Source organism: Pantoea sp. SGAir0215, assembly GCF_043543215.1.
Window position 1 is genome coordinate 1,841,833 of sequence record NZ_CP028031.1, and the last position, 230,686, is coordinate 2,072,518.

The window sequence follows — 230,686 nt, forward strand, 5'->3', positions numbered from 1 at the left end:
AATGGCTTTCTTCCTGGAATCCACCTTTGTGGGCCTGTTCTTTTTCGGCTGGGATCGCCTGGGTAAAGTGCAGCATCTGGCGGTGACCTGGCTGGTCGCAATCGGTTCGAATATGTCGGCACTGTGGATTCTGGTAGCGAATGGCTGGATGCAAAACCCCATCGCCTCTGAGTTTAACTTTGAAACCATGCGCATGGAGATGGTGAGCTTCTCTGAGCTGGTATTAAACCCGGTTGCGCAGGTGAAATTCGTGCATACCGTGGCGGCAGGCTATACCACAGGAGCCATGTTTATTTTAGGCATCAGCGCCTGGTATTTACTGAAAGGCCGTGATATGGCGTTTGCAAAACGCTCTTTTGCCATCGCGGCCAGTTTCGGCATGGCGGCGGTGCTGTCGGTGATTGTGCTGGGTGACGAATCCGGTTACGAGATGGGCGACGTACAGAAAACCAAGCTGGCCGCTATTGAAGCGGAATGGGAAACCCAACCGGCACCGGCCGCCTTTACGCTCTTTGGCGTGCCCGATCAGTCAGCACAGCACAACAAGTATGCGATCCAGATCCCTTATCTCCTAGGGCTCATTGCCACGCGGTCGACCGATACGCCGGTGACCGGACTAAAAGAACTGCTGGCGCAACACGAAGTGCGAATTCGTAACGGTATGAAGGCTTACGCGCTGCTGGATGAACTGCGACAGGGCAATACCGATCCGGCCGTCCGCGATGCCTTTAACCACAGCAAAAAAGACCTGGGTTATGGCCTGCTGTTAAAACGCTATACCGCGAACGTGTCGGATGCCAGTGAAGCGCAGATTAAACAGGCCACGCAGGATTCGATTCCTCGCGTCGCACCGCTCTACTTTGCGTTCCGTATCATGGTGCTTTGCGGCGTGCTGCTGCTCGGCGTCATTGCGCTGTCATTCTGGAGTGTGATTCGAAATCGCATTGGTCAACAGCGCTGGTTACTCAAAGCCGCACTGTACGGCATTCCGCTGCCGTGGATTGCGGTAGAAGCGGGCTGGTTTGTGGCGGAGTACGGTCGTCAGCCCTGGGCGATTGGGGAAGTCCTGCCCACTGCGATTGCGAACTCCACGCTGACCGTGGGCGATGTCCTGTTCTCAATGATACTGATTTGCGGACTGTATACCCTGTTTCTGGTGGCCGAGATGTACCTGATGTTTAAGTTCGCGCGTCTGGGGCCCAGCAGCCTGAAAACAGGGCGCTATCACCATGAACAGATCGTTAAAAACGCTCAGCCGGTGCGTGGATAAGGAGAAGCCCCATGTTTGATTATGAAGTTCTGCGCTTTGTCTGGTGGCTGCTAATCGGCATTCTGCTGGTGGGCTTTGCCGTCACCGATGGTTTCGATATGGGCGTCGGGATGCTGACGCGCGTATTAGGCCGGACCGATACCGAGCGTCGTGTGATGATCAATTCTATCGCGCCGCACTGGGACGGCAATCAGGTCTGGTTGATCACCGCCGGTGGCGCACTGTTTGCCGCCTGGCCGATGGTGTACGCCGCCGCGTTTTCCGGCTTCTACGTGGCGATGATTCTGGTGCTGGCCTCGTTGTACTTCCGTCCGGTAGGCTTTGACTATCGCTCAAAAATCGAAGATGCACGCTGGCGCGGTGCCTGGGACTGGGGCATTTTTATCGGCAGCTTTGTCCCGCCGCTGGTGATCGGCGTCGCCTTTGGCAATCTGCTGCAGGGCGTGCCTTTTCATGCCGACGAGTACATGCGGCTGTATTACACCGGAAACTTTTTCCAGCTGCTGAACCCCTTTGCACTGCTGGCCGGTGTGGTGAGCGTTGCCATGATACTGACGCAGGGTGCGACCTATCTGCAAATGCGCACCACGGGCGAACTGCACCTGCGTTCACGCATCACGGCGCAGATTGCCGCGCTGGTGATGATGGCGTGTTTCGCGCTGGCTGGCGTCTGGGTAAGGTACGGTATTGACGGCTATGTGGTGACCAGCACGCTTGATCACTTCGCTGCTTCTAATCCCCTGGGGAAAACCGTGGTGCGCGAAGCGGGGGCCTGGATGGTGAATTTCCAGCAGCATCCTGTGTTGTGGTTATTCCCGCTTCTGGGCGTGGTGTTGCCCTTACTGACCGTAATGTGTTCGCGCGGAGAGAAGGGCGGCTGGGCGTTTCTCTGCTCATCGCTGACGCTGGCCTGCGTCATCATGACCGCCGGCATCGCGATGTTTCCGTTCATTATGCCGTCCAGTACCGTTCCCGGCACCAGCCTGACCATGTGGGACGCCACCTCCAGTTTGCTGACGCTGGAAATAATGACCTTCGCGGCGATAATTTTTGTGCCGGTTATTCTGCTCTATACCAGTTGGTGTTACTGGAAGATGTTTGGTCGTATCACTAAAGAACATGTTGAGCGCAACAGTAACGCACTCTATTAATAAAGGAGACGACATATGTGGTATTTTGCCTGGATTCTCGGCACCCTGCTGGCCTGTGCCTTTGGCATCATCACCGCGCTGGCGATAGAACATATCGAAGACAGCGCCGACGCGGAACGCCAGTCGTAATGCGCACAGGCATTCAGACAGGTTATCGCCTGATGGATAAGGGCCCGCTCCGGGCCCTTTCTCTGATACTCGCCTTATGGCTGGCCGGCTGCCTGTTATGGGACCCCGCGCGCTATGCAACCCGCCCGGAAGGCATCCTGCTATGGCAGGGCATCGTACTGATTTGGGCGGTCTGCACGGGGGTTATTCACGGCAGCGGATTCCGTCCGCGCCGTTTACGCTGGCGTGCGTTCTTTGCGCCATTGCCCGCCTTACTGGTACTCTTCTGGGCGCTGAGTCATTTTTATCGCTGACGACCTGTCACCCTTCACCCCAGGCGCGTGAGTTTACTTCAGCGTCTGGTCAAGAAACCTCCATTAATGACGTCCGTTTGTAACCAACTGATAATTATTTTCTCCTGGCTCTGACAGCCCATTCCCAACCCTAATTGTCTTGCGTATAGTAGCAACGTTTAAAACGAGGCCGGGATGTAGAGTGAGTACAACGCTGTTTCGCTGGCCGGTTCGGGTCTACTATGAAGATACCGATGCCGGTGGTGTGGTTTATCACGCCAGCTATATCGCTTTTTATGAACGAGCACGTACCGAAATGCTGCGTCAGCACCATTTCAATCAGCAGGCGCTGTTAGAACAGCAGGTTGCTTTTGTGGTACGGCGCATGACGGTGGACTATCTTTCGGCGGCACGTCTTGATGACCTTCTGGAGATCCAGAGCGAAGTGACATCAATGACGCGGGCGACGATGACATTCTCCCAGCGTATCGTGAACGCAGAAGGCAAAGTGCTCAATGAGGCAGAGGTCCTGATTGCCTGCATCAACCCACACCTAATGAAGCCGATTGCGCTTCCCAAGTCTATTGTCGCGGAGTTCAAGCAGTGACTGACATGAACGTTCTTGATTTGTTCCTGAAGGCGAGCCTTCTGGTCAAACTTATCATGTTGATTTTGATCGGCTTTTCGATTGCCTCCTGGGCAATCATCATCCAGCGCACGCGAATTCTGAATGCGGCGGGAAGGGAAGCTGAAGCCTTTGAAGACAAATTCTGGTCCGGCGTTGAACTGTCTCGCCTCTATCAGGAAAGTCAGGGACGTCGTGAAGAGCTGGCGGGTGCCGAGCAAATCTTCTACGCCGGCTTCAAAGAGTTTGCCCGTTTACATCGCGCGAATAATCATGCGCCTGAAGCGGCTGTTGAAGGCGCGAGCAGGGCCATGCGCATTTCCATGAATCGCGAACTCGAAGCGCTGGAAACCCACATTCCTTTCCTGGGCACGGTTGGTTCAATCAGTCCTTATATCGGTCTGTTTGGTACGGTCTGGGGGATTATGCATGCGTTTATTGCCCTGGGGGCGGTCAAACAGGCCACCCTGCAGATGGTGGCACCGGGGATTGCAGAAGCATTGATCGCCACCGCGATCGGTCTGTTTGCTGCGATTCCTGCCGTAATGGCGTACAACCGACTGAACCAGCGCGTCAATAAACTGGAGCAGGGCTACGACAACTTTATGGAAGAGTTTACGGCTATCCTGCATCGTCAGGCTTTCTCCAGCGACAGCGCTAAGTAAACAGAGGTAAATGATGGCCCGAGTGCGTGGTCGCGGTCGCCGCGAGCTAAAGTCGGAAATTAACATCGTTCCACTGCTGGACGTTTTGCTGGTGCTGCTGCTGATCTTTATGGCAACGGCCCCCATCATCACGCAAAGCGTGGAAGTGGATTTGCCCGATGCAACAGATTCTAAGACGGTTTCCAGTGATGATAATCCCCCCGTGATTGTTGAAGTGTCCGGCGTGGGACAATACAGCATGGTCGTCGATCACGATCGTTTGCCGCAGTTGCCGCCAGAACAGGTGATTAGCGAAGCGCAACGTCGTCTGGAAGCCAATCCGAAAACCGTCTTTTTGATCGGTGGTGCCAAAGAGGTACCTTATGATGAAATCATCAAGGCGCTGAACCTGCTGCATCAGGCAGGGGTTAAATCTGTCGGTTTGATGACGCAGCCGATTTAAAGTCGAACCGTTTTTGGGAACCGAGTGTGTCGAAGGCAACCGAGCAAAACGAAAAGTTAAAGCGCGCGATAATCATTTCGGTGATTCTGCATATCGTGCTGATCGCCCTGCTGATATGGAGCTCGTTTAATGAGCACATTGAGGCCAGCGGCGGCGGTGGCGGTAGCGATATAGAAGCGGTCATGGTCGATCCCGGTGCGGTGGTTGAACAGTATAACCGTCAGCAGAATCAGCAAAGCGACAGTCAGCGTGCGGAGCAGCAGCGCCAGAAACAGGCCCAGCAGCAGGCCGAAGAGCTTCAGCAGAAACAAGCGGCTGAACAGCAGCGGCTGAAAGAGCTGGAAAAAGAGCGACTGCAGGCACAGGAAGACGCGAAACAGCAGGCGAAAGCGCAGGCTGAACAGCAGAAGGCCGCGGAAGCCGCAGCGAAACAGGCCGAGGCGCAACAGAAAGCCGCCGAAGCGGCCGCGGCGAAAGCCAAAGCCGATGCAAAAGCGGAAGCGGATGCACAGGCGAAAGCCGCGGCAGACGCAAAGATGAAGGCGCAGGAAGAGGCGAAGAAGGCCGCAGCAGAGGCGAAGAAGCAGGCTGAGCAAGAGGCGAAAGCCGCAGCCGCAGAAGCGAAGAAGCAGGCCGAGCAGCAGGCGAAAGCTGAGGCTGCCGAAGCCGCAAAACAAGCTAAGGCCGAAGCGGCGAAACAGGCTAAAGCGGAAGCCGCGAAAGAAGCGAAAGCGGCTGAAGCCAAAGCCGCAGCGGAAGCGAAAGCCGCAGCCGCCCAGGAAGCGAAAGAGAAAGCAGCCGCCGCAGCGAAAGAAAAGGCCGCCAAAGAAAAAGCGGACGCCGCCGCCAAAGCGAAAGCGGAGGCTGCTGCCAAAGCAAAAGCGGATGCGAAGGCAAAAGCCGAGGCGAAAGCGAAAGCGGCCGCTGATGCCGCCAATGACAGCGACGTCGATGACCTGCTGGGCGGCTTAGCGTCCGGTAAGAATGCACCGAAAAGCGGCGCGTCGGGTGGAGCAGCAGGGCAGGGTAATCAGAAGAAGGCGGGTGCTTCTGGCGCAGATGTGAATGCGTATCTTGGGCAGATCACCAGCGCAATTCAGAGCCGTTTCTACGATGCGGACCTGTATAGCGGCAAAAGCTGTGACTTACGTATTAAACTTGCTCCTGATGGCATGCTGATTGATGTTAAATCAGAAGGCGGCGATCCGGCGCTGTGCCAGGCCGCTATCGCGGCGGCGAAGCAGGCACATATTCCGAAACCGCCTTCACAAGCGGTGTACGAAGTGTTTAAAAACGCCCCGATGCGTTTCAGACCGCAATAATGCAGTAACCTGCGGCAGGTTGATCTATGGTTAGCTTGCCGTACTCTAGTTGTACTCGTGGTTTTCAGGAACAGTGCCAATTATCGCGGACTCAGGTTCAGATAAGGGAGATAAAATGAAGCAAGCTCTTCGCGTAACGTTAGGCTTTTTTATCCTGCTGTGGGCAGCGGTGCTGCATGCAGAGGTTCGCATTGAAATCACCCAGGGCGTCAACAGCGCGCGCCCTATCGGTGTGGTTCCGTTTAAATGGTCTGGCCCAGGCGCGGCACCGGAAGATATCGGTGGTATCGTCGCAGCTGACCTGCGTAACAGCGGTAAATTTAACCCGCTTGATCGTTCACGTCTGCCGCAGCAGCCGACCAGTGCTCAGGAAGTGCAGCCTGCTGCATGGAGCGCACTGGGTATTGATGCCGTGGTTGTTGGACAGATTCAGCCGAATGCTGATGGCAGCTATCAGGTGTCCTACCAGCTGGTGGATACCGCAGGTGCGCCAGGTACCGTGCTGGCGCAAAACTCCTATAAAATTACGAAACAGTGGCTGCGCTATGCGGCGCACACCGTCAGTGATGAGGCGTTCCAGAAACTGACCGGCATTAAAGGGGCGTTCCGCACCCGTATCGCCTATGTGGTACAAACCAACGGCGGTCAGTTCCCGTATGAACTGCGCGTTGCCGATTACGACGGTTACAACCAGTTTGTCGTGCACCGTTCACCGCAACCGCTGATGTCGCCTGCCTGGTCGCCCGATGGCAGCAAACTGGCATATGTAACCTTTGAAAGCGGCAAGTCAGCGCTGGTGATTCAGACCTTGTCTAACGGCTCTGTCCGTCAGGTCGCTTCATTCCCGCGTCACAATGGTGCGCCAGCCTTCTCACCGGACGGCACCAAGCTGGCCTTCGCCCTGTCTAAAACCGGTAGTCTGAATCTCTATGTTATGGACCTGGCCTCCGGGCAGATTCGTCAGATTACAGATGGTCGCTATAACAGCACTGAACCAACCTGGTTCCCGGACAGCCAGACGCTGGCGTATACCTCTGACCAGGCCGGTGCGCCGCAGATCTACAAAATCAGCATCAATGGTGGTGCATCACAGCGCATTACCTGGGAAGGCGCTCAGAACCAGGATGCGGATGTAGCCAGTGATGGAAAATCAATGGTGATGATTAGCACCAGTGGCGGTGCTCAACACGTCGCCAAACAGGATCTGGTAACGGGAGCCGTTCAAACGTTAACGGACACGTTCCTGGATGAAACGCCGAGCCTGGCTCCAAACGGCACCATGGTAATCTACAGCTCGACTCAGGGCATGGGTTCTGTGTTGCAGTTGGTTTCAACCGACGGTCGTTTCAAAGCGCGTCTTCCGGCAACTGATGGACAGGTCAAATTTCCTGCCTGGTCGCCGTACCTGTAATGTCTGAGCTTTCTGACATTACAAAAAAATAAACAATAATGGGAATTTTCAAATGCAACTGAACAAAGTACTGAAGGGTTTAATGCTGGCTCTGCCAATCATGGCAGTTGCGGCGTGTAGCTCACACAAAAATAACAACAACGACCAGTCTGGCGCAGGTGCTGACGGCGCTTACGGTGCTAACTCTGGTATGAACAACGGCAACATGTCTTCTGATGAGCAGGCGCGTCTGCAGATGCAGCAGCTGCAACAGAACAACATCGTTTACTTCGGTCTGGACAAATACGATGTTCAGCCTGACTACGCTCAGATGCTGGATCAGCACGCTAACTTCCTGCGTAGCAACCCGTCTTACAAAGTGACCATTGAAGGTCATGCGGATGAGCGCGGTACGCCAGAGTACAACATCGCCCTGGGCGAGCGTCGTGCTAACGCCGTTAAGATGTACCTGCAAGGTAAAGGCGTGTCTGCGGATCAGATGTCTATCGTATCTTACGGTAAAGAGAAACCAGCTGTTCTGGGCCACGACGAAGCGGCTTACGCTAAAAACCGTCGTGCCGTACTGGTCTACTAAGAGAATCACATGGTTAGTAACTTCAGACATCACCTGTTGAGTCTGTCGTTACTGATTGGCGTAGCGGCCCCCTGGGCCGCTCATGCCCAAGCGTCAATCAGTAGCGTTGGCTCCGGCTCGGTCGAAGACCGTGTCACCAGTCTCGAAAGAATCTCCAATGCCCAGGCACAGCTGATGCAGCAACTGCAGCAGCAGATGAGTGATAACCAGCGGGATATCGACTCATTGCGTGGGGAAATCCAGCAAAATACCTATCAGCTGAATCAGGTTATTGAGCGCCAGAAGCAGATCTATCAACAGATCGACAGTCTGAGCAGCAATAACAGCAGCAATGCCAGTCAGCCTGCCGCGGGTGCCGGTGACAATGCGGCTGCGGGCGCTGCGACAGCGGGCAACGATGCAGGTGCGGCTGCAGCCGGCAGCAGTGCGCCTGTTCAGAGTGGCGATGCTAACAGCGATTACAATGCTGCTGTTGCGCTCATTCTGGAGAAAAAACAGTACGATCAGGCCATCACTGCGCTGCAGGCGTGGGTGAAGCGTTACCCGGACTCGACGTATCAGCCGAATGCCAATTACTGGCTGGGGCAGCTGTTTTATAACAAAGGTAAAAAAGACGACGCAGCGTATTATTACGCCACGGTGGTGAAGCAGTATCCAAAATCCCCCAAGGCGGCTGAAGCGTTGTTTAAGGTTGGCGTGATCATGCAAGAGAAAAACGACACGGCAAAAGCCAAAGCCGTTTATCAGCAGGTGATCAAACTTTACCCGAACACCGAATCTGCTAAGCAGGCACAAAAACGCTTGTCTGGTATGTAATTTGTGCAGGTTTGACCGGATATCGATGGATTTCTGGTCTTGCCGCATGAAAGGTAGGCAATTGAACCCCTTAACAGAAAATAAGGGTTGCGCTACCTCGGTAAATCAGTAATATATGCCGCCGTTGCCGGGACACATTGCAAATGTGTCTGGCAAGCCTGAAGATGGGTCGTTAGCTCAGTTGGTAGAGCAGTTGACTTTTAATCAATTGGTCGCAGGTTCGAATCCTGCACGACCCACCATCTCCCGCAGGACGCTGTTCCCCAAGAGAACCTTCAGTATTGCTTCACAACCATTAAGATGGGTCGTTAGCTCAGTTGGTAGAGCAGTTGACTTTTAATCAATTGGTCGCAGGTTCGAATCCTGCACGACCCACCATCTTATTCTCAGGCAGCATGCATACATGTGTTTGAGCGGTTGTAAGCCCCGAGCGGGTCGTTAGCTCAGTTGGTAGAGCAGTTGACTTTTAATCAATTGGTCGCAGGTTCGAATCCTGCACGACCCACCAATACAGAAAAGCGCGCCCACGGGCGCGCTTTTCGTTTATGGAGCAGTACAGTCAAACGTGCATGATGAGAACCTGCAGCAGGTTCGACTGAATCGCGGTGCGATTCAGGCTGATGCGTCAGCATCACCCGCAGGGCGAGGCCCACGGGGCCGAAGGCCATCCTGCACGACCCACCAATACAGAAAAGCGCGCCCAACGGGCGCGTTTTTCGTTTATGGGGCATTACAGTCAAGCGTGCATGATGAGAACCTGCAGCAGGTTCGACTGAATCGCGTTGTGATTCAGGCTGATGCGTCAGCACCACCCGCAGGGCGAGGCCTACGGGCCCGCAAAATCTGTCGTACTCCCGTCAGGGCCCAACACCCTGCGTCCGCACTGTTCCTGTCCGGCAGCGTGCCGTCGAACGGGCGTCACGCAGGCGGATCTTAATCATCTGCCATAAAAAAAGCGCCCGACAGGCGCTTATAGGGCGTAATACGTCAGCCGGATTAGCGTGCGGCTGTCTGACCGGGTTCCAGGCTAAACTGTTTGACCAGCGTTTCAAGTCGGCGCGCCTGATCTTCCAGCGCGGTGGCTGAAAGGGCAGAGGCAGAGACCAGCGAGGCGTTTTGCTGGGTGGTGCTGTCCAGTTCTGAGACCGCACGCGCAATCTGCTCAATGCCACGGCTTTGCTCATCCGAGGCGGAAGAGATCTCACCCACGATGTCATTCACACGGGAAATCGCCTGAACTACCTGTCCCATTCTCTCGCCCGCGCGCGCAACGCGGTTATTGCCTTCCGCGATTTGACTGACCGATGCGCTGATCAGCTGATCGATATCCTTCGCCGCCTGCGCACTGCGCTGCGAAAGGTTACGTACTTCGCTGGCGACGACCGCAAACCCCCGGCCATGCTCGCCAGCGCGTGCCGCTTCCACGGCGGCATTCAGAGCCAGGATATTGGTCTGGAAAGCAATACTGTCGATAACGGCCGTGATCTCGGCGATTTTCTTCGAGCTGGCAGAAATATCGCCCATGGTTTGCACGACTTCCGTGACGGCGGCACCGCCTTGCTCCGCCGTTTTAGACGCTTCAGCAGCAATCTGGCTGGCGTGGCGCGCGTTATCTGCGTTGTGCTTCACCGTAACGGTTAACTGTTCCATGCTGGCAGCCGTCTGCACCACGGCGGCGGACTGCTGTTCTGTGCGTGACGAGAGCGTGTGGTTGTCGCTGTTAATACTGCTCGCCGCCTGCGACAGCGTGAGCACGCTGTCGCGGACCTCCAGAATCATTGTCCGCAGACGCTGATTCATCGCGCCCATCGCGCCAGCCAGTTTGCCCAGCTCATCACGGCCCGCCGGTTTGATATCGGCGCTTAAATCGCCCTTAGCAATGCGCTCCGCCAGCCATAAATTCTTTCTGACGGGATGAGTAATCTGTCGGCCAATCAGCCAGGCAATCAACATGCCCAGCAGCACAGCAAGGCCAACCGTCAACAGCGTCAGGTTAACAGAACTCCTGGTCAGGTCGCTGTTTTCTACCTTCATCTGCTGCAGAAGCGTTTTGAGGATAGCACTGCTCTTATCGCCATCGACCTTCACCGCGTTCTCCGCCTGACTGAGGGCCAGAAAGCCTGCCGCGTAACGTTCACTGAGTTGCTTAACCTCAAGGGTTGCATTCCACAGCGCGTTGAGCTGCGTCTGAGCATCGGGAGGTAATTGCGGTAGCAGGGTGGTGAGGTCGGTCTGGATGGCGTTGACCTGCGGGGTGAGCTGAGACTGAATCGCGCTGGCATGAGCGGGATCATAACGGAGTAACTGAAGCTGATCGCGCAACTGGCTGATTGCAAGCAGTTGCTGAAACAGTGCACTGGCATCGGTCATCTGGGTTTTAATCAACGCTTCGTACAGCGTTGACTGGCTCTGCATGTTGCGCTGATCGAGCTGCTTACCCGTTTCTGCCAGAGACTGCATGGCCTGGGTCATTGCGCTGATGCTGGCCTGAAAGTGGCTGAGCTGGCTGGCGATATCCTGGAGCTGTGTTTCCTCCTCGGGCAGCCATCGGTACTGTTGGGCATCATGTGTCAGCTGAGCGGCATGGGCGATATAATCCGCCATCACTTTCCCCGCTTTCTCATCGCCATACAGCAGTTTCAGCCGGTTAACCTTAGCCTGAAACACGTCAATATTAATGTCGTAAATCAGGTTGCTCTGTTCATAAACGTCATGGATAGTTTTAAAACGCGCGATGCTTACCGCGCCCGATCCCACCACCAACAGCAAAACGAGTCCAAATCCTAAACTGAGTTTGTGCGAAATTTTTGTATTTTCTAACCGCAACCCCATGACCTCTGCCTCCTGCCCATGTCAACGATGTTAAGCCAAATTGGTTATCGGTTGAGCAGGCCAGGAGTTTAGAGGCGAGGCGTGATATTTCTTTTCAGGACAACGGGCTGCTTACTTCGCACTGGCCGGTGACAGGCTTTTCCAGATATGCATCACGGCGTAGCTGCGCCAGGGACGCCATACCTGTGAGCGCGCGTCTGCCGCTTTGGGTGTTAATCCCCCCAGATTATTGCGCACGGCGATATCCTCTTTCGGGAAGGCGTCCGGCCAGCGCAGCGCTCGCATGGCAATGTAGTGGGCGGTCCAGGGGCCAATGCCCGGTAAGGCCACCAGGCGCGCCATGATGTCGTCAGGCGAAAGCGTCGCATTGAAACGCAGGCTGCCCTCGTTACAGGCGGCCGCAAAGGCCAGAATCGCTCTGGCGCGCGCACTGACAATGCCCAGGCGGGCAATCTCATCGACCGTAGCCTGGGCAATGCGCTGGGGTTGCGCAGAATAGCGCGACAGATCAGGGAACGGCGTGGTGCAGGGTTCACCAAATGCCTGAGCAAAGCGGCTGCTGAGCGTCGTGGCGGCTTTAACGGTGACCTGCTGGCCCAGAATGGCGCGTACGCCCATTTCGACACTGTCAAATGCGCCGGGGACACGCAGGCCGGGGTAATCCTGAATACTTTGCGCCAGCAGGGGATCCTGTTGCAGGTGTTCGGCAATGCGCTGCGGCTGAGCATTCAGGTCAAACAGGTCGCGCAGCCGACGCAGCAGGGCAGGCAGCACAGGCGTGAGAGAGCGGGTGAATTCCACCTGAAGCGCCTGCTTTGCCGGGAGATGCGAAATGCTGACCCAACCCCGGTATTCGCCCAGCGCCACCGTCCGGCGGTAGGTTTCACCATCAACGGCTTCAATGTCGTTCATTAACCGCAGGCGTAAAAAGTCCAGCATCGCCTGCCAGTCGTAAGGCGGACGATAGCTAAGGCGTAACCGCATTGTGTCCGTTGCAGGTTGCGGCGACAGGTTGCCGCTTTTGCGCAGTGCGCCCGGCGTCATGCGATAGCGCGCCTGAAACACGTCATTGAAGCGCCGTAAGCTGCCAAATCCACTGGCGTAGGCGATCTCGGTTACCGGCAGCGTGGTTTCGGTCAGAAGCTGCTTAGCCAGCAGCATACGACGTGTCTGTTTAAGCTCCAGTGGCGTGACGCCCAGCTCCTGCTGCACAATGCGCCGCAGCTGACGGGCGCTGATGCCAAACTCTGCAGCAATCGCATCCAGGCCGCTGTGGGCTTCCAGCAAGCCCTCTTCAATGCGCTGCACCAGTCGGTCGGCCACGCGGTGGGCGTTGTCCACGGGGGCGTTGCCGGGTGCCAGCTCCGGACGACAACGCAGACAAGGGCGAAAATGCGCTTTCTCTGCCGCCTCAGCGCTGTTGAAGAACAGACAGTTTTTCTGCATTGGCGCTTTCACCGGGCAAATCGGGCGACAGTAAATGCCGGTTGAGGTCACGCCGACAAAAAACACGCCATCGAAGCGCGTATCACGCGAGGTCAGTGCCTGGTAAGCGGTATCTGAATCAAACATGGTTTTTCTCCGGCAAAGAGCGACAGCGTAGCGCGGGCATGAGATATTGACTGGCTGTTTTCGGACAGCACAACAGTTTATTGTAATGACCGAAAACAGCCAGTTTCGCGTGGTGAAAATGCGATAATGCCAGACAGCAATGTGATGGAGGGAACAGCATGTATTACTGCAAACCTGTGATAACGCCGGTGGGCGAACTGACCCTGATCGCCAGCGATCGCGGTCTGGCGGCCATTTTATGGCAGGACGAAGTGCGCAGACATCCCCGGTTGTCGCCGCGTGAGCGCGACGATAATCATCCTGTTTTACGCGAAACCGAAACGCAGTTAAGTGAGTACTTTGCCGGCACTCGGCGCGTTTTTGACTTACCGCTGGATATGGACGGCACAGCATTTCAGAAAAAAGTCTGGCAGGCGCTACTTTCTATTCCGTTTGGCGAAACCCGCAGTTACCGCCAGATCGCCGAGCAGATTGGGCATCCGGCAGCGGTACGTGCCGTCGGTGCTGCTAACGGCAGAAATCCGTTGTCCATTGTGGCACCGTGTCATCGGGTCATTGGGGCCAATGGAAAACTGACGGGATTTGCCGGTGGCCTGACGGTCAAAGCCTTTTTGCTTCAACTGGAAGCGCCTCAGCCCGGTCTGGTGGGGCTTTCTGCATCGTCATGACCAAATAAAACGCGACAGGCTGCTGCTTTTTCGCTATCGTGTTTAACATATAAAACACGATGGCGGTATTTACGTCCTGTTAAGCCAGAAACGGCTATTTTCGTTAATTTTACAGAACGAGAGCGGTGTCATGAGCGCAATCTTTGATCCTGAACATGCGGTGTATCCTTTTCCTCCTAAGCCCGCCCGGCTGAGTGACGAGCAAAAAACGTTTTACCGGGAAAAAATTAAAGCCCTGCTGAAAGCCCGTAACGCCGTGATGGTGGCGCACTATTACACGGATCCGGACATCCAGGCCTTAGCCGAAGAAACCGGCGGTTGCGTCTCTGACTCGCTCGAAATGGCGCGTTTTGGCAGCCAGCATCCCGCCACTACGCTGCTGGTGGCCGGCGTGCGCTTTATGGGCGAAACCGCCAAAATTCTCAGCCCGGAGAAAACCGTGTTGATGCCGACGCTGGAGGCCGAATGCTCGCTGGATCTGGGCTGCCCGATTGAGGCGTTTACGGCCTTCTGTGATGCGCATCCTGACCGGACGGTGGTGGTATACGCCAATACTTCTGCGGCGGTAAAAGCGCGCGCCGACTGGGTTGTCACCTCCAGCATTGCCGTCGAACTGATTGAACATCTGGACAGCCTGGGGGAAAAAATCATCTGGGCACCGGATCGGCATCTCGGGCGCTATGTTACGCAAAAAAGCGGGGCCGACGTGTTATGCTGGCAAGGCGCCTGCATCGTCCACGACGAATTCAAAACTCAGGCGCTGCAGCGGATGAAAGCGCTGTATCCGGATGCGGCAGTGCTGGTTCATCCCGAGTCGCCGCAGGCGATTGTGGATTTGGCCGATGCGGTAGGTTCAACCAGCCAGCTAATTCAGGCGGCAAAAACCTTGCCACATCCGCAGATGATCGTTGCCACCGATCGCGGCATCTTTTACAAGATGCAGCAGGCGGTTCCTGACAAAATATTGCTGGAAGCGCCTACCGCCGGTGAGGGCGCAACCTGCCGAAGCTGTGCGCACTGTCCCTGGATGGCGATGAACGGACTGCAGGCCATTGCCGAGGCGCTGACGTCGGGTGGGCGGGCTCATGAGATCCACGTAGACGCGGCGCTGCGCGAGGCCGCGCTGGTGCCGCTAAACCGTATGCTATCCTTTGCAGCAGACCTCAAACATAACGTGAAAGGAAACGCGTAATCCGCGTCGTTGACAGGTGCCTGATATGGATTTTTTTAGCACGCAAAACATTTTAGTTCACATCCCGTTGGGCGCGACCGGGTACGATCTGTCCTGGATTGAAGCCGTTGGCACCCTGGCGGGCCTGTTATGTATCTGGCTGGCCAGCCTGGAGAAAATCGCTAACTACGCGTTCGGCCTGATAAACGTGACGCTGTTTGCGGTGATATTTTTTCAGATTCAGCTCTATGCCAGCCTGCTGTTACAGCTGTTCTTTTTTGCGGCTAACGTTTATGGCTGGTACGCCTGGAGCCGACAAACCATTGATAACCAGGCGGCGTTAACGATTCGCTGGCTCCCGCTGCCCAGGGCCATTGGCTGGGCGGCGGTTTGCGTTATAGCGGTGGGGCTGATGACGATCTACATCGATCCGGTGTTTGCCTTTCTCACCCGTACCGCGGTGGCCCTGATGAATGCACTGGGTTTTACGGTGGCGATGCCGACGTTGCAGCCGGACGCCTTCCCTTTCTGGGATGCCTGCCTGATGGTGCTGTCGATTGTGGCAATGGTGCTGATGACGCGGAAGTATGTTGAAAACTGGCTTTTGTGGGTGGTCATCAACGTGATCAGTGTGATGGTGTTTGCCCGTCAGGGGGTGTATGCGATGTCGCTGGAGTACGCCATTCTGACGTTAATTGCGCTGAACGGCTCACGCATGTGGATCATCAGCGCACGCAAACAGGGTTCGCGTGCGCTCTCGGCTCAGTGATGATGGCTGTGATGATGAACGTGGTCACTGTGGTGAGGTGAATGATCACTGTGCTGATGGGACGTTTCAGCAGCATGATCCGAATGCCCGCCATGATGATGGCCCTCTTCAATGACCTGTCCGTTCAGCTCACAGTCAGGGCCCACGCAGGGCTGAAACTCCATCTGTACGGTAGCATGCTCAATCTGGTAATGGTCATGCAGGTACGTGTGGATGCGGCGCAGCAGGCCATCATGATCGCGCGGTGGAATGACCTGGACGTGCAGCGTTAAGATCGGTTGCTCGCCCACCTGCCAGACATGTACATGATGGACATCGCGCACCTCGGGAATATTTCGCTTCAGATCGCGCCGCAGTTTCTTCACATCCAGCGACGCAGGCGCGCCTTCCAGCAACTCATGTAAACTTTCCCGTAGCAGCGACCAGGCGCTACGCAGCACCAGCATCGACACGACGATGGATAAGATGGGGTCAATGGGCGTCCAGTTGGTAAACAGAATAATCACCGCGGCGACAATCGCGCCCACCGAGCCAAGCAAATCCCCCATGACGTGCAACGCAGCCGCCCGCACATTCAGGTTCTTTTCTTCACTGCCGTGATGCAGCAACCAGAAAGACAGAATATTCGCCAGCAAGCCGGCAATCGCAATGCCGAGCATCAGGCCGCCTGTGACGGGTTGCGGATGGGTAAACCGTTCCACCGCTTCCCAGACAATCAAAATGGTGATGCCGATTAAGGCGAGGGCGTTTACAAACGCGGCCAGCGTGGTCAGACGTAGCAGGCCAAAGGTATGACGTTCATTGGGTTTGCGTTTGGCAAACTGAACCGCCAGTAAGGCCATTAACAGGGCGGCGGTATCGGTCAGCATGTGACCGGCATCGGCCAGCAGCGCCAGCGAGCCCGACAGCCAGCCGCCAATCACTTCTGCCACCATAAAGAGTGCCGTCACGGCAAACGCGGCCATCAGCCGCGTACGGTTAGTGTCCTGACCGCTATGAGAGTGGGTGTGTGCCATACGTGTCCAGTTTATGTAGTAATCTTTCGGTCAATGATATCAGCAATTGCCACTCTGCTGAGATGTCGTGATGCTGTCTGGCGCGATCGGACAACTGCTGACAAAGCGCTACGCCCTCATCAATGCCAATCAGCAGCCAGCTTCCTTTCAGGCGATGCGCGGACTCGGCTAACTGTCTTTCGTCACCGCTGGCAATGGCCGCGCGCAGTTGTGCCATGTCTTTCTCCACGGTAGCACGTAACGTTTTGCCCAGTCGGCTAAGATAGTTCTCGTTTTGCTGCGCCAGTGTCCACAGGTTGTTATCCAGCGCGGCCAGCGGATCGTCATGGAAGGCGGTCAGCAGGTCGCTGATATCCTGTAGCTGTACCGGTTTGATCAGCACCCGTTCATGTGGCTCAGTCTGCACATTCAGTAACTGTGCATCAGCAGAGCACAGCACCCGCAACGGCCTTCCGCCTCGCTGGCGCTGGCGACGACGCAGCACGCGCAGCAGGAGCATACCGTCCGGGCGCGGCATCATCTGATCGATAAACAGCAGGTCGTAAGGGCGCCGGGCATCGGCCAGCAACAGGTCTCGGCCCTGCTCAAAACAGTCCGCCTGAATCGCAAAGCGCGCCAGCTGCTGCTGCATTACGATCAGGTTTGTCGGATGATCATCCACTACGGCCACGCGCAGTTGCGGAAAACCTGGCAGCGTGGCCGGATCGCCCTCAGTGACGCTATCGCAGGGAATCAGCGGCAGGATAAGTGTGACCTCGGTGCCTTTGCCGGGCTGAGAATGCAGGTGAATCTCACCGCCCATGCGCTGCACCATTTCCCGACAAATAAACAGCCCCAGGCCACTGCCCTGAACGGAAAGCGCTTTGCCCGACGGGGCCTGGTACCAGGGATCGAACAGTCTGGGCTGTTCTTCAGGGGGAATCCCGCTGCCGTTGTCGCTGACGGTTAACTGCAATTTGTCTGTAGCCGACAGCGTCAGGCGGATCAGGCCGTGCCGGGTGAATTTAAAGGCATTGGTCACTAAGTTGTTGACGATCTGCTGCAGGCGGTCCGCATCCAGCATCACCGCGTCAGGCAGCGGCGTCAGGGCCTCTACCTGTAAATGCGGGCCATCCGGCCGCATCAGCGGATGATAGAAATGGCGCTGCTGCGCCAGCCAGGGTGCCAGTGCCAGCGGGCGGGGCGACAGGGTGAAACTGTTGTTTTCAATGCGCGCGTGATCCTGCAAATCATTCAGCAACGTCATCAGGGACTGCGCGCTCTGGTACAGAAGCTGCAGGTTTTCACGGCTGCTTTGCTGTTTTTCCAGCTCCAGTAGCCCCAGGATCGCCTGCATCGGCGTTCGCAGCTCATGGCTGACCGTCGCTAAAAACTGGCTCTTCATGGCATTCGCGTGTTCCGCCTGTTCGCGCTGTTGGCGATCCCGCCGTTGCTGCCAGTAACGCCGGGCCAGTAACAGCAGTAACACGACAATGGCAACGCCTGCCGCCGCCAACACCGCGACGGGCAGCACGCGCATCGCGCCCACGCTGCCTGGCTGGGGCGGCATTGACCAGCGATCGCGCATCTGGTTTTGCGTATCGACGGGAATCTGCTGTAACGCGCGATCCAGCAGCCCACGCAGAACAGGCTCATTGGGTGCCACTCCGATGGCCACAGGCCAGGCGATATCGCTGGCCGCGAAAGCCAGATGAATGTGGGGATCGTTACGGCTGGCAATGCGCCAGCGCGCAGACAGGACGTTATCGACCAGCGCGTCAATCTGACCGGTAGCCAGCGCGTCGTACAGGCTGTTGCGATCCGCAAAGCGCTGAACCGGGATGGTGTCAGGGACGAGGCGCTGGGCCAGATCATCCTGCAGGATACCAATACGTTTGCCTGCCAGATCGCTCCAGTGAGAGCCGGCTGCGGGCTGGCGGCTGTAAATACCCCAGAGTGCCCGCCAGACGGGCAGGCTGGTGCTTTGGGTTTCACCGTTAAGCGGTTGCATCAGCTGTAACATCACCTGATGCTGTGCCAGCAGCGTGGCCGCCTGTTGCGGATTACTGACCCAGTGCGGCGTAAAACGTAAACCGGTGCTCTGTGCGACCGCATTGAGCAGATCGATACCGTAACCGCGGGGCGTGCCGTTGCTGTCGCGATAGCTCCAGGGATAGTTATCGGCTTCAGCGGCGTAGGTAACCTGGGGATGGGCTGCTATCCATTGCCGCTCGCTGGCGCTCAGCATCAGCGTTTGTGTGTCCTGATACCGCGGCAGGCTGCTGCTCCAGCGCGCCTGTAACGTGCTCATCAACTCTGCGGGTAACTGGCGCAGGCTCTGATTCAGCCACGCAATCAGCGCGGGATCGCGGGAAACCGCGCGCAGAGTCAGTTGCCCGGCATCAATCCCCGACGCGATTTGGTAAATTTGTCCCTGCTGTAGCTGACTCAGCAAAAATCCCGCGCTGGTTTCATCGGCGACCACATAGTCGTTTTGCTGATTGAGCAGCGTGTAGAGCGCCTGAAGATCGCTGCCGTAGGTGCGCCAGTGATGGCGGGCAGCCAGCGCAGGCGGAAGCTGTGCCAGGGTTTGCTCGCTGATCGCCAGTTGTGCATTATCACTGTTAAACATGACGGCACGCTGGTTCTGCTGATTACGGTAAATTCGTAACGGGCTGCTAAACCAGCTGTCGCTGGCAACGGCGCCCGCGGGAAAGGGCGGGGCCAGCATGCCTAACGCAAAATCAATCTGCCCCGCCTGCAGGGCGCTCAGCAGAGCCGGCTGGGTGGCATAGAGGTGAAGGGAGAACTGCGCCCCGGTTAACTGGTGCAGCGCCGCCAGATAATCGGCGTCAATCCCGTACAGATCGTTGCCCACATGCATGGCCCAGGGCGCCGTATTCTCATCCAGCAGGCCCACACGCACCACTTTGCCCTGCATCAGCTCTGCGCCTTTTACCGGCATCATCATAGGCAGATTGATACTGCTGACCGGACGCACGTCGGCCTGGGCCAGCGGCGCCAGCAGGAGCAGGAGCAGGAGAAGTAACCAGCGTATCACTGCTGTGCTTTCCACAGATCGGCCAGCTCGACAACAGAACGCGCACCGGTTTTTTCCAGAATATTCTTTTTATGCGTACTGACGGTTTTATTACTGATATGCAACTGTTCGGCAATTTGCAGGTTGGACAGGCCGCTGGCCAGCAACGCCAGCACCTGGCGCTCTTTACTGGTTAACGGTAATTCGGGTTCGCTGCTGTGGCCTTCAGGAAAGGCTGACTGGCCGCCCAGTACAGCAAGAATGGCACTGAGTAAATGCGCCATCCGCTGGCTTTTCACCACATAACCCGCCGCCCCCAGCGCCTGCGCACGCCGGATATAGTGGCTGCTTTGCTGGGCAGAATAGATCAGTACAGGACAATCGGGTAAGTGCACTTTCAGGCGGCGCAGAATCTCCAGTCCGTCGCCATCGGGCAGGCCGATATCCAGCACAATGATATCCGGAGGAAGCTGGAGATAAGGGCGAGCGGCGTGCTCGCTGCTGGCCGAAATAAGCTGAATGGGGACAGGCGATTGCGAGAGTGCCGCGTCCAGCGCCACTTCAACCAGTGGATGATCGTCAATCAGAAGCAGTGAGGCCATGAACATTTCCCTGTAAATTTCACAGGCTCAGCATAGCGGAAGTCGCAGCGGGATAAAATAAAGGAGAGCCGCGGCTCTCCTCATAATGCACACAGTATACTTTACTGCGTCGTGCCGTCAGTTTTGGTATTGACGTGGCCGCCACCTTTTTTGGTGTGCACTTTTTTGTTGATATCAGGACATTTGCCATCTTTACACTGGCTGTTCTGATCAATTTCGTTCGCGGTCATATGCTTGCTGCTGGAGGTGCTGTCTCGGGTTGGAGACGACATCTCAGTACCGGTATTGTTAATTTTGCTGTTATCGACTTTATTCGGTGGCAGGTTCTCATTCGCCCCGCCCGCAACGGCACCTGCTGCCGCAGCCTGGTTAGAGTTTCCGTTGGCAGCCATTGCTGCGCCGCTGCCCAGAGTCATCGCTGCCGTCAGAAAAATTAGTGCAAACTTATTCATCATTATGCTCCCGTTAATCAATGATATTTGCTGTCTCTAACCCGCTGTCAGGTTTCAGACAAAAAGCGACCTGAGCGAAATAAAATTTCGCTGGTTAGCTTAAAGACAGGTATTAATAAACATAAGCCACCGATCCTCAGTAGTTACCCTTAAAAGTCTAGACGCATAACCCATTTATGCAAATTTTACACATGCATTTTACATGGATTCAGAATTTACACCCTGTGCGCTTCCGGCTACATTGGCTGGGTTGAGCCCGGCGCGCGCCGGGCCAGAAATTATATGGAATCAGTATGAATTACCAGAATGATGATTTACGCATTAAAGAGATAAAAGAGCTGTTGCCCCCCGTTGCCCTGCTGGAAAAATTTCCTGCAACCGAACGTGCCGCGCAAACCGTTTCTCAGGCGCGTCAGGCCATTCACCAGATCCTGAACGGGGCCGATGATCGGCTGCTGGTGGTAATTGGACCCTGCTCTATCCACGATACCGAGGCCGCAAAAGAGTATGCCGCACGTCTGTTAAACCTGCGTGAGCAGCTGAAGGGCGAGCTGGAAGTGGTAATGCGCGTTTACTTTGAAAAACCGCGTACCACCGTTGGCTGGAAAGGGCTGATCAACGATCCCTATATGGATGGCACCTTCCAGTTAAATGATGGCCTGCGCCTGGCGCGTAAGCTGCTGCTGGAGATTAACGATTCTGGCCTGCCTGCGGCGGGTGAGTTCCTGGACATGATTACGCCGCAGTATGTCGCTGACCTGATGAGCTGGGGCGCTATTGGTGCCAGGACGACAGAGTCGCAGGTGCACCGTGAACTGGCTTCCGGTCTTTCCTGCCCGGTCGGTTTTAAAAACGGGACCGATGGCACCATTAAAGTGGCGATTGATGCGATCAACGCAGCCGGTTCACCGCACTGTTTCTTGTCCGTGACCAAATATGGCCACTCTGCAATTGTGGAAACGCGCGGCAACAGCGACTGTCACATCATCCTGCGCGGCGGAAAAGAACCTAACTACAGCGCCAGCCACGTCAGTGCCGTGAAGGCCGGACTGGAGAAGGCTGGCTTACCGCAGCAGGTGATGATCGATTTCAGTCACGCAAACAGCAGCAAGCAGTTCCAGAAGCAGATGCAGGTGGCTGATGATGTGGCACAGCAGATGATCAATGGCGAGCGCGGCATCATTGGCGTGATGATTGAAAGCCATCTGGTGGAAGGCAATCAGAGCCTGGAAAGCGGTGAACCGCTGGTTTACGGTAAGAGCGTGACTGATGCCTGTATCGGCTGGGAAGATACCGAAAAGGTATTACGTCAGCTGGCCGATGCGGTCAAACAGCGTCGCGGTTAACCGTGAGGCCATAAAAAAGGGCCAGACATCGCAGTCTGGCCCTTTTTACAGGTCAGTACATTACTTCGCTTTACCCTGGTTTGCCACGGCCGCCGCTTTCGCTGCGATCTCATCGGCGTCACCCAGGTAGTAGTGTTTGACGGGCTTGAAGTTCTCGTCGAATTCGTAAACCAGCGGAACGCCGGTAGGGATATTCAGCTCAAGAATCTCGTCTTCGCTCATGTTATCCAGGTATTTCACCAGCGCGCGCAGTGAGTTGCCGTGTGCGGCGATAATCACTTTCTCACCACTTTTAATACGTGGCAGGATGCTTTCGTTCCAGTAAGGAATAACGCGATCGATGGTCAGTGCCAGACTTTCCGTGGTAGGCAGTTGCTCAGGGGACAATGACGCATAACGCGGATCGTGTCCCGGGAAACGCTCATCACTGCGATCCAGCTCCGGCGGGGTCACGGCGAAGCCACGACGCCACTGTTTGACCTGCTCGTCACCATATTTAGCGGCGGTTTCAGCTTTATCCAGCCCCTGTAACGCACCATAGTGACGCTCGTTCAGACGCCAGGATTTTTCAACGGGCAGCCAGGCCTGATCCAGCTCATCCAGAATATTCCACAGGGTATGGATGGCGCGTTTCAGCACGGAGGTGTAGGCGAAATCGAACACGAAACCTTCTTTCTTCAGCAGCTGTCCGGCTGCTTTAGCTTCGGTACGGCCTTTGTCAGAAAGGTCTACATCATACCATCCGGTGAAGCGGTTTTCGTTGTTCCACTGGCTTTCGCCGTGTCGCACCAGAACCAGCTTAGTTACAGCCATAGCTTAACTCCTTAATACTTGATGTTTCTGAGATAATGGAAACCTGTTGTCGCCAGCCCGCTGGCCGACCATTGCGCTCTACCATAGCGGAAAACAGCGCACTGCGTAAGTCTGTCTGTGACGCACTGCGCGTTTTTCACCCGGCGGCTCAGTGTGAGGTAAAACGATAGCGCGTAACGGATTCCCAACGATCCCCCGGCTGCAGCCAGCAATCATCCTGTGGCCACTCGGGATGATTGGGCGAATCCGGTAAAAACTCACTCTCCAGCGCAATCCCCTGGTAAGCAGTATAGCTTTCCTGCTCCCGGGCGCGCGTGCCAGCCAGATAGTTGCCGCTGTACAGCTGCAGGGCAGGGGCCGACGTCGTTACACTTAACTGCAGCTTGCCGTCCTGCGACCATAACGCTGCTGCGGGCTGGCTTGCATCGCCCGCGCTGTTAAGTAGAAAGGCATGATCGTAGCCTTTAACCGCCTGTTGATCGGCATCGGCAAGGAAATCCTGTGCCAGGCTTTTGGCCTGACGGAAGTCAAAGCTGGTGCCGTCCACGGCTTTCAGCGGGCCGTTGGGAATACCCTCGCTATCGACGGGCAGATAACGATCGGCGTGCAGTTGTAAGCGATGCTGGCGCGCATCGCCATGATGCGCATCAAGATTAAAGTAAGCATGGTTAGTGAGATTCACCGGACAGGGTTGATCGCACCGGGCTTCATAGTGGATGGACAGGCAGTTATCGTCATCCAGCACATAGCGCAAATCCGCGATCAGATTTCCCGGATAGCCCTGATCGCCGTCAGGCGAATCCAGACGATAATGCACTTCGTTTTCTGACTGGCTGATAATCTGCCAGCGGCGTTTATCGAACCCGTCCGGACCACCGTGTAACTGATGCTCACCCTGGTTGGCGAGCAGTTGTCGGTTGAGGGTATTGAGTTTTGCCCCGGCGATACGGTTAGCATAACGGCCAACGGTCGCCCCCAGATAGGCGTCCTGATGCAGATAATCGGACGGCGTGGCACAGCCTAAGAGGGCCTCGCGCACGCTGCCGTCCTGAAGTGGCACGCGCGCCGACAGCCAGGTTGCTCCCCAGTCCATAAAGGTGGCCACCATTCCGTGCGCATTACGCAGCACGGTGATGCGCCATGGTTGACCATCCGGCGCATGGGAATTGACATCGCTTAACATTGACCTGCTCCTTCTGAAGCTTTACACACGTAGAAGGTCTCCTTGATGCCCGTTTTAGCTTCGTACTGGCTGGCGACGGCGGCCTGCACCTGATCAACCAGCTCAAGCGGCATCAGCGCAACGATACAGCCCCCGAAGCCGCCACCGGTCATACGGACACCACCACGATTGCCGATCTCGGCTTTAACAATTTCAACCAGCGTGTCGACAGGCGGCACGGTGATTTCAAAGTCATCACGCATTGAGGCATGCGATTCCGCCATCAGTTCCCCCATGCGCGTTAAATCGCCACGCGAAAGCACCTCTGCGGCTTCCAGCGTACGGGCATTTTCGGTAATGACATGGCGCACGCGCTTCGCGACGTCAGGATCTAACTGCGCGACCGCCGCCTCAAATTCCGCCAGGCCGACATCGCGTAGTGCTTTCTTATTAAAGAAGCGCGCACCGGTTTCACACTGCTGGCGGCGGGTATTGTATTCGCTGCCCACCAGGCTTCGGCGGAAATTAGAGTTAATGATCACCACGGCCACGTCTTCCGGCAGGGAAACCGGTTTGGTGCCGAGTGAGCGGCAATCCAGCAGCATGGCATGATCTTTTTGCCCCAGCGCGGAAATCAGCTGATCCATAATGCCGCAGTTACAGCCCACGAACTGGTTCTCCGCCTCCTGACCGTTTACCGCAATGGCGGCGCCATCCAGCGGCAGGTTGAACAACTGCTGAAAAACGGTCCCGACGGCCACTTCGAGCGAGGCAGAGGAGCTGAGGCCCGCGCCCTGAGGCACGTTACCGCTAATCACCATATCCACGCCGTTAAAATCAGGCGCGCGCTTCTGCAAATGCTTCACCACGCCGCGCACATAGTTTGCCCACATCGGCTCGCTCACGCTGGTAATGGGATCGTCCAGTGAGAAGCTGTCCTGCGCCTGATCGTAATCCACGGCCACAACGCGTACCTGACGATCGTCGCGTCTGGCACAGGCGATAACGGTTTGGTAGTCAATGGCACAAGGCAAAACGAAACCATCGTTATAATCCGTATGCTCGCCAATCAGGTTGACGCGGCCGGGTGCCTGAATCGTGTGAGTGGGCGCATAGCCAAAGGTGTCGGTAAAGACCTGCTGCGTGATGGTTTTTAAGCTCATTGTTGTGCCTCACGGAAATGAATGTCACTCACGGCGCGCAGACGTTCTGCTGCCTGCTCCGCAGTTAAATCGCGTTGGGTTTCAGCCAGCATCTCGTAGCCGACCATAAATTTGCGCACCGTGGCTGAACGCAGCAGCGGCGGATAAAAATGGGCATGAAGTTGCCAGTGGGCGTTTTCCTCGCCGTTAAACGGCGCACCGTGCCAGCCCATGGAGTAGGGGAAGGCGCACTGGAACAGGTTGTCATAGCGGCTGGTCAGCAGCTTAAGGGCTTTCGCCAGATCGTTGCGTTGCGCCTCGCTCAAATCAGTCATGCGTTTCACGTGCGCTTTGGGCAGTAGCAGGGTTTCAAAGGGCCAGGCGGCCCACCACGGCACCACGGCGATCCAGTGCTCGGTTTCCACTACGGTGCGGCTGCCGTCTTGTTGTTCACGCGCACAGTAATCCACCAGCAGCGGCGAGCCGGTTTTTGCAAAGTACTGACGTTGATGGTCATCTTCGCGCTGGGCCTCGTTAGGCAGGAAGCTGTTGGCCCAGACCTGGCCATGCGGATGCGGATTCGAACAGCCCATGGCGGCGCCTTTGTTCTCAAACACCTGCACCCACGGATAATGCTGGCCCAGCTCTGCGGTCTGTTCCTGCCAGGTGCGCACGACCTCTTCCAGCGCGCTCAGGGACATTTCAGGCAACGTTTTACTGTGATCGGGCGAAAAGCAAATCACGCGGCTGGTGCCGCGCGCGCTTTCGCAACGCATCAGGAGATCATCGCTTTCGGGTGCATCCGGCGTATCCGTCATCAGCGCAGCAAAGTCATTGGTGAAAACGTACGTACCTTTGTAATCCGGGTTCACATCGCCGGTAATGCGCGTATTTCCTGCACACAGAAAACAGTCTGGATCGTGTGACGGCAGGGCATTTACCGCGGGCGTTTCCTGCGCACCCTGCCAGGGACGTTTGGCCCGGTGAGGTGAAACCAGAATCCATTGGTCGGTCAGGGGATTGTAACGGCGATGGGGATGATCGGCCGGGTTAAATTTTTGCATGTCGCATCCTGGTCAGCGTCAAAATAAAAAAATCATCGCTAAAAAATAGCACATCAAACGGCATGAAAGCGTGATCGAGTCTGAATAAATGGTATCGTTTACACAAGATGACTATTCTTATTTAAAGGCGAAAAGGCACATTATGGTCATGGAATGGGGTTTTAAATGGTAACGTTTACATTGCGGATAATACCCCCGCCGTTTTCACGGCAGGGTTGTGTCAGATCACATCTTGCTGATAACGGTAGCCGCCTGTGCCATCAGGGAGAAAATGCAGGCGATGCGTAATACAGTGCGGGGCATCTTCGGCATGATGCGAAACAAACAGCAGCTGGGTCCGGCCTTCCCCAATCAGAATATCCACAAAGCGGCGCACCAGTTGCCGGTTAAGCGGATCCAGCCCCTGCAAGGGCTCGTCAAGGATCAATAACGTGGGATGCTTAACCAGCGCGCGGGCGATTAAGACCAGCCGTTGTTGCCCCCAGGACAAACTGTGGAACGGCGCATTCGCCATCGCATTATCCATCCCTGTCAGCGCCAGCCACTGTTGCGCCAGCGCCATCTGGCGGTCAGATACAGCCTGATAGAGACCAATCGAATCGAAAAAGCCCGATAAAATCACGGTGCGCACATTCACGCTGACCCGGTAGTCCAGATGCAGGCTGCTGCTGACATAGCCGATATGCTGCTTGATGTCCCAGATGGTCTCGCCGCTGCCACGGCGAATGCCGAACAGGGTCAAATCATTGCTGTAACCCTGCGGATGATCCCCCGTCACCAGGCTCAGTAAGGTAGATTTACCCGCGCCATTGGGGCCAATGATGTGCCAGTGCTCACCGGGATTCACCTGCCAGTTCAGGCCGTTGATCACGGGCTGATCGTTATAGGACACCACCGCGTTGCGCAGGATCACGCGCGGCGCATCATCCGCCAACGCGGGCAACTGATCGGGCACATCGGCCTCCGGCAACGCCATACCGTCCAGCTGTTCACTGCGAGCCAGCTGCGCGACCAGCGTCTGGGCCAGAATGGTCTCGCGTGGCCCGACCTGCGTCAGGCTACATTCGGCCAGAACGCCCACCTGATCGACATAATCCGGAATATCGTCAAAGCGGTTCAGCACCAGCACCAGCGTGACGTCAGCCTCATGCAGCGTTGCTAAGGTGGCCGTCAGATTCGCGCGGGAATCCACATCCAGGCCGTCAAAAGGTTCATCCAGAATCAGCAGATCAGGCTGTGCCATCAGCGCCTGGCACAGCAGCGTTTTTCGCGTCTCGCCTGTCGACAGGTATTTAAAGCGGCGACTGAGCAGACTACTGATGCCAAACTGCGCCGCCAGACGTTCACAGCGTGCGGCATCTTTCACCGCATCCTGAATAATTTCCGCCGTGGTGCGGCCGCTGTCGTCCTCACCTTCGCTGAGTAAATCGGTATTGTTACGTTGCCATTCCTCGGCGACCAGCTTCTGTAGCTGCTCCAGCGACAGGCGCCACGGGCACTGAAAATCGTGCGTCACCTTACCCGATAACGGGGGAAGCTCGCCTGAAAGCGCGCGTGCCAGCGAGGACTTGCCGCTGCCGTTTGCGCCAACAAACGCCCAGCGCTCACCCCGGCGAAGATGCACATCGGCCAGGGACAGCACCCGGGTATCATTAAGGTGAAATATGCCTTGCGAAATTTGCAATGAAGCCATGATTTGTTCCATTTTATGCAGCGTTAACTGACGTTTTAGCGACTGCAAACAGGGATGTCAAACCGGCCGGTGAAAATCACCGCAGTGAGGCAACAATCGCATGACTGGCGCTGAAGCTGGCGATAACATTCATGCCGATGTGAAGCTGACGCTGTTCCGTTTCACGGTTATCCAGCGTGGCACACAACGTTTCGCCACTGGGTAAGGTCATCAGCACTTCACTCACCTGCTGGCCTTTTTCGATAGCCGTCAGCGTTGCGGCAAGCTGATTCTCGGCATCAGTGGGCGCGGTATGCACACTGACCCACGGGGCCTTGATTAATACCAGCACCTCTTTTCCGGCGTGCAAATTCAGCCGTTCTGCGCTGCGCTCGGTCAGGGCAATGTTGAGCCGCGTCACGCCATCGGCAAGCAGAATCGTCAGATGCTGTATCACCTGCTGAGCATCATTGTGCACGACGGTACCAAACAGTTGATTACGTGCACTGGTTTGCAGGGAGGAGCGGGCGATAGCCGCGAGTAAGCTGTCGAGCGGCAGGGTATCCTGCTGCAGCGCATCGAAGGCATGTTGCTGAATCTTTTCCATCAGGCCAAACAGCTGTACCAGTCGTTCACCGTAGCGGGTTAACTGCGCGCCGCCACCGCCTTTGCCCCCGGTCGCGCGTGCCACGACTTCCTGCCCGGCCAGGTGGTTCATGTCGCTGATGGCATCCCAGGCGCTTTTGTAACTGATGCCCGCCAGTTTAGCGCCCTGACTGATGGAGCCGGTTTGTTGCACGCGTTGCAGCAAGGCAATGCGGCGGGGATCGGCAAACAGTTTCTGCTGCAGGCGAATATGAAGGGTGAGGTCGGCTTGCATGGTGGCTCCTGCAAAGGGTAAGTCGCGTGATCGGGCTGATGATAACGAGCTTTGCGCCTCAAAGTAAAAGCACGAAAAGGTCTGCGCAAATTTTTACTGAGCCGTTACAATCTCTTTTTTATCCGCAAAGTGGGACTTACCATGCTGGAACTCATTAAAAGCCTCGCCGTGGCAGTGATTATGGTACCTGTGGTTATGGCGATTATGTTAGGCCTGATTTACGGTCTGGGTGAAGTGTTTAACCTCATCTCTAAAACGGGTCGCCGCGACAACACTAACGCCCGCTCTCAGCATTAATCCTCCTGCAACGTCCGTCTCAGCACGGACGTTGCTGTTTTACGTCCACGCTTTTCTTCCTCTTTTAATCATTTTGTCTGGCTGTCAGGCCGTTCGCTGTATTATTTTATATATAACGATCACTGGAGAAAAATCATGCGTTTAACCTTACTACGTTCCGCAACTGCCGCCGTAATTGCCCTGTCACTGGCCGTTCCGGCGCTGGCAGCCGATAAAATCACCGTCTTTGCGGCGGCCTCACTGACCAATGCGCTTAACGATATTGCGGCACACTATAAGAAAACACATGGGACAGAGGTGGTGTCGTCATTTGCCTCGTCGTCAGTCCTGGCCCGTCAGATTGAGCAGGGCGCGCCCGCCGATCTGTTTATCTCAGCCGATCAGCAGTGGATGGATGATGCGGTCGCAAAAAAAAGCATGATCGACACAACCCGCTATACCCTGTTGGGCAACGATCTGGTTCTGATAGCGCCACGCAGTGAGAACGCCAGGCCGGTAACGATTAACGATAAAACCGACTGGAAACGTCTGTTGAAAGGCGAACGTCTGGCGGTCGGCGATCCCGATCATGTGCCGGCGGGCATCTATGCCAAAGAGGCACTTGAGAAGCTGGGTGCCTGGTCTTCACTGTCACCTGTGCTGGCGCGCGCCAACAATGTGCGTGCCGCCCTGGCCCTGGTGGAACGTAATGAAACGCCTTACGGCATTGTGTACGGCTCTGATGCGGTCGCCAGCCAAAAAGTCCAGGTGGTCGGCACCTTTCCGGAAGACAGCCATAAACCGGTCGAATATCCTGTCGCGATTGTTAAAGATCACGACAACGCGGCCGTTAAGGCTTTTTATAACTACCTGAAAGGGCCGGAAGCGGCCGCAGTGTTTACCCAATACGGATTCACGCCTAAAAAATGATACTCAGTGATGTTGAATGGCAGGCCGTGATGCTCAGCCTGCAGGTCTCCAGCATTGCCGTCCTGTGCAGTCTGCCCTTCGGCATCCTTATGGCATGGGTTCTGGTCCGCTGCCAGTTTCCGGGTAAAGCGCTTCTGGACGGTGTGATTCACCTGCCGCTGGTGCTGCCGCCAGTGGTGGTCGGTTATCTGTTACTGATTGGCTTGGGCCGACGCGGCTTTATTGGTGAAAAGCTGTATGAATGGTTCGGCTTTAGCTTCGCGTTTAGCTGGCGCGGTGCGGCACTGGCGTCGGCGGTGATTGCCTTTCCGCTCATGGTGCGGGCCATTCGCCTTGCGCTGGACGCCGTGGATATCCGGCTGGAACAGGCGGCCCGGACGCTGGGCGCGGGCCGCTGGCGGGTCTTTTTTACCATTACGCTGCCGTTAACGCTGCCCGGTATTATCGTCGGTACGGTGCTGGCCTTTGCCCGCTCGCTGGGGGAATTCGGTGCCACTATTACATTTGTTTCCAACATTCCCGGTGAAACGCGCACGCTGCCGCTGGCGATGTATACGCTGATTGAAACGCCCGGGGCCGAAGGGGCCGCTGCGCGTCTGTGCGTTATCGCGGTGGTGCTGGCACTGGCCTCCTTGCTGGTGTCTGAATGGCTGGCGCAATGGGGCCGGAAACGGATGGGGGCCGGATGCTGACGCTCGATTTCACACAACGGCTGGGCGAACACGAGCTGGAGATCAACGTGACGGTTCCCGCCAACGGCATCACGGCAATATTTGGCGTGTCGGGTGCGGGTAAAACCTCGTTAATCAACGCGATTGGAGGGCTGACCCGGCCGCAGCGCGGGCGCATTCAGCTGCATGACCGTGTGTTGTTTGACGCCGAACAGCAGATTGCCTTGCCGCCTGAAAAGCGCAACGTGGGTTACGTTTTCCAGGAGGCGCGACTGTTTCCGCACTATCGTGTCCGGGGTAACTTACGCTATGGCCTGGCAGCCAGTATGAAAGGGCAGTTTGACACGCTGGTGGACTTACTGGGACTCGAACCCTTACTGGACCGTTTTCCGCTCTCGCTCTCGGGCGGCGAAAAGCAGCGGGTGGCCATCGGGCGGGCGTTGCTCAGCGCCCCTGATATCCTGTTAATGGATGAACCCCTGGCCTCGCTGGATTTGCCGCGCAAGCGTGAGCTGATGCCATATCTGCAAAAACTGGCAAAGCAGGTGGATATCCCGGTGCTGTACGTTTCTCACAGCCTCGACGAAATTCTGCAACTGGCCGAGATGGTGCTGGTTCTGGATCACGGCAAGGTGAAGGCCTTTGGCCCGCTGGAGCGGGTCTGGAGCAGCAGTGCGATGCGCCCCTGGCTGCCGGTCAGCGACCTGACCAGCGTACTGCGCGTTCAGGTGCTTGAGCATCATCCAGATTACCCGATGACGGCGTTATCGTTGGGCGATCAGCATATCTGGGTCAGTCGGGTAAATCAGCCGGTCAAAACGCCGTTACGGATACGGATTGCGTCGGCCGATGTTTCGCTGACGCTGCAACCGGCAAAACACAGCTCTGTTCGCAATGTGCTGCCGGCACAGGTGGTGGAGTTAATTGAGGTGGGCGATCAGGTGGAGGTTAAGCTGCGCATCGGTATCAGCGAACTCTGGGCGCGCATCTCTCCCTGGGCCCGGGACGAACTTAACATTCGCCCGGAGCAGTGGCTGTACGCGCAGATTAAAAGCGTCTCTTTCACACCGGAATGACCCGCTGAAACCGTGCTCATCGGGTCAGTGAAACTTACAGAACGAGCTGACAAAGCGTCTCGGCAATGCCGGTTTCCAGATTCGTACCGATGACCCTCTTCGCCCGGGCTTTAATGGCGTCATCCGCATTGCCCATGGCCACGCCCAGCCCCACCGTTTCCAGCATGCTCAGATCATTGTAGTTGTCGCCAAAGGCAATGACGTCCTGCATTGTCAGCCCGATGGATTCTACCCACTGCGCCAGGCGCTTGCCTTTACTGTTACCGCCGCGGGCAACGTCGACCTGATCGTGCCAGGACCATTCGCAGGCCAGACCCAGCTCGTCTTGCGCACGCTGCGCAAACTGCTGCAACGCTGCTGTGTTGTCGTGAGACAGGGCAAACTTCCAGATCGACTGCGCCTCTCTGGCGGCCTGCGCCAGGCTGTCCACCTGTCTGAACACCGGACGCTGATGTGGAGGTAATGACTCACTCCATTTCAGCGTACGAATCACATGGCCGGTCGGCGTTTGATAGAGCATCGCATCGTCCACATACAGCAGACCGTGAATATGATGTTCATCCAGCATCTCGATCACACGTACCGCAACGTCGGTATCCAGCGGATCGGCAGCCAGGACTTTTTTCGCCGGATAATCGTACAGGTAGGTCCCGTTACAACAGATGGCGGGCGTATCCAGATTGAGCGTCTGGTAGAAAGGATGAATGGCACAGTGATGGCGTCCGGTCACGATAATCACCTTGATGCCCGCTTTGCGCGCCTGGGTAATCGCTTCTGTGGATTGGGGCAGAATGGTTTTCGTCGGGGTCAACAGCGTGCCGTCAAGGTCGAGGGCGATTACACGATAGCTCATTAATCCTCTCATCTGGATAGGTTAGCGAAACAGCAAGTCTACACCTGACTGTGGCCCGGAAACAAAAATCAGGGCACAAATCATTCCAGCGAGACAGAAAAAAACGCGCTACAGTGACCTGCAGAACAACATGAGTCAGCGAAAAAGGAGAATACATGAAGCAGGTTGTCTACACCGCCAGTCCCGAGAGTCAACAAATCCATGTCTGGCAGTTGAACGATGAGGGCACCTTGACGCTACTGCAGGTAACGGATATCGCCGGTCAGGTTCAGCCTATGGTGGTCAGTCCGAAAAAAGATTTCTTGTATGTGGGCGTGCGTCCGGATTTCCGCGTGCTGGCCTTTCGTATTGCGCAGGATGGCACCTTAACGGAAGCGGGTCAGGCGCCGTTGCCGGGCAGCCCCACCCACATCTCCACCGATCACGCTGGCCGTTTCCTGTTTTGTGGCTCCTACAATGATGCCTGCGTCAGCATCAGCCCCATCGGCGCTGACGGTGTGCCCCAGGCTCCGAGCCAGGTGATCGACGGTCTGGCAGGTTGTCACTCGGCGAACATCGATAATGCCGACAGCACGTTATATGTGCCCGCGCTCAAACAGGATCGCATCTGCCTGTTTAACCTCGGGGCGGACGGTCAGTTAACGCCGCATTCCCAGCAACAGGTCACTACGGCAGAGGGCGCGGGCCCGCGTCATATGGCGTTTCATGCCAACGGCCAGTACGCCTACAGCGTTAATGAACTTAACAGCACAGTCGAAGTCTGGTCACTGAAGAATGCACACGGCAAAATGGAATCGGTGCAAACGCTCGATATGATGCCGCCTGATTTTACCGGCACGCGCTGGGCCGCCGATATTCACCTGACGCCGGACGGACGTTTCCTGTACGCCTGCGATCGCACCAGCAGCACCATTACGGTGTTCAGCGTGAGTGAAGATGGCGCGCTACTGACGGTGGAGGGCTTCCAGCCGACCGAAACGCAGCCGCGGGGCTTCAATATCGACCACACGGGCCAGTATCTGGTGGCGGCAGGACAGAAGTCGCATCACATTGAGGTATACCGCATTACTCAGCCGCAAGGGCAACTTGAACCTGTCGGCCGTTATGCCGTTGGACAGGGCCCAATGTGGGTTGTGGTACATCAGCTGGCTTAACGTTCAGCGTTGCCGCTCCCGGGCGGGAGCGGCAGAAGAGCACGCGCAATCAGACGTAATGAACGGTCAATGACGCGCTGGCTAATACGTGAAAATGCACGTTGAAGCCCACCATCGCGCCGCTGGCACCTGCATCGACCTCAATGCTCTCCACATCCAGCGCATGGACGCTAAAAATGTAGCGGTGCGTTTCACCCGCCGGTGGCGCGGCCCCGCCGTACCCGGCCTGGCCGAAATCTGTGCGGGTTTGCACGGCACCTGCAGGTAAGGCGGCTTTACCGGAACCCGCACCCTGCGGCAGCGATGTGGTATCGGCCGGAAGATTGGCGACCACCCAGTGCCACCAGCCTGAGCCGGTCGGGGCATCAGGATCGAAACAGGTCACGACAAAACTTTTTGTGCCTTCCGGCGCGTCTTCCCAGGCAAGATGCGGTGACACATTTTCGCCCTGATAGCCCATCCCGTTGAAAACATGCTTTTCCGGCATTTTGTCGCCGTCGTGTAAATCCTGACTATAAACTCGCATCACATCTCCTTGGGTTTATGGTGACTGCGTCTTCATCTTAACCAAAACCGCCTGGACGTCCAGCCTTCAGGGCTCAACGCAGAAAATGACCGGGGTGCGCCAGGGCTGCGGCCATGGCCTGGATCAGCGTATCCAGTGCTTCAGGCGCGATGATATAGGGCGGCATCAGGTAGATCAGACGACCAAAGGGCCGAATCCAGACGCCCTGACTGACGAAAAACTGCTGCAGGGCGGCCATATTCACTGGACGGTGAGTTTCTACCACGCCAATCGCGCCCAGCACACGAACATCGGCTACCGCTGGCGACTGGCGCAGTGGCGTCAGTCCCGCCTGAAGCTGACGCTCGATAGCGCTGACCTGCCCGCGCCAGTGGCCTTCCTGTACCATTTTCAGGCTCTCCGCCGCGACGGCGCACGCCAGCGGATTGCCCATAAAGGTTGGGCCATGCATAAAGCAGCCCGCCGGACTGCGGCTGATGGTATCGGCGACATCACGTGTGGTCAGCGTGGCGGCCAGGCTCATCGTGCCGCCGGTCAGGGCTTTTCCGACGCACAGGATGTCCGGTGTGATCGCCGCATGTTCGCAGGCAAACAGCGTGCCGGTGCGGCCAAAGCCCGTGGCGATTTCATCAGCGATCAGCAGGATGCCGTAACGATCACACCACTCGCGCACCTTCTGCAGGTAGCGGGGATGGTAAAAACGCATGCCGCCCGCGCCCTGTACGATGGGCTCCAGAATCACCGCGGCCAACTGATGCTGATGCTGTTCGATCAGCCGGGCGAAATCCTGAAAATCTTCTTCATTCCAGGCCGCGTCAAAACCACATTGCGGCGCCTCGGCAAAATGGTGCTCGGGCAGATAGCCGCGCCACAGGCTGTGCATGGAATTATCCGGATCGCACACCGACATCGCCGCAAACGTATCACCGTGATAGCCACGCTTGAGGGTTAAAAACTGCTGACGCGTTTCTCCCCGACCCAGCCAGTATTGCAACGCCATCTTCATTGCCACTTCGACGGCAACGGAGCCGGAGTCTGCAAGGAATACGCACGCCAGCGCGTCAGGTGTCATCGCCACTAACTGACGACACAGCGCCACCGCGGCGGGATGCGTAATCCCGCCGAACATCACGTGGGACATCTGGGTCATCTGCTGCTGCAGGGCCTGGTTCAGGCGTGGATGGTTGTAACCATGAATCGCCGCCCACCAGGAGGACATCCCGTCTACCAGTGTGCGCCCATCCGCCAGCTGCAGCGTGTAACCCTGTGCCGCCACGACAGGGTAACAGGGCAACGGTTGCTGCATGGAGGTGTAAGGATGCCAGATATGCTGGCGGTCGAATTCGGCGTCCTGAAGCGTAAACATCGTAGTTGTAAACCAAAATAAAAAGATTTAGTTTACAAGTATAACCACGTTAACTGTCGGGATGACACCTTTTTTGGAGTACGTAATGTCACAACGTTGGACGCTAGCCCAGGCACAGGCCCTGTTTGAACGCCCGTTTCTTGAACTGATGTTTGAAGCACAGCAGGTACATCGCCAGCACTTCGATCCGCGTCAGGTTCAGGTCAGCACGCTGCTGTCGATTAAAACGGGTGCCTGCCCGGAAGACTGCAAATACTGTCCGCAAAGTGCCCGCTACAAGACCGGGCTGGAATCAGAGCGCCTGATGGAGGTGGATGAGGTCCTGCGTTCGGCGCAAAAAGCGAAAGCGGCCGGTTCCAGCCGCTTCTGCATGGGCGCGGCGTGGAAAAACCCCAGCGATCGCGATATGCCTTATCTGGAAAAAATGGTCGAAGGCGTGAAAGCAATGGGCATGGAAACCTGCATGACGCTGGGAACGCTGAGCGACAGCCAGGCCCAGCGTTTAGGTCGCGCCGGGCTGGACTTTTATAACCACAATCTGGATACCTCGCCCGAGTTTTACGGCAACATCATTACCACGCGCAGCTATCAGGAACGACTGGATACGCTGGGCAAGGTGCGCGAGGCTGGTATCAAGGTCTGCTCGGGCGGGATTGTTGGCCTGGGCGAAACGGTTAATGATCGCGCCGGGTTGCTGGTGCAGCTGGCCAACTTACCGACGCCGCCGGAAAGCGTGCCGATCAACATGCTGGTCAAGGTGAAAGGCACCCCGCTGGCAGACAATGACGATGTCGAACCTTTCGATTTTATCCGCACGATCGCCGTCGCCCGCATCATGATGCCTGCCTCGCACGTGCGTCTGTCGGCGGGCCGCGAACAGATGAATGAACAAACCCAGGCGATGTGCTTTATGGCCGGGGCTAACTCGATTTTTTACGGCTGCAAGCTGCTGACCACGCCAAACCCGGAAGAAGACAAAGATATGCTGCTGTTCCGCAAGCTCGGACTGAATCCGGAACATACCCAGACCGCCCATGGCGATAATGCGCAACAGCAGCAGCTCAGTGAGCAGCTGCTCAATGCCGACACAGAAAAATTCTATAACGCGGCGCTGTAATGGGCTGGCCGCAACGCATACAGCAGGCGCTCGCGCAGCGCCGTGCTGAAGAGGGCTGGCGCGAACGGCGCGTAGTTGACGCCAGTCAGACGCGCCTGATCCGCTATGCAGGCCGGGATTATCGTCACTTTTCCAGTAATGATTATCTTGGGTTAAGCCAGCATCCGGCGGTGATTGCCGGATGGCAACAGGGCGCGGCACTGGCCGGGGCGGGGGCAGGCGCATCCAGCCATGTCACCGGTTTCCAGGCTCTTCATGCCACCCTGGAAGCGCAACTGGCCGGGTGGCTGGGTTATCCCCGGGCATTACTGTTTATTTCCGGCTTTGCCGCCAACCAGGCGGTCATTCACCTGCTCGCCGGGAAAAACGATCGCATTCTTGCTGACAAGCTGAGCCATGCCTCGTTGCTGGATGCTGCAAGTCACAGCCCTGCGCAACTGCGTCGTTTCGCCCATAACGATCCGGACAGTCTGGCTGTGCGGCTGAGTGCGCCCTGTGAAGGGCAAACGCTGGTGGTCACGGAAGGGATCTTCAGCATGGATGGTGACAGCGCGCCGTTACAGACGCTGGCGGCGCAGTCGCGTGAGGCAGGGGCCTGGTTACTGGTTGACGATGCGCACGGCATTGGCGTCACAGGTGAGCAGGGACGCGGCAGCTGTTGGCAACAGGGCATTAAGCCCGAACTGCTGGTGGTCACCTTCGGTAAAGCCTTTGGCGTCAGCGGCGCGGCATTGCTGTGTGATGACGCGACGGCCGACTATTTTGTGCAGTTTTCGCGCCACCTCATCTACTCAACCGCCATGCCGCCAGCACAGGCCAGCGCATTACTGGCCGCCCTGAAACAGGTGCAGGCAGGCGATGGGCTGCGCCAGCGCCTGAGCCGCAACATTGCCCATTTCCGCCGGGGCGCCTCCTCCTTGCCCTGGTCGCTTATGCCGTCATCCAGCGCCATCCAACCGTTACTTGTTGGCGATAACGCCCAGGCGATGGCCTTGTCGGCCCGTTTAGCCGAAGCCGGTTGCTGGGTCAGCGCGATTCGTCCGCCTACCGTACCGCCGGGCACGGCACGTTTGCGCATCACGCTGACCGCCGCGCATCAGCCAGACGATATTGATGTCCTGCTGGAGGCACTTCATGACGCTGCACATTGATAAACGTGCCGTAGCCAGAGCCTTTGGGCGCGCGGCGTCGTGTTACGACAGGCATGCCGAACTGCAACGGATCAGCGGGGATGCGCTGCTGGCATGGGTGCCTGCTCAAACCGGTCCACAGGTGCTGGATGCGGGCTGTGGCACCGGCTGGTACAGCCGGCTATGGCGCGACAGGGGGAAACAGGTCATGGCGCTGGATCTGTCGCCGCAGATGTTGCATCAGGCCCGGCAAAACGCGGTGGCGCATCATTATCTGGCGGGCGACATCGACGCACTGCCGTTAGCCGATCAGAGCATTGACCTGTTATGGAGCAATCTGGTGGTGCAATGGAGCGACGATTTGCCGGCCGCGCTCAGGCAGTTTACGCGGGTGCTGAAACCCGGCGGCTGTATGCTGTTTTCAACGCTGAGCGCGGGATCGCTGCATGAGGTTCACGAGGCCTGGTCGCATCTTGACGCGCATGTGCACGCCAATCGCTTTCTGCCGGCGCAGGCGATCGCCGCAGCCTGTGCCGCACAACGGCTGCGCTGTCACGCGCAAACCGTCACCCTGCATTTTCCCGATGCGCTCAGCGCCATGCGCTCTCTGAAGGGCATTGGCGCAACGCATCTGCATGCCGGACGGGCCGATTATGTGCTGACGCGTCGCCGTCTGGCACAGCTTGAAGCTCACTGGCCACGGGACGAACAGGGTTTCCGCCTCAGTTATCATTTGATGTATGGAGTAAGTGAATCATGACACGCTGGTTTATCACCGGTACCGATACTGAAGTCGGTAAAACCGTTGCCAGTAGCGCCCTGCTGCAGGCGGCGAGCGCAGCAGGCTACCGCTGTGCGGGCTACAAACCGGTGGCCTCGGGCTGTACGTTAACCGCAGAAGGCATCCGTAACAGCGATGCGCTGGCGCTGCAACGTTACAGCAGTGTGCCGCTCTGCTATGAGCAGGTGAATCCGCTGGCCTTTATGGAGCCGACATCGCCGCATATCGTCAGCGCAGAGGAGGGCAGGCCAATTACCTTTTCAACGCTATCGGCAGGGCTTCGCGAGCTGGAGCCGCTGGCTGACTGGATTCTGATTGAAGGCGCGGGCGGCTGGTATACGCCGCTGTCTGAGACGCAAACCTATGCCGACTGGGTTGAGACTGAACGGCTACCGGTGATTTTGGTGGTGGGTGTAAAACTGGGCTGTATTAATCATGCCATGCTGACCGCCGAGGCGATAAGGGCGCGTGGACTGCGACTGGCTGGCTGGATTGCCAATACGGTTCAGCCGCCCGGCCAGCGCTATCAGGCATACCTTACGGCCCTGAAGGAGCGACTGCCCGCGCCTTGTCTGGGTGTCATTCCCTGGTTAGCGGATGACAGCCAGCATGCGGACTGTGGTCACTATCTGACGCTACCGGATTAATCACGCCATCGTCAGCCATTTATCGAGCGTACCGTCATCCAGCAGGGTGACGTTACCCTGCGCCACATTTCGCCCGCGATGCAACAGCAAAAAGCTGTCAGCGACGCGTCGAATCAGGGAAACCCGCTGCTCCAGCAGCAGAATCGTCAGGCCGTAATCCCGGTTAAGACGCCGAATCAGGTTACCCATCTCTTCTTCCAGCCAGGGCGCCATGCCATCGGCGGGCTCATCCAGAATCAGCAGGCGTGGCTGTAATACCAGCGCGCGGGCAAGGGCCAGTTGCTGCTGCTGGTAAACCGGCAAATCCCCGCTGCGCTGTTGACGCAGTGAATAGAGAGCCGGCAGAAGATCAAAAATCATTTCCGGAATAGGCCGGTGATTTTCGCGCGATTCAGCGCCTGCCAGCAGGGCAATCAGTAAGTTATCTTCTACGCTCATCTGTGTGAAAATATGTCGTCCCTGTGGCACGTAACCAATGCCCTGACGTGCACGTTGATCGGCAGGCTGCGACAGCAGGTCCTCTGGCGGCGAGCCATCCTGCTGCCAGCTAATCGTGCCGCTGTTGATGGGAAGCTTACCCATGATGCAGTTCACCAGCGTGGTTTTTCCCATGCCGGGACGTCCCAGTATGCCGGTACAGGTGCCGGGGGGCAGGTCAAGGTCCACATTCCAGAGAATATGATTTTTTCCGTAAAACTGATTCACCGACCGTAAACTTAGCATCTGACGCGCTCCTTCCAGATAATTAACCTGAATGTTTTGCTGCTCATAACGGGTAAATCGCACTACCAGAATAGCAGGGCTATGACTGCTGCTGTGGCGCATGACATCCTGATCACAGAGCATGCAATTACCGGGCCAGAGTCGGAGTGAACGAAGTTTGCGCGCTTAACATGCGGAATTTTGACGGTTTAAATATAAGTAAAAGTGAACAATTGACGGGCGGGACGACTGCGCAGCGCGATGAGGGTGCAGGAAAAATGAGCGTCAGGTGCAGTTGCCCATAAATGGCGCAGGCAGTCTGCTGTAAAAAACAGCAACCTGAAAAGCCAGACGATCAACGTTGAATGCGCGCCATGCAGCGCGCTAAAACAACGCTATTGGCGTTAAAAATTTCGCTAAAAAAAATTTTTTTTCATCAAAACGCGGCGGCAGAAAAAATTATGCACAGCCGATATTCCAAGGCCTCTCATCAGTTATCCACTATTCCTGTGGATAACCTTGTGCATTAGATAATGAAAACAGGTTAGAAGCGAGGAAATACGCGGCCTGGTCACGTAATGATGACAATCTGGGCTTTTTTTACTTACTATTAAAAATCAGTGTGTTAGTAAAAAACAAGCCTGCCGGATTGGACGCGATTCATCAAACTGCAATTTTATGACACAGGCTTGACAAATGTTAAATCAATACGTGGCTTGGGGATAACCTTGCGCAACAAAAACGGGTGTTTGCCTGGGCAAAAGTGCCAGAGTCAAGTAAAACCTGGCGACAATACTGTGCATCATTACTGGTATTATATCCAGTATTTTTTTCTGGCAAAATTGCCATAGCAGAGTAAAATAATGGGCTGCCCGCCGTCTTTCTTCTGCAGGAACCGCATTCATGAGTAAAGATTTTAAACTGAACTCCGCTTTCAAGCCTTCTGGCGATCAGCCGGAAGCGATCCGCCGTCTGGAAGCCGGACTGGAAGACGGCCTGGCGCACCAGACGCTGTTAGGCGTAACCGGATCGGGTAAAACCTTTACCGTTGCTAACGTTATTGCCGACCTGAATCGTCCTACCATGGTGCTGGCTCCTAATAAGACGCTGGCGGCGCAACTGTATGGCGAGATGAAGGAGTTCTTTCCCGAAAACGCCGTAGAGTTTTTTGTCTCGTACTATGACTACTACCAGCCCGAAGCTTACGTGCCCAGTTCGGATACCTTTATCGAAAAGGATGCGTCGGTTAACGAACATATCGAGCAAATGCGCCTCTCCGCGACGAAAGCGTTGCTGGAACGGCGCGACGTGATTGTCGTGGCCTCCGTGTCTGCCATCTACGGCCTGGGCGATCCCGATCTGTATCTGAAAATGATGCTGCACTTAACGCGCGGCATGATTATCGATCAGCGCAGCATCCTGCGTCGCCTGTCGGAGTTACAGTACACGCGTAACGATCAGGCGTTTCAGCGCGGGACGTTCCGGGTCCGGGGCGAAGTCATTGATATCTTCCCGGCCGAATCTGACGATATGGCCCTGCGGGTTGAATTATTCGATGAAGAGGTGGAGCGGCTGTCCCTGTTTGACCCGCTTACCGGTCAGGTCGAATCGGTGGTGCCGCGCTTTACCATTTACCCTAAAACGCACTACGTCACGCCGCGTGAGCGTATCCTGCAGGCCATGGAAGACATCAAGGTTGAACTGGCCGAACGGCGCAAGATCCTGCTGGAAAACAACAAACTGCTGGAAGAGCAGCGTATTACCCAACGGACGCAGTTTGACCTCGAAATGATGGGGGAGCTGGGATACTGCTCTGGTATCGAAAACTACTCCCGCTATCTGTCTGGCCGCGGACCGGGGGAAGCGCCGCCGACCTTATTTGACTATCTGCCGGCGGATGGCCTGCTGGTCGTCGATGAGTCGCACGTAACCATTCCGCAGATTGGCGGCATGTACCGCGGGGACAGGGCGCGTAAAGAGACGTTAGTCGAATATGGCTTCCGCCTGCCTTCGGCGCTGGACAACCGCCCCATGAAGTTTGAAGAGTTCGAGGCGCTGGCCCCTCAGACCATTTATGTCTCCGCCACGCCAGGCAAATACGAGCTGGAAAAATCGGGCGATGAGGTGATCGATCAGGTGGTGCGTCCGACGGGGCTGCTGGATCCGATCCTTGAGGTGCGGCCCGTGGCGACTCAGGTGGACGATTTGCTGTCAGAGATCCGCCAGCGCGTTAACGTCAATGAACGCGTACTGGTCACGGTGCTCACCAAACGTATGGCCGAAGACCTGACGGAGTACCTGGAAGAACACGGTGAAAAGGTGCGCTATCTGCACTCTGACATCGATACCGTCGAGCGCATGGAAATTATTCGCGACCTGCGCCTGGGCAAATTTGATGTGCTGGTGGGCATCAACCTGCTGCGTGAAGGGCTGGATATGCCGGAAGTCTCGCTGGTGGCCATTCTGGATGCCGATAAAGAGGGCTTCCTGCGTTCCGAGCGCTCCCTGATCCAGACCATCGGGCGCGCTGCACGTAACATCAATGGTAAAGCGATCCTCTACGGCGATAAGATCACGCCTTCCATGGCGCGCGCCATTGAAGAAACCGAGCGCCGTCGTGAGAAGCAGCAGCGCTACAACGAAGAGAATGGCATCGTACCGCAGGGCCTGAATAAGAAAATCACCGATATTCTGGAACTGGGCAATAACGTGGTGAAAACGCGGGGTAAAGCCAAACCCGGCAAGCGCAACGCCGCCGAGACAGAGACGGATTACCTGGCGTTGTCACCGCAGGCGTTGCAGAAAAAGATTCACGAACTGGAAGGGCAGATGCAGCAGCATGCGCAAAACCTGGAGTTCGAACAGGCTGCTGGCCTGCGCGATCAGCTCCAGGAACTGCGCACCTTGTTTATCGCGGTGTCCTGAGTCAGTTAAACCGCTGGATGGCGTGCTCCAGCGCGCCGCGCAGCAGCTGGCGGTCGTGACGATATTTAATATCTGCGGCCTCCAGCGGCTCCTGAATGATCAGGCGGTTGTCGATCAGACTGACGTCCGTGGCCGGTCCGACAACCACGGCGTCGATGACCCGTTTACCAATCGCCTCTTCCATTATTCTCAGCTTATCCGCCACGGTCAGCGCCGCCGCCGCCGGACTGAGTTCACGGCCCAGGTTGCCGATAAACACCATGTTCGCGGGCGTGCGGCGCAGTGCCTGCGCCATTTCTTTCATTAACAGAATGGGCATCAGGCTGGTGTAGAAGCTGCCTGGCCCAATCAGAATCAAATCGGCTTCTGCAACGGCATCGAGCGCTTCGCGCGTCGGTTGCACCACAGGATGCAGCATTAACGCCTGTGGTGGTGCGCGCATCTCATCAATGGCGGTTTCACCATAAACGGCATTGCCTTCGTCATCTGTTGCCATCAAATCCACCGGATGTTCAGACATCGGGATTAAAAACGCGTCAACTTTTAGCAGATTTCGGATGATATTGACCACTTCCAGCGGACGCACGCTCAGATGATCCAGCGCTTTCAGTATTAAATTGCCCAGATTGTGCCCGGCCAGTTCGCCATTGCCGGTAAAGCGGTATTCGAACATCGCGGACGCGACGCTGGGCTCGGTAATCAACTGGTTAATGCAGTTGCGCAAATCGCCCCAGGCGATACCGCCTTCAGCCCGACGGATGCGGCCGCTGGAGCCACCGTTATCAGTGGTGGTAACGATGCCGGTCAGGCGCGAACCCAGTGGTGACAAGGCCGACATCACGCGACCTAATCCATGTCCGCCGCCCAGTGCCACGACGCGATCCAGGTCCGCCAGTGTTCGATTCATATTTCTCCTTTTTCGCGTCTGCAGAGGCGTGAAACGCGCAGGGTGCAGACGAGGATGATGTGTGTCAGTTTATGACCGGCAGTTTACCGTATCCCGGGCGCGAAATACGGTGAAAGTTAACGTTACTGCGCACACAGAGTAAAAGCCGTGGATGGCGCATTTACCCTAATCGCGCTACCATCTGTATACCGCGTTAATCAGCCGGTTAACGTACACTCAAGCCTGAATGCCTACGTCTGCGGATAGGGGATTCAGGCCGTAGCCTCCGCGCTGCCAGGGTGCAGGAAGAAATGACTGCATCTCCCGAACTGGAAAGGTGTTCTCTGGTGTCACAATTTACTGATGCATTTGCGCGTAAGTTTTATTACTTGCGCCTTTCGGTCACGGATGTCTGTAATTTCCGTTGTACCTATTGCCTGCCGGAGGGTTATCAGCCAAACGGTATCCGCAATAAAAGCTTTCTCTCACTGGATGAAATTCGCCGTGTCACGCGCGCCTTTGCGGCGGCGGGCACTGAAAAAGTGCGTCTGACCGGCGGTGAGCCCTCTTTACGTCGTGATTTCACCGACATTATCGCCGCGGTTAACGAAAATGCTGCGGTTCGCCAGATTGCAGTCACCACCAACGGCTATCGACTGGCGCGCGATGTTAAGCAGTGGCGCGACGCGGGACTGACCGCGCTGAACGTCAGCGTGGACAGCCTCGATGCACGTCAGTTTCATGCGATTACCGGTCAGGACAAGTTCCACCAGGTGATGGCCGGGATTGACGCGGCTTTTGAGGCGGGTTTTAGCCAGGTCAAAGTCAACAGCGTGCTGATGCGCGATGTCAACAGCCACCATCTGGCGACCTTTCTTGACTGGATCCGTACGCGTCCCATCCAGCTGCGTTTTATCGAACTGATGGAAACCGGCGAGGGCGGTGCGCTGTTTCGCCAGCAGCATGTCTCGGGCGAAGTTATCCGCGATCAGCTGATTGCTCAGGGCTGGCAGCGTCGTATCAGCGGCCGCAGTGATGGCCCGGCCCAGGTGTTTTATCATCCGGATTACGTGGGTGAAATCGGGCTGATCATGCCGTATTCCAAAGATTTCTGCGCCAGCTGCAACCGTCTGCGGGTTTCCGCACAGGGAAATTTGCATCTCTGCCTGTTTGGCGATGGCGGGATTCCTTTACGCGATCTGCTGGCCTCTGACGACCAGCAAGATGAACTTCAGGCACGCATTGCCAGCAGCCTGGGCCAGAAGAAGCAGACGCATTTCCTGTTACAGGGAAATACCGGTATTACACAAAATCTTTCTTATATTGGCGGTTAACTGCAGGAGCAGACATGGGCAAATCAGCCAGCACGTTTCAACCGTTACAGCTCGCTATGCTGACGGTCTCTGACAGCCGTGATGCCAGCAGCGATACCTCCGGCGATTATCTGCGTGAAGCGGCAGCCGAGGCGGGCCACAGCGTGATCGATCACGCCATTGTTCCCGACAATGTTTACCGTATTCGCGCGATTGTGTCGCGCTGGATCGCCAGTGAAGATGTCCAGGTGGTCATTATTAATGGCGGCACCGGCTTCAATGCGAAAAACAGCACGCCTGAGGCGCTGCTGCCGTTGTTCGATCGGGAGATTGACGGCTTTGGCGAGCTGTTCCGCATGGTGTCTTACGAAGACATTGGCGGCTCGACATTGCAGTCCCGTGCGGTGGCCGGTCTGGCTAACCAGACGTTGATCTTTGCGGTCCCGGGCTCAACGTCAGCCTGTACCACCGCGTGGGAACGCATCATCGCTGACCAACTGGATGCGCGTACGCGTCCCTGCAATTTTGTCACTCATTTAAAGAAGCTTTAAGCATGTCACAACTTACCCACATCAACGCCGCGGGCGAAGCCCACATGGTGGATGTTTCCACCAAAGACGATACGGTACGCGAAGCGCAGGCCGACGTGCTGGTACTGATGAAGCCAGAAACGTTACAGATGATCATGGAAGGCCGTCACCATAAGGGTGATGTGTTCGCCACAGCGCGCATTGCCGGTATTCAGGCGGCAAAACGCACCTGGGAACTGATCCCACTCTGTCATCCGCTTATGCTGAGCAAAGTGGAGATCAACCTGGTCGCGGAACCCGCATTGAACCGGGTTCGCATCACCTCTCTGTGTCGGCTGACGGGGAAAACCGGGGTAGAAATGGAAGCCCTGACGGCGGCTTCCGTGGCGGCGCTGACCATCTATGACATGTGCAAAGCCGTCCAGAAAGATATCGTGATTGATCGGCTGCGCCTGCTGCATAAAAGCGGCGGCAAAAGCGGCGATTTTCAGGCGGCAGCCCATGATTAAGGTACTGTTTTTTGCGCAGGTGCGGGAGCTGGTGGGCACGGACTCGCTGACGCTGGCCGCCGACTATCCCGACGTCGCGGCGCTGCGGACAGCGTTGTCTCAGCAGGGCGAACGCTGGGCGCTGGCGCTCGACAGCGAACGATTACTGGCGGCGGTTAACCAGACGCTACGCCCCATGACGCACCCTTTACAGGACGGCGATGAAGTCGCCTTTTTCCCACCCGTTACCGGAGGATAAATGGACACGCAAATTCGGGTCGGTCCCGCGCCCTTTGCGATGGCGCAGGAATACCAGTGGCTGGCAGGGTGCGACGCAGACGGCGCGGTTGTCACGTTCACGGGCAAAGTGCGCAATCACAACCTGGGCGATGATGTTGCGGCCCTGACGCTGGAACATTATCCCGGTATGACCGAGAAGGCACTGCAGGAAATTACTGACGAAGCGCGCCAGCGCTGGCCGCTTCAGCGCGTCTCTGTCATCCACCGCATTGGTGAACTGTTTCCCGGCGATGAGATTGTCTTTGTCGGCGTCACCAGTGCGCACCGCAGCAGCGCCTTTGCCGCTGCGGAATTCATCATGGATTACCTGAAAACCCGCGCCCCGTTCTGGAAACGGGAAACCACCGGGCAGGGCGATCGCTGGGTCGATGCACGCAGCAGCGATCACGAGGCTGCGCAGCGCTGGGATTAAGGCGTACCTCGCTGTTCGGCGGGAGCAAACTGCGTGTTGCCGTGCGCGTGTTCACCGCCGCCTTGTCCTCGCCGAAGCTGAATAACGTCACCGTCCTGCCAGGCATTGGCGCCGGGCACCACGGGATGTGCGACGATATCCGCCCGTTCAGCACGAATTTTTTGACTGTCGATGTCAAAACGGCGGTCGCGATCGGCCAGCAAGCGCGCATCCATTTGCCCGTCGGCGGTAAAGCCCATCATCAGCGCCGGAATGCCAATGGGCAGTTGCTTGTCGCGGTCGGTGTGCCAGGTATGCCAGGTTTTCCCGTACGTGTTGACGATGCGCGTCATCAGCGCTTTTTCTGCGACGGCCGGCAGGCCGGGCGCGACCAGTGAACCGGATTTCACCTCGTACTGATGACTGTGCCACAGTTTTTTCTCTTCGGCGGGCAGGGTGCGGTACAGGCGCTCACTGATAATATATTCCACGCCCATCAGGCGCGCATCGCGCGTATTACCGTCATAAATCACCGCCTGCATCACATCATCATTCAGGACCGTCACATAGTGATGGGCTTCCATCTGGCCATTCTTGTCGCCGTTATAGAAATGAAAACCATCCAGATAGGCATTGATCGCATCAATGGGCGGGCGGGACTGCAGCACGGCCGCGCCGCTGTCCAGCGCTTTTAGCGTCGGTGAAGTGGGGGCGCCCGGCGAACTGACCTGAGCCGGTGTGTTATTGCCGCCGCAGCCGGCCAGCAGCAGGCTCAGTGCGATAAGTGTCCAGCGTTTTGACATAAAACATCCCTTTTTCGTGAAAAGAGATAACCTTAGTTCATATCATCGCATCTGCCCTGCGAAGCGGCGCAGTGTTAAGCTACTCTTTTTGCCTCAGAGGACAGGTATGTCATTCATTTCATTCCCCAAACGCCTGACGTTGCTCGCTATCCTGATACTGGCGGGCTGTAGCAGCAAAAAAACACCAGAAGCGCCCGCCAGGCAACCTGAGGATGTCAAAGCGCAGATTCAGCGCCTGCTGCCCGCCGGTGTCAGCGATAAATCAGGCTGGGCTGACGATATCTATACGTCGTTCCGTACCCAGGGCCTGACCGCCAGCGACAGTAATTTGTGCGCGGTTATTGCGGTGGCGGGCCAGGAGTCAGGATTTGACGCCAACGGCACCGTACCCGGTATGGCAAAAATCGCCTGGGAGGAGATCGACCGCCGGGCGGCGAAGGTGCATGTTCCGGCGTTTTTAGTGCGCACCGCGCTGTTAATCAAGTCCAGTAATGGCGAAAGCTACGCTGCGCGGCTGGATAAGGCGAAAAGTGAAAAAGATCTGAGCGCCATTTTCGACGACTTTATTGAGATGGTGCCCATGGGGCAGAAGCTGTTTGGCAACCTCAATCCTGTTCATACCGGCGGACCGATGCAGGTGAGTATTGCGTTTGCAGAAGCCCATGCCAAAGGCTATCCATGGCCGGTTGAGGGTTCCATTCGCCGTGAAGTTTTCACGCGTCATGGCGGCGTCTATTTCGGCACAATGCACCTGCTGGGCTATCCGGCTGACTACAGCAAGCCGCTTTACCGGTTCGCGGACTACAATGCGGGCTGGTACGCCAGCCGCAATGCGGCGTTCCAGGCGGCGGTAGCCCGCGCGACAGGGATGAAGCTGGCGCTGGATGGCGATCTGATTCAGTATGGTTCGGACACGCCAGGATCGACGGAGCTGGCGGTGCGGACGCTGGCGAAACGCATTGATATGAGCAACAGCGAAATCCGCCACGATCTGGAGCGGGGCGAAAAGGCGGACTTCAGCGACAGCGATCTGTGGAAGCAGGTTTTTACGCTGGCAGACAAGATGGCCGGAAAGCCTTTGCCACGGGAAATGTTGCCGGGCATCAGACTTGAAAGTCCTAAAATTACCCGCAATTTAACCACGGCATGGTTTGCTCAACGCGTCGACAGTCGTTATCAGCAGTGCCTGTCACGTCGATAAGTACGGCGTTGTGGCACAGTTGAACAGAGCTGTGCCACACTTACTCAGACAGCCCGTTTTGGGGCACAACACATTTGTTTAACAAGAGGTGCATCATGGACCGATATCCACAGAATGATTCAATAGTTCAGCCTGCATCTCGTGGGTTGCAGGCTTATATGGCACAGGTTTATGGCTGGATGACCTGTGGTTTGTTACTCACTGCCTTCGTCTCCTGGTTTGCCGCGCGCACACCGGCGGTGATGGAGCTGGTGTTTGCAAATCGCATCACCTTCTTCGGCCTGATCATTGTGCAACTGGCGCTGGTGTTCTTCCTCTCAGGTATGGTGCATCGCCTGAGCGGGGCCGTGGCGACGGGGTTATTCATGCTCTATTCGGCCCTGACCGGGCTGACCATGGCCAGTATCTTTCTGGTGTACACCTATTCGTCCATTGCCAGCACGTTCTTCGTCACGGCCGGGATGTTTGGTGCCATGACGTTCTACGGCTACACCACAAAACGTGATTTAAGCCGCCTGGGCAGTCTGCTGTTTATGGCGCTGATTGGTATTCTGCTGGCCTCGCTGGTGAACTTCTGGCTGAAAAGCCCGACATTGATGTGGGCCATTACCTACATCGGTGTGGTGGTGTTTGTCGGTCTGACCGCGTATGACACGCAGAAACTGAAAAATATCGGTGAGCAGATTGATGCGCGTGACACGGAAAACCTGCGCCGCTACTCAATTATGGGCGCGCTGACGCTCTATCTTGATTTCATCAACCTGTTCCTGATGCTGCTGCGTATTTTTGGCAACCGCCGTTAAAAAACAGGCTGCTCTGGTGAACCAGAGCAGCCGTTTACTACGATTTTTGTAGCTTCTGCTCATTCTTATGGCGCATATGTTTCGCGCGGCTCTCCAGCCCCAGATACAGCACCAGTGCCAGGAGCAACGGCAAAATGAAGTACAGCACGCGGTAAGCCAGCAGCGCGGCGATGATGGTCCCGTGTGAAAGGTTCTCGCCGCCCAGCAGCGCCACGAATACCGCTTCTAGCACCCCAATCCCCGCCGGAATATGAATAATTACGCCTGCGATACTACTGATTAACAGTACGCCCAGCACCATGGGATAACCGGCATCCCGGCCCAGCAACAGCCAGATAATCGTGCCCATAACCAGCCAGTTGGCGCAGGAGACGGCAAACTGAAACAGCGCCATGCGCAGGGAAGGCAACTGCAGGGTTTGCCCTTTCACTTTCCAGCGACGACGTTTAGAAAACGCGCACGCCCAGAGATAAAACACAACGAGCACCAGCAGCGCGGCACCAATAAGCCGTAGTGTGGTTTCGCCGATAAACCAGCCGCCGGGAATGGGAACCAGGCCTGCACTGAAGATCACGCCCGCCAGCAGGATGTAGCCCAGCCAGTTAGTGGCGATGCTGAGGGAGAAAATGCGCGTAATCGTCGCACTGTCCAGGCCGAGCCGCGAATAGAGCCGGTAGCGCATAGCGACACCGCCAACCCAGGTACTGAGCGTCAGATTAAAGGCGTAGCAGATAAATGACACCAGCATTACCTGACGTTTGGCCAGCTTATGACCACAGTAGGCCCGACCAATCAGGTCGTAGCAGCCGTAAACCAGATAACTGACGATAACCAGTGCCGCCGCGGTCAGCACCACAAAGCGGTTGTAGTTAACAATGACCTTATAGACGTCATCCCAGTTCACTTTGCGTGCATAGATCACCAGCAGCACAATGACGGCGACGAAGAAGAGCCCGGTCAGGATTTTTTTTGCCAGTTTCCAGCGTGGATGCGTGTTTGCCATCAGGAATTGGCTCCTTCATTGTTGGCTTCGACGCGATCTTGCGTCTCCATTTCGGGCTGAACCGGCGGATCCACCTGAGCCAGCTTTGGCGTATGCGCCGGTAACCAGCCGGCGATAGCCGGGAAGTGACGCAGAAAGTGGAACACGACAACGCCTTTCGTCAGCTGCCACCAGGTGCGTGGTGGTAACTTATCCTCTTCGACGCGCTGACAGTCTTCAGCCAGTAAATGCTCAAGATTATCGCGTAATGTCTGGTTAAAGTTGCGATCGTGAATGATCAGGTTGGCTTCAAGATTGAGGGACAAACTCAAGGGGTCGAGATTGCTTGAGCCAACGGTAGCCCACTGCTGATCTTTCACCGCCACTTTGCCATGCAGCGGTCGGCGGCAATATTCATAGACTTCCACGCCCGCATCCACCAGATAGTTATAAAGCAGCTCAGCGCCCACTTTCACAATCGGCATATCCGGCTCACCCTGCACAATCAGTCGCACACGTACGCCGCGCTGTGCCGCATTGCGCATCTCCTTAAGCAAACGGTAGCCAGGGAAAAAGTAGGCATTGGCGATAATGACGTCCTGTTTGGCGGTGCGCAGCATGTCCAGGTAATGCTGCTCAATATCATCCCGGTGCTGATCGTTGTCGCGATAGACAAACAGGACCTGCGCATCGCCGGGCAGACTGTTTTTGGCCGGACGATGTGAACGCTGTCCCCACCAGCGGCGAGTGGTGGCCTGACTGCCAATCGCCTCTTGCAGGTAGCGGGTAATGTCGGCGACCACCGGACCTTTGACCTCCACGGTATAATCCTGTTTGGCTTCCGGGCCAAAATCCGTGTAGTGCTCGGCGGAAAAGTTGATGCCGCCGACAAAGGCGATAACGCCGTCCACGACCACAGTTTTACGGTGCAGACGGCGAAAGACGTTAGTTCGCATGCCCATGATCAGCGGACGCGGATCGTAATAGATAAAGCGCACGCCCGCCTGCGTCAGACTGTTGACATAACTCTGGGACAGCTCGGAGGAGCCGTAGCCATCGACCATCATTTCGACCTTGACGCCGCGCTGCGCCGCCGCCAGCAGCACCTTGTGCAGGGCGTTGCCCACATCGTCTTCGAACAGGATGAAGGTTTCCAGCAGTACGCTGTGTTCGGCACGTGCAATCGCGCCAAATACCCGGGGGAAAAATGCGTCCCCGTTTTCCAGCAGGCGCAGTTTGTTGCCGTCTTGCCACTCAAAATTCATAGATGGATCTCCACCGCCAGCGGCGCGTGATCGGAAAGGTGTGACCAGGGTTTACGCGGCAATGCCCAGGGTTGACTGATCGTCGCATTGCGCACGTAAATACGATCCAGTCGCAGAAGGGGAAAGCGTGCCGGAAACGTCCGCGCAGGTCGTCCGCTTTTCAGGCTAAAGACCTCTTTTAGTCCCGCCCCTTTTTGCAGTATGTTGTTGGCTCGCCCCTGCCAGTCGTTAAAGTCACCGGCGACGACGACAGGTGCGTCAGCGGGTAACGCCATCACCATGTCGTTTAACATCGCCAACTGGGCACGACGGTGCGCCTCTTTCAGCCCCAGGTGCACACAGATGACATGCAGCGTGCCCCGACCATCGGGCAGGGTAAGCTGGCAATGCAACATGCCGCGATTTTCGCTCCCGGCAATTGAAACATCGCGATTGTCGTACTCAGCAATGGGAAAACGCGACAGCACGGCGTTGCCATGATGTCCTTCCGGGTAAACCGCATTGCGCCCATAGGCAAAATCGTTCCACATCGTGTCGGCCAGAAACTCGTAGTGGGAGGTATCAGGCCAGTTTTCATGTTGCAGAGGGTGAATGTCATGGGTTCCCATCACCTCCTGCAAAAAGACGATATCTGCTGACGTTGCGCGCACCGCTTCACGCAATTCGGGCAAGATGAAGCGTCGGTTAAACGGGGCAAAACCTTTATGTGTATTAATCGTCAGGACTTTAAATGAAAATCCTTGCTTGATTTGTGGCATACTCGCGACGCGCTCCTTTTCATCTTCATCAACAACAAAGTGTAGTCTTTGTCACAAATGGAGGGTGAAGAAGAGGAATAATTAGGGCGTTATCTGAAATTTGCTTTACATTGAGAAACCGTCCCTGGCCGGTTACGGTTGCATATGTGCAACGTGCCAGGTCTGCAGGAGAGAGAAATGAAATTGTCGAATCGCTTTCAAATTATTACCGGTCAAACCTGGGCCCACATCGCGATGCACCTGCTGGTGATTGCCGCACTGGTCTGGGGCTGGAAACATAAAGCACTGGTCGAAGTGTGCAGTACCCTGGTGGTGGCCTATGCAGCGGTGTTTATCGCCATGCTGATCACGCAGCGTAGTGCCCGTTTACGTACCCTGGGTGATTACCTGGAAGAAGCGACCACCACGTACTATTTCGGTGCCGCGATGATGACGCTGTTTCTGGTGTCGCGCATTTTCCACAACAACTTACTGTTAGCCAGCCTTGGCGTGGTGATGTTGTTGGGGCCCGCGCTGGTGTCGTTGCTGGCGAAAGAGCCGGCAGGACGCATTGAAAAAAAACGCAGCTGAATCAGGCTGTCGCGCTAAAAAAGCCACCGCAAGGTGGCTTTTGTCGTTGGGAGATATGTAATCAATTGTGAGCTATCTCGCACAGGGGCGGTAAAGCTGTTACACTCCGCCGCTTATGCATCGTAGTTTGCACCCTTTTCACGCGTCAGCCTCAGCTGGCGTCACTATCCCTCTGAAAACTACACCGCCAAACGCGGTCAGAGTGGACCGGAGTAATACTCGTCATGTCTTTTGACTCTCTCGGCCTGAGTGCCGATATTCTGCGTGCGGTAGCTGAGCAGGGCTACAGCGAACCGACGCCTGTTCAGCGCCAGGCGATTCCTGTTGTGCTGTCCGGCCGCGATCTGCTGGCAAGCGCCCAGACCGGCACCGGCAAAACCGCCGGGTTTACCTTACCTTTATTACAGAAACTGTCCGCGAATACCGGAACAGTGCGCGGCCGTCGTCCGGTGCGCGCGCTGATTCTGACACCGACCCGTGAACTGGCCGCTCAGGTCGGTGAAAACGTCAGCGACTACAGCAAATATCTTCCGCTGCGTTCGCTGGTGGTTTTTGGCGGCGTCAGCATCAACCCGCAGATGATGAAGCTGCGCGGCGGCGTCGATATTCTGGTGGCCACGCCGGGCCGTTTACTGGATCTGGCTCATCAAAACGCCGTTGACCTGTCTCAGGTTGAAGTGCTGGTACTGGATGAAGCGGATCGCATGCTTGATATGGGCTTTATCCACGATATCCGCCGCGTACTGGCCAAACTGCCAGCTAAACGTCAGAACCTGCTGTTCTCGGCGACGTTCTCAGATGAGATCAAAACCCTGGCAGAAAAACTGCTGCACAACCCGGAGCAGGTTGAAGTCGCGCGCCGCAATACCGCGTCTGAGCAGGTTTCTCAGCAGGTGCATTTTGTTGACAAAAAGCGCAAGCGGGAACTGCTGTCTCAGCTGATTGGCGAAGGTAACTGGCAGCAGGTGCTGGTCTTTACCCGCACTAAGCACGGTGCCAATCACCTTGCCGAACAGCTGGGCAAAGACGGCATTACGGCCGCCGCCATCCACGGTAACAAGAGTCAGGGCGCACGTACCCGTGCACTGGCCGACTTCAAATCCGGCGCGATTCGTGTGCTGGTTGCGACGGATATCGCGGCCCGCGGTCTGGATATTGAAGAACTGCCGCACGTCGTGAACTATGAATTGCCAAACGTGCCTGAAGACTACGTACACCGCATTGGGCGTACCGGTCGTGCCGCCGCAACGGGTGCAGCGCTGTCGCTGGTTTGCGTCGACGAACACAAACTGTTGCGTGATATTGAGCGCTTGCTGAAGCGTGAAATTCCACGACTGGCTGTGCCGGGCTATGAGCCGGATCCCAGCATCAAAGCGGAACCGATTGTGAACGGCCGCCAGTCACCGTCTTCACGCGGCCGTGGTCGGGGGCAGGGCGGACAAGGTGCCGGCGCGGCGCGTCCTCAAGGGGACAAGCGTGCGCAGCCGCGTCGTCAGGGACCCGCAGCGGGCCAGTCTGACAAGCCTGCGTCTCGTCCACGTCGGCCCGCGCCTAAACGCAGCGGAAACGTCTGATCATGCGGGTTTTACTGGCACCCATGGAGGGCGTACTGGATTCTCTGGTGCGCCAGCTGTTGACGGACGTCAACGACTACGATTTGTGCATCACGGAATTTTTGCGCGTCGTTGACCAACTGCTGCCGGTAAAATCCTTCTATCGCCTTTGTCCCGAACTGCATCATGCCAGCCGGACGCCGTCGGGTACGCTGGTTCGTCTGCAACTGCTGGGGCAGCATCCCGAGTGGCTGGCGGAAAACGCGGCCCGCGCGGTTGAGCTGGGCTCGTGGGGCGTGGATCTGAACTGCGGTTGCCCGTCGAAGCTGGTCAACGGCAGCGGCGGCGGGGCGACGCTGTTAAAAGATCCCGACTTAATCTACCGCGCGGCCAAAGCCATGCGGGCAGCTGTACCTGACTCCTTGCCCGTTACGGTTAAGGTGCGCCTGGGCTGGGATTCCAGCGCCCGCAGCATGGAAATTGCGGATGCGGTAGCGCAGGCCGGTGCCAGCGAACTGGTCGTCCACGGCCGTACCAAAGAAGACGGCTACCGTGCTGAGGCTATTAACTGGCAGGCGATTGGCGAGATTCGTCGGCGACTGTCTATTCCGGTTATCGCGAATGGCGAAATCTGGGACTGGCAAAGCGCCCAGGATTGTCTGCGAATCACAGGCTGTGATGCGGTGATGATTGGGCGTGGTGCGCTTAACGTGCCTAACCTGAGCCGGGTCGTCAAATACAATGATGCGCCCATGGCCTGGCCGGAGGTGGTGGTGCTCCTGCAACAATATACCCGGCTTGAAAAACAGGGTGATACGGGCATGTACCATGTCGCACGTATCAAACAGTGGCTGGGCTATTTGCGTAAAGCCTACGTCGAAGCGGGTGAGCTGTTCGCTGAGATTCGCGCCTTAAAAACCTCAGCCGATATTGCTACGGCGATTGACCGCTATGCGGCATTACAGCGGCAGACCTGTCAGTTCTCTTCAGCCTCACCGGAAGTGAGAGCGGGACAGCGCGGCGCTTAGCCGCGCACGCGATCAATACTTTTCTGGCACGATCATATTTTCCGGCACCTCGTTGCGGTGGTAGTCCTGTGAGCGTTCACGCGGCGGCAGAATGATTTCGTCGTGTGGGGCGGCTTCATAAGGCACCTGCTGCAAAAGGTGGCTGATGCAGTTAAGGCGCGCCCGTTTCTTGTCTACGCCCTGAACAACCCACCAGGGGGCTTCCTGAATATGGGTGCGGCTCAGCATCTCTTCTTTTGCTTCCGTGTAATCTTCCCAACGGCGGCGGCTTTCCAGATCCATTGGGCTGAGCTTCCACTGCTTGAGGGGATCGTGGATACGGCTCATGAAGCGCAGCTCCTGCTCCTCGTCCGTGATCGAAAACCAGTACTTAATGATTTGAATCCCGCTGCGGGTCAGCATTTTTTCAAACTCGGGCACGCTGCGATAAAACTCCGCCACGTCGGCATCACTGCAAAATCCCATGACGCGCTCCACGCCTGCCCGGTTGTACCAGCTGCGGTCAAACAGCACCATCTCGCCCGCGGCGGGCAGATGCGCGATATAACGCTGAAAGTACCACTGGGTTTTTTCACGATCGTTGGGCGCGGGCAGCGCAGCCACCCGGCAGGTGCGCGGATTAAGGCGTTGCGTAATGCGCTTAATCACGCCTCCTTTACCGGCCGCATCGCGGCCCTCAAACAGAATGACCAGCCGATGGCCGGTGCGCATTACCCAGTCCTGTAGCTTCACCAGCTCACCCTGCAACTGCAGCAGCTCGCGAAAATAACGACGGCGCCAGGCTTTTTCATCGCTGCCCGTGGGCGCGGCCTCGCTAAAGCGCAGATCGTCGAGCTCCAGCTCCAGCTCTTCGTCGTAGCTGTCATAGAACTCCTGCATTAAACGCTGATTAAAAGCGTCGCGATTGAAACTGTTGTCGTGTGTTGCCATGACAATTCACCTGGTCAGATATGAATGAACAGCCCGTAGAGCAGGGCAGAAAGTAAAATCGAGACCGGCAGCGTCAATATCCAGGCGACGGCAAGATTGCGCAGGGTGGACATCTGCAGGCCAGAGCGGTTCGCCGCCATGGTGCCCGCCACGCCTGATGAGAGCACATGCGTCGTGGAGACCGGCAGACCAAAGGCATCGGCCGCGCCGATGGTCGCCATCGCCACCAGTTCGGCGCTGGCCCCTTGCGCATAGGTCAGATGGGTTTTGCCGATGCGCTCACCCACGGTGACCACAATACGTCGCCAGCCCACCATGGTGCCCAGCCCCAACGCGATTGCCACCACCACCTTCACCCACATCGGAATAAAGCGTGTGGCGCTGTCCAGCTCTGTTTTCACCGCCTTCAGGTTACGTGCCGTCTCATCGGGGAGCGAGAAATGGGCGGTTTGCAGGTGCTTGATCGATTCTGCGGCCAGGTACATTTGATTGCGGGTATTGGTCACGGACTGGGCCGGAATATTGTCCATCGAGCCGTAGCGGCGAATCTGGTCGCTGATATCCCGTAACGTCATGCCAAGCGCGGGCAAGACGTTCGGATTGACCGTGTCAGTGCTGACAAAGGCCGTCAACACATTGCGTGAATCCGGGGCGGGCGTGGCGGCCGGTTGAATATGCAGTAACTGGCGCGCCGTCACGTCACTCAGTGCGGCAACGCGCGGGATTTGCTCGGGCGGAAGTGAACGGTTCAGTGCATAGGCGATGGGCATGGTGCCGACCAGGATCAGCATGATGAGTCCCATCCCTTTCTGCCCGTCATTCGACCCGTGAGCAAAGGAGACGCCGGTGCAGGTCAGAATCAGCAGGCCACGAATCCAGACCGGCGGCGGCTCGTTGCTGTGCGGGGCTTCGTACAACTGGCGGTTACGAATCAACAGCTTCATGGCCCACAGCAGCAGGGCGGCGCAGACGAAGCCCACGACGGGCGAGAGCAGTAAGGCATAGCCGACCTTCAGCGCCTGATCCCAGTCAACGCCACTCAGGCCACTGCGACCATGCAACATCGCATTCGCCACACCCACGCCAATAATCGAGCCAATTAAAGTATGTGACGACGACGAGGGCAGGCCAAAGTACCAGGTGCCCAGATTCCAGATAATCGCCGAGAACAGCAGGGCGTAAATCATGGCAAAGCCGTTGCCGCTGCTGGCCTGCAGGATGAGTTCGACGGGCAGAAGCGAAATAATGCCAAACGCGACCACGCCGCTGGAAAGCATCACGCCAAGAAAGTTGCACAGCCCTGACCAGACGACGGCCGCACCGGGCGTCAGCGAATGCGTGTAGATCACCGTAGCGACCGCGTTGGCGGTATCGTGAAACCCGTTAACGAATTCAAAGCCCAGCGCAATCAGCAGCGCCAGGCCGAGCAGAAAGAAAGGCACATAACTGGTGACGGGCGTGTTAGTTTTTTCCACATCGTGAAACAGATTAAATCCGGCAAAGGCCAGACCGGCTATTAGCAGGACATAACAAGCCGTTTTGGTTGCGCGGCTGCCTTTGCCGTTGAAATCGGGACGTCCCTGCGTCGTGCCTGAAGAGGATAAACTGTTTTCGCTCATGCCGTACCTCTTAGCGGATGCAGATGCGGAGTTACATCTGGTTAACGCTGTGTGATACCCGCTTTTTATGACAAAAAAATGATCCAGGCGGCACAGGTCATTTTGCTGTAACAAAACTTCAGCAGGCTGTGGATCTTAATTGATGATGCTGACAGGATTGCCATGGCGACAGACGTTGTTCTCACCCCACAAAAACGTGATTTTGATGATGATGTGGCCGGACTCATCCATGGTTATCGCTTTTCTCCTGATGCCCTCCCTCAACGCCTGAATGCCCGTGAAGCGGTAAAACTCGGTGAACACCCTCCTGAAGAAGGCTTTCTCTGGTTACATATTAATCTGAATCACGCGCGGGCACAGCACTGGGTGCAGGGCCACTTTCAGGTTGATGATGATTTTTTTGACGAGATCCATTCCGCCTCGCCGCGCACCCGGTTAGCGGAACAAAGCAATGCCCTGCTGGCGGTACTGAACGACGTCACGCTGAGCCAGGAAAATCGCAGTACGCAAAATGCGACCCTGTGGATCTGGTGCCGTCATAATCTGGTCGTGAGCGCACGTTATCGCTCGTCAGTGATGATCGAAAAGATGCAGCAGGGGCTGGCGAAGCATAATTTTCCCAGTGCGGAGGCCCTGTTACTTTACCTGCTCGGTGAACAGGAGTTGCAGCTGGAACTGGTGGTGCGTCGCATCAGCCAGGTAGTCGATAACATTGAAGAGCGTTTATTAAGTCCGGCAATCAAGGCCAACCGCAGTGAGCTGGGGCATTACCGGCGCATGCTGCTGCGCATTCAGCGCCTGCTGGCACCCGAACCGGCGGCGCTGTTCCGGTTGCTTAACCGCCCACCCGCCTGGCTCAACCGCGACACGCTCCGCGAGCTGCGGGCGTTCACGGAAGAATTTAGCGTGGTGCTGAACGACCTGGCCAGCCTGATGGAGCGCATCCGTCTGCTGCAGGAGGAAATTGCAGCACGGTTGATGGAGCAGAGCAACCGGACACTTTATCTGCTGACCGTGATTACGGTGCTTGCACTGCCGATTAACATTGTGGCGGGATTTTTTGGTATGAACGTGGGCGGCATTCCGCTGGCGTCGAATCCGCACGGGTTTTTACTGCTGGTTCTGATCGTCCTGGCCTTCACGCTGCTGGCCGGCTGGCTGAGTTTTCGCCGCCCATCCAGATAGTGGTGTTGACAGTGGAGCCCGTGACCAATAAAAAAGCCAGCGTGGCTATCGCCAACGCTGGCTTTTCACTGACCTGACGACCGGGCCTGAATGGCTGGTCCGTAACAGGCGAATGTTACTGCGCCGGCTGTGGCTGGGCAGGTTGCGACTGCTGTGGTTGCTCTGGCTGCGGCTGCGAAGGCTGCACAGGTTGAGCCTGTTGCGGCGCGGGCTCTGACTGGACCGCGACCGGGTTAGCAGGCTGCGACATCACTGGCGTCATGGGCTCTTCTTTCGGCTCAGCATCTTCACCTTCATTGAAGGGAACAGGCGCAGGGGCCACGCTGTTTTCTGGCGCATTAACCTGTACAGGCATACCAGAGCGGTTCTGGATGGCCTTATCAACCTGAGACTGATTCACGCTACCGTCTACCAGTACTTTGCCAACCGCCTGAGTCAGCGTAATCGGCACCAGTTCACGAGAGTTAAACTGCTCTTCCGTGGTTGACAGCGGATTATGCACTTCCATCCAGCGTGAACCGTCTGGCTCAACAGACGCTTTCACCGGCTGGTTGATAAACTGCACGCGCGTGCCAACTGGCACGTGATCGAACAGCCATTTGATATCATCGGCACGCAGGCGGACACAGCCGTGGCTGACGCGCAGGCCGATACCAAAGTTGGCGTTGGTGCCGTGAATGGCGTACAGACGCCCAATGTAGAGCGCATACAGCCCCATTGGGTTATCCGGGCCTGCCGGGAACACAGCCGGCAGATTTTCGCCACGTGATGCATATTCAGCGTGCATCGCTTTGGTGGGCGTCCAGGTCGGGCCATCTTTTTTACGTTGGACGGTTGTGGTCCAGTTCAGCGGCGTATCTTTACCCAGCTCACCAATACCGATAGGCAGAACGACTACGGTTTTCGTGCCTTTCGGGTAGTAATAAAGACGCATTTCAGCACTGTTAATCACGATGCCTTCACGCGGGGCGTCAGGCAGGAGTAACTGCTGAGGGATAATCAGTTTGCTGCCAGGCTTAGGCAGATAAACGTCAACACCCGGATTGGCTTCCAGCATATTGCTGAGGCCCATCTGGAACTGTGCTGCAAAAGCTTCCAGAGGCAGTTTACTGTCCTGAGGAATCGTAATCTCAATGTTTTGCCCGGTCAGACGGCTGTTCGCCGGCGGTAAGGGATAAACAACCGCAAGGGCTGACTGACTGAATGCCGCCAAAGCCAATGCAAGTGAAGCGAACGCGCGAATGCTTTTTTTCATATTTTACAAGTCTTTATCGCCATGTTTCAGGCTTGTCAATGTATCGAACCCATGCTGGTCACTATGACCTGCTGCGCATTATATGTTCATTAAACTGATGTTGTGAATCAGGATTTTTACCGCATCGAAATACTTTACCTGACTTACCTGCGTTATCCGCCTTTGTTCATTAACATTTTGGGCGAAAACCGCCCTCTACGGCTGCCATAACGTGACATCTCCGTTTAGCTTGCGGTTCAGGAAAAAGGCGGCGCTAATCAGGGCGAGATGCGTCAGCGCCTGCGGCATATTGCCTAGTGCCTGGCCGTGGCTGTCGAACTCTTCGGCATATAACCCCAACGGATTAGCGTAGCTCAGTAATTTCTCGAACTCAAAATGGGCTTCGCGTACGCGTCCGGCACGTGCCAGACATTCGACGTACCAGAACGAGCAGGCACCAAATGAACCTTCTCCGCCGGTGAGCCCGTCCGCCGGGGTTTCATGGATGTTATAGCGGCGCACCATCCCATCGCTGACCAGATTCGCCTTGATGGCATCCAGCGTGGCAATCCAGTCAGGATCGGTTGCGCCGACAAAACGCACCAGCGGCATCAGCAGCATGGAGGCATCCAGGTAGTCGCCATGGCGGGTCGAAACAAAATGGCCGCGTTCGCTGTTCCAGAAGTTTTTCCAGATATCATCGCGAATCTTGCGCCGGATACGGTCCCACCGTTCATAAGGCATTGGCAGGGAACGTTTCATGCCAAGACGCAGCCCGCGATCCATGGCCACCCAGCACATCAAACGGGAGTGCAGGAAGTGCTCCGGTTCACCGCGCATTTCCCATATGCCCGCATCCGGCTGATGCCAGTTATCACAGAGCCAATCCAGCATCTCTGAGACATGGTTCCAGCCCCGTTGAGAGATGGCTTCACCATATTTATTGGCAAGGTAAATGGCGTCCATCAGTTCGCCATAGATATCCAGTTGTTTCTGTTGCCAGGCATCGTTGCCTATCCTGACCGGGCAGGAATCGGCATAGCCGGACAGGTTGAGCAGCGACATTTCCTGCAGTTCCGTGCTGCTGTCCAGGCGATACATCACCTGTAAACGCATCTCGTCATGATGGCTGTTTTCCACACAGCGACCAACCCATTCGGTGAAGTGCTTGGCCTCATCCACGTAGCCCAGGCGCATCAGCGCGTACATGCTGAAGGACGCATCGCGTATCCAGGAGGCACGGTAATCCCAGTTACGTTCGCCCCCCAGCTCCTCCGGCAGGCCAAAGGTTGCGGCGGCGGCAATGGAGCCGTGCTGCCAGGAGGTTAGCAGCTTCAGCACCAAGGCTGAGCGCTGGACCATTTCCTGCCAGCGGCCACGATAGGTGCTGTGGCAACTCCACTCACGCCAGTAGCTCAGCGTCTCTTCGAAACAGTTCGCGGTCGCCAGTTTTTCAACGTGTGCGTCATTTACGCTGCCGAATTCAAATTCGGCGTGTTCACCCGCTTTTAACTCGAAACTGGCGGTGGCGTTATTACCTTCCAGGGTCATCACGACCGTGGCGGCCAGCCGAAGCGAGGGCTGATCCGTCGCATGAAAATCGATACAACCGCGCTGAATCTCGGCGCGGGTTTCCGCGCGGGCGTAATCATGGCGAGGCGAACAGACCATGTTAAACCGGGCCTGCCCCCGCACCATTTTCACCCGGCGGATAATGCGTGGCAGTTTGTCCTGACGATCGCAGATGGGCATGTAGTCAGTAATTTCGGCCACGCCTTCTTCGGCCAGCCAGCGCGTTTGCAGAATATTGGTATCCGGCAGGTAAATTTGTTGCCGACGGGCGTTTTGCCACTCGGGTGCGATTGAAAACAGGCCCGCTTCGTCACTGTCCAGTAAGGCCGAAAACACCGACGGGCTGTCCAGCTCCGGCCAGCAGAGATAGTCGATCGTGCCATCGTTTGCGACCAGTGCACAGGTGCGGAGATCACCTATGACACCATGATCGTCAATCTTGCGTTTAACCTTACTCATCGCGTTCTCCCTGTCAGTGTCTGACTTAACTATAGCCAGGTACCTGCATACCGCTTCGTTCGGGCACGGATCGTTAACCTGGCGAGCCCGTTGTCCGCGTCCGGCACAATTTTCAGCCCGGTATATACTTTTCATACACTTCCAGAGGAGACCGTTATGACAGCACCCCAACGAAAAGTGGCCATTGTGACCGCATCGGATTCGGGCATCGGCAGCCGTTGTGCTGAGATGTTAGCCGAACAGGGCTTTGATATTGGCATCACCTGGCGTTCAGACGAGGAAGGCGCACAGCGGACCGCCCGTCGGGTAGAAGAGACCGGACAACGGGCAGAGACGATTCAGCTCGATCTGGCCGATCCGCCAGAAGGCGGCAAAGTGTTGCAGCAGTTGATCGACAAACTGGGCCGTATCGATGTGCTGGTCAACAATGCCGGGGCAAATTTTAAAGCCGACTTTATGGACGTGACCTGGGAAGACTGGCGTAAAACCTTCAGCGTGGATGTCGATGGCGTCTTTATCTGTGGGCAGGTGGCGGCACGTAACATGATCAAACAAGGGCAGGGCGGACGCATCATCAACATCACCTCTGTGCACGAGCATACGCCCCTGCCGGGCTCAGTGGCCTATACCGCGGCAAAACATGCGGCAGGCGGCCTGACCAAATCGATGGCGCTGAGTCTGCTGCCCCACAATATTCTGGTCAATGCGGTCGCCCCGGGGGCGATTGCGACGCCGATGAACAAGATGTCCGACGCGGATGCGCACAACGTAAAAATGCCGGAAATTCCTGCCGGCCGCCCTGGCGATACGCACGAAATTGCCAGTATGGTAGTCTGGCTGAGTTCCGAGTGGGCGACCTATACCACCGGTCAGTCGTTTATTATCGACGGCGGCTTTATGCTGGCCAACCCGCAGTTTAAAGGCTACTGATCGGCCCGGTGATGATTCCAGCGGCGAATCGCCCAGCGCAGCACAAACGCAAAGACCACCGCCGCGCCCAGCCATAGCAGGTGTTTAAAGTGTTGGTCGAGTTTGTGCAGCCAGGGGGCGATAATGCCGCCTGCAAAATAGCCGAGCGTAACAAACAGCAGTGCCCAGACAGCCGCCCCGGTGACGTTGAGGAGAAAAAACTTCAGCGGCTTCAGGCGGCTTGCGCCAATAATGATCGGCCCAATAATACGAAAGCCATACATAAAACGTGCGCCAATCACGAACAGGCTGGGACGACGCTTAATCAGGCGGTTCGCCTTCACCACTTTATCCTGATGTTTTTTAAAGCGTCGCAAAATGCGGGTACCAAAACGCCGGCCAATCCAGTAGAGCATCTGATCGCCCACCACGCCGCCCGCCATCGCCGCCAGTACGACCCCACTGTAGTGCAGTAGCCCTTCGTGAGCGGCAACCCCGCCCAGCAGCAAAAACGTTTCGCCCTCGGCAATACAGCCAATAAACAGCGCAAGATAGCCGTACTGCGTAATTAACCCATTGATATCCAAATGCAAGGCTGAACTCCCTGTGTGAAGTTTTTTCTTTCAGTCTATACCCGATTTGCCAGGACAGCGGATTAAGACCCCGTAAGCGATCTTTTTCGCCGTTTTTTTGCGCAGAGGCCCCAGAAATTATCCTGCCGATTATACTCAAATGACTGCTGCCCCCTTGTGGAAATGTTAACAGATCGGGTGGCCCAATCGGTCAGAGGAGTAAGCGTATGAACCATGTCTGGGGTTTGTTAGCGCATCCGAACCAGGAAATGCGCACTATCAAGCAAGAGAACGAAACGGTTTCGCACCATTACACTCACCACGTGCTGCTGATGGCCGCTGTGCCGGTGATCTGCGCCATGATTGGCACCACTCAGTCAGGCTGGAACCTGGGAGAAGGGCAATATGTGCAGCTTAATTTGCTGACGGCGTTGGGCCTGGGGATTCTGTTCTATCTGGTGATCTTGGGCGGCGTCGCCGTTATGGGGCGGGTGATTCACTGGATGGCGCGTGACTATCCCCATCGTCCCAGCATGGGGCGCTGCACCGTATTTGCGGGCTATGTCGCTACGCCCCTGTTTTTGAGCGGCCTTGTCGCGCTTTATCCGCTGGTCTGGCTATGTGTGCTGGCGGCAGCGCTGGCGCTCCTGTATACCGGGTATCTGCTGTATGTCGGCATTCCGCTGTTTCTGAATATCGACCGTGACGAAAGTCTGCGTTTTTCCAGTTCAACACTGGCTATTGGTGTGCTGGTCTTCGAAGTGCTACTGGCTCTGACCGTGGTGTTATGGGGCTATGGCCCGCGTCTGTTTTAACCTGCCGTTGCCGCCTACAGGGCGGCAACCTTTTTTTAACGCTCAGAAACAATCTCACCAGGAAAATTCCCTGACTTCAGCGTATGATGCTGCGGCCAGCCCGCGCTCTGCCTGTTCAGGCGTTGGCGGCCTGTGTTTACACAGCGCACAATCTTAACCGGGTCTTTTTTCCACGATGCCTGCAAAAATTCGCTTTTCACTGTTGTCGCTGGCGCTGCTCGTTTCCGGGCAGGTTGTTACCCTTCCAGCACAGGCGACCACCACGTTGTCGCAGATGGCCCCGATTGCTCAGCCGCAAATCGCCTCAGGGAGCGCCCTGATCGTCGATCTGACCAATGGTAAAGTCCTGTTCTCCAGTCATCCGGATCGGGTGCGCCCCATCGCGTCCATCACGAAGTTAATGACGGCCATGGTGGTACTGGATGCGCACCAGCCGATGAACGAGATGGTGAAGGTCGATATCAGCCAGACCCCCGAAATGCGTGGTGTGTTTTCGCGCGTCAAACTGAACAGCGAAATTAGTCGCCGCAGTATGCTGATGCTGGCGCTGATGTCCTCGGAAAACCGCGCGGCAGCCAGTCTGGCCCACGCTTATCCGGGCGGGTACGATGCTTTTATCCGGGCAATGAATGCCAAGGCGCGCGCGCTCGGCATGATGCACACGCATTACGTTGAACCCACGGGTCTCTCCATCAAAAACGTGTCCAGCGCCCAGGATCTGGTGAAGCTGCTGAAAGCGACGCGTGAATATCCGCTTCTGGGTGAGCTCAGCACGACCAAAGAAGAAACCGCCGTGTTTGCCCATCCGAGTTATGCGCTGCCGTTCCGCAATACCAATCACCTGGTGTATAAAAATGGCTGGCATATCCAGTTAACGAAAACGGGTTACACCGATCAGGCGGGGCACTGTCTGGTCATGCGGACGATGATTAAGAACCGCCCGGTCGCGCTGGTGGTACTCGATGCGTTTGGCAAATATACCCATTTCGCCGATGCGAATCGTCTGCGCGACTGGCTGGAAACCGGCAAGGCTGCGCCGGTTCCGGCGGCTGCACTGGCCTATAAAAAACAAAAAGCGGATGAGGTTGCCAGCAACGCAGCCAGTGGGGCCGCTGTAGAGTAATCCTCTGCCGGGGCGCTACGGTTCCCCGGCTGAGATTGACCTGTATTCCTATAGTTTCATGGCAGACGAAAATCTAAACTACCCGCAAATGGCGAGGGTGATTCGCCTGATTACTGTGCCGGAATCTCATTGATATGCTCAAGTTACGTTCATTTAGTGTTCTGATTTTTTTCGCGTTGATGACGCTCGCACCCGCGCTGAGTTTTGCCGACGATGCGACGCAAGCCACGCAGCAAACCGACGACAAACCCAAGGTGGATGCCTCTGTCGAGCTGCCGAAAATGCAGAAGATCCTCGATAAAATTAAAAGCCAGGTCTCCGTTGAAAGCGACGAAAATAAGCTCAGTCGTCTGAATGAGATGGCGCTGGAGCTATCAGGCAATACGGATACGCTTGCGCAGGCGTTACAGCCCGATCGTCAACAACTGGAAGCGCAGCTGGCCGTGCTCGGTCCGGCACCCAAACCGGAAAGCGGCGTCAAAGAGACACCGGACGTGACGCGCAAACGCAGCGCGCTGGAAAGTCAGAAGAGCAAGCTTGACGATCAAATCAAGCAGGCGGAAGGCATTAAAAACAGTGCACTGATGCTCTCCTCACAAATCGTCAATCTGCGCCGCGACCAGCTAAAAAATAAACTCGCCCTGAATTCAGGCAGTATTCTGGGGCCGCGCTTCTGGGCGCCCGTGTTAAGTAGTCAGGATCTGGATGCGGAAAAAATTGGCGATTTTCTCAATGAGCTGAAAGACACGGCCGCACTCTCCTGGGAGCCAGGCTGGCGCATTGGCACGGTTGGCTGGTTGCTGGCCGCGGTGCTGGTGATGACGCTCGGCCGTCGCTATGGTGAAGAGTTCCTGGCCTGGGTCAGTATCAATAAATTGCCTGAAGGGCGTTTGCGCCGTAGTTTTCTGGCAACTGCCGTGGCGCTGACCAGCCTGGCGGCCGTTGTCCTGACCTTCGTCTTTATTTCGCAGGCCTTTACGCGCCGCGATGAAGTCTCCAGCGATGTGCAGGACTTTATTTACCGTCTGGTCGAACTCAGCGTCTACTGCGGCCTGATTGCCGGGCTGGGTCGTGCCTTTTTATCTACGCGTCGTCCCAGCTGGCGTCTGCCGACGATTTCGAACGAAGTCGCCATCGCGCTTAAACCGTTCCCGCCGATTACGGCCCTGCTGGTGTTTATCTTTCAGATGGTCGAGTCCTTTAACTACACCGTCGGCACCAGCCTGAATACCAGTATTTTTGCCAACGGCCTGACGGCATTACTTATCGGCACTACGGCACTGGCGATCAGCATGCGCACCAAGCGCGTTCGTCGTCGCCTGGCGCAGTCGGGTACGCCGCCGGAAGCGCGTTCTACCCTGGTTGGATTGATTCAGATGGCGCTGACGATCACCGCGCTGACCATCCTGGCCTCGCTGGTGATCGGCTACGTCACGCTGGCGCGTTTTCTCAGCTATGAGCTGGTGTGGTGCGGCATTTTGTTTGGCTCATTTTATATTCTCAGTCATCTGGTCAACGACGGCTGTGAGAGTCTGTTCTCGATCAGTAACACGACAGGTAAACGCATCCAGAGTTCACTGAACATTGATGAACGTCATCTGCAGCAGGTGGCTACCATTCTGGCGGCGATAGGTAAAACGTTCCTGGTGCTGTTTGTGGCGCTGGCGCTGCTCAACGGCACCTTTGCCTCGTCCACGCCGATTGAGTTGTTGCAGAAAGCCATCGAATTCTGGGGCGGTAAAGGCCTGGAGTCGCTGAATATCGTTCCGGCGCACCTGGTTAATGCATTGCTGTGCCTGATTGTCGGGATTTACGTCTTGCGTTCAGTGCGGCGCTGGCTGGACAACGACTTCCTGCCCAAAACCACCATGGACAGCGGGATGCGGGTGTCCCTGGTGACGCTGTTCAGTAACGTGGGCTATGTGCTGATTATCCTGCTGACCCTGTCGATTATGGGGCTGCAATGGAACAAGCTGGCCTGGATCGTCAGTGCATTATCCGTCGGTATCGGTTTCGGCTTACAGGAGATCGTTAAGAACTTTATTTCGGGTCTGATTCTGCTGACTGAGCGCCCGGTGAAAGTGGGCGATCTGGTGACGATCAGCGGCGTGGAAGGGGATATTCGTCGCATCAATGTGCGTGCGACGGAAATTCAGCTGGGCGATAAATCTACGGTGATCGTGCCTAACTCGCAGTTTATTTCTCAGAACGTCCGTAACGCGACCATGGGTAACGCGCAGGGCGTGGTGACGATTACCCTGACGTTCCCGCTCAATATTGACCCCGTGCAGGTACGTGAAATTCTGCTTAAGGTGTATGAAGAGAATGAGCGCATTCTGGAGACGCCGGAACCGTCAGTGTCGTTTAAAGATCTTACCGCGCAGGGCATAGTACTCAGCGTAACCGGTAACGTGGCCAGCCAGCGCCAGATTGCAGGCGCAAAAAGCGATCTGCTGTTTGATATTCTGACGCGATTACGTAAAGAAGGGATCGTCCTGTCGACGCCGCAGACCATGATTATCGAACGTCGCCAGCTGCTGGCCTCGGATGTCAGCGATGACGTAACGGTCACAGAGCAACCGCGTTAATGAAACAGGCAGCCCTATGGCTGCCTGTTTTTTCATGGCCTTTTGAGGCGTCAGGGCTGCCTGACCGCCCAGCCTTTCAGCTTACTGGTTTTGCCAATACCGGGGTTAAAGCTGTTGGTCGGATCGAGCTGACGATAGAACGCGGCCAACTGCGGCTGGGCCTGATAGAGATGGCCGACGTTATGCTCTGCCGGATACTCCGCGCCGCGCGTCTTCAGAATCGCCAGCATTTGCGCTTTCAGGGCATGGACATCCACCCCTTTTTTAACGATGTAGTCCTGATGGAAGACATGGCAGAAAAAATGGCCGTAATACAGCTGATGACTGAGTGACTGCGTTATCCCGGCAGGCAGGGTTTCGAACCAGTCTCTGTCATTGCGGCGCAGCGCAATATCCAGCGCCAGAATATCTTCCACCTCTGTGGCGTGAACGGCGTGATAACGCACTGCCGCACCGGCAGCGGCAAAGCGGTGCAGGAAAGCGTGCGCGCCTTCTTTGCCTTCGCACTCAAAAAACTCTCCGCCACCTTCACGGAAAAACTCCCGCAGGTAGTTGCGCGCCTCTTCGACGCCGTCACCCGACATTTTCAGCATTAAATGATGCTGGTATTTATCGCGATACTGTTTCATGCGTTTCGGCAGATGCGCCGGAAACAGGCGACTCAGCCGTTGCAGCAGCCGGTCAGTCAGATGCGGTTTTATGAAAGACAGTTTATTAAGCCAGCCGTCAACCCGACCTTTAAGCGTAAAAAACAGGGGAATCTTGTCGGTGCCCAGCTTGTCAATCATCAGGAATGTATCTTTGCCGTACACTTCGGCGATATCGTAGATATCCCGGTGCATATATTCCGCGGCAACGGGCAGGTTTTTAAAATGGGCCAGCATATGGCAGCGCAGGTCGCTGAGCACGGCGGCATCGTTAGTGCCAATATAGAACACCTGCTGCTGCGGTTCCTGCTCAAATGTGTCCAGGCGTACCGCGAAAACCGCCAGCTTGCCTGCGCAGCCGGACGCTTCAAACAGACGACGGGCATCCGCGTTAAAACGGGCGGGCGTATCGGCATTCACATCGCGCACGCGGTCAGCATAATCATGATCGGACGCGTGACGGCCATCATGCAGGACATCGTCCGGCTGCCAGCGATCGTCATCCAGACGTCCCAGAATCTCTTCCGGCGAGGTGCCCAGGTCAATGCCCAGATGATTGACCAGCTTCAGTCGCCCCTGGGCATCAATCTGAGCAAACAGCGCCATTTCACTGTAGGCCGGGCCGCGTTTGATCAGCGAGCCGCCAGAGTTATTACAGATGCCACCCAGCACCGACGCACCAATACAGGAAGATCCAATCACCGAGTGCGGCTCACGGCCCAGCGGCTTCAGGATCTTTTCCAGTTGATACAGGGTACTGCCCGGAAAGGCCAGGACCTGTCGGCCCTTATCGATGAGCTGTAGCTTATCCAGCTTCAGTGTGCTGATAATCACCAACGGACGATCGTAGTCGTCGCCCTGCGGCGTCGAGCCTTCGGTCAGGCCGGTATTGGCCGCCTGCATCAAAATGATTGCATCCGCAGCGACCAGCGTTTGTAGTACGCGCCACAGCTCCAGCAGCGTAGCCGGAAACACCACGGCCAGCGCCTCGCCTTCACCAGAACGAAAGCCTTTACGATAGCGAGCCGTGTGCGCGGCCTCAGTCAGAACGTTACTTGTGCCAACCAGACGGCGCAGATCGGCAATCAGGACAGACGATGTCATCATGGGCAATTCCCTTGTCGTATGCATGCGTCCTTACTGTAGCACGTCAGTTGCGTCGGGCGCAGTGTGATAGCCGCAGGCGACATGCTATGCTCTGATGATGCCATCCTGCATTTAGTCGATATTGCGCAGTTACTTAAGAGAACCCAACCCGATGAAATGGATTTGCGCTGTTAGCCTCGCTGTTTCCCTTGCGCTGCAACCTGCACTGGCCGGGGAGCCCACCGTTCAGCATCCGATGACCGAAAAGGCGCGTGATGCCTACGTCAATAATCTGCTTAAAAAGATGACGCTGGATGAGAAAATTGGCCAGTTGCGTTTAATTAGCGTGGGACCGGATACGCCAAAAGAAGCCGTGCGTGAGATGATCCACAAGGGGCAGGTGGGCGCGATTTTTAATACAGTTACGCGCCCGGATATCCGGGCGATGCAGGATCAGGTGATGCAGCTCAGCCGGCTGAAAATTCCGCTGTTTTTCGCCTATGACGTCGTGCACGGTCAGCGGACGATTTTCCCGATTCCGCTGGCGTTAGCCTCCAGCTGGGATCTGGATGCCGTTAAAGAGGTTGGGCGCATTTCAGCTTATGAAGCGGCAGACGATGGGTTAAATATGACCTGGGCGCCGATGGTTGACGTCAGCCGGGAGCCGCGCTGGGGACGCGTGTCCGAAGGCTTCGGCGAGGACACCTATTTAACGTCCGAAATGGGACGCACCATGGTGAAAGCGATGCAGGGCAAAAGCCCGGCAGACCGCTACAACATTATGACCAGCGTTAAGCACTTTGCGCTGTACGGCGCGGTTGAAGGCGGACGGGATTACAACACCGTGGACATGAGTCCGCAACGCATGTTCCAGGACTATCTGCCGCCGTATAAAGCCTCTCTGGATGCCGGCAGCGGCGGCGTCATGGTGGCACTCAACTCCATTAATGGTGTGCCCGCCACGGCCGACAGCTGGCTGCTGAAAGATCTGCTGCGTCGTGACTGGAAATTTAAAGGGATCACCATCAGCGACCACGGTGCGATCAAAGAGTTGATTAAACATGGCGTGGCGAGCGATCCTCAGGATGCGGTGCGTATTGCCCTCAAATCCGGTGTCGATATGAGTATGAGCGATGAATATTACAGCAAATACTTACCGGACCTGGTGAAACGCGGCATCGTCAGTCGGGCGGAAATCGACGATGCGGCGCGCCACGTGCTTAACGTGAAATACGACATGGGGCTGTTTAACGATCCCTATAGTCATCTGGGGCCGAAAGAGAGCGATCCCCAGGACACCAATGCGGAAAGCCGCCTGCATCGTCCCGAAGCCCGGGATGTGGCACGCAAAAGTATGGTGCTGCTGAAAAACCGCCTGAATACGTTACCGCTGAAAAAATCCGGCACCATTGCCTTGATCGGGCCGCTGGCAGACAGCCAGCGCGATATCATGGGCAGCTGGTCAGCGGCAGGTGTCGCGAAACAGTCTGTTTCGCTGTTGCAGGGGATGCAAAATGCGACGCAGGGTAAAGCGACGCTGCTGTATGCCAAAGGATCCAACGTGTCAGACAACAAAGGTATTCAGGACTTCCTGAATATGTATGAACCTGCCATCGTCGTCGATCCGCGCTCCGCACAGGCCATGATCGATGAGGCGGTAGAGAAGGCAAAACAGGCAGATGTCGTCGTGGCCGCCGTGGGGGAAGCGCAGGGCATGGCGCACGAAGCGTCCAGCCGTAGCGATCTGATGATTCCACCTGCGCAGCAAAAATTACTGGCTGCGCTGAAGGCAACAGGCAAGCCGCTGATCATCGTACTGATGAACGGTCGTCCATTGGCGCTGGTCAACGAAGATCGTATGGCCGATGCCATGCTGGAAACCTGGTTCAGCGGGACAGAAGGGGGCAATGCCATTGCGGATGTGCTGTTTGGCGATTACAACCCGTCCGGCAAGCTGCCGATGTCCTTCCCGCGTTCCGTGGGACAAATTCCCATCTATTACAACCATCTGCCGACCGGCCGGCCTTATAACTTTGCCAAGCCAAACAAGTACACGTCCCATTATTACGATGCGGAAAATGGCCCGCTCTATCCGTTTGGTTACGGCCTGAGCTATACCACGTTTACCGTGTCGCCGGTGACGCTGTCCGCTGAAACCATGCCGCACAACGGCAGTGTTGAAGCCAGCGTGACCGTAACAAACAGCGGTAAAGTTGACGGGGCCACGGTCGTCCAGCTGTACCTGAACGATCCGGTAGCCAGCATGAGCCGGCCGGTAAAAGAGCTGCACGGGTTCAAACGGATCATGCTTAAAGCCGGGGAGTCGCAGAAAGTGACCTTCAGGATTGACGTTGATGCACTGAAATTCTGGAATCAGCAGATGAAACACGTTGCTGAACCGGGCAAATTTAACGTCATGATTGGTCTGGACTCAGTACGCACCCAGAACGCCCAGTTTACCTATCAGTAAGCCCCGGCACGAACCGCGCGTCCGGTTCGTGCTGATTAACGCTTCCCCGTTCCGGGGAAGCGCATCCCGTTTCTGCTTCAGCCATCCTGCCCGGACCTCCCCACTTTGAGAGTTTTACCCTTGTCTGACATGGCGACAGGCATGATCCTGCTCTATCCTCGGGGAAAATGGATTCCTCAAGCACGAATGAGGCGCTATGACGTACCAAACACTGATTGCCGAAGCCCACAATCAGCAGCGCACCCTGACGGCCATTGTCGAACAGGATGCGCGTACTGCTTATTTCTATATCTGGCCCACTGACCTGTTTCGTAGCCAGTTTGCGGTGCGGGGCTGCTGGTTACGTAACCTCCTGCCCGCGCCGGTTGAGGACGATCACCAGGCGATGGCGCAGGGCATTGCCCCCCTGTTAAGTGCCGAATACTGTCGTAACCTGGAAGCGGAGCCGCCGCTGGATCCGGCCGGGCTGCAAATACTCTGGGAACCGGGCGACGCGGGCGCAGCACTCTGGTACTACGGTCAGCTTCTTGCCGTGATCCCGGGCTGGAGTCTTTATCAGGATAAGCAGGTCAGTTTTTCTGCAGGCTGTATTAAAAAGAACCGGCTGACCGCACCCCTGGGTTCGGCGTCCACTAACCATTATTACGCCCTGGCCGAACAGCAACGGCAGTTCTGGCGTGAATGGCATGACGGCAGCGAATGGGACAAGGTACAGCAGGATCTGATGACCTGTTATCAGGCACAGTTTGGCGAGTCGGTAAAATACTACGCGATCGATCAAGGCAACTGGCCGCCAATGGCGCTGTCGCAGCATTATCACAACGGCATCTGGTATTTTCTGACGCTGGGGATGAGTATTCGTCCCATGCCGCAGGTGGATTTTCTGTTTGATGAACTGGCACCGCACTATCGCCGGGCAGAGCTGGGGATGGCTGTTGATGGCGAGGTGATGACGGAGAGCAATGCGGTGCAAATGGCCAGTGCGCTGGCAGAATTTGTGCATTTACCATGGGCGCGCCTCACCTGGCTCGGCGAAGGCCATACGCTGGCTTCGGAAGTGGCTCCTGTGGGATTTGAAAGCTATCTGTTAGCCAACGAGCTGGCACCGGAAAGCGCGCAGTTTGTCCTGCCGAGGCGCGATGGCGACAGGCCAACGTTACTGTGGGCCACGCCGGTAACCGAAGCGGAGCGTCAGTTTGCTCAGGCTGAACCCCAGGGCGGGCAACAACTGCGTGAACGCCTTTCCGCTGGCGGAAATACCCATATTTTCCGGCCACGCGATCAGGTCGTCGAGGCGGGATAAGCCGCGCAATCGGGTGCCGCCTGCCGCCAGGGGTAAGAAAGTTACGCACCTGGCGCAATTAAATATCTTTATTGTTAAATGACTTGTTAAATTTGTGATCTAGTCTACTCAAGTTCCCCTTTGCTGTGCCGTTAACCCGGATCAGGCAATGGCGCCACAAAAGGTCAGGGGAACAATGATGTTAAAGACCACGCAATCCCGCTTCACCGCAACACTTATCGGCTTCTTTGTTGCGTTAATGTTGGTCACTATCTGGGTAATTAATCAGTTTGTTGCGCCTCAACTGGTGGAAAATGAAAGCCGCCTGATTCGTTATCAGGTGGATTCACTGGCTACCGGCATTGTTGAGCAAATGAACCGTGTGCAGGCGCAGCAACGCGCCATCACCGAGGCTGCGGCCGTCATCGACAGCGCGGCGATCGACACCTTATTACCGGCGCTGGTCAACCAGTATCAGGACAGCAACGTCTTTGGCGGCGGTATCTGGCCCTTACCTAATCGTCGCGAAGCCGGAAAAGAGAGAGACAGCAGCTTTTTCGCGCGTGATGCCAGCAATAAGCTGCAGGTGAATACCTACTGGAACTCTGAGGCGGCTGACAAGTACTGGGAGCAGCCCTGGTACAAAGACGGGATGGCTGCACCAAAAGGGCAGTGCGCCTGGGCTAAGGCTTATCAGGATGCCGCCAGCCCACAGCCGCGTACCAACTGTGCGATGGCCATCTACCGCGACGGTTCCATCTGGGGCGTCTCAACGATCGACGTTACGTTGGGTTTTTTCAACCAACTGGCTAAAAAAATGGGCGAGGCGATTCATGGAGACGTACTGATCGTTGAGTCTGACGGCAAAGTGGTCGGCAACGCAGCGCTGGCGAACGGTACGCCGAAACTTGAGAACCTGAGCGATCTGCAGAATCCAATGGCTGGGCCATTGAAAACCCTGCTGGCTCACGCAGGCACCCAGCCGACAGAAACCACTTACAATAGTCATGACGGTGAACAGACGCTGTTTTTACAGGCTATTCCGGGCAGCCCGTGGTATCTGGCCAGTAGCGTTCCGAGCAGCCTCCTGAAAGCACAGTCCCACAACATGCTGATGCGTCTGGGCCTGGTACAGATCCCGCTGGCAGTTATTCTGTTACTGGTGCTGTTAGGCTTTGTCCGCGCGATGATGAAGCGTCTGAGAATGCTGAATCAAAATATTGAAGCCTTGTCGACAGGCGGTGCGGATTTGACCCAGCGCCTGCCGGCCAGCAACAGCCCGGAATTCAACGCGGTGGCACAGAGCTTCAATAATTTTATCAGCTACCTGCAAGGGTTAATGCAGCAGGTTGGCAGCAGCGCACTGGCCATTTCAGCCGCATCACGTGAAATTGCCAGCGGTAATACGAATCTGTCGTCACGGACGGAAGATCAGGCCAGCTCGATTGTTGAGACCGCGGCCTCAATGGAACAGCTGACCGGCACCGTGCGTCAGAACGCCGATAACGCCACACATGCGAACCAGCTGGCCGGTGAGGCGTCACAGGTGGCGGCACGTGGCACAGAGGTGGTTCGGCAGGTCGTCAGCACCATGGGTGAAATCCATCACTCTTCACGTAAAGTCGTGGATATCATTAGCGTGATCGACAGCATTGCCTTCCAGACCAATATCCTGGCGCTGAACGCCGCCGTTGAAGCGGCGCGTGCCGGAGAACAGGGCCGGGGCTTTGCCGTGGTGGCATCAGAAGTCCGTAACCTGGCGCAACGTTCCGCTAACTCCGCCCGTGAGATCAAAAAACTCATCGAAGAGTCCGTAGCCAATATCGATGCGGGTAGCCAGTTGGTCGAGCAGGCCGGGCAGACGATGGACGAACTGGTGCAGGGCGTCAGCAGCGTGACCACGCTGATGAGCGAGATTATGGCGGCCAGCCGTGAGCAGAGCATGGGCATTGAGCAGGTCAACGTGGCCATCAACCAGCTAGACAGCACCACGCAGCAAAACGCCGTGCTGGTTGAAGAAGTCTCCTCAGCCGCCCAGGCGATGGAAGCGCAAAGTCTGCAACTGGAACAGGTTGTGAAAAGCTTTAAACTGTAACGCCCATCGGGCCAGCCTCCGCTGGCCCGACATTTTTGCCGATCGGCTTCACCCTCTGACAGATTTGTGCATAAACAGCACAATTTTATCCCCTCAACCTCGCCGATCTTGTGCCAGAATGATGAGGAACACATTCAAGGAATCCTCATGTCTGCTATTGAAGTCATCCTCGTCGACCATCTTGATCGCCCCACTGGCAAAATGGAAAAGCTGGAAGTACATGAAAAAGGATTACTGCACCGTGCCGTGACGGTGTATGTTTTTAACGCCCGTCAGGAATTGCTGCTTCAGCGTCGCGCCAGCGATAAATACCATTGCGGCGGCCTCTGGAGTAATACTTGCTGCGGCCATCCTTATCCTCATGAGTCGACTAAAGACGCGGCTGAACGTCGGTTACGTGAAGAAATGGGCATGACCTTGTCGCTGACGCCGATCTTCGAACTGAGCTACAACCTGCCCCTGAGTAATGGTCTGACAGAGCATGAATACGGCCATGTGTTTTTTGCGCTCAGCGATGAGCTGCCCCAGCTTAATCCGCAGGAGGCCGACGCTTTCGACTACCGTTCGATGCAGGATATCGCCCGGCAAATGCAGCAGCAGCCGCAGCAGTTTACGCCCTGGTTTCTTCATACGTTCCCGCGTATTCCTGCCTACCTTGAGCATTTCACTTTCCCGGCATAACGATCTCGCCCTGGCTGATGTGGTCAGGGCCGGTTTCGTCACAAAACCCATCGCGCAACGCTGTTGCCAGGCTACGCTTTTATTGCAATGAATAAAAACGGTGGGGTGCCCGTGCGCGTTTCGCAGTGCTGACAACCAACGGCGACTCCAGGTGAATAACGTGATAAGGAAAGCAACATGGCAACTATTCGCGGTTGGGCGGGCATCGGTGCAGTAGTGTTTAGTCTCGGGATGGCGCATGCGGCCGAACCGGTTCGTGTCGGTTCCAAGATTGATACCGAAGGCTCACTGTTGGGAAATGTGATTCTGCTGGTGCTGGAAAAGCATGGTGTCAAAACCGTGAATAAAATCCAGTTGGGCGCCACCCAGGTGGTACGCGGTGCCATTACGGCGGGGGAACTGGATATCTACCCGGAATACACCGGTAATGGCGCGTTCTTTTTTAACGACGAAAAAGACAGTGCCTGGAAGAATGCCCGTCAGGGTTATGAGAAGGTCAAAAAGCTGGATGCAGAGAAAAATCACCTGATCTGGCTGACGCCCGCGCCCGCCAATAACACCTGGACCATTGCGGTGCGCAATGATGTGGCCGAAAAAAATCAGCTTAATTCACTACAGGACCTGAGCGCTTATCTCAAAAAAGGCGGTACGTTTAAGCTGGCTGCCTCGGCGGAATTTATTGAACGCAGCGATGCGTTGCCGGCCTTTGAAAAAGCCTATGACTTTACGCTTAAGCAGGATCAACTGTTATCGCTGGCAGGCGGCGATACGGCGGTGACTATCGGTGCGGCCGCCCAGCAAACCTCCGGGGTAAATGCGGCCATGGCCTACGGCACGGATGGCCCGGTTGCCGCGCTGGGCCTGAAAACCCTGAGCGATCCCAAAGGCGTGCAGCCCATCTATGCGCCCACACCCGTTGTACGTGAAGCAGTGCTCAAAGCCTATCCGCAAATGGATGCCTGGCTAAAACCGGCGTTCAGTGCACTTGACGAAAAGACATTGCAACAGCTCAACGCCAAAATTGCTGTGGAAGGGCAGGATGCCAGCAGTGTGGCAAAAGCGTGGCTGCAACAGCAAAAGCTGCTGTAACGGTGTCGCTTACGCGGTCGGTCATCAACTGGCCCTGGCGACAGCCTGTGGCTCTGGTCCTTGTTTTGCTCCTGAGTCTGGTGCTGGGCGGGCTGCCGTTTGTCATTGTGGCGGCCAACCGGCTGGTCAGCGGCCAGTCCCTGATGCTCTGGCAAACCGCACACGGCAGCCTGGTGCTCCCGCTGTGGCTGATGCTGGTGGCACTGTTATGGATACGATCGTCTTCCCTGCGCAGCGCCCTGCAATTCCTCACCGCCGCCCTGCTGTTGGCGGCGCTGACTGGCGTGTGCGGCGATCAGGCAACATGGGTGGCGGAGCAGGGTAGCCGGCTCGCGCGTACCCGTTTTGCCAGCGGCATGTGGTGTGCAAGTGCCATTACGCTACTGCTCATCACGGATACGGTGCGTCAGTTAACCAAACATAAGCGCTGGCAGCTCGTGCTGAATCTGTCGATCTGGATCATCCCTCTGTTTCTGCTGTTCAGCGGTCAACTTTCACAGCTGTCTCTGCTTAAAGAATATGCCAGTCGTGAGGCGGTGTTCGATGCCGCTTTACTGCGCCATCTGACGTTATTAGTCGGCACCGTTCTGCCTGCCTTACTCATCGCGTTGCCGCTTGGCATAGCGCTCTACCGACGGCCTGGCTGGCAAAGCAGTGTGTTTGGCGTACTGAATGTCGTTCAGACAGTGCCCTCAGTGGCGTTGTTTGGTTTACTGATTGCCCCGCTGGCGGCGCTGGCAAAACGTGTTCCCCTGGCAGGTGAATGGGGCATCAGCGGCATTGGGATGGCGCCCGCGATCATCGCCCTGGTGCTCTATGCGCTGTTGCCGCTTGTGCGCAATGTGGTGACCGGTCTGCAACAGGTGCCTCCGGACGTGCGCGAAACTGCGCGCGGCATGGGACTGAGCCGCCGCCAGCAGTTCCTTGCCGTTGACGTCCCCCTGGCGTTGCCAGTGTGGCTGGCAGGATTACGTGTGGTGGTGGTGCAGACGCTGGGCATGGCGGTGATCGCGGCGCTGATTGGCGCAGGCGGATTCGGCGCCATTATTTTCCAGGGATTGCTGAGCAATGCGCTGGATCTGGTGCTGTTAGGCGTGATCCCGGTCATTGCGCTGGCGGTCGTGCTGGATGCGTTATTTCGGGTAGTGATAGCCCTGCTGGAGCGAAGCGATGATTGAGTTTGAGCGCGTCACAAAATACTTTGCGGGCCAGGCGGCGGTGAAAAATCTTTCTCTGACGCTTGCCGAGGGGAGCTTTAGCGTTCTGTTGGGTACGTCGGGTTCCGGCAAGTCGACCACGCTGAAAATGATTAACCGCCTGGTGGAGTACGATCAGGGCGATATTCGCTTTCGGGGGACGTCGATTCGTCAGCTGGATGCGCAGGCCCTGCGCCGACAAATGGGCTATGCGATTCAGTCGACGGGGTTATTTCCCCACTGGACGATCGAAAAGAATATTGCCACGGTGCCCGCCTTGCTTGGCTGGCCGAATGCACGCCGCCAGGCACGAATTGCGGAACTCATCACGCTACTGAATCTGGATCCGGCCTTATTGCATCGCTATCCGCATCAGCTTTCCGGCGGGCAGCAGCAGCGCGTCGGGGTTGCCCGGGCGCTGGCAGCCGATCCACAAGTATTACTGATGGATGAACCGTTTGGTGCACTGGATCCGGTAACGCGCAGCGCGCTACAACAGGAAATGTTACGTATCCATCAGGTCTCCGGCTGCACGATTGTGTTGGTGACGCATGATATTGATGAAGCCCTGACGCTGGCCGACAACATCGTGCTGCTCCATGACGGTGAGATCGTTCAGCAGGGCAAACCGCTGACGTTGCTGACCCGGCCAGGCAACGATTTTGTCCGGGATTTTTTTGGCCGCAGTGAAAGAGGACTGCGGCTACTGGCGCTCGGACAGGTCGGCAGCGTGGTGCGTCATGGCGAATGGCTGGAAGCAGAACCGCTCAGGGCAGATCTGACGTTACGTGAGGCGCTGTCGCAGTTTATCAGTCGCGGCACCGATAAATTGCCGGTAGTCGATGGCGATCGCCGCCCGCTTGGTGTGCTTCACTTCGCTGACCTGCTGCATCATGCGGAGACGGGCCGATGCGACGGTTAGCCGATCCGCTGCTGTGGCTGGTGCTGCTCTATCTGGGACTGCTCTGGGCGATGCCCTACAGTGGCCCGCTGTTTGCCGCCTGGTTTCCTGAACTTGCGCGCCCACTCTACCAGCAGGACAGTTTCTGGCAACTCACCCTGGCGCACCTGTTTTTAGTGGTCGTAGCCAGTCTGCTGGCAACCGCTATCGGCGTCGGCTGTGGCGTGCTGGCGACGCGTCGCAGTGGTCGCGCTTTCCGCCCTCTGCTGGAAACCATTGCGGCAGCCGGTCAGACCATCCCGCCTGTGGCCGTGCTGGCCATTGCGATACCGGTGATGGGATTTGGCGCCTGGCCCGCGATCGTGGCATTATTGCTCTATGGTTTGCTGCCCATCCTTCAGGGCACCTTAGCAGGGCTGGACAACGTGCCTGCCAGCAGCCGGGAGATTGCCGTAGGGGTGGGAATGAGCCGTTGGCAGCGCTTATGGCAGGTGGAGCTCGCCCTGGCCGCGCCAGTGATTATTGCGGGAATGCGCACGTCGGTGATTATCAATATCGGTACGGCAGCCATCGCCTCTACCGTAGGAGCAAAAAGCCTGGGATCGCCCATCATTATTGGATTAAGCGGCTTTAATACCGCCTATGTGCTGCAGGGCGCTTTACTGGTCGCACTGTTGGCGATTGTCTGCGATCGCCTGTTTGAACGGCTACAGCGCAGATTTAGCGTGAATGGACGATGAGCGAATAGCCAACCAGCATCAGCCCACTGGTTCCGCCAAGCGCCAGAATAGCAAACAGCGTGGCGAAAAAGGTTTTTTTCCAGTTCATAAATAACCTGAAGGTGTTGATGTGAAGGCGGGGATGATAGCGCGCGCAAGGCAGCCGTCATAGTGCCGAGCGTGCGTTTTTGTGTCAGTGAGCCTCATGCAAAAGCACAGAGAATCCCTGCTCCTGCCAGTGCGACAGTTGTTCCTGCTGACGACGCGTCAGTTTTTTCCCCGTAAAAACAAACATATTCAGCCCGGGAAACAGCTCCGGTCGCGGAACATCCAGCGGTTCTGACAGCACATCAATCCGCCAGCCGTGCTGGGATAACCGCCAGCCTTCCAGCCAGATGCGGGTTCGATCCTCAATGCCCCAGCCAATGATCAGCGCTTCCTTGCCTGCCTTTTTGCGATTACTGGCAAGACAGAACGCCACATAGTCGATCAGAATGCCGTCCAGCAGGCTGCACATCGTGCGGGCCGTATTCTGATCAAGGCTGAGTTTTTGCCTTACGGGCATAAAAACATGATCGATCAACGAATCGACTGCATATTCGCGGCCAATTAAGGCGATTTTATTGCGTAGCTTTGCCGGTCTTACATGGCGCAGTATGCTGATAAGCTCGTCCTGCATAGCCGTCCAGCCATCATGCGTATCAACATCGCCGCCTTCCAGTAGGGCTTTTACCTTGCCTACCGGGACTCCACTCTCAATCCAGCGCATAATTTCCTGGATGCGCTGAACATCTTCTTCATCGAACTGTCGATGACCGCCTTCAGTACGTTGTGGTTTCAATAATCCATAACGTCGTTGCCAGGCGCGTAAGGTAACCGGATTTATGCCACAGCGCTCGGCGACGTCGCCGATACTGTATAAGGTCATATTTACCTCTTTCACTGACCTGAATGAAACCACCATAGCGAAGCCTGTTAAGTTGTACAACCAATTTTTAAATGTACAACTTGACGGCTGCGCTTAAATGGTGTCCTATCTCAATTGTGAGAATTAAATTTCATAATAGAGATAAAAATGGCTGCTGATAATACTGAACAACGCCTCGCGGCTCGCCTGGCAGAACTGCGCATAAAACAGGGCTGGTCACTGGATGAGTTATCCACCGCAACAGGCATTAGCCGGGCAACATTATCGCGTATTGAGCGCGCTGAAACCAGTCCAACGGCTGCTCTCCTGAACCGCTTATGTGTCGCTTACAGTTTAACAATGTCACGCCTGTTGAGCGAAGTCGAAGAAGGTAACGATCTGCTGATTCCGCGCGATCGCCAACCGGTCTGGCAGGACGAAGCCAGCGGTTTTATTCGCCGTAACGTATCGCCGCCTGCGGCCACCTTCCGATGTGAGCTTATTGAGGGAACGCTGCGACCGGGTGCCCGTATTGATTATAATGTGCCGCCCGTGCAGGGCATGGAGCAGCATATCTGGCTGCGACAAGGGCAACTGACGGTAACGATGGGCGCGCAGAGCTGGACACTCGGTGCGGGCGACAGCCTGCGTTTCCATCTTACGGGCGCATCCGGCTTTCAGGCGCATCTGACTGAGGGTGCGCGTTACCTGCTGGTGGTATGTAAACCATGACACTCTATGAATCACTCAGCGCCGGTGCGGCGCACCAGGCGTTAAGCGAGCTGGTCGAGGTTTTACAGGCCTGTGTCGCCGACGGGGCCAGCGTCGGGTTTATCGATCCCGATGACCGGGCGGCCATTCATCAGTTCTGGCAACGTCAGCTTGCCGGACTGGAACAGGGCCAAAGTGAGCTGCTGGTCGCCCGTCAGCATGGCACGGTTGTCGCGACGGTTATGCTGAACGCGAGCGCAATGCCGAATGGCCGACACCGGGCCGAGATCAGTAAATTATTAGTGCATCCCCGCGCGCGGCGGCAGGGCATTGCACGCCAGTTAATGCAGCAGGCAGAGCAGCGGGCACGCCAGCAGGGGAAACGCTTACTGGTGCTGGACACGCGGCGTGGCGATGTCGCCAGCGAGCTTTACCTGGCGCTGAACTGGCAGGTGGCCGGATTTATTCCTCTCTATGCGGAATCCATTCACGGTGAGATGGACGCGACCACGGTGATGTTTAAGCTGCTGACGTAGCGGATGTGCTGCGAGAGTGCGCCGGGTCAACGGGATCGGCAATCAAACATGCACTGCGCCGCGCGGTTTGTACGGTGCTCAGCCCGCTCGCCTCGCCGCCCGTTTCTGAAGCGGGCACGAAAAAACAGACCTGAAAGCTGACGACACCGCAATACTGTGTAAAAATACAGGCCAATGAGTAACACGGTAATCTAAACATGGCCCTGACAGCAGCAATAAAAAGCCAGATAGCACAGTGGTACAAAGCGCTGCAGCAACAGGTGCCCGATTTTATTCCTCGCCCGGCCCAGCGTCAGATGATTGCTGAGGTGGCAAAATGCCTGTCGGGTGATGATGGTCGTCACCTGGCCGTGGAAGCGCCTACGGGCGTGGGCAAAACCCTTTCTTATCTGATCCCCGGTATCGCCGTCAGCCGTGCCGAAGAGAAACGGCTGGTGATCAGCACGGCCAACGTGGCCTTGCAGGATCAAATCTTCAGCAAAGACTTGCCGTTGCTGAAAAAAATCATTCCGGATTTAACCTTTACGGCGGCCTTTGGGCGGGGACGTTACGTCTGCCCGCGTAACCTGGCTGCGCTGGTGGCGGATGATCATCAGCAGGCTGATTTGCTGTTCTACCTGGATGATGACGCGGTCAGCAGTACCAAAGACGAGCAGATCCTGTGCGGACGGCTGCAAAAGTCACTCGATCGCCATCAGTGGGATGGCCTGCGCGATCATAGCGATGAAAACGTCAGCGACAGCCTGTGGCAGCGCCTGTCGACGGATAAAGCCAGTTGTCTGGGCGTGCATTGTCGCTGGTATCGGGAGTGTCCGTTTTTTATCGCGCGACGTGAAATCGAGCAGGTCGATGTGGTGGTCGCCAACCACGCGCTGGTGATGGCGGCAATGGAAAATGAATCGGTATTGCCGCCCGCCAAAAACCTGATGCTGGTGGTGGATGAAGGCCACCATCTGCCCGACGTGGCGCGGGATGCGCTGGAGATGAGCGCGGATATCTCGCCGGGCTGGACCAGCCTGCAGCTCGATCTGTTTGTCAAACTGGTCGAGGCGATAATGAGCCAGATGCGGCCCAAGTCGCCACCTCCGCTGGCCAGTTCTGAACGCCTGAAAGCGCACTGTGATGAACTGCGCGAGTTACTGACCGTGATAAGCGATGCATTAAGTCCGCTGTTACCCGCGCATAATCAGCCCGGCGAGTTTCGCTTTGTACTGGGCGCGTTGCCTGAGGATGTGCTGGCGCTGTGCGCGCGTCTGTTTAAGCTGAGCGATGCGCTGCGCGGGCTGGCGGAGGGACTGATCAACGCGCTGAGTGAACAAACCGGCAGCGTTGATCTGGTCCGTCTGCATCGCAATTTATTGCAGCTTAACCGCCACTTTGGCTGGTTTGAATCGGTCAGCAAACTGTGGCGGCTGGCCGCGATGGAGAAAGCCTCTGGCGCACCCGTCTCCAAATGGATTACCCGCGAGCTGCGTGAGGGGCAGGCACATCTCTTGTTTCACTGCGCAGGCATTCGCGTCTGCGATCAACTGGAAAAAATGTTGTGGCGAAAGATCCCGCATGTGGTGGTGACCTCTGCGACGCTGCGCTCATTAAACAGTTTTACCCGCCTGCAGGAGATGTCCGGGCTGAATGAAAAGGCCGGGGACCGCTTCGTGGCGCTGGACTCGCCGTTCAGCCACGTCGACCAGGGTAAGCTCGTCATCCCGCAGATGCGCTACGAGCCGCTGATGGCGAATGAAGCAGCCCATATCGCCGAGATGGCGGCCTTTTTTCGTCAGCAAATGCAGACCGATAAACACAAAGGCATTCTGGTCCTCTTTGCCAGCGGTCGGGCCATGCAGCAATTTGTCGAGGCGTTGCCCGAGTTGCGCCTGATGATGCTGGTGCAGGGCGATCAACCGCGTAGCCGGCTGATCGCCCTGCACCGTAAGCGGATAGAACAGGGCGAAACCAGCATTCTGATTGGTTTGCAGTCCTTTGCCGAGGGGCTGGATTTAAAAGGCGAGCTGCTCAGCCAGGTGCACATTCATAAAATCGCTTTCCCGCCCATAGACAGTCCGGTAATTTTAACCGAGGGAGAGTGGCTAAAAAGTCTCAAACGCTATCCGTTTGAAGTGCAAAGCCTGCCCAGCGCCTCCTTTACGTTAATTCAGCAGGTCGGGCGCTTAATTCGCAGCCACCAGTGCTATGGCGAAATCGTGATTTACGATCGCCGTCTGCTGAGCAAAGCTTACGGTGCCCGGCTGTTAGCCGCGTTGCCCGTGTTCGCCATTGAACAACCGGTGACGCCTGAGCCTGAAGCCCTGAAGGCCCGATCCAAACCTGGCGCGCGCAAACCGCGTGCGACGCGGCGTTAAGTCGGTACCACTGAACGGAAACGAGTGATGGAACTGAATAAAATTATCAAAGAAGTCGGGCGTGGTAAGAACCATGCACGTGATATTGATTTCGACAGTGCCGTTGCACTTTACGGCGCTATGCTGGACGGCAGCGTACCGGATCTTGAAATGGGCAGTATTTTAATTGCCCTGCGTATCAAGGGCGAGGGCGAGGCGGAGATGCGCGGATTTTATCAGGCGATGCAGGTGCGTATGCTGCGCCTGCAGGCACCCGCAGGCCGTCCGATGCCCGTGGTCATTCCCAGCTATAACGGTGCGCGTCGTCAGGGCAATCTGACGCCCCTGCTGGCGCTGGTGCTGAACCGGCTGGGTTTGCCGGTGCTGGTTCACGGCGTCAGCGACGATGCGACGCGCATCACCAGCGAAGCGGTGTTTGCGGCGCTGGGCATCATGCCGGTCACCACTGCAGAGCAGGCACAGACGTTGCTCGACAAGGGCGAACTGGTGTTTATCACCATCGATCACCTCTGTCCGGCAATGGCAAAACAGCTGTCGCTGCGCTGGCGCATGGGCGTCCGCAACAGCGCCCATACGCTGGCAAAACTGGCCACCCCGTTTGGCGAACGCGAGGCGCTACGCCTGTCGAGCGTCTCGCATCCCGAATATGTGCCGCGGGTGGCAACGTTTTTTAATGATATCGATGCCCCGGCTATTTTGCTGAATGGTACAGAGGGCGAGGTTTACGCCAATCCGCAGCGCTGCCCGTCCATCAGCTACGTGGGCGGTGCTGGACAGCAGGCCGAGGTCTGGGTGGAGAGGCAGCCGGAAATCAGTGTAGCGCTGCCCGCGGACAAATCGGCAGAGGAGACCGCGCGCTGGACGCAGGAGGTGCTGAATCAGCAACGTCCACTGCCCGCCTCGCTGCGTCTGCAGATTGCCTGCTGCCTGCGTGCCAGCGGTGAGGCGGCGACGCTGCAGGCCGGTCTGGACAGGCTCGCGGCAGCGGGTTTTTAAGCGCGCGTCTGTGGCAGAGCCTGTTCCACCAGGTTCTGCCAGAACTGGATTCCGGTCGGAATCAGCGCATCATTGAAGTCATAATGGGCATTGTGCAGCGGTGCGGAGGGCGTTGCGCCATCGGCACCCAGCCAGAAGTAGGCGCCAGGGCAGGCTTCCAGCATACAGGCAAAGTCTTCCGAGGCCATGGACGGATTCACCTGCCAGCGCACCCGGCCTTCGCCGAAGGTACTAACGGCAACGTCATGCACCTGCTGAGCCGGGCCAGCATGATTCGCCGTTACCGGATAGCCGGGCAGCCAGTGAATGGCCCCACACACGCCAAAAGGTTTCGGCAGCGTCGTCACAAAATCATCAACAAGGGCATGAACCCGTTTGCGCACGTCGTCCTGCAGACAGCGCACCGTTCCGCGCAGAACAATCTGTTCCGGAATCACGTTAATCGCCTCACCGCCCTGAATCTGGGTGACGCTGACAACCGCAGATGACAGCGGCGACAGGCGACGTGAGGGAATAGTTTGCAGCGCCAGGATCAGTTCGGCGGCGACCACCATCGGATCGGCACCGCTCTCCGGCATGGCCGCATGGCAACTCTTACCGCTCAGGGTGATTTCAAAGGCGTCCAGCGAGGCCATCATTGCGCCGGGATTGACGGCCAGCGATCCCAGCGGTAAGCCCGGCCAGTTATGCATCGCGTAAACGGCATCCATCGGGAAGCGCGTAAATAAGCCCTCTTCGACCATTTTGCGTGCACCGCCCAGATTCTCTTCCGCCGGCTGAAAAATGAAATGCACAGTGCCGCTGAAGCGACGCGTAGCCGCCAGATGTTTTGCTGCCGCCAGCAAAATTGCCGTGTGACCATCATGGCCGCAGGCATGCATCACGCCGGGCCTGGCAGAGCGCCAGGCCGCATCACCTTTCTCGTTGATCGGCAGCGCATCCATATCCGCGCGCAGACCGATAACCGGTCCGGCGCCATTTTCCAGCGTGCCCACCACGCCGGTGCCAGCCAGACCGCGAAACACCTGCAGGCCTGCAAGTTCCAGCTCCTGAGCGACCTTATCGCTGGTCTGATGTTCCTGATAACCCAGTTCAGGTTCGCGATGAAACTGATGGCGCCAGCGCAGCGCTTCGTCAAGCAGGGCAGGGGAAAGAGTCATGCAGTATCGCGCTCCATATCATTCAGGAAGCTTCACTTTAGAGATCTGACAGCGGTACGTCTATTACCGAAAAGGCGAAATAGGATGACAGGCTAAATCAAAATGGAATAAGTAATAAGCAAGTGTACAAAAATGCAGTCGTTTATGCCGGTTCTCGTTTCACGCACAGAAAGCCAATACCGATAAGGCTGTCTTAGCAGGACGGATCGGCCAGCAGGGGCACGGCACAGGCTCCCGGTAAGATCCATCGTACTCTGGCATTCGATGACGCCGTGGGTTCAACACGGTTTATGGGCGTATCATCCGGATTGTCCTAGGTTCATTACCGTCTGACGTGGCTCGATGTGACAGCAGGCTGGGGCTGTGCGGTTCCGGCATGGTGCTCGCCGGAACCGCGCGTTTTGATACCGTTATTGCATCGGTAAGTTCAGTCCGTGCTTTTGGGCACAGGTCTGCGCCAGTTCATAGCCGGCATCGGCATGGCGCATCACGCCAGTGGCGGGATCGTTCCACAGCACGCGGCCCAGACGCGCATCTGCTGCTTCACTGCCGTCACACACAATCACCACGCCGGCGTGCTGAGAGAAGCCCATGCCCACACCGCCGCCGTGGTGCAGACTGACCCAGGTCGCACCGCCCGCCGTGTTAAGCAGGGCGTTCAGTAATGGCCAGTCAGAGACCGCGTCCGAACCGTCTTTCATCGCTTCGGTTTCACGGTTGGGCGAAGCGACGGAACCGCAGTCGAGATGATCGCGGCCAATGACTATCGGCGCTTTCAACTCGCCGGTGCGCACCATGTCATTAAAGGCCAGCGCCGCAAGATGGCGTTCGCCCAGCCCCAGCCAGCAGATACGTGCCGGTAACCCCTGGAAAGCGATGCGTTCCTGCGCCATATCAAGCCAGCGATGCAGCGTTTTATGTTCAGGGAAGAGCGCTTTGAGTTTAGCGTCCGTTTTATAGATATCCTCCGGATCGCCAGACAGGGCCACCCAGCGAAACGGTCCTTTGCCCTCGCAAAACAGGGGACGGATATAGGCGGGCACAAAACCGGGGAAATCAAACGCGTTGCTGACACCTTCATCCAGCGCGACCTGGCGGATATTGTTGCCATAATCCACAGTAGGGATGCCCATGTGACAAAAGTCGAGCATCGCCTGCACATGCACCGCCATGGAGGCGCGGGCGGCTTTTTCTACGGCTTTAGGATTCGCCTTACGTTCCTGCTCCCAGCGCGACACATCCCAGTCAATCGGCAGATAGCCGTTGACGGGATCGTGCGCCGAGGTTTGATCGGTCACGATGTCCGGCTTCGGCCCACCGGCTTTGGCGCGTTTCACCAGCTCCGGCAGGATTTCTGCCGCGTTGCCTAACAGACCCACGGAGATTGCCTTTTTCGCCTGCGTGGCCGCGTGGATTAACGTCAGGGCTTCATCCAGCGAGGTGGCTTTGTGATCGACATAGCGGGTGCGTAAACGGAAATCGATACGCGATTCCTGACATTCAATGGCCAGCACGCAGGCCCCGGCCAGCACGCCGGCCAGCGGTTGGGCACCGCCCATGCCGCCTAATCCGGCCGTCAGGATCCAGCGTCCACTTAAATCATTGTTGTAATGCTGACGTCCGGCCTCGACAAACGTCTCGTAGGTGCCCTGTACAATCCCCTGCGCACCGATGTAAATCCAGGAACCGGCGGTCATCTGGCCGTACATCATCAGCCCGGCCTTATCGAGTTCATGGAAGTGATCCCAGTTGGCCCAGTGCGGCACCAGATTGGAATTAGCCAGCAGTACGCGTGGCGCATCCGCATGGGTGCGAAACACGCCAACCGGCTTGCCCGACTGGATCAGCAGGGTTTCGTCGGGTTGCAGCACCTGTAGCGAACGTAAAATTTGCTCAAAGCATGCCCAGTTACGCGCGGCTTTACCAATCCCGCCATAGACCACCAGATCCTCCGGGCGCTCTGCCACATCGGGATCGAGGTTGTTCTGAATCATGCGGTAGGCCGCTTCAATCAACCAGTTTGCGCAGTGCAGTGTATTTCCACGCGGCGCACGAATCTCGCGTGCTACCACTTTTGCCAGGGTTTCGCTCATGACGGATTCCTTATTCAACTGAATGGGTGCTCATGCTGGGTAACAATGCGGTGAGTGCCTGCGGCCAGTCGCAGCGGCTTGCCCACTGGCGCATCGCTTCGATGTCCGGTGCCAGCAGGCGGTCTTCCTCAAGGAAGGCGACGCGTTCGCGGATCGTGCCAATGGCCTGTTCTATCAGTGCAGAACTTTGCAGGGGACGATGAAACTCAATGCCCTGGGCCGCTGCCATGGCTTCAATGCCGACTACCGCCGCGCTGTTAAAGCACATGTCGCCCAGTCGGCGGGCGGCATAGGTGGCCATCGACACGTGATCTTCCTGGTTAGCCGAGGTAGGCAAACTGTCGACGCTGCCGGGATGCGCCAGCGATTTATTTTCGGAGGCGAGCGCCGCCGCGGTGACCTGAGCAATCATAAAACCGGAGTTCACGCCGCCGTCGCGGACCAGGAAAGGGGGCAGACCGGACAAACCGGTATCCAGCAGCAGGGCCAGTCGACGTTCAGAGATGGCGCCCACTTCGGCGACGGCCAGGGCAATAATGTCTGCGGCAAAAGCCACGGGTTCAGCATGGAAGTTGCCACCGGAGATCACATCACCGGTTTCGGTGAACACCAGCGGGTTATCGGACGCGGCGTTGGCTTCAATCTGCAGGATGCGGGCGGCATGGCTGAGGTTATCCAGGCACGCTCCCATGACCTGGGGGACGCAGCGGACGGAGTAGGGATCCTGCACGCGCCCACAATGGGTATGAGAACCCAGGATCTCGCTGCCTTCAATCAGGGCGGTGACGGCGGCCGCCACGGCAATCTGGCCATGCTGGCCACGCGCCTGATGAATACGCGCGTCGAACGGTTTTAATGAGCCTTTAATCGCTTCCAGCGACAGCGCGCCCGCCATTAAGCCTGCGGCAAACAGATTTTCCGCTTCGAACAGGCCGCGCAGGGCCAACGCAGTCGATACCTGGGTACCGTTGAGTAAGGCCAGCCCTTCTTTGGGACCCAGCACAAACGGCGTCAGGCTCACTTTTGCCAGACCTTCCGTCGCCGGAATGTGTTTACCGTTGACCCGTACTTCACCTTCACCTAGCAGCATCAGCGACATGTGCGCCAGTGGGGCCAGATCGCCAGAGGCCCCCACCGATCCTTTGGCGGGAATGCACGGCATCACGCCCGCATTGAACAGGGCCAGCAACGCCTCCACCAGTTCAATCCGCACGCCAGAATGACCACGGGAAAGGCTGATGATTTTGCTGGCGACCACCAGGCGCGTCACGTTATCGGGCAGAAGTTCCCCCAGGCCGACGCTGTGAGACAGCACCAGGTTTCGCTGCAGATCGGCAAGACGGCTGGCGGGGATTTGAGTCTGCGCCAGTTTACCGAAACCGGTATTGATGCCGTACACCACGCTACCGGAGGCCACAATCGCTTCAACGGTTTGTTGCGCTTCAGTGATGGCGCGGCGAGCGCCGTCATCAAGGCTGAGTGTGACGTTGCCTTGATATATTGCGCGCAACATCGCGAGATCGACCTTGCCTGGCACCAGACGTAATCCCTGAGACGAACCTGACATACTTTGCTCCTGTCTATACAAGGGTTGGCTTATTCGCTGGCCGTTCTGTTGACCCGAATAGCGGAATAACGCGAGTGAAACATAACTGTCTATTCTTGTCTATACAAGTTGCAATCGGCATGCCAGACCGATCACAAAATTGATCAGGCATTAACAGAGGACTAACGTGGGCAGCAGGCGGGTTTCCTGCACCGCTGTAAGGCAACAGGTGCACGGTTTACGTGCCGATCTCGGGCTGGAATGTATATACATCCAGCCCGTCAGGCAGTAAACTTTGGGCATTATCAGCTTAAGGAATACGATATGGCCGAGCACACGGCAATTGCACAACTGGCAGCGGCCATGAGTGACGAACCCGCACCCATCTATCAACGGGTTAAACAGGCGATCATCAGCCAGATTCGTGAAGGCCACTGGAAAGCTAACCAACGGGTGCCTTCAGAAAGCGAGCTGGTGAATGAGCTTGGCGTAAGTCGTATGACGATTAACCGGGCATTGCGGGAATTAACCAGCGAAGGATTTCTGGTACGTATGCAAGGCGTTGGTACGTTTGTCGCGGAGATGAAAGGCTATACAGCCATGCTTGAGGTGCACAACATCGCGGATGAAATTGCGCAGCGGGGTCATCAGCACAGCTGCAAAATTCTCACCATTGGTCAGAATAAAGCCGATCCGGAGCAGGCTTCCGTTCTGGGCCTGACAACCGGACAAACGCTGTTTCATTCTCTGATTGTGCATTATGAAAATGACATGCCGGTGCAGCTGGAAGATCGGCTGGTGAATCCACAACTGGCCCCGGATTACCTGGCCCAGGATTACCACACGCTCACGCCTTATACGTACCTGATGCGCGCGGCACCGTTGACGGCGGGTGAACATATCGTTGAGGCGGTGATGCCGGATGCGCGACAGCGTAAATATCTGGCGATTGATGAGCACGAGCCTTGTCTGCTCATCCGTCGCCAGACCTGGAGCGATAACAAGATTGTGACCTATGCGCGTTTACTCTATCCCGGCTCGCGTTACAAGCTGCTGGGGCGCTTTAAAGGGCACGGGTAAGACGAATAAACAGTAACCTCGCATCCTGGCTGTCCGGCTGCAGTCGGGTGGGATGATCGACCCACCAGACGCCCTGCTGCTCCGCTAATGGCGCATCGTTCACGATGCGCCATTCTCCTGCCAGCACCCAGGCCACACCGTGCTCGCTGCTGACGGCGTCGGTGACGACGTCAGCCTGTGCCCGCCATTCGCCTCGTCGTGTCATGATGTTAAAATCCTGACTGGGCGCTTTACCCTGCAACTGAGCCTCAAGTGCCTGCTCCCCCGCAAAAGCCCAGGGCCTTTCCGGCAACAGGCGATGCGCGACGTTCTCGCCACGCAGCAGAACAGGGCTGCCGTTTAGCAGAGTGATAATGCGATCGACACCGGTAAACGCCGAGAAGGGCCCGTCGCTGGCGATGGTGGCAATACTGGCGCGCCAGGCGAAGTCGCTTGCCCCGGGCGGATAGCCGATAATTTCACGTGTTTCGCCACCGCCGTTGCGCCAGCGACTGACGGGTAAGCTGTCTAAAGAAAAAACGCTTCTCATCGCAACGCTGCCATTGCCTGCGCGAAACGGGCTGCACAGGCTTCTTCTTCTGCATGATGGCCATCGCTGATCACCCGGTTACCCGCCACATACACGTCGCGAATCTGCTCGCGCTGGCCAGCAAACAGCCAGCGATTGAGCAGGGCAGACTCATCCACACTGCCCAGCCAGGCGTCATCGCGTAATACCAGCCAGTCGGCGCGTTGCCCGACGGCCAGCGCCCCACTCTTTATTCCGCAGGCCTGGGCACCGCCCGCCGCGGCCTGTTGCCACAGCAGATCGCCGACTGAGGGCTGGTCGGGCAGCGTGATGCGATTGCGACGACGGTCGCGCAGGCGTTGGGCATATTCAAGCCAGCGCAACTCCTCCTGAACACTGAGCGAAACATGACTGTCGGAGCCAATGCCCCAGCGTCCGCCCTGGGCGATATAGTCCACGGCGGGAAAAATACCGTCACCGAGGTTGGCTTCCGTAGTCGGGCAGAGCCCGGCAACCGCTCCGCTGGCGGCAAGGCGCGTCACTTCGCTGTCATCAAGATGCGTTGCATGAATCAGGCACCAGCGTGCATCGACATCGAAACGCGTCATCAGCCAGCTCACCGGACGCTCGCCGCTCCAGGCCAGACTGTCATTGACCTCCTTCTCCTGCTCGGCGATGTGAATATGGATGGGTAACGTGGTCTCGCTGGCGCTGAGCACGGCATGCATTTGCGCTTCACTGACTGCGCGCAGTGAGTGAAAGCAGAGGCCTGCGTTGTGCAGGGGTTTATCTTTTATCCATGTCTGAAGACGTACCTGCTGTTGCAGATAGCTGTCGGTCTGCTGAATAAAGCGCTTTTGTCCCGGCACCGGCGGCTGAGCGCCAAAACCGCTGTAGCTGTAAAGCACCGGTAGCAACGTCTGACCTATGCCTGCCGTCTCTGCCGCCGCAATAAGCTGTCGCAGCATGGCATCGTCCGCATAAGGTTTACCGTCAATATCGTGATGCAGATAATGAAATTCTGCGACCTGGCAATAGCCGCCTTTTAGCATATCGATATACAGCAGGGCGGCGATATCACCTACCTGCCCGGGCGTCAGACGCTGCACCATGCGATACATCCGATCGCGCCAGGTCCAGAAGCTGTCCTGCGGATCGCCCGCCACTTCAGCCAGACCGGCCATGGCACGTTGAAAAGCATGTGAATGCAAATTCGCAATAGCGGGAATCACGTTACCGGCTAAACGTGTCGCTTCCCTGTCATCACCGTCGGGCGTAATCGCATCAATCATGCCCGCCGCGTTGACGCTGATACGCACCTGTTTATGCCAGCCTCCGGCCAGCCATGCGCGTGGCGCAAAAAAAGTTGCCATGGTTGATCCTCAAGGGATGTGGTTGTATATACATATACATACTTTAAAGTTTGCTGTAAACGGCAAGCGCATTGTGAGGCGGGAATGGCAGAAAAACTCCAGGTAGACAGCGTGTGGAGCGGGGCAGATGTGGTAACCATGCAAAGCGGCCACTATCATCTTATCGAACAGGGTGCGCTGGCAGTAAAGGCGGGCAGGCTGGTATGGGTTGGGCCCGCCGCCGCGATGCCGGCTTTTGAGGCGTGTGAACATCATCGTCTGCCGGGCGGGATCATCACGCCGGGTTTAGTGGACTGCCACACGCATCTGGTTTTTGGTGGCGATCGCAGTCAGGAGTTTGAGCAGCGCCTCAACGGCGTGAGCTATGCCGATATTGCGGCCCAGGGCGGCGGCATCCTTTCTACCGTTCGGGCCACCCGTGACGCCAGTGAACAAACGTTAGTGGCGACAGCCCGCTGGCGGTTGAATCGCTTGCTGGCCGAGGGCGTGACCACCGTCGAGATTAAATCCGGCTACGGTCTGGATGAAGAAAGTGAATTACGTATGCTGCGTGCCATTCGACAGCTCAGTCAGGAGGTGGCTGCGGATGTGCAGGCCACCTGCCTGGCCGCTCATGCGGTTCCGCCCGAATTTAAACAGGATCCCGATGGCTGGATCACGATCATCTGTGACCGCCTGTTACCTCAGATCAGCGCCGAAGGCCTGGCGGATGCGGTGGATGCATTTTGCGAACATCTGGCGTTTACCCCGCAGCAGGTCGCCCGGGTATTTGACCGGGCAACGGCGCTGGGCATGCCGGTGAAACTGCATGCCGAGCAGCTTTCCTCTTTGGGCGGTGCGGCGCTGGCCGCCCGTTATGGCGCGCTGTCCGCCGATCATCTGGAATATGCAACGGAAACGGATGTTCAGGCAATGGCAGAACAGGGTACGGTAGCCGTGTTATTGCCCGGCGCGTTTTATCTGCTGCGGGAAACGCAGCGCCCGCCGGTAGCGTTGTTCCGACGCTATGGTGTGCCCATGGCACTGGCGAGTGATGCCAACCCCGGCACATCGCCCGCGCTGTCGCTGCGCCTGATGCTGAATATGGGCTGCACCCTGTTCGGCATGACACCGGAAGAAGCGCTGGCAGGCGTGACCCTGTGGGGGGCAAAGGCGCTGGGGCTGGAGGCAAGTCATGGTTCGCTGGAGGCGGGAAAAGTGGCCAGTTTTGTTCACTGGCCGCTGGCCCGCCCGGCGGAACTGGTTTACTGGCTGGGCGGTGAACTGCCCTGTACCGTTATCTACCGCGGAGAAGTACAATGACACCTTTTCATTTTACCCAAGGGACTATCCCGCTGCTGGTCAGTATTCCCCATGCCGGCACGATGTTAACACCGGAAGTTGAAGCCGGGCTCAGCGATGCCGCCCGTGACTTACCTGATACGGACTGGCACATTCCACAACTTTATGATTTTGTGCGTGATATGGGAGCCAGTCTGGTCATTGGCCGCTACTCACGCTTTGTTGTCGATCTCAATCGTCCCTCAGACAATCAACCGCTTTATACGACCGCCACCACCGGCCTGTTTCCGGAAACCCTGTTTGACGGCACGCCGACATTTGTTGCGGGCAAAGCCCCCACGGATGCACAGCGACAGGGATATATTCAGACAATCTGGCAGCCTTATCATCAGCAGATCCAGCAGACGCTGGCGCAGATGAAAGCGGAATTTGGCTATGCGCTGCTGTTTGACGCTCATTCGATTGCCAGTGAAATTCCACGACTGTTTGACGGTCGCCTGCCGGATCTCAATATTGGTACCAATGACGGGGCCAGTTGCAGCAAACGCGTCATCGACGGGCTGACATCGGTATGCAGCGCGCAGGATCGCTATAGCTGGGTGGTCAATGGCCGTTTCAAAGGCGGCTACATTACGCGCGCTTACGGTCAACCCGATCGGCAGATCCAGGCGGTGCAACTGGAGCTGTCGCAAATCAATTATATGGACGAGACACCGCCCTTTACCTGGCATGAAGCCCGCGCGGCAGAACTGAAAAAAGTCCTGAAGCCGCTGTTACACAGCTTTGTGGCGCAGGGCAAGGGCTGACGGCGACGTTCGTGATGCGTAGCGCCCGCCTGTCAGACGCAGGAATGCCACAGTAAAGCGCACTGGTCCGCGACGCGCCTGGCGGCAACGGCGCGAAGTCGTTACCCGCTGGCAGGACGATCGCTGGCTGGCACCTGAGATCGCCCGTGCGGTCAAAACGTTACGAACGCATTCGGCAGAACTGCTCTGACTTAGCTGCGGCGCGCATCGGGCCGCACCAGGTCAAAGCGCTGTGCTTCACTGATGCCATAATACGCGCTGGGCCCACCGGCGCGTAAAATCGGTTCCGCTTTCGCCGTCTGATAAATACCGTTTTCCAGCAGGCTTTCGTCAATATGGATGGCAACGGCTTCGCCCAGCACCAGCCAGCTGTCGATGGCGCGCCCGCCGGCATCCTGTAACTGAATCAGTTGTGTCAGCCTGCATTCAAAATTCACCGGACTTTCCTGTACCAGACAGGCCTTGACCTGCGAGGCGGCCAGAGGGGTTAAGCCTGCCAGGGCAAACTCGTCCTGATCGGCTGGGGCAGAAATTGAGCTTTCATTCATGGCCTCCGCCAGCGGTCGGGTCGCCAGATTCCAGACAAATTCTTTTGTTTCAGCGATGTTTTGCACACTGTCTTTCCAGCCGCTGCTGGCGAAGCCAATAATGGGCGGCTGGTAATTGAAACAGTTAAAAAAACTGTAGGGCGCAAGGTTGCGCACGCCTTTGGCGCTGGTGCTGCTGATCCAGCCTATTGGACGTGGGCCAATGATGGCATTCAGTGGATCGTGAGGCAAACCGTGTCCGGCGCGGGGCTGATAGGAATAGCGTTTATGCATCGTCATCTCCTGGATAAAAACAGAGTCTAGCCTGGCCTGTCCGCCATGCGTTAAACCGTCAGAGCCGCACCGCTTTTTTGCGCATTGTTAACCAGATTAGTCTGGTTCAGCGACAGGAGGGAATGTTCTGTACTACAGCGTTAATAACGTTAAATATCAATATATTAATTATTTATTTGATGAGAAATCCGCGAAAAGATGTGTTTAAAAAGTAAACGAAAGTTAAACGGAATCATTTTATACATTTTGTGCTAATGAAAGTTTCGTATTTGTTTAACGAAACTGAGGCATTATGCAATCTCATCAATTGTTCTCGTGGTCGAATATGAAAAAAATTCTTGTTACAGGATCTTCTGGATTCGTTGGTGGTGCAGTCGTGGCAGAATTGCTGATGCGCCAGGATGTTGAGTTATTGCTGCTCGTCAGAGCCAGCGATGCTAACCAGGGACTGGAGAGGGTTAAAGATAATTTAACCAAGTTTTCATGTTCGGCGCAGGCGATTGCGCGCCTGACAGCAGATCAGATTCTGGTCGGCGATTTGCTGGCCCCGGAGCTTTTCCTGGATGATGCGCGCATCGATCAGATCAGCCACGTTATCAACTGCGCAGCGATTGCGTCATTTGGTGAGAATAACGATATCTGGCGCGTCAACGTGGAAGGGACGTTTAAACTGGCCGCCAGAATGGCAGCCTTGCCTGAATTTGTTAAATTCGTCCACGTCGGCACGGCGATGTCGTCTGCCCCGGATCACGGTGAGATTGTAAAAGAAGATCTGGTGCTGTCTTCACGCGAAGATCACATTGTCGATTACACCTATTCCAAGTCGTATATCGAAAATAAGATCAAACAGGAATTGCCGCATCTGCCACTGGTCATCGCGCGTCCGTCCATTGTGGTGGGCCACTCTCAGGAAGGGTGCACGCCGTCAGGCAGCATCTTCTGGGTGTTTAAAATGGTCATGAAGCTGGAGAAATTCCTCTGCTCACTTGATGACCGTGTTGATGTCATCCCGGTAGACTACTGTGCCAAATCGCTGGTGTTCCTGATGGATCATGGCTGCACCAAGGAGATGGTTTATCACATCTCTGCCGGCGAGCGCAGCAGTAATACCTTCTCTGAAATTGATTCGGCTTTTGCCAGTGCAGAAAAAAGTGCCCCGTTGGCACCGAATTATCTGCAGGTTGATTTCAGCGAAATCGTTAAAGAGCGTAAGAACTTTAAAAAGATCTACGGACCCTGCAACGAACGTCTGATGTTGCGCGCAATGCGTCTTTACGGCGAGTTCGCCCGTCTGAATGTAGTGTTCTCTAACGACAAATTACTGCGTCTGGGCATGAGCTCACCGCCAGGATTCACCAGCTATATTGACCGCTGTGTTGAAACCACCCGGGGCATGCCGATTCAGGATTTAATGCGCGTCGATTTTAAATAATCCCGCAGACTTAACGCCCCGCCAGCATTGTTGCTGGCGGGGCGCATTTTGCTTTTTTGCTCACCTCGCTTTCCTGCAACGACGCCGTACCCTCGCGATTTCGCACGTCCGCAACGTCGGCCTGCTGGCCGCTCTGTCCGAGAATGCGGTTTATTTTCTGCCCGCCACAGCGTATTGTACGCGCGCCTGAAAATATGAGAGAACGTATGAAAAAGTCTGCCAGCCCGTCCCCTTTCCATGCCCGTAACCGCCACCAGGGTGAATATGATTTTGCCGCGCTGACGGCAGCGCACCCGCCGCTGGCAGAAAAAGTCCGGCCCAACGGCTATGGCGTCATGTCGGTGGACTTTGCCGATCCTGAAGCGGTCATGCTGTTGAATCAGGCGCTGCTTAAACGGTTCTACGGCTTTGACTGGCAACTGGCGCCTGGTTCGTTGTGCCCGCCCGTGCCGGGGCGCGCTGACTATCTTCACTACCTGGCCGATTTACTGGCACTGGACAACCAGGGCAGGATCCCGCCGGCGGACATCCTGGATATTGGCTGCGGGGCGAACTGTATTTATCCCCTGATCGGCGCGGCGGAATATGGCTGGCGTTTTACCGGCACGGATATTGATGACGAGGCACTAAAAACGGCGACAAAAATTGTCGCGGCGAACCCGGGCATGCAACGCCTGATCCGCCTGCGTCGGCAAAAAAATCCCGCCGTGGTGCTGAATGGCGTGGTGAACAAGAATGAAAACTTCCATGCGGTCATCTGCAATCCGCCTTTTCACGCTTCTGCGGCAGAGGCGGCGGCCGGTTCACAGCGCAAAACGCGCAACCTGGGACTGGCACCGGCTGCACCGCTGAACTTTGGCGGCCAGCACAATGAATTGTGGTGCGAAGGGGGAGAAAAGGGCTTTGTCGGGAAAATGATCGCTGAAAGCGCCAGTCTGGCTCAGCAGGTCGTCTGGTTTACATCGCTGGTATCGCGCAAAGAGCATTTACCCGCGCTGGAGAAACAGCTGAAGGCGCTGGATACCCAGGTGGTACGTGTGGTCAATATGGCGCAGGGGCAGAAGCAGAGCCGGTTCCTGGCATGGAGCTTTATGTCCGCCGCCCAACGCGCGCAGCGATTGTCCCGCTAACGCAGGCGCTTACGTCAGTTCGCCGCATCATCGTGTGGCGTCGCCAGAGAAAAACGGGCCGCCTGACGGCCCGTTCGCACTCAGGAAACGTGCTGTAAAAATTCGCGCAGACGCTCGCTGGGCGGATCACTGATCAGACGGTCCGGATCGCCGTCTTCGGCAATACGGCCTTTATCAATAAAAATCAGGCGCGACGCCACTTTCCGGGCAAAACCCACTTCGTGTGTGACGATAACCATTGTCATGCCTTCTTCAGCCAGATCCTGCATGACTTTCAGCACTTCGTGACGCAGTTCTGGGTCCAGCGCGGAGGTGGGCTCATCAAACAGCATCATTTTGGGTTTCACCGCCAGTGCCCGGGCAATCGCCACGCGCTGTTGCTGCCCACCCGAAAGCTCAGAAGGGAAATGGTTGGCGCGCTCGGCCAGGCCCACTTTCGCCAGCAGGCTATGGGCCAGTTTTCGTGCGTCTTCTTTGCTGGCACCGCGAACGCGAATCGGGCCAAAAGCCACGTTATCCAGCGCACTCATCTGCGGGAAAAGGTGGAACTGCTGAAACACCATGCCGGCTTCCTGACGAATAAGGCGATCGTCTACTTTGGGATCGTTAACGTTCAGGCCATCGACGATCAGTTCGCCGCTGGTGATCTCTTCCAGCTTGTTGATGCAACGCAGCAGCGTCGATTTACCCGAACCGGAGGGGCCGATAATCACGACGACTTCACCCTGATTAACCTTCAGGTCGATATTGTGCAGCACCTGGGTTTGGCCAAAATGCTTTGAGACGTTTTTAAATTCAATCACAGGATTTTCACCCTTTTCTCAATTCGGCGCAGCACAAAGCTCAACACCAACGTAATCACAAGATAAATAACGGCCACTGCGCTCCAGATTTCCAGCGCGCGGAAGTTACCGGCAATAATTTCCTGTCCCTGGCGGGTCAGTTCGGCCACACCGATCACAATAAACAGCGAAGTATCCTTAATGCTGACAATCCACTGATTGCCCAGCGGGGGCAGCATACGACGCAGCGCCAGCGGCATGATGACGTAGCGCAGGGTTTCGCGGCCTGACAGGCCCAAAGCCAGGCCGGCCTCGCGAAAGCCTTTGTTAATGGACAGGACCGCACCGCGGGTAATTTCCGCAATATAGGCACCCGAGTTAATCATAATGGTTACCACCGCGGCGGTGAACGGATCGATGCGCAAATCCGGGAACGCCATAGGCAGGGCAAAATAGATGAACATAACCTGCACGACGATGGGCGTACCGCGAATGATTTCAATAAAAACCAGGGCGATATTATTGCTCAGCCAGCCACCGTATGCGCGGGCAAAACCCGCGACCAGGCCGATGATCAATCCACCGACCAGGCCAATAATGGAAATAATTAAGGTCAGTTTTGCGCCTTCGAGTAGCGCGGGCATGGCTGGCCAGATGACGCTCCAGTCAAAATCCATGGTGAAACTCCGCTGTTGTTGCGATGGAAAAAAGCAGGGACAGGGTCCCTGCTGAAAAATAAAAAACGGGCTCAGTGATTATTTCGGTTCAGTTCCGAACCACTTTTTATAGAGTTGATTGTAGGTACCGTTCTCTTTAAGCGTTTTCAGCGCGCCGTTCACTTTTTCACGCAGTTCATCACTGCCTTTCGGGAACGCAATGCCGTACTGCTGGGCTTCAATAGAATCACCTACAGCTTTGAAACGGCCTTTACCTGCGGTGTTGATGAAATAGAGAATATTGGGCGTATCGTGCAGCACTGCGTCAGCGCGGTTGGTGCCCAGTTCCATGTAAGCGTTATCGATATTCGGGAACTGACGCAGATCTTTCGTTTTGATGTGCGTCTTCGCATAATCTACGGAACCTGTGCCGCTCTTCACCGCCACCACTTTGCCGTTCAGATCGTCAATGCCTTTGATGTCTTTCTCGTTGTTACGCACCATGACCAGCAGACCGCTTTTGTAGTAGCCATCAGAGAACTCAATGGCTTTCTTGCGCTCGTCAGTAATGGTAATGCCAGCCAGTGCCACATCGACGTTGTGCGTCTGAAGGGCAGGGATGATGCCGCTGAAGTCCATCGGCTTCAGGGTGTAATCCAGTTTCAGTTCCTTCGCAATGGCATCCCATAAATCCACGTCAAAGCCGACATATTTGTCACCTTGTTTGAATTCAAACGGGACAAAAGCCGTATCGGTGGCGACGATCAGTTTCTTTTCTGCTGCGGGAGTGGAGAGAGAGAAGGCCAGCGCCAACGCGGCCACAGAGATGTTAAATAGCGATTTCATCATTTTTCCTTATTGCGACCAGGCACAGGGCCCGGGTTTGCGAGCTATCATTTGCGGGCTATCATATGAAAAAAGTATGCCAACTTTTCAAAATGTAAAAAATATAATGATCAGGAGATCATCGCTGACACGATTCTGCAACCTGTCGCGCCGATGCACCATTATGGTGGTCCATCATGGTGCGAAGCGCTAAAGTGGTGCAGGAGTAGTGTGCATCAGAAGGCGAAAACGGGAAGGGCGCAGCGTCAGAAATGTTAACAAAGTCATAAATTATAGTAATACAGACGTAAAAAAGGCGGGTTTCCCCGCCTGGTAATAGCCTGTAAAACCGTTATTCGATATTAGACTCAATGAACCACAGGAATTTATCCAGGTCACGAGAAGCCGCGGTAAAGATATCGGCGGTATCTTCATCTTTCACTTCAGAAATCGCTTTGCGCGTATCGTTAGCCACCACAGCATAACGGTCGGCCAGCGCTTTCAGATGATCCTGTACGCTGTGGATATTCAGCGGATAGCTTTTCAGTGGCGTTTTATCGTTGACGACCTGAGTGGTACCCAGTGCTACACCACCCAGTTGCACTACGCGTTCCGCGATAGTGTCCTGATGGTCGGTGATGGTGGTACGGAAACCGTCCAGCATTTCGTGCACACCGATGAAGTTCGCGCCGCGCATGTTCCAGTGCGCTTGCTTAGTGATCAGGGACAGATCGATGAACTCCACGACCAGGCGATTGAGCACCTCAATGGTGGCGCGCTTTTCGTCATCTGCCACGTCATTACGGGTATAAAGTAGATCAGAAGATTTTGTTTTAACCAGTTTAGCGGTACTCATTGTTTCAGTCCTCTCTTTCAATGGTTGTCCTAATCAAGTACGAAACTAAGTATAGCAGCGATTTGTCGCCTTGCAGGATTGGCTTAATCAATGGATGAAATAGCATTCACCTTAGCGTGCGTGGGTGCGCGGGTGAAATAGTTAATAAATTGTTAAACTTAAAATTTCATAAAGCACTTTAAATACATAAGGTTAAATAAAAATTTAATCGAATGATTTTTATCTGTATTAAATATTAACTTTCTATTACACATTAACTGAAATAATTATCAGCATGAGAGTTATTGTTATTTAGCCTGCCTTTCAGCAGGCGGAAACCTGTTATTTCTTTTTATTATCAGATAATTCTATTGCATTTAACTGGCGCTTTCTGGGACGCATGGTCAGGGTAGCGCCGGACGAGGCCAGGATAATCGCCAGCAGCGCCAGACACTGCACGCCAGAAAGGCTCTCATTCAGATAAAGCATGCCAGACAGCGCCGCCACCGCAGGCTCAAGACTCATCAGCGTGCCAAAAATGCGCGCAGGTAAACGGGTCAGTGCCATCATTTCCAGTGAATAGGGAAGCGCCGTTGAAAGAAAGGCCACTAAAATGGCAACCGGCACGACGCTCCATTGCCAGATGCCGCTTGCGGCAAACGTCAGCCCTACGGGAACAAAAATCAGCGAAGCGATCAGGGAGCCGATGGCGACCGTTGCCGCGCCGTGCTCTGCGCCCGCGCGCTGCCCTGACAGAATATACACTGCCCAACAGACACCAGCACCGAGCGCAAATAGTGCACCTATCGGATCGACGGAGGTAATACCGGTACTGAACGGCAGTAAAAACCACAGCCCAATGACCGCCAGTATGACCCAAAGAAAATCGAGTGGCCGACGTGAGCCGAGCAGCGCAAGCGTAAGCGGGCCAACAAACTCCAGCCCGACCGCGATGCCAAGCGGTACCGTCCGAATAGACAGGTAAAATAAAAAGTTCATCGTACCCAATGCTAAGCCATAAATAATCAGCGGCATGCGCTGTTCAGGACGAAAACGCAGTCGCCAGGGCTTGAAGATGAGGCAAAGGATGACGGTGCCAAAGCCAAGGCGCAATGCGGTGATGCCGGTGGCACCCACGGTGGGAAAAAGTGTTTTTGCCAGTGAGGCGCCGCCCTGAAGCGACAACATCGAGATAAGTAACACGACGACAGGGAGTAAAGCTGGCGTGAGCGATTTGAGTGGCGAAACTGACATCCTGTTGATACTTCCCAATCAATGAGCTAACAAGATGACCAGTGTAAAGGAAATGTTGGTCAAAAAGGGGACGTAAACTGATTTTAATTTTGTCTGTTTGCCTGCTTTTTAAGCTGTTTTTCCGGCTGGAAAGTAAATTAATGTCAGGTTTTTTTAGGAATTTACTTAAAGAATGAAAATTTGTTTGGGGTCATTATTGCAATGATATGACGGTTTTTATAAGAAAAATGAATGACATAGGAAACTCCATTAACTTTCTGTTACACCAAACACTGTGTTAGACAACAAAATGCGGGCAGAGTTTCTCGCTATTTTTTGTTATATTTTTAGCGTTGTCAGGAGAGAAGTACTTTCACATTTGAGGTGGTTATGAAAAAAATTGCATGTCTTTCAGCATTAGCCTGTGTGTTAGCAGTCGCAACAGGTTCCGCCATGGCACAGAGCACCGTAACCGGTGGCTACGCACAGAGCGACTACCAGGGCGTTGCTAACAAAGCAAACGGCTTCAACCTGAAATATCGCTATGAAGACGGTTCTAACCCACTGGGTTGGATCGGCTCATTCACTTACACCGAGAAAGATCGTACCGAAGACGGCATTTACAATAAAGGCCAATACTACGGTATCACCGGTGGTCCAGCATTCCGTCTGAATGACTGGGCAAGCATCTATGGTGTGGTTGGTGTTGGCTACGGCAAATACCAGGCTAACGACACCACTTCACGCGACAAAGCTGACACCAGCGACTACGGTTTCTCTTACGGCGCAGGTATGCAGTTCAACCCAATGGAAAACGTTGCACTGGACGTTGGCTATGAGCAGAGCCGCATCCGTAGCGTTGACGTTGGCACCTGGATTGCTGGCGTAGGCTACAGCTTCTAAGCGAGCTTAGTCGAGATTAAAAAAACGGCCCTCTTCAGGGCCGTTTTTATTGGTAACAAAAACCCGCGCTAATAACCTGCCTTTGTCTTTGTCTTTGTCTTTGTCTTTGTCTTTGTCTTTGTCTTTGTCTTTGTCTTTGTCTTTGTCTTTGTCTTTGCCACCGCGACTGTCACTGTATCTGTCTTCTCCGCGCCGCATTACGTTCTGACATTAACCCGCGCCCCGGACTTCCCTGGCAGGAAGCCTTTTTTCCAGGCCCGGACAGAACAAAAGAAGGGCGCCTTACACAGCGGCTGTACTTTGACGCTCACCTTTACAGGTACAGGCAATAGCAACGCTGAGCGCAGGGGAACAGGTGACCGGATCAGAAGCGTGGATCAATGCAGGCGCGCGGCGAGGAAAGGAAAACAGGCCGCGCGTGGGTAATGAATCTGAATGTGAAAACGGATTCAGCCGCGCCAGATCAGTTTTTGGCAGTAGCGCGTTTCCGGCTGCTGGCCCAGCAGACGCTCAATAAGCATGAGGCGCAGCGTAAAAGGGGAGCGCGTCAGCAGGCACCACCAGGATTTTCCTGATGTTGTTTTTTCGGCCTGGAAGCATTTGCTGCAGTCGATACAGCTTTTCAGAGTGCTCATAGCATCACCTCCCATAAAATTTAACGCAACGGTAAGCAGAGATCGTGCTTTAATGCATCACTCTGTTTACATTATCGACAAATATAGCACTGGCTATACCGTTTAGCCAAGGCTAACGACGAAAAATTTGAGCTTATTTGCGCCTGGTTTACAATGAGCGCAGCTAAATCCACACGGAAGGGCTGGTGTGGAAAAAATAAAGAGGAAGCTGAATGAGTCGTCGTGCCAAAAGCGTGGTTTCTGCCCCGCAAGGACCACTAAAAGATATTGAAGAGCATGTCGAAGGTTTTCGGCAGGTGCGCGAAGCGCATCGTCGTGAACTGATTGATGACTATGTTGAGCTAATCTCTGATTTGATTGGTGAGTTTGGCGAGGCGCGCCAGGTCGACATGGCCGCGCGTTTGGGGGTTTCGCAACCGACCGTCGCCAAAATGTTAAAGCGGTTAGGAACCGCCGGCCTGGTCGAGCAGGTGCCTTATCGCGGCGTATTTTTGACGCGTGAAGGGGAAAAGCTGGCTGAAGAGAGCCGCGCCCGCCATCACATCGTTGAAACATTCCTGTTAGCGCTTGGCATTAGTCCGGAAACGGCACGCCGCGATTCTGAAGGCATCGAACATCACGTCAGTGATGAAACCCTGGCCGTATTCCAGAAATTTTACCAAAACAATTAATCCTCAGTTAAGGCGCCGGACATCATGCCCATTGTGCTTCGCTCATTTCTGCATGACCATATATTGCACTTGTTAGTCGTTGTTGGGGTTGTTCTGCTGTTTCTTGCTCATTACCACTGGGCGGATCTGCCTGCCGCAGTGGACTGGCACACCATCATCACCCTGAGTGGGCTGCTTATCCTCACCAAGGGGTTAGAAACCAGTGGGTATTTTGATGTTCTGGGCGGTCGGTTAATTGCGGGGTTTAAGCATGAGCGCACGCTGGCCCTGTTTATGGTGCTGGCGGCGGCGGTGCTCTCGACCTTCTTAACCAACGATGTGGCCCTGTTTATTCTGGTGCCGCTGACGCTGACATTGCGCAAGTTTTCCCATTTACCGATTTCCCGCTTAATCATCTTCGAAGCGCTGGCCGTAAATGCCGGTTCGTTGCTGACGCCGGTGGGCAATCCGCAGAATATTTTGCTGTGGAGCCACGGCTCGCTGAGTGTAGTCGGTTTTATCTGGCAAATGACGCCGCTGGCCGTCTGGCTGCTGTTAAGCCTGCTGGTCGTCACCTGGTTTAGTTTTGCCAAACGCGCGATTGAAAAACATGAGAACGCAGAACAGCACAGCTGGCAGAAGCCACTGTTTGCCGTCAGTCTGGCGCTTTACGTCTTGTTTATCGCCGCGCTGGAGTGGCACCTGACCGGCTGGGCGCTACTGCTGATTCTTGTCTGCTTTTTTATTATGGCGCGCCAGGTATTGCTGAATATCGACTGGAGCCTGCTGGTGGTCTTCATCGTCATGTTCCTGGACGTGTTCTTGCTGACACGCTTGCCTGTTGTGCAGGCCCATTTTGATGCGATTGCCCATCTTGCCAAAGGGGAGCTTTACCTGTTGGCGATTGGCTTGTCACAGGTAATCAGTAATGTGCCTGCCACGATCCTGCTTTTGCAGAAAGTGCCGCCTTCAGACGTCCTTGCCTGGGCGGTCAATATCGGTGGGTTTGGCCTGCTACCGGGTTCGCTTGCCAACCTGATTGCGCTGCGCATGGCGAAAGATCGTGCCATCTGGTGGCGCTTCCATCTGTTCTCCGTTCCCTTACTCGCATGGTCAATGCTGACCGGCTGGCTGTTGCTCAAACTGGTTGCCTGACGCGAACCTGTCCTGCCCTCGTGGCAGGACGTGCGGACTTTCTCAAGTTAAGTAAAGTTGTACTGGATTTTGTCAGTTTTCGATCTAATGTTTAGTTGACTTTCTACGCCCAGGACTGAGGGCCTTAGCCAGCGACGGACACTATGAGCGAGAACAACAACAACCGTGACCCACACCAGAAAGATACAGAAAACGCGCCCGATAAAAACAGCCCAGAACACGATAGCCAAAGCGATAACGACGAGAAACCGCGTAAGCGTCCCGGCAAAAAGCCGTTAATTATTTTGGCGGTCGTCGTCGTGGTGATGTTGATCGTGGCGTTCTTTTTCTGGTTTACCACCCGTAATGAAGAAACGACTGACGATGCGTTTACCGAAGGCAACGCAGTGACTATCGCAGCGAAAGCCTCGGGTTACGTCGTAAAATTGCTGGTGAAAGACAACCAGCGCGTGAAGAAGGGCGATCTGCTGGTGGAAATCGATCCCAGCGATAACGAAGCCCAGCGCGCGCAGGCAAAAGCACAGCTTGGCCTGGCCATGGCACAGTTGCACCAGGCTCAGGCGCAACTGGCACTGTCGCGCGTTCAGTACCCGGCGCAACGCGACCAGGCGCTGGCCGATCAGGCCAAAGCCGAGGCCAACTACCTGAATGCGCAGGCGGATTACCGTCGTCAGCGCGGCGTCGATCCCCGCGCCACCAGTCAACGCAATATTGATTCAGCCTCGGCGCAGTTACGCTCCGCGCAGGCACAACTGCAAAGCGCCAAAGCTCAGGTGGAAGTCGCCTCGCAGGTGGCCCTGCAAATCCGTCAGCAGGAAACCAATGTTGAAGCGCGTCAGGAACAGGTCGAGCAGGCAAAAGCCCAACTGAATGTGGCCGAGCTGAATCTGTCTTACACTCAGGTTCGTGCTCCTTACGACGGGTTTGTGACTAAGCGAAATGTCCAGTTGGGAACGTTGGTTCAGGCGGGCAGCGCCTTGTTCTCACTGGTTTCCCCGGATATCTGGATCACCGCCAACTTCAAAGAGTCACAGCTGGAGCGAATGAATCCCGGCGACAAGGTAACCATCAGCGTGGATGCCTGGCCTGACATGAAACTTGAAGGCCACGTCGACAGCATCCAGATGGGCACCGGTTCGCGCTTTTCGACCTTCCCGGCGGAGAATGCCACGGGCAACTACGTGAAAATCGTTCAGCGCGTGCCGGTCAAGATTGTGATTGATAAAGGACTGGATCCTAACCGTCCACTGCCACTGGGCTTATCGGTTGAACCGAAGGTAACCGTGGAATGAGTGAATCGCAGAGCTGGAAACCCGCCAGTAATCCGTGGCTCGTGGCCATTACGGTAACGCTGGCGGTATTTATGGAAATCCTGGATACCACCATCGTGAACGTGGCCCTGCCACATATCGCCGGTTCGCTCTCATCCAGTTACGATGAATCCACCTGGGTGCTGACCTCGTACCTCGTGGCGAATGGCATTGTGCTGCCCATCTCTGCCTTCTTCAGTCGTTTATTTGGCCGTAAACAGTTTTTCTTAATCTGTATCGTTATGTTCACAATCTGCTCATTCCTGTGTGGTATTGCCACCGAACTCTGGCAGATCATTCTGTTCCGCGTTTTGCAAGGGTTTTTCGGCGGCGGCCTGCAGCCTGTGCAGCAGTCGGTGCTGCTCGACTACTTTAAACCTGAGGATCGGGGCAAAGCGTTTGGCCTTTCCTCGATTGCGATTATCGTGGCGCCTGTTATCGGCCCGACGCTGGGCGGCTGGATTACGGATAACTACAGCTGGCGCTGGGTGTTCTTTATCAATATCCCGGTCGGTATCCTGACGATCATGGCCATTTTGCCGCTGCTGGAAGATCCGCCATGGGAGCGCAAGTGGGCCAAGGGCAAACTGAAAATTGACTACATCGGTATCGGTTTAATTACGCTGGGCCTGGGCTGCCTGCAGGTGATGCTGGATCGGGGTGAAGATGAGGACTGGTTTGCGTCGCACTTTATTGTGTTATTCGCGGTACTGGCGCTGGTCGGCATTGTCGGAGCCGTCTACTGGCTAATGTATGCCCGCAAACCGGTAGTCGACATTCTGGTAATGAAAGACCGTAACTTCTGGGTTGCGGGCCTGCTCATGGCCGGGATGGCAATGATTCTGTATGGTAGTTCCGTCGTGCTGCCTCAACTGGCCCAGCAGGATCTGGGTTATACGGCGACCTGGTCAGGGCTGGTGCTTTCACCCGGAGCCGTGCTGATTGTGCTGACGATTCCGCTGGTGCTTAAGCTGATGCCGGTCGTGCAAACCCGCTATATCATCGCATTTGGTTTTAGCTGCCTGGCCCTGGCGTTTTTCTACTCGTCCACGTTAACGCCCAATGTCGATTTCTCCACGCTGGTCATGATGCGCAGTGCGCAGTCTATTGGCCTGGGCTTCCTGTTTGTGCCGCTGACCACCATTGCCTTCATTACCATCCCACAACGCCTGAACGCGGATGCATCAGCATTATTTACGATGTTCCGTAACGTTGCGGGTTCGATTGGCATCTCGTTATCCACGGCGGCAATTACGGAGCGGGAGCAGGCGCGTTCGGCCCACATGGTGCATAACATGACGCCGTTAAATGAACAATTTAACATTACCGTTCAGCACTGGGCGCAGGCGATTCGCGACTTTACGTCGGCGGTGGGCGATCCCGTGACGCTGGCAACCGGCCAGCTCTATAAAGAGATGATTGTCCAGTCACGCATTCTGGCTTATATCGACGTCTTTTCAGGCTTAAGTATTGTCGCCCTGATTTTGATTCCATTTTGTTGGCTGCTGTCGCCCGTCAAAAGCGAAGGCAGTGCAGGAGCACACTGACATGAAGGTTATGACTACGTATCGCCTGAATCCCTTTACCTTGTTGCTGACGTTATCGCTGGCAGGTTGCAGCGTGGGCCCGGACTACCAGGCGCCAAAACCTCAGTTGCCGGGCAGCTACCACGCGCTGGATTCTCAGGAGCGCTCGAAACCGCAGACGTCGGCAGTGGATACGCGCTGGTGGCGTAACTTCAACGATCCCCAACTGGACAGCCTGATTGCCCGCGCAATCGCGGGTAATCTGTCGTTACAGCAGACCGTCCTGCGCATTGCGGGCGCGCGCGAGCAGTTATCTCAGGCGCAGGGCGGCTTGTTTCCCAGCCTGAACGGTTCGGCAAAAGTCACGCGTCAGCAACTGGGGCTGGAAGGTTTGCTGAAAGCGAATGGGGTCAATGACCAGGTGGACAGCACTGTCGCCAGCCAGTTAAACGGGCTGACGCAGCCCGTCACCTTATATCAGGGCAGCTTCGATGCCAGTTGGGAACTGGATCTGTGGGGCAAGGTACGACGTCAGATCGAATCAGCCAATGCACAGCAACAGGCGGCCATTGAGCAACGTAACGATGCGCTGGTGTCGCTGGAAGCGGAAGTTGTCCGTGCCTGGTTACAACTGCGTGGGGCGCAGGCAACCGTCAACACGCTGCAACAGCAAATCGCGGTGGCGGATCAGACCTGGCAACTGACACAAAGCCAGCAGCGCAATGGCCTGGCGCCGTTAACCGATGTGGAAAATGCCCGGGCGCAGTTGAGCAGTTTACAGGCGCAGCTACCGCAGTATCAGGCGCAAACGCGTCAGGCGATGAACGGTCTGGCTGTGCTTATCGGTAAAACCCCCGGCGCGCTGGATGCAGAACTGCAGACGCCGAAAGCGCTGCCAGCCTTGCCGAATGCGGTCGCGGTCGGCATTCCCTCAACCTTAGCGCGTCGACGCCCGGATATTCGCCAGGCAGAGGCGAAACTCCATGCGCAAACCGCCGGGATCGGCGTTTCTGTCGCACAGCTATTCCCCAGCCTCTCTCTTACCGGACAGTTGGGCGTGCGCAATACCGATGCCAGTTATCTGGACGACTGGAGCAGCCACTTCTATAGCGTGGGGCCTTCGCTGTCGATTCCCCTTTTTCAGGGAGGCCGGCTGGTTTCCAGCGTGAAGCTTGCACGTGCTCAACAGGCCAGCGCGGCGCTGGATTATCGCCAGACGGTGCTGACGGCTTTGCAGGATGTCGAAAACGCCCTTGTGAGTTACCGGGCCGATCAGCAGCGCGTCACGGCGCTGGACGAAACGACCGGTGCACTGCAACGGACCTTTGATTTGGCGAGCGACAGCTATCGCCAGGGATTATCGACCTTCCTTGAGGTGCTTGATGCGCAGCGCCAGCTCGCCCAGGCCGAGGAGCAGGCAACACAGGCGCGCATGCAAAGCGGGCTGGATCTCGTGGCGCTCTACAAAGCGCTGGGCGGCGGCTGGGAAACCTATCAAAACGTTCAGCTCCCTCAGTATGACGTGTTTGGACCTGCGACCCAGGTAAATTAATCCTTCAGGCCGTGGCCTTTCGGCAGACCACGGCCTGTTATCAGACAGTGTAATACCTGCGCTTTATTATTTATCTGTTATATCGTTCAGTAAACTCATTTAATCACCCTTAAAGCTGGTGGTTTAAAAGGGTTGCTGGCTATTTAGCCGGCGCACTTACTGTGAAGCATAAATTGTCTGTAAATGTATTCAACCTTATAACGGCTGTGAAACGCCGTCGCCTTGCCTGTGCCGATGCAGCATTTTTGTCGGGGAGTGAAGGGGGACAAAGGCAATATCCCCACATTTTATTCGCCATAAAGCCGATATTATTGTGGCGAAGCGCGATAAACTTCGTACCCGACGTCAGCTATTTTGTTCACAGACCGCGTGTTCCGGGCGGAGAACGTCTGACTCAGGACAGGCAAATTAATCCAAATTCTTCACCGGTGTTAAAAAATATTGAGCGTTAAAATTTAAAAGCGCATAGCGAATTCATACAGTAAGTGTAATCAATGAAATCGTTTACATTGTGCAAGGATAGCAGGCATTTAGTGTTAATTTGAGGTTAATTATCTCTCCACATAAGCATTCTGAATACTTCACTGACATTTAAAAAACCTATCGGAATTATCTGTAGTAATAAATTAATTTATTTTTTTATTTGAATTAGGTAATCTTGACGCTACAGTTTAATTAAACCCCTTAATCAAGGATATTGTGATGAGTGACGCATTTAAAGTTCTAAACAACATTCGCACATTACGTGCCCAGGCTCGTGAACTGCCACTGAGCGATCTGGAAGAAATTCTTGAGAAATTGACCGTTGTAGTAACGGAACGTCGTGAAGAAGCGCACGCTGAAGAACAACAGAATCGTGAAAAAGAAGAGAAGTTATCGAAATATCGCGAAATGCTGTTGGCTGATGGTATCGATCCTAATGAATTATTAGGTGCGCTGGAGCAGGGTAAAAAACGCACTAAGCGTGCGCCACGTCCGGCTAAATATTCTTACACCGACGAAAATGGCGAGAAAAAATCATGGACCGGCCAGGGCCGCACGCCAGCAGCAATTAAAAAAGCGCTGGACGAAGGTAAAAGCCTGGACAGCTTCCTGATCGATTAATCGACACAATCCTTGTAAGTGGCAGCCGGCGACATTTATGTCGCCGGCTTTTTTTATTTAAAAAACCCTGCTCTTTGCTTTATTACTCTCGCTGTCATGCACCCGGTGTGGCGTGCGCAGGTAGGGCTTCCCCTCTGCGCAGCGTCCGGTACGTTTAGCCAGCGGCTGGGTTAAGCGACAAACGTACGGGCAGTGAAAATAAAAAGTCATGCGTTTTCAACAGACACTCATGCAAGGGTAGCCGGAGACTGGCGTGCGCTACGTCACATCTGGCATAATAGCCGCCGTTTTCCATCCACTCTCTTCACTAAGGTCAATGCCGTGTTAGTTAGCAGCAATATCACCATGCAGTTTGGCAGCAAGCCACTGTTCGAAAATATCTCCGTTAAATTTGGCGGGGGTAATCGGTACGGTTTAATCGGTGCGAACGGCAGCGGAAAATCCACCTTCATGAAGATTTTGGGTGGCGATTTGGTGCCGTCGGGCGGCAATGTTTCCTACGATCCCAATGAACGTATTGGTAAATTACGCCAGGACCAGTTCGCCTTTGAACAATATAGTGTGATTGATACGGTAATCATGGGGCACCATGAATTATGGGAAGTGAAACAGGAACGTGACCGTATTTATTCCCTGCCCGAAATGAGCGAAGAGGAAGGCTACAAAGTCGCAGATCTGGAAGTACAGTATGGCGAAATGGATGGTTACAGCGCGGAATCGCGCGCCGGTGAATTATTACTTGGCGTGGGCATCCCGGTTGAACAGCATTACGGGCCGATGAGCGAAATTGCGCCAGGCTTTAAATTACGCGTTCTTTTAGCCCAGGCCTTGTTTTCTAATCCGGATATTTTGCTGCTGGACGAACCGACCAACAACCTGGATATCGATACCATCCGTTGGCTGGAGCAGGTGTTAAACGAACGCGACAGCACCATGATTATCATTTCGCACGACCGTCACTTCCTCAATATGGTCTGCACGCACATGGCCGATCTGGACTATGGCGAGCTGCGCGTTTATTCCGGTAATTATGATGAATATATGACCGCGGCCACCCAGGCGCGTGAACGTCTGTTAGCGGATAACGCCAAGAAAAAAGCGCAAATTGCCGATCTGCAGTCGTTTGTCAGCCGCTTTAGTGCCAACGCTTCTAAATCGCGTCAGGCCACCTCGCGCGCTAAACAAATGGATAAAATAAAACTGGAAGAAGTGAAAGCCTCCAGCCGTCAGAATCCATATATCCGTTTTGAACAGGATAAGAAACTGTTCCGTAATGCGCTGGAAGTGGAAGGCCTGACGAAAGGCTTTGATAACGGTCCTCTGTTCAAAAATCTTAATCTGCTGCTGGAAGTCGGTGAAAAACTGGCGATATTAGGGGCTAACGGTATCGGTAAATCCACGCTGTTAAAAACCCTGGTCGGCGAACTGACGCCAGAAAGCGGCAGCGTTAAATGGTCCGAGAATGCCAAAATTGGCTATTACGCGCAGGACCACGCAGACGATTTTGCTGACGATCTGACGGTTTTTGACTGGATGAGTCAGTGGAAGCAGCCGGGCGATGATGAGCAGGCCGTTCGCGGTATTCTTGGCCGCCTGTTGTTCTCTCAGGACGACATTAAAAAGCCCGCGAAGGTGCTGTCGGGTGGTGAGAAAGGGCGCATGCTGTTCGGCAAGCTGATGATGCAGAAGCCTAACATTCTGATTATGGATGAACCCACCAACCACCTGGATATGGAATCCATCGAGTCATTAAACATGGCGCTGGAAATGTATGAAGGCACGCTGATTTTCGTTTCCCATGACCGTGAATTCGTCAGCTCACTGGCGACGCGTGTTATGGAAATCAAGGCGGAGCGCATCGTCGATTTCACCGGGAATTACGAAGACTACCTGCGCAGTCAGGGCATCGTTTAAGACCTGCGGGGTAGCGCTGACTACCCCGTTTTCTTTCGTGCATTGACTCGCCTTTTGTAATCGCTCACGCTCAGCGTTCAATCAGACCGGCCTTTAGCCTGTGCACTCAGAATGGCCACAGACTTCACAATTCGGATCCTGTGCGACATGCATCGTGCGAAACTCTGCGCGCATGGCATCATACATGAGCAAACGTGAGCGCGCGGGCGTGCCAAACCGGGTCAGCAGCTTTATTGCTTCCATCGCCTGCATGGCACCGACAACGCCCACCAGCGGCGCCATTACACCGGCTTCCACGCAACTGAGCACCTGAGCGCCAAACAAACGGCTGATACAGCGGTAGCAGGGCGCACCAGGCTGCCAGTCAAACACACTCAACTGACCTTCCATGCGAATCGCCGCGCCCGAAACCAGAGGCACCTTCAGTTCATAACAAAGCCGGTTAAGCTGTTCACGCACGCTGACATTATCCGTGCAGTCGACCACGACCTGCTGCCTGGCGATGATCGCCCGCAGCGCGTTATCGTCCAACTGGCCGTGGACAGGATATAACTGACAGTGTGGATTGATCTCCGCCAGGCGTGCCCGGGCGGATTCGACCTTGGCCCGACCAATATCCGCATCATGATGCAGAATCTGTCGCTGCAGGTTTGAGAGCGAAACCGTATCAAAATCCAGCAGAGACAGGTGACCGACGCCTGCTGCCGCCAGATAAGGTGCGGCTGCACAGCCTAAACCGCCCAGGCCCACGACCAACACATGGCTGGCCTTCAGGGCTTCCTGTCCGTCAAAGTCAAACCCCCGCAGGACAATTTGCCGGTTATAGCGCAGCATTTCCTCGTGGCTGAGTTCGGGCAGCATTTATCCCTCCAGCAGGGCGTTGAAGGGCTCAACATCTACCCATTCTCCCGCCTCGACATAGCCGCGCTCACGCTCCAGTACGATAAAGCAGTTAGCCTGTGAAAACGAGCTGTACACATGCGAACCCTGGGCACCCGTGCTGACGACTTCTGTTTCACCCTCAGCATTTCGCCGCAGCACACCGCGCTGAAAATCCAGACGGCCCGGCGATTTTTTCAGTGCGCTTGCTGTACGCACGCGCTGACGTGGCGGTAAAGCCGAAGCTGACTGTCCGGTCAGACGGGCCAGCAGGGGCTGCACCAGTTGATAAAAGGTCACGACGGCCGAGACCGGATTGCCGGGCAGGCCGCAGAACCAGCTGTTTGCCAGGCGGCCAAAGGCGAAAGGTTTGCCCGGTTTAATGGCCAGCTTCCAGAAGCGGATGCTGCCCAGTTCCTCCAGCATCGCCTTAGTAAAGTCGGCTTCACCGACAGAGACACCGCCGGTGCTGATGACCACATCGGCCTGGCGATCGGCGTCCATAAAGGCAGCCCGAAGGGCGACCGGATCGTCGCGAACAATGCCAAGATCGATCACCTCGCAGCCCAGCTTATGCAGCATGAGGGAGATGGCAAACCGGTTGGTGTCATAGATTTGCCCGTCAGACAGCGGCTGGCCCACGGGTTGCAGCTCATCCCCGGTGGAGAAAATTGCCACGCGCAATTTGCGCAGCACCTTCACCGTGGCGATGCCTAATGAGGCCAGCAACGGCAGTTCCGCAGCGCCCAGGCGCACGCCAGGCGCAAGGACCTGATGGCCTGCCCGGATATCATCGCCGATCAGGCGGATGTTTTGTCCGGCTTTTACGGGCGCATCAATAACAATCTGTTCGCCCTGCAGATGGGTTTGCTCCTGCATGACGACGGCATCGCAGCCGTCCGGTACCGGCGCGCCCGTCATGATTCTGATGACACTGCCCGCAGGCCAGTCACCCGAAAACGGCGCACCGGCAAAGGCTTTACCGGCAACCGTTAAGGGCTGACCCTCTTGTACATCAGCAAGCCTGACGGCATAACCGTCCATGGCTGAGTTGTTAAAAGGCGGTACATCAATGGGGGAGGTCACGCTGCAGGCGGTGATGCGCCCGGCCGCGTCGGTCAGGGGCACATCCAGGGATTCGGTGATGGGCGTCAGTTGCGCCAGCATCTTCTGTTGCGCGTCTTCAAGGGAAATCAGTCCGGCAGTAAAGCTTTCCATTATTGTCTCAGTCTGTCTGTTGCAATTGCTGACTATTATGGTGGCTTTTATCCTCAGAGTCACATCGGTATAAGCCACAACGAAAGGTTATTAGCGCGGGACCAGTTTCCGCTTTACAAGCTATGGCGGGCTTTCTATATTCAAAAATACGCTAACAAGACGTAAAACCATTCAAAATCAGTGTTTTTCCTTCTGATGCAACCACAGGGTAACGCAGTATGGCTAAAGCAGTGATCGCCATTCATGGCGGCGCAGGCGCAATTACGCGTGCTGCCATGAGCGCAGAGAAAGAACAGGCTTATCGTCAGGCGCTTCACGATATTGTGACACATGGCCAAACCCTGCTGGCGCAGGGCGCATCCGCGCTGGATGTGGTGACTGAAGCGGTGCGCAGGCTGGAAGAGTGCCCGCTGTTTAATGCAGGTAAAGGGGCTGTGTTTACCCATCAGGGCACGCATGAGCTGGATGCCAGCATCATGGATGGCAGAACGCTGCAGGCTGGGGCAGTGGCGGGCGTCTCCCGGCTGCGCAACCCGGTACTGGCAGCGCGTGCGCTGTTAGACCACAGCCCGCATGTCCTGTTGATTGGGGAAGGGGCCGAAGCCTTTGCATTTGCGCAGGGGCTTGAGCAGGTTGAACCGGATTTCTTTTCCACGCCTGAACGCCTGGAGCAACTGCAACGGGCGCTGCGCAGCGATGCCGCTGTGCTTGACCACGATGGCGCCGCCCAGGGCGGCGATCCTCTTGACCCGGATCGTAAGTTTGGCACGGTCGGTGCCGTGGCGCTGGATTTGGCGGGAAACCTGGCGGCGGCGACATCGACCGGCGGCATGACCAATAAACAGCAGGGGCGCGTAGGCGACTCACCGTTGCCTGGCGCAGGCTGCTATGCCAGTAACGACAGCGCGGCGGTGTCCTGCACCGGCACTGGCGAAGTGTTTATCCGCACCCTGGCGGCCTACGATGTGGCGGCACAAATGCGTTACGCCGGGCGGACATTACAACAGGCCAGCGTCAATGTGATTCATGACAGCGTGCTGGAGCTGGGCGGCAGCGGTGGGCTGATTGCGGTTGATCGGGAGGGCAATGTGGCACTGCCGTTCAACAGCGAAGGCATGTACCGGGCTGTTGCCCGGGTGGATGACGTCGCAGAGGTCGCAATTTACCGTGAAAGCTAACAGCCAGCCTGACAGGCTCCCTCTGTCTCCCGAACAGGTGTTGGCGGTGCGCGACCTGAACGTACGTTTTCACCATGACGGCCAGGTGACCGAAGCCGTGCGTCATCTTTCACTTGATGTGTTTCGCGGCGAAACGCTGGCTTTAGTGGGCGAGTCCGGCTCGGGCAAATCCGTCACCTCACTGGCGATCATGCGCCTGTTGGCGCAGGACAGCGCAGAGGTCAGTGGCGAGATACGGCTGCGTCGGCGCAGTGGTGAGGCACTGGATCTGATGCGGATGCCGCGCGGTCAGATGCGCAGGGTGCGCGGCGCGGATATGGCCATGATTTTCCAGGAACCGATGACCTCGCTGAATCCGGTGTTTACGGTAGGCGATCAGATCGCAGAATCCATTCGACTGCATCAGGGTAAAAGCCAGTCCGAAGCCCTGACGGAGGCGCGTCGTATGCTGGATCGGGTACGCATTCCTGACGCACAAAGTATGCTGCGCCGTTATCCTCACCAGCTTTCCGGTGGTATGCGGCAGCGCGTGATGATTGCGATGGCCCTGTCGTGCAAGCCTGCGCTGCTGATTGCCGACGAGCCGACTACTGCCCTGGACGTCACGATTCAGGCCCAGATCCTGCAACTGATCCGCGAGCTGCAGAAAGAGATGCAGATGGGCGTGATTTTTATCACTCACGATATGGGCGTGGTGGCGGAAATGGCGGACCGCGTCCAGGTGATGTATCGCGGTGAGGTGCTGGAAAACGCCTCTACCGCCGAGCTGTTCAGCGCACCGCAGCAGCCTTACACCCGGGCGCTGCTGGCCGCTGTCCCGACCCTGGGGGCGATGCAGGATCAGCCGCTGCCCGCGAAATTTCCTCTCCTGCTTAACGATGCGGCACCCGACGTACCGCAAAACACCGTACGTCACGATCGCCCGCCCATCCTGCAGGTGCGCAATCTGGTCACGCGCTTCGATATTCGCTCAGGATTACTGAATCGCGTAACAAGCCGGGTGCACGCGGTCGAGAACATCAGCTTTGACCTTTATGCAGGCGAAACGCTGGCGCTGGTGGGGGAATCCGGGTGCGGTAAATCGACTACCGGACGTTCACTGCTGAAACTGGTCGCCAGTCAGGGAGGCAGCATTACCTTTGACGGGCAGCGTATTAACGATCTTTCGGGAGCGGCGCTGGCGCATCTGCGGCGCGATATTCAGTTTATCTTCCAGGACCCTTATGCATCGCTTGATCCGCGCCTGACGGTGGGATTTTCGATTATGGAGCCGCTGCTGGTTCACAAGGTGATGCCACGACGCGAAGCGGAACAGCGCGTGGCTTGGTTACTGGAAAAGGTTGGCTTACTGCCGGAACACGCAAAGCGTTATCCGCATGAGTTTTCGGGTGGCCAGCGTCAGCGTATCTGCATCGCGCGGGCACTGGCGCTGAACCCCAAAGTGGTGATTGCCGATGAGTCGGTGTCCGCGCTTGATGTCTCCATTCAGGCACAAATCATCAACCTGATGCTCGACCTTCAGCGTGAATTTGGTATCGCCTTTTTGTTTATTTCCCATGATATGGCGGTGGTTGAGCGCATCAGCCACCGCGTAGCGGTGATGTATCTTGGACAGATTGTGGAAATCGGCCCACGTCAGTCGGTATTCGGGCAGCCACATCATCCTTATACCCAAAAATTAATGGCCGCCGTGCCGGTTGCCGACCCGACACGTCGGCAACGCGAGCGCAGTCTGCTGGTCGATGAGATCCCCAGCCCGATTCGTGCACTGGGCGATGAACCCGAACGGGTTTCGCTGATGGAAGTGGCCCCCGGTCATTTTGTGGCTCGCTCTGCCACCAGCGCGATCTGAAATAATACGCTATCGCCACGGCGATAAATCAGACAGGGATTACAGGAGAAAACAATGCAGATAACGATGCGTAGAAGCTTACTGGCAGCAGGGATATTAAGTAGCGTCATGACGCTGCCCGCCTGGGCCGCGGGTGATGCGGTGATCGCCGTCGCCTCAAATTTCACCACGCTTGATCCCTATGACGCTAACGACACCTTGTCCCAGGCGGTCGCGAAATCATTTTATCAGGGGCTGTTTGGCTTTGATAAAGATATGAAGCTGACCAATGTGCTGGCGGACAGTTACACGGTGAGCGGCGATGGCCTGACCTACACCATCAAGCTGCACTCAGGCGTGAAGTTTCAGGATGGCACCGACTTTAATGCCGAGGCGGTCAAGGTCAACCTGGATCGGGCCAGTAATCCCGACAACCATCTCAAACGTTATAACCTGTTTAAATACATCGCCAGCACGGAAGCGGTCGATCCCACGACGGTGAAGATTACGCTGAAGCAGCCGTTCTCGGCCTTTATTAATATCCTGGCGCACCCTGCGGCGGTGATGATTTCCCCTGCCGCCCTGAAAAAATACGGTAAGGACATCGGTTTTCATCCGGTGGGCACCGGGCCGTTCGAATTTGTGACCTGGAATCAGACCGACTTTGTGAAGGTGAAGAAATGGGACGGCTACTGGAAAAAAGGCTATCCCAAACTCGACAGTATTACGTGGCGCCCGGTCGTGGATAACAATACGCGTGCGGCCATGCTGCAGACCGGTGAAGCGAACTTTGCCTTCCCGGTGCCTTATGAGCAGGCCAAATTGCTGGAGAAGGACAGCAAGCTGGACGTGGTGGTATCCCCCTCCATCATGCAGCGCTACATCAGCCTGAATGTGACACAAAAACCGTTTGATAATCCGAAAGTGCGTGAGGCGCTGGAGTACGCGATCAACCGCCAGGCACTGGTTAAAGTTGCGTTCGCCGGTTATGCCACACCTGCTACCGGCATAGTGCCTCCCTCTATTGCCTATGCGCAAACGTATCCGCCCATTCCTTACGATCCCGCTAAAGCAAAAGCGTTGCTGAAAGAAGCGGGTTATCCGAACGGTTTCGGCACCACGCTCTGGTCGTCGCATAACCACAGCACGGCACAGAAAGTGTTGCAGTTTGTTCAGCAGCAACTGGCACAGGTCGGCGTGAAGGTGAAAGTGACCGCGATGGATGCGGGACAGCGCGCAGCGGAAGTGGAAGGCAAGGGCCAGAAAGAGAGTGGCGTGCGCATGTTCTACACTGGCTGGTCAGCCTCAACGGGTGAAGCCGACTGGGCGCTGACGCCGTTGTTCGCAACCGCAGCCTGGCCACCGGCGATCTTCAACACGGCGTTTTACAGCAATCCGAAGGTGGATAAAGACCTGGCCGACGCGCTGAAAACGACCGATCAGGCGGAAAAAGCCAAACTGTATAAAGATGCGCAGGACACCATCTGGAACGATCATCCGTGGATCCCGCTGGTGGTGGAGCAACTGGTGTCCGCACACAGCAAAAACCTGAGCGGTTTTTACATGATGCCGGACACGTCATTCAGTTTTGATGACGCCGAGATGAAGTAAGTCGCCGGACCTGTTCTGTCCTGAACAGGATGTGTGATGCCCGGTGCCTCGTCAGCAATGAGGCACCGGGCAGGTCAGCTGCGCTGCTGACTGTTGTGTGGGATGTCACATGGTTAACTATTTTCTTAAACGCCTGCTGGGCCTGATTCCCACGCTGTTTATCGTGGCAGTGCTGGTGTTTCTGTTTGTCCATTTGCTGCCGGGCGATCCGGCGCGGCTGATTGCCGGACAGGAAGCCGATGCGTCTGTGGTGGCATTGGTCCGTCAGGAGCTGGGCCTGGATAAACCCCTGCCGGTGCAGTTCGTGCACTTTATCGTCAATGCGCTGCAGGGGGATTTTGGTCAGTCGCTGGTTTCCCGGCGTCCGGTTTCGGCGGAAATCGCTACGCGTTTTATGCCAACCCTGTGGCTGACGCTCACCAGCATGGTGTGGGCGGTGATCCTGGGCATGGCGATCGGCATTGTTTCGGCCGTATGGCGCAATCGCTGGCCGGATCGCCTCGGCATGACGCTCGCAGTTTCGGGTATCTCTTTTCCGGCTTTTGCCCTGGGCATGTTACTGATGGACGTGTTTTCCGTCCAGTTGGGCTGGTTGCCTACGGTGGGCGCAGACAGCTGGCAGCACTATATTTTGCCCTCTCTCACGCTGGGCGCGGCGGTAGCGGCTGTGATGGCCCGTTTCACCCGGGCATCCTTTGTGGAGGTGATGCAGGAAGATTACATGCGCACCGCGCGTGCCAAAGGCGTCAGTGAGTACCGCGTGGTGATTAAGCACGGTCTGCGGAATGCCATGATACCGGTGGTCACCATGATGGGCCTGCAGTTTGGTTTCCTGCTGGGTGGCTCGATTGTGGTTGAGGTCGTGTTCAACTGGCCGGGGCTGGGACGCCTGCTGGTGGATTCGGTACAGATGCGTGACTATCCGGTGATTCAGGCAGAGGTATTGCTGTTTTCGCTGGAGTTTATTTTGATCAATCTGATTGTCGATATGCTGTATGCCGTCATTAACCCGGCGATTCGCTTTAAGGACACCTGATGAAAAACTGGCGACGGGAAGCGGCACTCAAAAACATGCCACTGCTGGACAGCAACCGGGTAAGAACGCCCTGGCGGGAATTCTGGCGACGCTTTCGTCGTCAGCCGGTCGCTCTGCTGGCGGGCCTGTTTGTTCTGGTGCTGATCGTACTGGCGTTTACGGCACCGTATGTCGCGCCATTCGATGCGGAAAATTACTTTGATTATGACCGACTCAACGACGGCCCCTCACTGGTGCACTGGTTTGGCGTGGATTCACTGGGACGCGATATCTTTAGCCGCGTGCTGGTGGGAACCCGAATTTCGCTTCTCGCCGGCTTCGTTTCCGTCGCGATAGGGGCGATAGTGGGGACGCTGGCAGGACTGCTGGCGGGCTACTATGAAGGCTGGTGGGACAGGATCACCATGCGCATCTGCGACGTGCTGTTTGCGTTTCCCGGCATTTTGCTGGCGATTGCCGTCGTGGCCATCATGGGCAGTGGCATCAGTAACGTCATTATCGCCGTGGCGATATTCAGTATTCCCGCCTTTGCCCGCCTGGTGCGCGGCAATACGCTGGTACTGAAACGGCAAACCTACATCGAGTCAGCCCGCAGTATCGGAGCGTCAGACTGGACGATCATGATACGTCACCTGCTGCCCGGCACGGTATCCTCTATTGTGGTGTACTTCACCATGCGCATCGGGACCTCGATTATCACCGCCGCAAGCCTGTCATTTCTGGGGCTGGGCGCGCAGCCACCGACGCCAGAGTGGGGCGCGATGCTCAACGAAGCGCGCGCGGATATGGTTATCGCGCCGCACGTGGCGATTTTTCCGGCACTGGCTATTTTTTTCACGGTTTTAGCCTTTAATTTGCTTGGCGACGGGCTACGTGACGCACTTGATCCTAAACTGAAGACATGAAACCTTTTGACTATGAACAAGACTTCAGCACCATCGACTTCCGCAAACATCCTGAACGTTATCAGGTCGGGCGCGGTGAGCAGGGCGTGCTGATGGTCCAGCCCTATAAAGGCGAAATCCTGCCGCACTGGCGTTTTCGTAACGTTGAGGTTGCGAAAGCCTCGGCAGAAGAAATCATGCGGCTGTTCGAAGCCTATCGCCAGCAGGATGACTTTGTGGGCATGGACATGGCGCGCAAATTTATTCAAATGGGCTACACCCGTGCGCGCCGCTACAGCAACCATAAGGGCGGACGAAAATACGATGCGGAGGGCAAGGAGTTGCCCCGGGGCAGGGACGAAGAAAAGGCCGCTGCGGCGGCCATTTTCAAAGCGTACTGGGATAAGCTACGGGCAGATGACGACTATCTGGCGCGCAAAAAAGCGCACCAGCAGAAGTATGGTTAGACGCGGCTCGCCCACAAATCGTATTCGTCAGCATGTTCCACTTTGACACGCAGAACATCGCCCGGCTTAACGTTGCTCTCGCCATTCAGATAAACGGCACCATCGATCTCTGGCGCGTCAGCCATGCTGCGACCAATCGCGCCTTCTTCATCGACTTCATCAATGATGACCATAATTTCACGGCCGATTTTTTCCTGCAGGCGCTCGGCAGAGATCTGCTGCTGCAACTGCATAAAGCGGTCATAACGTTCCTGTTTCACTGCGTCATTGACCGGATCGGGTAACTGGTTTGCCGTTGCGCCTTCAACCGGGCTGTACTGGAAGCAACCCACACGATCCAGACGCGCTTCTTTAATAAAGTCGAGCAGCATCTGGAAGTCTTCTTCGGTTTCGCCGGGGAAGCCTACAATAAACGTTGAGCGCAGCGTCAGCGTCGGGCAGATCTCACGCCAGCGCTTAATGCGCTCCAGCGTGCGTTCCACGGCACCCGGACGCTTCATCAGCTTCAGAATGCGTGGGCTGGCGTGCTGAAGCGGGATATCCAGATACGGCAGAATCTTGCCTTCTGCCATCAGTGGAATCACGTCGTCCACGTGAGGATAAGGATAAACATAATGCAGGCGAACCCACACGCCGAGTTTCGCTAACTGCTCGCACAGGCTCACCATGCTGGTTTTCACCGGCGCGCCGTTCCAGAACCCTGTGCGGTGTTTCACGTCCACGCCGTAAGCCGAGGTATCCTGCGAAATGACCAGCAACTCTTTCACGCCCGCTTCAACCAGCCGTTTTGCTTCGTCCAGCACTTCGCCAATGGCACGACTGTCGAGATCGCCGCGCATAGACGGGATGATACAGAAGGTGCAGCGATGGTTGCAGCCTTCAGAAATTTTCAGGTAAGCGTAATGACGCGGCGTCAGCTTCACGCCCTGTTGCGGCACCAGGCTCAGGAACGGATTATGTTGGGGCTTCGGCACGTAGCGGTGCACGTGCGACAGCACTTGTTCATAGCTGTGCGGACCGGTGATTTCCAGTACCTTCGGGTGCACTTCGCGAATCTGGTCGACTTTCGCTCCCAGGCAGCCGGTCACAATCACCTTGCCGTTTTCGTTCAGGGCTTCACCGATCGCTTCCAGCGATTCCTGGACGGCGCTGTCGATGAATCCGCAGGTGTTGACGATAACGATTTCCGCATCGTCATAGCGTGGGACCACCTCATAGCCCTCGGTGCGCAGTTCCGTCAGAATGCGCTCAGAGTCGACAAGGTTTTTGGGGCAGCCAAGCGAGACAAATCCCACGCGCGGCGGCAGTGTAGTAGTAGTGGACATAAGGTGGTTTCCGGTTCAGCACAGCAATGGCGCGCGATTTTACCTGTGTTGCGATGAAAATTGTAGCGTTATCTGACCTCAGGCATAACAGTGTAAAGTCACGCAAAAAACCGTAAAGGGTTCCCGAGAGTGACAGGCGTTTAAGCCGATGATCGGAAAGGAAGAAAACCGCAGTAACCCGCCGTTTTGCAAAAGGATTTCTAATAAATAGCTAAAAATTAATTCGTTAATTTTCTTATCAACGCAGGTGATAACGCCATTTGAAGGTCATATTGTTGGTTGATATTTGCTTGTTTTCATTAATAATGATTCGCTTAACAAGTGCTGAGAGCCTGGCCTTTCAGACAATGACGTGGATAATGTGAGAGCAAAATAATGAAAGAGATCATTAACGGGTTTCTGAGTTTTCAGCAGACTGTCTTTCCTGAAAGAGAGGCGCTGTTCAAAAGTCTGGCCTCAAATCAGAACCCGAAAGCCCTGTTTATCTCTTGCTCAGACAGCCGTCTGGTGCCGGAGCTGGTCACGCAGCAGGAACCCGGTCAGCTATTCGTTATCCGTAATGCGGGCAACATTGTGCCGTCTTTTGGGCCGGAGCCGGGTGGCGTGTCAGCCACCATTGAGTATGCGGTGATGGTGCTGGGCGTTTCTGACATCATCATCTGTGGCCACTCTAACTGCGGTGCGATGAACGCGATTTCGTCCTGTGCCTGCATGGACAGCATGCCAGCCGTCGAGCACTGGCTGCGCTTTGCCGATGCGGCCAAAGCGGTGGTGGAGCAGCGTGACTATGAATCACCCGAGAAAAAGCTCAACGCTATGGTGCAGGAGAACGTGATTGCGCAGCTAAACAACATGAAAACCCATCCTTCGGTGTCGGTAGGGTTACGTCAGGGCAAGCTGCGTCTGCATGGCTGGGTTTACGACATTGAGTCGGGCACCATTCTGGCGCTCACGCCGGGCGGTAAAGAGTTCATCTCACTGGCGGATAATCCCGAGACCTTTTTCGAGTAAGTTCCGTTTGCCCGCGCCGTTCAGGTCGCGGGCCCCTTACCGCCTGTTTTTTCATCCCGTCTTTATCACGCCCACGCTGTTTAATCTTTTGTAAATCCTCAACATCATGCCGGACAGGCTGACTACGCTTAAACACACTGCCTCTGTCTGGAGAATGCTATGACCCGTGTTTCCACCCTACTGTTACTGAATGGCGCGTTACTCGTTTCCAGCCCGTTATGGGCGGATGATCTGACGGTGAAGGTGCTTCAGGATAAGCTGGACCATCCCTGGTCGGTGGCCTTTTTACCGGATAACCAGACGTTACTCATCACTGAACGCGCTGGCCAGTTGCGTAGCTGGCGACCTGATACCGGTTTATCTGAGCCGATTAAGGGCGTGCCCGCGGTGTGGGCGCAGCGACAGAGCGGCCTGCTGGATGTGGTGCTGGCCCCGGATTTTGCCCAGAGCCGTCGGGTGTGGCTCAGCTATACCAAAGCGGACAGCGACGGCAAGGCGGGGGCCGTCGTGGGTTATGGCACACTCAGCGACGATCATCGCCAGCTGACCGATTTTCATGAAGTCATCAGCCAAACGCCCCGGCTCTCAAGAGGTAACAATATCGGCACCCGGCTGGCCTTTGACCGTCAGGGGTTTGTGTGGATTGCCTTCGGGGATAATTTTGTCAGCAGCGCCGCCCAGGATCTCGACAAGCTCCAGGGAAAACTGCTGCGCCTGAACGGCGACGGTAGCGTTCCCAGGGATAATCCTTTCGTGGGCAGGCAGGGTGCCCGGCCTGAAATCTGGGCCTACGGTTTACGTAACCCACAAGGCCTGGCGCTTAATCCCTGGACACAGGTCATGTGGGAAAGTGAGCACGGCCCACGCGGTGGCGATGAGGTCAACGTGATCGAAAAAGGGAAAAATTATGGTTGGCCGCTGGCGACCTACGGCATTGATTACAACGGCAGCAAGGTTCCTGAATCGAAAGGCACGCACGTGGCGGGCACGGAACAGCCGGTATTTTACTGGAAAGTTTCACCGGCGCTAAGCGGCATGGCCTTTTATAACAGTGCCCGTTTCCCCCAGTGGAAAAACTCGCTCTTTATCGGGGCGCTGAAAGAGAAGCAACTGATTCGACTGCGTGTCAATGGTGAAAAAGTCGTTGAGGCGCAACGCCTGCTGGGTGAGCGAAACGAACGCATTCGTGATGTCCGCCAGGGGCCGGATGGGTATCTGTATGTGTTGACGGATGAAGCTAACGGCAAGCTCCTGAAGGTAGGGCTGGCGCAGGACGCCAGCGCCTCCCGCGGTTAACTTAACGCGCCCAGTGGTAAACCGGCCAGCCGCGTTTTTCGGCTTCCTGGCGTAACGGTTCCGCAGGGTTAATCACGTGAGCATAATCGGCCTGCACCAGCATCGGCAGGTCGTTCAGAGAATCACTGTAAGCCCAGGTATGTGAGTAGTGTTCATCCGGCCGCTGGGCTTTCCATTCTTCCACCCGCGTCACTTTGCCCTGCTGAAAGGTCATCGTTCCGTAGGTGTTGCCGCTGTAGCGCTCATCCACCACTTCCACACCGATGGCGAGGGCACCGCAGGCCCCTAACTGGCGGGCAATCGGCGTCACCAGATGTTCACCGCTGGCGGAGATAACAATGATTCTGTCGCCACGTGACTGATGCCATTTGAGACGTTCCCGGGCTTCAGGATAGACGCGCGGCATAATGTCGCGATGAATAAAGCGGCGGATCCAGCCCTCAACCGTCAGGGTCGCCATGCCGCTTAACGGGGACAGCGTTTTATGCATATAGTCTTCAATGGACAGCGTCCCGGCGTAATACTGGCGCATGAGCGCCTGCTCTTCCTCAATCAGCTCACTGGACGCAAAGCCTTGTGAAACCAGCCAGCGCAGCCACAGGCCTGTGCTGTCTTCACTAATCAGCGTTTCATCCAGATCAAACAGTGCCAGGTCCATACGGGTTCTCCTCGAGTGAATAGCGTCAGGTTAACCCAGTTTTGTGACGGCCTTAACTTTCTGATGAAAATTTCGGAATTTAACGCATTTTTATGGACGACACTGTTGCCGGAAAATGGCACGCGCGCGGCGGTCATGCCAGGGTTAATCTACTAAAATCTATAAAACTTTACGATTAAGCGGTTTTTTTCAGTCACGCCAGCGGGTAGCGTTCTGACAGAGGGTTTCACGCCTTTGACTTTCCGTTTTAACAAGGACAATCCGGTCAAGCTCATGACAAAAACTAGCTTCTCATCTCACCTGCGGCGCGTCGCTGCCACCTCTTTGCTACTGATTGCACCGATGACTGTATTGGCAGTACAGGCACCGGATGCTCCTCAAATTGATGCCAAAGCCTGGATCTTAATCGACTATGCCAGCGGCAAGGTCCTGACCGAGTCCAATGCGGACCAGCGGCTTGATCCAGCCAGCCTGACCAAAATGATGACCAGCTATGTGGTTGGGCAGGCAATTAAAGCCGGCAAAATTAAGCCAGATGACATGGTGACCGTAGGACAGGATGCCTGGGCGACCGGCAACCCCAAACTGCGCGGATCGTCGCTGATGTTTCTTAAACCGGGCGATCGTATTCCGGTGCATGAGCTGAATAAAGGCATTGTGATCCAGTCAGGCAATGATGCCTGTATCGCGCTGGCCGACTATGTGGCAGGCAGTCAGGACGCGTTTATCGGGCTGATGAATAACTACGTTAAAGCGCTGGGGCTGACCAATACACATTTCATGACGGTACACGGTCTGGATGCGGAAGGGCAGTACAGTACCGCACGGGATATGGCGCTGCTTGGTCAGGCGTTGATCCGCGACGTGCCGGAAGAGTACGCACTGAATAAAGAGAAAGAGTTCACCTTCAATCATATTCGCCAGATGAACCGCAACCGTCTGCTCTGGAGCACCAACCTTCACGTTGACGGCATCAAGACGGGCCATACGTCAGGCGCAGGTAATAATCTGGTCGCCTCGGCAACCGAGGGCGATATGCGACTGATTTCGGTGGTGCTGGGCACCGCCAGCGATGCCATTCGCTTCCGTGAAAGCGAAAAGCTACTGACCTGGGGTTTCCGCTTCTTTGAAACGGTTACGCCAGTAAAAGCGGGTGCCCCGTTCGCCCAGCAGCGCGTCTGGTTTGGTGATCAGAGTCAGGTCAGTCTGGGCGTGGCGAAAGATGCCGCGCTGACCATTCCAAAAGGTCAGATGAAAAACCTGAAAGCCAGCTATACGCTGTCATCGCCCCAGTTAGAAGCGCCGCTGAAAAAGAATCAGGTCGTCGGCACCATTAATTTCCAGCTGGATGGCAAAACCATTGAACAGCGGCCACTGGTCGTGCTGCAGGATGTGCCGGAGGGCGGCTTCTTCAGCCGGATGATCGATTTTGTGATGATGAAGTTCAACGGCTGGTTCGGGAAGTGGTTCAGCTAACAATCAGGGACGCGATGGCGTCCCTTTTTTACGGCAGGCGGCCCGTTCGGCCCTGAAATCCACGTACGTTTGCGCCGACATCAGCAAAAGATTAACTCTGCGTCCAGCCTTTACGAATCGGTAGCGCAAACAGCAGTCGGTAAGCGGGGTTAAGAACATTCAACAGGCGTTCACCATAAAGCTGCCAGGCAAGATGCGACGCCAGACAACCCAGCATACCTACCAGCAAGCCGCCCAGCATATCCATTGGCCAGTGCACGCCCAAATAAATACGTGACCAGGCGATTGCGGTACCTACGACCATCAGGATGACGCCTGACCAGAGGCGGTGCCAGAAGAGAAAGGCCAGCGCAAAAGTAAAAATGGTGGTGCCATGATCGCTTGGATACGAGTCGTCAGGTGCGTGATGAAGAAACTGATAACCGAAACCAATGGCGAAAGGCCGCGGATGCGGTAACAGTTGACCAACGCACCAGGATATCGCCAGTGCGTAAAGCAGCGCGATGCCGGTTTTCAGCACCAGCACACGCTGTGACGCAACCTGATCGCGCGGGCCCCATAACCACAACGCCACAATCAAAAGTGGCACGATGGCAATGACGTCTCTGGCAATAAACGTGGCAAGCTGCAGTAACCAGTGAGGTGAGTCGGGCGTCGCGTTAATCGCCGTGAACAGGGTACGGTTTAATTCTTCCATTACGTGAACGGTTCCTCGTTTTACTGATGTTCAGATTTTCTCGATCCAAAAAAAGCCTGACAAGCAGGTCAAACCGGATGGAGTCTGTCGCATCTGCCAGCACACATTGCTAACAAATTAAGTCAGCTATCCTGAATCCAGATGCCCGGCGAGTCCATCACAAGGTTCTTAATCTGCACAGAGGTTGCAACGCGGTTTAACTTTTATGACTTTTTTGTGTTAAATAGGACGGGAGAAAAGCAGGCATAAAAAAACCCGCCGGGAAAAAGACCAGCGGGCTCCACAATTTGGGGATTTCAAAGAAAAGCAGTGGCACTTATTCAGACTGTGATCAAAATAAAAAGTTCTGGACGTCAGTAAAAAAATTTTATAAAGGCAATAACGGCCAGATAATGACGATTAGCGTGCCGGCCAGCGTCAGCAGGACGTTGGCAATAGCATAGGTGCCGGCATAGCCTAAAGCCGGAATATTGCTGCGCGCGGTATCACTGATAATTTCCATGGCTGGCGCGCAGGTGCGGGCACCCATAATCGCCCCAAACAGCAGTGCCCGGTTCATGCGCAGTATATAGGCACCAAACAGGTAGCAAATCACCACCGGCAGCAGGCTGACCAGCAGGCCGCACAACAGCATCAGCGCCCCGTTACTGGAAATACCGTGATCGATTCCACTGCCTGCACTCAGGCCAACCCCTGCCATAAACACCATCAGACCAAACTCTTTGACCATCGTCAGCGCACCCTGCGGAATATAGCCAAAGGTAGGATGGTTAGCCCGCAGGAAGCCCAGCATGATACCGGCAAATAACAGCCCGGCCGCGTTACCGATGCCAAAACTGAAGTTGCTGAACTGGAACGTGATCAGTCCTGTCATCAGGCCGATGATAAAAAAGGCGCAGAAAGCCAGTAAGTCGGTCATCTGGCTGTGAATAGCAATAAAGCCGATGCGATCGGCGACGCTTTTCACCCGGCGGGCTTCCCCGCTGACCTGCAACACATCGCCTTTGTTCAGCATAATATTGTCGTCGATAGGCATTTCTATCTGACTGCGAATGACGCGGTTTAAAAAGCAGCCGTGATCGGTCAGGTTAAGTTTGCTCAGCCGCTTGTTCACGGCATTGTGATTTTTCACCACAATCTCCTCGGTCACGATTCGCATGTCGAGCAAATCGCGATCAAAGACTTCTTTCCCGTTGCGGAAACTGGGATCCAGGCGCGCGTGCGCATCCGGGTAGCCCACCAGCGAAATGTCATCGCCCAGCTGGAGCACAGCATCGCCATCGGGGCTGGCGAGAATACCGTTGCGTCGGATACGTTCGATATAGCAGCCCGTCTGGCGATAGATGCCCAGCTCGCGCAGATTCTTACCGCCGCTCCATTCCACCAGCTCCGGGCCCACGCGATAGGCGCGGATAACGGGCAGAAAAACCTTACGCTGACTGTCGGCATCAAGACCGCGCTCACGCGCAATCTGTTGAGCACAGGTGGACAGATCCTGATGCTGCAGACGTGGCAGATAACGTGCACCGAAAATCAGGCTGACCAGCCCTACCAGATAGGTAACCGCATAGCCCAGACTGAGTTGATCCTGCATGATGCCTAACTGCCTGGGGTCGCTAATGCTCTGACGCAGCGTATCGCCCGCGCCCACCAGGACTGGCGTCGACGTCATCGAACCCGCCAGAACACCGGCGGTGAGACCGATGTCCCAGCCGAAAAGCTTGCCAAAGCCCAGCGCCAGCAGCAGAGCACTGGCGACCATGACAATGGCCAGCATGAAATAATTTTTCCCGTCCCGAAAGAAAATAGAGAAAAAGTTAGGGCCGGCTTCAATGCCGACACAAAAAATAAACAGCATAAAGCCCAGGCTCAGGGCATCGGTATTCATCGAGAAGTGTTGCTGGCCTAATAATAACGAAACGACTAATACGCCAATGGAATTTCCGAGCTGGACGGAGCCAAAACGTAATTTTCCTAAGCATAGTCCCAACGCCAGTACGAAAAATAATAACAAAATGTCATTACTTCTTAACAATTCTGCGATGTTAACATTCAACATTTTAACTTCTTGTTTACGTGTAACGTATTGAAGAGTGGTCTGTTTTTCGCTATCTTGTCCAGACCGTAAGCGTGCCGTTACGTCATCCATAATGACTGAGCGGATAACGCGGGTAATATTCTAATCAGAAAATACTTTCTCAGCCATTGGCGACTTTCATTCGTACACAAAACGACTGTTTATTTTTATTTCCACCAGGCTCATCAAGGTCAAAAGCGATGTTTTGGCGTGTTTTAAATGAGTGGGGAGTTATGCCGCAGCGTTATTATTTTTGGGCGACCTGTCTGTCAGGAGGTCTGCTTTATTGTCTGGTGTTTATTTTTGCCCAGGATTTTTGTGCCCTGGATAAACATGCGTTGCACAGTCAGCCTGCATTGTTGCTTTTTTTACTGCCGGGTGGATTGATGGCGTTTATGCAGCACTCGGCACCGCTGAAAAGTACGTTGATCATGGCTTCTGTTGGCACCTTGCTGGCGGCGCTGTTGCTGCACGGTATTTTCGCTGTGCCGGCACGCTGGGACTATATTATGGTCTGGAGCCTGAGTGGGATGTTCTGGGCAGGATGCGGCGCATTAATCGTCAGACTGATGAAGCTGATTGTGGCAATCAGACAGTAAGGCCGGAACGGCCTGCATCAGAGACCCGGCACTCTGCGAACGGTATCTGATGCAGGCAACGAAGAACTCACCCGTGAGGTCAGCGCGCTGACCGGGTGAGCGAAATCAGGCCACGAAGCCCAGATTCTCTTTCGTCCATGCGGCAAACTCGGTATAACCACCAATATGCTGCTCATCCAGGAAAATTTGCGGCACGGTGCTGACCGGTTTCCCCGCACTGGCCACTAAATCCGCTTTAGTAATGCCTTCCGCCTGAATATCTACATATTGATAGTTGAAATCATCACGCTCAGCTTGCAGTTTATCAGCCAGTTCTTTTGCGCGAACGCAGTACGGGCAGCCGGGACGACCAAAAATAACAGCAATCATCGAAAACTCCTTGCAAGGGACGTCGTGTGAGTGACACGGAATCACGTCAGAAAAGCCGCTTATGATGCCCGCTCGTTGCGCTTAAAGAAAGCAGGAATTACCTGTTAGTCTAATGCCCGTCCCCGATGAATCCGTCGCACGTCGGCAGAACGGAACAATCCCGACACCTCTGATGTGCAAATTTGCGGATGTTAACCATAATTGGGGGGCGATTGGCCTTGAGGCAGGAGAAACGCATGCAAAACGTCGCTAAATTGCCGAAAGCACTGCTGGTGATGGAAGCGCTGGGTGGGTTACTGATTGCCTGTGCACTGCTGGTTGTGAATCACTGGTTCCCCGGCCTGCCGGGCCGCCTGGCTACACCCGGGCTGGCTACCGCGCTGTTTATCATCGGCATTCTGCTAATGTTGCCTGCCGCCTGGCTCCTGATGTGGCGCAGTGCGAAAGCGCTTGCGCCGCAGTTGTTCAACCTTTCCGACAAAAAAAGATAAATCAGCTGGAGACTTTATGACACCGACAATCGATTTACTGTGCAGCCACCGTTCAATTCGCGCGTTCACTGACCAGCCGGTAAGCGCTGAACAGCGCGAAGCGATTATTGCTGCGGCGCAATCGGCGTCCACGTCCAGCTTTTTGCAGTGCTCATCCATCATCCGTATCACCGATCCGGCCATGCGTGAGCAGCTGGTGACATTAACAGGCGGACAGACATGGGTAGGGGAAGCCGCTGAGTTTTGGGTATTTTGTGCTGACTTTAATCGTCATCTGCAAATTTGTCCTGATGCGCAGCTGGGCCGCGCAGAACAACTGCTGCTGGGCTGTGTCGATACGGCGCTGATGGCGCAAAATGCCATGGTTGCAGCAGAGTCGCTGGGGCTGGGCGGCGTTTTTATTGGTGGCATCCGTAACAATATCGCTCAGGTAACAGAACTGCTGGGGCTGCCAAAATTTGTCCTGCCGCTGTTTGGTTTTTGTCTGGGCTATCCCGAATCGGTGCCGGATGTGAAGCCGCGTATTCCCCAGGCCATGTTAGTGCATGAAAATCGCTATCAACCAGTGGATCCGGCCGTGCTGGCTGATTACGATAACCGGACGGCGATCTATTACGAACAACGCGACAGCAACCAGCGCAGCGAAACCTGGAGTCAGTTGATTCAGCGCCTGATTATTAAAGAAACGCGCCCGTTTATGCTGGACTACCTGCATCAGCAGGGCTGGGCAACACGCTAATACAACCCAAGGATTTTAATTGATGAAAATGGCTATTCTGTCGCGCGATGGATCGCTCTATTCCTGCCGCCGTTTACGTGAAGTCGCCGAACAGCGTGGTCATTTTGTACAAATCATTGATCCTCTTTCCTGCTACATGAACATCAATTCTGCCTCGCCCGGTATCCATTATCGTGGCGAGTTGCTGGGTCACTTCGATGCCGTGATTCCCCGTATCGGTACCGGAATCACCTTCTATGGCACGGCGGTGCTGCGCCAGTTTGAGATGTGCGGCAGCTATCCACTCAATGAGTCCGCTGCGGTCACGCGTGCCCGGGACAAACTGCGTTCCCTGCAACTGCTCGCCCGTGATGGCATCGACATGCCGGTGACCGGGTTCGCCTCGTCGCCCGATGATACACAGGACCTGATCGCCATGGTGGGCGGTGCGCCGCTGGTGGTAAAGCTCGTCGAGGGCACGCAGGGCATCGGCGTGGTTCTGGCGGAAACCCGCCAGGCGGCTGAAAGTGTCATCGATGCGTTTCGTGGACTGAATGCGCATATTTTGGTGCAGGAGTTTATTCAGGAAGCGCGCGGATGCGATGTACGCTGTCTGGTGATTGGCGACCGGGTCGTAGCGGCCATTGAGCGTCAGGCAAAAGAGGGCGATTTTCGTTCGAATTTGCACCGGGGCGGCAAAGCCCGCATCGTTGACATCAGTGAGCAGGAACGTCTGATGGCCGTTAAAGCGGCGGCGGTGTTGGGGCTGGATGTCGCGGGTGTAGATATTCTGCGTTCAAATCGCGGTCCACTGGTGATGGAAGTGAATGCCTCGCCCGGTCTGGAAGGTATTGAAACTACAAGTGGTCTTAACATTGCAGGTATGATGATCGATCATATTGAGCGGTACGCTACCCCCGGGCACCGTCCTAAAACCGCAGGTTGACCCGCGCTTTTCAGTGGTTTTCGTGGAAACTCACCACATTTTTCCGTAAGCTAAGTCGCTTATTTATCACCCCATGGGATTTTACAATGGATTCTCTTGTCGTTCCGGATATCGACCTGCTGCGTCGTTGGCTGGATCAGCAAAATATCACTTGGTTTGAATGTGATGCTTGTCAGGCGCTGCATTTGCCGCATATGCAAAACTTCGACGGGGTGTTTGACGCTAAAATCGACCTGGTAGACAACGTCATTCTGTTTTCAGCACTGGCGGAAGTGAAGCCGACGGCGTTAATTCCGCTGGTGGGTGACCTGTCGCAAATTAACGCCAGTTCGTTAACGGTGAAAGCGTTTATCGATATTCAGGATGACAATCTGCCGAAGCTGATTGTGTGCCAGTCGATGATGATCACAGCCGGATTAACCTTCGGCCAGTTTTCGCATTTCATGAAGCAGAGCGAAGAAGAAATTTCCATGGTCATCATGGAAGCCTTCGCCAACAACCTGCTGATGATGGGTGAAGATGAAGAGCATGTTGCCACCAGCAGCATGCATTCCGTTCTTCACTGATCCTCACCGCCGTGATTAAGCCGTCTGCCAGGACGGCTTTTTTATGCCTGTCACGCTGCCTGTCTCTGGCACAGGCTTTCCTGCCGCACGCGTCATAATCGTTTTTTCCCTTCAGCGTCAAATATTCTCAATGTTATCAATTGCGAAGGAGGTAGATTATTTTGTAACCGTAATGTTTTATTCTGCATTAAGCCCTTAATTGCCAGATTTATGACGTTCTTTATGCCGTAAAAGCCGAACCTCATAGCTTAAACATGCATAAAATATTACGTTCAGGCGTTTTTTACGCTGAGGTATGGTTAACCCCGAACGGGGCGGCTATGCTTGCGGTGCGGCACTAACCGCAGGAATACCGTGCTGGTATAGGTTTTTACTATTAAACGTCCACTGAATAATGATTCATTGTGTCACTGATTTTTAAATCATAAAAACGCAATGTCGGATCACTGATGTGCAGCGTTGTTATAACCCGCTCAGGAGGATTAAAAACATGTTCAACCAACGTAAAAAATGGTTGTCAGGTGTGGTTGCTGGGGTGCTGATGGCTGCTTCAGCCAGTACCATGGCGGAAGATAAAACGCTGCACGTTTATAACTGGTCGGATTATATTTCGCCCGATACCGTGCCGAACTTTGAAAAGCAGACCGGCATTAAAGTGGTTTATGACGTGTTTGATTCCAACGAAGTGCTGGAAGGCAAACTGATGGCCGGCAGCACCGGCTACGATGTGGTGGTGCCTTCGTCCAGCTTCCTGGCGCGTCAGCTGCAGTCTGGCGTGTTCCAGCCGCTGGATAAAAGCAAACTGCCCAACTATAAAAATCTTGATCCGGCGTTGATGGAGAAGGTTGCCCAGCACGATCCGGGTAATAAATATGCCATTCCGTATTTGTGGGGCACCACCGGCATTGGCTACAACGTTGAAAAAGTCAAAGCCGCACTGGGTGCGGATGCGCCGGTCAACAGCTGGGATCTGGTGCTGAAACCTGAGAACCTGGAAAAACTGAAAAGCTGTGGCGTCTCGTTCCTGGATGCACCTGAAGAAATTTTCGCGACCGTGCTGAACTACCTCGGCAAAGATCCGAACAGCAGCGATCCTAAGGATTATTCCGGTGCCGCGACCGATCTGCTGCTGAAGCTGCGTCCAAATATTCGTTACTTCCACTCGTCGCAATACATTAACGATCTGGCCAACGGCAACATCTGTGTGGCGATCGGCTGGTCCGGCGATATTCTTCAGGCAAAAAATCGCGCAGAAAAAGCGAAGAACGGCGTTAATATCGGCTACAGCGTACCGAAAGAGGGCGCACTGGCGTTCTTTGATATGATGGCGATTCCTAAAGATGCCAAAGATGTGGACGCGGCTTACACCTGGCTGAATTACATCATGGATCCGAAAGTTATCGCTGACGTGTCCAACAAAATGAATTATGCCAACGGCAATAAAGCGTCTCTGCCGCTGATTAATGCCGATATCCGCAACAATCCGGGCATTTACCCTACGCCGGATGCCATGGCCAAATTGTTTGTACTTAAGGTACAGGATCCGAAACTGGATCGTGTGCGCACGCGTGCATGGACTAAGGTTAAAAGCGGTAAGTAACGAAACGGCATGTCCTGCTACAGCAACAGAGGCGCAGTCCCGGCCTCTGTTGTGCCATTTTTAGCGGCACTGTTTGCCGCGTTGTTCCGCCTGGCTCCGGAGAGATATGAGTGAACGATGCCATCCCACGCCCGCAGACTAAAACGGCAAAAGCGTTAACGCCGTTACTGGAAATTCGTAATCTGACAAAATCCTTTGACGGCCAGCATGCCGTGGACGATGTCAGTTTGACTATTTATAAAGGCGAAATTTTTGCCCTGCTCGGCGCATCCGGCTGTGGTAAATCGACCTTACTCCGCATGCTGGCAGGCTTTGAACAGCCCACCAGCGGGCAGATTGTGCTGGATGGACACGATCTGTCGCATGTCGCGCCCTATCAGCGTCCTATTAATATGATGTTTCAGAGTTACGCGCTGTTTCCCCACATGACGGTGGAGCAGAACATTGCGTTCGGGCTGAAACAGGACAAGCTGGCTAAAGGCGAAATTACCAGCCGTGTCGAAGAAATGTTATCGCTGGTACATATGCAGGAGTTTGCTAAGCGCAAACCCCATCAACTTTCGGGCGGTCAGCGTCAGCGCGTGGCGCTGGCGCGCAGCCTGGCAAAACGGCCAAAACTGCTGCTGCTGGATGAGCCAATGGGCGCGCTCGATAAAAAGCTGCGCGATCGGATGCAACTGGAAGTGGTGGATATCCTGGAACGGGTGGGGGCAACCTGCGTGATGGTGACGCATGATCAGGAAGAAGCCATGACGATGGCGGGGCGCATCGCCATTATGAACCGGGGCAAATTTGTGCAGATCGGCGAGCCGGAGGAGATTTATGAGCATCCGACCAGCCGCTACAGCGCGGAATTTATCGGTTCGGTCAATGTGTTTGAAGGTCTGCTGCGTGAGCGTCAGGCAGATGGCCTGGTGATTGACAGCCCGGGCCTGAAACATCCGCTTAAAGTCGATTCGGACGTGTCGGTGGTTGATAACGTGCCGGTACATGTTGCGCTGCGCCCGGAAAAAGTGATGCTGTGCGAAACGGTGCCGGCGGATGGCTGTAACTTTGCCGTCGGTGAAGTGGTCCATATTGCCTACCTGGGCGATCTGTCCATTTATCACGTGCGCCTGCACAGCGGTCAGATGCTGAGCGCCCAGTTGCAAAATGAACATCGCTACCGCAAAGGGCTACCGACATGGGGCGATGAAGTCCGCCTGTGCTGGGACAGCGACAGCTGCGTGGTGTTGACGGTTTAAGGAGGCGGGATGAGCCAGATTTTTCAACGCACTAAAGCCCCTGCCAAACTGCTGGGCACGCCGCTGCAGCGTTGGGCAACGCGCGTCAAAATGCAGCACGGGCGCAAGCTGGTCATTGCCTTACCTTACATATGGCTGACGCTGTTCTTTCTGCTGCCTTTCCTGATCGTACTTAAGATCAGTTTTGCCGACATTGCGCGCGCCATTCCGCCCTATACCGAACTGGTTAACTGGGCTGACGATCAGCTGAGCCTGGTGCTCAATCTGGGCAACTACGTCACGCTCAGCGACGATCCGCTCTACATTGACGCCTATCTGCAGTCATTAAAAGTGGCCGCTATCTCGACGGTGATTTGCCTGCTGATAGGTTATCCGCTGGCGTGGGCGGTCGCGCACAGTAAGCCTTCAATGCGATCCATCCTGCTGCTGCTGGTGATTCTGCCCTCATGGACATCGTTTCTGGTGCGGGTTTATGCGTGGATGGGGCTGCTGAACAATAACGGTATTCTTAATCGTTTCCTGCTGTGGCTGGGGGTGATCGATCATCCGCTGATCATCCTGTATACCAACACGGCGGTGTACATTGGCATCGTCTACTGCTATCTGCCGTTTATGGTGCTGCCGATCTATACCGCGCTGACGCGCATTGATTACTCGCTGGTGGAAGCTTCGCTGGACCTGGGCGCGCGTCCGCTGAAAACCTTCTTTAGCGTGATTGTGCCGCTGACCAAAGGCGGCATCATTGCCGGATCCATGCTGGTGTTTATTCCGGCGGTCGGCGAGTACGTGATCCCTGAGCTGCTGGGCGGCCCGGACAGTATTATGATTGGCCGCATTCTGTGGCAGGAGTTCTTTAACAACCGTGACTGGCCGGTGGCGTCGGCACTGGCGGTGATCATCTTACTGATTTTGATTTTGCCGATTATATGGTTCCACAAACACCAAAACCGCGAAATGGGAGAGAAGGGATGAACAATCTGCCAACGATCCGCTCTCCCTGGCGCACAGTCATCCTGGCCTGCTGCTTTTTATTTCTCTACGCGCCGATGCTGCTGCTGGTGGTTTACTCCTTCAACAGCTCGCAGCTGGTGACGGTGTGGGAAGGTTTCTCCTTCCACTGGTATCAGGTGTTGTTCCAGGACGATGCCATGATCGATGCGGTGGTGCTGAGCCTGACCATCGCCGCGCTTTCCGCCACCATGGCGGTGGTGCTGGGCACCATGGCGGCGGTAATTATCGTGCGCTTTGGGCGTTTTCGAGGGCATAACGGCTTTGCCTTTATGCTGACCGCACCGCTGGTGATGCCGGATGTGATTACCGGTCTGTCGCTGTTACTGCTCTTTGTGGGGCTCGGTAATGCGCTGGGCTGGCCAACCGAACGCGGCACGCTGACCATCTGGCTGGCGCACGTGACCTTCTGTACAGCCTATGTGGCGGTGGTGATTAACTCGCGCCTGCGTGAGCTGGACCGTTCCATTGAAGAGGCGGCGATGGATCTGGGCGCGACGCCGTTGAAGGTGTTTTTCGTGATTACGGTGCCGATGATTGCACCCGCTATCGTCACCGGCTGGCTGCTGGCCTTTACCTTATCGCTGGACGATCTGGTGATTGCCAGCTTTGTCACCGGGCCGGGCGCGACAACGTTGCCGATGGCGATTTTTGCCACGGTGCGTCGTGGGGTCAATCCGGAGATTAACGCCCTGGCGTCACTCATCCTGTTTGTCGTGGGCATTGTCGGTTTTATCGCCTGGCGCGTGATGGCGCATGAAGAAAAACAGCGTTTAAGCGATATTCAGAAAGCTAAACGTGGCTGAAATGCCTGACGTTTGCCAATATAGATAAAGGCTGGTTTATCCAGCCTTTTTATCGCGTGGCGGAGTCGAGGACATGTCGGAAACCCTGAAGCACAGTTCTGTTTTACCGGATGCGCCGGTGCCCGTTACGGTGGCCGGCATCGCCATTATTGCCACGCGCTGCCTCAGCGTGCTGATGCTGGTGAACGCGCTGGGCTATACCGAAATCATCAACTTTCTCCATCGCAGTGCGCAGTCCTGGGATTCCACGTTGATTTTCATTGCCAGTCAGATCATTTTTTTATTTGAGCTGCGCTGTGCCTTTACCCTGATGCGCGGGAGCAATCGCGGGCGCTGGGGATTTGTCGTGGTGCAGATTGTGGTGTTGTGCTACATGCTGATGGCCTCCACGGGCGGGATCTATCCGGAAATTTTCAGTATTGACGGCGAAAGTAATCTGCAGATCATTCACCACACTTTGCAGCAAAAACTGCCCGACCTGGCGGTATTCCTGCTGTTGTTTCTGCCCGCCAGTAGCCGCGCATTTTTTCGTAAGCGGTGATACAATCGCGCTCCGCTCACCCTCCCGACAGGCAATACAGGCTTTACCATGCAATGCGCGCTCTATGACGCTAACCGCTGCCGCTCATGCCAGTGGCTCGAAAAACCCTATTCACAGCAGCTTGATGAAAAACAGTCTCTGCTGGCCCAACTGCTGGCTGATGTTCCGGTTGCAACCTGGCTGCCGCCGGTCGCCTCGGCCCAGGAAGGGTTTCGTAATAAAGCGAAGATGGTGGTCAGTGGAAGTGTAGAGCGGCCTGTTTTTGGCATCGTGCAGCGCAACGGCGAGGCCGTCGATCTGTCGGACTGTCCGCTTTACCCTGACCGTTTTTCACCAGTGCTGGCAACCTTAAAACCGTTTATCGCGCGCGCGGGGTTAACGCCGTACAACATTGAACGCCAGCGCGGTGAGCTGAAGTATCTGCTGCTGACGGAAAGCACGCAGGGCGGCATGATGCTGCGTTTTGTTCTGCGCTCGCCCACGAAGCTGGCACAACTGCGAGCTGCGCTGCCCTGGCTTCAGCAACAGCTGCCGCAACTGACGGTGATCTCCGCCAATATCCAGCCGGTTCATATGGCTATTCTGGAAGGGGAGGAGGAGATTCCGTTAACGCCGACCCAGTCGCTGGCAGAAACGTTCAATGGGGTGCCCTTGTGGATCCGCCCTCAGAGTTTTTTCCAGACCAATCCTCAGGTCGCCAGTGCGCTGTATGCCACGGCGCGCGACTGGGTCCGTGCGCTCCCGGTAACCAGCATGTGGGATCTGTTCTGCGGGGTGGGCGGATTTGGCCTGCATTGCGCGTCGCCGTCCCTGCAGCTTACCGGGATTGAAATCAGCGCCGAAGCGATTCGCTGTGCAGAACGCTCTGCCGCTATGCTGGGCCTGGATAATGTCAGTTTTGCCGCGCTGGATTCCACCGCGTTTGCATTGGGACGCGAAGCGGTGCCGCAGCTGGTGCTGGTCAATCCACCGCGTCGGGGGATTGGCCGTGAGTTGTGTGAGTATCTCCGTGCGATGGCACCGGATTATGTACTTTATTCAAGTTGTAATGCACAGACCATGGCGCAGGATATCGCCCGGCTCATTGACTACAGGGTAACGCAGGTCCAGCTGTTTGATATGTTCCCGCACACCGCGCATTATGAGGTGCTGACGCTGTTGACGCATCAACGTCAGGGCGGGCCAGCCAGGTAAGCTGCTGAACTGAGGACAGTGCAGAACCGGTCAGCAGAGTACGCGGCTGGCCCATAAACCTTATTCAGGAAACCATTGCTGGTTGATTTTCTGCCAGGTGCCGTTGGCTTTAAGTGCCGCCAGTGCCTGGTTAAGTTTCTCACGCAGGCCGTCGTTACCTTTGCGTACCGCAATGCCTAAGCCGGTCCCAAAATAATCGGCGTCCGTTACATGCTCACCCACACTGGCCAGATCGCTGTTGGTTTTTAACCACTGATTGACTACCGCGCTGTCGCCAAACACGCCGTCAAGACGGCCGCTTTTCATATCCAGAATGGCATTCTGATAGCTGTCATAAGCCACCACCTTGATGTCCGGATGTTTGTCCTGCAGGTATTTCTGGTGCGTGGTGCCGTTTTCGACGCCTACACGTTTACCGTTCAGGTCACTTATCGCGCTGAATTTGCCTTTCGGGGCAATCACAATCGCCGAGTTGGCATAATAAGGCTGGGTGAAATCGACCTGTTTGCTGCGCTCGGCCGTGATGTCCATGCCGGCAATCACGGCATCATATCGGCGAAACTTCAGCGAGGGGATCAGGCTGTCAAATGCCGTATTGGTAAACGAGCATTCCGCTTTCATCTGCTGGCAAAGGGCCTTTGCCAGATCAATATCAAAGCCGACAATCTGGTTGTCGCTGTTCAGCGATTCAAAAGGGGGATAGGTAGCAGAGGTGGCGAAACGAATTTTCTCAGCGGCCTGCGCGCTTACCGCCAGGCTTACCAGTACTGCAGCAATCATCCATTTTTTCATTACAGGCTCCCTGGCCATCAGTCACATAACATACAGCGGAGTAAGATGCCAGATAATGAATTTTTATGCAATAAATGTGACTGGAAATTACTCAGGCAGGTTTCCCTGCCTGAAGATTAGTCGCGACGCTCAAAGGCCAGAGCGCGTTTTTCGATCAGGCGCATCAGAAGGGTAAGCAGGCCGTTAACGCACAGGTAAATCAGTCCCGCAGCCGCATAAACCGTGACATCGTAGGTCCGGCCATACAGTAACTGACCGTGTCCCATGACTTCCATCAACGTAATCGTAAACGCCAGCGAGGTGCCCTTAAAGACCAACACGACTTCATTGGAGTAAGAGGAGAGTGCACGCTTAAACGCATAAGGCAGCAAAATGCGCAGGCTTTGTCTGGGCGTCATGCCCAGCGCCTCGCAGGACTGCCACTGACCGGCAGGTATCGCCCGCACCGCACCGTAAAACAGCTGCGTGGTATAGGCAGCACTGTTCAGCGACAACGCCAGCATGGCACACAACCAGGGTTGTGACAGCAGATGCCACAGCCACGGCAGTTTTTGCAGGCTGGGAAACTGACCGGGCCCGTAGTAGATCAGGAAAATCTGCACCAGCAGCGGGGTGCCGGTAAACAGGGTGATAAATCCTTTAATCAGGGGCGAAAACAGCGGTGTTTTCAGGGTCAGTGCGATGGTAAACATCAGCGACAGACACAGCGCGACCACCAGCGACGCCGCAGTCAGTGTCAGGCTGGTATGAAGCCCTTTCAACAGTTCGGGTAAATATTGCAGCATCAGCTGTTCCCCCGTTCAAAACGGGTCGTACGGTGTTCAATACGACGCAGCACTGCCTGGCTAAACAGCGTAATCACCAGGTAAATGGCCGCCGCAATCAGGAACCAGGTAAAGGGTTCCTGCGTACGCGTAGCGATGCTTTTGGTTTGCAACATCAGGTCGTTAACGCTGATAAGCGACACCAGCGCAGTGTCCTTCAGCAAGACCAGCCACTGGTTACCCAGACCGGGCAGCGCATGACGCCACATCTGCGGCATGATGAGGCGGAAAAAGATCGCCGACCTCCTCATGCCCAGCGCCTGGCCCGATTCCCATTGACCGACCGGCACGGCTTTTAACGCACCGCGCAGCGTTTGTGACGCATAGGCGGCGTAAAGCATAGCCAGTGCAATCACGCCGCACAGGAACGGGCTGACATCAAAATTTTCGATCTGCATCTTAACCGGTACGCTGAACAGACCGAAATGTAGCGTAAAACCGTCAGACAGCGTTAAAAGCAGTTGCGAGGCACCAAAGTAGATAAACAGCACCACCAGAATCTCTGGCAGGCCGCGAATCAGGGTGACCAGTGCGGTGCCTGCCCAGGCGAGCGGACGCAGCCGCATTGACTCCCAGCCAGCAAAAATCATCGCCAGCACAAGGCCAGCGATGAGGGCACAAACAGCAAGGCCGACGGTCATGCCGGCGGCGCTTGCAAGCGGAATTATTTCATTCATCAGAGATTACTGCTGAAACCATTTGTTGTAGATGGTTTTGTAAGTACCATTGGCCTTGATTTTATCAAGCGCGGTGTTGAACTTGCTTTGCAGCTCGGTATTGCCCTGACGAACGGCGATGCCCAGGCCGGTGCCAAAGTAGGCTTTATCCGTGACTTTCTCACCCACCGGGGCCAGATTCGCGTTTTGTTTCAGCCACTCGTTTACCACGGCGCTGTCGCCAAAGACCGCATCAATACGGCCATTTTTCAGGTCAAGCACGGCATTCTGATAGCTGTCATAAGGGACAACGGTGATGTCACTGTGTTTGTCGGCCAGGTATTTCTGATGTGTGGTGCCGTTTTGCACGCCTACACGTTTACCTTTCAGCGCGTCAACACTGGCCACTTTGCCTTTCTGCGCCACGAAAATCGCAGAGTTATCGTAGTAAGGCTTGCTGAACAGCACCTGCTTTTCGCGCTCAGGCGTAATGTCCATACCGGCCATAACGGCATCGAAACGGCGGAATTTCAGGCTTGGGATCAGGCTGTCAAAAGACTGGTTGGTAAAGGTACAGGTTGCATCCATCTCTTTACACAGCGCATTCGCCAGATCGACGTCGAAGCCCTGAATTTTGTTGTTGGCATCGACAAATTCAAACGGAGGATAGGAGGCCTCGGTGGCAATACGAATAGTTTCAGCGGCGGAGGCGCTTAAACTCAATCCGGCAAGCAGTGCAGCAAGTACGACTTTTTTCATTTTTAGCATCCTGACTTAGTGCGAAAGATAATGTGCAAACGCCTCGGTTTGCGGCTGTGTAAAGCGGCTGGCATCACCCTGTTCCACGATATGCCCGTTTTCCATATAAACCACACGGCTGGCCGTTTTACGGGCCACGTCCACTTCGTGCGTCACGATAACCTGTGTAATCTGCGTCTGAGCCAGTTCGCGGATAATACTGACGATCTGGGCGGTGATTTCAGGGTCGAGCGCGGCAGTGGGTTCATCAAATAACAGCACCTGCGGCTCCATCATCAGCGCACGGGCAATGGCTACGCGTTGCTGTTGCCCGCCAGAAAGGTGCAGGGGGAAACGGTCGCTATAGCTGGTCAGGCGCAGACGATCGAGGAGCTTGTCGGCTCTGGCCCGTGCGTCGGCCTTGCTCAGGCCCAGTACACGGCAGGGGGCTTCCATCAGGTTTTGCAGCACCGTCAGGTGCGGCCAGAGATTATATTGCTGGAAGACCATCCCGACATTTTGACGAAGCTCGCGTATCGCGGCCTCTGAAGGGGTTTTGCTGAAGTCGAAATCATTACCTGCAATGTGCAACTGGCCTGAGCGTGGGCGCTCAAGCAGATTCAGCACGCGCAACAGCGAACTTTTTCCTGCGCCGCTTGGGCCAAGCAGCACCAGCGTTTCGCCCTGCGGACATTCCAGGTTAATGTCAAACAGCGCCTGGTGAGCACCGTAGAAACAATTAATCGCGTTTAGTTGAATACTCATGCGCCAATTTTGAATAGCTATTAGTTTTGCGGATTTTAACGTCACCAAAATAGTTATGCAATTAAGGTGGCTTAAAATTTACGAATAAGCGGTAAACACACAAAAGATTAGCACAAGATATCGCGAGACAAGGCTGTGAGAAGACGGGGAACCGGAGGTGGCACGGGATAAAAACGCACGGCCTGGCAGCCGGCGTTTTTATCTGCTGATGTCAAAAAGCGTTTATTTCTTTGTTTTTTCAAGCAGCTGGCTAAGCGATCCTCCGCCAGGATGCGGGACATCTGCCACATAGCGGACATCATCGACGACCCAGCAACTGCCCTGATGAATCATCAGCACTTCGTCCTGCCACTGTTTGTCACCGCGGCTCATTTTCACGCGCAGGGGAATGTTACGGGCATCCCGGTTAGGAATCGTGGAAGCATCGGCAACGTCAACCCCGGTTGGCCCCTGAGCCAGGCTGGAGAAGAGATCGCCGTTGCGCCACGTCGCCGCATCCGGACGTTGGCTGGCTTGCAGCAGCGCCTGATAAAGCCCATCGCTCAGGTAAGGGCGATACTGTGCCAGCGTCGCGGTATCAGGCAGGCCGGATGAAGGATGCTCAATACGCATGTCGTAAAAACGCTGGGCGACGGTGTCCGGGCCACCTTCCACGCAGGGGGCCATGCGCGGGCCATTATCCTTAATTACCGGCTCGACCGTCGTACAGGCACTCAGCAGCAGCGCAGCCGGGAGCAAAAGCGCAAAACCTTTGTTTCTCATCTCGATTTCCTTATTGTTCTCTGGCAAGGTGCTTTTTTAACATAGAGTATAGCCCTGCTTTTAGGTGAAAGAGCCTTTGACCCGTTTCGGTAACAGGAGAGTACGATGAAATTGTCAACAACCCCGACGCTGGAAGGACACAGCATCACGGAATACTGCGGCGTAGTCACCGGTGAAGCGATTCTGGGGGCCAATATATTCCGCGATTTTTTCGCCGGGATTCGCGATATTGTGGGCGGCCGCTCGGGCGCTTATGAGAAAGAGTTGCGTAAAGCGCGCGAGATCGCGTTCAAAGAGCTGGAAGACCAGGCCAGATCGCTAGGAGCGAACGCGGTGGTGGGCATTGATATTGACTATGAAACCGTAGGGAAAGACAGCAGCATGCTGATGGTTAGCGTCAGCGGCACGGCGGTTGTTATTCGTTGAAACGCCTCCTGTGCTGTCTGATGGCGCTGCTGCTGGCGGGCTGCCACTCAGGCATTGAATCACGATCGGGCTACTGGGTTGATTTGCGCCATCCCGCACAGGGCGCGCGTCCGCGCGTGAAGGTGGTGGTGATTCACTATACTGCCGAGGACTTCTCCTCCTCGCTGGCTACGCTGACTGACCGTGACGTCAGCGTGCATTATCTTATTCCCCGCCAGCCACCGCAGCGCAACGGTAAAGGCATTATCTGGCAACTGGTACCGGAGCAGGATCTGGCCTGGCATGCCGGCGCCAGCTTCTGGCGCGGCGCAACCCGTATTAACGACACCTCGGTGGGCATCGAACTGGTGAACAACGGCTATCGCCGGACGCCGGCCGGAGTGACGTGGCAACCGTTTCCCCCTGCGCAGATTCGCACCCTGGCGGCGCTGGTACGCGATATAACGCAGCGCTATGGCATCGCACCGGAAAATATTGTGGGCCACAGCGATATCGCGCCGCAGCGTAAGCAGGATCCCGGCCCGCTGTTTCCCTGGCAGCAACTGGCCGCTGAAGGCATTGGCGCGTGGCCCGATCCACAACGCGTGGCGTTTTATCTGGCCGGACGCGATCGTTACGCCGCTGTGCCAGCCGTAACCCTGCTGGAGTGCTTGCAGCGTTATGGTTATCAGGTAACGGAAGGAATGAGCGCGGACGAGCAACAGAAACTGATTGCCGCCTTTCAGATGCATTTTCGTTCTGCAAACATTCAGGGCTTCGCGGATGCCGAAACCCTGGCGATAGCGCAGGCCCTGCTGGAGAAATACGGCACAGCGCAATAATCCCTCGATCACGGCGCTGTGGCGAGGTCAGCGGCCTGCGTAAGGCGAGGCGGGCAGGTTCACCGCATCCGATGCCGCATCAGGACGGTGCTGTGCCAGGAAGGCCCGCCAGTGGCCGAGCACCGTTTCAAGCGCGGGACGCTCAGCATCCAGATGGGTCACAATCCGTGTTACCGGGCCCACACTCATCAGGACGTTGTGCGCATGCATCCACTGGCCCAGCGCCGTAACCTGATCGACCGGGATGCGCACGAACAGCATATTCGTCTGCTGCTCAGCGACGTCAATCCCCATCTTTTGCAGTTCCTGTCCCAGCCAGGCGGCGTTGTCGTGGTCCGTTTGCAAACGCGTAACGTTGTGTTGCAGCGCATACAGGCCCGCCGCCGCCAGAATACCGGCCTGGCGCATGCCTCCGCCGGCCATTTTGCGCCAGCGGCGTGCACGTTCGATATAGGCTGCCTCGCCGCAAAGTAGCGAGCCTACCGGCGCGCCCAGGCCCTTCGACAGACAAATGGTCAAGGTATCGCAATAGCGGGCAATGTTTTCCAGCGTGGTTTGCTGTGCGACGACCGCATTGAAAATGCGAGCACCGTCGATATGCAGCGCCAGTTTATGTGCTCGGGTAAAATGCCAGGCCTGCTCCAGGTAGGCAGCGGGTAACACTTTCCCATGATGGGTATTTTCCAGGCTCAGCAGCCGGGTGCGGGCAAAATGGATGTCGTCGGGTTTAATAACGTCTGCCACGACATCCAGCGGCAAACTGCCGTCTGCTGCTGCGAGAATGGGTTGGGGCTGGATACTGCCCATCACCGCCGCGCCGCCGGCTTCATATTTATAATTGTGCGCCTGCTGGCCCACAATATACTCTTCGCCGCGTTCGCAGTGGCTGAGCAGGGCCACCAGGTTCGCCTGCGTGCCGGTAGGGAAAAACAGCGCTGCCGCTTTACCACTCAGACGTGCGGCTTCGGCTTCCAGTGCATTGACGGTGGGATCATCGCGATAGACGTCATCACCGGTTTCAGCGGCCATCATCGCCTGTAACATCGCGCTGCCGGGACGGGTGACGGTATCACTGCGTAAATCGATCATCGGGCGCTCCTGGTCTGCGGAAAACAGGCGGGCAGAGAACCCGCCCGCAAGAGCACTCTGTTTTACCGTAGCCAGTTGGTTTTTGCCAGCTCCAGCACTTCGTCACCCCGCCCATTGATGATGGCACGAAGCATATAGAGGCTGAATCCTTTGGCCTGTTCCAGCTTGATCTCCGGCGGCATAGCCAGCTCTTCCTTCGCGGTGATCACATCCACCAGCACCGGGCCGTCATGGGCAAAGGCCTGTTCCAGTGCGCCATTGAGTTCTGACGCTTTTTCAACCCGAATACCTTTCACGCCGCAGGCCTCGGCAATGGCCGCAAAGTCAGGATTATGCAGATCCGTCCCGTCAGTCAGGTAGCCGCCCGCTTTCATTTCCATGGCGACAAACCCCAGCGAACTGTTGTTAAAAATGACCAGTTTGACAGGCAATTTCAGCTGTGCGACGGTCAGAAAATCACCCATCAGCATGCTGAATCCACCATCACCACAGAGCGCCACGACCTGACGGTCCCGGTTAAGCGACTGTGCACCCATCGCCTGTGGCATGGCGTTCGCCATCGAACCGTGATTAAACGATCCGAGCAGGCGACGTTTGCCGTTCATCTTCAGATAACGCGCCGCCCACACGGTCGGCGTGCCCACATCGCAGGTAAAAATAGCATCTTCGTCAGCCAGTTCACTGATTTGCTGAGCCAGATACTGCGGGTGAATGGGCTGCCTGTCGTTCGCGGTGGCCAGCGCATCCAAATCCTTACGCGCTTCCGCGTAGTGTTTCAGCGCACTGTCGAGATGATGCTGATCGGTTTTCACCTGCAGCTTCGGCAGCAACGCGCGCAGCGTCGTTTTGACATCACCGACGTACGCCTGGTCGACATGACAGTGCGATCCCAGACTGCCGGGATTAATATCGATTTGAATGATGTTGGCTTTCTCAGGGTAGAAGGCGCGATAGGGGAACTGAGTACCCAACAGCACCAGCGTATCCGCATTCATCATGGCATGATAACCCGAGGAGAAACCGATTAGCCCGGTCATGCCCACATCGTACGGGTTGTCATATTCGATATGCTCTTTGCCGCGCAACGCATGCACAACAGGGGCTTTCAGCGTTGCCGCCAGTTGCACCACTTCCTCATGCGCACCGGCACAGCCGCTGCCGCACATCAGCGTAATATTGCGGGCGTCATTCAGTGTTTGTGTCAGGGTCGCCAGTTCATCGGCAGACGGCAACACGACGGGTAGCTGCGGTGGATACCACTCTGCACGCGCAGCATCGGGAGCGGGTTGCAGCGCCACATCGCCCGGCAGCACCACCACGGAAACCCCACGGTTCAGAATCGCTTTGCGCATGGCAATGCCCAATACCTGGGGCAACTGCTCGGGATTGGAGACCAGTTCGCAATAGTGACTGCACTCGCGAAACAACTCTTGTGGATGCGTTTCCTGGAAGTAACCGCTGCCGATCTCACTGGAGGGGATGTGGGCGGCAATGGCCAGTACCGGAACGCGATTTCGGTGGCAGTCGAACAGCCCGTTAATCAGATGCAGGTTACCTGGCCCACAGGAACCCGCGCAGACCGCAAGCGTGCCACTGGCATGCGCTTCCGCACCCGCAGCAAAAGCTGCCACTTCTTCATGGCGGGTAGGCATCCACTCAATGGTGCCCATTTTGTTCAGACTGTCAGTGAGTCCGTTTAACGAGTCACCTGTGACGCCCCAAATACGTTTTACACCGGCGTTTTCCAGCGTTTTGGCCACCAGCGCCGCGACGGTTTGTTTCATCTTCATCTCCTTGGTCATTCGTTGCCATCCCGGGGAGGGCAGAATTAAACAGCTACCAAGAAGCGTAGACGAGAGTCATTCAACTCTACCGTAAAAAATTGCATCAAAAGTTGAATTTCGCGCTCAGGCTGAGAACAGCGCAATAAGCACGGGCGCGGCCAGGCTCATAATAAATCCATGCACGATCGCCGCCGGCACAATATCGGTACCGCCTGCACGTTGTAAAACGGGCAGGGTAAAATCCATTGACGTCGCGCCGCACAAGCCCAGCGCGCTGCTGCGGTGGCGGGCGATCAGCGCGGGAATCAGCATAATGGCGATAAGCTCTCGCAGCAGGTCATTAAAAAACGCGGCACTGCCGATCACTGGCCCAAAGGCTTCTGTCATCAGAATGCCGGAAAGGGAATACCAGCCAAAGCCACTGGCGAGTGCCAGGCCGGTTTTAAGGGGGAGCCCCAGTATCAGCGCCGCTATAATGCCGCCCAGTAAGCCACTCAGCAGGACGACACAGGCAATCGTCATCCCCCGGCGATTCAGGATAATCTGGCGCAGCGTCATGCCGCTGCCGCGCAGTTGAATACCGACCAGCAAGAGCAGGAAGATCAAGGCATATTCACTGGCTGCGGATGCATGGTGCAGCCAGGGCCATTGCGTAAGGCCCAGCGCAAAGCCGAGGACTACGACGCCGCACAACGTCAGCGATTCCAGCGCCATATGTAAACGTGACGGCAGTTTTTGCTGTTTATGATGATGTTGCCAGGGCATCCGCTGTTCCAGCCAGCGCAATGCCAGCAGGTTGCACAGTAAAATACAGCCCGCAGCGACGGATGCCGTATAAAAAACGGTGATCAGATTGCTGCTAAGGTTGTCCAGAAAAGCCAGGCTGATGCCCATAAAAAACAGAATGACATAGACCATCCAGCCCAGCAGACGATTTACCGCCTTGAGAAACCTGGCCTGCCGGACGGGTAACAGCCAGCCAGCGAAGAGCGGGAGGAGAATCAGTAACAGTCCTGAATACATAATGAAAAGATCGTCCATGTTAAAATTGACGCTACGCTAACGAAAAAGCACAGGGGAGTAAACCCTGACGGTAAAGTCACCTGACCGCCAGAGCAACGCGTTCCCTTCTTCGGTCAGCTCAGAGGATAAAGCGCTATGAATCTGGAACATATCGATATCCGGGGATTTCGCGGCATTAATCAGCTTTCTCTTCCGTTAACGCGCATTAACCTGTTGATCGGCGAAAATGCCTGGGGGAAATCCAGTCTGCTGGATGCACTGAGTCTGCTGCTGTCACCGCACACGCGCGAGTATGTTTTTACGTCTGACGATTTTCATTTTACGCCTGGCGACAGGGACGACCAGGTGCATCGCCTGTCTGTGGTTTTTCATTTTCGTGAGGATGAGGCAGAAACCAGCGGACCACTTGCGCCTTTCTGGCTAGGCGCGATACCCGGACAACGCTATCTGCGTTACAGCATCCAGGCCAGACGACACGCTGGCCAGATTCGATCCTCGCGACGCTTTATCGACAGCGAGGGCCAGGTGTTGCCAGAAGCGGGAACGGCTGAGGCGATCGATGTTCTCCTGCGTATGAATCCGGTATTACGCCTGCGCGATGCGCGTTTTAGCCGCCGCCTGCGTCCCGTTGCCAGCCGGGTGGATGAACGTCTGACGACATTAAATCAGCTGACGCAGGAGCTGGATAACCTGACGCGCGATCTGGACCGTCATCCCCAACAGTTGAGCGATGCGGTCCTGCGTCAGGGCGTGCAAACGCTACAGCAACTGATGGAGCACTATTTTCTGGTGCAGCATCCGGATCACGGGAGCCAGGCGTTCCGCGTCGATCCACAGTCACGGGATGGCGTTGAGGGCTGGCGTTCGCTGGATCAGCTTAATCATCTGATTGCTGCGACCGATGTGCGCAGCCGCCAGCTGATTTTGCTGCGGATGTTTAGCTTACTGATGCAGGCAAGGGGCAATGAGCCGTTGCTCCCGGGTGCGCGACCGCTGTTGTTAATTGAAGATCCGGAAACACGACTGCATCCCATCATGCTTTCGGTGGCCTGGAACTTGCTTGCGCTGCTGCCGTTGCAGAAGATTGCCACGACCAACTCGGGCGAGTTATTGTCGCAGGTGGCGGTAGAGGATGTGTGTCGACTGGTACGCGAACCCACGCGCGTGGCGGCGTGGCGCATCGGGCCTGAAGGATTGAGTGCAGAAGACAGCCGTCGCATCGGCTTTCATATTCGTGTTAACCGCCCCTCAGCGTTGTTTGCCCGTTGCTGGTTGCTGGTGGAAGGTGAAACCGAAGTCTGGATTATCAATCAGATGGCACGACAATGCGGTTATCACTTCGCGGCAGAAGGGATAAAAGTCATTGAATATGCGCAGTCAGGTCTGAAACCGTTGCTGAAATTTGCCCGACGCATGGGCATCGCCTGGCATGTCCTGACGGATGGCGACATGGCAGGAAAAAAATATGCCGCCACGGCGCGCAGCCAGCTTCAGCCGCATGATAATGAAAAGCATCATCTGACCCAGCTTCCGGCGGCCGATATGGAACAGTTCCTCTACAACAACGGCTTTAGCGAGGTTTACCATGCGGCAGCGCATCTGCCGTTAAACGTGCCTGTTAATTCCAGGCGTATTATTACCAAAGCGATTCATCGCGCATCAAAACCGGAACTGGCCATCACGGTCGCTATGGCGGCCGCAGAACGCGGAACCGCGTCTGTTCCGACCTGTCTGCAAGAGATGTTTGTTCGCGTCATCCAACTGGCGCAGGGGAAGGCGGGTTAAGGCATAAAGTAAAAATGCCAGCGCATCAGGCTGGCATTTTTGACGGAGCGGTCCAACGTCGGGGATGTCAGGCCACGGCCTGCTGCGCTTCTACGGGTACAATAAGACTGGCATGGTTGCCCTTCGGGCCTTGATGAACGTCAAAATGGACCTGCTGGCCCGCTTTTAACGTCCTGTAACCATCCATCTGTATTGTTGAGTAGTGTGCGAAGATATCTTCGCCGCCCCCGATTGGACAGATAAAGCCGAAACCTTTGGCGTTATTGAACCATTTAACGGTACCTGTCTCCATGCTTTTACTTCCCTCGCAAGACATTTTATAAGTAGGTGAGGTGACGTAAGCTGTGAGTCGGGTTTGATTAAAACTCAATCAGCTTGTGAAGCTAGAATGTAGAAAAATCGCCGCGATCGTCAAGCAAACCATCGGGCCAGGTGGGGAGAAAATCATTAAAATTTGAGGTAGTTAACGCTATTTGAAATTTTGTGATACAGGTCGCGTAACGAATTTTTGGCTGACCGATTCATTAGCGGCAGTGCACTTGACACACGTGTTAAACTCTACAGATGACACCGGGTTTGATGATGACGTACTGACTCACAACGGAACACTATGGCAAACACTAAAGACTGGCTAAATTTCGAACACTTAGCCGAAGGTAAAGTACGCGAAGAGTTAAAGCCACCTTCGATGTATAAAGTCATTCTGAATAATGACGATTATACACCTATGGAATTTGTTATTGACGTTCTGCAAAAGTTCTTTTCTTATGATATTGAACGTGCAACGCAACTGATGCTGAAAGTTCACTACCACGGTAAAGCCATCTGTGGTGTATTTACCGCAGAAGTCGCTGAGACGAAAGCGGCACAGGTGAACAATTACGCGCGGGACAATCATCATCCGTTGCTGTGTACGCTTGAAAAAGCCTGAGCCTCTCTCCATACAGGAAGCAGGTCAGAGCGATTAACTGGAGGAGGTGCCTAATGCTCAATCAAGAACTGGAACTCAGTTTAAACATGGCTTTCGCCAGAGCGCGTGAGCACCGTCATGAGTTTATGACCGTCGAGCATTTGTTACTGGCATTGCTCAGTAACCCGTCGGCAAGAGAGGCACTGGAAGCCTGTACGGTGGACATTGTGGCTCTGCGGCAGGAGCTTGAAGCCTTCATTGAACAAACCACGCCTGTGCTGCCCGCCAGTGAAGAGGAGCGCGATACGCAACCGACGCTCAGCTTCCAGCGCGTGTTGCAACGCGCCGTGTTCCACGTTCAGTCATCCGGACGCAGCGAAGTCAATGGCGCGAATGTTTTGGTCGCCATCTTCAGCGAACAAGAATCCCAGGCAGCGTATCTGCTGCGCAAACACGAAGTCAGCCGCCTCGATGTGGTGAACTTCATCTCTCACGGTACGCGCAAAGACGAACCGGGCCAGGCACCTGGTGCTGAAAATCAGGTTAACGAAGAGCAAGCAGGCGGGGAGGAACGTATGGAAAACTTCACCACCAATCTTAATCAGCTTGCTCGCGTTGGCGGCATTGATCCGCTGATTGGCCGCGACAAAGAGCTGGAACGTACGATTCAGGTTCTGTGTCGTCGCCGTAAAAATAACCCCCTGCTGGTGGGTGAGTCGGGCGTCGGTAAAACCGCGATTGCGGAAGGATTAGCCTGGCGAATCGTTCAGGGCGACGTGCCAGAGGTGATGAAGGACTGCACCATTTACTCGCTGGACATTGGTTCGCTGCTGGCGGGCACCAAGTACCGTGGTGACTTTGAAAAACGTTTTAAAGCGTTGCTGAAACAGCTTGAGCAAGATAACTCCAGCATCCTGTTTATTGATGAAATTCACACCATTATCGGTGCGGGCGCCGCATCGGGTGGACAGGTGGATGCCGCTAACCTGATTAAGCCGCTGCTCTCCAGTGGCAAAATCCGCGTGATGGGATCAACCACGTATCAGGAATTCAGCAATATTTTTGAGAAAGATCGTGCCCTGGCGCGTCGTTTCCAGAAAATTGACATTACCGAGCCCTCTGTTGAAGAGACGGTGCAGATTCTTAATGGTCTGAAAACCAAATACGAAGCGCACCATGATGTACGTTACACCGCGAAAGCCGTGCGCGCGGCGGTGGAGCTGGCGGTGAAATACATCAACGATCGTCATTTGCCGGATAAGGCTATCGACGTCATTGATGAAGCCGGTGCCCGTGCGCGCCTGATGCCTGCCAGCAAACGTAAGAAAACGGTGAATGTGGCGGACATTGAAACGGTGGTGGCGCGTATTGCCCGTATTCCGGAGCAAAGTGTGTCAGCAACCGATCGCGATACGCTGAAAAATCTGGGCGACCGTCTGAAAATGCTGGTCTTCGGTCAGGATAATGCCATTGAGGCATTGACTGAAGCCATCAAGATGAGCCGCGCAGGTCTGGGTCAGGATCGCAAGCCGGTAGGGTCGTTCCTGTTTGCCGGTCCTACCGGTGTGGGTAAAACCGAAGTGACCGTCCAGTTAGCTAAAGCGCTGGGCATCGAACTGCTGCGCTTCGACATGTCCGAATATATGGAACGTCACACCGTCAGCCGTCTGATTGGTGCGCCTCCCGGCTATGTCGGTTTCGATCAGGGCGGTTTGCTGACCGATGCGGTGATCAAACATCCTCACGCCGTTGTGCTGCTGGATGAAATTGAGAAAGCGCATCCGGACGTGTTCAACCTGTTGTTGCAGGTCATGGACAACGGCATGCTGACTGATAACAACGGTCGCAAAGCGGACTTCCGTAACGTGGTGCTGGTGATGACCACCAACGCCGGCGTGCGTGAAACTGAGCGTAAATCTATTGGCCTGATTCATCAGGACAACAGTACGGATGCAATGGAAGAGATTAAGAAAATCTTTACGCCTGAATTCCGTAACCGTCTGGACAACATTATCTGGTTCAGCCACCTGTCAACGGACGTCATTCACCAGGTGGTCGACAAGTTTATTGTTGAACTGCAGGCGCAGCTGGATGCGAAAGGCGTTTCGCTGGAAGTCAGTGACGAAGCGCGTGACTGGCTGGCAGAGAAGGGCTATGACAAAGCGATGGGTGCCCGTCCAATGGCACGTACCGTGCAGGAAAGCCTGAAGAAACCGCTGGCGAACGAACTGCTGTTTGGTTCTCTGGTCGACGGGGGATCGGTTTCCGTTGCGCTGGATAAAGAGAAGGGGCAACTGACCTACCACTTCCTCAGCGCGCAAAAACGCAAAACGGAAGGGACGGTGCACTAAGCACCGTTTCACAGAACGAGAAAAGGCCGGATAAAATCCGGCCTTTTTTTTGTCCGCCTGCGCGCACGCAGGCAGCAGCATCAACGCAACTCAGCGACTACGGAAGACAATGCGGCCTTTGCTCAGGTCGTACGGGGTCAGCTCGACAGTCACTTTGTCGCCCGTCAGGATGCGGATGTAGTTTTTACGCATTTTACCGGAGATATGAGCGGTAACCACGTGTCCGTTCTCAAGTTCTACGCGGAACATGGTGTTAGGTAACGTATCCAGTACGGTACCTTGCATTTCAATATTGTCTTCTTTGGCCATCGAATCCTCTGGGTGTACTACCTTTCAGTTGAATCGGCAAGATAATGCCCAATTCAACAAGTTATGTAAAGAACCGTCGGCAATAAAGCCAACGCATCGCCGTGCTTCGCGTGTCAACGCGAGCATGTCGGTTAAATTCGGGTGTTTATGTGACGTCTGCGGGGGATTAGCGGGCTAAGAATCTGAATCAACCGGTAACACGCGCACGATTGAAACAGTTCCGAGAGTGCGATGAGATTCCCAGCCTGGCAATTCCGGCTTGAAAACCAAGCGCGGACGACATACCAAACCTGGCTATTATATCACTTAACCGACTTTATGTGTGCAAAACATCTACGCAACTTTTAAAAAAGGGTTTGATTACGCCAGCAGCCGCTGTCAACGGCCAGGGATGCCAGGTTTTTTACCTGCTCAAGGTAACGATCGCGTGCAATCTCAACCGCTCCCAGCGAAGCGGTATGGGGGTTAAGTATCTGACAATCCACTAACTGGCCCCCGTGCTTAATAAAATGCTGACAGAATACCAGTAAGGCCGTTTTTGACGCATTGGGTTGCAGGCTGAACATCGATTCGCCGCAAAAGATTTGTCCCAACGCCAGACCGTACATGCCACCTGCAAGGGTTTGATCGCGCCAGACTTCAATCGAATGCGCGTGGCCCAGTTCATAGAGCTTCTGCCAGGCGCGTTTCACTTCAAACGTAATCCATGTACCTTCTTCGCGGCCCAGGGCACAGCCGTCAACGACATCGCCAAAGGCCTCATTCATCGTCACCCGATAAGGTGACTGCTGATGAAACCGCTTCATACTGCGACTGAGATGGAACTGCGTCGGGAATAACACCGCTCGCGGATCGGGTGACCACCACAAAATCGGATCGCCGGGCGAGAACCAGGGAAAAATACCCTGCTGATAGGCACTCAGCAGGCGTGCAGGGGAGAGATCGCCGCCCATCGCCAGCAGGCCGTTCGGCTCGCGCAGCGCGGTTTCCGGTGGCGGAAAGCGCAACGACTCTTGTGACAGTTGAATCAGTCTCATCGCGGTAATGTACCTCTCAGCGTTTGCTCAGCACTATAGCGCAAAGCGCTGCTGGAAACGCCAGTAACGTCCACCTTTTGCGACTAATTCAGAATGATTTCCCTGCTCGACGATCTTACCGCTGTCCATAAGGCAAATTCGGTCCATTTGCGCCAGGCCGCGCAGACGATGCGTTACCATAATGACCGTTTTACCCGTGGTGATCTGCTGCAGAAGGGCGAGAATCTGCTGCTCGGTGGTGGCATCAAGTCCTTCAGTCGGCTCGTCCAGAAGCCATAAGTCGCCGTTGTGTAACATCGCCCGGGCGATGGCCAGGCGGCGTAGCTCTCCACCCGACAGCGGACGGCCGCCTTCACCCAGCCAGGCATTAAGCCCTTCTTCATTTTCCAGCAGGCCCTGAAGCCCGGTTTGCACCAGTGCATTTTCAAGCATTGCATCACTGGCGGTGGGGCAGGCCAGCAACAAATTGTCCCGTAGCGTCTGACTAAACACATGGACGCGCTGGGTGACTACGCTGATGCGCTGACGAAGTTGGGCTTCATCCCAGTCCGCAAGCGGTACGCTGTTCAATACGATTTCGCCCTGTTGCGCCTCCCAGGCGCGGGTGAGCAGCCCAAGCAAGGTGGACTTGCCGCAGCCTGTGGGGCCGAGAAGGGCAATACGTTCACCGGCTTTCATCGTCAGTGAAAACTGATCCAACACCTTTTCTGGTCGTCCCGGATAACGGAAATCCAGCGCGTCAATCCTGAGTTGCAGCGCACCGGCGGGAACCGTGCTTGTGGATGGAAAGAGGATGGCAGGCGACTGATCGATAACGTCATTGACGCGTTGTGCTGCCGTGATTACCTGAGACAGGGGCAAAAAGGCGCTCGCGATCGGCGCCAGTGCTTCAAAAGCTGCCAGGGCACAAAACACCACCAGGGCAATGAGCGGTCCGGGCAGTTGCTGCTGCGCAATGCTTGTTGCGCTCAGCCAGAGCAGGGCAGTAACAGTGAGGCCACTGCATAACAGCAGCAGACTTTGCGCCAGCGCCTGTAAACGCTCCTGCTGACGTTGTGCGTCCTGCCACTGCTGCTCATCTTCGTCCAGCCTGGCCCGCCAGCGGGTAGCGTTACCATACAGTGTCAGTTCTGCCTGTCCCGCCAGCCAGTGCATTAACTGCTCTCGCCAGCGCGATCGCTGCCGGGCAATCGCGATGCCGGTGGGCGCGCCCAGACGATAGAACAGCGGGGGAAAAAGGCAGAGCAGCGTAAGCAGAATGCCGCCCAGCACCAGCGCCAGGTGCAGATCAATCAGGCTGAGGCCGGCTGTTACCACGACGATAACGATAAACGCGCCCAGCAGCGGCGAGAGGACCCGCAAATAGAGATGATCCAGCGTATCCACATCACCAACAAAACGATTAAGCAGATCGGCCTGACGAAAGAGCGCGAGCTGGCCGGGAGAAAGCGCAATCAGGCGGCTAAACGTGAAGACGCGCAGATGCTGTAAAACCCGAAACGTTGCGTCGTGACTTACTAAGCGCTCAAAATACCGGGCGGCGGTACGGGTAATCGCTGCGCCGCGCACGCCAGCGGCGGGAAGCATATAGTTGAAACTGTACAGACCAGCCACACCGGCTACAGAAGAGGCGGCCAGAAACCAGCCCGACAACGTGAGCAAGCCGATACTGGCTAACAGCGTGACAATCGCCAGCACGATCCCTGACGTCAGGCGGAAGGGATGACGCAGCCATAGCCGCAGAAAGGGACGCAGAGCCGTCATCAGAAAATCTCCTGTTGCCGGTGTTGTAATAAATCACTGAACGGACCGGACGCAGTCAGCGTCTGCCAGTCGCCCTGCTGTACGATCTGACCGGCCTGCATTACCCAGATCGCATCCCATGTCTGAAGCAGATCAATTTGGTGGGTGATCATCAGTGTCGTCTGGCGCGTGGCCGCCTGATTTAATGCCTGCATCACATGATGTTCACTTTGACTGTCCAGGCTGGCAGCGGGCTCATCCAGTAACAATAACTGGGCGGGTTTATACAGCGCGCGGGCTACGGCAATGCGCTGTGCCTGACCGACCGATAAGTGATGACTGGCATCCCCCGGTTCGGTATCCAGTCCGGCAGGCAGTCGGGAAAGAAATTCATCGATCCCACATGATGCGATTAAGGCACTTAGCCGTGCGGGATCGTGCGGCGCATCCATGATGATATTGTCCCGTAACGTTGCGGCGGGTAGCTGGGGATTCTGGCCGACCCAGGCAAGATGCCGATGCCAGTCATGGCGTGCGATACGGTGAAGTTCAATACCGTTAACTTTCAGCGATCCCTGATAGGGTAAAAAGCCCAGCAGGGCATTTAACAGTGCGGTTTTGCCTGCACCGCTTTTGCCCACCAGCGCGACGCGCGTGCCTGTGCGCAGGGTGAAGGTGAGCGGGCCGCAGAGCCGATGGCCATTGGGCGCGTGCACCGTCAGATTTTCTGCCACCAGCTCTACTGGCGCCGTTGCGCTAAAGGCGTCGCTGGCGGATGCGTTTTCGGCCTCTGGCGTTTCCTGCATAAAGCGTTCAAGCGCATCGGCACCGCCAATTGCCTGCGCTTTAGCATGGTAGAATGTGCCCAAATCGCGCAGAGGCTGAAAAAATTCCGGGGCCAGAATCAGCACCAGGAAGCCGGCAAACAGCGTCACGCCGCGGCCATAATCACCAAAGTGCAGTTCGCCCAAATAGGAAAAGCCAAAATAAACGGCGACAACGGCGATGGACAGTGACGCAAAAAATTCCAGTACTGACGAAGAAAGAAAGGCCAGACGCAGAACCTCCATCGTCCGTTGACGGAAATCCGTCGTGGCGTCAGCAATCGCCTGTTTTTCGGCGTCTGCCCGATGAAACAGACGCAGGGTTTCCCGACCACGCAAGCGATCCAGAAAGTTGCCACTCAGGCGTGCGAGCGCCACAAAGTTACGGCGATTAGCCTCGGCCGCGCCCATGCCGACCAGGGCCATAAAAAGCGGGATCAACGGCGCGGTCGCGAACAGGATCAGACCTGCCGCCCAGTTTAACGGAAACAGGGTGAGCAATATGCAACAGGGAATGACCGCCGCCAGCGTCATCTGCGGCAAATAACGCGCGTAATAGGCCTGCATATCCTCGGTTTGCTCAAGCAGTAACGTTGCCCAACTGCCGGCGGGCTTGCCCTGTATCCAGGCCGGACCCAACGCTGCCAGACGATCCAGCACCTGTTTACGCAAAGCCTGACGGATGGCCTGCCCGGCACGAAATCCAGCCTGCTCCCGGGCATAATTCAGCGCGGCGCGCAGAACAAAGCACAGGATCAGAAGTGAAAATGAGGACAAAAGGGAGGCTGGAGAATGCCTGTCAATAATCAGCGCCTGCAGGAGCGACGCTAAAAGCCATGCCTGCATGATAATCAGAAGCGCGCCAGCGCAGCCCAGCAACGACGTAACGCGCAACCAGGGGCCAGCATGATGACACTGTTGACGAAGCCAACGAGTAAGATGCTGCTGACGCGATTTATTCATGCGAAACCCAATGTGGCAAAGACAAATGAAATGAGGCTGGTCCTCACACCCGGCGCCTGAATTTAGCATGGTGATAATAAAAAAGGCGACTGAAAAACAGTCGCCTCAAACAATTAAGATCAGGTTATTAACAACTTACTTATCGTTCTTAACCAATCCGTCAAGATAACGCTCTGCATCTAACGCAGCCATACAACCGGTACCGGCAGAGGTAATGGCCTGACGGTAGATATGGTCCATGACGTCACCCGCGGCAAACACGCCAGGGATACTGGTTTGCGTGGCATTACCATGCAGGCCGGACTGTACCTTGATGTAGCCGTTTTCCAGCGCCAGCTGACCATCGAAAATCGCCGTATTCGGGCTGTGTCCGATAGCAACAAACAGGCCGGCAACATCCAGCGTTTCGGTCTCTTCGGTATTCAGCGTTGAACGTAGCGTCAGGCCCGTCACGCCCATCTGATCGCCGACCACTTCTTCCAGCGTTCTGTGTGTATGCAACACGATATTGCCGTTGCTGACTTTTTCCATCAGGCGGTCAATAAGGATTTTCTCTGCGCGGAAGCTGTCGCGGCGGTGAATTAAATGCACTTCAGAGGCGATATTCGCCAGATAAAGTGCTTCTTCAACCGCGGTATTTCCGCCACCGATAACGGCGACTTTTTGGTTGCGGTAGAAGAAACCATCACAGGTCGCACAGGCCGAAACGCCTTTGCCTTTAAAAGCGTCTTCCGACGGTAAGCCCAGATAGCGTGCTGATGCACCCGTGGCAATAATCAGCGCATCGGCAGTATATTCGCCACTGTCACCGGTCAGACGGAAGGGACGGTTCTGCAGATCGACCGTATGAATATGATCGAAAATAATTTCCGTGTTAAATTTCTCGGCATGCTCATGCATACGTTCCATCAGCGAGGGACCTGTCAGATCATGCGGGTCGCCCGGCCAGTTTTCCACTTCCGTCGTGGTGGTCAGCTGACCGCCTTTTTCCAGCCCGGTAATCAGTACTGGATTCAAATTGGCGCGTGCAGCATAGACGGCCGCGGTATAACCTGCCGGACCAGAGCCCAAAATGAGCAACTTACTGTGTTTAGCCGTACTCATGCGTTCCTCAGTTTTATTCACCTGACATAACCTGCGATTGTAGGGAATATGCCGTAGCAATGACAACACTTGCGCACTTTTGTTAGCGATTGCTGCAAACGGCGTAGACGATGAATGGCTTTTTCGCCTGCCTCCTGTGCCAAAAGGGGGCAAAAATTCAGTTTACAGACCACCATCGCACGAAAATACTCATTTAAAAACAGTGACCCAGCGAAGTGTCTGGCATCTTGTCCTGAATTTAGACATTTTACTTTGACAATCGCCTGCGCATTTGCGAAAACAGTGTGAGAAGCGAATAACTTAGTCTGAACAAAACGGGTGTTGCCGCCGGGTTTTGGGCAGAGTACCGAACGAATTTTATCGTCTGATATTGGTCATGACGCATGCGGTGGACAGACAGCATGCGTCATACAAATAGGTACGAATGCGCTCAGACGCCGTTATTTCACTTCAAAAATGCCCCGAACAATGACCGTTTTCAGGGGATGGCAGGTAAAGGGAAGGAATGAAGAGAGACAATAATAATGGTAGATAATAAGAAACGCCCCGGTAAGGATCTCGACAGGATCGACAGAAACATTCTCAATGAATTGCAGAAAGACGGTCGCATCTCAAACGTGGAACTTTCCAAACGTGTAGGATTATCTCCTACACCTTGTCTTGAGCGTGTACGCCGTCTTGAACGCCAGGGATTCATCCTTGGCTATACTGCGCAACTCAACCCTCACTACCTGGATGCTTCATTACTGGTATTTGTTGAGATTACTCTGAATCGTGGCGCACCTGATGTGTTTGAGCAATTTAACGCCGCTGTGCAAAAACTTGAGGAAACTCAAGAGTGTCACCTGGTTTCTGGTGATTTCGACTACCTGCTTAAAACGCGCGTGCCTGATATGTCCGCTTACCGCAAGCTGCTGGGTGAAACCTTGCTGCGCCTGCCAGGCGTAAACGACACGCGTACTTATGTGGTGATGGAAGAGGTCAAACAGAGCAATCGTCTGGTGATCAAAACGCGCTGATGCGTGGCAGGTGCAAAGCCTGGGAAATTTCGGTACACTCCTGTGAATACATACAGGACCAGCGTCGGGTGAGCCCGACGCTGTTGTTTCTTACTTTACAGGCACCTGGAGAGATCTCTTGAGCCAGGAATACACAGAAGATAAAGACGTTTCGTTACAGTCGCTGAGCAGCGGACGCCGTCTGCTGGAAGCGTTACTTATTTTGGTGGCATTGTTCGCCATCTACCTGATGGTTTCCCTGGTCAGCTTTAATCCTTCCGATCCGAGCTGGTCGCAAACGGCCTGGCATGAACCTATCCATAACATGGGTGGCACAGTCGGCGCATGGCTGGCTGATACGTTGCTTTTCATCTTTGGTGTGATGGCCTATGCCATTCCGCCGGTCATACTGGGGCTGTGCTGGATAGCGTTTCGCCAGCGGGATAACCAGGATTATGTGGACTACTTTGCCATTGGTTTACGCTTAATCGGTGTCCTGGCCCTGGTCGTCACCACCTGTGGGATGGCCGCGCTCAACGCGGACGACATCTGGTATTTCGCTTCCGGAGGCGTCATTGGCAGCCTCGTCAGTAATGCCATTTCACCCTGGTTCAGTCCGGCAGGTGGCACACTGACTTTGCTCTGCATCTGGGCCGCAGGGATCACGCTGTATACGGGCTGGTCATGGTTAACCATTGCGGAAAGAATCGGTGGCGTGGTCATGGGCGTGCTGACATTCGCCAGCAACCGCTCACGTCATGATGAACCCTGGCATGAAGAGGACGAAGCAGACGATTATCACGAGAGCGCGCCCGTCCTTCATGCTCAGACGGACGACGACGATGACGTATTGCTAACCGCGCCGCGTAAGGCGCAGCCCGATCTGGATGCGCATGATCCACTGTTAGCCAGGGCCGCCACCGCCACCCGCGCCGCTGTTGCGGCCACAGCCGAAGTATCTGCGACCACGACACCGACGGCAACCGCTCAGGCTACTGCCACAGCACCTGCGCAGCCTGCTGCCGCAACAATGGCGGCAACGCCTGTCAGTGCGCCATCAGCTTCACCTGAGCCTGAACAGGTTGCAGCGACGCCTGAACCTGTTTCGCCTGTTGCGGCATCGCCTCATCCTGCCCCGGTGATGACGCACATTGCACCGCGCGAGCCGGTGTCACAGGAGAAGCCTCTCACTGAACCGCCGCGCTACCGCTTTGAGTTACCGGACGATGCACCGGCGGCTGCCCCGCACTTTACCGCTTATGAGGATGACGAACCCAAAATGGGGAACTGGCGTGAAGCTACGTCGGCAGCCTCGCTGAACAGCGCTGCCGTCGCCGGTGCTGCGGCAACCGCAGCATCGTCAGCATCCTCACCGCTGTTTGAACCTGTCCCTGAAACGGTGTCGAATCCACAGGTGAAACAGGGGATTGGTCCGGCGCTGCCGCGGCCTAATCCGGTTAAACTGCCTACCCGACGTGAGCTGGCCTCGTACGGTATTAAACTGCCTTCACAGCGTATGGCGGAAGAAAAAGCCAAACGTGCTGAACTGCCGTCATCACAACCTACGAAAGAAGATACGTCACTCACTGACTGGTCAGCAGAGGAGCAGGATGCGCTGCAACAGGCAGAGTTGCGTCAGGCGTTCCAGTCAGAGCAGCAGCAACGCTATGGCGAAAGCTGGCAGCAGGACGACGCGCACGAGGACGATGAGCTGGCATTGCAGCAGGCCTCGCTGGCGCGTCAGTTCGCACAGCAGCAGCAACAGCGCTATGAAACGGTGCCTGAAGACAATGCACCCGTTTTCAATCTGGATACGTCAGCGGCCTTCGATTTCTCCCCAATGAAGGACCTGGTCGACGATGGCCCTGTCGAGCCGCTGTTCACCATTGCAGCATCGCCGGACGTCAGCGAGGTCGCGCCACAACATGAGCCCTGGCAGCACGTTCAGGCTGCACCAGAACAGCCTGCGGCTCAGCGTGTAGAATCGGCCCAGACCTTTGCGGCCGATCATTTTGCCGCGCCTGCGCAGCAGCCGGAGCCGGTCACGGAGGCGAAGCCATCCGTGCATGACAGCCTGATTCACCCCTTCCTGATGCGTCACGAGCAGCCACTGGAAAAACCTTCTACACCCTTACCGTCACTCGATCTCCTGACCGCGCCGCCGGAAGAGGAAGAACCGGTTGATATGTTCGCCCTTGAGCAGACAGCAAGACTGGTTGAAGCGCGTCTGGGTGACTACCGCGTCAAGGCCGAGGTGGTGGGCATTTCGCCAGGACCTGTGATTACCCGTTTTGAACTGGATCTCGCGCCGGGCGTGAAAGCGGCGCGTATCTCTAACCTGTCACGCGATTTGGCCCGCTCCCTGTCGACTACGGCAGTGCGTGTGGTTGAAGTGATCCCTGGCAAACCCTATGTTGGTCTGGAATTACCCAACCGACATCGCCAGACCGTTTACCTGCGTGAAGTGCTGGATTGTCCAAAATTCCGTGACAATCCCTCGCCGCTGTCTGTGGTGCTGGGTAAAGATATTGCCGGCCAGCCAGTCGTCGCCGATCTGGCTAAAATGCCACACTTACTGGTAGCGGGTACAACCGGTTCCGGTAAGTCCGTCGGCGTGAATGCGATGATCCTCAGCATGCTGTATAAAGCCACGCCGGAAGATGTGCGCTTTATTATGATTGACCCCAAGATGCTCGAGCTTTCCGTTTACGAAGGCATTCCGCATCTGCTTACCGAAGTCGTGACCGATATGAAAGATGCGGCGAACGCGCTGCGCTGGAGTGTCGGTGAGATGGAGCGTCGCTATAAGCTGATGTCGGCGTTGGGTGTACGTAATCTGGCCGGCTACAACGAAAAAGTGGCGCAGGCGGATGCAATGGGGCGGCCGATTCCCGATCCGTTCTGGAAGCCAGGCGACAGCATGGATATGACGCCGCCAGTGCTGGAAAAACTGCCTTACATCGTGGTGATGGTGGATGAGTTCGCCGATTTGATGATGGCTGTCGGTAAGAAAGTGGAAGAACTGATTGCACGTCTTGCACAGAAAGCGCGTGCGGCGGGAATCCACCTTGTTCTGGCAACCCAGCGTCCGTCAGTTGACGTCATTACCGGCCTCATCAAAGCCAACATTCCTACCCGTATCGCGTTTACTGTCTCAAGTAAAATTGACTCGCGAACCATCCTTGATCAGGGCGGTGCAGAATCGTTACTGGGGATGGGCGATATGCTTTACATGCCGCCCAACTCATCAATGCCGGTGCGTGTTCACGGTGCCTTTGTGCGCGATCAGGAAGTACATGCTGTCGTGCAGGACTGGAAAGCGCGCGGGCGTCCGCAATATATTGAAAGCATTACGGCGGGCGAAGAAAGTGAAGGCGGGGGCGGCATTGACAGCGATGAAGAACTCGATCCGTTGTTCGATCAGGCTGTTGCCTTTGTGGTGGATAAGCGACGCGCCTCGATTTCGGGCGTACAGCGTCAGTTCCGTATCGGTTATAACCGTGCTGCGCGCATCATTGAACAGATGGAAGCACAGGGCATCGTCTCGTCACCGGGCCACAACGGTAACCGTGAAGTGCTCTCTCCACCACCCCATGATATGTAAAGCCTGAACGATAAGCTTTGAAACACAAAACACTGAGCCAGTTTCCACTGGCTCATTGTTTTTTAGCGGTTAACCCCCATAGTTGATTAGTGTTTCGGTTTTTTCTCCTGTATTAAACGCAGGACAGCGACCAGGCTTAGTCACGTGATCAACGGGAAACGATTTAATAAGGATTTAAGCAGATGAAATTACGCGTAATCGCCTTAGGCCTGCTGGCCGCTTTGGGGTCAGCCAACGTTCTCGCCGATGCGTCGAGCGACCTGCAACAGCGCCTTAATAAAGTTAACAGCTTCCACGCCAGCTTTACTCAAAAGGTGACCGATGGCAGCGGTGCCAACGTGCAGGAGGGTGAAGGCGAGCTCTGGGTTAAGCGCCCCAGCCTGTTTAACTGGCATATGACCGCACCCGACGAGAGCATCATTATTTCTGACGGGAAATCGTTATGGTTCTATAACCCGTTTGTTGAACAAGCTACGGTCAGCCTGTTAAAGAATGCGACCAGCAATACACCGTTTATGTTGATTGCCCGTAACCAGGCCAGTGACTGGCAGCAATACAACGTAAAACAGCAGGGTGACAAATTTGAACTGACGCCGAAGAAAAGCGATGGCAACCTCAAGCAGTTCACGATTGATGTGACGCCAGATGGCACCATTAATCAGTTTAGCGCCGTCGAGCAGGATGGGCAGCGCAGTAACTACCAGCTAAAGAGCCAGAAAAACGGCCCGATTAGCCCGGATAAATTCACATTCACCCCGCCAAAAGGCGTCACGGTGGATGACCAACGTCAGTGAGGTGGTAGTGGGTAACCTGTCCCTGGATTTTTCCAGTGAAGATTTTAAACCGCTGGCCGCGCGTATGCGGCCAGCAACCCTGAAGCAATACATTGGACAGCAGCACCTGCTGGCTGCGGGTAAACCGTTGCCGCGCGCGATCGAAGCGGGGCACCTGCACTCCATGATTCTCTGGGGACCGCCAGGGACAGGAAAAACAACGCTGGCCGAGATTATCGCTCACTATGGCAATGCGGACGTTGAGCGTATTTCTGCGGTCACCTCTGGTGTCAAAGAGATTCGTGAAGCCATTGAACGCGCAAGGCTGAGCAAGCAGGCGGGCCGCCGCACTATCCTGTTTGTAGATGAAGTCCATCGCTTCAACAAAAGTCAGCAGGATGCGTTTCTTCCCCATATTGAAGACGGCACTATCACGTTTATCGGTGCCACGACAGAAAATCCCAGCTTTGAGCTTAACTCCGCACTGCTGTCACGTGCTCGTGTCTATTTACTTAAATCCCTGACCACAGAAGATATTGAGCAGGTGCTTGACCAGGCGATGCAGGATGCCAGTCGGGGTTATGGCAACAGCGATATCCTGTTACCTGACAATACGCGGCGTATGATTGCGGAACTGGTCAACGGCGATGCACGTCGTGCTCTGAATACGCTGGAAATGATGGCCGATATGGCCGATATGGCCGAAACCGACGGCACAGGCAAACGCGAGCTGACGCCCCAGTTGCTGACCGAAGTGGCGGGGGAACGGTCTGCCCGGTTCGATAATAAAGGCGATCGCTTTTATGACCTGATTTCTGCCTTGCATAAATCCGTCCGGGGATCGGCACCGGATGCCGCCCTATACTGGTACGCTCGTATTATTACCGCCGGTGGCGATCCGCTGTATGTCGCGCGTCGGTTACTGGCCATTGCGTCTGAAGACGTCGGCAATGCCGATCCACGAGGCATGCAGGTGGCTATCGCGGCCTGGGACTGTTTCACCCGGGTTGGTCCGGCAGAAGGGGAGCGAGCGATTGCGCAGGCCATTGTCTATCTCGCCTGTGCGCCAAAAAGTAACGCCGTCTATAACGCGTTTAAGGCGGCGATGCGTGATGCACGCGACCATCCAGATTTCGATGTTCCCGATCATTTGCGCAATGCCCCCACGAAGCTAATGAAAGAGATGGGGCTGGGCGAAAGCTATCGCTATGCGCATGACGAAACTAATGCCTATGCTGCGGGTGAAGTCTATTTCCCACCCGAAATGGCGCGAACGCGTTACTATCATCCCACTCAACGCGGTCTTGAAGGCAAAATTGGCGAAAAGCTGGCCTGGCTGACTGAACTCGATCAAAATAGCCCGACAAAACGCTACCGCTGAAACAGACGTTGCGGTAATGTGGTCAATGTTTTCAACGCATTCCAGCGGGAGTGCGTCCCCTTCTTTTAACTCATAAATACACAGGATAAGCATGCTCGATCCCAATCTGCTGCGTAATGAGCCAGACGCAGTCGCAGAAAAACTGGCACGCCGAGGATTTAAACTGGATGTGGAAATGCTGCGTTCGCTCGAAGAGCGTCGCAAAGTCTTGCAGGTTGAAACGGAAAACCTGCAGGCCGAGCGCAACTCCCGCTCCAAATCCATCGGTCAGGCCAAAGCACGTGGGGAAGACATCGAGCCACTGCGTCAGGAAGTGAACAGCCTGGGCGAACGCCTGGATGCGGCTAAAGCAGAACTGGACGCGCTGCAAAATCAGATCCGCGATTTCAGCCTGGCGCTGCCGAATCTTCCTGCGGATGAAGTGCCGCTGGGGAAAGACGACACGGAAAACCTGGAAATCAGTCGCTGGGGTGAACCCCGCCAGTTTGATTTTGAGGTGAAAGATCACGTTGAGCTGGGCGAAGCGGCTAAAGGGCTGGACTTTGCTGCGGCAGTGAAACTCACCGGCTCACGCTTCGTGGTTATGCAAGGCCAGATTGCTCGCCTGCACCGTGCGCTCAGCCAGTTCATGATTGACCTGCACACGGAACAACATGGTTATCTGGAAACTTACGTCCCTTACCTGGTTAACCATGCGACCTTATACGGTACAGGCCAGTTACCTAAGTTTGGTGAAGATCTGTTCCATACCCGTCCGCTGGAAGAAGAATCCGAAAGCAGCCATTACGCGCTCATTCCGACCGCTGAAGTGCCGCTGACCAACCTTGTGCGGGATGAAATCGTTGAAGAAGAGAGCCTGCCGCTGAAGCTTACGGCACATACACCCTGCTTCCGCTCTGAAGCAGGCTCCTATGGCCGTGATACGCGTGGGCTCATCCGTATGCACCAGTTCGACAAAGTTGAAATGGTACAAATCGTCGCGCCTGAAACCTCTATGGATGCGCTGGAAGAGCTGGTTGGCCATGCTGAAAAAGTGTTGCAACTGCTGAACCTGCCGTATCGCAAGGTCTTGCTGTGCAGCGGTGATATGGGCTTTGGTGCGACAAAAACCTACGATTTAGAAGTATGGTTACCGGCGCAAAATACCTACCGTGAAATCTCTTCTTGCTCAAACATGGGGGATTTCCAGGCTCGCCGTATGCAGGCGCGCACCCGCAATAAGCAGGATAAAAAACCGCGTCTGGTGCATACCCTGAATGGCTCGGGCCTGGCCGTAGGACGTACGCTGGTTGCCGTGCTGGAAAATTACCAGCAGCAGGACGGCCGCATCGCCGTGCCAGAGGTATTACGTCCTTATATGAACGGCCTGGAATTTATTGGCTAAGCGTTCATCCTGTCTAAAATAACCCAGCTCAGGCTGGGTTTTTTTATCTTTACCGCGAGGCATCCTCAACACGTTTAAAATTTATCACAAATAAACATTATCGATGACGACGCGGGCAGAAAGCGTAAAAATCCAGATTATCATAGAGATAGCGCAAAGTTATCTGATGCCTGACAGATGGCTAACTTACTGAAGATAAATAATTTAAATGGTCACGCAGCAAAATGTGCTGCACCCTCATTCCTCCCGTTGACTTTACAACGCGCGATGGCAAACTGCGCGCAATTTCCTTCATTTCTTTTGGTTTTTATCCCCTATGTCGACCTGGTCACGTCCTGTGATATTGCTGCTCTGCGGCCTGTTATTAATGACAGTTTCCATTGCGGTACTGAATACGTTAGTGCCCCTTTGGCTGACGCATGATGCGCTGGCAACATGGCAGGTAGGCGTGGTGAGTTCGTCGTATTACACCGGTAACCTGCTGGGCACTTTAGTGGCTGGCTGGCTGATCAAGCGATACGGTTTTAACCGAAGCTATTACCTGGCGACCGGCCTTTTTGCGCTGTCGACACTGTGCATGCTGGCGCTGGAAGGATTCTGGGCATGGACATTGCTGCGCTTCACGGCCGGTATCGGCTGCGCGTTAGTCTGGGTCGTGGTGGAAAGCGCATTGTTATGCAGTGGAACAGTACGTAACCGTGGGCAGTTGCTCGCTGCCTATATGATCGTCTATTACCTGGGTACGGTTGCCGGACAACTGCTGGTGAGCAAACTGTCTACCGAATTACTGAGTGTGATTCCCTGGGTAACCGCCACGGTCATCAGCGCCATCTTACCGTTAATCTTCACACAGGTTTCCGCCAACAGCGATACCGTAGAAGCTACGCCAGGCGGACGAATTTTACCTATGCTGCGTCGTCGCAGTTCTCGTCTCGGTATTAACGGCTGTATTATTTCTGGCATTGTTCTGGGATCGCTGTACGGCTTAATGCCGCTCTATCTTTCTCATCAGGGTATGAGTGATGCCAACGTGGGTTACTGGATGGCCTTGCTGGTGAGTGCCGGCATTGTCGGGCAATGGCCGATTGGTCGGCTTGCTGACCGCTTTGGCCGCATGATGGTACTGCGAGTGCAGGTATTTGTGGTGATCCTCGGGGCGATTGCGATGCTGACAAATGCCGCGATGGCCCCAGCCCTGTTTGTGCTGGGGCTGGCAGGTTTTACGCTTTATCCGGTCGCCATGTCATGGGCCTGCGAAACCGTGGCGCACCATGAACTGGTGGCAATGAACCAGGCGCTGTTACTGAGCTACACCGTGGGCAGCCTGGCCGGACCAAGCATGACGGCCATGCTGATGCAAAGTTATTCCGACCGTCTGCTGTTCGTTATGATCGCGGCGGTAGCGCTGGTTTACTTAGTCATGTTACTGCGTAAGGCCGATCATCATGCCACGCCAGTGGCACATGCCTGATCATAACGATAACCAGGCGGTGACAGGGCGCCTGGCTTAACCTTCGCCGTCTGGCTGCGCTGACTGTCAGACGGTTATCGTTTACTGACTGCGGTGACGTGGCCTGTCAATACATCACTTCATGTCCGTAGCTGGCAAGAATATGCTTGACCCGTTCCATGGTCGCTTTACTGGGCGGTTTTACACCGTCGAGCTTGTACTCTTTACCCATCGCAATCCATTTATGCTTACCCAGCTCGTGATAAGGCAGAAGCTCAATCTTCTCCACATTTGCCATATCCTGCGTAAATGCACCTAAGCGATGGACACTGTCATCATCATCAGAATAGCCGGGCACGACGACGAAACGAATCCACGTCCGTTTTCCTTTCTTCTGAAGATAGCGCGCAAAATCGAGTGTGCGATGATTCGACACACCGACAAGAATCTGGTGGATGTCATCGTTCATCTGCTTGAGGTCAAGCATCACCAAATCTGTTGCATCCAGTAATTCATCAATAACGGGATCGTAGCGGCGGACAAAGCCGTTGGTGTCAAGGCAGGTATGAATGCCCTCAGCTTGACATGCGCGAAACCAGTCGCGCACAAACTCCGCCTGCAAAATGGCCTCACCGCCTGAAGCCGTCACCCCGCCCCCGGACGCATTCATGAAATGGCGATAAGACAGAACGTCCGCCATGAGCGCGTCGACGGTAATTTCTTTGCCGCAATGCGTGTCCCATGTATCACGGTTGTGGCAGTACAGGCAGCGCATCAGGCAGCCCTGAAAAAAGGTGATAAAACGGATGCCGGGACCGTCTACGGTTCCGCATGATTCAAATGAGTGGATGCGACCAATGGCAGACATTGCGATGTATTCTCCTGATGAGCCTGCGAAGCAGGTGGCGCACTCTCCGGTGCGCTCTGAACGGGAAATCAATTTTGGTGGTTATCCGTCATACAGACAGCGACCAAACCTGACTTGAAAGAAGAGGCTCCATGAAGGAGCCTCAAGGGCGAACTAGAGTGACTGGGTAAAGGTACGGGTAATCACGTCCTGCTGCTGCTCTTTAGTGAGCGAGTTAAAGCGAACGGCATAGCCCGAAACGCGGATGGTTAACTGAGGATATTTCTCAGGGTTATCCATCGCGTCCATCAACATTTCCCGGTTCATCACGTTAACATTCAGGTGCTGGCCGCCTTCAATACTGGCCTCATGATGGAAGTAACCATCCATTAGTCCTGCCAGATTGGTTTTACGTACATTATCATCTTTGCCAAGCGCATTAGGCACGATGGAGAAAGTATAAGAGATACCGTCTTTAGCGTACGCAAAGGGTAATTTCGCTACCGAGGTCAGCGATGCTACCGCTCCTTTCTGGTCGCGACCGTGCATGGGGTTAGCGCCAGGGCCAAAGGGGGCGCCTGCACGGCGGCCGTCTGGCGTATTACCGGTTTTCTTGCCATAAACGACGTTAGAGGTAATGGTCAGAACGGACTGCGTTGGCACCGCGTTGCGATATGTTTCCAGTTTCTGAATTTTCTTCATAAACCGTTCAACCAGGTCGCATGCCAGGTCGTCCACGCGCGGATCGTTGTTACCGAACTGGGGATAGTCGCCTTCGATGTCGAAATCAATTGCCAGGCCATCTTCATCACGCACGGGTTTCACTTTGGCATATTTAATGGCTGAGAGTGAATCCGCAGCCACAGACAGTCCGGCGATACCGCAGGCCATGGTGCGGTAAACATCACGATCGTGCAGCGCCATGAGTGACGCTTCATAGCTGTATTTATCATGCATGAAGTGGATGATGTTCAGTGCGGTGACATACTGTTTTGCCAGCCAGTCCATGAAGTGATCCAGACGGGCCATCACGACGTCGAAATCGAGCACTTCATCCATGATTTTGGCTTCTTTCGGCCCCACCTGCATTTTCAGTTTTTCGTCCATGCCGCCGTTGATCGCGTACAGCAAGGTTTTTGCCAGGTTGGCGCGGGCACCAAAGAACTGCATTTGCTTGCCGACAATCATAGGGCTGACACAGCAGGCAATGGCGTAATCATCGTTGTTAAAGTCAGGACGCATCAGGTCGTCATTTTCATACTGCAGTGACGAGGTGTCGATTGAAACTTTAGCCGCATATTTTTTGAAGTTAACGGGCAGTTTTTCAGACCACAGAATGGTCATGTTTGGTTCAGGGGAGGGGCCCATGGTGTACAGCGTGTTCAGGAAACGGAACGTGGTTTTACTGACCAGCGTGCGACCATCAACGCCCATCCCCGCCAGCGATTCGGTGGCCCAGATAGGGTCACCAGAAAACAGTTCATCGTATTCTGGTGTACGCAGGAAGCGGACCATGCGCAGTTTCATGACCAGATGGTCAATCAGTTCCTGTGCCTGCTCTTCGTTCAGTTTTCCTGCCTGGAGGTCGCGTTCGATGTAGATATCGAGGAAAGTCGACACCCGGCCAAAAGACATGGCCGCGCCGTTCTGTGATTTAACTGCAGCCAGATAGCCATAATAGGTCCACTGAACGGCTTCAGCCGCGTTGGTGGCCGGGCCAGAAATATCATGACCGTATTTGGCTGCCATCGCTTTAATTTGTTCAAGCGCCCGATGCTGATCAGCAATTTCTTCGCGCAGGCGAATCGTGGCTTCCAGGTTTACGCCGTTTTCAAGATCGTTTTGCAGTGAGGTGAACTGAGCAAACTTATCCGCCATCAGATAATCAATGCCGTACAGGGCAACACGACGATAATCACCGATGATGCGTCCACGACCATAAGCATCAGGCAGGCCGGTCAATACGCCAGATTTACGGCAGCGTAAAATGTCAGGTGTATAAACATCAAAAACACCCTGGTTATGCGTTTTGCGGTATTCCGTGAAAATCTTTTTCAGAGACGCGTCGAGTTCACGACCATAGACCTTGCATGAGCCTTCAACCATTTTGATACCGCCAAAAGGAATAATGGCGCGTTTCAACGGGGCTTCGGTTTGCAGGCCAACAATTTTTTCCAGTGATTTATTGATGTAACCGGCATCGTGGGAAGTGATGGTTGAGGCAAGATCGGTATCAAAATCGACTGGTGCATGGGTGCGGTTTTCAATTTTGATGCCTTCCAGCACGCTCTCCCACAGTGTTGTGGTGGCCTCGGTGGCACCGGCCAGAAAGGACTCGTCGCCTTCATAAGGCGTATAGTTTTTCTGAATAAAGTCGCGTACGTTGACGCTGTTCTGCCATTCGCCTTCAGTAAATCCCTGCCAGGCTGAAGCGAGTTTTGCATTACGTTCGGTCATAATATACCTGCCTTATTTAAGGAGACTTTTGCTCTCGGGCGTACCAGGCTGCGATATGCCGTTGAGACAGGATTAGTGCGTTTCTTTACCACCGCGTAAGTAAATTACCCAGTAGGTCAATCCGACTAGCAGGCCGCCGCCAATGATGTTACCGAGCGTGACCGGAATCAGATTGTCGAAAATAAAGTTTTTAACGGTGAGGGCCGGGAACTGTGCTGCTGTGGCCCCTGCGGCCTGCCAAAACTCAGGCCCGGAAAAGTCGCGTATCACGATCGCGAAAGGAATCAAAAACATATTGGCGATACTGTGTTCAAAACCACAGGCGACAAACATGGCCACCGGCAAAATCATAATCAGGCTTTTATCGGTCAATGTCCGTCCTGAATAGCTCATCCAGACCGCCAGACAGACCATCAAATTGGCCAATGTGCCGAGGCAAACGGCTTCGATAAAAGTATGATGCATTTTATGGTCGGCTGTTTGCAGGACGTTTAATCCCCACGCGCCGTTTGCCACCATCTGTTCACCGGAGAACCACATGAGCGTGACGAAAAATAACGCGCCAGCCAGGTTACCGATATAAACGGTTATCCAGTTTCGTGCCAGTTGCCCCCAGGTGATGCGTCCACTGGCTTTGGCGACCACAATGAGGACGGTAGATGTGAACAGATCGGCACCGCATACCACGACCAGTATGAGTCCCAGTGAAAAACAGATGCCGCCGATCAGTTTTGCCAGGCCATAAGGCACAGCACCGCTGCCCGTGGTAGCCGTGATGTAAAACACGAAAGCAATCGAGATGAACATGCCCGCAGTAAAGGCCAGAAAGGTCGTGGTGAGGGGATGTTTAGTGGCTTTATAAACGCCAGCATCTTCAGCCACTTTCGCCATCGCGGCGGGTAATAACAGATTAAAAGGATTGTCAGCTTTCACACTAACTCACTCCAAAAGTTGTCTGAAAAAATGATAACAAAGGCAACAGTTACAGAAGTTGATTTGGATCATGATCAGCCATGCAAGGACGGAGCGTGTTTCACTGAAAGACGGGATTTTTGGGGTTAATTTATTGAAATATAATGATTAAAAATATTTTAAATTATGCAATTTTTGTTTAAGAGATGGCGGTGTGCCGTCAGGACGATCTCTGCAGAGTTAACGAAATGCATCTGTTATGTTGCTTTAAATAATGATGATAAAAACGCTGAACAATACATCCCTTAAATACTTATTCTCAAAAAAAGAAAGGCACCCATTAAATAAGGTGCCTGTGAGATTATTATCGCTTTATCCTGAAACAGAGCCGCGAAAGATTAGGCGTTTTTCCAGTAAAGACGTTTCGCCTTTTGCAGCTTTTCATAGGCAGCAAGCAAAGCCTGATGAGCAGGGAAAGCCTTAAGATCGCTGTCTACCGGCTGGAGGCCATTGAAGGCCGCCTCACCGCTGATTGCGGCCGAGGCGGCGTCGACAGCGTCAGCACCATACATACGCACAAAGGCTGCGTGATACTCAAGCGGATTCCGCTCATCTTCCATCGCCAGCAGCAGCAGAGTTTGCAGACAGCGGTAATAATTTGCACGCTCCGGGCTGAATACGGAGCCATTAAATTCCATTGTCCATTCCGTCCAGATCAGCGCCTGATCGAGATCACCGCCAGCCAGGGCCAGCATGGCTTTGAGTTCGCCAATGCGCAGCGTGTACCAGCCGTTATCTTTGCCTGTCGCCAGTCCCAGCAACTCGCGGACACGCGTGAAGTCATCAAAACCTTCTTCGTCCAGCTGAGAAATTAAATCCAGGTACTCTTCAGGATTCCAGTTGCTGCCGGGCAGGGCCAGAAGCGTTTCACGAATACCTGCACCCATGCTGTTATTCGCCAGCAACAAGTCTTCAGCCGGATAAATATCTGACATACCGGGCACAATAATGCGGCAGGCATACACACCGAGGTGCTCATAATCAGCGATGTAAACGTCCTGACCTTCGGCTTTGAAAATCGCCATGAGCGTACTGAATTCCTGCTCGGTGGTGCCATCAAATTTCCAGTCAACGAAGGGATAATCCGCTGTTTCTTTAAACAGATCCCAGGAGATCAGGCCGCTTGAATCGATAAAGTGGGTTTCCAGGTTGGCGTGCTCTGCCACTTCTTCATCATCAAACGTGGGCGGCGTGAACACATCCAGATCTTTCAGGCTGCGGCCCTGAAGCAGTTCGGTAACGGTACGCTCCAGCGCGACACCAAAATCAGGGTGCGCGCCAAAAGAGGCGAAACAGGTGCCGTTGGCAGGATTAAACAGCACAACGCAGATAACCGGATATTTCCCACCCAGTGATGCGTCATAGGCAAAAATCGGGAACCCTTCGGCTTCCAGACGGGCGATGGCCTCAACCACATCGGGGTAACGCGCCATCACGGATTCAGGAATGGCAGGCAGGCTGATGGACTCGGCGATGATACGATTTTTAATATAGCGCTCGAAAACTTCTGACAGCCCCTGTACCCGTGCCTCGTTGGCCGTGTTGCCGGCGGACATGCCGTTCGACACATACAGGTTACCGATAATATTCATCGGAATATAAACGGTCTGCTGATCGGACTGACGGGTAAAGGGCAGGGCGCAGATGCCGCGTGTGCTGTTACCCGACTGGAGATCGATTAAATCTGAAGCGGAGAGGGCGTTTTCAGGATCGTAAAAGGCGCGCAGGCGCGCATCCAGGATGCCTTCAGGCAGGCTGTCGTCTTCAGGCAGAGCAAACCATTTTTCATTGGGATAGTGAACAAAATCTCCTTGGGCGATACTGTTGCCAAGCCAGAAATCAGCAAAAAAGTAATTCGTGGACAGGCGTTCAAAATATTCCCCCAGCGCCGAGGCCAGAGCGGCTTTTTTGCTGGCGCCCTTACCATTGGTGAAGCAGAGGGGGCAGTCGCGATCACGAATGTGGACAGACCAGACGTGTGGCACAGGATTCAGCCAGGAGGCTTCTTCAATATTAAAACCCAGATCCTGTAATTTGGTCTGGAAGCGTGAAATGGAGTCTTCCAGGGCGGCATCTTTGCCCGGGATAAAAGTTTGCGTCATGGTGCCGCTCTCTCTGTAAATGGGGAGACATAAAGCGCGCAATGATACGTTTTTTACCGTCTGTTCGCTATTAAGACGCCGCAATTTTACCGTCGTTTTTCTCATGCTTTGTCATCTGAGCCAAAGCCGGGATTGCATGAAAGGAAGCCGCCTCACAATATTTCGTGCCGGATTACATTGGTAATATAACCTTCGGTGCGTCATGCCGAAAAAATGTGACCGCAGTTCGATTTATGATTGCAGCCACCAGAAGGCAGTGATAAAACCGAATCGTTATTCATAACCGTTCGATATGACAGTGGTGAGGGAAATGACGCAAATTTATAATTTTAGCTCTGGGCCAGCGATGCTGCCGAGCGAAGTACTCCGCCGTGCAGAACAAGAACTGACAAACTGGCATGGTCTGGGAACTTCAGTAATGGAGATCAGCCACCGCAGTAAAGAATTTATTCAGGTGGCAGAAGAGGCTGAAGCGGACTTCCGCGATCTGCTGAAAATTCCTTCCAATTACAAAGTATTATTCTGTCATGGCGGCGCACGTGCGCAGTTTGCTGCTGTACCGGGCAATTTACTCGGCAGTGCGACCAGTGCGGACTATGCAGATGGAGGCTACTGGGCTCACAGTGCCATTAAAGAAGCGGAAAAATATTGCTCACCGCGGACGCTGGATGTCAAAACGACCCAAGAAGGTAAGCGCGCCATCCTGCCGATGCGCGAATGGGATGTCAGCGACACGGCCGCCTATTTGCATTTTTGCCCAAATGAAACCATTGACGGTCTGGCTATTGACGAAGAGCCTGACTTTGGTGACAAGGTTGTGGTCGCCGATCTTTCCTCCACCATTCTGTCACGCCCAATTGATATCAAGCGCTATGGTGTGATTTACGCAGGTGCGCAGAAAAATATTGGTCCGGCTGGCCTTACCCTGGTTATCGTACGGGACGATCTTCTCGGCAACGCGCATCAAAGCGTGCCTTCCATCCTTGACTACACCGTTCTGGCTGAAAATGATTCCATGTTTAACACGCCACCTACGTTTGCCTGGTATCTGAGTGGCCTGGTCTTTAAGTGGCTGAAGCAGAAGGGTGGTGTCGCTGAGATGGAAAAAATTAATCAGGCAAAAGCCGGATTACTCTATGGTCTCATCGATAACAGCGATTTTTACCGTAACGATGTGGCACTGCAAAACCGTTCCCGAATGAACATTCCTTTCCAACTGGCTGATGCCTCGCTGGACAGCCTCTTCCTGGAAGAGTCATTTAAGGCAGGTCTGCACGCATTAAAAGGTCACCGTGTTGTGGGCGGCATGCGTGCCTCAATCTACAATGCGATGCCATTGGAAGGCGTTAAAGCGCTGACCGATTTCATGATTGATTTCGAACGCCGCCACGGCTAAGTCTTTCACTGTCAGTGGAATGACTGACACCCGACTCCGCCCTCTGGCGGAGTCATCGTTTTTTAAGGATTACGTTTCACATGCAAGATTCCCTGACCCTTCAGCCCATCGCTCGCGTTAATGGTACGGTTAATTTGCCCGGTTCCAAAAGCGTGTCAAACCGTGCGCTTCTGCTTGCTGCACTGGCGAAAGGTAAAACCCGATTAACTAATCTGCTGGACAGCGACGATGTTAAGCACATGCTTAATGCGCTTGATGCACTGGGTGTTGAGTTCACGCTTTCCAGCGATCGTACGGTGTGCGAGGTGACAGGAAAGGGTGGGCCGCTGCATGCATCACAGCCCACAGAGCTGTTTCTGGGCAACGCCGGCACCGCTATGCGGCCCCTTGCGGCAGCGCTTTGCCTGGGTGAGCAGGATGTCGTCCTGACGGGCGAACCACGCATGAAAGAACGCCCTATCGGGCACCTGGTCGATGCACTACGGCAAGGTGGGGCTACTATAGACTATCTCGAAAATACAGATTATCCCCCAGTCCGCCTGCGGGGTGGGTTTACTGGCGGCGACGTTACAGTAGATGGCAGCGTATCCAGCCAGTTTTTGACTGCGCTTCTGATGATGGCTCCGTTAGCTGAAAATCCTACCCGTATCAGCATTAAAGGTGAGCTGGTTTCCAAACCTTACATCGATATTACTCTGCACCTGATGCGCTGCTTTGGTGTCGAGGTTGAGAATCAGCAGTATCAACACTTCCTGATTAAGGGTAAACAGCACTACCAGTCACCAGGTGAATATCTGGTGGAGGGGGATGCGTCTTCTGCCTCCTATTTTCTTGCCGCAGCCGCAATCAAAGGCGGTACCGTGCGTGTCACCGGCATTGGTCGCAACAGCGTACAAGGCGATATTCGCTTTGCGGATGTACTCGAAAAGATGGGTGCATCAATTGAGTGGGGCGATGACTATATTGCCTGCACGGCCGGGACATTACGCGCTATTGATATGGATATGAACCATATTCCTGATGCTGCCATGACCATTGCCACTGCGGCATTGTTTGCAGAAGGTACGACGCAACTGCGCAATATTTATAACTGGCGAGTTAAAGAAACGGATCGTCTGACGGCTATGGCAACCGAGTTGCGTAAAGTCGGTGCCGAGGTGGAAGAAGGGCACGATTTTATTCGCATCACGCCGCCTGAGACGTTGAAGCATGCCGACATCGGCACGTATAACGATCACCGTATGGCGATGTGTTTCTCGCTGGTTGCGCTGTCCGATACGCCCGTTACCATTCTTGATCCAGGCTGTACGGCAAAAACCTTCCCTGATTATTTTGAACAGCTGCAAAAAATTAGCGAAAACGCCTAATCCCCTCGCCCGATGTCGTGCATCGGGCTCATCATCTTCAGGACGCTTTTCCACGCCAGAGGCCTTTTTCCTGGCTAAATTTCTCATTGCCTCTTCTCAAAAGGTAACTAAGCGTCGTCGGGCAGCGTATAATGCCCGACATTTGTGACGGCCAACCGGCCAAAATGCGCGCAGCAACAGGAGGGAATGATGACAGCAACTGCCCCGGTCATAACAATTGATGGGCCAAGTGGCGCGGGAAAGGGCACCCTGTGCAAGGCGATGGCGGAAGCATTACAGTGGCATTTACTGGATTCCGGCGCAATTTATCGTGTACTGGCCTTAGCCGCATTACATCATCAGGTCGATATTGAGTCTGAAGAGGCGTTAGTGCCTATCGCCGCCCATCTTGATGTGCGTTTCCTTTCTCATCATGGCGAAATGCAGGTCATCCTGGAAGGGGAAGACGTCACCAGCGAAATTCGTACCCAGGAAGTCAGTAATACCGCCTCACGCGTCGCGGCTTTTCCTCGCGTTCGGGAAGCGCTGTTACGTCGTCAACGCGCGTTTCGCGAGGAACCCGGTTTGATTGCAGACGGGCGGGATATGGGCACCGTCGTTTTCCCCGATGCGCCTGTAAAGATTTTCCTTGATGCCAGCCCGGAAGAACGTGCTCAGCGACGTATGCTACAGTTGCAGGAGAATGGCTTTAATGTTAACTTTGATCGCCTTTTAGCCGAGATAAAAGAACGCGACGACCGCGATCGCAACCGCGCTATCGCACCGTTAGTCCCTGCCGCTGATGCTTTGGTGTTGGATTCAACCCAGATGTCCATCGAGCAGGTTATTGATAACGCGTTAAATTATGCCCGCAAAACGCTTGGTATGTAATCTTCCGGCTTAAACGAATGTATTAACCCTGTGCCACGGATCCGGTGCAGGGCATGTGAAACAACCCCATCCGACATGATGTCAGATGGACGTTAAATTGAAGAATCCTAAGATTATCAATATGACTGAATCTTTTGCTCAACTATTTGAAGAATCCCTGAAAGAAATCGAAACCCGCCCGGGTTCCATCGTTCGTGGCGTTGTTGTCTCTATCGACAAAGACGTTGTTCTGGTTGATGCGGGCCTGAAATCTGAATCTGCAATCCCTGCAGAGCAGTTCAAAAACGCAGCCGGCGAACTGGAAATCCAGGTTGGTGACGAAGTTGACGTTGCTCTGGACGCAGTGGAAGATGGCTTCGGTGAAACTCTGCTGTCACGTGAGAAAGCTAAGCGTCACGAAGCTTGGATCACGCTGGAAAAAGCTTACGAAGAAGCTGAAACTGTTACCGGTATTATCAACGGCAAAGTCAAAGGTGGCTTCACAGTTGAGCTGAACGGTATCCGTGCGTTCCTGCCAGGTTCACTGGTTGATGTGCGTCCAGTACGCGACACACTGCACCTGGAAGGCAAAGAGCTTGAATTCAAAGTGATCAAGCTTGATCAGAAACGCAACAACGTCGTGGTTTCACGTCGTGCGGTTATCGAATCTGAGAACAGCGCAGAGCGCGATCAGCTGCTGGAAAACCTGCAGGAAGGCATGGAAGTTAAAGGTATCGTTAAGAACCTCACTGACTACGGTGCATTCGTTGATCTGGGCGGTGTTGACGGCCTGCTGCACATCACTGACATGGCCTGGAAGCGCGTTAAGCATCCAAGCGAGATCGTGAATGTTGGCGATGAAATCAACGTTAAAGTCCTGAAATTCGACCGCGAGCGTACCCGTGTATCTCTGGGTCTGAAGCAGCTGGGCGAAGATCCATGGGTGGCTATCGCTAAGCGCTATCCAGAAGGCACCAAGCTGACTGGTCGTGTAACCAACCTGACTGACTACGGCTGCTTCGTTGAAATCGAAGAAGGCGTTGAAGGCCTGGTACACGTTTCAGAAATGGACTGGACCAACAAAAACATCCATCCGTCTAAAGTTGTAAACGTAGGCGATGTGGTTGAAGTGATGGTTCTGGACATCGATGAAGAGCGTCGTCGTATCTCCCTGGGTCTGAAGCAGTGCAAATCTAACCCATGGCAGCAGTTCGCTGAGACCCACAACAAAGGCGATCGCGTTGAAGGTAAAATCAAGTCAATCACTGACTTCGGTATCTTCATCGGCCTGGACGGTGGCATCGACGGTCTGGTTCACCTGTCTGACATCTCCTGGAACGCGACTGGCGAAGAAGCCGTTCGTGAGTACAAAAAAGGCGACGAAATCGCTGCCGTTGTACTGCAGGTTGATGCAGAGCGCGAGCGTATCTCTCTGGGCGTGAAACAGCTGGCAGAAGATCCGTTCAACAACTACATCACTTTGAACAAGAAAGGTGCTATCGTCACCGGTAAAGTGACTGCAGTTGATGCGAAAGGTGCTACAGTTGAATTGGCAGACGGCGTTGAGGGTTACCTGCGCGCTTCTGAAGCTTCAATGGACCGTATCGAAGACGCTACACTGGTTCTGAACGTCGGTGACGACGTTGAAGCTAAATTTACTGGCGTTGACCGTAAAAACCGCGTAGTGAGCCTGTCTGTTCGTGCGAAAGACCAGGCTGACGAGAAAGAAGCTATCAACACTGTTAACACCAAACAGGAAGAAGGCAACTTCTCAAGCGCAATGGCTGAAGCGTTCAAAGCGGCTAAAGGCGAGTAATCGACCTTGCACCGGGCGGATTCATCCGCCCGGTTTCGGTAAAGGCTGTCATACATTCCTGTAGGGATTAACCGGAGGTTACATGACCAAGTCAGAATTGATTGAAAGGCTGGCGGGACAGCATACTCATATACCGGCGAAAGTCGTTGAGGATGCAGTCAAAGAGATGCTTGAGCACATGGCCACAACGCTGGCACAGGGCGAACGCATTGAAATCCGGGGATTCGGCAGCTTTTCGTTGCACTATCGCGCACCGCGCACTGGCCGTAACCCGAAAACGGGTGACAAAGTGGATCTGGAAGGTAAATACGTTCCCCACTTCAAGCCGGGCAAAGAACTGCGTGACCGTGCTAACATCTACGGCTAAGCCGATACCGAAACGCCTAAACGACATCTCCGGATGTCGTTTTTTTTTGCCCGCGTGATTATGTTCGCTCTCCCGCAAAAAAATGCGTCTGCGCTGCAACGAATTATCCTCTCTGGAAACCCTTTCTTAATTCACTCTTTACGCGCTTTACCCTGAAAGTCTGAAGGACATACTTACGCCAGTTCATCAGCGGGATACGGTATGTTGACATGGATTGGACTGGCGAGACTGGCCTCGCTGACCGCGTTACCCTTACTGATCGTGCCTCAGCTCCCTTCGCGAACGTTTATTATCGTGATGCTGCTGTGTGGCACTTGTCTGGTGGCGATGTCCGTACGTTATGTCCGCATCGCAGGCTGTGCGCTTTTGCTGGCCGCCTGGGGGCTGGTTAATGCGCAATCCCTGGTCAACGACACGGAATGGATGAGTACCCGACCCGCCTGGTTTGTCGTGCAAATTGAAGAGGTAAAACAAGACGCGTCATGTATTCGGGTCAGAATGTTGAAAGCGGGAAACCGGATTTTCTTTCCTCCCCGTTTTGCCTGGCTGTCACTGCAGGATAACGCTACAGCCTATTGTCCGGGGCAGCGCTGGCAAATGCGGCTCAGGTTACGCGCTGTTCATGCCAGACTCAATGAGGGAGAATTCGACGCACAACGCTTTGCCATGGCGAATCATACCCCGGTGCAGGGGCGCATTATCAAGCAACATCCTGTGCAGTCTGAATGCAGCTGGCGTTGGCAGCATATTCGTGGCCACAGGCAACATTACGAACATTTACCCGCTTCGGCTACGCTGGAGGCACTGGCTTTTGGCATTCGCGACAATCTGAGTGAGGCAACCCGTCAGTTGTTACGTGATACCGGAACGGCGCATCTTATGGCCATTTCAGGTATGCACATTGGCCTGGCCGCGGGCACCGGATGGCTACTGGCGCGGGGCAGCCAGTTTTTGTTACCGGCACGCTGCATTAGCTATCTGTATCCGCTCATTGTCAGTTGGCTCTGTGCCGCACTTTATACGTGGCTTTCAGGGGCCCAGGCGCCAGCGCAGCGGGCATTACTGGCACTGACGCTATGGGCAATAACACGTATAACAGGTATACAGCTCAGCCCCTGGCAAATCTGGACGCTCTGCGTAGGGTTGTTGCTGGCACTGGATCCGCTTACCGTTCTCTCGGACAGCTTCTGGCTGTCGGTGCTGGCGGTGGGGATGTTGCTGACCTGGTATCGCTGGTTTCCTCTGGCCGAGCGCTTTCGTGACAGGCGGCGCTGGTTTTTACTGCAACTCCTTCATCTGCAACTGGGAATGATGATCCTGATGGTGCCGCTTCAGGCCGCATTATTTAATGGCATCAGCCTGACCGCGCTGTTCGCTAATCTGTTTGCGATTCCTGTCGTGTCGTTTATTACGGTGCCATTGATACTCATCACCCTGTTGCTACCTTTCCCGGCATTATCAGTGTGGGGGTGGCAGGCGGCCGATCTGTCCCTGCGGTTTCTGTTCTCCGGCCTTGCCCTGCTACCGGCAGGTTGGTGGCCGCTGCAAGGCGCACCTTTCCTGATAATAGTCATATGGGGAGGGCTACTCCTGTGGCGTTCCGGCGTACTGTTCTCCATGCCGTTCAGTTGTAGCGCTGTCGCACTGGCAATCCTGTTTTCCCGCCATGCTAAGCCGGAAGCGCTATGGCGCATTGATATGCTGGACGTGGGGCATGGATTGAGCGTCGTCATCAGCCAGGGCGATGAAGCGGTGCTCTACGATACCGGTCCACGCTGGAAATACAGCGATGCAGGGAGCCGCGTTATTCTGCCCTGGCTTGAACGTAAAGGACTCAGACTGCGGGAGGTTATTCTCAGCCACCGGCATCTTGACCATACCGGCGGGCTGTCGGCTATTCTGCAACATGTTCCTACTGTACGGGTGCGCAGCGGACTTACAGAAAGCGGGCATTTACCCTGTGTACGCGGTACCACATGGCGCTGGAAACGGCTACATTTCCGGGTGCTCTGGCCAGCAACGTCTCCCAACCAGGGGGAAAACAACGATTCATGCGTGGTGAGTGTGGATGATGGAAGCGTCCGTTTGTTACTCACGGGCGATCTGGAAACCGAGGCGGAGCGGCAGTTAGTGCGGCTGGAAAAGCAGCAGTTAAAGGCGGATATTCTGCAGGTACCTCATCATGGCAGCCGGACATCCTCATCGCGCTTACTGCTGCGCAGCATCGCCGGCCATACCGCCATCGCCTCTGTAGCACGCTATAATGCGTGGCGAATGCCCGCGAAGTCCGTGCTGCGAAATTACCGTGAACACGCTTATGACTGGCGTGATACCGGTCAGTCCGGACAAATTAGTATCAAAATAGAGGCAAACACCGTGCAGGTTTTTTCCTTCAGAGAACAATTAGTGCCCCGTTGGTATCATCAGTGGTTTGGCGTCAAACGCGAATCCAGGTAGAATGACCGGCTATTTCCAACAACGTGAATAAATAATGCATCAAGATAAAGATCTCTCAACGTGGCAGACATTCCGTCGACTCTGGCCGATGATCGCACCCAACAAAGCTGGCTTAATTGTGGCGGCTACTGCCCTGATTATTAATGCCGCAGGCGATACGTTAATGCTCTCCCTGTTGAAGCCTTTGCTGGATGACGGCTTTGGTAAAGCGGACAGATCCGTGATGCTGTGGATGCCGTTGGCAGTCATCGGCTTGATGCTGGTTCGTGGCGTAAGCAGCTATATCTCAAGCTACTGCATCTCATGGGTGTCAGGCAATGTGGTGATGAATATGCGCCGTCGTCTGTTCAGCCATATGATGGGCATGCCGGTTGCGTTCTTCGATCAGCAATCCACGGGTACGTTACTCTCTCGCATCACCTACGATTCGGAACAGGTCGCCTCGTCGTCATCGGGGGCGTTGGTCACCGTGGTGCGTGAGGGCGCTTCGATAATTGGCCTGTTTATCATGATGTTTTATTACAGCTGGCAGTTGTCGTTGATTCTGATTGTTCTGGCTCCAATCGTATCCTTCGCGATTCGTACCGTATCAAAGCGCTTCCGCAACATCAGCAAATCGATGCAAAACACCATGGGACAGGTGACGACCAGTGCCGAGCAGATGCTGAAAGGGCACAAAGAAGTGCTGATTTTTGGTGGCCAGGACATTGAATCCGAGCGTTTTGCCAAGGTCAGTAACCGCATGCGTCAGCAGGGGATGAAGCTGGTTTCAGCCTCTTCAATCTCCGATCCGGTTATTCAGCTCATTGCTTCTCTGGCTCTGGCATTCGTTCTGTACGCCGCCAGTTTCCCCAGCGTGATGGATACGCTGACTGCGGGGACCATTACGGTGGTCTTCTCATCTATGATCGCTCTGATGCGTCCGCTGAAATCGCTGACAAATGTGAATGCGCAGTTTCAGCGTGGTATGGCGGCCTGTCAGACGCTGTTCTCCATTCTCGACAGTGAGCAGGAGAACGACACCGGCACGCGTGAAATCACGCGCGCAAAAGGTGATGTCGAATTCCGAGGTGTGACCTTCACCTATCCCGGCCGTGAAACACCTGCGTTGAAAAACATTAACCTGATGCTGCCTGCCGGAAAAACCGTTGCCTTAGTCGGGCGCTCCGGCTCAGGTAAATCGACTATCGCCAGTTTGCTGACGCGTTTTTATGATATTCAGCAGGGCGAGATTTTACTGGATGGCCATGACCTGCGTGAATACACCTTAGCGTCGTTGCGTAATCAGGTCGCACTTGTGTCGCAAAATGTGCATCTGTTCAACGATACCGTTGCCAATAACATTGCCTATGCGCGCAGTGAACAGTACAGCCGCGAGGAAATCGAAAAGGCGGCGACGATGGCACACGCGATGGACTTTATTAATAAAATGGACAAGGGGCTGGATACCATCATCGGGGAAAATGGTGTGCTGCTATCAGGCGGTCAACGCCAGCGTATCGCCATCGCCCGCGCTCTGCTGCGTGACTGTCCTATCCTGATTCTTGATGAAGCCACCTCTGCGCTGGACACCGAGTCCGAGCGTGCTATCCAGTCTGCTCTGGATGAGCTGCAGAAAAACCGCACCTCACTGGTGATCGCGCATCGCCTTTCTACTATTGAAAAAGCGGATGAAATTGTGGTGGTGGAAGAGGGCAATATCATCGAACGCGGCACGCACGCCGACCTGCTGGCGGAAAAAGGTGCTTATGCTCAACTCCATAAAATGCAGTTCGGCCAATGATTGAGCGCATCTGGAGTGGCCGATCGCCATTATGGTTAGTCCTGTGGCCACTCAGTGTGCTCTATGGTGCCATCACGGCGCTGATCCGTCTCAGTTTCCGGCGTGGCTGGCGTAAAAGCTGGCGTGCGCCCTTGCCTGTTGTCGTGGTGGGGAATCTGACCGCGGGCGGGAATGGTAAAACACCCGTGGTCATCTGGCTGGTTGACGCCCTGCAGCAGCGAGGATTACGGGTAGGTGTGATTTCCCGCGGCTACGGGGGGAAAGCAGACCGCTATCCGCTGCGTGTCACTGTGGAAACCGCCACCGATCAGGCGGGTGACGAGCCGGTGCTGATTGCGCAGCGCACAGCTGCGCCCGTGGCAGTGGCACCGCGACGCCGTGAGGCGATCGAAGCCCTTCTGCAACATCATTCACTGGATCTCATCGTGACTGATGATGGCCTGCAACATTATGCGCTCCAGCGCGATCGGGAAATTGTGGTGGTGGATGGCGTGCGACGTTTTGGCAACGGCTGGTGGTTACCTGCCGGCCCCATGCGGGAACGGGCATCCCGCCTTAAGACGGTAGACGCGGTGATCGTTAACGGTGGTGAAGCGCAGCAGGGCGAAATTGCCATGCAACTGCAGGCGGGGATGGCAACCCATCTGCTCAGCGGTGAACAACGACCGCTCAACACGTTGCACGATGTCGTCGCCATGGCCGGCATTGGTCATCCGCCGCGTTTTTTTCATACCTTAAAACAGCACGGTCTGACGCCCGTTGCGGAGATCGCCTTTGCCGATCATCATGCTTACAGCGAAGAGGAACTGTCGCGTCTGGTCACGCCCGGCCAAACGCTGTTGATGACGGAGAAAGATGCCGTTAAATGCCGCGCATTCGCGCAATCCTCATGGTGGTATCTTCCCGTCGATGCCCATCTGCAGGCTGAGGCAGCGACGCTACTGTTAGACGATATACAACGCCTGTGTGGCACGTATTCACCACGGGAGCCGCACTAACTCCCACTGAGAAGGAAGAGAATGGGTACGCATTCACTTTCACGACAGCAGGCACGTAATATTCAGCTCGCGGCGCAGGGGTTATTGCGTCCGGTGAAACGTCGGGCACGTTTTCAGGATATTTCAGCCTGCATTAGCCGCATGTCGCTGTTGCAAATCGACACCATCAATGTGGTGGCCCGCAGTCCGTATCTTGTCTTATTCAGTCGCTTAGGCGACTATCCGCCCGTCTGGCTGGACGAGTCGCTGGCGCAGGGGGAGATTTTCGAATACTGGGCGCATGAAGCCTGTTTTATTCCCCGCGCAGATTACCGGTTACTGCGGCACCGCATGCTGTCGCCAGAGCGCCTGGGCTGGAAATACAGTGCAGACTGGGCAACGGAACATCAGCAGGAAATCGCTGATCTACTTACCTATATACGCGACAACGGGCCCGTCAGATCGGCTGATTTCGCCAGTGGAAAAAATCATAAGCCAGGATGGTGGGCATGGAAACCCCACAAGCGGCATCTCGAAAACCTGTTCAGTTCAGGGGAGCTAATGGTGTCAGCGCGCCATAATTTTCAGCGCGTCTATGATTTACGCTCACGTGTCATGCCTGACTGGCAGGATGCGCTGCATGCTATCAGTGAGGATGACGCTGTCCGCCTGATGTTAGTGAACAGCGCACGCAGCCTGGGCATTTTTCGCCGTGAGTGGCTGGCAGACTATTACCGGCTAAAGCGCGCGCCCATTAAAGACTTTATCTTATGGGCACAGGCGGCCGGCGAAATCATGCCGGTTGAGGTCGACGGCATGGGAGAGATGTGGCTGCATCGGGACGCTCAGGCCGCATTAGCCACGCCGTTGATCGCAACACATACCACGCTGTTATCCCCTTTCGATCCGCTGGTATGGGACAGGAAACGTGCGCTTGCGTTGTTTGACTTTGACTACCGCATTGAATGTTACACGCCTGCGGCCAAACGTAAATATGGCTATTTTGTCTTACCGGTGCTGCATCGGGGCCAACTCAAAGCCCGTCTGGATGCACGGATGGTGCGCTCAACAGCCTTGCTGGAAATTAACAACATCTGGCTGGAACCTGACGTCGCGGTAACCGTTTCCTTTCTCAATGACGTGCAACGTGCTATTGAACGCTTCGCCCGTTGGCAGGGGGCCGAAACGGTTTTGCTAAAGAATGCGCCTTCGGCGTTACTGACACACTGGCCAACGCGCTGGCAGCTTAACAATTCCTGATGCAGCGCGGGTGTGATTTACCCGCTCTCATCAGCGCTGTGATATGCTTTAGTCCTTACGCTCTCGGTCCGAGATGGAGGACATATGGATCACCGTTTACTCGAAATCGTTGCCTGCCCGGTTTGTAATGGCAAATTGTACTTTAACAAAGAACAGCAAGAGCTGATCTGCAAGCCCGACGCGCTGGCTTTCCCTGTGCGTGACGGTATTCCGGTACTGCTGGAAAACGAAGCCCGTACGTTATCGGTTGAAGAGATCCATCCATGAGTTTTATTGCCATCATTCCTGCGCGTTATGCTTCCACCCGTTTACCGGGTAAACCCCTGGTTGATATTCATGGCAAGCCAATGGTGGTGCATGTGATGGAGCGCGCCCGGGAATCGGGTGCCAGCCGTGTGATTGTCGCGACCGATCATCCTGAGGTGGCCCGCGCTGTCGAGGCTGCCGGTGGCGAGGTGTGTATGACACGCGCCGACCATCATTCCGGTACGGAACGCCTTGCAGAAGTGATTGAAAAATATCAGTTCGCGGATGACCAGATCATCGTCAATGTTCAGGGCGACGAACCCATGATCCCCGCTGATATCGTCCATCAGGTGGCGACCAACCTGGCTCAGGCTGACGCCGGCATGGCGACGCTGGCGGTGCCGATTACGGATGCGGAAGAGGCGTTCAATCCCAACGCCGTCAAGGTGGTCATGGATGCCAGAGGCTACGCGTTGTATTTTTCACGCGCGACGATTCCCTGGGAGCGTGAACGTTATGCGCAGTCCCGGGAACAGATCGGTGACACGCTGCTGCGACATATCGGCATTTATGCTTATCGTGCCGGGTTTATTCGTCGCTATATCAGCTGGGAACCCTGTCCGCTTGAGCAGATCGAACTGCTGGAGCAGTTGCGCGTGCTGTGGTATGGCGAAAAGATCCACGTTGCGGTGGCAAAAACGATTCCGGGCGTTGGCGTGGATACGCCAGAGGATCTCACCCGGGTCCGCGCCGCGATGCTTCGCTGACCTGTTCCGCTTCTTGTGAGATGACCGTCTGCGCACGCGGCTGAGGCGCCGGGTTCCGGTCCACTCAGCCTGCGCCATGACGGATGTGCGCCTTTGCGTCTATCCATCAGATCGTGCGGCAGAGGGTGAGGCGGATGAGAAGCGTTGCAATGCGCTCCCCAGCGTTTCGTAGATCGCGCGTTCGCTGTGACTCATCCACAGCGGGGAAGGATAAAAACGCTCCCACCAGTTAAGTGGTGAAGTAATCGCCAGTTGATTGGCGGGCGCTGCAATCGGCTTGAGTCCTGCCTGAGTGAAAAACCGCATCGCGCGCGGCATATGATTAGCTGAGGTAATCAGCAGGAAAGGGTGGTGCCCGATGAGCGTGCTGACAGCCTGCGCCTCCTGTGCGGTATCTTTTGGCTGATCCAGCAGACGAATGTGCGATGAAGGTACGCCCAGGCTTTCGGCAACCTGTGCGGCGACCCAGGCATTACTTTTGGGATTTTGCCCTGCTGCCGCACCGGTAAAGACCAGGGTAGCATCCGGATGGCGCTGCCACTGACGCACACTTTCTGTCACGCGAGGCAAACTGTTGTTCAGCAGGTTCGAGCTGGGCGCCCAGGCCGGGTTATAGGTATAGCCGCCCCCTAACACCACGATGTAATCGACTTTTTCAGTCCCATTCCACGTCGGGTAATGCGATTCGACGGGCAACAGTAAGCGATCGGCGACCGGCTGTAGGCTTATCAGTAATAACATCAGCCAACTCACTGAGATAAAGATTTTACCGCTTTTCTGCCAGCGGCTGAACCAAAGCAGCAAAATACCGACAGCCATTAAAAGAAGCAGAAAAGGCAGGGGCAGTAACAGGTTGCCAAATGCCTTTTTCAGCATAAAAAACATGTAAAATCCCTCTTGTTGTCCGAAAAAACAGCAGCCAGAGCAGAAGAAGGGCATGAAAGCTTCATTCTTACGGCACCTGTGACAAAATAGCATACGTTTTACCGCAGCATACCGGAGTCCATGCCATGCAGGATCGTAACTTTGACGATCTCGCGGATAAATTTTCGCAAAATATTTACGGCACCACCAAAGGCCGGGTGCGTCAGGCAATCGTCTGGGATGAGCTTGAAGCCTTGCTTCCCAGCCTGACGTCCTCGTCTCCCTCACTGAACGTGCTGGATGCGGGCGGTGGCATTGGGCAAATTTCCAGTGGACTGGCCGCGCGGGGCCATCAGATTCTGCTGTGCGACCTCTCAGGTGAAATGTTGCGCCGTGCCCAGGAAAATGCGGATGCGCTGGGTGTGAGCCATAACATGCAATTCAAACAAATTAGCGCGCAGCAGGTCGGTGAACATTTGGATAAGCCGGTGGATCTGGTATTGTTTCACGCTGTGCTTGAATGGGTCGCTGAACCGGAAACCGTGCTGAAAGCCCTGTTTGATACATTGCGGCCGGGAGGCGTGCTGTCATTGATGTTTTATAACCTGCATGGGTTAACATTACGCACCCTGACGCTGGGCAATTTTGGTTACCTTCGTACCAACTTAACCAAGCGTAAGAAGCGCACGCTGTCACCGGACTATCCGCGCGATCCTGACGATGTGTCACGCTGGTTACAGGCCTGCGGTTTCCAGATTGAACAGCGTGCCGGGATTCGGGTGTTCAGCGACTATATGAAGCCGCCTAAAGGCGAGCCAAAAAGCGACGACGAAATCATTGAGATGGAGCGGCGTTTTTGCCGTCAGGAACCCTTTTTAAGCTTAGGGCGTTACATCCACGTGACCGCGCGCAAACCCGGGCAGAAGGACGAATTATGAGTGAATTTTCCCAGACGGTACCGGAGCTGGTATCCTGGGCGCGCAAGAACGATTTCTCCCTTGCGCTGCCCGTTGAACGTCTGGCTTTTTTGCTGGCCATCGCCACGCTGAATGGCGAGCGCATGGACGGAGAAATGAGTGAAGGTGACCTGGTCGATGCGTTTCGTCATGTCAGCAAAGCGTTTGAACAAACCAGCGAAACCGTACTGGTGCGGGCCAACAACGCCATCAATGATATGGTGCGTCAGCGCCTGTTGAACCGTTTCACCAGTGAATTAACTGAAGGCAATGCAATTTATCGTCTGACGCCGCTGGCCATCGGCATCACGGATTACTATATCCGCCAGCGCGAGTTCTCCACGCTGCGGCTTTCCATGCAGCTTTCTATCGTTGCCGCTGAACTTAAGCGTGCCGCCGACGCGGCGCAGGAGAATGGCGATGAATTTCACTGGCATCGTAACGTATTCGCGCCGCTGAAATACTCCGTAGCCGAAATCTTCGACAGCATTGATATGACGCAACGCCTGATGGATGAGCAGCAGCAGGCGGTGAAAGCGGATATTGCGGAGCTACTGAATAAAGACTGGCGCGCCGCGATTTCAAGCTGTGAAATGTTACTGTCGGAAACTTCCGGTACGCTGCGTGAATTGCAGGATACGCTGGAAGCGGCCGGTGACAAACTCCAGGAAAATCTGCTGCGTATTCAGGATGCGACGCTGGACAGCCCGGATTTGGGCTTCGTCGATAAACTGGTGTTCGATCTGCAAAGTAAACTCGACCGCATCACCAGTTGGGGACAGCAGGCCATTGACCTGTGGATTGGTTATGACCGCCACGTGCATAAATTTATCCGCACCGCTATCGACATGGACAAAAACCGTGTTTTTGCCCAGCGCCTGCGCGTATCCGTACAGAACTATTTTGACTCACCCTGGGCGCTGACTTATGCCAATGCCGAACGTCTTTACGATATGCGTGACGATGAGCTGACGCTGCGTAATGACGAAGTGATGGGCGAATTACCTGCTGAACTGGAGTTCGAAGAATTTAATGAAATTCGCGAGCAGCTGGCGGCCATGATCGAAGAAGCCTTAACGATTTATAAAACGCAGCAAAAACCGCTTAACCTCGCCGCCGTCATGCGCGACTATCTGGCCCAGTACCCGCGCGCGCGTCACTTCGACCTTGCGCGCATTGTCGTGGACCAGGCGGTGCGATTAGGTGTAGCGGAAGCCGATTTAGCCGGTTTGCCTGTGGAATGGCAAGCCATTAATGATTACGGAGCCAAGGTGCAGGCACATGTCATCGACAAATATTGAACAAGTGATGCCGGTTAAGCTGGCACAGGCACTGGCAAATCCGATTTTTCCGGCGCTGGACAGCCAGTTACGTGCCGGTCGCCATATTGGCATTGAAGAGCTGGATAACCACGCTTTTCTGATGGATTACCAGCAGTATCTGGAAGAGTTTTACACGCGCTACAACGTTGAGCTGATTCGTGCTCCAGAGGGCTTTTTCTATCTGCGTCCACGCTCAACCACGCTGATTCCCCGTTCCGTGCTTTCCGAACTGGACATGATGGTCGGGAAAATCCTCTGCTATCTGTATCTCAGCCCGGAACGCCTGGCGAATGAAGGCATTTTCACGCAACAGGAACTCTATGATGAACTGCTGTCCCTGGCGGACGAAAGCAAGCTGCTAAAGCTGGTTAACCAGCGTTCAACCGGGTCGGATCTCGATCGGGCTAAGTTACAGGAAAAAATGCGTGCGTCCTTAAGCCGCCTGCGCCGTCTGGGCATGGTGTGGTTTTTTGGCAACGACAGCAGCAAGTTTCGTATTACCGAGTCTGTCTTCCGCTTTGGTGCCGATGTCCGTAGCGGTGATGATGCGCGTGAAGCGCAACTGCGCCTGATCCGCGATGGCGAAGCGATGTTGCTGGACAACACGACGGCAGCCACAGAGGCTGATGACAGTGAAGAGAATGACAGCGATGCGGGTGATATCGCGGAGGAAGAGCAGGCATGATTGAACGCGGCAAATTTCGTTCGCTAACCCTGATCAACTGGAACGGGTTTTTTGCCCGAACCTTTGATCTGGATGAACTGGTCACCACGCTGTCGGGCGGGAACGGGGCAGGTAAGTCCACCACAATGGCGGCCTTTGTCACGGCGCTGATTCCTGACTTAACCCTGCTGCATTTCCGTAACACCACCGAAGCGGGCGCAACCTCAGGCTCACGCGATAAAGGCCTGCACGGTAAACTGCGGGCAGGCGTCTGCTACGCGATGCTGGACGTAGTGAACTCACGCCATCAACGTGTGGTGGTCGGGGTCCGGTTACAGCAGGTGGCAGGACGTGACAAAAAGGTTGATATCAAGCCCTTTAGTATCCATGGCCTGCCCACGGATACGCTGCCCACGGACATGCTCACGGAAATTCTGAACAGCCGTCAGGCGCGCGTGTTACCGCTTAACGAGGTCAAAGAACGCGTCGAGGCGCTGGAAGGTGTCCAGTATCGGCAGTACAGCTCGGTAACGGACTATCACGCGATGATGTTTGATCTGGGGATTGTGCCGCGTCGTCTGCGTACCGCCAGCGACCGCAGTAAGTTTTATCGCCTGATTGAAGCCTCTCTGTACGGCGGTATCTCCAGCGCCATCACCCGTTCTCTGCGCGATTATCTGTTGCCTGAAAACAGTGGCGTGCGTAAAGCGTTCCAGGACATGGAAGCTGCGCTGCGCGAAAACCGTATGACGCTGGAAGCGATCCGCGTAACCCAGTCTGATCGCGATCTGTTTAAGCACCTGATTTCTGAAGCCACCAGCTATGTATCGGCCGACTATATGCGTCATGCCAACGAACGACGCATCCACCTGGATAGCGCACTACAGCTGCGCAATGAACTGTTCACCAGCCGCAAGCAGCTGGCGTCGGAGCAGTATCGCCACGTGGAAATGGCACGAGAGCTGGCTGAACACAGCGGGGCAGAGAACGATCTTGAAATTGATTATCAGGCGGCCAGCGATCACCTGAATCTGGTGCAGACGGCAATGCGCCAGCAGGAAAAGATTACCCGTTATGACAGTGATATAGAGGATCTGACACTTCGCCTGGAAGAACAGAGTGAAGTCGTGGCCGAAGCGCGTGAAATCCAGGAAGAAAATGAAGCCCGTGCTGAAGCGGCCGAACTGGAAGTGGATGAGCTGAAAAGTCAGCTGGCCGATTTTCAGCAGGCGCTGGACGTGCAGCAAACCCGTGCCATTCAGTATCAGCAGGCGTTACAGGCTCTGGAACGTGCGCGTTCGCTGTGTGAATTGCCTGAGCTGAACATTGACAACGCGGCGGAATGGCAGGCCAGCTTCCAGGCCAAAGAAGAAGAAGCAACCGGGCAGTTGTTGCGCCTGGAGCAGAAACTGAGTGTGGCCGAAGCGGCGCACAGTCAGTTTGAACAGGCCTTATCGCTGGTGACCAGCATTGCCGGTGAGGTCAGCCGTAAAGAGGCCTGGCAAGTCGGGCGCGATCTCCTGCGTGATGCCAGCAATCAGCGTCACCACGCCGATCAGCTTGCTTCACTGCGCCTGCGTCTGAGCGAACTTGAACAGCGCCTGCGCGAGCAGCAGGAAGCAGAACGTCTGCTGGCGGAATTCTGCAAGCGTCAGGGGCAGCAATATGAGCCTGATGCGCTGGAAGGATTGCAGCGTGAACTGGAAGCCCAAATCGAGCAGCTGAACAGCAGCGTTGCCGATGCGGGCGAACAGCGTATGTTGATGCGTCAGGAGCTGGAACAGCTCCGTCAGCGCATCGCAACGTTGACCGCGCGTGCGCCGCACTGGCTGGCTGCGCAAGAAATCCTGACGCAGCTCAGCGAGCAAACCGGTCAGGCGTTGACCAGCAGCCAGGACGTTACGGAATACATGCAGCAGCTGCTGGAGCGGGAACGTGAAACCACTGTTGAACGTGATGAAGTGGCCGCAAGGAAACGTGAAATTGAGCAGCAGATTGAGCGCTTGAGCCAGCCGGGCGGTGCGGAAGATCCGCGACTGAACCAGCTGGCCGAACGCTTTGGCGGTGTGCTGCTGTCTGAGATTTATGACGATGTCACGCTCGACGATGCGCCTTACTTCTCCGCCCTGTACGGCCCGTCACGTCACGCCATTGTGGTGCCCGATCTTTCGCTGGTGCGTGAGCAACTGGATGGCCTGGAAGAGTGCCCGGAAGATCTCTATTTGATCGAGGGCGATCCGCAATCCTTTGATGACAGCGTGTTCAGCGTCGACGAGTTACAAAATGCCGTCGTGGTCAAGGTGGCCGAGCGCCAGTGGCGCTATTCCCGCTTCCCTAAAATCCCGCTTTTCGGCCGGGCGGCACGCGAAAACCAGCTGGAGTTGCTCAATAACGAACGCGATCGTCTGGCGGAACGGTATGCCACCCTGTCGTTTGACGTTCAAAAGACGCAGCGGCTTCATCAGTCATTCAGCCGTTTTATCGGTAGCCATCTGGCGGTCGCCTTTGATGACGATCCCGAAGCGCAGATTCGTCAGCTCGGCGCCCGTCGGGGTGAGCTGGAACGTGCGCTCAACCAGCATGAAAGCAACAATCAGCAGCAACGTCAGCAGTTTGACCTGGCCAAAGAGGGCGTTGCGCAGCTTAACCGCCTGTTGCCGCGCGTGAATCTGTTACTGGACGACACGCTGGCAGACCGTTGTGAAGAGATCCGTGAGCAGGTGGAAGACGCGCAGGAAGCCGCACGCTTCCTCCATCAGCATGGGGCGAAGCTGGCCAAACTTGAACCGATGCTGGCGGTGCTGCAGAGCGATCCGGAACAGCACGACCAGTTGCAGGCAGATTACCAGCATGCACAGCAGCAGCAGCAGCGCGCGCGTCAGCAGGCTTTTGCGCTGACCGAGGTGGTACAGCGTCGCGCCCACTTCAGCTATGACGACTCGGCCAGTATGCTCGGTGGCAACACCGATCTGAGTGATAAGCTGCGCCAGCGTCTGGAGCAGGCGGAAGCGGAGCGCAGCCGCTGCCGTGAGCGCCTGCGTGCCCATCAGTCGCAGCTGACCCAGTATTCTCAGGTGCTGGCATCGCTGAAAAGCGCTTATGACGCCAAACGCGACATGCTGAAAGAGTTGCAGCAGGAGATGCAGGATATCGGTGTGCAGGCCGATGCCAGCGCGGAAGAACGCGCCCGTATCCGCCGTGACGAGCTGTATACCGCGCTCAGTCACAATCGTGCCCGCCGTAACCAACTGGAGAAACAGCTCACCTTCTGCGAAGCCGAAATGGACAATCTGCAGAAGAAACTGCGCCAGCTTGAGCGCAACTATCATCAGGTCCGCGAACAGGTGGTCAGTGCCAAAGCAGGCTGGTGCATGGTGCTGCGTCTGGTGAAGGACAATGGCGTGGAGCGGCGTCTGCATCGTCGGGAACTGGCTTACCTGAGCGCAGATGAGCTGCGTTCAATGTCGGATAAGGCACTCGGTGCACTGCGCCTGGCGGTGGCGGATAACGAACACCTGCGCGATGTGCTGCGCCTGTCGGAAGATCCCAAACGACCAGAGCGTAAAATTCAGTTCTTTATCGCCGTGTATCAGCATCTGCGCGAACGTATCCGTCAGGACATTATCCGCACCGACGATCCGGTTGAAGCCATCGAACAGATGGAAATCGAGCTGAACCGTCTGACGGAAGAGCTGACCGCCCGCGAGCAAACGCTGGCCATCAGTTCACGCAGCGTGGCGAACATTATTCGCAAAACGATTCAGCGTGAACAGAACCGTATTCGCCAGCTGAACCAGGGGTTACAGACCGTCAGCTTTGGACAGGTACGCAGCGTGCGGCTCAACGTGAACGTGCGGGAAACACACGCGATGCTGCTCGATACCTTGTCCGAAGAGCATGAACAGCATCAGGATCTGTTTAACAGCAACCGACTGACCTTCTCGGAAGCGCTGGCAAAACTGTATCAACGCCTCAATCCACAGATTGATATGGGACAGCGCACGCCACAGACAATTGGTGAAGAACTGCTGGATTACCGTAACTACCTGGAGATGGAAGTCGAGGTGAATCGTGGCTCCGATGGCTGGCTGCGTGCAGAAAGTGGTGCGCTCTCTACCGGTGAAGCGATTGGTACCGGTATGTCGATCCTGGTCATGGTCGTGCAGAGCTGGGAAGAGGAATCACGCCGTCTGCGTGGGAAAGATATCTCACCCTGCCGCTTGCTGTTCCTGGATGAAGCCGCCCGTCTGGATGCGCGTTCAATCGCCACGCTGTTTGAACTCTGTGAGCGCCTGGAGATGCAACTGGTCATCGCTGCACCTGAGAACATCAGTCCTGAGAAGGGCACGACCTACAAACTGATGCGTAAAGTGTTTAACAACACCGAACACGTTCATGTCGTGGGATTACGGGGTTTCGCCGCCGATCCGCTGCCTGCCAAACGCGGCAGTGAAGCCGATTCGGCCAGTGAAACGACGACATAATATTCGTGCGGCAAGGATAGTCAAAAACAGCGCCATTGGTTAATCTGGTAACGGCATTTGTCGCAGGAGGCAAATGCCGTTTTTGTTTGTATACTCAGTCATATGAGTAACAGCCCGATTGCAGCTTTTTCCTCTCAGGCTGCGCGGTAGATTAATGAAGGGGGCAGGGATGTTACTGAATAAAGGCTTAACAATTCATCAGGTTAGTTCATGGCTGGTGCTGGCACTTGCCCTGAGTCCGTGCGTGCCGTCCCAGGCGGCTATCATCGCGGCCATGCCCGGTGTCCATTCGACCCAGGCCACCACCTCTGTTTCTGCCAGTCAGCAAAAAATTCGCCAGGCGTTTGCCAGTGACAGTCAGCCTTTTTACGGTGCTTCACTGGCCGCCCTGTATGCCGCACGAAATATGCAACCGATCTGGCAGGATCATGACGCCGTGCAGAAGTTTCAGCAGCAGCTGGCTGAGGTAGCGTTATCCGGCGTCCAGCCACAATTTACCCGGTGGGTGGAGCGTCTGACCGATCCATCCATTACCGGATTCGCCCGCGATGTGACACTGTCCGATGCCATGCTGGGTTATCTGCAGTTTGTCTCATCGGTTCCCGCACAGGGGGAAACGTGGCTCTACAGTACGGTGCCCTATAAGTTGGCGGTGCCGTCGGTGTCCGTCATTAATGCCTGGCAGAACGCCGTGAATGCGGGGCGGGCAGCGGCCTTTGTGAATTCGCTGGAACCGCAACATCCGCAGTATCCCTTAATGCACAAAGCGTTAATAAACCTGCTTAACGATAAACAGCCGTGGCCGCAAATCAAAAATCGCGACACGGTAAGGCCGGGTCAGGTCAGTGATGATGTACCGGCACTGCGGGAAATCCTGCGGCGCAGCGGTATGTTAAGTGCACAGACGACGGCACCTGCACCGAATGACGATGCGGTTCCTACTGCGCCAGTTACGGTCAGCCACAGTGAACCTGTCGCGGTCAGCCCGTCTGCCGTTGCCGTGAACGCTATTCCGCCGCCACCGCCAGGCGCGCCGGACAACGTACAAGTGGCACCTACGGCGACAAGTGGCGTCAATGTCTATGACGATAATCTGGTCGCAGCGGTAAAACGCTTTCAACAGTGGCAGGGGCTGGACGCGGATGGTGCCATTGGTCCGCGTACGCGTGAATGGCTGAATGTGTCACCTCAGCAACGTGCCGCCCTGCTGGCGCTGAACATTCAACGCCTGCGTTTGCTGCCGGATGATATGCACAACGGCATTATGGTCAACATTCCCAATTACTCGTTGAATTATTACAACAACGGCACCCGGGTGCTGACATCGCGGGTGATTGTGGGCCGGCCAGACCGTAAAACGCCACTGATGCGCAGCGCGCTCAACAACGTGGTGCTGAATCCGCCGTGGAATGTGCCTACCACGCTGGTGCGCCAGGACATCATTCCAAAAGTGAAACAGGACCCGACGTACCTGTATAAGCATGGATATACCCTGCTGTCGGGCTGGAGTGCGGATGCGGAGGTGATCGATCCCACCATGATCGACTGGAGCATGGTGTCAGCCTCGTCGTTCCCGTACCGAATTCGTCAGGCGCCGGGGCAGACCAATTCACTGGGCCGTTTCAAATTTAATATGCCCAGTTCAGATGCTATCTATTTGCACGACACGCCCAATCATAATCTGTTCCAGCGTGATATTCGCGCACTCAGCTCGGGCTGCGTGCGGGTCAACAAAGCGTCAGAACTGGCGGGCATTCTGCTGCAGGATGTAGGCTGGAATGATGCCCGTATCTCAGGGACGTTAAAACAGGGTGATACGCGCTATGTGCCTATTCGCCATCGGATACCGGTTAACCTGTATTATTTAACCGCCTGGGTCGCGGATGATGGTAAAACGCAGTTTCGTACAGATATTTACAATTATGATAATACTGCCCGTTCCGGGAGTCTGGTGCTGAGTCGCGCGCAGCAGTTGCTCCTCTAACGGTTGATTTTTAACCGTAAGTGCGCATTGCGCGTGGGAAGATGACCTGAGAAAGGCGGTGTCTCCGATGAGGCGCCGTCTTCCAAACTTGCCAGACATGGGTTGACGTGCTACCGCGAGAAAGTTATGGTTCCGCCAGTGCGTTTTTTGCACGTGTCATTGGCTCTGTTCTCAGGTAAAACGCTTCATGTCTACAATTGATTCTGTCCGTCGCAAACTGTTGTTTTGCGGAAGTGCCGCTGCGGGACTGGCTTTGTTGCCGACGTCAGCGATGGCTTCACTCTCTACGTCACGACCGCGCGTCTTAACGCTGAATAACCTTCACACGGGTGAAACCCTCAAAACAGAATTCTTCAACGGTAAAAGTTACGACAAGAGCGAGTTATCGCGTCTTAACCATTTTTTCCGTGACTACCGCGCCAATAAAATCAAAAGTATCGATCCCCACCTTTTCGATCAGCTCTACCGCCTCCAGGCGCTGCTGGAAACGCGTAAGCCCGTTCAGCTGATCTCGGGCTACCGCACTCTGGCCACCAATAATATGCTGCGCGAATCTGGTCCTGGTGTCGCCAAACACAGCTACCACACCAAAGGTCAGGCGATGGATTTCCATATTGAGGGGATTAGTCTGGCGAATGTCCGGAAAGCTGCGTTAAAAATGCGGGCGGGTGGTGTAGGATATTACCCCAGCAGCAACTTTGTACATATTGATACCGGTCCGGTCAGGCACTGGTCGTAACGTCGGCAACGCTGCGGGTGCCGACCATGGAGCGTTATGAATTATCACATTATCCCCGTTACCGCCTTCGCGCAGAACTGTTCGGTTATCTGGTGCGACACCACACGTGAATCTGCGATTGTGGATCCGGGTGGTGACGCCGATACAATCAGGCAAACGCTGGAACAGCTTGATTTAACGCCTGGCCAGATCCTGCTGACGCATGGTCATCTTGATCATGTCGGGGCCGCGGCGGAACTGGCGGCCTGCTGGAACATACCACTGGTAGGCCCGCACAAACAGGATGCGTTCTGGCTTGAGGCATTGCCCACGCAGAGCCAGATGTTTGGACTTGAGTACTGCGCGCCGCTTACGCCCGATCGCTGGCTGGAAGAGGGGGACACTGTTCAGGTTGGTCAGGTTAATCTTGAGGTTCTGCACTGTCCCGGTCATACGCCAGGTCATATCGTGTTTTTTGACCGACAGGGGCGTTTACTGGTTTCCGGTGATGTGATCTTTAACGGTGGTGTAGGACGCACCGACTTTCCGCAGGGTAACCATCAGCATCTGATTGATGCCATCAAAAACAAAGTGTTGCCGCTGGGAGATGATGTGACGTTTTTGCCCGGTCACGGTCCGCTATCCACTTTAGGTCGTGAACGTCTGACGAATCCTTTTCTGCAATAAAAAATGGGCCACTCAGGCCCATTTTTTTTCATAAGGACAGGATTACAGCACGGCGACAATCGCTTCACACAGGGCAGACATATTATCGGGCGTCATCCCGGCCACGTTCACCCGGCCTGAGTTCACCGCATATACGCCAAACTCTTCACGCAGACGAATGACCTGATCTTTGGTCAGCCCGCTGAACGAGAACATACCGTTCTGCTTAATGATAAAGCTGAAATCCTGCTGCGCCCCTTTTTCCGCCAGCGTATTCACAAACAGCTGACGCATGCGCTGGATACGCTGACGCATATCGGACAACTCCTGCTGCCAGATGGTACGGAGCGCGTCATTTCCCAGGATGGTTGCCACCACTGCCGCACCGTGTGACGGTGGGTTAGAGTAGTTCGCGCGAATCGTGTACTTCACCTGACTGAAGGCGGTATCGGCCGTGGCTGCATCGCTCGCCACCAGCGTAATCGCACCCACGCGTTCATTATACAGACCAAAGTTTTTGGAATAGGAACTGGCCACAATCAGCTCCTGATGGCTGGCCGCAAACAGGCGCAGACCTGCTGCATCTTCTTCCAGCCCACGGGCAAAGCCCTGATAGGCGAAGTCAAACAGCGGCAACCAGCCATTGGCTTTGGAAAGCGCAGCCAGCTGTTGCCACTGCTCTGCTGTCGGATCGATACCGGTTGGGTTATGGCAGCAGCCGTGGAACAGCACCACATCACCGGCTTTAACCTCTTTCAGCGAGGCCAGCATGCTGTCAAAGTCCAGCGTATGGTTGACCGCATCATAATACGAGTATTCACACACCTCGAGACCCGCGGCGTTAAACACGTTTTTATGGTTCGGCCAGCTCGGGTTGCTGACCCATACGCGCTTCACCGACGTCTGCGTGGCCAGAAAATCCGCAGCGACACGCAGTGCACCTGTCCCGCCTGGCGTCTGCGCGGAACGTACGCGGCCCGCCGAAATCAGGGCGTTGCCTTTACCAAATAACAATTCCTGAGTGCAGTGTGCGAAATCCGGCAGACCGTCAATGCTCAGGTAATTTTTGCTGGTCTCGTTTTCCAGCAGATATTGCTCTGCTTTTTTAACGCTGGTGAGCACCGGGGTTTTCCCGGTTTCATCTTTATAAACGCCAATACCGAGATTAATTTTATTCGGGCGGTCATCGGCACGAAACAGATCGGCCAGGCCAAGGATAGGATCGGCAGGTGCAGCAGAGATCGATTCAAACATGAGTCGGGTCCAGTAGCGTGAACTTTAGCAAATGAAGCATCAGGTTAACGTCAGCATGACGAAATGCCAACCGTTTGCGATAAAATTCATTGTCCGGTCGGCAGAATTACCGGTACTTATAGGGAGAAAGGGGCCACGCAGCGGCTGCGCTGAATAAAGGCAATAAAAAACGGAGCCGAAGCTCCGTTTTTTGTACTGCATCAACAAACTTAGAACTGGTAAACCACACCCAGGCCGACTACGTCGTCGTTAGGAATGCCCAGTGGGTTGTTTTTGTCCAGCTGGTTGATTTTATAATCAACGTAGGTGGCCATGTTTTTGTTGAAGTAGTAGGTTGCGCCCACATCGAAGTATTTGTAGATATCCGCATCGCCGATACCTTCAATGTCTTTGCCTTTGGACTGAACGTAAGCCAGTGAAGGACGCAGACCGAAGTCAAACTGGTACTGTGCAACCAGCTCGATTTCTTGAGTTTTGTTAGCGAATGCATCACCGCTAAATGTCTGGCCGTTTACGTTGAACACACCGCTGATTGGTGTAGAGTTGCGGGTTTCACCGTACATCGCTGCCAGGTATACATTGTTAGCGTCATATTTCAGCGCAGTTGCCCAGTTTTCTGCATGCTTACCAGCACCAACGCCAGCGCCACGAGCGGTTACTGCGTTGTTGTTACTTACGGAACCGTCAGACTGGGTATTGGTACGATCGCTGCTGCTATAGGCACCTACGATACCCACGCCGATCGGAGAGGTGTACGAGGTTGAAATACCGTAGCCGTCGCCATTAGCACGACGAGGATCGGTACGATCGTTTTTGCCTTGATACTGAAGCGCAAAATTCCAGCCATCTACCAGACCAAAGAAATTGGTGTTGCGGTAGGTCAGCAGACCGCCGTTACGACCGTTCATGAAATTATCTGTGTAGCCTGAGTCGCCACCAAATACTGGCAGCATATCGGTCCAGCCGATTGCATCATAAACCACACCGTAATTACGGCCGTAGTCGATTGAGCCGGCATCGCCGAATTTCAGACCCGCAAAGCCCAGACGGGTTTTGTTACCGCTCTGCGCGTCAGAACCTTCAGAGTTATTACCCTGGATGTTGTATTCCCACTGACCGTAACCAGTCATCTGGTCATTGATCTTGGTTTCGCCTTTGAAGCCGAAGCGAATATAAGTCTGATCGCCGTCATCACCTGAGTTATCAGAGAACTGGTGACGTGCATCCACTTTACCGTACAGGTCCAGCTTATTGCCGTCTTTGTTATAAACTTCTGCTGCATTGGCTGCGCCAGCGGCGAGCAGAGCAGGGATAACCACTGCCAGAATGTTGCGCTTCATCATTATTTATTACCCTCATTGGAGTTATTTGGACACCTGCCACTGCCGTCAAGAAATCTTTACATGAACCTTGAAAGAAGTTTGGTGTCTCCTGTGTCTGCACGCATCTTTCCATCCCCCATCGGGTAATTCTACTGCGAAAATGCTACAAAAGTCGTAATCTTGTTTCAAAGATAAAAAATGTATTTCTAAATGTAAAAATAACGGAACTTTGTGAGTCATATCAAAATTTACAAAAATAAAAAAAGGCCGGCGAAGCCGACCTCTTTATATATATGAATTTCTTATATTAAATGCTGAAAATCAGAAGCTCGCATTACGTGGCGTACGTGGGAATGGAATAACATCTCTTACATTTTGTACGCCTGTGACATAGGCGATTAAACGTTCGAAACCTAATCCGAATCCGGAATGGGGAACGGTGCCATAGCGACGCAGATCACGATACCACCAGTAATCCTCTTTTTTCAGCCCCATCTCTTCCAGACGCGCATCCAGTACATCCAGACGCTCTTCACGCTGTGAACCGCCGATAATTTCACCAATGCCAGGCGCTAACACATCCATCGCGGCCACGGTTTTACCGTCTTCGTTAAGGCGCATGTAGAACGCTTTGATGTCTTTCGGGTAGTTTTTCACAACGACAGGCGCTTTAAAGTGTTTCTCCGCCAGGTAACGCTCATGCTCAGAAGACAAATCAATGCCCCAGGAGACAGGGTTCTCAAACGTCTGGCCGCAGTTCATCAGAATCTCGACGGCATCGGTATAGTCGACCTGCGCAAAGTCTGTGGTGACAAAGCGCTCCAGACGAGCAATGGCGTCGTTATCAACGCGCTCGGCAAAGAACGCCATGTCGTCTGCACGTTCTTCCAGGACGGCTTTAAATACATACTTCAGCATGGCTTCCGCCAGATCGGCCGCATCATCCAGGGAGGCGAAGGCTATTTCCGGCTCCAGCATCCAGAATTCGGCGAGATGACGGCTGGTGTTGGAGTTTTCGGCCCGGAAGGTGGGGCCAAAGGTATAAATTTTTGACAGCGCACTGGCGTAGGTTTCGCCGTTGAGCTGGCCGGATACCGTAAGGAAAGCTTCCTTACCAAAGAAGTCTTCTGAAAAGTCGACTTTGCCCTGATCGTCACGCGGCAGGTTTTCCAGATCCAGCGTTGATACGCGGAACATTTCACCCGCACCTTCGGTATCGGAAGCGGTAATCAGCGGCGTAGAAACCCAGAAATAGCCGTTCTCATGGAAGAAACGGTGCAGCGCCTGCGCCAGCGTGTGACGAACACGGGCTACGGCACCAATCAGGTTCGTGCGTGGACGCAGGTGGGCGACTTCACGCAAATACTCAATGCTGTGACGTTTGGCCGCCATAGGATAGCTGTCGGGATCTTCCACCCAGCCTACCACCTCCAGCTTTGTCGCCTGGATTTCAAACGCCTGCCCCTGGCCCGGAGATGCCACAACGGTACCGGTGACAATGACGGAGCAGCCGGTAGTCAGGCGCAGCACTTCGTCCTGGTAATTATTCAGAGAATTATTGACGACGGCCTGAACGGGATTAAAGCAGGAGCCGTCATACACGGCGATAAAGGACAGACCGGCTTTTGAATCTCTTCGGGTACGTACCCAACCACGTACGGTGACTTCACTGTCAACCGCGACGCGACCGTGCAGTACATCCGCTACAGGCACTACGCTCATAAATATCTCTCTATATAGAAGAAGTGTGTGAATGAATTCCCCAGACTGGGGTGTTGCTATGTTACTTGCGAGTCAACAGGAAACAAGCAAAATTCAGGGGGAAGGGCAGATTTATTGCCAGGAAAGCGGGGGCGCAGAGCGCCCCAGTCACATAGCGCTTAGCTGGCTTTTTTTACCAGCGGCAGGTCAAAGGCTTTTCTCAAGGCTCTGACGAAGGCTTTATCCTGACAAATGGTTTTGCCCGGACTGTCTGACAGCTTGGCAACCGGCTTCCCGTTACACTGCACCAGCTTAATGACAATATTGAGTGGCGTCACGCCGGGAATATCGCAGGTCAGTCGGGTGCCAATGCCAAACACCACGTGAGTACGCTGACCAAAGTGGCGATAGAGCGCCAGCGCTTTATCCAGATTCAGGTTGTCGGAGAACACCAGGGTTTTACTCTGTGGATCTATGCCCAGTTGCTGATAATGCGCCAGGGCTTTTTCACCCCATTCAACCGGATCGCCCGAATCATGGCGTAAACCCTGGTAACGGCGGGCGAAGACCGGGCCGAAGTCGCGCAGGAAGGCGTCCATAGCGATGCAGTCCGTTAACGCAATACCCAGTTTGTCATCATATTCATCCAGCCAGGCCTGTAACGCGGCCCGCTGGCTGTTCGCCAGCACCGGACTGATTTGCTGAAAAGCCTGAAACCATTCGTGCGCCTGCGTGCCGACAGGCGTCAGTTCAAGACGGCGGGCCAGATCATAGTTGCTGGTGCCCATCAGCCAGGGAAAGTCCTGCTTCAGCGTACTGACAATGGCTTCCTGCACCGACCGGGAATAGCGGCGACGGGTACCAAAATCCATCAACCGAAAACGTGACATATCGGTATCCGCAATTTGCGTTTTAAACGTCGCCAGTTTCTGGTGCAGAAAGTCCACGGCCTGCTGACTGCCGGTGTGTGGTGTACGATGGCGATGCACCACTTCGCTGATCAAAGCCAACAGGGGAACTTCCCACATGATGACCTCACGCCAGGGCCCCTGAATTCGGATGGCCAGCTTGCCGTTGTGATTTTGCACGTCGACCTGCTGGGGGTCATAGCGAAAATTGCGCAGCCAGTTAAGGTAGTCGTCAGCAAAGAAGGGGAGGTCAGATAACCAGGCATATTCGGCGTCGGTCAGCGCCAGCGTCTGCATGGCACTGATCGCTGCACGGATTTCGTCAGCATAAAAACCCAGTAACTCATCGCTGCGGCAGCGAAACTCCGCCGCTACCGTAACATCATAGTAGCGGTGGAAGACGGCTTGCTGCATATGAAGCTTATACGCGTCAGTATCCAGCAGCGAAGTCAGTATCGGGGAAGCATGTCCTGTCATGGCGCGTTTCGGCATCCTGTTCGGTGGCGCAGAGCCCGGTGTATTAAACGTCACAAAGACGCAAAAGTATAAATCACTAACAGACGGCGATCACAGCATATTTCAGGATAGCGAGTCGAGGCCGAATTGTGTCATTGTTAAGAAAGTGTAGCCATTTTGCCCACGACATGCATTACGCATGGCAAGCTTAACGCATCAGGCTTAGACTTTGACGGGTAAACTATTCATTGCGAGACGAAATATGACGCAGCAGCCAAAAATAAAATATCGCCACGATTACCGGGCTCCCGATTATACCATCACCGATATTGATTTAACCTTTGAACTGGATGAGTCGACCACGCGCGTCACGGCCATCAGTCAGGTTAAACGCCAGGGTGATAACGGGGCTGAATTGCGTCTGGACGGTGAAGATCTGACCCTGATCTCGCTGGAAGTTAATGGCCAGGCCTGGACGGCTTATAAAGAGGAAGAAGGCGCACTGGTACTCAGCCAGTTGCCAGACAGTTTCACGCTGAAAATCGTGAATGACATTCATCCTGACCGCAACAGCGCGCTTGAAGGATTGTACAAGTCAGGTGAGGCACTTTGTACGCAATGTGAAGCCGAAGGCTTCCGTCATATTACCTGGTATCTGGATCGGCCGGATGTGCTGGCGCGTTTCACGACCACCATCATTGCCGATGGCAACCGCTATCCTTTCCTGTTGTCGAACGGCAACCGTATCGACAGTGGTCATGACGAGCAGGGACGTCACTGGGTTAAATGGCAGGATCCGTTCCCGAAGCCCTGCTATCTGTTTGCGCTGGTGGCAGGTGATTTTGACGTGCTGCGCGACAGCTTTACCACGCGTTCGGGGCGTGATGTCGCACTGGAGATCTTTGTTGACAGAGGCAATCTGGACCGCGCCGACTGGGCAATGACCTCGCTGAAAAACAGCATGAAGTGGGATGAAGAGCGCTTTGGCCTGGAGTATGACCTCGACATCTTTATGATTGTCGCGGTGGACTTCTTTAATATGGGCGCGATGGAGAATAAAGGGCTTAACATCTTTAACTCCAAATATGTGCTGGCAAAAGCCGAAACCGCAACCGATAAAGATTACCTGGGGATTGAGGCCGTTATAGGCCATGAATATTTCCACAACTGGACCGGCAACCGCGTCACCTGTCGTGACTGGTTCCAGTTGAGCCTCAAGGAGGGGCTGACCGTCTTCCGCGATCAGGAGTTCAGTTCAGACCTGGGATCGCGCGCCGTTAATCGTATCGATAATGTCCGTATCATGCGCGGTGCGCAGTTTGCTGAGGATGCCAGTCCGATGGCGCACCCGATCCGGCCGGATCAGGTGATCGAAATGAATAATTTCTACACCTTAACCGTGTATGAAAAAGGATCGGAAGTGATCCGCATGATGCATACCTTGCTGGGAGAGGAGAACTTTCAGAAAGGGATGCAACTGTACTTCAAACGGCATGACGGCAGCGCCGCCACCTGCGATGATTTTGTTCAGGCGATGGAAGACGCGTCTGGCGTTGATCTGTCTCAGTTCCGCCGCTGGTACAGCCAGTCAGGTACACCAACCGTCACGGTACGCGACGACTACAATCCGGAACTGGAGCAGTACACGTTGCACGTTACGCAACACACGCCACCGACAGCCGATCAGAAAGAAAAGCTGCCGCTACACATCCCGCTGGATATCGAACTGTATGACGGCCAGGGCAAGGTGATTCCGTTGCAGCGCGATGGCCATCCTGTGCATCACGTCCTGAACGTGACGGAAGAGTTCCAGACGTTTACGTTTGATAACGTCTATTTCCAGCCGGTGCCGTCACTGCTGCGTGAATTCTCCGCACCTGTGAAACTTGATTATAAGTGGAGCGATGCCCAGCTCACCTTCCTGATGCGCCATGCCAGTAACGATTTTTCCCGCTGGGATGCGGCGCAAAGTCTGCTGGCAACCTATTTACGTCTCAATGTTGCGCGTCATCAGCAGGGGCAGCATTTGTCACTGCCGCTGCACGTTGCCGATGCTTTCCGCACCGTGCTGCTTGACGCAGACAGCGACCCGGCATTGACGGCGCTGATTTTGACGTTGCCGAGTGAGAACGAAATTGCCGAGCTGTTTGAGATTATCGATCCGCAGGCCATTGCGCTGGTGCGCGAAGCGTTGGTCCGTACGCTGGCGCGTGAACTGGCGGATGAATTCTTTGCCGTGTATAACGCCAATCAGCAGGCGGACTATCACGTTGATCATGCGGAAACAGGCAAACGGTCACTGAAAAACATCTGCCTGTACTATCTGGCGTTTGGTGACATGGATCTGGCCGATAAACTGGTTCAGGCACAGTATCAGCGCGCGAATAATATGACCGATTCCCTGGCGGCACTCTCGGCCGCCGTGGCGGCGCAGTTGCCGTGCCGTGACGCTTTACTGGCTGACTATGACGATCGCTGGCATCGCGATGGCCTGGTGATGGACAAATGGTTTATGTTGCAGGCCACCAGCCCGGCGCAGAATGCGTTACTTAACGTGCGCCGGTTGCTGTCGCACCGTTCGTTCAGCATGGGGAACCCCAACCGTATTCGTTCATTGATCGGTGCCTTCGCATCGGGGAACCCCTCGGCCTTCCATGCCGAAGATGGCAGCGGCTATCGCTTCCTGGTCGAGATGTTGACGGATTTAAATACCCGAAATCCGCAGGTTGCGTCGCGCATGATTGAGCCATTGATTCGTCTGAAACGTTACGATACTCGCCGTCAGGCGCTGATGCGCCAGGCGCTGGAGCAGCTACAGGGTCTGGAGAAACTGTCGGGCGATCTGTACGAGAAAATTACCAAGGCGCTTAACGCCTGATAAAAAACGGCGGGCCATGGCCCGCCGTTTCATCAGCGCTGTTGCGCATAGCGCGGCGGTTTATCTGCCGCACTGCGACGCATCACCCGATCCAGCACCTCCGCTTCCAGCTCGGCCAGACGGGCGGAACCCCGCCGCCGGGGACGCGGCAAATCAACCTGCAAATCCAGCCCAATCCGACCTTCCTCAATCAGCAGAACCCGATCCGCCATTGCAACCGCTTCACTGACATCATGGGTGACCAACAGCACCGTAAAATTGTGTTGCTGCCACAGTGATTCAATCAGCTCCTGCATCTCAATTCGGGTTAACGCATCGAGCGCGCCGAGTGGCTCATCCAGAAGGAGCAGACCGGGGCGATGAATCAGGGCGCGAGCCAGTGCCACGCGCTGTTTCTGACCGCCAGACAGGGCGGCAGGCCAGTCACTGGCGCGATCGGCCAGCCCAACGGCCGCCAGCGCCTCGTGTGCGGCTTCCCGCCAGGCATTGCCCCGCAGACCAAGTGCCACGTTATCAATCACTTTTTTCCAGGGCAGCAGTCGCGCATCCTGGAACATCAGACGGGTTTCGTCGCGCGCCGTGTGCAATGGCGCAGTGCCGGCCAGTAGCTGACCCTCAGTGCTGTTTTCCAGCCCGGCCAGCAAACGCAGCAGGGTACTTTTGCCGCAGCCGCTGCGGCCCACGACGGCCACAAATTGTCCAGACGGTATGTGCAGGTCAATGTTATTAAGAATCGTACGCTCGCCATATTTTTTGCTGACGCCCTTTACACCAACCGGCGTACCGGCCGTCAGACGCGCCGGGATAGCGGAGTTAATCATGCTGCTTCCTCCTTATGTTGATAAGCCGGATGCCAGCGTAACCAGACACGTTCCAGCAGTAGCGCACTGACATCGGCCAGTTTCCCCAGCAGGGCATAAAGAATAATGGCGACCATCACCACATCGGTTTGTAGAAATTCACGGGCATTCATGGCCAGGTAGCCAATCCCGGCGTTAGCGGAAATGGTTTCAGCCACAATCAGCGTGAGCCACATTAATCCCAGACCAAAACGCACGCCGACCATGATGCTCGGTAACGCACCCGGCAATATCACCTGCACAAACAGGCTCCAGCCCGATAAGCCATAGCTGCGTGCCATTTCAACCAGCCCCCGATCCACGTTGCGAATGCCGTGATACGTATTCAGATAAATCGGGAACAGTGTGCCCAGCGCCACCAGAAAAATTTTGGCGGTTTCATCGATACCAAACCACAGGATGACCAGCGGGATAAGCGCCAGATGAGGCACGTTACGTAACATTTGTACCGAGGTATCCAGCAGGCGCTCGCCCAGACGTGAGGTGCCGGTAATCAATCCCAGCACTAACCCGATCGAACCGCCGATGCTAAAGCCCAGCAGCGCGCGCCAGCTGCTGATAGCCAGATTCCGCCACAGCTCGCCGCTGGCGGCCAGTTGCCAGAAGGTGGTGACGATCTTCTCCGGTGCCGGCAGGATACGGCTGGAGAGCCAGCCGGTCTGCGACGCAATCTGCCAGACCACGACCAGTAACACCGGTAACAGCCAGGGCACAAGCGCCGCTGAGAAGGATTGACGTAATCGGATCATGGCGATCTCCTCAGGCCCGTGCGGCTTTTTTCTCGGGGGTAAAATCGTTCGCAACTGCTTCACCGTGCGCCTGAACGACCCGAGGTTGAGGCACTTCAGGTATCTTCAGATCCAGATGGGGAAACAGCAGCTCGCCCACGCGATAGGCTTCTTCCAGGTGCGGATAGCCGGAAAGAATAAAGGTTTCAATGCCCAGCGCTTCGTACTCTTTCATTCGCGCCGCTACGGTTGGGGCATCGCCCACCAGCGCGGTACCGGCACCGCTGCGAACCAGCCCAACGCCAGCCCAGAGATTGGGGCTAATCTCCAGTTTGTCACGGCGACCTCCGTGCAGGGCGGCCATGCGTTGCTGCCCAACGGAATCGGTACGCTGGAAAGCGCTTTGCGCTCTGGCAATAGTGGCGTCATCGACGTTAGCAATCAGTTTGTCGGCGGCCTGCCAGGCTTCTTCATTGGTTTCACGGACGATGACATGCAGGCGGATACCAAAACGAACCTGGCGGCCCTGAGCAGCGGCTTTAGCGCGTACCTGTTCAATTTTTTCTTTTACCAGTTCAGGCGGCTCGCCCCAGGTGAGGTACACATCAACCTGTTCAGCGGCCAGATCCTGAGCGGGCTCTGATGACCCGCCAAACCACAGCGGTGGACGAGGCTGCTGCACCGGCTTAAACATCAGGCGCGCCCCGCGCACATGCACATGCTTGCCCTCGTAGTCCACTGTTTCACCTTCCAGCACCCGGCGCCAGACGCGGGTGAACTCGGCCGATTCGGCATAGCGTTCACGATGGTCGAGGAAAACGCCATCACCTGCCAGCTCTTCGGGATCGCCGCCCGTTACCAGATTAAACAGTGCACGTCCGTTAGACAGACGATCGAGCGTCGCGGCCTGGCGGGCGGCCTGAGTCGGTGAAATCACGCCAGGGCGCAGGGCAACCAGAAAACGCAGGCGCTGAGTGACCGGAATTAATGAGGCGGCCACCAGCCAGGCATCTTCACACGAGCGGCCGGTCGGGATTAGCACGCCACCAAAACCCAGGCGATCGGCTGCCTGCGCGACCTGCTGCAGATACGCATGATCGACCGGGCGCGCACCTTCGGCCGTGCCAAGGTAGTGACCGTCACCATGGGTGGGCAGGAACCAGAATACGGAAACACTCATTTTTCTCTCCTTATTGCGTCACGCTACGGGGATGCCAGATGCGATCGGCAATTGATACTTTCACGGGAATCAGGTGATTGGCATAAAACAGATCGGCGGTTTTCTGTTGTAACGCAACAGTGTGCGCGCTGACCGGACTGACCGGGCTAGGGGGACGATGATCCAGATTACTGGCAATGACCGCCTCAGGCAGGCCAATGGAGGTGGCAAGCAGATGAATGCTCTGGTCACGTTCGCTGCGCGTCAGCGCTTCCGCATCGCTAAAGGTTTTGAGCGTTGCTAAGACAAAGTCATTATGGTTCTGGGCGAATGCGCGCGTCGCAAGGTAGAACGGACCGGTCTGATTGAGTGTGGTACCGTCTTTTAAAACGCGAACGTGCCCCTGAAGCAGCACTGCGGAATAATAGGGATCCCATATCGCCCAGGCATCAACGTTACCCTGCTGAAAGGCCGCGCGGGCATCGGCAGGCGTAAGATAAACCGGCTGTATATCTTTGATTGACAGGCCGGCCTCCTCCAGTGCGCGCAGTAACAGATTGTGCGAGCTGGAGCCTTTCTGAAAGGCCACTTTTTTGCCCTTCAGGTCGGCCACCGATTTCAGCGGGCTGTCCTGGCTGACCAGAATCACCTCGGCTTTGGGCTTAGGCGGCTCCGAGCCGATATAGAGTAAATCTGCCCCCGCCGCCTGGGCAAAAATGGGTGGAATATCGCCGGTACTGGCAATATCAATACTGTTAACGTTCAGGGCTTCCAGCATTTGCGGCCCGGCTGGAAATTCAACCCACTGTATTTTGGTCTGAGGGAAACGCGTTTCCAGTAACCGGTGAGCTTTTGCCAGCACCATACTGACCGATCCTTTCTGGTAGCCGATACGCACCTGTTCGGGGGCTGGCTCAGCAGCATAAACCTGAGTTCCCGTTATCAACATCCCTGCCAGTAACCACGCGCTTACTATCCGTTTCATGCTTAATCCTTATACTGCCCAGGCAACCGGTTGATGACGGCGTGACAACGCCAGTGAGAAAGAATCCACCGCCTCATCCAGGCGGGTGGCCAGAAGGGGATCCAGTTCTGGCTGACGATCGTAATGCGTGATCTGTTTATCTTCGGCATAAACCCCATGAAGCACTTCTTCCGCTTTCAGCGCGTTTAAAACGGGCTTGAGTGCGTAATCCAGCGCCAGCATGTGGCCTGCGCTGCCACCACTGGCAAGCGGCAGCACGACTTTGTGGGCCAGTGCGCGTTCGGGCAACAGGTCCAGTACCGTTTTCAGCGCACCCGAGAAAGACGCCTTGTAAACGGGCGTAGCAATCACCAGACCATCGGCGGCAGACAAGTCCTCACTCAGCGCCAGAATCGCCGGGGAATCAAAGCGGGCGTTAATAAGGTCTTCCGGCTGAAAGTTATGAATATTCCAGGGAATAACTTCCACGCCGCGCGCTTCCAGTTTGTGCTGGCACAGCGCCAGTAACGAGGTGGACCGTGAAGGAAACCGTGGACTGCCTGCCAGGGTAAGCACTCGCATTCACTACTCCTTATAACTGAAAGTTATTGATTATCTGTTGTTGAGAACTCAGGCTTTCATCCTGGCAGAGGCCACGGCAGGGCTTAAATGATTTTTCTGACAATCTAAAGGTGAAAAGCGCAAAAGGAAGATAAGGCGTGGCATCTGGAATCCAGGAGAAAACCGCTACGACAAATCTTAAAAACGGCCTGGTAAGTAACGGGATACATTAATCCGGATGAATGAATTCTCTGTCGCAGATGGATTTCGTACATTTGGTTACTTGAATATCGCAATATTGAAATAAATCCATGAAAGAAAAGAGTGGTCTTTTCTGACTGTGAGTTATCAAAATGGAAAAAGCGAAAAAGATTCGATGTTTCAATGGGGTTTTGTGATGCCGTAAGCCTGAGTTTAAGACGGGTTCCACAAAAGTATCAGATAAACAGGGCCAGCATTTATAAAAATTTTAATGGAATTTCACAACTGGTTACAGGCGACAGGGCGAAAGTGAAAAGGGGACTGATGTATTTATTAAATGATTTCTCAACAAAGTGACGAAAGGTAAGTGATTAAACTTTAGTTTTTCTTACGATGGTTTTTGCCTGTGCTGCCTCCGCACGATATTGAGGCAGGCATTTTGCGGCATCAGGCATTAAAATAACGCTGCTCAATGTAAGCGCCTGTTATTTTAAATATAACTATTCGCCCTTAGTCAGTGCCTGTCTCAGGCTGGTGGATTTTATTTTTCATTTTCTAACAGCAGAGAAATCATGTATGTCTGACATCCTGTTATCGGTCATTATTCCAACGTACAACGTTGAGAAATATATTGTTGAATGCGTTGACTCCCTGGTAAGTCAAATTCGCGCGCCGAATGAAATTATCATTGTTAACGACAGTTCGACTGACGGGACAGTGGCGTTAATTGAACAGCATTATGCGCACCTGCCCCATGTCAAGGTGATCACGATTCCGAATGGAGGAGCAGGCAATGCGCGTGACAAAGGCGTAGAGGCCGCTAAAGGACAGTTTGTTTTTTTCTGCGATCCTGATGATGTGGTGGTGGACGGCCTTGTCAGCGAACTGGCTCAGGTCATTGAGCATTATCCGGATACGGATTTGTTTTGTTTTAATTCCAGTGCTTACCGTGAAGACAAACCGGAAATCACGTGGCCGAAAGTCAGGCACGGCCTGTTTGGCATTCAGCGCCCGCAGGATGTCCTGTTGGGATTGTTACAAAACGGTTCGTATACTTCCGCCGCCTGGAATTATGTCGTGAAAAAAAGCGTCATCCAGCAGCATCAGTTACGTTTTATCGATCGTGTTCATGAAGACCATAATTTTACGTTATCGGTGTTTATGAAATGCAATCAGGTCTGGGTAAGCCGTCAAACCTATTACAAACAGCGCATCCGTGGCGGCTCACTGACCAACAGTAGCAAAAACCCGACCTTTTTTATTCAACGCTACAATGCATTTATTACAACCTTCAACACATTGTGCCGTTCACTGCATAAAAGTGAATTGAAAAAGGATTTAGAAAAAGCCTACCTGTTTCATTCCTTCCGGTTGATGATTTATTTGTCGCTCTACAACCAGACACCCGTTCCTGACTATGTGCTTAATGCGATTCGTTATTTCGGGCGCAGAGTTAAAGCCAGCAGTCTGAAAGAGTGGCTGCTGTTCAACAGTCCTGAAACCTTCATTTTATTGCAAAGCCATAAAGTGAAAAAAGAACTCAAACGCGTTCCGTAATTCCGAAAAATGGCAAGTGATATTGTTTGCACCTGAGCGAAATGAGAAGGTGAGGCATGCAATGTGTATAAGGTTGTTGCGACATGGCAAAAGTGCTCGATAAAAGTTTAGTAGTCAATATCTTATCTTTGCTGGCGTACCGGGGAGCTTCTTTCCTGTTTCCGCTGGCAACCTTACCCTACCTGGCGCGCGTGCTGGGTGTCGATCATATGGGGATTCTGGCGTTGGCCATCGCCTGCGTACTTTACTGCAGTACGATTTCTGACTGGGGGTTCAATGTTTTTACGACTAAAGACATTGCCCACCACCGTGATGACAAGGCGCGCGTGACGCAACTCTTCTGGTCAACATTCAATGCCAAACTGATGCTGCTGCTGCTGACCAGCGGCACATTGCTCACGGCGACCTGGTTTAATCCGTCCTGGCATTCATTGTTTTTTATTATTCTGGCTAACTGCACCACATTAGTCGGTTCACTGTTTTCCTTTGGCTGGCTGATGCAGGGTTTTGAGAAGCTGGGTAAAACGGCGATGATCGCCACCTTTGGCAACTTTTGTGCCATCCCGCTGACGTTTTTACTGGTGAAAACACCGGACGATACCTGGCTGGCGGCGCTGATACCGGGCGCGGTATCCATTATTAACGCCATTATTACGCTGAAGTTTGTGCTGGAAATGAAGGTGATTGGCGCGTATCGCTTCGAACCGAAAGAGATCAAACAGCGCATTACCGACAGTGCAGATGTGTTTATCGCCATTGCCGGTGCTAACCTGTTTAACAGCGTAAACGTCGTGATTCTCGCCAGCTTTACCTCCCACTACATGGTGGGGATCTACAACGGTGCGGACAGGCTGCGCAAAGCCGCGAATTCTGTACCGGAGCAGATTGGCAGCGCGTTTTTCCCGCGCGTCAGCCATCTGTTTGGTCGCGATAAAGCGGCTGCGGTTGCTGCCACACGTAAAAGCCTGATGCTGTCTTTTGGCCTCAGTCTGTCTATTGTGATCTTTACCTGGCTGTTTGCCGATCAGGTGGTGTCATTGCTGTTAGGCAAAGACTTCCTGCCGTCAGCCGATGTTCTCCGCGTCTTTGTGCTGTGTTTCCTGTTCGGCAATATCGCCTATCCCGCCGGACTGCAGATTCTGATTCCGCACGGGCTGGCGCGTCAGCGCATGATGGTGATGATGGTCGCGGGCGTCGTCAACGTACCTGTTTGCTGTTTGCTGGCGTGGAAATTTGGCGCGATCGGCGCAGCATGGTCAATGGTGCTGGCGGAAGTGCTGGTCTGTATCGGTATTTTTGGCATTATGGTTCGCCACAATATCTGGCGTGACTATGCGTTTCCGGACAGGATGAATTCGCGCACGGCAAACGATTCCGTTGTGTAAGATCAAATCTGCGTCAAACAGTTTCCTCGCTTAACGCCCCACGATTTACTTTTGCGCCAGAGCACCTTACCATTCTGGCGCACAATTTCCTGTGCACTGATTTCCACCGTCGCTTCCGTCTTCCAGGAGAGTGCATGTTTTACTCAATCGTCCGACCGGCGTTATTCAGGCTCGATCCTGAGCGCGCGCACCATCTCACCTTTCAGCAGTTACGCTTTATGAGCGGCACGCCGCTGGAAGCCCTTATCCGCCAGCGTTTACCCTCGCGCCCCGTGACCTGTATGGGGCTGACGTTTGATAATGCGCTGGGCCTTGCGGCCGGGCTGGATAAAAATGCCGAGTGCATTGATGCGTTTGGCGCAATGGGATTTGGTTTTGTTGAAGTGGGAACGGTCACGCCACGGGCTCAGCCAGGTAACGATAAGCCGCGCATGTTTCGCTTAGTTGAAGCCGAAGGGATTATTAACCGCATGGGATTCAATAATCTCGGCGTGGATAATCTGGTGGAAAATGTCAAAAAATCCCGATTCAAGGGCGTGCTGGGAATCAATATTGGCAAAAATAAAGATACGCCAGTGGAGCAGGGCAAAGACGATTATCTGCTGTGCATGGAGAAAATTTATGCCCATGCCGGTTATATTGCCATCAATATTTCGTCACCGAATACGCCAGGTTTACGTTCTCTGCAATATGGTGAGGCGCTTGACGATCTGCTCAGTTCCATCAAAGCAAAACAAAAAGAACTGGAAAAGCGGCATCTCAAATATGTGCCTGTCGCTGTAAAGATCGCGCCGGATCTTTCTGAAGACGAGTTGATCCAGGTGGCTGACAGTTTAGTTCGCCACCAAATTGATGGCGTCATTGCCACAAATACTACGCTGGATCGTACCCTGGTGAATGGACTGAAATATAGCGAGGAAGCCGGGGGATTAAGTGGACGTCCGGTTCAGTCGCGCAGCACCGCCATCATTCAGCGTCTGTCACAAGAGCTGCAGGGGCGTTTGCCCATTATTGGCGTGGGCGGAATTGATTCGCTGACCGCGGCACGAGAAAAAATCGCTGCCGGCGCCACGCTCGTTCAAATTTATTCTGGTTTTATTTATAAAGGTCCGGGCTTAATTAAAGATATCGTGACCCACATCTAAGAGAATCGCTCTATTAATGCGCCGGGGGGTTTATTTCTCTCTCCGGCTCGTTTATATTTTGTCCTGTTGCACGATTTTTCAGCATTCATTATTCTTCGACAGATATTTTGCCTTTAGCACAGCGGTAAATACAGGGCACACGATGAAAATTAAACCCGATGACAACTGGCGTTGGTATTATGACGCCGAGCACGACCGGATGATGCTCGATCTGGCTGACGGTATGCTTTTTCGTTCCCGCTATGCACGCAAAATGCTGACACCGGATGCTTTCACGGAATCCGGATTTTGTGTTGATGACGCCGCGCTCTATTTCACCTTTGAAGAGAAGTGCCGCCAGAGCCCGTTAAGCAGTAATCAGCGCGCCGAACTGGTGTTAAATGCGCTGGTGGCCGCCCGCTTTCTAAAACCCCTGATGCCCAAAAGCTGGCATTTCTCCGCACATCGCCAGCCAATGCAACCTGCGGTCGGCGAGATAGTTGAGGTTACGCTGGCCGAGAATGGCGAGCAGGCACGTTTGCTGGTGGTTGAAAATGGCGATAACGCCGCGCTCTGCCTGCTGGCGCAGCCCGCGTTAACGCTGGCGGGCAAAGGAATGGTGTTAGGGGATGCGATTAAAGTGATGAACGACCGTCTTCAACCGCATCAGCAGGAAAAAACCACGCGTTATGCACGCGCGGTGTAACTTACTTCACATCAATATCCCCGGCAGGAATACAACTGCAACTCAATATTGTGCCATCCTCACGGATGGCACTCTGTTTTAAGGGCTTCACTTTTCCCGCCACCAGGGTGATTTTGCAACTGCCACACAAACCTGCCCGACACGAGTAGGGAATGCGGAACCCCTGGGCTTCGAGCTGCTCAAGCAAAATTTGCTGGTTATCGCCGCTGAATGTCTGGCCCTGATACGAAATCGTCACCGCATTGGGGGATTGCTGCTGCGGCTTGAGGGTTTCCACAACCTCTCCCGCACCATAGGCGCGTGGCGGCTGGCGTTTGACGACCTTGACGTCATCACCGACACGAATAATCCCGCTGTTTAGCGCAATAAGGTTCAGGCCAAAATCAATGTCACCACTGCCGTCCTGTGCGGTGCGAAAGCCCTGAAGTGTGGCGAGAGGTTGTCCGTCAGGATGTTTCTGGCCATTTTCAACGCTAACCGTAGTAAACACGCAACGACTGCAGGGCTTAGGGACGGCAAAATGTACCTGACCTACCGTAATCTCCGCCCAGTTGTCTTCATCCCAGGCAGGCGCACCGCTGACCACCAGGTTAGGACGAAATTGCTCAACGCGCACGCTGGCCGGACAGCGCTGCTGCAGATCCCGCAGAGAGGCATTATTCACTAACAGATAAGGATAGCCATCGGCAAACCCCAGCGGCACCTCGGTGAAGCGCTTCACGCGGCGTGACGGCTGTGGTCCAGTCCAGCGCAGTTGGACCGGTCTTGGGAAAAAGGCACTCAGCCACTGGTTGATCGCCTCGGGCGCGATACGGGCGGTAAAGGTGTTTCCCCATACCTCTGTTGGCGCTTCCGTTTGCGTAAAATCGGCGAAGCGAATCAGCGACTGACTGCCGTCGGGCGCCTGTAAAAATAATCCCTCAGGGGTGACGGCGGGCGTAAACTGCACCATTTCCGGGAACTGGCGCGCAGTAATAAAAGTGCCATCGGGTTCGGTCACCATAAAAATGCGATCGAAGGTCAATCCGCTGTTGGCAGCCCAGGCATGGGAAACCTGCAACCCCCGCATTGATTTAACAGGATGAATAAACAAGCGGGAAAGCGTAATCATGACAGTCTCCTGAAGCAGGCGCGCAAGACAAAAGAAGCTAACTTTATGACATAGGTCTGCGATTCGCTATAATGCGCAACAATTTTCTCAAGAGTAAAAAGTGACGATATGAATTCTCTGTTTGCCAGCACGGCGCGTGGGCTCGAAGAGCTGTTAAAAAATGAGCTGGACGCGCTGGGCGCGCAGGACCTGCAAGTGGTACAGGGAGGCGTTCACTTCAAAGCTGACGATCGCGTCATGTATCAAAGCCTGATGTGGAGCCGTCTGGCATCGCGCATTCTGCTTCCGCTGACGGAGGTGGGCGTGTACAGCGATCTCGATCTTTATCTTGGTGTGCAGGGCATTGACTGGCCTGCTACCTTTGGCAGCGATAAAACCTTTGTGGTGCATTTTAACGGGACTAACGAGGCGATCCGTAACAGTCAGTTTGGCGCGTTGCGTGTCAAAGACGCGATTGTTGACAGCTTTACCCGCCGCAATCTGCCACGACCGGATGTGGATCGTGGACAGGCGGATATCCGCATTAACGTCTGGCTCGACGACGATCGCGCCAGCATTGCACTGGACCTCAGCGGCAGCGCATTACATCAGCGTGGTTATCGCCAGCAAACCGGTCAGGCGCCGTTGAAAGAGAACCTGGCCGCAGCCATTGTGATGCGTTCAGGCTGGCAAACGACTACGCCGCTCATCGACCCGATGTGTGGTTCCGGTACGCTGCTGATTGAAGCGGCACTGATGGCCTGCGATCGTGCGCCAGGTTTACTCCGGAGCCAGTGGGGCTTTACGGCCTGGGCCGGCTTTAACGAAAGCCTGTGGCTGGACGTTAAACGCGATGCGCAGGCGCGGGCCCGTGCGGGCACGGCGGCCTGTCAGGCACGTTTTTATGGTTTCGATAATAATGGCCGGGTGCTGGAATGGGCGAAAGCCAACGCCCGCCGCGCAGGCGTTTTCGAGTTGTTCACCTTTGGGCAACAGGACCTGCTGAAGCTGAACAATCCGCTTGAGAACGGCGTAACGGGCACGGTACTGAGTAACCCACCGTACGGTGAGCGTCTGGAAAGCGAGCCTGCGCTTATTGCCCTGCACAGTCAGTTGGGGCGGCTGATGAAGCAGCATTTTGCGGGCTGGAACTTATCGCTGTTCAGCGCCTCACCCGAGCTGCTCAGTTGCCTGCAACTGCGCGCCGATCGACAGTTCAAGGCGAAAAACGGACCACTGGACTGCGTACAGAAGAATTATCAGTTATCTGCCGCCAGTGGTGAGCGCGCCAACCAGATTGCCGAAGATTACGCTAACCGCTTGCGTAAAAACCTGAAGAAGCTCGATAAATGGGCGCGCCAGGAAGGGATTGAGTGCTATCGCATTTATGATGCCGATCTGCCTGACTACAACGTGGCGGTGGATCGCTATGCGGACTGGGTAGTGGTACAGGAATATGCGCCACCGAAAACTATCGACGCAAATAAAGCCCGTCAGCGCCTGTTCGATGTTATCAGCGCGACGCTCAGCGTGCTGGAGCTGCCGTCCAGCCGCCTCATCCTGAAAACCCGCGAACGCCAAAAGGGCAAAGCGCAGTATCAGAAACTGAGCGAGAAGGGCGATTATTTCGAGGTGCAGGAATTCAATGCCCGCTTCCTGGTGAATCTGACCGATTACCTGGACACCGGGTTGTTCCTCGATCACCGTATCGCGCGCAAAATGCTGGGCCAGATGAGCCAGGGCAAAGATTTCCTGAATTTGTTTGCCTACACCGGCACCGCCAGCGTCCATGCGGGGCTGGGCGGCGCGCGTTCTACGACCACAGTGGATATGTCGCGCACCTATCTGGAATGGGCGGAACGGAACCTGCGGCTGAATGGCCTGACAGGCCGTCAGCATCGCTTATTGCATGCGGACTGCCTGAGCTGGCTGAATGAAACTGATGAAAATTTCGATCTGATCTTTATCGATCCGCCTACGTTTTCAAACTCTAAACGTATGGAAGAGAGTTTCGATGTGCAACGCGACCATATGATGCTGATGCGCAATCTGAAGCGTCTGCTGCGCAAAGGCGGCACCATCATGTTCTCGAATAACAAACGTGGTTTCAAAATGGATCTGGACGGCCTTAAGGCATTAGGCCTTCAGGCGCAGGACATCACACAGAAAACCCTGTCACAGGATTTTGCGCGTAATCGCCAAATTCACAACTGCTGGCTGATTACACATGCCGGTAAGGAATAAGCTACATGTCATTAATTAGTATCCACGGCGCTTATCTCTCCTTCAGCGATGCGCCGCTGTTAGATAACACCGAGCTGCACATCGAAGAGAATGAGCGCGTGTGTCTGGTTGGTCGTAACGGTGCGGGTAAATCCACATTGATGAAAATCATCAACGGCGAGCAACCGCTGGATGATGGTCGCATCATTTATGAGACCGATCTGGTCGTCGCACGTCTGCAACAGGATCCGCCGCGAAATATTACCGGCTCGGTTTACGACTTTGTGGCAGAAGGCGTGCAGGAACAGGCGGAGCATCTGAAAGCCTACCACGCGATTTCCCATCAGGTCATGGAGGATCCGAGCGACAGGAACCTCAATGAGATGGCACGCTTGCAGGGCATTCTGGATCACCACAATCTGTGGCAACTGGAAAGTCGCATCAATGACGTGTTGCAGCAGATTGGCCTGTCGCCGGATACGGAGCTGTCGTCGTTATCGGGCGGCTGGTTACGTAAAGCCGCGCTCGGACGCGCGCTGGTCAGTAATCCACGCGTACTGATGCTGGATGAGCCAACGAACCACCTGGATATTGAAACGATTGACTGGCTGGAAACCTTCCTGAAAAGTTTCAGCGGCAGCATCGTGTTTATCTCTCATGACCGTTCGTTTATTCGCAATATGGCCACCCGTATCGTGGATCTGGATCGTGGCAAACTGGTTTCGTGGCCGGGTAACTACGACGCCTATCTGGAAGGCAAAGAAGAAGCCTTGCGCGTTGAAGAAATGCAAAACGCCGAGTTTGATCGCAAGCTGGCACAGGAAGAAGTGTGGATACGTCAGGGGATTAAGGCGCGCCGTACCCGTAATGAAGGCCGCGTCCGCGCGTTAAAAGCCCTGCGTCGCGAGCGCTCAGAGCGCCGTGAGGTGATGGGTAAAGCCAATATGCAGGTCGGCGAAGCGTCCCGTTCCGGCAAAATTGTCTTTGAGCTGGAGAATGTCGATTACGCGGTAGACGGCAAGCAACTGGTCAATGATTTCTCGGCGCAGGTTCAGCGCGGCGACAAGATTGCCCTGATTGGCCCAAATGGCTGTGGCAAAACCACCTTACTGCGCCTGATGCTGCAACAGCTTAAGGCCGACCATGGCCGCGTGCATTCAGGCACCAAGCTTGAAGTGGCCTATTTCGATCAGCATCGTGCAGAACTCGATCCCGACAAAACGGTGATGGATAACCTCGCCGAAGGGAAGCAGGAAGTGCTGGTGAACGGTAAGCCCCGCCATGTGCTGGGTTATCTGCAGGACTTCCTGTTCCATCCCAAGCGGGCGATGACACCTGTCAGAGCGCTGTCCGGTGGAGAACGTAACCGCCTGCTGCTGGCGCGTTTGTTTCTGCGCCCAAGTAACCTGATGATCCTCGATGAACCGACCAACGACCTTGATGTGGAAACACTGGAACTGTTGGAAGAGCTTATCGACGGCTATCAGGGCACCGTGCTGCTGGTCAGCCACGATCGCCAGTTTGTGGATAACACCGTGACGGAGTGCTGGATCTTTGAAGGCAATGGTGAGATTGGCACCTTCGTCGGGGGTTATCACGATGCCCAACAGCAGCGTGCGGCCTATAAGCAGCAAAAAACGCAGGTGACCGCGAAAGCGAAAGAGGCAAATCGTGCCGCTCAGTCTGCTGAACCGAAAAATGAATCTGCCAAACGCAGCGCGAACAAACTAAGCTATAACCTGACGCGTGAGCTGGAGCAGTTACCGCAAAAACTGGAACAGTTAGAGGCGCGTATCGGCGAACTGCAGGCAAGCATGAGCCACCCGGATTTCTTCAGCCAGCCGCACGATAAAACGCAGCCGGTGCTGGATGAACTGGCTCAGGTGGAAGCGCAGTTGGAAACCGCGTTTGCGCGTTGGGAAGAACTGGAATCAATGAAAAACGGCGGCTAGCGATAAGGGTCAGGGAATGTGTTCTGCAGACAAAACCAGTGCGTGGATGCTTTGTCCACAATGCGACCTGATGGTCAAACTGCCGGATATCCCTGTTGGCAGCCGCGCGTCATGCCCGCGCTGCCACACGTCCCTGACAGTCAACTGGTCAGAGCCACGCAAACGTCCCACCGGCTATGCGCTGGCGGCACTGTTTATGTTAGTCCTGGCCAATCTGTTCCCGTTTATCACTATGAAAGTGGCCGGGCTCTCCAGCCAGATTAGCCTGATGCAAATTCCTGGTGTCATGGTGGCCGATGACTATGCCAGCCTGGCCACCCTGTTTCTGCTGTTTGTTCAGGCGATTCCGGCGTTTTGCATGGTCACGCTGGTCCTGCTGGTGAACCAGGTCAAGATGCCTCTTAGCCTGAAACTGGGGCTGGCGCGTATTCTGTTTCATATGCGGAGCTGGGGCATGGCCGAAATTTTTATGGCCGGTGTGCTGGTAAGTTTTGTGAAGCTCATGGCCTATGGCGAAATCAGCCTTGAAACCAGTTTCTGGCCCTGGTGTCTGTTTTGTCTTTTACAACTGCGGGCGTTTCAGTGCCTGGACCGTCGCTGGCTCTGGCTGCAAATTGAGCCACCGCCGCCTTTGCCGCATGCGCCACAGCCCGGCATTAGCGGACTCAGGCAGGGGCTGCGCTCCTGTCCTTGCTGTACGGCGATCTTGCCCGTGGCGCAGCAGGAATGCCCCCGTTGTGGCGTAGTTGCCCATGCCCGACGTAAGCACAGCCTGCAGTGGACCATGGCACTGCTGATCACCTCCGTTATGCTCTACGTGCCGGCCAATCTGCTGCCCATCATGATTACGGAAACCCTGGGCTCCGCGATGCCGTCCAACATCATGGCTGGCGTCATTTTGCTGTGGGGCGATGGCTCTTATCCGGTCGCGCTGGTGATTTTCATCGCCAGTATTATGGTGCCGTCTCTGAAAATGCTGGCGATTGGCTGGCTGTGCTGGGATGCCAGTGGGCGAGGGCAGCGCGACAGCCACAAAATGCACCGGATTTATGAAGTCGTTGAGTTTGTGGGGCGCTGGTCAATGATTGACGTCTTTGTGATTGCCGTGCTCTCTGCGCTGGTGCGCATGGGGCAATTAATGAAAATTTATCCGGCATGGGGAGCGGTGTTGTTTGCGTTGGTGGTGATTCTGACCATGATTGCGGCAATGACGTTTGACCCGCGCTTAACCTGGGATCGTGCTGGTGAGAAAAACATAAAGGAGCCGCATCTTGACGGAAAATAATCACGGTTATGCCAAAGTGGACCAGATTAAGCGCTGGTCACCGGTATGGATCGTCCCTATTGTCACGTTATTAATAGGCGGCTGGATTCTGTTTTATCACTTCAGCCATCAGGGGCCCGAAGTGACCCTGATCACCGAGAGTGCAGAAGGGATCGAAGCGGGCAAAACCACGATTAAAAGTCGCAGCGTGAACGTTGGCGTGGTGGAAAGTGCGGTGCTGACAGACGATCTTCATCATGTGGAAATTAAAGCCCGACTGAATGCCGGTATGGAAAAACTGTTGCACAGCGACAGCGTCTTCTGGGTAGTTAAACCGCAGGTGGGCCGTGAAGGGATCACCGGTCTGGGCACGTTACTTTCCGGGGCCTATATTGAGCTGCAGCCCGGCACCAAAAAAGCGCCTCTGGAGCAGTACACCCTGATGGATTCACCGCCGCTTGCCCCGCCGGATGCCAAAGGTATCCGGATTACGCTCGACAGTAATAAAGCAGGCCAACTGAATCCGGGCGATCCGGTTCTGTTCCGCGGTTTCCGTGTCGGCACCGTTGAAACCAGCACGTTCGACACGGATAAACGCCTGATGACCTATCAGCTGTTTATCGCCGCGCCTTACGATCGCCTGGTAACGACCAATGTGCGCTTCTGGAAAGACAGCGGCATCGCGGTCGATATGTCGGCCTCAGGGATGCGCGTCGAAATGGGATCGCTGACCACGCTGTTTAGCGGCGGAGTGAGTTTTGACGTCCCGGACGGGTGGGATTTAGGCAAAGCGGCGCAGAATCAGGCTGAATATCATTTGTTCGACGATCAACGCAGTATTCAGGATTCGCTGTACACCAATCATATCGACTATCTGATGTTCTTCTCGGATTCGATTCGTGGCTTGCAGGTGGGCGCGCCGGTTGAATTCCGCGGCATTCGTCTGGGTACCGTTGCGGAAGTGCCGTTCATGAATGCGGGCACCGCTCAGGCGTTAAATAATGATTATCGCGTGCCGGTGTTGATTCGTATTGAACCCGATCGCTTTATTAACCGTTTAGGGCAAAACTTCGATCTTGAGCAGCATTTGCAGGATGGTAAGAAACGTGGCCTGCGCGCAACGTTGAAAACGGGCAATTTGCTATCCGGTGCGCTGTATGTGGATATCGACTTCTATAATAACGCACCGCCGTATACCGGTCCGGATAAAGTCGCGGGATACGAAGTGATTCCAACAGTAAGCGGCGGCCTCAGTCAGATCCAGCAAAAACTGATGGCGGCGCTGGATAAGATTAACAGTTTACCGCTGAACAACATGGTGACGGAAGCCACGGGCACACTGAAAGAGAGCCAGAAGACGCTCAGGGATCTGCAGCGTACTATTGATAACATCAATGTGGTGACCAGCAGTCCGGCGATGAAAACCTTGCCAGAAGAAACGCAGCAGACGCTTCGTGAGCTGAACCGAAGCATGAAAGGGTTACAGCCAGGCTCCCCGGCTTACAGCAAGCTGGTGGGCGATATGCAACGGCTTGATCAGGTGCTGCGTGAACTTCAGCCCGTGTTAAAAACGTTAAATGCGAAAAGTAATGCGTTAGTGTTTGAGGCCAAACCGGGACAGGATCCCCAGCCAAAGAGGGCGAAACAATGAAAAAAGGATTAATGCTTTTTGCCGCTCTCGCACTGAGTGCCTGTAGCAGTACGGTCAATACCACCTATTATCAGCTGCCCTCGGGGGCAGCCTCAATGCAGGTGATAAGCAGCGAGGCGAATGCGCAGCCGACATTATGGGTGCAGCAAATTACGGTCCCCGACTATCTGGCGGGCAATGGGCTGGTCTATCAGACCAGCGACGTAAAATATGTCATTGCCGCTAATAATCTGTGGGCCAGCCCGCTCGATCAGCAATTGCAACAAACGTTGATCACTAATCTGACGAAAGCGTTACCCGGCCGTCTGGTTACCCAGACGCTTATCGGTCAGGAGCACGATACGCTGAGCGTAACGGTGAATGATTTCCAGGGCCGTTATGATGGCAAGGCGGTTATCAGCGGTCAGTGGACACTGGAACATCAGGGGCGCTTCACAAAGCAGGCTTTTAATCTGGTGCTACCGCAGCGGGAAGATGGCTATGATTCGCTGGTTAAAACGCTGGCACAGGGCTGGCAGCAAATCG

Annotated in this window: 201 protein-coding genes, 3 tRNA genes, 1 other RNA gene, 1 pseudogene and 1 riboswitch (2 of these 207 running past the window's edge); of the genes and pseudogenes, 128 read left to right on the top strand and 78 right to left on the bottom strand. The window is 55.1% G+C overall.

Annotated elements, in window-relative coordinates:
• From cydA to C1N64_RS08765, 15 genes are all read left to right on the top strand, one after another.
• Positions 1-1,270, top strand: the 3' portion of a protein-coding gene (gene cydA / locus C1N64_RS08695; protein WP_006118460.1) for a cytochrome ubiquinol oxidase subunit I. The gene continues 302 nt to the left of window position 1, outside the view; only the last 1,270 of its 1,572 coding nucleotides appear in the window; its start codon lies beyond the left edge, outside the window; it ends in the stop codon at positions 1,268-1,270.
• 11 nt (positions 1,271-1,281) lie between these two features.
• A complete protein-coding gene (gene cydB / locus C1N64_RS08700; protein WP_039337989.1) occupies positions 1,282-2,421 on the top strand; it encodes a cytochrome d ubiquinol oxidase subunit II in 1,140 nt (379 codons plus the stop codon).
• Positions 2,422-2,436: 15 nt separating this feature from the next.
• Positions 2,437-2,550 carry a cytochrome bd-I oxidase subunit CydX gene (cydX, locus tag C1N64_RS08705; protein WP_006118462.1) on the top strand — a complete coding sequence of 38 codons (114 nt, stop codon included), beginning with the start codon at positions 2,437-2,439 and terminating at the stop codon, positions 2,548-2,550.
• Entirely contained in the window at positions 2,550-2,843 is a 294-nt protein-coding gene (gene ybgE, locus C1N64_RS08710) for a cyd operon protein YbgE (protein WP_006118463.1), read from the top strand. The genes cydX and ybgE overlap by 1 nt, the downstream gene beginning before the upstream one ends.
• A 181-nt stretch (positions 2,844-3,024) precedes the next feature.
• A complete protein-coding gene (ybgC, locus tag C1N64_RS08715) occupies positions 3,025-3,429 on the top strand; it encodes a tol-pal system-associated acyl-CoA thioesterase (RefSeq protein ID WP_006118464.1) in 405 nt (134 codons plus the stop codon).
• On the top strand, positions 3,426-4,112 hold the full coding sequence (gene tolQ / locus C1N64_RS08720) for a Tol-Pal system protein TolQ (protein ID WP_033739349.1): 687 nt from the start codon (positions 3,426-3,428) through the stop codon (positions 4,110-4,112). Before ybgC ends, tolQ begins: the two co-directional genes overlap by 4 nt.
• Positions 4,113-4,125: 13 nt before the next feature.
• Entirely contained in the window at positions 4,126-4,554 is a 429-nt protein-coding gene (gene tolR / locus C1N64_RS08725; RefSeq protein WP_006118466.1) for a colicin uptake protein TolR, read from the top strand.
• A gap of 26 nt (positions 4,555-4,580) precedes the next feature.
• Complete coding sequence (gene tolA, locus C1N64_RS08730) at positions 4,581-5,876, top strand: cell envelope integrity protein TolA (protein ID WP_006118467.1); 1,296 nt, start codon at positions 4,581-4,583, stop codon at positions 5,874-5,876.
• A gap of 115 nt (positions 5,877-5,991) precedes the next feature.
• Positions 5,992-7,287, top strand: a complete 1,296-nt coding sequence (gene tolB / locus C1N64_RS08735) for a Tol-Pal system beta propeller repeat protein TolB (RefSeq protein ID WP_033739351.1) — start codon at positions 5,992-5,994, stop codon at positions 7,285-7,287.
• A 52-nt stretch (positions 7,288-7,339) separates the two neighbouring features.
• Positions 7,340-7,861, top strand: coding sequence for a peptidoglycan-associated lipoprotein Pal (gene pal / locus C1N64_RS08740; protein WP_006118469.1), 522 nt, complete (start codon positions 7,340-7,342; stop codon positions 7,859-7,861).
• A gap of 9 nt (positions 7,862-7,870) precedes the next feature.
• Positions 7,871-8,677, top strand: coding sequence for a cell division protein CpoB (gene cpoB / locus C1N64_RS08745; protein WP_033739354.1), 807 nt, complete (start codon positions 7,871-7,873; stop codon positions 8,675-8,677).
• Between the two features lie 166 nt (positions 8,678-8,843).
• Positions 8,844-8,919, top strand: a tRNA-Lys gene (locus C1N64_RS08750).
• A gap of 60 nt (positions 8,920-8,979) precedes the next feature.
• Positions 8,980-9,055: transfer RNA gene (locus C1N64_RS08755), tRNA-Lys, on the top strand.
• 54 nt (positions 9,056-9,109) lie between these two features.
• Positions 9,110-9,185: transfer RNA gene (locus C1N64_RS08760), tRNA-Lys, on the top strand.
• A gap of 43 nt (positions 9,186-9,228) precedes the next feature.
• Positions 9,229-9,361, top strand: a non-coding RNA gene (locus C1N64_RS08765) — RtT sRNA.
• 312 nt (positions 9,362-9,673) lie between these two features.
• Here C1N64_RS08765 and C1N64_RS08770 read toward each other — a convergent pair.
• Both C1N64_RS08770 and C1N64_RS08775 read right to left on the bottom strand, forming a co-directional pair.
• Positions 9,674-11,509, bottom strand: a complete 1,836-nt coding sequence (locus C1N64_RS08770) for a methyl-accepting chemotaxis protein (protein WP_263758927.1) — start codon at positions 11,507-11,509, stop codon at positions 9,674-9,676.
• Positions 11,510-11,620: 111 nt separating this feature from the next.
• Positions 11,621-13,081, bottom strand: coding sequence for an AlkA N-terminal domain-containing protein (locus C1N64_RS08775; RefSeq protein ID WP_033737750.1), 1,461 nt, complete (start codon positions 13,079-13,081; stop codon positions 11,621-11,623).
• 158 nt (positions 13,082-13,239) lie between these two features.
• On the opposite strand from C1N64_RS08775, the gene C1N64_RS08780 reads away from it, so the two are divergent.
• The 3 genes from C1N64_RS08780 (at position 13,240) to pnuC (ending at position 15,689) form a co-directional block, all read left to right on the top strand.
• On the top strand, positions 13,240-13,749 hold the full coding sequence (locus tag C1N64_RS08780; RefSeq protein WP_394515418.1) for a methylated-DNA--[protein]-cysteine S-methyltransferase: 510 nt from the start codon (positions 13,240-13,242) through the stop codon (positions 13,747-13,749).
• A 130-nt stretch (positions 13,750-13,879) separates the two neighbouring features.
• The gene (gene nadA, locus C1N64_RS08785) at positions 13,880-14,941 is read left to right on the top strand and encodes a quinolinate synthase NadA (RefSeq protein WP_263758923.1); all 1,062 of its coding nucleotides are present in this window, start codon (positions 13,880-13,882) and stop codon (positions 14,939-14,941) included.
• Positions 14,942-14,966: 25 nt separating this feature from the next.
• Positions 14,967-15,689 (top strand): nicotinamide riboside transporter PnuC, encoded by a 723-nt coding sequence (pnuC, locus tag C1N64_RS08790; RefSeq protein ID WP_033737749.1) that lies wholly within the window; start codon positions 14,967-14,969, stop codon positions 15,687-15,689.
• Here pnuC and zitB read toward each other — a convergent pair.
• The 4 genes from zitB to C1N64_RS08810 all read right to left on the bottom strand — a co-directional run bounded on the left by zitB (position 15,683) and on the right by C1N64_RS08810 (position 20,781).
• Positions 15,683-16,705: a CDF family zinc transporter ZitB gene (gene zitB, locus C1N64_RS08795; protein WP_033737748.1), complete on the bottom strand. Its 1,023-nt coding sequence runs from the start codon at positions 16,703-16,705 to the stop codon at positions 15,683-15,685. The two genes, pnuC and zitB, sit on opposite strands and share 7 nt — an antisense overlap.
• On the bottom strand, positions 16,683-19,760 hold the full coding sequence (locus C1N64_RS08800) for a hybrid sensor histidine kinase/response regulator (protein ID WP_394515419.1): 3,078 nt from the start codon (positions 19,758-19,760) through the stop codon (positions 16,683-16,685). Before C1N64_RS08800 ends, zitB begins: the two co-directional genes overlap by 23 nt.
• The gene (locus C1N64_RS08805; protein WP_006118477.1) at positions 19,742-20,326 is read right to left on the bottom strand and encodes a LuxR C-terminal-related transcriptional regulator; all 585 of its coding nucleotides are present in this window, start codon (positions 20,324-20,326) and stop codon (positions 19,742-19,744) included. Before C1N64_RS08805 ends, C1N64_RS08800 begins: the two co-directional genes overlap by 19 nt.
• Positions 20,327-20,427: 101 nt before the next feature.
• On the bottom strand, positions 20,428-20,781 hold the full coding sequence (locus tag C1N64_RS08810; protein WP_006118479.1) for a YbgS-like family protein: 354 nt from the start codon (positions 20,779-20,781) through the stop codon (positions 20,428-20,430).
• Positions 20,782-21,071: 290 nt separating this feature from the next.
• Here C1N64_RS08810 and aroG point away from each other — a divergent pair, with 290 nt between their 5' ends.
• Complete coding sequence (gene aroG / locus C1N64_RS08815; RefSeq protein ID WP_006118487.1) at positions 21,072-22,124, top strand: 3-deoxy-7-phosphoheptulonate synthase AroG; 1,053 nt, start codon at positions 21,072-21,074, stop codon at positions 22,122-22,124.
• Between the two features lie 60 nt (positions 22,125-22,184).
• On the opposite strand, the gene gpmA is transcribed toward aroG, so the two are convergent.
• The 6 genes from gpmA to modE all read right to left on the bottom strand — a co-directional run bounded on the left by gpmA (position 22,185) and on the right by modE (position 28,857).
• The gene (gpmA, locus tag C1N64_RS08820) at positions 22,185-22,937 is read right to left on the bottom strand and encodes a 2,3-diphosphoglycerate-dependent phosphoglycerate mutase (protein ID WP_006118488.1); all 753 of its coding nucleotides are present in this window, start codon (positions 22,935-22,937) and stop codon (positions 22,185-22,187) included.
• A gap of 148 nt (positions 22,938-23,085) precedes the next feature.
• Positions 23,086-24,120: a galactose-1-epimerase gene (gene galM, locus C1N64_RS08825; protein ID WP_006118489.1), complete on the bottom strand. Its 1,035-nt coding sequence runs from the start codon at positions 24,118-24,120 to the stop codon at positions 23,086-23,088.
• Positions 24,114-25,262 (bottom strand): galactokinase, encoded by a 1,149-nt coding sequence (galK, locus tag C1N64_RS08830; protein ID WP_054634296.1) that lies wholly within the window; start codon positions 25,260-25,262, stop codon positions 24,114-24,116. The genes galM and galK overlap by 7 nt, the downstream gene beginning before the upstream one ends.
• On the bottom strand, positions 25,259-26,305 hold the full coding sequence (gene galT, locus C1N64_RS08835; protein ID WP_039341534.1) for a galactose-1-phosphate uridylyltransferase: 1,047 nt from the start codon (positions 26,303-26,305) through the stop codon (positions 25,259-25,261). The genes galK and galT overlap by 4 nt, the downstream gene beginning before the upstream one ends.
• A 220-nt stretch (positions 26,306-26,525) precedes the next feature.
• The gene (gene modF, locus C1N64_RS08840) at positions 26,526-27,998 is read right to left on the bottom strand and encodes a molybdate ABC transporter ATP-binding protein ModF (protein WP_394515420.1); all 1,473 of its coding nucleotides are present in this window, start codon (positions 27,996-27,998) and stop codon (positions 26,526-26,528) included.
• Positions 27,999-28,074: 76 nt separating this feature from the next.
• The gene (gene modE / locus C1N64_RS08845) at positions 28,075-28,857 is read right to left on the bottom strand and encodes a molybdenum-dependent transcriptional regulator (protein WP_006118493.1); all 783 of its coding nucleotides are present in this window, start codon (positions 28,855-28,857) and stop codon (positions 28,075-28,077) included.
• Between the two features lie 141 nt (positions 28,858-28,998).
• Here modE and C1N64_RS08850 point away from each other — a divergent pair, with 141 nt between their 5' ends.
• The 4 genes from C1N64_RS08850 (at position 28,999) to modC (ending at position 31,810) form a co-directional block, all read left to right on the top strand.
• On the top strand, positions 28,999-29,154 hold the full coding sequence (locus C1N64_RS08850) for an AcrZ family multidrug efflux pump-associated protein (protein WP_006118494.1): 156 nt from the start codon (positions 28,999-29,001) through the stop codon (positions 29,152-29,154).
• 135 nt (positions 29,155-29,289) lie between these two features.
• Complete coding sequence (gene modA, locus C1N64_RS08855) at positions 29,290-30,063, top strand: molybdate ABC transporter substrate-binding protein (RefSeq protein ID WP_006118495.1); 774 nt, start codon at positions 29,290-29,292, stop codon at positions 30,061-30,063.
• Positions 30,060-30,755, top strand: a complete 696-nt coding sequence (gene modB / locus C1N64_RS08860; protein WP_394515421.1) for a molybdate ABC transporter permease subunit — start codon at positions 30,060-30,062, stop codon at positions 30,753-30,755. The genes modA and modB overlap by 4 nt, the downstream gene beginning before the upstream one ends.
• Positions 30,749-31,810 carry a molybdenum ABC transporter ATP-binding protein ModC gene (gene modC / locus C1N64_RS08865; protein WP_375124164.1) on the top strand — a complete coding sequence of 354 codons (1,062 nt, stop codon included), beginning with the start codon at positions 30,749-30,751 and terminating at the stop codon, positions 31,808-31,810. Before modB ends, modC begins: the two co-directional genes overlap by 7 nt.
• Before the next feature lie 34 nt (positions 31,811-31,844).
• Here the strand turns inward: modC and C1N64_RS08870 are convergent, their stop codons facing one another.
• Positions 31,845-32,663 carry a pyridoxal phosphatase gene (locus C1N64_RS08870; protein WP_394515422.1) on the bottom strand — a complete coding sequence of 273 codons (819 nt, stop codon included), beginning with the start codon at positions 32,661-32,663 and terminating at the stop codon, positions 31,845-31,847.
• Positions 32,664-32,818: 155 nt separating this feature from the next.
• Between C1N64_RS08870 and pgl the strand changes: the two genes are divergently transcribed.
• Entirely contained in the window at positions 32,819-33,817 is a 999-nt protein-coding gene (gene pgl, locus C1N64_RS08875) for a 6-phosphogluconolactonase (protein ID WP_006118499.1), read from the top strand.
• A gap of 49 nt (positions 33,818-33,866) precedes the next feature.
• On the opposite strand, the gene C1N64_RS08880 is transcribed toward pgl, so the two are convergent.
• Together C1N64_RS08880 and bioA are read right to left on the bottom strand one after the other, a co-directional pair.
• A complete protein-coding gene (locus tag C1N64_RS08880; protein WP_033737738.1) occupies positions 33,867-34,343 on the bottom strand; it encodes a kinase inhibitor in 477 nt (158 codons plus the stop codon).
• Positions 34,344-34,416: 73 nt separating this feature from the next.
• Positions 34,417-35,709 (bottom strand): adenosylmethionine--8-amino-7-oxononanoate transaminase, encoded by a 1,293-nt coding sequence (gene bioA / locus C1N64_RS08885; RefSeq protein WP_394515423.1) that lies wholly within the window; start codon positions 35,707-35,709, stop codon positions 34,417-34,419.
• An 85-nt stretch (positions 35,710-35,794) separates the two neighbouring features.
• Between bioA and bioB the strand changes: the two genes are divergently transcribed.
• From bioB to bioD, 4 genes are read left to right on the top strand one after another with little or no spacing between them, the layout of a single operon-like run.
• Positions 35,795-36,826: a biotin synthase BioB gene (gene bioB, locus C1N64_RS08890; RefSeq protein WP_006118502.1), complete on the top strand. Its 1,032-nt coding sequence runs from the start codon at positions 35,795-35,797 to the stop codon at positions 36,824-36,826.
• Positions 36,826-37,977 (top strand): 8-amino-7-oxononanoate synthase, encoded by a 1,152-nt coding sequence (bioF, locus tag C1N64_RS08895; protein ID WP_033737737.1) that lies wholly within the window; start codon positions 36,826-36,828, stop codon positions 37,975-37,977. Before bioB ends, bioF begins: the two co-directional genes overlap by 1 nt.
• Positions 37,961-38,716, top strand: a complete 756-nt coding sequence (bioC, locus tag C1N64_RS08900) for a malonyl-ACP O-methyltransferase BioC (RefSeq protein ID WP_205957378.1) — start codon at positions 37,961-37,963, stop codon at positions 38,714-38,716. Before bioF ends, bioC begins: the two co-directional genes overlap by 17 nt.
• The gene (bioD, locus tag C1N64_RS08905) at positions 38,713-39,384 is read left to right on the top strand and encodes a dethiobiotin synthase (protein ID WP_394515424.1); all 672 of its coding nucleotides are present in this window, start codon (positions 38,713-38,715) and stop codon (positions 39,382-39,384) included. The genes bioC and bioD overlap by 4 nt, the downstream gene beginning before the upstream one ends.
• Here bioD and C1N64_RS08910 read toward each other — a convergent pair whose 3' ends face one another.
• The gene (locus C1N64_RS08910) at positions 39,385-40,107 is read right to left on the bottom strand and encodes an ABC transporter ATP-binding protein (RefSeq protein WP_033737785.1); all 723 of its coding nucleotides are present in this window, start codon (positions 40,105-40,107) and stop codon (positions 39,385-39,387) included. It lies immediately after the preceding gene.
• 882 nt (positions 40,108-40,989) lie between these two features.
• Between C1N64_RS08910 and uvrB the strand changes: the two genes are divergently transcribed.
• On the top strand, positions 40,990-43,011 hold the full coding sequence (uvrB, locus tag C1N64_RS08915; protein ID WP_033737734.1) for an excinuclease ABC subunit UvrB: 2,022 nt from the start codon (positions 40,990-40,992) through the stop codon (positions 43,009-43,011).
• Between the two features lies 1 nt (position 43,012).
• Here the strand turns inward: uvrB and yvcK are convergent, their stop codons facing one another.
• The gene (gene yvcK / locus C1N64_RS08920) at positions 43,013-43,918 is read right to left on the bottom strand and encodes a gluconeogenesis factor YvcK family protein (protein WP_394515425.1); all 906 of its coding nucleotides are present in this window, start codon (positions 43,916-43,918) and stop codon (positions 43,013-43,015) included.
• Between the two features lie 201 nt (positions 43,919-44,119).
• Positions 44,120-44,253, top strand: a riboswitch (molybdenum cofactor riboswitch).
• On the opposite strand from yvcK, the gene moaA reads away from it, so the two are divergent.
• The 5 genes from moaA to moaE all read left to right on the top strand — a co-directional run bounded on the left by moaA (position 44,242) and on the right by moaE (position 46,940).
• Entirely contained in the window at positions 44,242-45,231 is a 990-nt protein-coding gene (moaA, locus tag C1N64_RS08925) for a GTP 3',8-cyclase MoaA (RefSeq protein ID WP_203232202.1), read from the top strand. It overlaps the preceding riboswitch by 12 nt.
• Positions 45,232-45,245: 14 nt before the next feature.
• A complete protein-coding gene (gene moaB / locus C1N64_RS08930; protein WP_006118510.1) occupies positions 45,246-45,761 on the top strand; it encodes a molybdenum cofactor biosynthesis protein B in 516 nt (171 codons plus the stop codon).
• Between the two features lie 2 nt (positions 45,762-45,763).
• Positions 45,764-46,249: a cyclic pyranopterin monophosphate synthase MoaC gene (gene moaC / locus C1N64_RS08935; RefSeq protein WP_058707646.1), complete on the top strand. Its 486-nt coding sequence runs from the start codon at positions 45,764-45,766 to the stop codon at positions 46,247-46,249.
• Positions 46,242-46,487: a molybdopterin synthase sulfur carrier subunit gene (gene moaD, locus C1N64_RS08940; protein ID WP_006118512.1), complete on the top strand. Its 246-nt coding sequence runs from the start codon at positions 46,242-46,244 to the stop codon at positions 46,485-46,487. The genes moaC and moaD overlap by 8 nt, the downstream gene beginning before the upstream one ends.
• Positions 46,488-46,940, top strand: coding sequence for a molybdopterin synthase catalytic subunit MoaE (gene moaE, locus C1N64_RS08945; RefSeq protein WP_058701075.1), 453 nt, complete (start codon positions 46,488-46,490; stop codon positions 46,938-46,940).
• Here the strand turns inward: moaE and C1N64_RS08950 are convergent.
• Positions 46,937-47,722, bottom strand: a complete 786-nt coding sequence (locus C1N64_RS08950) for an OBAP family protein (protein WP_006118514.1) — start codon at positions 47,720-47,722, stop codon at positions 46,937-46,939. The two genes, moaE and C1N64_RS08950, sit on opposite strands and share 4 nt — an antisense overlap.
• A gap of 106 nt (positions 47,723-47,828) precedes the next feature.
• Between C1N64_RS08950 and C1N64_RS08955 the strand changes: the two genes are divergently transcribed.
• A complete protein-coding gene (locus tag C1N64_RS08955) occupies positions 47,829-48,923 on the top strand; it encodes a DUF1615 domain-containing protein (protein WP_394515426.1) in 1,095 nt (364 codons plus the stop codon).
• Positions 48,924-49,018: 95 nt separating this feature from the next.
• On the top strand, positions 49,019-49,726 hold the full coding sequence (locus tag C1N64_RS08960; protein ID WP_394515427.1) for a Bax inhibitor-1/YccA family protein: 708 nt from the start codon (positions 49,019-49,021) through the stop codon (positions 49,724-49,726).
• Between the two features lie 37 nt (positions 49,727-49,763).
• On the opposite strand, the gene C1N64_RS08965 is transcribed toward C1N64_RS08960, so the two are convergent.
• From C1N64_RS08965 to C1N64_RS08975, 3 genes are read right to left on the bottom strand one after another with little or no spacing between them, the layout of a single operon-like run.
• Positions 49,764-50,729, bottom strand: coding sequence for a lysylphosphatidylglycerol synthase domain-containing protein (locus tag C1N64_RS08965; protein ID WP_054634282.1), 966 nt, complete (start codon positions 50,727-50,729; stop codon positions 49,764-49,766).
• A complete protein-coding gene (gene clsB, locus C1N64_RS08970; RefSeq protein WP_394515428.1) occupies positions 50,729-51,973 on the bottom strand; it encodes a cardiolipin synthase ClsB in 1,245 nt (414 codons plus the stop codon). Before clsB ends, C1N64_RS08965 begins: the two co-directional genes overlap by 1 nt.
• Positions 51,970-52,731, bottom strand: a complete 762-nt coding sequence (locus tag C1N64_RS08975; RefSeq protein ID WP_006118519.1) for an endonuclease/exonuclease/phosphatase family protein — start codon at positions 52,729-52,731, stop codon at positions 51,970-51,972. Before C1N64_RS08975 ends, clsB begins: the two co-directional genes overlap by 4 nt.
• Positions 52,732-52,908: 177 nt before the next feature.
• Here C1N64_RS08975 and C1N64_RS08980 point away from each other — a divergent pair, with 177 nt between their 5' ends.
• From C1N64_RS08980 to dusC, 3 genes are all read left to right on the top strand, one after another.
• The gene (locus C1N64_RS08980; protein ID WP_033737724.1) at positions 52,909-53,301 is read left to right on the top strand and encodes a YbhQ family protein; all 393 of its coding nucleotides are present in this window, start codon (positions 52,909-52,911) and stop codon (positions 53,299-53,301) included.
• A gap of 224 nt (positions 53,302-53,525) precedes the next feature.
• The gene (gene rhlE / locus C1N64_RS08985; RefSeq protein WP_006118521.1) at positions 53,526-54,875 is read left to right on the top strand and encodes an ATP-dependent RNA helicase RhlE; all 1,350 of its coding nucleotides are present in this window, start codon (positions 53,526-53,528) and stop codon (positions 54,873-54,875) included.
• A gap of 2 nt (positions 54,876-54,877) precedes the next feature.
• Positions 54,878-55,882, top strand: coding sequence for a tRNA dihydrouridine(16) synthase DusC (gene dusC / locus C1N64_RS08990; RefSeq protein ID WP_052133227.1), 1,005 nt, complete (start codon positions 54,878-54,880; stop codon positions 55,880-55,882).
• 12 nt (positions 55,883-55,894) lie between these two features.
• Here dusC and ppk2 read toward each other — a convergent pair whose 3' ends face one another.
• Both ppk2 and C1N64_RS09000 read right to left on the bottom strand, forming a co-directional pair.
• Positions 55,895-56,812, bottom strand: coding sequence for a polyphosphate kinase 2 (ppk2, locus tag C1N64_RS08995; RefSeq protein WP_039341492.1), 918 nt, complete (start codon positions 56,810-56,812; stop codon positions 55,895-55,897).
• A 14-nt stretch (positions 56,813-56,826) separates the two neighbouring features.
• Positions 56,827-58,431 (bottom strand): inorganic phosphate transporter, encoded by a 1,605-nt coding sequence (locus C1N64_RS09000; RefSeq protein ID WP_394515429.1) that lies wholly within the window; start codon positions 58,429-58,431, stop codon positions 56,827-56,829.
• A 162-nt stretch (positions 58,432-58,593) separates the two neighbouring features.
• Here C1N64_RS09000 and C1N64_RS09005 point away from each other — a divergent pair, with 162 nt between their 5' ends.
• Positions 58,594-59,616, top strand: a complete 1,023-nt coding sequence (locus C1N64_RS09005) for a transporter (protein WP_033737718.1) — start codon at positions 58,594-58,596, stop codon at positions 59,614-59,616.
• A gap of 115 nt (positions 59,617-59,731) precedes the next feature.
• Here C1N64_RS09005 and C1N64_RS09010 read toward each other — a convergent pair whose 3' ends face one another.
• On the bottom strand, positions 59,732-60,871 hold the full coding sequence (locus C1N64_RS09010) for a L,D-transpeptidase family protein (RefSeq protein WP_033737717.1): 1,140 nt from the start codon (positions 60,869-60,871) through the stop codon (positions 59,732-59,734).
• Positions 60,872-61,066: 195 nt separating this feature from the next.
• Positions 61,067-62,881: a glycoside hydrolase family 15 protein gene (locus tag C1N64_RS09015; RefSeq protein ID WP_394515430.1), complete on the bottom strand. Its 1,815-nt coding sequence runs from the start codon at positions 62,879-62,881 to the stop codon at positions 61,067-61,069.
• Between the two features lie 156 nt (positions 62,882-63,037).
• On the opposite strand from C1N64_RS09015, the gene C1N64_RS09020 reads away from it, so the two are divergent.
• A complete protein-coding gene (locus C1N64_RS09020) occupies positions 63,038-63,811 on the top strand; it encodes an SDR family oxidoreductase (RefSeq protein WP_375096541.1) in 774 nt (257 codons plus the stop codon).
• Here C1N64_RS09020 and C1N64_RS09025 read toward each other — a convergent pair.
• Positions 63,805-64,383, bottom strand: coding sequence for a DedA family protein (locus C1N64_RS09025; RefSeq protein WP_033737714.1), 579 nt, complete (start codon positions 64,381-64,383; stop codon positions 63,805-63,807). The two genes, C1N64_RS09020 and C1N64_RS09025, sit on opposite strands and share 7 nt — an antisense overlap.
• Positions 64,384-64,589: 206 nt before the next feature.
• Here C1N64_RS09025 and C1N64_RS09030 point away from each other — a divergent pair, with 206 nt between their 5' ends.
• The 3 genes from C1N64_RS09030 (at position 64,590) to C1N64_RS09040 (ending at position 68,888) form a co-directional block, all read left to right on the top strand.
• Positions 64,590-65,177: a Yip1 family protein gene (locus tag C1N64_RS09030; protein ID WP_033737713.1), complete on the top strand. Its 588-nt coding sequence runs from the start codon at positions 64,590-64,592 to the stop codon at positions 65,175-65,177.
• Between the two features lie 175 nt (positions 65,178-65,352).
• The gene (pbpG, locus tag C1N64_RS09035; RefSeq protein WP_205952822.1) at positions 65,353-66,300 is read left to right on the top strand and encodes a D-alanyl-D-alanine endopeptidase; all 948 of its coding nucleotides are present in this window, start codon (positions 65,353-65,355) and stop codon (positions 66,298-66,300) included.
• 134 nt (positions 66,301-66,434) lie between these two features.
• On the top strand, positions 66,435-68,888 hold the full coding sequence (locus tag C1N64_RS09040) for a DUF3772 domain-containing protein (protein WP_033737711.1): 2,454 nt from the start codon (positions 66,435-66,437) through the stop codon (positions 68,886-68,888).
• Between the two features lie 50 nt (positions 68,889-68,938).
• Here C1N64_RS09040 and dld read toward each other — a convergent pair whose 3' ends face one another.
• A complete protein-coding gene (dld, locus tag C1N64_RS09045) occupies positions 68,939-70,642 on the bottom strand; it encodes a D-lactate dehydrogenase (protein ID WP_375124119.1) in 1,704 nt (567 codons plus the stop codon).
• Positions 70,643-70,793: 151 nt separating this feature from the next.
• Here dld and bglX point away from each other — a divergent pair, with 151 nt between their 5' ends.
• From bglX to C1N64_RS09085, 8 genes are all read left to right on the top strand, one after another.
• Positions 70,794-73,091 carry a beta-glucosidase BglX gene (gene bglX, locus C1N64_RS09050; protein ID WP_394515431.1) on the top strand — a complete coding sequence of 766 codons (2,298 nt, stop codon included), beginning with the start codon at positions 70,794-70,796 and terminating at the stop codon, positions 73,089-73,091.
• A 196-nt stretch (positions 73,092-73,287) separates the two neighbouring features.
• Positions 73,288-74,394, top strand: coding sequence for a suppressor of fused domain protein (locus C1N64_RS09055; protein WP_394515432.1), 1,107 nt, complete (start codon positions 73,288-73,290; stop codon positions 74,392-74,394).
• Between the two features lie 178 nt (positions 74,395-74,572).
• Positions 74,573-76,468: a methyl-accepting chemotaxis protein gene (locus tag C1N64_RS09060; RefSeq protein ID WP_058701065.1), complete on the top strand. Its 1,896-nt coding sequence runs from the start codon at positions 74,573-74,575 to the stop codon at positions 76,466-76,468.
• Positions 76,469-76,615: 147 nt separating this feature from the next.
• On the top strand, positions 76,616-77,149 hold the full coding sequence (gene idi, locus C1N64_RS09065) for an isopentenyl-diphosphate Delta-isomerase (protein WP_033737707.1): 534 nt from the start codon (positions 76,616-76,618) through the stop codon (positions 77,147-77,149).
• A gap of 231 nt (positions 77,150-77,380) precedes the next feature.
• Entirely contained in the window at positions 77,381-78,238 is an 858-nt protein-coding gene (locus C1N64_RS09070) for a glycine betaine ABC transporter substrate-binding protein OsmF (RefSeq protein ID WP_050504735.1), read from the top strand.
• Positions 78,239-78,240: 2 nt separating this feature from the next.
• On the top strand, positions 78,241-79,416 hold the full coding sequence (locus tag C1N64_RS09075; RefSeq protein ID WP_375096601.1) for an ABC transporter permease: 1,176 nt from the start codon (positions 78,241-78,243) through the stop codon (positions 79,414-79,416).
• Complete coding sequence (locus C1N64_RS09080) at positions 79,409-80,356, top strand: ABC transporter ATP-binding protein (protein WP_277281684.1); 948 nt, start codon at positions 79,409-79,411, stop codon at positions 80,354-80,356. The genes C1N64_RS09075 and C1N64_RS09080 overlap by 8 nt, the downstream gene beginning before the upstream one ends.
• Positions 80,344-81,075, top strand: coding sequence for an ABC transporter permease (locus C1N64_RS09085; RefSeq protein ID WP_367143207.1), 732 nt, complete (start codon positions 80,344-80,346; stop codon positions 81,073-81,075). The genes C1N64_RS09080 and C1N64_RS09085 overlap by 13 nt, the downstream gene beginning before the upstream one ends.
• Positions 81,076-81,247: 172 nt before the next feature.
• On the opposite strand, the gene C1N64_RS09090 is transcribed toward C1N64_RS09085, so the two are convergent.
• Positions 81,248-81,982, bottom strand: coding sequence for a MerR family transcriptional regulator (locus C1N64_RS09090; protein WP_006118575.1), 735 nt, complete (start codon positions 81,980-81,982; stop codon positions 81,248-81,250).
• Between the two features lie 147 nt (positions 81,983-82,129).
• Between C1N64_RS09090 and C1N64_RS09095 the strand changes: the two genes are divergently transcribed.
• The 4 genes from C1N64_RS09095 to ybiB all read left to right on the top strand — a co-directional run bounded on the left by C1N64_RS09095 (position 82,130) and on the right by ybiB (position 86,564).
• Complete coding sequence (locus C1N64_RS09095; protein ID WP_054687966.1) at positions 82,130-82,693, top strand: helix-turn-helix domain-containing protein; 564 nt, start codon at positions 82,130-82,132, stop codon at positions 82,691-82,693.
• On the top strand, positions 82,690-83,208 hold the full coding sequence (locus tag C1N64_RS09100; protein WP_039341460.1) for a GNAT family N-acetyltransferase: 519 nt from the start codon (positions 82,690-82,692) through the stop codon (positions 83,206-83,208). The genes C1N64_RS09095 and C1N64_RS09100 overlap by 4 nt, the downstream gene beginning before the upstream one ends.
• 197 nt (positions 83,209-83,405) lie before the next feature.
• The gene (dinG, locus tag C1N64_RS09105) at positions 83,406-85,568 is read left to right on the top strand and encodes an ATP-dependent DNA helicase DinG (RefSeq protein WP_394515433.1); all 2,163 of its coding nucleotides are present in this window, start codon (positions 83,406-83,408) and stop codon (positions 85,566-85,568) included.
• Between the two features lie 27 nt (positions 85,569-85,595).
• Positions 85,596-86,564: a DNA-binding protein YbiB gene (gene ybiB, locus C1N64_RS09110; protein WP_394515434.1), complete on the top strand. Its 969-nt coding sequence runs from the start codon at positions 85,596-85,598 to the stop codon at positions 86,562-86,564.
• Here the strand turns inward: ybiB and C1N64_RS09115 are convergent.
• The 3 genes from C1N64_RS09115 to hutH form a co-directional block, all read right to left on the bottom strand.
• Entirely contained in the window at positions 86,561-87,724 is a 1,164-nt protein-coding gene (locus tag C1N64_RS09115) for a M20 aminoacylase family protein (protein WP_394515435.1), read from the bottom strand. The two genes, ybiB and C1N64_RS09115, sit on opposite strands and share 4 nt — an antisense overlap.
• 410 nt (positions 87,725-88,134) lie before the next feature.
• Positions 88,135-89,817, bottom strand: coding sequence for a urocanate hydratase (gene hutU, locus C1N64_RS09120; protein ID WP_006118568.1), 1,683 nt, complete (start codon positions 89,815-89,817; stop codon positions 88,135-88,137).
• A gap of 10 nt (positions 89,818-89,827) precedes the next feature.
• Positions 89,828-91,384: a histidine ammonia-lyase gene (gene hutH / locus C1N64_RS09125; protein WP_394515436.1), complete on the bottom strand. Its 1,557-nt coding sequence runs from the start codon at positions 91,382-91,384 to the stop codon at positions 89,828-89,830.
• Positions 91,385-91,687: 303 nt separating this feature from the next.
• On the opposite strand from hutH, the gene hutC reads away from it, so the two are divergent.
• The gene (gene hutC / locus C1N64_RS09130; protein ID WP_039341448.1) at positions 91,688-92,443 is read left to right on the top strand and encodes a histidine utilization repressor; all 756 of its coding nucleotides are present in this window, start codon (positions 91,688-91,690) and stop codon (positions 92,441-92,443) included.
• Here hutC and C1N64_RS09135 read toward each other — a convergent pair.
• Both C1N64_RS09135 and C1N64_RS09140 read right to left on the bottom strand, forming a co-directional pair.
• Positions 92,427-92,972: a HutD/Ves family protein gene (locus tag C1N64_RS09135; protein ID WP_058701055.1), complete on the bottom strand. Its 546-nt coding sequence runs from the start codon at positions 92,970-92,972 to the stop codon at positions 92,427-92,429. The genes hutC and C1N64_RS09135 overlap by 17 nt on opposite strands.
• Positions 92,969-94,324 (bottom strand): formimidoylglutamate deiminase, encoded by a 1,356-nt coding sequence (locus tag C1N64_RS09140; RefSeq protein WP_058701054.1) that lies wholly within the window; start codon positions 94,322-94,324, stop codon positions 92,969-92,971. Before C1N64_RS09140 ends, C1N64_RS09135 begins: the two co-directional genes overlap by 4 nt.
• Before the next feature lie 84 nt (positions 94,325-94,408).
• Between C1N64_RS09140 and hutI the strand changes: the two genes are divergently transcribed.
• Together hutI and hutG are read left to right on the top strand one after the other, a co-directional pair.
• On the top strand, positions 94,409-95,626 hold the full coding sequence (gene hutI / locus C1N64_RS09145; protein WP_394515437.1) for an imidazolonepropionase: 1,218 nt from the start codon (positions 94,409-94,411) through the stop codon (positions 95,624-95,626).
• Positions 95,623-96,411 carry an N-formylglutamate deformylase gene (gene hutG / locus C1N64_RS09150; protein WP_033737692.1) on the top strand — a complete coding sequence of 263 codons (789 nt, stop codon included), beginning with the start codon at positions 95,623-95,625 and terminating at the stop codon, positions 96,409-96,411. Before hutI ends, hutG begins: the two co-directional genes overlap by 4 nt.
• 191 nt (positions 96,412-96,602) lie before the next feature.
• On the opposite strand, the gene C1N64_RS09155 is transcribed toward hutG, so the two are convergent.
• The gene (locus C1N64_RS09155; protein ID WP_375093134.1) at positions 96,603-97,232 is read right to left on the bottom strand and encodes a flavin reductase family protein; all 630 of its coding nucleotides are present in this window, start codon (positions 97,230-97,232) and stop codon (positions 96,603-96,605) included.
• A 325-nt stretch (positions 97,233-97,557) separates the two neighbouring features.
• Here C1N64_RS09155 and C1N64_RS09160 point away from each other — a divergent pair, with 325 nt between their 5' ends.
• Positions 97,558-98,664, top strand: a complete 1,107-nt coding sequence (locus C1N64_RS09160) for an SDR family oxidoreductase (RefSeq protein ID WP_162286260.1) — start codon at positions 97,558-97,560, stop codon at positions 98,662-98,664.
• Positions 98,665-98,870: 206 nt separating this feature from the next.
• Entirely contained in the window at positions 98,871-99,794 is a 924-nt protein-coding gene (gene rlmF, locus C1N64_RS09165; RefSeq protein ID WP_394515438.1) for a 23S rRNA (adenine(1618)-N(6))-methyltransferase RlmF, read from the top strand.
• Positions 99,795-99,874: 80 nt separating this feature from the next.
• On the opposite strand, the gene glnQ is transcribed toward rlmF, so the two are convergent.
• From glnQ to rhtA, 5 genes are all read right to left on the bottom strand, one after another.
• On the bottom strand, positions 99,875-100,597 hold the full coding sequence (glnQ, locus tag C1N64_RS09170; RefSeq protein ID WP_205957388.1) for a glutamine ABC transporter ATP-binding protein GlnQ: 723 nt from the start codon (positions 100,595-100,597) through the stop codon (positions 99,875-99,877).
• Positions 100,594-101,253, bottom strand: coding sequence for a glutamine ABC transporter permease GlnP (gene glnP / locus C1N64_RS09175; protein WP_033737688.1), 660 nt, complete (start codon positions 101,251-101,253; stop codon positions 100,594-100,596). Before glnP ends, glnQ begins: the two co-directional genes overlap by 4 nt.
• Positions 101,254-101,331: 78 nt before the next feature.
• On the bottom strand, positions 101,332-102,078 hold the full coding sequence (gene glnH, locus C1N64_RS09180) for a glutamine ABC transporter substrate-binding protein GlnH (RefSeq protein WP_033737687.1): 747 nt from the start codon (positions 102,076-102,078) through the stop codon (positions 101,332-101,334).
• Positions 102,079-102,409: 331 nt separating this feature from the next.
• Positions 102,410-102,913 carry a DNA starvation/stationary phase protection protein Dps gene (dps, locus tag C1N64_RS09185; protein ID WP_033737686.1) on the bottom strand — a complete coding sequence of 168 codons (504 nt, stop codon included), beginning with the start codon at positions 102,911-102,913 and terminating at the stop codon, positions 102,410-102,412.
• Between the two features lie 321 nt (positions 102,914-103,234).
• A complete protein-coding gene (rhtA, locus tag C1N64_RS09190; RefSeq protein WP_033737685.1) occupies positions 103,235-104,146 on the bottom strand; it encodes a threonine/homoserine exporter RhtA in 912 nt (303 codons plus the stop codon).
• 369 nt (positions 104,147-104,515) lie between these two features.
• On the opposite strand from rhtA, the gene ompX reads away from it, so the two are divergent.
• Positions 104,516-105,028: an outer membrane protein OmpX gene (ompX, locus tag C1N64_RS09195; RefSeq protein WP_033737684.1), complete on the top strand. Its 513-nt coding sequence runs from the start codon at positions 104,516-104,518 to the stop codon at positions 105,026-105,028.
• Positions 105,029-105,034: 6 nt separating this feature from the next.
• On the opposite strand, the gene C1N64_RS09200 is transcribed toward ompX, so the two are convergent.
• Both C1N64_RS09200 and C1N64_RS09205 read right to left on the bottom strand, forming a co-directional pair.
• The gene (locus C1N64_RS09200) at positions 105,035-105,226 is read right to left on the bottom strand and encodes a hypothetical protein (RefSeq protein WP_205952835.1); all 192 of its coding nucleotides are present in this window, start codon (positions 105,224-105,226) and stop codon (positions 105,035-105,037) included.
• Positions 105,227-105,477: 251 nt separating this feature from the next.
• Entirely contained in the window at positions 105,478-105,663 is a 186-nt protein-coding gene (locus C1N64_RS09205) for a hypothetical protein (RefSeq protein WP_033737683.1), read from the bottom strand.
• A gap of 212 nt (positions 105,664-105,875) precedes the next feature.
• Here C1N64_RS09205 and mntR point away from each other — a divergent pair, with 212 nt between their 5' ends.
• The 7 genes from mntR (at position 105,876) to C1N64_RS09240 (ending at position 114,874) form a co-directional block, all read left to right on the top strand.
• Positions 105,876-106,334 (top strand): manganese-binding transcriptional regulator MntR, encoded by a 459-nt coding sequence (gene mntR, locus C1N64_RS09210; RefSeq protein ID WP_033737682.1) that lies wholly within the window; start codon positions 105,876-105,878, stop codon positions 106,332-106,334.
• A gap of 24 nt (positions 106,335-106,358) precedes the next feature.
• Entirely contained in the window at positions 106,359-107,468 is a 1,110-nt protein-coding gene (locus C1N64_RS09215; protein ID WP_054634256.1) for an SLC13 family permease, read from the top strand.
• A gap of 143 nt (positions 107,469-107,611) precedes the next feature.
• The gene (locus tag C1N64_RS09220; RefSeq protein ID WP_033737680.1) at positions 107,612-108,760 is read left to right on the top strand and encodes an HlyD family secretion protein; all 1,149 of its coding nucleotides are present in this window, start codon (positions 107,612-107,614) and stop codon (positions 108,758-108,760) included.
• Entirely contained in the window at positions 108,757-110,325 is a 1,569-nt protein-coding gene (locus tag C1N64_RS09225; RefSeq protein ID WP_033737679.1) for a DHA2 family efflux MFS transporter permease subunit, read from the top strand. The genes C1N64_RS09220 and C1N64_RS09225 overlap by 4 nt, the downstream gene beginning before the upstream one ends.
• A 1-nt stretch (position 110,326) precedes the next feature.
• Positions 110,327-111,856: an efflux transporter outer membrane subunit gene (locus C1N64_RS09230; protein ID WP_058701048.1), complete on the top strand. Its 1,530-nt coding sequence runs from the start codon at positions 110,327-110,329 to the stop codon at positions 111,854-111,856.
• Positions 111,857-112,558: 702 nt separating this feature from the next.
• A complete protein-coding gene (locus C1N64_RS09235; protein WP_014606234.1) occupies positions 112,559-112,960 on the top strand; it encodes an H-NS family histone-like protein in 402 nt (133 codons plus the stop codon).
• Positions 112,961-113,281: 321 nt separating this feature from the next.
• Entirely contained in the window at positions 113,282-114,874 is a 1,593-nt protein-coding gene (locus C1N64_RS09240; RefSeq protein ID WP_394515439.1) for an ABC-F family ATPase, read from the top strand.
• 93 nt (positions 114,875-114,967) lie between these two features.
• On the opposite strand, the gene moeB is transcribed toward C1N64_RS09240, so the two are convergent.
• Together moeB and moeA are read right to left on the bottom strand one after the other, a co-directional pair.
• Positions 114,968-115,735 carry a molybdopterin-synthase adenylyltransferase MoeB gene (gene moeB / locus C1N64_RS09245; protein WP_058707619.1) on the bottom strand — a complete coding sequence of 256 codons (768 nt, stop codon included), beginning with the start codon at positions 115,733-115,735 and terminating at the stop codon, positions 114,968-114,970.
• Entirely contained in the window at positions 115,736-116,971 is a 1,236-nt protein-coding gene (gene moeA / locus C1N64_RS09250; RefSeq protein WP_205954400.1) for a molybdopterin molybdotransferase MoeA, read from the bottom strand.
• Between the two features lie 218 nt (positions 116,972-117,189).
• On the opposite strand from moeA, the gene C1N64_RS09255 reads away from it, so the two are divergent.
• The 6 genes from C1N64_RS09255 (at position 117,190) to C1N64_RS09280 (ending at position 123,978) form a co-directional block, all read left to right on the top strand.
• A complete protein-coding gene (locus C1N64_RS09255; protein WP_033737675.1) occupies positions 117,190-118,149 on the top strand; it encodes an isoaspartyl peptidase/L-asparaginase family protein in 960 nt (319 codons plus the stop codon).
• Positions 118,112-120,001 carry a dipeptide ABC transporter ATP-binding protein gene (locus C1N64_RS09260; protein ID WP_081011363.1) on the top strand — a complete coding sequence of 630 codons (1,890 nt, stop codon included), beginning with the start codon at positions 118,112-118,114 and terminating at the stop codon, positions 119,999-120,001. The genes C1N64_RS09255 and C1N64_RS09260 overlap by 38 nt, the downstream gene beginning before the upstream one ends.
• Before the next feature lie 54 nt (positions 120,002-120,055).
• Positions 120,056-121,591 (top strand): glutathione ABC transporter substrate-binding protein GsiB, encoded by a 1,536-nt coding sequence (gene gsiB / locus C1N64_RS09265; RefSeq protein WP_394515440.1) that lies wholly within the window; start codon positions 120,056-120,058, stop codon positions 121,589-121,591.
• Positions 121,592-121,700: 109 nt separating this feature from the next.
• Entirely contained in the window at positions 121,701-122,627 is a 927-nt protein-coding gene (gsiC, locus tag C1N64_RS09270; RefSeq protein ID WP_058701044.1) for a glutathione ABC transporter permease GsiC, read from the top strand.
• The gene (gene gsiD / locus C1N64_RS09275) at positions 122,627-123,532 is read left to right on the top strand and encodes a glutathione ABC transporter permease GsiD (protein ID WP_283787409.1); all 906 of its coding nucleotides are present in this window, start codon (positions 122,627-122,629) and stop codon (positions 123,530-123,532) included. The genes gsiC and gsiD overlap by 1 nt, the downstream gene beginning before the upstream one ends.
• Positions 123,529-123,978, top strand: coding sequence for a DUF4385 domain-containing protein (locus C1N64_RS09280; protein WP_394515441.1), 450 nt, complete (start codon positions 123,529-123,531; stop codon positions 123,976-123,978). The genes gsiD and C1N64_RS09280 overlap by 4 nt, the downstream gene beginning before the upstream one ends.
• Here C1N64_RS09280 and rimO read toward each other — a convergent pair.
• Complete coding sequence (gene rimO / locus C1N64_RS09285) at positions 123,975-125,303, bottom strand: 30S ribosomal protein S12 methylthiotransferase RimO (RefSeq protein WP_394515442.1); 1,329 nt, start codon at positions 125,301-125,303, stop codon at positions 123,975-123,977. The genes C1N64_RS09280 and rimO overlap by 4 nt on opposite strands.
• 375 nt (positions 125,304-125,678) lie before the next feature.
• Here rimO and C1N64_RS09290 point away from each other — a divergent pair, with 375 nt between their 5' ends.
• Both C1N64_RS09290 and C1N64_RS09295 read left to right on the top strand, forming a co-directional pair.
• Positions 125,679-126,314 (top strand): carbonic anhydrase, encoded by a 636-nt coding sequence (locus C1N64_RS09290; RefSeq protein WP_033737671.1) that lies wholly within the window; start codon positions 125,679-125,681, stop codon positions 126,312-126,314.
• Positions 126,315-126,473: 159 nt separating this feature from the next.
• A complete protein-coding gene (locus tag C1N64_RS09295; RefSeq protein ID WP_394515443.1) occupies positions 126,474-127,610 on the top strand; it encodes a PQQ-dependent sugar dehydrogenase in 1,137 nt (378 codons plus the stop codon).
• Position 127,611: 1 nt separating this feature from the next.
• Here C1N64_RS09295 and C1N64_RS09300 read toward each other — a convergent pair whose 3' ends face one another.
• Positions 127,612-128,268, bottom strand: coding sequence for an HAD family hydrolase (locus C1N64_RS09300; protein WP_039341391.1), 657 nt, complete (start codon positions 128,266-128,268; stop codon positions 127,612-127,614).
• Between the two features lie 273 nt (positions 128,269-128,541).
• Here C1N64_RS09300 and C1N64_RS09305 point away from each other — a divergent pair, with 273 nt between their 5' ends.
• Complete coding sequence (locus C1N64_RS09305) at positions 128,542-129,744, top strand: serine hydrolase (protein ID WP_162286248.1); 1,203 nt, start codon at positions 128,542-128,544, stop codon at positions 129,742-129,744.
• Positions 129,745-129,835: 91 nt separating this feature from the next.
• Here C1N64_RS09305 and ybjG read toward each other — a convergent pair whose 3' ends face one another.
• Together ybjG and C1N64_RS09315 are read right to left on the bottom strand one after the other, a co-directional pair.
• On the bottom strand, positions 129,836-130,441 hold the full coding sequence (gene ybjG, locus C1N64_RS09310) for an undecaprenyl-diphosphate phosphatase (RefSeq protein WP_033737669.1): 606 nt from the start codon (positions 130,439-130,441) through the stop codon (positions 129,836-129,838).
• Between the two features lie 367 nt (positions 130,442-130,808).
• Positions 130,809-132,497 carry an aspartate:alanine antiporter gene (locus tag C1N64_RS09315; protein ID WP_033737775.1) on the bottom strand — a complete coding sequence of 563 codons (1,689 nt, stop codon included), beginning with the start codon at positions 132,495-132,497 and terminating at the stop codon, positions 130,809-130,811.
• Positions 132,498-132,751: 254 nt separating this feature from the next.
• Here C1N64_RS09315 and ybjM point away from each other — a divergent pair, with 254 nt between their 5' ends.
• Positions 132,752-133,117, top strand: coding sequence for an inner membrane protein YbjM (ybjM, locus tag C1N64_RS09320; RefSeq protein WP_033737668.1), 366 nt, complete (start codon positions 132,752-132,754; stop codon positions 133,115-133,117).
• Positions 133,118-133,222: 105 nt separating this feature from the next.
• Here ybjM and C1N64_RS09325 read toward each other — a convergent pair whose 3' ends face one another.
• Positions 133,223-133,486 (bottom strand): GrxA family glutaredoxin, encoded by a 264-nt coding sequence (locus tag C1N64_RS09325; protein ID WP_394515444.1) that lies wholly within the window; start codon positions 133,484-133,486, stop codon positions 133,223-133,225.
• A gap of 236 nt (positions 133,487-133,722) precedes the next feature.
• On the opposite strand from C1N64_RS09325, the gene C1N64_RS09330 reads away from it, so the two are divergent.
• The 10 genes from C1N64_RS09330 to rlmC all read left to right on the top strand — a co-directional run bounded on the left by C1N64_RS09330 (position 133,723) and on the right by rlmC (position 142,600).
• Entirely contained in the window at positions 133,723-133,977 is a 255-nt protein-coding gene (locus C1N64_RS09330) for a DUF1418 family protein (RefSeq protein ID WP_033737666.1), read from the top strand.
• 16 nt (positions 133,978-133,993) lie between these two features.
• Positions 133,994-134,716, top strand: coding sequence for an oxygen-insensitive NADPH nitroreductase (gene nfsA, locus C1N64_RS09335; protein WP_033737665.1), 723 nt, complete (start codon positions 133,994-133,996; stop codon positions 134,714-134,716).
• A 22-nt stretch (positions 134,717-134,738) separates the two neighbouring features.
• Positions 134,739-135,641 (top strand): 30S ribosomal protein S6--L-glutamate ligase, encoded by a 903-nt coding sequence (gene rimK, locus C1N64_RS09340; RefSeq protein ID WP_033737664.1) that lies wholly within the window; start codon positions 134,739-134,741, stop codon positions 135,639-135,641.
• 86 nt (positions 135,642-135,727) lie between these two features.
• Positions 135,728-136,207 (top strand): type III secretion system chaperone family protein, encoded by a 480-nt coding sequence (locus C1N64_RS09345; protein ID WP_033737663.1) that lies wholly within the window; start codon positions 135,728-135,730, stop codon positions 136,205-136,207.
• A 490-nt stretch (positions 136,208-136,697) separates the two neighbouring features.
• The gene (gene potF, locus C1N64_RS09350) at positions 136,698-137,807 is read left to right on the top strand and encodes a spermidine/putrescine ABC transporter substrate-binding protein PotF (protein WP_033737662.1); all 1,110 of its coding nucleotides are present in this window, start codon (positions 136,698-136,700) and stop codon (positions 137,805-137,807) included.
• A gap of 110 nt (positions 137,808-137,917) precedes the next feature.
• Positions 137,918-139,051: a putrescine ABC transporter ATP-binding subunit PotG gene (gene potG / locus C1N64_RS09355; protein ID WP_033737661.1), complete on the top strand. Its 1,134-nt coding sequence runs from the start codon at positions 137,918-137,920 to the stop codon at positions 139,049-139,051.
• A gap of 9 nt (positions 139,052-139,060) precedes the next feature.
• Complete coding sequence (gene potH / locus C1N64_RS09360; protein ID WP_039341374.1) at positions 139,061-140,023, top strand: putrescine ABC transporter permease PotH; 963 nt, start codon at positions 139,061-139,063, stop codon at positions 140,021-140,023.
• Positions 140,020-140,865: a putrescine ABC transporter permease PotI gene (gene potI, locus C1N64_RS09365; protein ID WP_054687951.1), complete on the top strand. Its 846-nt coding sequence runs from the start codon at positions 140,020-140,022 to the stop codon at positions 140,863-140,865. The genes potH and potI overlap by 4 nt, the downstream gene beginning before the upstream one ends.
• A 73-nt stretch (positions 140,866-140,938) precedes the next feature.
• Positions 140,939-141,406: a YbjO family protein gene (locus C1N64_RS09370; RefSeq protein ID WP_033737659.1), complete on the top strand. Its 468-nt coding sequence runs from the start codon at positions 140,939-140,941 to the stop codon at positions 141,404-141,406.
• 48 nt (positions 141,407-141,454) lie between these two features.
• On the top strand, positions 141,455-142,600 hold the full coding sequence (rlmC, locus tag C1N64_RS09375; RefSeq protein WP_172912307.1) for a 23S rRNA (uracil(747)-C(5))-methyltransferase RlmC: 1,146 nt from the start codon (positions 141,455-141,457) through the stop codon (positions 142,598-142,600).
• 60 nt (positions 142,601-142,660) lie between these two features.
• Here the strand turns inward: rlmC and C1N64_RS09380 are convergent, their stop codons facing one another.
• The 6 genes from C1N64_RS09380 to C1N64_RS09405 all read right to left on the bottom strand — a co-directional run bounded on the left by C1N64_RS09380 (position 142,661) and on the right by C1N64_RS09405 (position 147,137).
• On the bottom strand, positions 142,661-143,392 hold the full coding sequence (locus C1N64_RS09380) for an arginine ABC transporter substrate-binding protein (protein ID WP_033737657.1): 732 nt from the start codon (positions 143,390-143,392) through the stop codon (positions 142,661-142,663).
• A gap of 116 nt (positions 143,393-143,508) precedes the next feature.
• Positions 143,509-144,177, bottom strand: a complete 669-nt coding sequence (artM, locus tag C1N64_RS09385; RefSeq protein WP_058707612.1) for an arginine ABC transporter permease ArtM — start codon at positions 144,175-144,177, stop codon at positions 143,509-143,511.
• Entirely contained in the window at positions 144,177-144,893 is a 717-nt protein-coding gene (gene artQ, locus C1N64_RS09390) for an arginine ABC transporter permease ArtQ (protein WP_033737656.1), read from the bottom strand. Before artQ ends, artM begins: the two co-directional genes overlap by 1 nt.
• Before the next feature lie 6 nt (positions 144,894-144,899).
• Positions 144,900-145,631 carry an arginine ABC transporter substrate-binding protein gene (artJ, locus tag C1N64_RS09395; protein WP_039341362.1) on the bottom strand — a complete coding sequence of 244 codons (732 nt, stop codon included), beginning with the start codon at positions 145,629-145,631 and terminating at the stop codon, positions 144,900-144,902.
• 15 nt (positions 145,632-145,646) lie between these two features.
• Positions 145,647-146,375 (bottom strand): arginine ABC transporter ATP-binding protein ArtP, encoded by a 729-nt coding sequence (gene artP, locus C1N64_RS09400; protein ID WP_110267732.1) that lies wholly within the window; start codon positions 146,373-146,375, stop codon positions 145,647-145,649.
• A 222-nt stretch (positions 146,376-146,597) separates the two neighbouring features.
• Positions 146,598-147,137, bottom strand: a complete 540-nt coding sequence (locus tag C1N64_RS09405) for a lipoprotein (protein ID WP_058701036.1) — start codon at positions 147,135-147,137, stop codon at positions 146,598-146,600.
• Positions 147,138-147,242: 105 nt separating this feature from the next.
• On the opposite strand from C1N64_RS09405, the gene C1N64_RS09410 reads away from it, so the two are divergent.
• Together C1N64_RS09410 and C1N64_RS09415 are read left to right on the top strand one after the other, a co-directional pair.
• Entirely contained in the window at positions 147,243-147,563 is a 321-nt protein-coding gene (locus tag C1N64_RS09410) for a heavy metal-binding domain-containing protein (RefSeq protein ID WP_082999207.1), read from the top strand.
• 20 nt (positions 147,564-147,583) lie between these two features.
• Positions 147,584-148,384 carry an N-acetylmuramoyl-L-alanine amidase gene (locus C1N64_RS09415; protein WP_172912617.1) on the top strand — a complete coding sequence of 267 codons (801 nt, stop codon included), beginning with the start codon at positions 147,584-147,586 and terminating at the stop codon, positions 148,382-148,384.
• A 90-nt stretch (positions 148,385-148,474) separates the two neighbouring features.
• Here the strand turns inward: C1N64_RS09415 and ltaE are convergent.
• From ltaE to C1N64_RS09430, 3 genes and pseudogenes are all read right to left on the bottom strand, one after another.
• Positions 148,475-149,473 (bottom strand): annotated as a pseudogene (gene ltaE / locus C1N64_RS09420) (low-specificity L-threonine aldolase); the annotation flags it as partial.
• Between the two features lie 62 nt (positions 149,474-149,535).
• Entirely contained in the window at positions 149,536-151,257 is a 1,722-nt protein-coding gene (gene poxB, locus C1N64_RS09425; protein WP_033737651.1) for a ubiquinone-dependent pyruvate dehydrogenase, read from the bottom strand.
• Positions 151,258-151,380: 123 nt separating this feature from the next.
• Positions 151,381-152,280 carry a lysine exporter LysO family protein gene (locus C1N64_RS09430; RefSeq protein ID WP_033737650.1) on the bottom strand — a complete coding sequence of 300 codons (900 nt, stop codon included), beginning with the start codon at positions 152,278-152,280 and terminating at the stop codon, positions 151,381-151,383.
• A 135-nt stretch (positions 152,281-152,415) separates the two neighbouring features.
• On the opposite strand from C1N64_RS09430, the gene C1N64_RS09435 reads away from it, so the two are divergent.
• On the top strand, positions 152,416-154,065 hold the full coding sequence (locus C1N64_RS09435) for a DUF2813 domain-containing protein (RefSeq protein WP_394515445.1): 1,650 nt from the start codon (positions 152,416-152,418) through the stop codon (positions 154,063-154,065).
• 67 nt (positions 154,066-154,132) lie between these two features.
• Here C1N64_RS09435 and cspD read toward each other — a convergent pair whose 3' ends face one another.
• Positions 154,133-154,357, bottom strand: a complete 225-nt coding sequence (cspD, locus tag C1N64_RS09440) for a cold shock-like protein CspD (RefSeq protein ID WP_006118603.1) — start codon at positions 154,355-154,357, stop codon at positions 154,133-154,135.
• Positions 154,358-154,675: 318 nt separating this feature from the next.
• Here cspD and clpS point away from each other — a divergent pair, with 318 nt between their 5' ends.
• Positions 154,676-154,996: an ATP-dependent Clp protease adapter ClpS gene (gene clpS, locus C1N64_RS09445; protein WP_006118604.1), complete on the top strand. Its 321-nt coding sequence runs from the start codon at positions 154,676-154,678 to the stop codon at positions 154,994-154,996.
• A gap of 53 nt (positions 154,997-155,049) precedes the next feature.
• Positions 155,050-157,326, top strand: coding sequence for an ATP-dependent Clp protease ATP-binding subunit ClpA (gene clpA / locus C1N64_RS09450; protein ID WP_394515446.1), 2,277 nt, complete (start codon positions 155,050-155,052; stop codon positions 157,324-157,326).
• Positions 157,327-157,416: 90 nt separating this feature from the next.
• Here the strand turns inward: clpA and infA are convergent, their stop codons facing one another.
• From infA to trxB, 5 genes are all read right to left on the bottom strand, one after another.
• The gene (gene infA / locus C1N64_RS09455) at positions 157,417-157,635 is read right to left on the bottom strand and encodes a translation initiation factor IF-1 (protein WP_002211347.1); all 219 of its coding nucleotides are present in this window, start codon (positions 157,633-157,635) and stop codon (positions 157,417-157,419) included.
• A gap of 344 nt (positions 157,636-157,979) precedes the next feature.
• A complete protein-coding gene (aat, locus tag C1N64_RS09460; protein WP_394515447.1) occupies positions 157,980-158,672 on the bottom strand; it encodes a leucyl/phenylalanyl-tRNA--protein transferase in 693 nt (230 codons plus the stop codon).
• A gap of 33 nt (positions 158,673-158,705) precedes the next feature.
• Complete coding sequence (cydC, locus tag C1N64_RS09465; RefSeq protein WP_205954414.1) at positions 158,706-160,436, bottom strand: heme ABC transporter ATP-binding protein/permease CydC; 1,731 nt, start codon at positions 160,434-160,436, stop codon at positions 158,706-158,708.
• Entirely contained in the window at positions 160,436-162,202 is a 1,767-nt protein-coding gene (gene cydD / locus C1N64_RS09470) for a heme ABC transporter permease/ATP-binding protein CydD (protein WP_164483096.1), read from the bottom strand. Before cydD ends, cydC begins: the two co-directional genes overlap by 1 nt.
• Before the next feature lie 135 nt (positions 162,203-162,337).
• Positions 162,338-163,306 (bottom strand): thioredoxin-disulfide reductase, encoded by a 969-nt coding sequence (gene trxB, locus C1N64_RS09475; RefSeq protein WP_033737645.1) that lies wholly within the window; start codon positions 163,304-163,306, stop codon positions 162,338-162,340.
• 524 nt (positions 163,307-163,830) lie between these two features.
• On the opposite strand from trxB, the gene lrp reads away from it, so the two are divergent.
• From lrp to C1N64_RS09505, 6 genes are all read left to right on the top strand, one after another.
• The gene (lrp, locus tag C1N64_RS09480; protein WP_006118610.1) at positions 163,831-164,325 is read left to right on the top strand and encodes a leucine-responsive transcriptional regulator Lrp; all 495 of its coding nucleotides are present in this window, start codon (positions 163,831-163,833) and stop codon (positions 164,323-164,325) included.
• 118 nt (positions 164,326-164,443) lie between these two features.
• Positions 164,444-167,908 carry a DNA translocase FtsK 4TM domain-containing protein gene (locus tag C1N64_RS09485; protein ID WP_394515448.1) on the top strand — a complete coding sequence of 1,155 codons (3,465 nt, stop codon included), beginning with the start codon at positions 164,444-164,446 and terminating at the stop codon, positions 167,906-167,908.
• A gap of 182 nt (positions 167,909-168,090) precedes the next feature.
• Positions 168,091-168,702, top strand: coding sequence for an outer membrane lipoprotein chaperone LolA (lolA, locus tag C1N64_RS09490; RefSeq protein ID WP_006118612.1), 612 nt, complete (start codon positions 168,091-168,093; stop codon positions 168,700-168,702).
• A gap of 7 nt (positions 168,703-168,709) precedes the next feature.
• Positions 168,710-170,062 (top strand): replication-associated recombination protein A, encoded by a 1,353-nt coding sequence (locus tag C1N64_RS09495; protein WP_394515504.1) that lies wholly within the window; start codon positions 168,710-168,712, stop codon positions 170,060-170,062.
• Between the two features lie 91 nt (positions 170,063-170,153).
• Complete coding sequence (gene serS, locus C1N64_RS09500) at positions 170,154-171,446, top strand: serine--tRNA ligase (protein WP_033737644.1); 1,293 nt, start codon at positions 170,154-170,156, stop codon at positions 171,444-171,446.
• Between the two features lie 316 nt (positions 171,447-171,762).
• The gene (locus C1N64_RS09505) at positions 171,763-172,917 is read left to right on the top strand and encodes an MFS transporter (RefSeq protein WP_006118615.1); all 1,155 of its coding nucleotides are present in this window, start codon (positions 171,763-171,765) and stop codon (positions 172,915-172,917) included.
• A gap of 106 nt (positions 172,918-173,023) precedes the next feature.
• Here the strand turns inward: C1N64_RS09505 and pflA are convergent, their stop codons facing one another.
• The 4 genes from pflA to ycaO all read right to left on the bottom strand — a co-directional run bounded on the left by pflA (position 173,024) and on the right by ycaO (position 179,274).
• Positions 173,024-173,764 carry a pyruvate formate lyase 1-activating protein gene (gene pflA, locus C1N64_RS09510; protein ID WP_394515449.1) on the bottom strand — a complete coding sequence of 247 codons (741 nt, stop codon included), beginning with the start codon at positions 173,762-173,764 and terminating at the stop codon, positions 173,024-173,026.
• A gap of 153 nt (positions 173,765-173,917) precedes the next feature.
• Positions 173,918-176,200 (bottom strand): formate C-acetyltransferase, encoded by a 2,283-nt coding sequence (gene pflB / locus C1N64_RS09515; protein WP_006118617.1) that lies wholly within the window; start codon positions 176,198-176,200, stop codon positions 173,918-173,920.
• A gap of 72 nt (positions 176,201-176,272) precedes the next feature.
• Entirely contained in the window at positions 176,273-177,133 is an 861-nt protein-coding gene (focA, locus tag C1N64_RS09520; RefSeq protein ID WP_033737642.1) for a formate transporter FocA, read from the bottom strand.
• A gap of 377 nt (positions 177,134-177,510) precedes the next feature.
• Complete coding sequence (ycaO, locus tag C1N64_RS09525; RefSeq protein WP_172912314.1) at positions 177,511-179,274, bottom strand: 30S ribosomal protein S12 methylthiotransferase accessory factor YcaO; 1,764 nt, start codon at positions 179,272-179,274, stop codon at positions 177,511-177,513.
• Positions 179,275-179,584: 310 nt separating this feature from the next.
• On the opposite strand from ycaO, the gene serC reads away from it, so the two are divergent.
• The 11 genes from serC to kdsB all read left to right on the top strand — a co-directional run bounded on the left by serC (position 179,585) and on the right by kdsB (position 192,559).
• Positions 179,585-180,670: a 3-phosphoserine/phosphohydroxythreonine transaminase gene (gene serC / locus C1N64_RS09530; protein WP_006118621.1), complete on the top strand. Its 1,086-nt coding sequence runs from the start codon at positions 179,585-179,587 to the stop codon at positions 180,668-180,670.
• A gap of 80 nt (positions 180,671-180,750) precedes the next feature.
• Complete coding sequence (gene aroA, locus C1N64_RS09535; protein ID WP_033737641.1) at positions 180,751-182,037, top strand: 3-phosphoshikimate 1-carboxyvinyltransferase; 1,287 nt, start codon at positions 180,751-180,753, stop codon at positions 182,035-182,037.
• A gap of 189 nt (positions 182,038-182,226) precedes the next feature.
• Positions 182,227-182,907, top strand: coding sequence for a (d)CMP kinase (gene cmk / locus C1N64_RS09540; protein WP_033737640.1), 681 nt, complete (start codon positions 182,227-182,229; stop codon positions 182,905-182,907).
• Between the two features lie 121 nt (positions 182,908-183,028).
• Positions 183,029-184,702: a 30S ribosomal protein S1 gene (gene rpsA, locus C1N64_RS09545; protein ID WP_033737767.1), complete on the top strand. Its 1,674-nt coding sequence runs from the start codon at positions 183,029-183,031 to the stop codon at positions 184,700-184,702.
• Between the two features lie 82 nt (positions 184,703-184,784).
• Entirely contained in the window at positions 184,785-185,069 is a 285-nt protein-coding gene (gene ihfB / locus C1N64_RS09550; RefSeq protein WP_003849360.1) for an integration host factor subunit beta, read from the top strand.
• 201 nt (positions 185,070-185,270) lie between these two features.
• Positions 185,271-187,526, top strand: a complete 2,256-nt coding sequence (locus C1N64_RS09555; protein WP_394515450.1) for a DNA internalization-related competence protein ComEC/Rec2 — start codon at positions 185,271-185,273, stop codon at positions 187,524-187,526.
• A 34-nt stretch (positions 187,527-187,560) separates the two neighbouring features.
• Positions 187,561-189,309, top strand: a complete 1,749-nt coding sequence (gene msbA, locus C1N64_RS09560) for a lipid A ABC transporter ATP-binding protein/permease MsbA (protein ID WP_367143189.1) — start codon at positions 187,561-187,563, stop codon at positions 189,307-189,309.
• Entirely contained in the window at positions 189,306-190,307 is a 1,002-nt protein-coding gene (gene lpxK / locus C1N64_RS09565) for a tetraacyldisaccharide 4'-kinase (protein WP_367143188.1), read from the top strand. The genes msbA and lpxK overlap by 4 nt, the downstream gene beginning before the upstream one ends.
• 21 nt (positions 190,308-190,328) lie before the next feature.
• Entirely contained in the window at positions 190,329-191,546 is a 1,218-nt protein-coding gene (locus tag C1N64_RS09570) for a winged helix-turn-helix domain-containing protein (RefSeq protein WP_033737636.1), read from the top strand.
• Between the two features lie 84 nt (positions 191,547-191,630).
• Complete coding sequence (locus C1N64_RS09575) at positions 191,631-191,813, top strand: Trm112 family protein (RefSeq protein ID WP_006118631.1); 183 nt, start codon at positions 191,631-191,633, stop codon at positions 191,811-191,813.
• Positions 191,810-192,559, top strand: coding sequence for a 3-deoxy-manno-octulosonate cytidylyltransferase (kdsB, locus tag C1N64_RS09580; protein WP_394515451.1), 750 nt, complete (start codon positions 191,810-191,812; stop codon positions 192,557-192,559). The genes C1N64_RS09575 and kdsB overlap by 4 nt, the downstream gene beginning before the upstream one ends.
• 99 nt (positions 192,560-192,658) lie before the next feature.
• On the opposite strand, the gene elyC is transcribed toward kdsB, so the two are convergent.
• Complete coding sequence (gene elyC / locus C1N64_RS09585; protein WP_394515452.1) at positions 192,659-193,444, bottom strand: envelope biogenesis factor ElyC; 786 nt, start codon at positions 193,442-193,444, stop codon at positions 192,659-192,661.
• 125 nt (positions 193,445-193,569) lie between these two features.
• Between elyC and cmoM the strand changes: the two genes are divergently transcribed.
• The 7 genes from cmoM to C1N64_RS09620 all read left to right on the top strand — a co-directional run bounded on the left by cmoM (position 193,570) and on the right by C1N64_RS09620 (position 204,238).
• The gene (gene cmoM / locus C1N64_RS09590; RefSeq protein ID WP_033737633.1) at positions 193,570-194,361 is read left to right on the top strand and encodes a tRNA uridine 5-oxyacetic acid(34) methyltransferase CmoM; all 792 of its coding nucleotides are present in this window, start codon (positions 193,570-193,572) and stop codon (positions 194,359-194,361) included.
• A complete protein-coding gene (gene mukF / locus C1N64_RS09595) occupies positions 194,358-195,680 on the top strand; it encodes a chromosome partition protein MukF (protein ID WP_033737632.1) in 1,323 nt (440 codons plus the stop codon). The genes cmoM and mukF overlap by 4 nt, the downstream gene beginning before the upstream one ends.
• Positions 195,661-196,386 carry a chromosome partition protein MukE gene (gene mukE / locus C1N64_RS09600; RefSeq protein ID WP_006118636.1) on the top strand — a complete coding sequence of 242 codons (726 nt, stop codon included), beginning with the start codon at positions 195,661-195,663 and terminating at the stop codon, positions 196,384-196,386. Before mukF ends, mukE begins: the two co-directional genes overlap by 20 nt.
• Positions 196,383-200,849 (top strand): chromosome partition protein MukB, encoded by a 4,467-nt coding sequence (gene mukB / locus C1N64_RS09605; protein WP_033737631.1) that lies wholly within the window; start codon positions 196,383-196,385, stop codon positions 200,847-200,849. Before mukE ends, mukB begins: the two co-directional genes overlap by 4 nt.
• Before the next feature lie 169 nt (positions 200,850-201,018).
• Complete coding sequence (gene ldtD, locus C1N64_RS09610) at positions 201,019-202,833, top strand: L,D-transpeptidase (RefSeq protein ID WP_133745113.1); 1,815 nt, start codon at positions 201,019-201,021, stop codon at positions 202,831-202,833.
• Positions 202,834-203,020: 187 nt separating this feature from the next.
• Complete coding sequence (locus C1N64_RS09615) at positions 203,021-203,572, top strand: YcbK family protein (RefSeq protein WP_033737630.1); 552 nt, start codon at positions 203,021-203,023, stop codon at positions 203,570-203,572.
• 36 nt (positions 203,573-203,608) lie between these two features.
• Positions 203,609-204,238, top strand: a complete 630-nt coding sequence (locus C1N64_RS09620; protein ID WP_033737629.1) for an MBL fold metallo-hydrolase — start codon at positions 203,609-203,611, stop codon at positions 204,236-204,238.
• 42 nt (positions 204,239-204,280) lie between these two features.
• Here the strand turns inward: C1N64_RS09620 and C1N64_RS09625 are convergent, their stop codons facing one another.
• The 4 genes from C1N64_RS09625 to pncB all read right to left on the bottom strand — a co-directional run bounded on the left by C1N64_RS09625 (position 204,281) and on the right by pncB (position 209,879).
• A complete protein-coding gene (locus tag C1N64_RS09625) occupies positions 204,281-205,471 on the bottom strand; it encodes an amino acid aminotransferase (RefSeq protein ID WP_033737628.1) in 1,191 nt (396 codons plus the stop codon).
• Between the two features lie 209 nt (positions 205,472-205,680).
• A complete protein-coding gene (gene ompF / locus C1N64_RS09630; protein ID WP_058701020.1) occupies positions 205,681-206,814 on the bottom strand; it encodes a porin OmpF in 1,134 nt (377 codons plus the stop codon).
• 300 nt (positions 206,815-207,114) lie between these two features.
• The gene (gene asnS / locus C1N64_RS09635; RefSeq protein WP_039341285.1) at positions 207,115-208,515 is read right to left on the bottom strand and encodes an asparagine--tRNA ligase; all 1,401 of its coding nucleotides are present in this window, start codon (positions 208,513-208,515) and stop codon (positions 207,115-207,117) included.
• A 158-nt stretch (positions 208,516-208,673) separates the two neighbouring features.
• A complete protein-coding gene (gene pncB, locus C1N64_RS09640) occupies positions 208,674-209,879 on the bottom strand; it encodes a nicotinate phosphoribosyltransferase (protein WP_039341282.1) in 1,206 nt (401 codons plus the stop codon).
• Between the two features lie 241 nt (positions 209,880-210,120).
• On the opposite strand from pncB, the gene pepN reads away from it, so the two are divergent.
• On the top strand, positions 210,121-212,736 hold the full coding sequence (pepN, locus tag C1N64_RS09645; RefSeq protein ID WP_039341279.1) for an aminopeptidase N: 2,616 nt from the start codon (positions 210,121-210,123) through the stop codon (positions 212,734-212,736).
• Positions 212,737-212,768: 32 nt separating this feature from the next.
• Here the strand turns inward: pepN and ssuB are convergent, their stop codons facing one another.
• From ssuB to ssuE, 5 genes are read right to left on the bottom strand one after another with little or no spacing between them, the layout of a single operon-like run.
• Positions 212,769-213,557 (bottom strand): aliphatic sulfonates ABC transporter ATP-binding protein, encoded by a 789-nt coding sequence (gene ssuB / locus C1N64_RS09650; RefSeq protein ID WP_033737625.1) that lies wholly within the window; start codon positions 213,555-213,557, stop codon positions 212,769-212,771.
• Complete coding sequence (gene ssuC / locus C1N64_RS09655) at positions 213,554-214,345, bottom strand: aliphatic sulfonate ABC transporter permease SsuC (protein ID WP_033737624.1); 792 nt, start codon at positions 214,343-214,345, stop codon at positions 213,554-213,556. Before ssuC ends, ssuB begins: the two co-directional genes overlap by 4 nt.
• A 10-nt stretch (positions 214,346-214,355) precedes the next feature.
• Entirely contained in the window at positions 214,356-215,504 is a 1,149-nt protein-coding gene (gene ssuD, locus C1N64_RS09660; protein WP_033737623.1) for an FMNH2-dependent alkanesulfonate monooxygenase, read from the bottom strand.
• Positions 215,505-215,514: 10 nt separating this feature from the next.
• Complete coding sequence (locus C1N64_RS09665; protein WP_006118649.1) at positions 215,515-216,468, bottom strand: sulfonate ABC transporter substrate-binding protein; 954 nt, start codon at positions 216,466-216,468, stop codon at positions 215,515-215,517.
• Between the two features lie 9 nt (positions 216,469-216,477).
• Positions 216,478-217,029 (bottom strand): NADPH-dependent FMN reductase, encoded by a 552-nt coding sequence (gene ssuE, locus C1N64_RS09670; RefSeq protein WP_039341268.1) that lies wholly within the window; start codon positions 217,027-217,029, stop codon positions 216,478-216,480.
• 756 nt (positions 217,030-217,785) lie between these two features.
• On the opposite strand from ssuE, the gene C1N64_RS09675 reads away from it, so the two are divergent.
• From C1N64_RS09675 to C1N64_RS09690, 4 genes are all read left to right on the top strand, one after another.
• The gene (locus C1N64_RS09675) at positions 217,786-218,766 is read left to right on the top strand and encodes a glycosyltransferase family 2 protein (RefSeq protein ID WP_033737620.1); all 981 of its coding nucleotides are present in this window, start codon (positions 217,786-217,788) and stop codon (positions 218,764-218,766) included.
• An 83-nt stretch (positions 218,767-218,849) separates the two neighbouring features.
• Complete coding sequence (locus C1N64_RS09680) at positions 218,850-220,151, top strand: flippase (RefSeq protein WP_039341264.1); 1,302 nt, start codon at positions 218,850-218,852, stop codon at positions 220,149-220,151.
• Positions 220,152-220,285: 134 nt separating this feature from the next.
• Positions 220,286-221,296: a quinone-dependent dihydroorotate dehydrogenase gene (gene pyrD / locus C1N64_RS09685; protein WP_394515453.1), complete on the top strand. Its 1,011-nt coding sequence runs from the start codon at positions 220,286-220,288 to the stop codon at positions 221,294-221,296.
• 142 nt (positions 221,297-221,438) lie between these two features.
• Positions 221,439-221,981 carry a cell division protein ZapC gene (locus C1N64_RS09690; RefSeq protein ID WP_054687938.1) on the top strand — a complete coding sequence of 181 codons (543 nt, stop codon included), beginning with the start codon at positions 221,439-221,441 and terminating at the stop codon, positions 221,979-221,981.
• A 1-nt stretch (position 221,982) separates the two neighbouring features.
• Here the strand turns inward: C1N64_RS09690 and C1N64_RS09695 are convergent, their stop codons facing one another.
• Positions 221,983-223,092, bottom strand: coding sequence for a YcbX family protein (locus tag C1N64_RS09695; protein WP_033737617.1), 1,110 nt, complete (start codon positions 223,090-223,092; stop codon positions 221,983-221,985).
• Between the two features lie 108 nt (positions 223,093-223,200).
• Here C1N64_RS09695 and rlmKL point away from each other — a divergent pair, with 108 nt between their 5' ends.
• The 5 genes in view from rlmKL to pqiC are tightly spaced (at most 16 nt apart) and all read left to right on the top strand, a layout consistent with a single transcriptional unit that may run on beyond the window.
• Positions 223,201-225,315 carry a bifunctional 23S rRNA (guanine(2069)-N(7))-methyltransferase RlmK/23S rRNA (guanine(2445)-N(2))-methyltransferase RlmL gene (gene rlmKL / locus C1N64_RS09700; protein WP_394515454.1) on the top strand — a complete coding sequence of 705 codons (2,115 nt, stop codon included), beginning with the start codon at positions 223,201-223,203 and terminating at the stop codon, positions 225,313-225,315.
• Between the two features lie 5 nt (positions 225,316-225,320).
• Positions 225,321-227,246, top strand: a complete 1,926-nt coding sequence (locus C1N64_RS09705; protein WP_033737615.1) for an ABC transporter ATP-binding protein — start codon at positions 225,321-225,323, stop codon at positions 227,244-227,246.
• Between the two features lie 16 nt (positions 227,247-227,262).
• The gene (gene pqiA, locus C1N64_RS09710) at positions 227,263-228,531 is read left to right on the top strand and encodes a membrane integrity-associated transporter subunit PqiA (protein WP_262960016.1); all 1,269 of its coding nucleotides are present in this window, start codon (positions 227,263-227,265) and stop codon (positions 228,529-228,531) included.
• Entirely contained in the window at positions 228,518-230,161 is a 1,644-nt protein-coding gene (gene pqiB, locus C1N64_RS09715) for an intermembrane transport protein PqiB (protein WP_033737613.1), read from the top strand. The genes pqiA and pqiB overlap by 14 nt, the downstream gene beginning before the upstream one ends.
• Positions 230,158-230,686: the 5' portion of a membrane integrity-associated transporter subunit PqiC gene (pqiC, locus tag C1N64_RS09720; protein ID WP_033737612.1), read on the top strand. Its footprint extends 56 nt past the window's final position; 529 of the gene's 585 nt are visible here — the first part of the coding sequence; its start codon is at positions 230,158-230,160; the stop codon falls past the right edge of the window. The genes pqiB and pqiC overlap by 4 nt, the downstream gene beginning before the upstream one ends.

Bases quoted from the DNA above. Each gene is read 5' to 3' on its own strand.
- cydB (WP_039337989.1), top strand. From the start codon at position 1,282: ATGTTTGATTATGAAGTTCTGCGCTTTGTCTGGTGGCTGCTAATCGGC.
- cydX (WP_006118462.1), top strand. From the start codon at position 2,437: ATGTGGTATTTTGCCTGGATTCTCGGCACCCTGCTGGCCTGTGCCTTT.
- ybgE (WP_006118463.1), top strand. From the start codon at position 2,550: ATGCGCACAGGCATTCAGACAGGTTATCGCCTGATGGATAAGGGCCCG.
- tolR (WP_006118466.1), top strand. From the start codon at position 4,126: ATGGCCCGAGTGCGTGGTCGCGGTCGCCGCGAGCTAAAGTCGGAAATT.
- tolB (WP_033739351.1), top strand. From the start codon at position 5,992: ATGAAGCAAGCTCTTCGCGTAACGTTAGGCTTTTTTATCCTGCTGTGG.
- pal (WP_006118469.1), top strand. From the start codon at position 7,340: ATGCAACTGAACAAAGTACTGAAGGGTTTAATGCTGGCTCTGCCAATC.
- cpoB (WP_033739354.1), top strand. From the start codon at position 7,871: ATGGTTAGTAACTTCAGACATCACCTGTTGAGTCTGTCGTTACTGATT.
- C1N64_RS08770 (WP_263758927.1), bottom strand. From the start codon at position 11,509: ATGGGGTTGCGGTTAGAAAATACAAAAATTTCGCACAAACTCAGTTTA.
- C1N64_RS08775 (WP_033737750.1), bottom strand. From the start codon at position 13,081: ATGTTTGATTCAGATACCGCTTACCAGGCACTGACCTCGCGTGATACG.
- C1N64_RS08780 (WP_394515418.1), top strand. From the start codon at position 13,240: ATGTATTACTGCAAACCTGTGATAACGCCGGTGGGCGAACTGACCCTG.
- nadA (WP_263758923.1), top strand. From the start codon at position 13,880: ATGAGCGCAATCTTTGATCCTGAACATGCGGTGTATCCTTTTCCTCCT.
- pnuC (WP_033737749.1), top strand. From the start codon at position 14,967: ATGGATTTTTTTAGCACGCAAAACATTTTAGTTCACATCCCGTTGGGC.
- zitB (WP_033737748.1), bottom strand. From the start codon at position 16,705: ATGGCACACACCCACTCTCATAGCGGTCAGGACACTAACCGTACGCGG.
- C1N64_RS08805 (WP_006118477.1), bottom strand. From the start codon at position 20,326: ATGGCCTCACTGCTTCTGATTGACGATCATCCACTGGTTGAAGTGGCG.
- C1N64_RS08810 (WP_006118479.1), bottom strand. From the start codon at position 20,781: ATGATGAATAAGTTTGCACTAATTTTTCTGACGGCAGCGATGACTCTG.
- aroG (WP_006118487.1), top strand. From the start codon at position 21,072: ATGAATTACCAGAATGATGATTTACGCATTAAAGAGATAAAAGAGCTG.
- gpmA (WP_006118488.1), bottom strand. From the start codon at position 22,937: ATGGCTGTAACTAAGCTGGTTCTGGTGCGACACGGCGAAAGCCAGTGG.
- galM (WP_006118489.1), bottom strand. From the start codon at position 24,120: ATGTTAAGCGATGTCAATTCCCATGCGCCGGATGGTCAACCATGGCGC.
- galK (WP_054634296.1), bottom strand. From the start codon at position 25,262: ATGAGCTTAAAAACCATCACGCAGCAGGTCTTTACCGACACCTTTGGC.
- galT (WP_039341534.1), bottom strand. From the start codon at position 26,305: ATGCAAAAATTTAACCCGGCCGATCATCCCCATCGCCGTTACAATCCC.
- modF (WP_394515420.1), bottom strand. From the start codon at position 27,998: ATGGCTTCATTGCAAATTTCGCAAGGCATATTTCACCTTAATGATACC.
- modE (WP_006118493.1), bottom strand. From the start codon at position 28,857: ATGCAAGCCGACCTCACCCTTCATATTCGCCTGCAGCAGAAACTGTTT.
- C1N64_RS08850 (WP_006118494.1), top strand. From the start codon at position 28,999: ATGCTGGAACTCATTAAAAGCCTCGCCGTGGCAGTGATTATGGTACCT.
- modA (WP_006118495.1), top strand. From the start codon at position 29,290: ATGCGTTTAACCTTACTACGTTCCGCAACTGCCGCCGTAATTGCCCTG.
- modB (WP_394515421.1), top strand. From the start codon at position 30,060: ATGATACTCAGTGATGTTGAATGGCAGGCCGTGATGCTCAGCCTGCAG.
- modC (WP_375124164.1), top strand. From the start codon at position 30,749: ATGCTGACGCTCGATTTCACACAACGGCTGGGCGAACACGAGCTGGAG.
- C1N64_RS08870 (WP_394515422.1), bottom strand. From the start codon at position 32,663: ATGAGCTATCGTGTAATCGCCCTCGACCTTGACGGCACGCTGTTGACC.
- pgl (WP_006118499.1), top strand. From the start codon at position 32,819: ATGAAGCAGGTTGTCTACACCGCCAGTCCCGAGAGTCAACAAATCCAT.
- C1N64_RS08880 (WP_033737738.1), bottom strand. From the start codon at position 34,343: ATGCGAGTTTATAGTCAGGATTTACACGACGGCGACAAAATGCCGGAA.
- bioA (WP_394515423.1), bottom strand. From the start codon at position 35,709: ATGTTTACGCTTCAGGACGCCGAATTCGACCGCCAGCATATCTGGCAT.
- bioB (WP_006118502.1), top strand. From the start codon at position 35,795: ATGTCACAACGTTGGACGCTAGCCCAGGCACAGGCCCTGTTTGAACGC.
- bioF (WP_033737737.1), top strand. From the start codon at position 36,826: ATGGGCTGGCCGCAACGCATACAGCAGGCGCTCGCGCAGCGCCGTGCT.
- bioC (WP_205957378.1), top strand. From the start codon at position 37,961: ATGACGCTGCACATTGATAAACGTGCCGTAGCCAGAGCCTTTGGGCGC.
- bioD (WP_394515424.1), top strand. From the start codon at position 38,713: ATGACACGCTGGTTTATCACCGGTACCGATACTGAAGTCGGTAAAACC.
- C1N64_RS08910 (WP_033737785.1), bottom strand. From the start codon at position 40,107: ATGCTAAGTTTACGGTCGGTGAATCAGTTTTACGGAAAAAATCATATT.
- uvrB (WP_033737734.1), top strand. From the start codon at position 40,990: ATGAGTAAAGATTTTAAACTGAACTCCGCTTTCAAGCCTTCTGGCGAT.
- yvcK (WP_394515425.1), bottom strand. From the start codon at position 43,918: ATGAATCGAACACTGGCGGACCTGGATCGCGTCGTGGCACTGGGCGGC.
- moaB (WP_006118510.1), top strand. From the start codon at position 45,246: ATGGGCAAATCAGCCAGCACGTTTCAACCGTTACAGCTCGCTATGCTG.
- moaC (WP_058707646.1), top strand. From the start codon at position 45,764: ATGTCACAACTTACCCACATCAACGCCGCGGGCGAAGCCCACATGGTG.
- moaD (WP_006118512.1), top strand. From the start codon at position 46,242: ATGATTAAGGTACTGTTTTTTGCGCAGGTGCGGGAGCTGGTGGGCACG.
- moaE (WP_058701075.1), top strand. From the start codon at position 46,488: ATGGACACGCAAATTCGGGTCGGTCCCGCGCCCTTTGCGATGGCGCAG.
- C1N64_RS08950 (WP_006118514.1), bottom strand. From the start codon at position 47,722: ATGTCAAAACGCTGGACACTTATCGCACTGAGCCTGCTGCTGGCCGGC.
- C1N64_RS08955 (WP_394515426.1), top strand. From the start codon at position 47,829: ATGTCATTCATTTCATTCCCCAAACGCCTGACGTTGCTCGCTATCCTG.
- C1N64_RS08960 (WP_394515427.1), top strand. From the start codon at position 49,019: ATGGACCGATATCCACAGAATGATTCAATAGTTCAGCCTGCATCTCGT.
- C1N64_RS08965 (WP_054634282.1), bottom strand. From the start codon at position 50,729: ATGGCAAACACGCATCCACGCTGGAAACTGGCAAAAAAAATCCTGACC.
- clsB (WP_394515428.1), bottom strand. From the start codon at position 51,973: ATGAATTTTGAGTGGCAAGACGGCAACAAACTGCGCCTGCTGGAAAAC.
- C1N64_RS08975 (WP_006118519.1), bottom strand. From the start codon at position 52,731: ATGCCACAAATCAAGCAAGGATTTTCATTTAAAGTCCTGACGATTAAT.
- C1N64_RS08980 (WP_033737724.1), top strand. From the start codon at position 52,909: ATGAAATTGTCGAATCGCTTTCAAATTATTACCGGTCAAACCTGGGCC.
- rhlE (WP_006118521.1), top strand. From the start codon at position 53,526: ATGTCTTTTGACTCTCTCGGCCTGAGTGCCGATATTCTGCGTGCGGTA.
- dusC (WP_052133227.1), top strand. From the start codon at position 54,878: ATGCGGGTTTTACTGGCACCCATGGAGGGCGTACTGGATTCTCTGGTG.
- ppk2 (WP_039341492.1), bottom strand. From the start codon at position 56,812: ATGGCAACACACGACAACAGTTTCAATCGCGACGCTTTTAATCAGCGT.
- C1N64_RS09000 (WP_394515429.1), bottom strand. From the start codon at position 58,431: ATGAGCGAAAACAGTTTATCCTCTTCAGGCACGACGCAGGGACGTCCC.
- C1N64_RS09005 (WP_033737718.1), top strand. From the start codon at position 58,594: ATGGCGACAGACGTTGTTCTCACCCCACAAAAACGTGATTTTGATGAT.
- C1N64_RS09010 (WP_033737717.1), bottom strand. From the start codon at position 60,871: ATGAAAAAAAGCATTCGCGCGTTCGCTTCACTTGCATTGGCTTTGGCG.
- C1N64_RS09015 (WP_394515430.1), bottom strand. From the start codon at position 62,881: ATGAGTAAGGTTAAACGCAAGATTGACGATCATGGTGTCATAGGTGAT.
- C1N64_RS09020 (WP_375096541.1), top strand. From the start codon at position 63,038: ATGACAGCACCCCAACGAAAAGTGGCCATTGTGACCGCATCGGATTCG.
- C1N64_RS09030 (WP_033737713.1), top strand. From the start codon at position 64,590: ATGAACCATGTCTGGGGTTTGTTAGCGCATCCGAACCAGGAAATGCGC.
- pbpG (WP_205952822.1), top strand. From the start codon at position 65,353: ATGCCTGCAAAAATTCGCTTTTCACTGTTGTCGCTGGCGCTGCTCGTT.
- C1N64_RS09040 (WP_033737711.1), top strand. From the start codon at position 66,435: ATGCTCAAGTTACGTTCATTTAGTGTTCTGATTTTTTTCGCGTTGATG.
- dld (WP_375124119.1), bottom strand. From the start codon at position 70,642: ATGATGACATCGTCTGTCCTGATTGCCGATCTGCGCCGTCTGGTTGGC.
- bglX (WP_394515431.1), top strand. From the start codon at position 70,794: ATGAAATGGATTTGCGCTGTTAGCCTCGCTGTTTCCCTTGCGCTGCAA.
- C1N64_RS09055 (WP_394515432.1), top strand. From the start codon at position 73,288: ATGACGTACCAAACACTGATTGCCGAAGCCCACAATCAGCAGCGCACC.
- C1N64_RS09060 (WP_058701065.1), top strand. From the start codon at position 74,573: ATGTTAAAGACCACGCAATCCCGCTTCACCGCAACACTTATCGGCTTC.
- idi (WP_033737707.1), top strand. From the start codon at position 76,616: ATGTCTGCTATTGAAGTCATCCTCGTCGACCATCTTGATCGCCCCACT.
- C1N64_RS09070 (WP_050504735.1), top strand. From the start codon at position 77,381: ATGGCGCATGCGGCCGAACCGGTTCGTGTCGGTTCCAAGATTGATACC.
- C1N64_RS09080 (WP_277281684.1), top strand. From the start codon at position 79,409: ATGATTGAGTTTGAGCGCGTCACAAAATACTTTGCGGGCCAGGCGGCG.
- C1N64_RS09085 (WP_367143207.1), top strand. From the start codon at position 80,344: ATGCGACGGTTAGCCGATCCGCTGCTGTGGCTGGTGCTGCTCTATCTG.
- C1N64_RS09090 (WP_006118575.1), bottom strand. From the start codon at position 81,982: ATGACCTTATACAGTATCGGCGACGTCGCCGAGCGCTGTGGCATAAAT.
- C1N64_RS09095 (WP_054687966.1), top strand. From the start codon at position 82,130: ATGGCTGCTGATAATACTGAACAACGCCTCGCGGCTCGCCTGGCAGAA.
- C1N64_RS09100 (WP_039341460.1), top strand. From the start codon at position 82,690: ATGACACTCTATGAATCACTCAGCGCCGGTGCGGCGCACCAGGCGTTA.
- dinG (WP_394515433.1), top strand. From the start codon at position 83,406: ATGGCCCTGACAGCAGCAATAAAAAGCCAGATAGCACAGTGGTACAAA.
- ybiB (WP_394515434.1), top strand. From the start codon at position 85,596: ATGGAACTGAATAAAATTATCAAAGAAGTCGGGCGTGGTAAGAACCAT.
- C1N64_RS09115 (WP_394515435.1), bottom strand. From the start codon at position 87,724: ATGACTCTTTCCCCTGCCCTGCTTGACGAAGCGCTGCGCTGGCGCCAT.
- hutU (WP_006118568.1), bottom strand. From the start codon at position 89,817: ATGAGCGAAACCCTGGCAAAAGTGGTAGCACGCGAGATTCGTGCGCCG.
- hutH (WP_394515436.1), bottom strand. From the start codon at position 91,384: ATGTCAGGTTCGTCTCAGGGATTACGTCTGGTGCCAGGCAAGGTCGAT.
- hutC (WP_039341448.1), top strand. From the start codon at position 91,688: ATGGCCGAGCACACGGCAATTGCACAACTGGCAGCGGCCATGAGTGAC.
- C1N64_RS09135 (WP_058701055.1), bottom strand. From the start codon at position 92,972: ATGAGAAGCGTTTTTTCTTTAGACAGCTTACCCGTCAGTCGCTGGCGC.
- C1N64_RS09140 (WP_058701054.1), bottom strand. From the start codon at position 94,324: ATGGCAACTTTTTTTGCGCCACGCGCATGGCTGGCCGGAGGCTGGCAT.
- hutI (WP_394515437.1), top strand. From the start codon at position 94,409: ATGGCAGAAAAACTCCAGGTAGACAGCGTGTGGAGCGGGGCAGATGTG.
- hutG (WP_033737692.1), top strand. From the start codon at position 95,623: ATGACACCTTTTCATTTTACCCAAGGGACTATCCCGCTGCTGGTCAGT.
- C1N64_RS09155 (WP_375093134.1), bottom strand. From the start codon at position 97,232: ATGCATAAACGCTATTCCTATCAGCCCCGCGCCGGACACGGTTTGCCT.
- C1N64_RS09160 (WP_162286260.1), top strand. From the start codon at position 97,558: ATGAAAAAAATTCTTGTTACAGGATCTTCTGGATTCGTTGGTGGTGCA.
- rlmF (WP_394515438.1), top strand. From the start codon at position 98,871: ATGAAAAAGTCTGCCAGCCCGTCCCCTTTCCATGCCCGTAACCGCCAC.
- glnP (WP_033737688.1), bottom strand. From the start codon at position 101,253: ATGGATTTTGACTGGAGCGTCATCTGGCCAGCCATGCCCGCGCTACTC.
- glnH (WP_033737687.1), bottom strand. From the start codon at position 102,078: ATGAAATCGCTATTTAACATCTCTGTGGCCGCGTTGGCGCTGGCCTTC.
- dps (WP_033737686.1), bottom strand. From the start codon at position 102,913: ATGAGTACCGCTAAACTGGTTAAAACAAAATCTTCTGATCTACTTTAT.
- rhtA (WP_033737685.1), bottom strand. From the start codon at position 104,146: ATGTCAGTTTCGCCACTCAAATCGCTCACGCCAGCTTTACTCCCTGTC.
- ompX (WP_033737684.1), top strand. From the start codon at position 104,516: ATGAAAAAAATTGCATGTCTTTCAGCATTAGCCTGTGTGTTAGCAGTC.
- C1N64_RS09200 (WP_205952835.1), bottom strand. From the start codon at position 105,226: ATGCGGCGCGGAGAAGACAGATACAGTGACAGTCGCGGTGGCAAAGAC.
- C1N64_RS09205 (WP_033737683.1), bottom strand. From the start codon at position 105,663: ATGAGCACTCTGAAAAGCTGTATCGACTGCAGCAAATGCTTCCAGGCC.
- mntR (WP_033737682.1), top strand. From the start codon at position 105,876: ATGAGTCGTCGTGCCAAAAGCGTGGTTTCTGCCCCGCAAGGACCACTA.
- C1N64_RS09215 (WP_054634256.1), top strand. From the start codon at position 106,359: ATGCCCATTGTGCTTCGCTCATTTCTGCATGACCATATATTGCACTTG.
- C1N64_RS09220 (WP_033737680.1), top strand. From the start codon at position 107,612: ATGAGCGAGAACAACAACAACCGTGACCCACACCAGAAAGATACAGAA.
- C1N64_RS09225 (WP_033737679.1), top strand. From the start codon at position 108,757: ATGAGTGAATCGCAGAGCTGGAAACCCGCCAGTAATCCGTGGCTCGTG.
- C1N64_RS09230 (WP_058701048.1), top strand. From the start codon at position 110,327: ATGAAGGTTATGACTACGTATCGCCTGAATCCCTTTACCTTGTTGCTG.
- C1N64_RS09235 (WP_014606234.1), top strand. From the start codon at position 112,559: ATGAGTGACGCATTTAAAGTTCTAAACAACATTCGCACATTACGTGCC.
- moeB (WP_058707619.1), bottom strand. From the start codon at position 115,735: ATGCTGCCCGAACTCAGCCACGAGGAAATGCTGCGCTATAACCGGCAA.
- moeA (WP_205954400.1), bottom strand. From the start codon at position 116,971: ATGGAAAGCTTTACTGCCGGACTGATTTCCCTTGAAGACGCGCAACAG.
- C1N64_RS09255 (WP_033737675.1), top strand. From the start codon at position 117,190: ATGGCTAAAGCAGTGATCGCCATTCATGGCGGCGCAGGCGCAATTACG.
- C1N64_RS09260 (WP_081011363.1), top strand. From the start codon at position 118,112: ATGACGTCGCAGAGGTCGCAATTTACCGTGAAAGCTAACAGCCAGCCT.
- gsiB (WP_394515440.1), top strand. From the start codon at position 120,056: ATGCAGATAACGATGCGTAGAAGCTTACTGGCAGCAGGGATATTAAGT.
- gsiC (WP_058701044.1), top strand. From the start codon at position 121,701: ATGGTTAACTATTTTCTTAAACGCCTGCTGGGCCTGATTCCCACGCTG.
- gsiD (WP_283787409.1), top strand. From the start codon at position 122,627: ATGAAAAACTGGCGACGGGAAGCGGCACTCAAAAACATGCCACTGCTG.
- C1N64_RS09280 (WP_394515441.1), top strand. From the start codon at position 123,529: ATGAAACCTTTTGACTATGAACAAGACTTCAGCACCATCGACTTCCGC.
- rimO (WP_394515442.1), bottom strand. From the start codon at position 125,303: ATGTCCACTACTACTACACTGCCGCCGCGCGTGGGATTTGTCTCGCTT.
- C1N64_RS09290 (WP_033737671.1), top strand. From the start codon at position 125,679: ATGAAAGAGATCATTAACGGGTTTCTGAGTTTTCAGCAGACTGTCTTT.
- C1N64_RS09295 (WP_394515443.1), top strand. From the start codon at position 126,474: ATGACCCGTGTTTCCACCCTACTGTTACTGAATGGCGCGTTACTCGTT.
- C1N64_RS09300 (WP_039341391.1), bottom strand. From the start codon at position 128,268: ATGGACCTGGCACTGTTTGATCTGGATGAAACGCTGATTAGTGAAGAC.
- C1N64_RS09305 (WP_162286248.1), top strand. From the start codon at position 128,542: ATGACAAAAACTAGCTTCTCATCTCACCTGCGGCGCGTCGCTGCCACC.
- ybjG (WP_033737669.1), bottom strand. From the start codon at position 130,441: ATGGAAGAATTAAACCGTACCCTGTTCACGGCGATTAACGCGACGCCC.
- ybjM (WP_033737668.1), top strand. From the start codon at position 132,752: ATGCCGCAGCGTTATTATTTTTGGGCGACCTGTCTGTCAGGAGGTCTG.
- C1N64_RS09325 (WP_394515444.1), bottom strand. From the start codon at position 133,486: ATGATTGCTGTTATTTTTGGTCGTCCCGGCTGCCCGTACTGCGTTCGC.
- C1N64_RS09330 (WP_033737666.1), top strand. From the start codon at position 133,723: ATGCAAAACGTCGCTAAATTGCCGAAAGCACTGCTGGTGATGGAAGCG.
- nfsA (WP_033737665.1), top strand. From the start codon at position 133,994: ATGACACCGACAATCGATTTACTGTGCAGCCACCGTTCAATTCGCGCG.
- rimK (WP_033737664.1), top strand. From the start codon at position 134,739: ATGAAAATGGCTATTCTGTCGCGCGATGGATCGCTCTATTCCTGCCGC.
- C1N64_RS09345 (WP_033737663.1), top strand. From the start codon at position 135,728: ATGGATTCTCTTGTCGTTCCGGATATCGACCTGCTGCGTCGTTGGCTG.
- potF (WP_033737662.1), top strand. From the start codon at position 136,698: ATGTTCAACCAACGTAAAAAATGGTTGTCAGGTGTGGTTGCTGGGGTG.
- potH (WP_039341374.1), top strand. From the start codon at position 139,061: ATGAGCCAGATTTTTCAACGCACTAAAGCCCCTGCCAAACTGCTGGGC.
- potI (WP_054687951.1), top strand. From the start codon at position 140,020: ATGAACAATCTGCCAACGATCCGCTCTCCCTGGCGCACAGTCATCCTG.
- C1N64_RS09370 (WP_033737659.1), top strand. From the start codon at position 140,939: ATGTCGGAAACCCTGAAGCACAGTTCTGTTTTACCGGATGCGCCGGTG.
- rlmC (WP_172912307.1), top strand. From the start codon at position 141,455: ATGCAATGCGCGCTCTATGACGCTAACCGCTGCCGCTCATGCCAGTGG.
- C1N64_RS09380 (WP_033737657.1), bottom strand. From the start codon at position 143,392: ATGAAAAAATGGATGATTGCTGCAGTACTGGTAAGCCTGGCGGTAAGC.
- artM (WP_058707612.1), bottom strand. From the start codon at position 144,177: ATGCTGCAATATTTACCCGAACTGTTGAAAGGGCTTCATACCAGCCTG.
- artQ (WP_033737656.1), bottom strand. From the start codon at position 144,893: ATGAATGAAATAATTCCGCTTGCAAGCGCCGCCGGCATGACCGTCGGC.
- artJ (WP_039341362.1), bottom strand. From the start codon at position 145,631: ATGAAAAAAGTCGTACTTGCTGCACTGCTTGCCGGATTGAGTTTAAGC.
- artP (WP_110267732.1), bottom strand. From the start codon at position 146,375: ATGAGTATTCAACTAAACGCGATTAATTGTTTCTACGGTGCTCACCAG.
- C1N64_RS09405 (WP_058701036.1), bottom strand. From the start codon at position 147,137: ATGAGAAACAAAGGTTTTGCGCTTTTGCTCCCGGCTGCGCTGCTGCTG.
- C1N64_RS09410 (WP_082999207.1), top strand. From the start codon at position 147,243: ATGAAATTGTCAACAACCCCGACGCTGGAAGGACACAGCATCACGGAA.
- C1N64_RS09415 (WP_172912617.1), top strand. From the start codon at position 147,584: ATGGCGCTGCTGCTGGCGGGCTGCCACTCAGGCATTGAATCACGATCG.
- poxB (WP_033737651.1), bottom strand. From the start codon at position 151,257: ATGAAACAAACCGTCGCGGCGCTGGTGGCCAAAACGCTGGAAAACGCC.
- C1N64_RS09430 (WP_033737650.1), bottom strand. From the start codon at position 152,280: ATGTATTCAGGACTGTTACTGATTCTCCTCCCGCTCTTCGCTGGCTGG.
- C1N64_RS09435 (WP_394515445.1), top strand. From the start codon at position 152,416: ATGAATCTGGAACATATCGATATCCGGGGATTTCGCGGCATTAATCAG.
- cspD (WP_006118603.1), bottom strand. From the start codon at position 154,357: ATGGAGACAGGTACCGTTAAATGGTTCAATAACGCCAAAGGTTTCGGC.
- clpS (WP_006118604.1), top strand. From the start codon at position 154,676: ATGGCAAACACTAAAGACTGGCTAAATTTCGAACACTTAGCCGAAGGT.
- clpA (WP_394515446.1), top strand. From the start codon at position 155,050: ATGCTCAATCAAGAACTGGAACTCAGTTTAAACATGGCTTTCGCCAGA.
- infA (WP_002211347.1), bottom strand. From the start codon at position 157,635: ATGGCCAAAGAAGACAATATTGAAATGCAAGGTACCGTACTGGATACG.
- aat (WP_394515447.1), bottom strand. From the start codon at position 158,672: ATGAGACTGATTCAACTGTCACAAGAGTCGTTGCGCTTTCCGCCACCG.
- cydC (WP_205954414.1), bottom strand. From the start codon at position 160,436: ATGACGGCTCTGCGTCCCTTTCTGCGGCTATGGCTGCGTCATCCCTTC.
- cydD (WP_164483096.1), bottom strand. From the start codon at position 162,202: ATGAATAAATCGCGTCAGCAGCATCTTACTCGTTGGCTTCGTCAACAG.
- trxB (WP_033737645.1), bottom strand. From the start codon at position 163,306: ATGAGTACGGCTAAACACAGTAAGTTGCTCATTTTGGGCTCTGGTCCG.
- lrp (WP_006118610.1), top strand. From the start codon at position 163,831: ATGGTAGATAATAAGAAACGCCCCGGTAAGGATCTCGACAGGATCGAC.
- lolA (WP_006118612.1), top strand. From the start codon at position 168,091: ATGAAATTACGCGTAATCGCCTTAGGCCTGCTGGCCGCTTTGGGGTCA.
- serS (WP_033737644.1), top strand. From the start codon at position 170,154: ATGCTCGATCCCAATCTGCTGCGTAATGAGCCAGACGCAGTCGCAGAA.
- C1N64_RS09505 (WP_006118615.1), top strand. From the start codon at position 171,763: ATGTCGACCTGGTCACGTCCTGTGATATTGCTGCTCTGCGGCCTGTTA.
- pflA (WP_394515449.1), bottom strand. From the start codon at position 173,764: ATGTCTGCCATTGGTCGCATCCACTCATTTGAATCATGCGGAACCGTA.
- pflB (WP_006118617.1), bottom strand. From the start codon at position 176,200: ATGACCGAACGTAATGCAAAACTCGCTTCAGCCTGGCAGGGATTTACT.
- ycaO (WP_172912314.1), bottom strand. From the start codon at position 179,274: ATGACGCAAACTTTTATCCCGGGCAAAGATGCCGCCCTGGAAGACTCC.
- serC (WP_006118621.1), top strand. From the start codon at position 179,585: ATGACGCAAATTTATAATTTTAGCTCTGGGCCAGCGATGCTGCCGAGC.
- aroA (WP_033737641.1), top strand. From the start codon at position 180,751: ATGCAAGATTCCCTGACCCTTCAGCCCATCGCTCGCGTTAATGGTACG.
- cmk (WP_033737640.1), top strand. From the start codon at position 182,227: ATGACAGCAACTGCCCCGGTCATAACAATTGATGGGCCAAGTGGCGCG.
- rpsA (WP_033737767.1), top strand. From the start codon at position 183,029: ATGACTGAATCTTTTGCTCAACTATTTGAAGAATCCCTGAAAGAAATC.
- ihfB (WP_003849360.1), top strand. From the start codon at position 184,785: ATGACCAAGTCAGAATTGATTGAAAGGCTGGCGGGACAGCATACTCAT.
- C1N64_RS09555 (WP_394515450.1), top strand. From the start codon at position 185,271: ATGTTGACATGGATTGGACTGGCGAGACTGGCCTCGCTGACCGCGTTA.
- msbA (WP_367143189.1), top strand. From the start codon at position 187,561: ATGCATCAAGATAAAGATCTCTCAACGTGGCAGACATTCCGTCGACTC.
- lpxK (WP_367143188.1), top strand. From the start codon at position 189,306: ATGATTGAGCGCATCTGGAGTGGCCGATCGCCATTATGGTTAGTCCTG.
- C1N64_RS09570 (WP_033737636.1), top strand. From the start codon at position 190,329: ATGGGTACGCATTCACTTTCACGACAGCAGGCACGTAATATTCAGCTC.
- C1N64_RS09575 (WP_006118631.1), top strand. From the start codon at position 191,631: ATGGATCACCGTTTACTCGAAATCGTTGCCTGCCCGGTTTGTAATGGC.
- kdsB (WP_394515451.1), top strand. From the start codon at position 191,810: ATGAGTTTTATTGCCATCATTCCTGCGCGTTATGCTTCCACCCGTTTA.
- elyC (WP_394515452.1), bottom strand. From the start codon at position 193,444: ATGTTTTTTATGCTGAAAAAGGCATTTGGCAACCTGTTACTGCCCCTG.
- cmoM (WP_033737633.1), top strand. From the start codon at position 193,570: ATGCAGGATCGTAACTTTGACGATCTCGCGGATAAATTTTCGCAAAAT.
- mukF (WP_033737632.1), top strand. From the start codon at position 194,358: ATGAGTGAATTTTCCCAGACGGTACCGGAGCTGGTATCCTGGGCGCGC.
- mukE (WP_006118636.1), top strand. From the start codon at position 195,661: ATGTCATCGACAAATATTGAACAAGTGATGCCGGTTAAGCTGGCACAG.
- mukB (WP_033737631.1), top strand. From the start codon at position 196,383: ATGATTGAACGCGGCAAATTTCGTTCGCTAACCCTGATCAACTGGAAC.
- ldtD (WP_133745113.1), top strand. From the start codon at position 201,019: ATGTTACTGAATAAAGGCTTAACAATTCATCAGGTTAGTTCATGGCTG.
- C1N64_RS09615 (WP_033737630.1), top strand. From the start codon at position 203,021: ATGTCTACAATTGATTCTGTCCGTCGCAAACTGTTGTTTTGCGGAAGT.
- C1N64_RS09620 (WP_033737629.1), top strand. From the start codon at position 203,609: ATGAATTATCACATTATCCCCGTTACCGCCTTCGCGCAGAACTGTTCG.
- C1N64_RS09625 (WP_033737628.1), bottom strand. From the start codon at position 205,471: ATGTTTGAATCGATCTCTGCTGCACCTGCCGATCCTATCCTTGGCCTG.
- ompF (WP_058701020.1), bottom strand. From the start codon at position 206,814: ATGATGAAGCGCAACATTCTGGCAGTGGTTATCCCTGCTCTGCTCGCC.
- asnS (WP_039341285.1), bottom strand. From the start codon at position 208,515: ATGAGCGTAGTGCCTGTAGCGGATGTACTGCACGGTCGCGTCGCGGTT.
- pncB (WP_039341282.1), bottom strand. From the start codon at position 209,879: ATGACAGGACATGCTTCCCCGATACTGACTTCGCTGCTGGATACTGAC.
- pepN (WP_039341279.1), top strand. From the start codon at position 210,121: ATGACGCAGCAGCCAAAAATAAAATATCGCCACGATTACCGGGCTCCC.
- ssuB (WP_033737625.1), bottom strand. From the start codon at position 213,557: ATGATTAACTCCGCTATCCCGGCGCGTCTGACGGCCGGTACGCCGGTT.
- ssuC (WP_033737624.1), bottom strand. From the start codon at position 214,345: ATGATCCGATTACGTCAATCCTTCTCAGCGGCGCTTGTGCCCTGGCTG.
- ssuD (WP_033737623.1), bottom strand. From the start codon at position 215,504: ATGAGTGTTTCCGTATTCTGGTTCCTGCCCACCCATGGTGACGGTCAC.
- C1N64_RS09665 (WP_006118649.1), bottom strand. From the start codon at position 216,468: ATGAAACGGATAGTAAGCGCGTGGTTACTGGCAGGGATGTTGATAACG.
- ssuE (WP_039341268.1), bottom strand. From the start codon at position 217,029: ATGCGAGTGCTTACCCTGGCAGGCAGTCCACGGTTTCCTTCACGGTCC.
- C1N64_RS09675 (WP_033737620.1), top strand. From the start codon at position 217,786: ATGTCTGACATCCTGTTATCGGTCATTATTCCAACGTACAACGTTGAG.
- C1N64_RS09680 (WP_039341264.1), top strand. From the start codon at position 218,850: ATGGCAAAAGTGCTCGATAAAAGTTTAGTAGTCAATATCTTATCTTTG.
- pyrD (WP_394515453.1), top strand. From the start codon at position 220,286: ATGTTTTACTCAATCGTCCGACCGGCGTTATTCAGGCTCGATCCTGAG.
- C1N64_RS09690 (WP_054687938.1), top strand. From the start codon at position 221,439: ATGAAAATTAAACCCGATGACAACTGGCGTTGGTATTATGACGCCGAG.
- C1N64_RS09695 (WP_033737617.1), bottom strand. From the start codon at position 223,092: ATGATTACGCTTTCCCGCTTGTTTATTCATCCTGTTAAATCAATGCGG.
- rlmKL (WP_394515454.1), top strand. From the start codon at position 223,201: ATGAATTCTCTGTTTGCCAGCACGGCGCGTGGGCTCGAAGAGCTGTTA.
- C1N64_RS09705 (WP_033737615.1), top strand. From the start codon at position 225,321: ATGTCATTAATTAGTATCCACGGCGCTTATCTCTCCTTCAGCGATGCG.
- pqiA (WP_262960016.1), top strand. From the start codon at position 227,263: ATGTGTTCTGCAGACAAAACCAGTGCGTGGATGCTTTGTCCACAATGC.